The organism is Leisingera sp. M658 (genome assembly GCF_025144145.1).
Lineage (GTDB): Bacteria > Pseudomonadota > Alphaproteobacteria > Rhodobacterales > Rhodobacteraceae > Leisingera.
Window position 1 is genome coordinate 1,498,679 of sequence record NZ_CP083546.1, and the last position, 224,231, is coordinate 1,722,909.

Annotated in this window: 215 protein-coding genes, 6 tRNA genes, 1 other RNA gene and 1 pseudogene (2 of these 223 running past the window's edge); 128 read left to right on the top strand and 95 right to left on the bottom strand. The window is 62.4% G+C overall.

Features of this window, described 5'->3' with window-relative positions; translation table 11 throughout:
* Positions 1-431 carry the 3' end of a LysR family transcriptional regulator gene (locus K3724_RS07510; protein ID WP_259991475.1) on the top strand. 475 nt of this gene lie to the left of the window's left edge, so only the last 431 of its 906 coding nucleotides appear in the window; the start codon falls outside the window, past its left edge; it ends in the stop codon at positions 429-431.
* Between the two features lie 84 nt (positions 432-515).
* On the opposite strand, the gene K3724_RS07515 is transcribed toward K3724_RS07510, so the two are convergent.
* On the bottom strand, positions 516-1,535 hold the full coding sequence (locus tag K3724_RS07515; protein ID WP_259991477.1) for an NADP-dependent oxidoreductase: 1,020 nt from the start codon (positions 1,533-1,535) through the stop codon (positions 516-518).
* 190 nt (positions 1,536-1,725) lie between these two features.
* On the opposite strand from K3724_RS07515, the gene K3724_RS07520 reads away from it, so the two are divergent.
* Positions 1,726-2,511, top strand: a complete 786-nt coding sequence (locus K3724_RS07520; protein WP_129371244.1) for an inositol monophosphatase family protein — start codon at positions 1,726-1,728, stop codon at positions 2,509-2,511.
* A 93-nt stretch (positions 2,512-2,604) separates the two neighbouring features.
* Here K3724_RS07520 and K3724_RS07525 read toward each other — a convergent pair whose 3' ends face one another.
* The 3 genes from K3724_RS07525 to putA form a co-directional block, all read right to left on the bottom strand.
* Entirely contained in the window at positions 2,605-2,982 is a 378-nt protein-coding gene (locus K3724_RS07525; protein WP_259991479.1) for a GFA family protein, read from the bottom strand.
* Positions 2,983-3,317: 335 nt separating this feature from the next.
* Positions 3,318-4,088: a rhomboid family intramembrane serine protease gene (locus K3724_RS07530; RefSeq protein WP_259991481.1), complete on the bottom strand. Its 771-nt coding sequence runs from the start codon at positions 4,086-4,088 to the stop codon at positions 3,318-3,320.
* A gap of 53 nt (positions 4,089-4,141) precedes the next feature.
* Complete coding sequence (gene putA / locus K3724_RS07535) at positions 4,142-7,555, bottom strand: bifunctional proline dehydrogenase/L-glutamate gamma-semialdehyde dehydrogenase PutA (RefSeq protein ID WP_259991483.1); 3,414 nt, start codon at positions 7,553-7,555, stop codon at positions 4,142-4,144.
* Between the two features lie 126 nt (positions 7,556-7,681).
* Here putA and K3724_RS07540 point away from each other — a divergent pair, with 126 nt between their 5' ends.
* From K3724_RS07540 to K3724_RS07575, 8 genes are all read left to right on the top strand, one after another.
* Positions 7,682-8,152, top strand: coding sequence for an Lrp/AsnC family transcriptional regulator (locus tag K3724_RS07540; protein WP_259991485.1), 471 nt, complete (start codon positions 7,682-7,684; stop codon positions 8,150-8,152).
* Positions 8,153-8,286: 134 nt separating this feature from the next.
* Positions 8,287-8,823: a hypothetical protein gene (locus tag K3724_RS07545; RefSeq protein WP_259991487.1), complete on the top strand. Its 537-nt coding sequence runs from the start codon at positions 8,287-8,289 to the stop codon at positions 8,821-8,823.
* Positions 8,824-8,931: 108 nt separating this feature from the next.
* Positions 8,932-9,017: transfer RNA gene (locus K3724_RS07550), tRNA-Leu, on the top strand.
* Between the two features lie 580 nt (positions 9,018-9,597).
* Positions 9,598-12,402, top strand: a complete 2,805-nt coding sequence (locus tag K3724_RS07555; RefSeq protein ID WP_259991489.1) for a bifunctional [glutamine synthetase] adenylyltransferase/[glutamine synthetase]-adenylyl-L-tyrosine phosphorylase — start codon at positions 9,598-9,600, stop codon at positions 12,400-12,402.
* Positions 12,386-12,655, top strand: a complete 270-nt coding sequence (locus K3724_RS07560; RefSeq protein WP_259991491.1) for a hypothetical protein — start codon at positions 12,386-12,388, stop codon at positions 12,653-12,655. The genes K3724_RS07555 and K3724_RS07560 overlap by 17 nt, the downstream gene beginning before the upstream one ends.
* Positions 12,656-12,845: 190 nt before the next feature.
* Positions 12,846-13,514 (top strand): DUF6778 family protein, encoded by a 669-nt coding sequence (locus tag K3724_RS07565; protein WP_259991494.1) that lies wholly within the window; start codon positions 12,846-12,848, stop codon positions 13,512-13,514.
* Between the two features lie 83 nt (positions 13,515-13,597).
* Positions 13,598-14,812: an RSP_2647 family RNA methyltransferase gene (locus tag K3724_RS07570; RefSeq protein ID WP_259991497.1), complete on the top strand. Its 1,215-nt coding sequence runs from the start codon at positions 13,598-13,600 to the stop codon at positions 14,810-14,812.
* Between the two features lie 5 nt (positions 14,813-14,817).
* Positions 14,818-15,366, top strand: coding sequence for an RSP_2648 family PIN domain-containing protein (locus K3724_RS07575; RefSeq protein WP_259991499.1), 549 nt, complete (start codon positions 14,818-14,820; stop codon positions 15,364-15,366).
* A gap of 49 nt (positions 15,367-15,415) precedes the next feature.
* Here the strand turns inward: K3724_RS07575 and K3724_RS07580 are convergent, their stop codons facing one another.
* The 5 genes from K3724_RS07580 to minC form a co-directional block, all read right to left on the bottom strand.
* Positions 15,416-16,102 (bottom strand): M48 family metallopeptidase, encoded by a 687-nt coding sequence (locus tag K3724_RS07580; RefSeq protein WP_259991502.1) that lies wholly within the window; start codon positions 16,100-16,102, stop codon positions 15,416-15,418.
* Positions 16,103-16,133: 31 nt separating this feature from the next.
* Complete coding sequence (locus tag K3724_RS07585; protein ID WP_259991504.1) at positions 16,134-17,576, bottom strand: HD-GYP domain-containing protein; 1,443 nt, start codon at positions 17,574-17,576, stop codon at positions 16,134-16,136.
* A gap of 141 nt (positions 17,577-17,717) precedes the next feature.
* Positions 17,718-17,981 carry a cell division topological specificity factor MinE gene (minE, locus tag K3724_RS07590; protein WP_259991506.1) on the bottom strand — a complete coding sequence of 88 codons (264 nt, stop codon included), beginning with the start codon at positions 17,979-17,981 and terminating at the stop codon, positions 17,718-17,720.
* Positions 17,982-17,984: 3 nt separating this feature from the next.
* A complete protein-coding gene (minD, locus tag K3724_RS07595; protein ID WP_205877415.1) occupies positions 17,985-18,803 on the bottom strand; it encodes a septum site-determining protein MinD in 819 nt (272 codons plus the stop codon).
* Between the two features lie 55 nt (positions 18,804-18,858).
* Positions 18,859-19,623 carry a septum site-determining protein MinC gene (minC, locus tag K3724_RS07600; protein ID WP_259991509.1) on the bottom strand — a complete coding sequence of 255 codons (765 nt, stop codon included), beginning with the start codon at positions 19,621-19,623 and terminating at the stop codon, positions 18,859-18,861.
* A gap of 438 nt (positions 19,624-20,061) precedes the next feature.
* Between minC and K3724_RS07605 the strand changes: the two genes are divergently transcribed.
* On the top strand, positions 20,062-20,430 hold the full coding sequence (locus K3724_RS07605) for a hypothetical protein (protein ID WP_259991512.1): 369 nt from the start codon (positions 20,062-20,064) through the stop codon (positions 20,428-20,430).
* 250 nt (positions 20,431-20,680) lie between these two features.
* Here the strand turns inward: K3724_RS07605 and K3724_RS07610 are convergent, their stop codons facing one another.
* The 4 genes from K3724_RS07610 to K3724_RS07625 form a co-directional block, all read right to left on the bottom strand.
* Positions 20,681-21,865, bottom strand: a complete 1,185-nt coding sequence (locus tag K3724_RS07610; protein ID WP_259991514.1) for a VWA domain-containing protein — start codon at positions 21,863-21,865, stop codon at positions 20,681-20,683.
* Positions 21,866-21,886: 21 nt separating this feature from the next.
* The gene (locus K3724_RS07615; RefSeq protein WP_259991516.1) at positions 21,887-22,054 is read right to left on the bottom strand and encodes a hypothetical protein; all 168 of its coding nucleotides are present in this window, start codon (positions 22,052-22,054) and stop codon (positions 21,887-21,889) included.
* A 33-nt stretch (positions 22,055-22,087) separates the two neighbouring features.
* The gene (locus tag K3724_RS07620; RefSeq protein ID WP_409201417.1) at positions 22,088-23,449 is read right to left on the bottom strand and encodes a DUF2927 domain-containing protein; all 1,362 of its coding nucleotides are present in this window, start codon (positions 23,447-23,449) and stop codon (positions 22,088-22,090) included.
* A gap of 219 nt (positions 23,450-23,668) precedes the next feature.
* A complete protein-coding gene (locus K3724_RS07625; RefSeq protein ID WP_129371227.1) occupies positions 23,669-24,508 on the bottom strand; it encodes a MoxR family ATPase in 840 nt (279 codons plus the stop codon).
* Positions 24,509-24,694: 186 nt separating this feature from the next.
* Here K3724_RS07625 and dksA point away from each other — a divergent pair, with 186 nt between their 5' ends.
* Together dksA and K3724_RS07635 are read left to right on the top strand one after the other, a co-directional pair.
* Positions 24,695-25,117: an RNA polymerase-binding protein DksA gene (gene dksA, locus K3724_RS07630; RefSeq protein ID WP_259992589.1), complete on the top strand. Its 423-nt coding sequence runs from the start codon at positions 24,695-24,697 to the stop codon at positions 25,115-25,117.
* A 103-nt stretch (positions 25,118-25,220) separates the two neighbouring features.
* Positions 25,221-26,387 carry an FAD-dependent monooxygenase gene (locus K3724_RS07635; RefSeq protein WP_259991520.1) on the top strand — a complete coding sequence of 389 codons (1,167 nt, stop codon included), beginning with the start codon at positions 25,221-25,223 and terminating at the stop codon, positions 26,385-26,387.
* 107 nt (positions 26,388-26,494) lie between these two features.
* On the opposite strand, the gene xth is transcribed toward K3724_RS07635, so the two are convergent.
* Positions 26,495-27,301, bottom strand: a complete 807-nt coding sequence (gene xth / locus K3724_RS07640) for an exodeoxyribonuclease III (RefSeq protein ID WP_259991522.1) — start codon at positions 27,299-27,301, stop codon at positions 26,495-26,497.
* A 360-nt stretch (positions 27,302-27,661) separates the two neighbouring features.
* Between xth and K3724_RS07645 the strand changes: the two genes are divergently transcribed.
* The 3 genes from K3724_RS07645 (at position 27,662) to K3724_RS07655 (ending at position 30,407) form a co-directional block, all read left to right on the top strand.
* On the top strand, positions 27,662-28,330 hold the full coding sequence (locus K3724_RS07645; RefSeq protein WP_259991523.1) for a DUF6749 family protein: 669 nt from the start codon (positions 27,662-27,664) through the stop codon (positions 28,328-28,330).
* Positions 28,331-28,428: 98 nt separating this feature from the next.
* The gene (locus tag K3724_RS07650; protein ID WP_259991525.1) at positions 28,429-29,490 is read left to right on the top strand and encodes a DUF6902 family protein; all 1,062 of its coding nucleotides are present in this window, start codon (positions 28,429-28,431) and stop codon (positions 29,488-29,490) included.
* On the top strand, positions 29,490-30,407 hold the full coding sequence (locus K3724_RS07655; RefSeq protein WP_259991527.1) for a DMT family transporter: 918 nt from the start codon (positions 29,490-29,492) through the stop codon (positions 30,405-30,407). The genes K3724_RS07650 and K3724_RS07655 overlap by 1 nt, the downstream gene beginning before the upstream one ends.
* Before the next feature lie 135 nt (positions 30,408-30,542).
* Here the strand turns inward: K3724_RS07655 and K3724_RS07660 are convergent, their stop codons facing one another.
* Positions 30,543-30,866: an iron-sulfur cluster assembly accessory protein gene (locus tag K3724_RS07660; protein ID WP_134830090.1), complete on the bottom strand. Its 324-nt coding sequence runs from the start codon at positions 30,864-30,866 to the stop codon at positions 30,543-30,545.
* A gap of 90 nt (positions 30,867-30,956) precedes the next feature.
* Between K3724_RS07660 and K3724_RS07665 the strand changes: the two genes are divergently transcribed.
* From K3724_RS07665 to K3724_RS07710, 10 genes are all read left to right on the top strand, one after another.
* Entirely contained in the window at positions 30,957-32,108 is a 1,152-nt protein-coding gene (locus K3724_RS07665) for a deoxyguanosinetriphosphate triphosphohydrolase (RefSeq protein ID WP_259991530.1), read from the top strand.
* A gap of 423 nt (positions 32,109-32,531) precedes the next feature.
* The gene (locus K3724_RS07670; protein ID WP_259991531.1) at positions 32,532-32,924 is read left to right on the top strand and encodes a GFA family protein; all 393 of its coding nucleotides are present in this window, start codon (positions 32,532-32,534) and stop codon (positions 32,922-32,924) included.
* Positions 32,925-33,157: 233 nt separating this feature from the next.
* A complete protein-coding gene (locus tag K3724_RS07675) occupies positions 33,158-33,457 on the top strand; it encodes a YciI family protein (protein WP_259991533.1) in 300 nt (99 codons plus the stop codon).
* Entirely contained in the window at positions 33,454-33,792 is a 339-nt protein-coding gene (locus K3724_RS07680; RefSeq protein WP_259991534.1) for a YciI family protein, read from the top strand. The genes K3724_RS07675 and K3724_RS07680 overlap by 4 nt, the downstream gene beginning before the upstream one ends.
* 166 nt (positions 33,793-33,958) lie before the next feature.
* Positions 33,959-35,704: an arginine--tRNA ligase gene (gene argS / locus K3724_RS07685; protein WP_259991536.1), complete on the top strand. Its 1,746-nt coding sequence runs from the start codon at positions 33,959-33,961 to the stop codon at positions 35,702-35,704.
* Positions 35,705-35,821: 117 nt separating this feature from the next.
* On the top strand, positions 35,822-37,051 hold the full coding sequence (locus tag K3724_RS07690; RefSeq protein WP_259991538.1) for an SPOR domain-containing protein: 1,230 nt from the start codon (positions 35,822-35,824) through the stop codon (positions 37,049-37,051).
* A 141-nt stretch (positions 37,052-37,192) separates the two neighbouring features.
* Complete coding sequence (gene nagZ / locus K3724_RS07695) at positions 37,193-38,197, top strand: beta-N-acetylhexosaminidase (RefSeq protein ID WP_259991540.1); 1,005 nt, start codon at positions 37,193-37,195, stop codon at positions 38,195-38,197.
* The gene (locus K3724_RS07700) at positions 38,190-38,984 is read left to right on the top strand and encodes a ScpA family protein (protein WP_259991543.1); all 795 of its coding nucleotides are present in this window, start codon (positions 38,190-38,192) and stop codon (positions 38,982-38,984) included. Before nagZ ends, K3724_RS07700 begins: the two co-directional genes overlap by 8 nt.
* Positions 38,984-39,664 carry an SMC-Scp complex subunit ScpB gene (gene scpB, locus K3724_RS07705; protein WP_259991545.1) on the top strand — a complete coding sequence of 227 codons (681 nt, stop codon included), beginning with the start codon at positions 38,984-38,986 and terminating at the stop codon, positions 39,662-39,664. The genes K3724_RS07700 and scpB overlap by 1 nt, the downstream gene beginning before the upstream one ends.
* Positions 39,665-39,797: 133 nt before the next feature.
* Positions 39,798-39,986, top strand: a complete 189-nt coding sequence (locus tag K3724_RS07710; protein WP_259991547.1) for a hypothetical protein — start codon at positions 39,798-39,800, stop codon at positions 39,984-39,986.
* On the opposite strand, the gene K3724_RS07715 is transcribed toward K3724_RS07710, so the two are convergent.
* Entirely contained in the window at positions 39,961-41,112 is a 1,152-nt protein-coding gene (locus K3724_RS07715; protein ID WP_259991549.1) for an MFS transporter, read from the bottom strand. The genes K3724_RS07710 and K3724_RS07715 overlap by 26 nt on opposite strands.
* A gap of 44 nt (positions 41,113-41,156) precedes the next feature.
* On the opposite strand from K3724_RS07715, the gene K3724_RS07720 reads away from it, so the two are divergent.
* Positions 41,157-41,714 carry an Lrp/AsnC family transcriptional regulator gene (locus K3724_RS07720; RefSeq protein WP_259991551.1) on the top strand — a complete coding sequence of 186 codons (558 nt, stop codon included), beginning with the start codon at positions 41,157-41,159 and terminating at the stop codon, positions 41,712-41,714.
* 38 nt (positions 41,715-41,752) lie between these two features.
* Here the strand turns inward: K3724_RS07720 and K3724_RS07725 are convergent, their stop codons facing one another.
* The 8 genes from K3724_RS07725 to K3724_RS07760 all read right to left on the bottom strand — a co-directional run bounded on the left by K3724_RS07725 (position 41,753) and on the right by K3724_RS07760 (position 48,691).
* Positions 41,753-42,832, bottom strand: a complete 1,080-nt coding sequence (locus K3724_RS07725) for a 2'-deoxycytidine 5'-triphosphate deaminase (RefSeq protein ID WP_259991552.1) — start codon at positions 42,830-42,832, stop codon at positions 41,753-41,755.
* Between the two features lie 125 nt (positions 42,833-42,957).
* A tRNA-Pro gene (locus K3724_RS07730) sits at positions 42,958-43,034 on the bottom strand.
* A gap of 154 nt (positions 43,035-43,188) precedes the next feature.
* Positions 43,189-45,168, bottom strand: coding sequence for a MerR family transcriptional regulator (locus tag K3724_RS07735; RefSeq protein WP_259991554.1), 1,980 nt, complete (start codon positions 45,166-45,168; stop codon positions 43,189-43,191).
* A 15-nt stretch (positions 45,169-45,183) separates the two neighbouring features.
* On the bottom strand, positions 45,184-45,486 hold the full coding sequence (ihfA, locus tag K3724_RS07740; protein WP_024090431.1) for an integration host factor subunit alpha: 303 nt from the start codon (positions 45,484-45,486) through the stop codon (positions 45,184-45,186).
* Positions 45,487-45,587: 101 nt separating this feature from the next.
* Positions 45,588-46,559: a beta-ketoacyl-ACP synthase III gene (locus K3724_RS07745; RefSeq protein WP_259991557.1), complete on the bottom strand. Its 972-nt coding sequence runs from the start codon at positions 46,557-46,559 to the stop codon at positions 45,588-45,590.
* A 17-nt stretch (positions 46,560-46,576) separates the two neighbouring features.
* Complete coding sequence (plsX, locus tag K3724_RS07750; RefSeq protein WP_259991559.1) at positions 46,577-47,689, bottom strand: phosphate acyltransferase PlsX; 1,113 nt, start codon at positions 47,687-47,689, stop codon at positions 46,577-46,579.
* Between the two features lie 36 nt (positions 47,690-47,725).
* Positions 47,726-47,932, bottom strand: a complete 207-nt coding sequence (rpmF, locus tag K3724_RS07755) for a 50S ribosomal protein L32 (RefSeq protein WP_008558107.1) — start codon at positions 47,930-47,932, stop codon at positions 47,726-47,728.
* A gap of 222 nt (positions 47,933-48,154) precedes the next feature.
* Positions 48,155-48,691 (bottom strand): DUF177 domain-containing protein, encoded by a 537-nt coding sequence (locus tag K3724_RS07760; protein WP_259991561.1) that lies wholly within the window; start codon positions 48,689-48,691, stop codon positions 48,155-48,157.
* Between the two features lie 101 nt (positions 48,692-48,792).
* Between K3724_RS07760 and K3724_RS07765 the strand changes: the two genes are divergently transcribed.
* The 3 genes from K3724_RS07765 to K3724_RS07775 all read left to right on the top strand — a co-directional run bounded on the left by K3724_RS07765 (position 48,793) and on the right by K3724_RS07775 (position 51,972).
* A complete protein-coding gene (locus tag K3724_RS07765) occupies positions 48,793-49,266 on the top strand; it encodes an outer membrane protein assembly factor BamE (RefSeq protein ID WP_259991563.1) in 474 nt (157 codons plus the stop codon).
* An 84-nt stretch (positions 49,267-49,350) separates the two neighbouring features.
* On the top strand, positions 49,351-50,094 hold the full coding sequence (locus tag K3724_RS07770; RefSeq protein WP_259991565.1) for a GNAT family N-acetyltransferase: 744 nt from the start codon (positions 49,351-49,353) through the stop codon (positions 50,092-50,094).
* A 93-nt stretch (positions 50,095-50,187) separates the two neighbouring features.
* Entirely contained in the window at positions 50,188-51,972 is a 1,785-nt protein-coding gene (locus tag K3724_RS07775) for an ABC-F family ATP-binding cassette domain-containing protein (protein ID WP_259992590.1), read from the top strand.
* 157 nt (positions 51,973-52,129) lie between these two features.
* Here K3724_RS07775 and K3724_RS07780 read toward each other — a convergent pair whose 3' ends face one another.
* The 3 genes from K3724_RS07780 to K3724_RS07790 all read right to left on the bottom strand — a co-directional run bounded on the left by K3724_RS07780 (position 52,130) and on the right by K3724_RS07790 (position 54,735).
* On the bottom strand, positions 52,130-52,684 hold the full coding sequence (locus K3724_RS07780) for a sugar O-acetyltransferase (protein ID WP_259991567.1): 555 nt from the start codon (positions 52,682-52,684) through the stop codon (positions 52,130-52,132).
* Positions 52,685-52,964: 280 nt separating this feature from the next.
* Complete coding sequence (locus tag K3724_RS07785; protein ID WP_259991569.1) at positions 52,965-53,720, bottom strand: SDR family NAD(P)-dependent oxidoreductase; 756 nt, start codon at positions 53,718-53,720, stop codon at positions 52,965-52,967.
* Between the two features lie 88 nt (positions 53,721-53,808).
* Entirely contained in the window at positions 53,809-54,735 is a 927-nt protein-coding gene (locus tag K3724_RS07790; protein WP_259991571.1) for a GNAT family N-acetyltransferase, read from the bottom strand.
* 46 nt (positions 54,736-54,781) lie between these two features.
* On the opposite strand from K3724_RS07790, the gene K3724_RS07795 reads away from it, so the two are divergent.
* Complete coding sequence (locus K3724_RS07795) at positions 54,782-54,919, top strand: hypothetical protein (protein WP_259991573.1); 138 nt, start codon at positions 54,782-54,784, stop codon at positions 54,917-54,919.
* A 306-nt stretch (positions 54,920-55,225) separates the two neighbouring features.
* Here K3724_RS07795 and tyrS read toward each other — a convergent pair whose 3' ends face one another.
* Positions 55,226-56,482 carry a tyrosine--tRNA ligase gene (gene tyrS / locus K3724_RS07800; RefSeq protein WP_259991575.1) on the bottom strand — a complete coding sequence of 419 codons (1,257 nt, stop codon included), beginning with the start codon at positions 56,480-56,482 and terminating at the stop codon, positions 55,226-55,228.
* A gap of 144 nt (positions 56,483-56,626) precedes the next feature.
* Between tyrS and K3724_RS07805 the strand changes: the two genes are divergently transcribed.
* Entirely contained in the window at positions 56,627-57,736 is a 1,110-nt protein-coding gene (locus K3724_RS07805; protein WP_259991577.1) for an anhydro-N-acetylmuramic acid kinase, read from the top strand.
* Positions 57,737-57,816: 80 nt separating this feature from the next.
* On the opposite strand, the gene K3724_RS07810 is transcribed toward K3724_RS07805, so the two are convergent.
* Complete coding sequence (locus K3724_RS07810; RefSeq protein ID WP_259991579.1) at positions 57,817-58,719, bottom strand: fatty acid desaturase; 903 nt, start codon at positions 58,717-58,719, stop codon at positions 57,817-57,819.
* Positions 58,720-58,764: 45 nt separating this feature from the next.
* Positions 58,765-59,184 (bottom strand): cupin domain-containing protein, encoded by a 420-nt coding sequence (locus K3724_RS07815; protein ID WP_259991581.1) that lies wholly within the window; start codon positions 59,182-59,184, stop codon positions 58,765-58,767.
* Between the two features lie 56 nt (positions 59,185-59,240).
* Here K3724_RS07815 and K3724_RS07820 point away from each other — a divergent pair, with 56 nt between their 5' ends.
* Both K3724_RS07820 and K3724_RS07825 read left to right on the top strand, forming a co-directional pair.
* Positions 59,241-60,659: a YdiU family protein gene (locus K3724_RS07820; RefSeq protein WP_259991583.1), complete on the top strand. Its 1,419-nt coding sequence runs from the start codon at positions 59,241-59,243 to the stop codon at positions 60,657-60,659.
* A 153-nt stretch (positions 60,660-60,812) separates the two neighbouring features.
* The gene (locus K3724_RS07825; RefSeq protein ID WP_259991585.1) at positions 60,813-61,517 is read left to right on the top strand and encodes an endonuclease/exonuclease/phosphatase family protein; all 705 of its coding nucleotides are present in this window, start codon (positions 60,813-60,815) and stop codon (positions 61,515-61,517) included.
* Positions 61,518-61,809: 292 nt separating this feature from the next.
* Here K3724_RS07825 and K3724_RS07830 read toward each other — a convergent pair whose 3' ends face one another.
* On the bottom strand, positions 61,810-63,129 hold the full coding sequence (locus tag K3724_RS07830) for a DEAD/DEAH box helicase (protein ID WP_259991587.1): 1,320 nt from the start codon (positions 63,127-63,129) through the stop codon (positions 61,810-61,812).
* A 350-nt stretch (positions 63,130-63,479) separates the two neighbouring features.
* Here K3724_RS07830 and K3724_RS07835 point away from each other — a divergent pair, with 350 nt between their 5' ends.
* The 5 genes from K3724_RS07835 (at position 63,480) to K3724_RS07855 (ending at position 67,354) form a co-directional block, all read left to right on the top strand.
* Positions 63,480-63,893 (top strand): Fur family transcriptional regulator, encoded by a 414-nt coding sequence (locus tag K3724_RS07835; RefSeq protein ID WP_129371195.1) that lies wholly within the window; start codon positions 63,480-63,482, stop codon positions 63,891-63,893.
* 203 nt (positions 63,894-64,096) lie between these two features.
* Positions 64,097-64,996, top strand: a complete 900-nt coding sequence (locus K3724_RS07840; protein WP_259991590.1) for a DMT family transporter — start codon at positions 64,097-64,099, stop codon at positions 64,994-64,996.
* A gap of 184 nt (positions 64,997-65,180) precedes the next feature.
* Positions 65,181-66,458: a phosphopyruvate hydratase gene (gene eno, locus K3724_RS07845; protein ID WP_259991592.1), complete on the top strand. Its 1,278-nt coding sequence runs from the start codon at positions 65,181-65,183 to the stop codon at positions 66,456-66,458.
* A 103-nt stretch (positions 66,459-66,561) separates the two neighbouring features.
* Complete coding sequence (locus K3724_RS07850) at positions 66,562-66,879, top strand: hypothetical protein (protein WP_259991594.1); 318 nt, start codon at positions 66,562-66,564, stop codon at positions 66,877-66,879.
* Positions 66,880-66,901: 22 nt separating this feature from the next.
* A complete protein-coding gene (locus K3724_RS07855; RefSeq protein WP_259991596.1) occupies positions 66,902-67,354 on the top strand; it encodes an MEKHLA domain-containing protein in 453 nt (150 codons plus the stop codon).
* 561 nt (positions 67,355-67,915) lie between these two features.
* Here the strand turns inward: K3724_RS07855 and K3724_RS07860 are convergent.
* Both K3724_RS07860 and K3724_RS07865 read right to left on the bottom strand, forming a co-directional pair.
* Complete coding sequence (locus K3724_RS07860; protein ID WP_259991598.1) at positions 67,916-68,365, bottom strand: N-acetyltransferase; 450 nt, start codon at positions 68,363-68,365, stop codon at positions 67,916-67,918.
* Positions 68,362-69,303 (bottom strand): nucleoside hydrolase, encoded by a 942-nt coding sequence (locus K3724_RS07865; protein WP_259991600.1) that lies wholly within the window; start codon positions 69,301-69,303, stop codon positions 68,362-68,364. Before K3724_RS07865 ends, K3724_RS07860 begins: the two co-directional genes overlap by 4 nt.
* Before the next feature lie 271 nt (positions 69,304-69,574).
* On the opposite strand from K3724_RS07865, the gene K3724_RS07870 reads away from it, so the two are divergent.
* Positions 69,575-70,129: a hypothetical protein gene (locus K3724_RS07870; protein ID WP_259991602.1), complete on the top strand. Its 555-nt coding sequence runs from the start codon at positions 69,575-69,577 to the stop codon at positions 70,127-70,129.
* Positions 70,130-70,201: 72 nt separating this feature from the next.
* Here the strand turns inward: K3724_RS07870 and mazG are convergent, their stop codons facing one another.
* The gene (gene mazG, locus K3724_RS07875) at positions 70,202-71,017 is read right to left on the bottom strand and encodes a nucleoside triphosphate pyrophosphohydrolase (protein WP_259991603.1); all 816 of its coding nucleotides are present in this window, start codon (positions 71,015-71,017) and stop codon (positions 70,202-70,204) included.
* Between the two features lie 64 nt (positions 71,018-71,081).
* On the opposite strand from mazG, the gene K3724_RS07880 reads away from it, so the two are divergent.
* The 5 genes from K3724_RS07880 (at position 71,082) to K3724_RS07900 (ending at position 75,741) form a co-directional block, all read left to right on the top strand.
* Positions 71,082-72,248, top strand: a complete 1,167-nt coding sequence (locus tag K3724_RS07880) for a M20 aminoacylase family protein (RefSeq protein ID WP_259991605.1) — start codon at positions 71,082-71,084, stop codon at positions 72,246-72,248.
* 78 nt (positions 72,249-72,326) lie between these two features.
* Positions 72,327-73,295 carry an agmatinase gene (gene speB / locus K3724_RS07885; RefSeq protein WP_259991607.1) on the top strand — a complete coding sequence of 323 codons (969 nt, stop codon included), beginning with the start codon at positions 72,327-72,329 and terminating at the stop codon, positions 73,293-73,295.
* A complete protein-coding gene (speB, locus tag K3724_RS07890) occupies positions 73,288-74,235 on the top strand; it encodes an agmatinase (RefSeq protein WP_259991609.1) in 948 nt (315 codons plus the stop codon). Before speB (K3724_RS07885) ends, speB (K3724_RS07890) begins: the two co-directional genes overlap by 8 nt.
* Positions 74,236-74,307: 72 nt before the next feature.
* The gene (locus tag K3724_RS07895; protein WP_259991611.1) at positions 74,308-74,748 is read left to right on the top strand and encodes a DUF1499 domain-containing protein; all 441 of its coding nucleotides are present in this window, start codon (positions 74,308-74,310) and stop codon (positions 74,746-74,748) included.
* Between the two features lie 378 nt (positions 74,749-75,126).
* Complete coding sequence (locus K3724_RS07900) at positions 75,127-75,741, top strand: imm11 family protein (RefSeq protein ID WP_259991613.1); 615 nt, start codon at positions 75,127-75,129, stop codon at positions 75,739-75,741.
* Between the two features lie 45 nt (positions 75,742-75,786).
* Here K3724_RS07900 and K3724_RS07905 read toward each other — a convergent pair whose 3' ends face one another.
* Complete coding sequence (locus K3724_RS07905) at positions 75,787-76,086, bottom strand: hypothetical protein (RefSeq protein WP_259991614.1); 300 nt, start codon at positions 76,084-76,086, stop codon at positions 75,787-75,789.
* A gap of 60 nt (positions 76,087-76,146) precedes the next feature.
* Here K3724_RS07905 and prfA point away from each other — a divergent pair, with 60 nt between their 5' ends.
* From prfA to K3724_RS07920, 3 genes are all read left to right on the top strand, one after another.
* Entirely contained in the window at positions 76,147-77,202 is a 1,056-nt protein-coding gene (gene prfA, locus K3724_RS07910; protein WP_259991616.1) for a peptide chain release factor 1, read from the top strand.
* Positions 77,203-77,204: 2 nt separating this feature from the next.
* On the top strand, positions 77,205-78,056 hold the full coding sequence (gene prmC / locus K3724_RS07915) for a peptide chain release factor N(5)-glutamine methyltransferase (protein ID WP_259991619.1): 852 nt from the start codon (positions 77,205-77,207) through the stop codon (positions 78,054-78,056).
* Positions 78,057-78,269: 213 nt separating this feature from the next.
* The gene (locus tag K3724_RS07920) at positions 78,270-78,977 is read left to right on the top strand and encodes a DUF4167 domain-containing protein (protein ID WP_259991620.1); all 708 of its coding nucleotides are present in this window, start codon (positions 78,270-78,272) and stop codon (positions 78,975-78,977) included.
* A 302-nt stretch (positions 78,978-79,279) separates the two neighbouring features.
* On the opposite strand, the gene rsmA is transcribed toward K3724_RS07920, so the two are convergent.
* The 6 genes from rsmA to lptF all read right to left on the bottom strand — a co-directional run bounded on the left by rsmA (position 79,280) and on the right by lptF (position 86,801).
* Positions 79,280-80,122: a 16S rRNA (adenine(1518)-N(6)/adenine(1519)-N(6))-dimethyltransferase RsmA gene (gene rsmA, locus K3724_RS07925; RefSeq protein WP_259991622.1), complete on the bottom strand. Its 843-nt coding sequence runs from the start codon at positions 80,120-80,122 to the stop codon at positions 79,280-79,282.
* Between the two features lie 84 nt (positions 80,123-80,206).
* Positions 80,207-81,178, bottom strand: a complete 972-nt coding sequence (pdxA, locus tag K3724_RS07930) for a 4-hydroxythreonine-4-phosphate dehydrogenase PdxA (RefSeq protein WP_259991624.1) — start codon at positions 81,176-81,178, stop codon at positions 80,207-80,209.
* Positions 81,175-82,434, bottom strand: coding sequence for a peptidylprolyl isomerase (locus tag K3724_RS07935; RefSeq protein WP_259991626.1), 1,260 nt, complete (start codon positions 82,432-82,434; stop codon positions 81,175-81,177). Before K3724_RS07935 ends, pdxA begins: the two co-directional genes overlap by 4 nt.
* The gene (locus K3724_RS07940; protein WP_259991628.1) at positions 82,419-84,599 is read right to left on the bottom strand and encodes an LPS-assembly protein LptD; all 2,181 of its coding nucleotides are present in this window, start codon (positions 84,597-84,599) and stop codon (positions 82,419-82,421) included. Before K3724_RS07940 ends, K3724_RS07935 begins: the two co-directional genes overlap by 16 nt.
* Positions 84,583-85,686 (bottom strand): LPS export ABC transporter permease LptG, encoded by a 1,104-nt coding sequence (gene lptG / locus K3724_RS07945; protein WP_259991630.1) that lies wholly within the window; start codon positions 85,684-85,686, stop codon positions 84,583-84,585. Before lptG ends, K3724_RS07940 begins: the two co-directional genes overlap by 17 nt.
* Entirely contained in the window at positions 85,683-86,801 is a 1,119-nt protein-coding gene (gene lptF, locus K3724_RS07950; RefSeq protein ID WP_259992592.1) for an LPS export ABC transporter permease LptF, read from the bottom strand. The genes lptG and lptF overlap by 4 nt, the downstream gene beginning before the upstream one ends.
* A 196-nt stretch (positions 86,802-86,997) precedes the next feature.
* Between lptF and K3724_RS07955 the strand changes: the two genes are divergently transcribed.
* From K3724_RS07955 to K3724_RS07965, 3 genes are all read left to right on the top strand, one after another.
* A complete protein-coding gene (locus tag K3724_RS07955) occupies positions 86,998-88,473 on the top strand; it encodes a leucyl aminopeptidase (protein ID WP_259991632.1) in 1,476 nt (491 codons plus the stop codon).
* 6 nt (positions 88,474-88,479) lie between these two features.
* Positions 88,480-88,938, top strand: a complete 459-nt coding sequence (locus K3724_RS07960) for a DNA polymerase III subunit chi (protein WP_259991634.1) — start codon at positions 88,480-88,482, stop codon at positions 88,936-88,938.
* Between the two features lie 159 nt (positions 88,939-89,097).
* Positions 89,098-89,649 carry a CHAP domain-containing protein gene (locus K3724_RS07965; RefSeq protein WP_259991636.1) on the top strand — a complete coding sequence of 184 codons (552 nt, stop codon included), beginning with the start codon at positions 89,098-89,100 and terminating at the stop codon, positions 89,647-89,649.
* Positions 89,650-89,755: 106 nt separating this feature from the next.
* Here K3724_RS07965 and K3724_RS07970 read toward each other — a convergent pair whose 3' ends face one another.
* The 3 genes from K3724_RS07970 to K3724_RS07980 are packed head-to-tail and all read right to left on the bottom strand — an operon-like array spanning position 89,756 to position 92,858.
* Complete coding sequence (locus K3724_RS07970; RefSeq protein ID WP_129371171.1) at positions 89,756-90,337, bottom strand: TIGR02281 family clan AA aspartic protease; 582 nt, start codon at positions 90,335-90,337, stop codon at positions 89,756-89,758.
* A 44-nt stretch (positions 90,338-90,381) separates the two neighbouring features.
* A complete protein-coding gene (locus K3724_RS07975; protein ID WP_259991639.1) occupies positions 90,382-91,002 on the bottom strand; it encodes a MarC family protein in 621 nt (206 codons plus the stop codon).
* A complete protein-coding gene (locus K3724_RS07980) occupies positions 90,999-92,858 on the bottom strand; it encodes an ABC-F family ATP-binding cassette domain-containing protein (protein ID WP_259991641.1) in 1,860 nt (619 codons plus the stop codon). The genes K3724_RS07975 and K3724_RS07980 overlap by 4 nt, the downstream gene beginning before the upstream one ends.
* Positions 92,859-93,129: 271 nt before the next feature.
* Between K3724_RS07980 and ndk the strand changes: the two genes are divergently transcribed.
* Positions 93,130-93,552 (top strand): nucleoside-diphosphate kinase, encoded by a 423-nt coding sequence (gene ndk, locus K3724_RS07985; RefSeq protein ID WP_027258644.1) that lies wholly within the window; start codon positions 93,130-93,132, stop codon positions 93,550-93,552.
* Positions 93,553-93,605: 53 nt separating this feature from the next.
* Here ndk and K3724_RS07990 read toward each other — a convergent pair whose 3' ends face one another.
* From K3724_RS07990 to K3724_RS08000, 3 genes are all read right to left on the bottom strand, one after another.
* Positions 93,606-94,061: a DUF4112 domain-containing protein gene (locus tag K3724_RS07990; protein WP_259991644.1), complete on the bottom strand. Its 456-nt coding sequence runs from the start codon at positions 94,059-94,061 to the stop codon at positions 93,606-93,608.
* Between the two features lie 52 nt (positions 94,062-94,113).
* Positions 94,114-94,284, bottom strand: coding sequence for a YqaE/Pmp3 family membrane protein (locus tag K3724_RS07995; protein ID WP_129371167.1), 171 nt, complete (start codon positions 94,282-94,284; stop codon positions 94,114-94,116).
* 69 nt (positions 94,285-94,353) lie between these two features.
* Positions 94,354-94,683, bottom strand: coding sequence for a TfoX/Sxy family protein (locus tag K3724_RS08000; RefSeq protein ID WP_259991646.1), 330 nt, complete (start codon positions 94,681-94,683; stop codon positions 94,354-94,356).
* 163 nt (positions 94,684-94,846) lie between these two features.
* On the opposite strand from K3724_RS08000, the gene K3724_RS08005 reads away from it, so the two are divergent.
* The gene (locus K3724_RS08005; protein WP_259991648.1) at positions 94,847-96,076 is read left to right on the top strand and encodes a cytochrome P450; all 1,230 of its coding nucleotides are present in this window, start codon (positions 94,847-94,849) and stop codon (positions 96,074-96,076) included.
* 36 nt (positions 96,077-96,112) lie between these two features.
* Here K3724_RS08005 and K3724_RS08010 read toward each other — a convergent pair whose 3' ends face one another.
* Positions 96,113-96,727, bottom strand: coding sequence for a response regulator transcription factor (locus tag K3724_RS08010; protein ID WP_259992593.1), 615 nt, complete (start codon positions 96,725-96,727; stop codon positions 96,113-96,115).
* 321 nt (positions 96,728-97,048) lie between these two features.
* Between K3724_RS08010 and K3724_RS08015 the strand changes: the two genes are divergently transcribed.
* From K3724_RS08015 to K3724_RS08025, 3 genes are all read left to right on the top strand, one after another.
* On the top strand, positions 97,049-97,546 hold the full coding sequence (locus K3724_RS08015; protein WP_259991650.1) for a molybdopterin-dependent oxidoreductase: 498 nt from the start codon (positions 97,049-97,051) through the stop codon (positions 97,544-97,546).
* Between the two features lie 25 nt (positions 97,547-97,571).
* Positions 97,572-100,055, top strand: a complete 2,484-nt coding sequence (locus K3724_RS08020) for a PAS domain-containing hybrid sensor histidine kinase/response regulator (protein WP_259991652.1) — start codon at positions 97,572-97,574, stop codon at positions 100,053-100,055.
* A gap of 522 nt (positions 100,056-100,577) precedes the next feature.
* Positions 100,578-103,538 carry an SdrD B-like domain-containing protein gene (locus K3724_RS08025; protein ID WP_259991654.1) on the top strand — a complete coding sequence of 987 codons (2,961 nt, stop codon included), beginning with the start codon at positions 100,578-100,580 and terminating at the stop codon, positions 103,536-103,538.
* A gap of 228 nt (positions 103,539-103,766) precedes the next feature.
* On the opposite strand, the gene K3724_RS08030 is transcribed toward K3724_RS08025, so the two are convergent.
* On the bottom strand, positions 103,767-105,287 hold the full coding sequence (locus K3724_RS08030; RefSeq protein WP_259991656.1) for an aromatic amino acid ammonia-lyase: 1,521 nt from the start codon (positions 105,285-105,287) through the stop codon (positions 103,767-103,769).
* A 1-nt stretch (position 105,288) separates the two neighbouring features.
* The gene (locus tag K3724_RS08035; protein WP_259991658.1) at positions 105,289-106,296 is read right to left on the bottom strand and encodes an ornithine cyclodeaminase family protein; all 1,008 of its coding nucleotides are present in this window, start codon (positions 106,294-106,296) and stop codon (positions 105,289-105,291) included.
* Between K3724_RS08035 and K3724_RS08040 the strand changes: the two genes are divergently transcribed.
* The 3 genes from K3724_RS08040 to K3724_RS08050 all read left to right on the top strand — a co-directional run bounded on the left by K3724_RS08040 (position 106,295) and on the right by K3724_RS08050 (position 108,105).
* Positions 106,295-107,335 carry a LysR substrate-binding domain-containing protein gene (locus tag K3724_RS08040; RefSeq protein WP_259991660.1) on the top strand — a complete coding sequence of 347 codons (1,041 nt, stop codon included), beginning with the start codon at positions 106,295-106,297 and terminating at the stop codon, positions 107,333-107,335. The genes K3724_RS08035 and K3724_RS08040 overlap by 2 nt on opposite strands.
* A gap of 195 nt (positions 107,336-107,530) precedes the next feature.
* Positions 107,531-107,605, top strand: a tRNA-Asn gene (locus tag K3724_RS08045).
* Between the two features lie 362 nt (positions 107,606-107,967).
* The gene (locus tag K3724_RS08050) at positions 107,968-108,105 is read left to right on the top strand and encodes a hypothetical protein (protein WP_259991662.1); all 138 of its coding nucleotides are present in this window, start codon (positions 107,968-107,970) and stop codon (positions 108,103-108,105) included.
* 97 nt (positions 108,106-108,202) lie between these two features.
* Here the strand turns inward: K3724_RS08050 and K3724_RS08055 are convergent.
* Positions 108,203-108,277: transfer RNA gene (locus K3724_RS08055), tRNA-Asn, on the bottom strand.
* 69 nt (positions 108,278-108,346) lie between these two features.
* On the bottom strand, positions 108,347-109,264 hold the full coding sequence (locus K3724_RS08060; protein WP_259991664.1) for an MBL fold metallo-hydrolase: 918 nt from the start codon (positions 109,262-109,264) through the stop codon (positions 108,347-108,349).
* Positions 109,265-109,347: 83 nt separating this feature from the next.
* On the opposite strand from K3724_RS08060, the gene K3724_RS08065 reads away from it, so the two are divergent.
* The 3 genes from K3724_RS08065 to K3724_RS08075 all read left to right on the top strand — a co-directional run bounded on the left by K3724_RS08065 (position 109,348) and on the right by K3724_RS08075 (position 112,053).
* Positions 109,348-110,667 carry an ATP-binding protein gene (locus K3724_RS08065; protein WP_259991666.1) on the top strand — a complete coding sequence of 440 codons (1,320 nt, stop codon included), beginning with the start codon at positions 109,348-109,350 and terminating at the stop codon, positions 110,665-110,667.
* A gap of 181 nt (positions 110,668-110,848) precedes the next feature.
* A complete protein-coding gene (locus K3724_RS08070; RefSeq protein ID WP_259991668.1) occupies positions 110,849-111,112 on the top strand; it encodes a hypothetical protein in 264 nt (87 codons plus the stop codon).
* Positions 111,103-112,053 carry a hypothetical protein gene (locus tag K3724_RS08075; RefSeq protein ID WP_259991670.1) on the top strand — a complete coding sequence of 317 codons (951 nt, stop codon included), beginning with the start codon at positions 111,103-111,105 and terminating at the stop codon, positions 112,051-112,053. Before K3724_RS08070 ends, K3724_RS08075 begins: the two co-directional genes overlap by 10 nt.
* A gap of 103 nt (positions 112,054-112,156) precedes the next feature.
* Here the strand turns inward: K3724_RS08075 and K3724_RS08080 are convergent, their stop codons facing one another.
* From K3724_RS08080 to K3724_RS08090, 3 genes are all read right to left on the bottom strand, one after another.
* Complete coding sequence (locus tag K3724_RS08080; protein WP_259991672.1) at positions 112,157-113,341, bottom strand: hypothetical protein; 1,185 nt, start codon at positions 113,339-113,341, stop codon at positions 112,157-112,159.
* A gap of 243 nt (positions 113,342-113,584) precedes the next feature.
* A tRNA-Ile gene (locus tag K3724_RS08085) sits at positions 113,585-113,660 on the bottom strand.
* Between the two features lie 37 nt (positions 113,661-113,697).
* Positions 113,698-114,633: a LysR family transcriptional regulator gene (locus tag K3724_RS08090; RefSeq protein WP_259991674.1), complete on the bottom strand. Its 936-nt coding sequence runs from the start codon at positions 114,631-114,633 to the stop codon at positions 113,698-113,700.
* A 120-nt stretch (positions 114,634-114,753) separates the two neighbouring features.
* Here K3724_RS08090 and K3724_RS08095 point away from each other — a divergent pair, with 120 nt between their 5' ends.
* The 4 genes from K3724_RS08095 to rnd all read left to right on the top strand — a co-directional run bounded on the left by K3724_RS08095 (position 114,754) and on the right by rnd (position 118,731).
* A complete protein-coding gene (locus K3724_RS08095) occupies positions 114,754-115,734 on the top strand; it encodes an MBL fold metallo-hydrolase (protein WP_259991676.1) in 981 nt (326 codons plus the stop codon).
* Between the two features lie 124 nt (positions 115,735-115,858).
* Positions 115,859-116,905: a phosphoribosylformylglycinamidine cyclo-ligase gene (gene purM, locus K3724_RS08100; RefSeq protein WP_259991678.1), complete on the top strand. Its 1,047-nt coding sequence runs from the start codon at positions 115,859-115,861 to the stop codon at positions 116,903-116,905.
* On the top strand, positions 116,902-117,498 hold the full coding sequence (gene purN / locus K3724_RS08105) for a phosphoribosylglycinamide formyltransferase (protein ID WP_259991680.1): 597 nt from the start codon (positions 116,902-116,904) through the stop codon (positions 117,496-117,498). Before purM ends, purN begins: the two co-directional genes overlap by 4 nt.
* Before the next feature lie 75 nt (positions 117,499-117,573).
* Positions 117,574-118,731, top strand: a complete 1,158-nt coding sequence (gene rnd, locus K3724_RS08110; RefSeq protein WP_129371149.1) for a ribonuclease D — start codon at positions 117,574-117,576, stop codon at positions 118,729-118,731.
* Positions 118,732-118,817: 86 nt separating this feature from the next.
* Here the strand turns inward: rnd and K3724_RS08115 are convergent, their stop codons facing one another.
* Positions 118,818-119,330: a hypothetical protein gene (locus K3724_RS08115; protein WP_259991682.1), complete on the bottom strand. Its 513-nt coding sequence runs from the start codon at positions 119,328-119,330 to the stop codon at positions 118,818-118,820.
* A 133-nt stretch (positions 119,331-119,463) separates the two neighbouring features.
* On the opposite strand from K3724_RS08115, the gene K3724_RS08120 reads away from it, so the two are divergent.
* Complete coding sequence (locus tag K3724_RS08120) at positions 119,464-119,874, top strand: SufE family protein (protein WP_259991684.1); 411 nt, start codon at positions 119,464-119,466, stop codon at positions 119,872-119,874.
* 61 nt (positions 119,875-119,935) lie between these two features.
* Here K3724_RS08120 and K3724_RS08125 read toward each other — a convergent pair whose 3' ends face one another.
* Both K3724_RS08125 and K3724_RS08130 read right to left on the bottom strand, forming a co-directional pair.
* A complete protein-coding gene (locus K3724_RS08125) occupies positions 119,936-120,646 on the bottom strand; it encodes a DUF1638 domain-containing protein (protein WP_259991685.1) in 711 nt (236 codons plus the stop codon).
* Position 120,647: 1 nt separating this feature from the next.
* Complete coding sequence (locus K3724_RS08130; protein ID WP_129371145.1) at positions 120,648-121,346, bottom strand: B12-binding domain-containing protein; 699 nt, start codon at positions 121,344-121,346, stop codon at positions 120,648-120,650.
* A gap of 251 nt (positions 121,347-121,597) precedes the next feature.
* Here K3724_RS08130 and K3724_RS08135 point away from each other — a divergent pair, with 251 nt between their 5' ends.
* Positions 121,598-122,650 (top strand): PA0069 family radical SAM protein, encoded by a 1,053-nt coding sequence (locus tag K3724_RS08135; RefSeq protein WP_259991688.1) that lies wholly within the window; start codon positions 121,598-121,600, stop codon positions 122,648-122,650.
* A gap of 72 nt (positions 122,651-122,722) precedes the next feature.
* Positions 122,723-123,001, top strand: coding sequence for an acylphosphatase (locus K3724_RS08140; RefSeq protein WP_259991690.1), 279 nt, complete (start codon positions 122,723-122,725; stop codon positions 122,999-123,001).
* 241 nt (positions 123,002-123,242) lie between these two features.
* Here K3724_RS08140 and bmt read toward each other — a convergent pair whose 3' ends face one another.
* The 3 genes from bmt to K3724_RS08155 form a co-directional block, all read right to left on the bottom strand.
* Entirely contained in the window at positions 123,243-124,262 is a 1,020-nt protein-coding gene (bmt, locus tag K3724_RS08145; RefSeq protein WP_259991692.1) for a betaine--homocysteine S-methyltransferase, read from the bottom strand.
* Between the two features lie 67 nt (positions 124,263-124,329).
* Entirely contained in the window at positions 124,330-126,219 is a 1,890-nt protein-coding gene (locus K3724_RS08150) for a phosphatidylglycerol lysyltransferase domain-containing protein (protein ID WP_259991694.1), read from the bottom strand.
* A 229-nt stretch (positions 126,220-126,448) separates the two neighbouring features.
* The gene (locus tag K3724_RS08155) at positions 126,449-126,766 is read right to left on the bottom strand and encodes a DUF1476 domain-containing protein (protein ID WP_259991696.1); all 318 of its coding nucleotides are present in this window, start codon (positions 126,764-126,766) and stop codon (positions 126,449-126,451) included.
* 260 nt (positions 126,767-127,026) lie between these two features.
* Here K3724_RS08155 and purC point away from each other — a divergent pair, with 260 nt between their 5' ends.
* The 6 genes from purC to K3724_RS08185 all read left to right on the top strand — a co-directional run bounded on the left by purC (position 127,027) and on the right by K3724_RS08185 (position 135,609).
* Positions 127,027-127,788, top strand: a complete 762-nt coding sequence (gene purC, locus K3724_RS08160) for a phosphoribosylaminoimidazolesuccinocarboxamide synthase (RefSeq protein WP_259991698.1) — start codon at positions 127,027-127,029, stop codon at positions 127,786-127,788.
* Between the two features lie 96 nt (positions 127,789-127,884).
* Positions 127,885-128,115, top strand: a complete 231-nt coding sequence (gene purS, locus K3724_RS08165) for a phosphoribosylformylglycinamidine synthase subunit PurS (protein ID WP_027258722.1) — start codon at positions 127,885-127,887, stop codon at positions 128,113-128,115.
* On the top strand, positions 128,115-128,783 hold the full coding sequence (gene purQ / locus K3724_RS08170; protein ID WP_259991700.1) for a phosphoribosylformylglycinamidine synthase subunit PurQ: 669 nt from the start codon (positions 128,115-128,117) through the stop codon (positions 128,781-128,783). The genes purS and purQ overlap by 1 nt, the downstream gene beginning before the upstream one ends.
* Positions 128,784-128,819: 36 nt before the next feature.
* On the top strand, positions 128,820-130,592 hold the full coding sequence (locus K3724_RS08175; protein WP_134830032.1) for an ATP-binding protein: 1,773 nt from the start codon (positions 128,820-128,822) through the stop codon (positions 130,590-130,592).
* A 31-nt stretch (positions 130,593-130,623) separates the two neighbouring features.
* On the top strand, positions 130,624-131,961 hold the full coding sequence (locus tag K3724_RS08180; protein ID WP_259991703.1) for a sigma-54 dependent transcriptional regulator: 1,338 nt from the start codon (positions 130,624-130,626) through the stop codon (positions 131,959-131,961).
* A gap of 585 nt (positions 131,962-132,546) precedes the next feature.
* A complete protein-coding gene (locus K3724_RS08185; protein ID WP_259991705.1) occupies positions 132,547-135,609 on the top strand; it encodes an Rne/Rng family ribonuclease in 3,063 nt (1,020 codons plus the stop codon).
* A 208-nt stretch (positions 135,610-135,817) separates the two neighbouring features.
* Here K3724_RS08185 and K3724_RS08190 read toward each other — a convergent pair whose 3' ends face one another.
* Positions 135,818-136,051 (bottom strand): sulfurtransferase TusA family protein, encoded by a 234-nt coding sequence (locus K3724_RS08190; RefSeq protein WP_259992595.1) that lies wholly within the window; start codon positions 136,049-136,051, stop codon positions 135,818-135,820.
* A 93-nt stretch (positions 136,052-136,144) separates the two neighbouring features.
* On the opposite strand from K3724_RS08190, the gene K3724_RS08195 reads away from it, so the two are divergent.
* From K3724_RS08195 to K3724_RS08205, 3 genes are all read left to right on the top strand, one after another.
* Complete coding sequence (locus K3724_RS08195; RefSeq protein ID WP_259991707.1) at positions 136,145-136,897, top strand: cytochrome c biogenesis CcdA family protein; 753 nt, start codon at positions 136,145-136,147, stop codon at positions 136,895-136,897.
* A gap of 112 nt (positions 136,898-137,009) precedes the next feature.
* Entirely contained in the window at positions 137,010-138,260 is a 1,251-nt protein-coding gene (locus K3724_RS08200; protein ID WP_259991708.1) for a hypothetical protein, read from the top strand.
* Positions 138,257-139,612 (top strand): cytochrome P450, encoded by a 1,356-nt coding sequence (locus K3724_RS08205; protein WP_259991710.1) that lies wholly within the window; start codon positions 138,257-138,259, stop codon positions 139,610-139,612. Before K3724_RS08200 ends, K3724_RS08205 begins: the two co-directional genes overlap by 4 nt.
* 48 nt (positions 139,613-139,660) lie before the next feature.
* On the opposite strand, the gene K3724_RS08210 is transcribed toward K3724_RS08205, so the two are convergent.
* The 4 genes from K3724_RS08210 to fumC are packed head-to-tail and all read right to left on the bottom strand — an operon-like array spanning position 139,661 to position 141,709.
* On the bottom strand, positions 139,661-139,969 hold the full coding sequence (locus K3724_RS08210; protein WP_311198496.1) for an N-(5'-phosphoribosyl)anthranilate isomerase: 309 nt from the start codon (positions 139,967-139,969) through the stop codon (positions 139,661-139,663).
* Positions 139,912-140,130, bottom strand: coding sequence for a ribbon-helix-helix domain-containing protein (locus tag K3724_RS08215; RefSeq protein WP_129371131.1), 219 nt, complete (start codon positions 140,128-140,130; stop codon positions 139,912-139,914). Before K3724_RS08215 ends, K3724_RS08210 begins: the two co-directional genes overlap by 58 nt.
* Positions 140,127-140,315 (bottom strand): DUF4169 family protein, encoded by a 189-nt coding sequence (locus K3724_RS08220; RefSeq protein ID WP_259991712.1) that lies wholly within the window; start codon positions 140,313-140,315, stop codon positions 140,127-140,129. The genes K3724_RS08215 and K3724_RS08220 overlap by 4 nt, the downstream gene beginning before the upstream one ends.
* Positions 140,315-141,709, bottom strand: a complete 1,395-nt coding sequence (gene fumC, locus K3724_RS08225; RefSeq protein WP_259991714.1) for a class II fumarate hydratase — start codon at positions 141,707-141,709, stop codon at positions 140,315-140,317. The genes K3724_RS08220 and fumC overlap by 1 nt, the downstream gene beginning before the upstream one ends.
* A gap of 218 nt (positions 141,710-141,927) precedes the next feature.
* On the opposite strand from fumC, the gene K3724_RS08230 reads away from it, so the two are divergent.
* Positions 141,928-142,494 carry a hypothetical protein gene (locus tag K3724_RS08230; RefSeq protein ID WP_311200217.1) on the top strand — a complete coding sequence of 189 codons (567 nt, stop codon included), beginning with the start codon at positions 141,928-141,930 and terminating at the stop codon, positions 142,492-142,494.
* A gap of 72 nt (positions 142,495-142,566) precedes the next feature.
* On the opposite strand, the gene K3724_RS08235 is transcribed toward K3724_RS08230, so the two are convergent.
* The 6 genes from K3724_RS08235 to K3724_RS08260 form a co-directional block, all read right to left on the bottom strand.
* Positions 142,567-143,043: an SspB family protein gene (locus K3724_RS08235; protein WP_129371128.1), complete on the bottom strand. Its 477-nt coding sequence runs from the start codon at positions 143,041-143,043 to the stop codon at positions 142,567-142,569.
* Positions 143,044-143,160: 117 nt separating this feature from the next.
* Positions 143,161-144,432 (bottom strand): chromate efflux transporter, encoded by a 1,272-nt coding sequence (gene chrA, locus K3724_RS08240; protein ID WP_259991719.1) that lies wholly within the window; start codon positions 144,430-144,432, stop codon positions 143,161-143,163.
* Positions 144,429-145,244, bottom strand: coding sequence for a sulfurtransferase/chromate resistance protein (locus K3724_RS08245; RefSeq protein WP_259991721.1), 816 nt, complete (start codon positions 145,242-145,244; stop codon positions 144,429-144,431). The genes chrA and K3724_RS08245 overlap by 4 nt, the downstream gene beginning before the upstream one ends.
* A gap of 141 nt (positions 145,245-145,385) precedes the next feature.
* Complete coding sequence (locus K3724_RS08250; RefSeq protein WP_259991723.1) at positions 145,386-145,949, bottom strand: nuclear transport factor 2 family protein; 564 nt, start codon at positions 145,947-145,949, stop codon at positions 145,386-145,388.
* A 167-nt stretch (positions 145,950-146,116) separates the two neighbouring features.
* Positions 146,117-146,469, bottom strand: a transfer-messenger RNA (tmRNA) gene (gene ssrA, locus K3724_RS08255).
* A 64-nt stretch (positions 146,470-146,533) separates the two neighbouring features.
* Positions 146,534-147,265, bottom strand: coding sequence for a FadR/GntR family transcriptional regulator (locus K3724_RS08260; protein ID WP_259991725.1), 732 nt, complete (start codon positions 147,263-147,265; stop codon positions 146,534-146,536).
* A 182-nt stretch (positions 147,266-147,447) separates the two neighbouring features.
* On the opposite strand from K3724_RS08260, the pseudogene K3724_RS08265 reads away from it, so the two are divergent.
* The 3 genes and pseudogenes from K3724_RS08265 to acuI all read left to right on the top strand — a co-directional run.
* Positions 147,448-147,627: pseudogene (locus tag K3724_RS08265) on the top strand (hypothetical protein); the annotation flags it as partial.
* Positions 147,628-147,648: 21 nt separating this feature from the next.
* Complete coding sequence (locus K3724_RS08270) at positions 147,649-148,743, top strand: dimethylsulfoniopropionate demethylase (protein ID WP_259991727.1); 1,095 nt, start codon at positions 147,649-147,651, stop codon at positions 148,741-148,743.
* A gap of 103 nt (positions 148,744-148,846) precedes the next feature.
* Complete coding sequence (gene acuI, locus K3724_RS08275) at positions 148,847-149,839, top strand: acryloyl-CoA reductase (protein ID WP_259991729.1); 993 nt, start codon at positions 148,847-148,849, stop codon at positions 149,837-149,839.
* A gap of 55 nt (positions 149,840-149,894) precedes the next feature.
* Here acuI and K3724_RS08280 read toward each other — a convergent pair whose 3' ends face one another.
* The gene (locus K3724_RS08280; protein WP_129372902.1) at positions 149,895-150,275 is read right to left on the bottom strand and encodes a VOC family protein; all 381 of its coding nucleotides are present in this window, start codon (positions 150,273-150,275) and stop codon (positions 149,895-149,897) included.
* A gap of 243 nt (positions 150,276-150,518) precedes the next feature.
* On the opposite strand from K3724_RS08280, the gene K3724_RS08285 reads away from it, so the two are divergent.
* From K3724_RS08285 to K3724_RS08330, 10 genes are all read left to right on the top strand, one after another.
* The gene (locus K3724_RS08285) at positions 150,519-151,742 is read left to right on the top strand and encodes an aminotransferase class V-fold PLP-dependent enzyme (RefSeq protein WP_259991731.1); all 1,224 of its coding nucleotides are present in this window, start codon (positions 150,519-150,521) and stop codon (positions 151,740-151,742) included.
* Positions 151,743-151,766: 24 nt separating this feature from the next.
* Positions 151,767-153,191, top strand: a complete 1,425-nt coding sequence (locus tag K3724_RS08290) for a deoxyribodipyrimidine photo-lyase (protein ID WP_259991733.1) — start codon at positions 151,767-151,769, stop codon at positions 153,189-153,191.
* An 80-nt stretch (positions 153,192-153,271) separates the two neighbouring features.
* Positions 153,272-154,477 carry a cyclopropane-fatty-acyl-phospholipid synthase family protein gene (locus tag K3724_RS08295; RefSeq protein ID WP_259991735.1) on the top strand — a complete coding sequence of 402 codons (1,206 nt, stop codon included), beginning with the start codon at positions 153,272-153,274 and terminating at the stop codon, positions 154,475-154,477.
* 30 nt (positions 154,478-154,507) lie between these two features.
* On the top strand, positions 154,508-154,948 hold the full coding sequence (locus K3724_RS08300) for a TrgA family protein (RefSeq protein WP_259991738.1): 441 nt from the start codon (positions 154,508-154,510) through the stop codon (positions 154,946-154,948).
* A gap of 29 nt (positions 154,949-154,977) precedes the next feature.
* Positions 154,978-156,102: an NUDIX domain-containing protein gene (locus tag K3724_RS08305; protein WP_259991740.1), complete on the top strand. Its 1,125-nt coding sequence runs from the start codon at positions 154,978-154,980 to the stop codon at positions 156,100-156,102.
* 67 nt (positions 156,103-156,169) lie between these two features.
* Entirely contained in the window at positions 156,170-157,204 is a 1,035-nt protein-coding gene (locus tag K3724_RS08310) for a cysteine synthase A (RefSeq protein WP_259991741.1), read from the top strand.
* Positions 157,201-159,669: a DUF3772 domain-containing protein gene (locus K3724_RS08315; RefSeq protein ID WP_259991743.1), complete on the top strand. Its 2,469-nt coding sequence runs from the start codon at positions 157,201-157,203 to the stop codon at positions 159,667-159,669. The genes K3724_RS08310 and K3724_RS08315 overlap by 4 nt, the downstream gene beginning before the upstream one ends.
* The gene (locus K3724_RS08320) at positions 159,656-160,381 is read left to right on the top strand and encodes an alanyl-tRNA editing protein (RefSeq protein ID WP_259991745.1); all 726 of its coding nucleotides are present in this window, start codon (positions 159,656-159,658) and stop codon (positions 160,379-160,381) included. The genes K3724_RS08315 and K3724_RS08320 overlap by 14 nt, the downstream gene beginning before the upstream one ends.
* Positions 160,382-160,460: 79 nt before the next feature.
* A tRNA-Ser gene (locus K3724_RS08325) sits at positions 160,461-160,550 on the top strand.
* An 829-nt stretch (positions 160,551-161,379) separates the two neighbouring features.
* A complete protein-coding gene (locus tag K3724_RS08330) occupies positions 161,380-163,614 on the top strand; it encodes a Hint domain-containing protein (RefSeq protein ID WP_259991747.1) in 2,235 nt (744 codons plus the stop codon).
* A gap of 95 nt (positions 163,615-163,709) precedes the next feature.
* Here the strand turns inward: K3724_RS08330 and K3724_RS08335 are convergent, their stop codons facing one another.
* The 7 genes from K3724_RS08335 to K3724_RS08365 all read right to left on the bottom strand — a co-directional run bounded on the left by K3724_RS08335 (position 163,710) and on the right by K3724_RS08365 (position 172,724).
* The gene (locus K3724_RS08335; protein ID WP_259991749.1) at positions 163,710-164,291 is read right to left on the bottom strand and encodes an NTP transferase domain-containing protein; all 582 of its coding nucleotides are present in this window, start codon (positions 164,289-164,291) and stop codon (positions 163,710-163,712) included.
* 251 nt (positions 164,292-164,542) lie between these two features.
* On the bottom strand, positions 164,543-166,972 hold the full coding sequence (locus K3724_RS08340) for an FAD-dependent oxidoreductase (RefSeq protein ID WP_259991751.1): 2,430 nt from the start codon (positions 166,970-166,972) through the stop codon (positions 164,543-164,545).
* 108 nt (positions 166,973-167,080) lie between these two features.
* Positions 167,081-168,715 carry a hypothetical protein gene (locus K3724_RS08345; RefSeq protein WP_259991753.1) on the bottom strand — a complete coding sequence of 545 codons (1,635 nt, stop codon included), beginning with the start codon at positions 168,713-168,715 and terminating at the stop codon, positions 167,081-167,083.
* A 13-nt stretch (positions 168,716-168,728) separates the two neighbouring features.
* Entirely contained in the window at positions 168,729-170,039 is a 1,311-nt protein-coding gene (locus tag K3724_RS08350) for an HlyC/CorC family transporter (protein WP_259991755.1), read from the bottom strand.
* An 82-nt stretch (positions 170,040-170,121) separates the two neighbouring features.
* Positions 170,122-171,066 (bottom strand): site-specific tyrosine recombinase XerD, encoded by a 945-nt coding sequence (locus K3724_RS08355; RefSeq protein ID WP_259991757.1) that lies wholly within the window; start codon positions 171,064-171,066, stop codon positions 170,122-170,124.
* A 1-nt stretch (position 171,067) separates the two neighbouring features.
* A complete protein-coding gene (locus tag K3724_RS08360; protein WP_259991759.1) occupies positions 171,068-172,585 on the bottom strand; it encodes a hypothetical protein in 1,518 nt (505 codons plus the stop codon).
* Positions 172,575-172,724: a hypothetical protein gene (locus K3724_RS08365; RefSeq protein WP_169730813.1), complete on the bottom strand. Its 150-nt coding sequence runs from the start codon at positions 172,722-172,724 to the stop codon at positions 172,575-172,577. The genes K3724_RS08360 and K3724_RS08365 overlap by 11 nt, the downstream gene beginning before the upstream one ends.
* Before the next feature lie 81 nt (positions 172,725-172,805).
* Here K3724_RS08365 and K3724_RS08370 point away from each other — a divergent pair, with 81 nt between their 5' ends.
* Entirely contained in the window at positions 172,806-173,396 is a 591-nt protein-coding gene (locus tag K3724_RS08370) for a shikimate kinase (protein ID WP_259991762.1), read from the top strand.
* Complete coding sequence (aroB, locus tag K3724_RS08375; RefSeq protein WP_259992597.1) at positions 173,396-174,502, top strand: 3-dehydroquinate synthase; 1,107 nt, start codon at positions 173,396-173,398, stop codon at positions 174,500-174,502. The genes K3724_RS08370 and aroB overlap by 1 nt, the downstream gene beginning before the upstream one ends.
* 85 nt (positions 174,503-174,587) lie before the next feature.
* On the opposite strand, the gene K3724_RS08380 is transcribed toward aroB, so the two are convergent.
* The gene (locus tag K3724_RS08380; protein ID WP_259991763.1) at positions 174,588-176,801 is read right to left on the bottom strand and encodes a methyl-accepting chemotaxis protein; all 2,214 of its coding nucleotides are present in this window, start codon (positions 176,799-176,801) and stop codon (positions 174,588-174,590) included.
* A 231-nt stretch (positions 176,802-177,032) separates the two neighbouring features.
* On the opposite strand from K3724_RS08380, the gene K3724_RS08385 reads away from it, so the two are divergent.
* The gene (locus K3724_RS08385; RefSeq protein WP_259991764.1) at positions 177,033-177,182 is read left to right on the top strand and encodes a heme-binding protein; all 150 of its coding nucleotides are present in this window, start codon (positions 177,033-177,035) and stop codon (positions 177,180-177,182) included.
* 56 nt (positions 177,183-177,238) lie between these two features.
* Positions 177,239-177,913 (top strand): ankyrin repeat domain-containing protein, encoded by a 675-nt coding sequence (locus K3724_RS08390; protein WP_259991765.1) that lies wholly within the window; start codon positions 177,239-177,241, stop codon positions 177,911-177,913.
* A gap of 526 nt (positions 177,914-178,439) precedes the next feature.
* On the opposite strand, the gene K3724_RS08395 is transcribed toward K3724_RS08390, so the two are convergent.
* Positions 178,440-178,649, bottom strand: coding sequence for a hypothetical protein (locus K3724_RS08395; protein ID WP_259991766.1), 210 nt, complete (start codon positions 178,647-178,649; stop codon positions 178,440-178,442).
* Positions 178,650-178,910: 261 nt separating this feature from the next.
* On the opposite strand from K3724_RS08395, the gene dusA reads away from it, so the two are divergent.
* The 4 genes from dusA to K3724_RS08415 all read left to right on the top strand — a co-directional run bounded on the left by dusA (position 178,911) and on the right by K3724_RS08415 (position 182,005).
* On the top strand, positions 178,911-179,861 hold the full coding sequence (gene dusA / locus K3724_RS08400; protein ID WP_259991767.1) for a tRNA dihydrouridine(20/20a) synthase DusA: 951 nt from the start codon (positions 178,911-178,913) through the stop codon (positions 179,859-179,861).
* A gap of 86 nt (positions 179,862-179,947) precedes the next feature.
* A complete protein-coding gene (locus K3724_RS08405; protein ID WP_259991768.1) occupies positions 179,948-180,802 on the top strand; it encodes a sulfite exporter TauE/SafE family protein in 855 nt (284 codons plus the stop codon).
* Positions 180,803-180,807: 5 nt separating this feature from the next.
* Positions 180,808-181,605, top strand: coding sequence for a hypothetical protein (locus K3724_RS08410; protein WP_259991770.1), 798 nt, complete (start codon positions 180,808-180,810; stop codon positions 181,603-181,605).
* 55 nt (positions 181,606-181,660) lie between these two features.
* The gene (locus K3724_RS08415) at positions 181,661-182,005 is read left to right on the top strand and encodes a hypothetical protein (RefSeq protein WP_259991772.1); all 345 of its coding nucleotides are present in this window, start codon (positions 181,661-181,663) and stop codon (positions 182,003-182,005) included.
* Between the two features lie 387 nt (positions 182,006-182,392).
* On the opposite strand, the gene K3724_RS08420 is transcribed toward K3724_RS08415, so the two are convergent.
* From K3724_RS08420 to ccmI, 3 genes are read right to left on the bottom strand one after another with little or no spacing between them, the layout of a single operon-like run.
* Entirely contained in the window at positions 182,393-182,626 is a 234-nt protein-coding gene (locus K3724_RS08420) for a DUF1289 domain-containing protein (protein WP_259992598.1), read from the bottom strand.
* A 3-nt stretch (positions 182,627-182,629) separates the two neighbouring features.
* A complete protein-coding gene (gene ruvX, locus K3724_RS08425) occupies positions 182,630-183,103 on the bottom strand; it encodes a Holliday junction resolvase RuvX (RefSeq protein WP_259991774.1) in 474 nt (157 codons plus the stop codon).
* Positions 183,100-184,338 carry a c-type cytochrome biogenesis protein CcmI gene (gene ccmI, locus K3724_RS08430; RefSeq protein ID WP_259991776.1) on the bottom strand — a complete coding sequence of 413 codons (1,239 nt, stop codon included), beginning with the start codon at positions 184,336-184,338 and terminating at the stop codon, positions 183,100-183,102. Before ccmI ends, ruvX begins: the two co-directional genes overlap by 4 nt.
* Before the next feature lie 198 nt (positions 184,339-184,536).
* On the opposite strand from ccmI, the gene K3724_RS08435 reads away from it, so the two are divergent.
* The 9 genes from K3724_RS08435 (at position 184,537) to rarD (ending at position 192,792) form a co-directional block, all read left to right on the top strand.
* Positions 184,537-185,781: a sarcosine oxidase subunit beta family protein gene (locus tag K3724_RS08435; protein ID WP_129371094.1), complete on the top strand. Its 1,245-nt coding sequence runs from the start codon at positions 184,537-184,539 to the stop codon at positions 185,779-185,781.
* Positions 185,782-185,866: 85 nt separating this feature from the next.
* On the top strand, positions 185,867-186,208 hold the full coding sequence (locus K3724_RS08440; RefSeq protein WP_259991778.1) for a sarcosine oxidase subunit delta: 342 nt from the start codon (positions 185,867-185,869) through the stop codon (positions 186,206-186,208).
* Positions 186,209-186,257: 49 nt separating this feature from the next.
* The gene (locus tag K3724_RS08445; protein WP_259991780.1) at positions 186,258-189,290 is read left to right on the top strand and encodes a sarcosine oxidase subunit alpha family protein; all 3,033 of its coding nucleotides are present in this window, start codon (positions 186,258-186,260) and stop codon (positions 189,288-189,290) included.
* Complete coding sequence (locus K3724_RS08450) at positions 189,283-189,849, top strand: sarcosine oxidase subunit gamma (protein WP_259991782.1); 567 nt, start codon at positions 189,283-189,285, stop codon at positions 189,847-189,849. Before K3724_RS08445 ends, K3724_RS08450 begins: the two co-directional genes overlap by 8 nt.
* A gap of 249 nt (positions 189,850-190,098) precedes the next feature.
* Complete coding sequence (locus K3724_RS08455) at positions 190,099-190,482, top strand: hypothetical protein (RefSeq protein ID WP_259991784.1); 384 nt, start codon at positions 190,099-190,101, stop codon at positions 190,480-190,482.
* Positions 190,483-190,598: 116 nt separating this feature from the next.
* Positions 190,599-190,778: a hypothetical protein gene (locus K3724_RS08460; protein WP_259991786.1), complete on the top strand. Its 180-nt coding sequence runs from the start codon at positions 190,599-190,601 to the stop codon at positions 190,776-190,778.
* A 115-nt stretch (positions 190,779-190,893) separates the two neighbouring features.
* Positions 190,894-191,022: a hypothetical protein gene (locus K3724_RS08465; protein ID WP_259991788.1), complete on the top strand. Its 129-nt coding sequence runs from the start codon at positions 190,894-190,896 to the stop codon at positions 191,020-191,022.
* Positions 191,023-191,170: 148 nt separating this feature from the next.
* Complete coding sequence (locus K3724_RS08470) at positions 191,171-191,770, top strand: superoxide dismutase (RefSeq protein WP_129371089.1); 600 nt, start codon at positions 191,171-191,173, stop codon at positions 191,768-191,770.
* A gap of 110 nt (positions 191,771-191,880) precedes the next feature.
* Positions 191,881-192,792: an EamA family transporter RarD gene (gene rarD / locus K3724_RS08475; protein WP_259991790.1), complete on the top strand. Its 912-nt coding sequence runs from the start codon at positions 191,881-191,883 to the stop codon at positions 192,790-192,792.
* Here rarD and K3724_RS08480 read toward each other — a convergent pair.
* Positions 192,729-193,280, bottom strand: coding sequence for a TIGR00730 family Rossman fold protein (locus K3724_RS08480; RefSeq protein ID WP_259991792.1), 552 nt, complete (start codon positions 193,278-193,280; stop codon positions 192,729-192,731). The two genes, rarD and K3724_RS08480, sit on opposite strands and share 64 nt — an antisense overlap.
* Positions 193,281-193,404: 124 nt before the next feature.
* On the opposite strand from K3724_RS08480, the gene K3724_RS08485 reads away from it, so the two are divergent.
* Both K3724_RS08485 and K3724_RS08490 read left to right on the top strand, forming a co-directional pair.
* Entirely contained in the window at positions 193,405-195,114 is a 1,710-nt protein-coding gene (locus K3724_RS08485; RefSeq protein ID WP_259991794.1) for a LysM peptidoglycan-binding domain-containing protein, read from the top strand.
* 97 nt (positions 195,115-195,211) lie between these two features.
* Positions 195,212-197,041, top strand: a complete 1,830-nt coding sequence (locus K3724_RS08490) for an ABC transporter ATP-binding protein/permease (RefSeq protein WP_259991795.1) — start codon at positions 195,212-195,214, stop codon at positions 197,039-197,041.
* Between the two features lie 97 nt (positions 197,042-197,138).
* On the opposite strand, the gene K3724_RS08495 is transcribed toward K3724_RS08490, so the two are convergent.
* Entirely contained in the window at positions 197,139-199,310 is a 2,172-nt protein-coding gene (locus K3724_RS08495; RefSeq protein WP_259991797.1) for a methyl-accepting chemotaxis protein, read from the bottom strand.
* A gap of 192 nt (positions 199,311-199,502) precedes the next feature.
* Entirely contained in the window at positions 199,503-200,825 is a 1,323-nt protein-coding gene (locus tag K3724_RS08500; protein WP_259991799.1) for an AcvB/VirJ family lysyl-phosphatidylglycerol hydrolase, read from the bottom strand.
* 215 nt (positions 200,826-201,040) lie between these two features.
* On the opposite strand from K3724_RS08500, the gene K3724_RS08505 reads away from it, so the two are divergent.
* Positions 201,041-201,367, top strand: a complete 327-nt coding sequence (locus K3724_RS08505; RefSeq protein ID WP_259991801.1) for a hypothetical protein — start codon at positions 201,041-201,043, stop codon at positions 201,365-201,367.
* Positions 201,368-201,441: 74 nt separating this feature from the next.
* Here the strand turns inward: K3724_RS08505 and K3724_RS08510 are convergent, their stop codons facing one another.
* Both K3724_RS08510 and K3724_RS08515 read right to left on the bottom strand, forming a co-directional pair.
* Positions 201,442-205,272 (bottom strand): efflux RND transporter permease subunit, encoded by a 3,831-nt coding sequence (locus K3724_RS08510; RefSeq protein WP_259991803.1) that lies wholly within the window; start codon positions 205,270-205,272, stop codon positions 201,442-201,444.
* On the bottom strand, positions 205,269-206,384 hold the full coding sequence (locus tag K3724_RS08515) for an efflux RND transporter periplasmic adaptor subunit (protein WP_259991804.1): 1,116 nt from the start codon (positions 206,382-206,384) through the stop codon (positions 205,269-205,271). Before K3724_RS08515 ends, K3724_RS08510 begins: the two co-directional genes overlap by 4 nt.
* Before the next feature lie 291 nt (positions 206,385-206,675).
* Here K3724_RS08515 and K3724_RS08520 point away from each other — a divergent pair, with 291 nt between their 5' ends.
* The 5 genes from K3724_RS08520 to K3724_RS08540 all read left to right on the top strand — a co-directional run bounded on the left by K3724_RS08520 (position 206,676) and on the right by K3724_RS08540 (position 212,053).
* Positions 206,676-207,347, top strand: a complete 672-nt coding sequence (locus K3724_RS08520; RefSeq protein ID WP_259991806.1) for a hypothetical protein — start codon at positions 206,676-206,678, stop codon at positions 207,345-207,347.
* A gap of 53 nt (positions 207,348-207,400) precedes the next feature.
* Positions 207,401-208,723 carry a PQQ-like beta-propeller repeat protein gene (locus tag K3724_RS08525; protein ID WP_259991808.1) on the top strand — a complete coding sequence of 441 codons (1,323 nt, stop codon included), beginning with the start codon at positions 207,401-207,403 and terminating at the stop codon, positions 208,721-208,723.
* Between the two features lie 72 nt (positions 208,724-208,795).
* Entirely contained in the window at positions 208,796-210,268 is a 1,473-nt protein-coding gene (der, locus tag K3724_RS08530; protein WP_259991810.1) for a ribosome biogenesis GTPase Der, read from the top strand.
* Positions 210,269-210,568: 300 nt separating this feature from the next.
* Positions 210,569-211,522, top strand: coding sequence for a fatty acid desaturase (locus tag K3724_RS08535; protein WP_259991812.1), 954 nt, complete (start codon positions 210,569-210,571; stop codon positions 211,520-211,522).
* A gap of 198 nt (positions 211,523-211,720) precedes the next feature.
* Complete coding sequence (locus K3724_RS08540; RefSeq protein ID WP_259991814.1) at positions 211,721-212,053, top strand: hypothetical protein; 333 nt, start codon at positions 211,721-211,723, stop codon at positions 212,051-212,053.
* A gap of 76 nt (positions 212,054-212,129) precedes the next feature.
* On the opposite strand, the gene serS is transcribed toward K3724_RS08540, so the two are convergent.
* Positions 212,130-213,422 carry a serine--tRNA ligase gene (serS, locus tag K3724_RS08545; protein ID WP_259991816.1) on the bottom strand — a complete coding sequence of 431 codons (1,293 nt, stop codon included), beginning with the start codon at positions 213,420-213,422 and terminating at the stop codon, positions 212,130-212,132.
* Between the two features lie 293 nt (positions 213,423-213,715).
* On the opposite strand from serS, the gene yajC reads away from it, so the two are divergent.
* From yajC to K3724_RS08595, 10 genes are all read left to right on the top strand, one after another.
* Complete coding sequence (gene yajC, locus K3724_RS08550; protein WP_024089858.1) at positions 213,716-214,000, top strand: preprotein translocase subunit YajC; 285 nt, start codon at positions 213,716-213,718, stop codon at positions 213,998-214,000.
* Between the two features lie 34 nt (positions 214,001-214,034).
* Positions 214,035-215,696, top strand: coding sequence for a protein translocase subunit SecD (gene secD, locus K3724_RS08555; protein WP_259991819.1), 1,662 nt, complete (start codon positions 214,035-214,037; stop codon positions 215,694-215,696).
* A gap of 1 nt (position 215,697) precedes the next feature.
* Positions 215,698-216,666 carry a protein translocase subunit SecF gene (gene secF / locus K3724_RS08560; protein ID WP_259991820.1) on the top strand — a complete coding sequence of 323 codons (969 nt, stop codon included), beginning with the start codon at positions 215,698-215,700 and terminating at the stop codon, positions 216,664-216,666.
* Complete coding sequence (locus K3724_RS08565) at positions 216,659-217,411, top strand: TSUP family transporter (protein ID WP_259991822.1); 753 nt, start codon at positions 216,659-216,661, stop codon at positions 217,409-217,411. The genes secF and K3724_RS08565 overlap by 8 nt, the downstream gene beginning before the upstream one ends.
* 13 nt (positions 217,412-217,424) lie before the next feature.
* A complete protein-coding gene (locus K3724_RS08570; RefSeq protein WP_259991824.1) occupies positions 217,425-217,778 on the top strand; it encodes an Mth938-like domain-containing protein in 354 nt (117 codons plus the stop codon).
* A gap of 88 nt (positions 217,779-217,866) precedes the next feature.
* Positions 217,867-218,481 (top strand): heme ABC exporter ATP-binding protein CcmA, encoded by a 615-nt coding sequence (ccmA, locus tag K3724_RS08575; RefSeq protein ID WP_259991826.1) that lies wholly within the window; start codon positions 217,867-217,869, stop codon positions 218,479-218,481.
* The gene (gene ccmB, locus K3724_RS08580) at positions 218,478-219,134 is read left to right on the top strand and encodes a heme exporter protein CcmB (protein WP_259991828.1); all 657 of its coding nucleotides are present in this window, start codon (positions 218,478-218,480) and stop codon (positions 219,132-219,134) included. The genes ccmA and ccmB overlap by 4 nt, the downstream gene beginning before the upstream one ends.
* A 56-nt stretch (positions 219,135-219,190) precedes the next feature.
* On the top strand, positions 219,191-219,922 hold the full coding sequence (locus K3724_RS08585; protein WP_259991830.1) for a heme ABC transporter permease: 732 nt from the start codon (positions 219,191-219,193) through the stop codon (positions 219,920-219,922).
* A complete protein-coding gene (gene ccmD / locus K3724_RS08590; RefSeq protein ID WP_035920135.1) occupies positions 219,922-220,077 on the top strand; it encodes a heme exporter protein CcmD in 156 nt (51 codons plus the stop codon). The genes K3724_RS08585 and ccmD overlap by 1 nt, the downstream gene beginning before the upstream one ends.
* The gene (locus K3724_RS08595; RefSeq protein ID WP_259991833.1) at positions 220,070-220,609 is read left to right on the top strand and encodes a DsbE family thiol:disulfide interchange protein; all 540 of its coding nucleotides are present in this window, start codon (positions 220,070-220,072) and stop codon (positions 220,607-220,609) included. Before ccmD ends, K3724_RS08595 begins: the two co-directional genes overlap by 8 nt.
* A 15-nt stretch (positions 220,610-220,624) precedes the next feature.
* Here the strand turns inward: K3724_RS08595 and K3724_RS08600 are convergent, their stop codons facing one another.
* From K3724_RS08600 to K3724_RS08610, 3 genes are all read right to left on the bottom strand, one after another.
* On the bottom strand, positions 220,625-220,930 hold the full coding sequence (locus tag K3724_RS08600; protein ID WP_259991835.1) for an antibiotic biosynthesis monooxygenase: 306 nt from the start codon (positions 220,928-220,930) through the stop codon (positions 220,625-220,627).
* A 61-nt stretch (positions 220,931-220,991) separates the two neighbouring features.
* A complete protein-coding gene (locus tag K3724_RS08605) occupies positions 220,992-221,330 on the bottom strand; it encodes a DOPA 4,5-dioxygenase family protein (RefSeq protein ID WP_259991837.1) in 339 nt (112 codons plus the stop codon).
* Between the two features lie 126 nt (positions 221,331-221,456).
* Complete coding sequence (locus K3724_RS08610) at positions 221,457-221,741, bottom strand: antibiotic biosynthesis monooxygenase (RefSeq protein WP_129371064.1); 285 nt, start codon at positions 221,739-221,741, stop codon at positions 221,457-221,459.
* Between the two features lie 271 nt (positions 221,742-222,012).
* Here K3724_RS08610 and K3724_RS08615 point away from each other — a divergent pair, with 271 nt between their 5' ends.
* On the top strand, positions 222,013-222,789 hold the full coding sequence (locus tag K3724_RS08615; protein WP_259991839.1) for an ABC transporter substrate-binding protein: 777 nt from the start codon (positions 222,013-222,015) through the stop codon (positions 222,787-222,789).
* A gap of 80 nt (positions 222,790-222,869) precedes the next feature.
* On the opposite strand, the gene acnA is transcribed toward K3724_RS08615, so the two are convergent.
* Positions 222,870-224,231, bottom strand: partial view of an aconitate hydratase AcnA gene (gene acnA / locus K3724_RS08620; protein ID WP_259991841.1) — the 3' portion only. It continues 1,326 nt past the right edge of the window; 1,362 of the gene's 2,688 nt are visible here — the last part of the coding sequence; the start codon falls outside the window, past its right edge; it ends in the stop codon at positions 222,870-222,872.

A 224,231-nucleotide genomic window follows, 5' to 3' on the forward strand; every position in this document is an offset into this window, starting at 1 on the left:
TTATTGAGTTGTTTGATTACAATGCTGTGTTTGTTGCCTCGGCCCAGCACCCTCTCGCGGAGAAACCGTTTGTCGAGGCTGCTGATTTCATCGGCCAGAACCTGATCACCTACCCGGTGGAGAAGACCCGGCTGGATGTGTTCAGCCAGCTGCTGATCCCGGCGGGAGTGGAACCTGCGTCGATCCGCCAGGTTGAGCTGACAGCGGTGATCCTGCTGCTGGTGGCGTCAAACCGCGGTGTGTCGGTGCTGCCGGACTGGGTGGTGCGGGAGGTGAAGTACTCGTCGGATTATGTGACACGGCCGCTGACCAAATCGGGGATCACCCGCAGGCTGTATGCGGCGATCCGGGCGGAGGACCGCGGGAAACCTTACATGCAGGAACTGATCCGCCTGGCCAAGGTTGAGGCGCGCAAGCTGCAGCATGTTTGACAAGGCGCGGAGCGGCCGGGCGCCGTTCCGGCTTCCGTGCCCGCTCCGCGCGGTTGCGTGATACTGTCAGCGCTGCGTCTGGCCTTAGACCAGTTTGACGATCTGCTTGCCGGTATTGCCGCCCTGCATCATCGACAGGAAAGTCTTGGGCGCGTTCTCCAACCCCTCGGCGATGTCTTCCAGATACTTGATCCCGCCGCTGGCGATCTTGGGGGCGACCTCTTGCAGGAATTCCGGATAGCGGTCGTAGTGGTTGAAGATGATGAAACCGTTCACCGACAGGAACCTGGTCAGCACCGAGCGCCAGATAGCGGGGGCGGTCAGATCGGTTTCGGCGCTGTTGTACCAGGCGATCATGCCGCAAACCGGGATCCTGCCATGGGGGTTCATCAAGGGCAGCACGGCCTCCAGTACCTTACCGCCAACGTTCTCATAGTAGATGTCGATGCCGTCCGGGCATTCAGCGGCCAGTGCCGCGTTCAGCGCTCCGGCATCCGCATAGGCACGGTGGTCCAGGCAGGCATCAAAGCCGAAAGTCTCAACCGCCAGCTTGCATTTGTCTGCGCCGCCCGCAACGCCAACCACGCGCAGGCCTGCCTGTTTCGCCAGCTGCCCGACCATAGACCCCACCGGGCCGGTGGCAGCCGCGACCACCAAGGTTTCACCCGCCTGCGGGCGGCCATAGGCGTCCAAGCCATGCCAAGCGGTAAACCCCGGCATGCCGAGAGCGCCGAGCGCGGTGGTGAGCGGCGCCATCTGCGGGTCCAGCTTGCGGAGCTCTGAGGCGCGGGCGCAGGCATGGCTGGCCCAGCCGAACATGCCCAGGGCAAAGTCGCCGGGAGCAAACTCCGGACTGTTTGAGGCAATCACTTCGCCAACACCGCCCGCGGTCATGGTTTCCCCGATTTCGACCGGCGGGGCGTAGGATTTGCCCGCGTTCATGCGGCCGCGCATATAGGGGTCCAGCGACATATAGTGAACTTTTACAACCACTTCGCCTTCGCCGGGTTGGGGCATGTCTGCAGCCTCAAGGCGGAAATTGTCTTCACCGGCCTGGCCTTCGGGGCGGCTGGCCAGCACGATACGCTGCATCTGGTCGGGCATGGGATTGTTCCTTGATCTGATTGCGTTGGAGTTTGGGCGCCGCAACACAGGAATTCAACCGCTCAGGCAGCTGTAACCGGGCGTCAGGCCCGTAGCCCTCAATGCGGCAAAGCCCCTTGGCAACTGCGGGCAGGGGGCGTATAGGCACGGTTTGACCGGCATCTCCCCGACGTGACAGGATACTGCAGACATGATTGGCAGCGCAAACCTCAATGTGATGATCAAGGCCGCCCGCAAGGCCGGCCGTTCCCTGGTGAAAGACTTCCGCGAGGTGGAGAACCTGCAGGTGTCGATGAAAGGTGCCGGCGATTTTGTCTCCAAGGCCGACATCGCCGCTGAAAAGATCATCAAGGACGATCTGCGCAATGCGCGTCCGACCTATGGCTGGCTGGCCGAAGAGGGTGGCGAGGAAGACGGCGAGGATCCGACCCGCCGCTGGATCGTCGACCCGCTGGACGGCACCACCAACTTCCTGCACGGGCTGCCGCATTGGGCGATCTCGATCGCGCTGGAGCATAAGGGCAAGATCGTTGCGGGCGTTGTCTATGACGCTGCCAAGGACGAGATGTTCTTTGCTGAAAAGGGTGCTGGCGCCTGGATGAATGACACCCGTATCCGCGTGTCGGGCCGTCACCGGATGATTGAGTCCATTTTCGCAACCGGTGTGCCGTTCGGCGGCCGTGCCGACCTGCCGCTGACGCTGCAGGACCTGGCCCGCCTGATGCCTGCCTGCGCTGGTGTGCGCCGCTGGGGTTCTGCCGCGCTGGACATGGCATATGTGGCTGCAGGCCGTTACGAGGGATTCTGGGAACGCCGCCTGAACGCCTGGGATCTGGCCGCAGGCATCATCATCGTGAAAGAAGCCGGCGGCTTTGCCGAGGCAATCGACCCCGAGGCAGGTATTATCGACAGCGGTTCTGTGGTGTGCTCGAACGAGCCGATCTTTGATAGCTTCGCCAAGGTGATCCGCGGCTGAACCACCGCGGAGCTTTGAGTACCGGAAACGCGGCCTTTGGGTCGCGTTTTCTGTTTCGCCTGGCCGATCGGGCGCTGCCCTCAGCGTGTTAAACTACTGATCCGACGGATGGTTCACACCGTCGTTCCAGGGGATCTCTCCATAGGTTTCCGGGTGGGTCCGTGGGTTTGCTCCCTCGATACAGCCCAGATTGACGCCGCATTCCTTGGGATCTGAACGGCGCTGGTGGTGGGTGTAGATACCGCAGGTCTTGCAGAAATAGTGTTTCGCCGTATGGCTGCCCCAAGTGTAAAGGCTGAGGTTCCCGGCCCCTTTCAGCACCTTCAGGCTGGCGGCAATGGCGGTCACGGCAGCCGCCCCGCGGCGGCGGCAAAATGAACAGTCGCAGCGCGCAGCCGAGGCGAGGCCTTCAGGAAACTCTGCCTCGATCTCAATAGCGCCGCAGTGGCAGGTGGCTTTCAGGTGTTCCATATCACTTCCTGTACTGGACACAGCTTTTCGCGGCCCTACATCCCTGACATCCCGGTCTTCTTCAGGGGGGAGGAGAATCGGGTTAGAGCGGCCTGTATTACTTTTAGATTATTATCACAGCAGGCCGCTCGACGACCAAATGCCCTGCTTTTTTCACCGGATACAGCAAACCAGCCATTTTCGCAGGTCTGCGATGCGGTTCAATTTCGGGCTGGTCAAGCCGGTCTCTGAAAGTGCCAGCGATTCATTGCAGATCGCTGGCGGCTTATCTGGACGCGCCGATGCAGCAGGGCAGCAGTTGCTTCATAAGGACTGGCTAAACTGCCGCCCTCCTTCTATTTCCCCCAAGGCCCCGGATTGCGCTTCTTGCGCGGCAGCTTGGGGATGCGGCTGGCGGCATATTCATACTCGTTCTCCGGATGCGGCGGCTGGCCATGGGTCTTGTTCCAGAACGCCGGGCCACCGCGCCGCAGCCACAGGGGCAGGCATAGGACCAGACCCACCGCAAAACCGCCGGCATGGGCCCAATATGCCACGCCGCCCTGATCAGGATCAGCGCCGAGGCCGCCGAAGAACTGCATCGCCAGCCAGACGCCCAGCATCACAAAAGCGGGGATCGTGAAGATGCGGAAATAGATGATCAGCACTAGCAGGATATCGACGCGGGCCTTGGGGAACATCAACAGGTAGCCGCCCATGACGCCCGCAATGGCGCCGGAAGCCCCCACCGTGGGCACCATGGACCCGGGCGCCGAATAGACGTGTATCAGCCCGGCGCCGATACCGCTGGCAAGGTAGAAGACAAGGAAGGGGAGGTGGCCCATTTCATCCTCCAGATTATCACCGAAGATCCACAGGAACAGCATGTTGCCGCCCAGATGCATCAGCCCTGCGTGGATGAACATTGAGGTGAACAGGGTCTCGAACCCGTAGCCGTGGCTGATCTCGGCCGGCACCACCGCGTAGGCGTCATAGAAAAAGGCCAGCGCGCGGGGGCTGGCATAGCTCGCCGTGTAGTAGACATAGGCCAGGATATTCGCCGCCATCAGCGCATAGACGACATAGGGCCTGCGCCCGGACGGGTTGTGGTCGCGGATCGGAAACATGAGGGAACGCTGGGCCGGAAACGGCCCAGCGTCAAGCACTTATCGGACGCAGCTCAGGCGTTGCCGCCGAGCAGATCCGCGTTGCCGCCGGAGGCGGTGGTATCGACGCAGACGTGGCGTTCAGCCAGAACGCGGGCGCGGTCGGGCTTGCCAGGGATCAGCGGGATGATCGGACCGTCGCGCTTGGCCAGCCACTGTTCGATCTCGCGGCCGGTTGCCTCGTCGCCCCACCACAGCACGCCCGCAATGCCCTGGATCGCCTCCAGCCGGTGCAGGTCGAACATGCCATGCGCCTCAATCGCGGTGCCGCCGAGGCTGATCACTTCCTTGGCCTGTTCCGCCGCGGCCTCGGGGCCCGGCCCCATGCACAACAGCGGCGGGCGGGCTGAGACGGTCAGGCGGTTCGATTCCCCGGTCGGGCCGGGCAGGGAGGTGGTCACGGCGCGCGCAGGCACGCCGCTTTCCCCAGGCAGTTCGGCAAAGGTGGTCTCCCACACTGCGTTGCTTTGCTGACGGTCCGGCGCGCAGAAACGGCTGAGGTAATAGGGGCCGCCGGCCTTGGGGCCGGTGCCCGACAGACCTTCGCCGCCGAACGGCTGGCTGCCGACAATGGCGCCGATCTGGTTGCGGTTCACATAGATGTTACCCGCATGGACCCGGTCGCAAACATGCTGCACCCGGTCGTCGATCCGGGTGTGCAGCCCGAAAGTCAGCCCGTAACCGGTTGCATTGATGTCGGAAATCACCTGATCCAGCTGTTGGGATTTAAACCGCACAACATGCAGAACGGGGCCAAAGATCTCTTCTTCCAGCGCGCTGATGCCGGGGATTTCGATCATTGTGGGGGCCACAAAGGTGCCGCCTTGCGGCGCGCGCATTTCCTTCAGGACGCGGCCTTCAGCGCGGGCCTTGGCAACATGGGCCAGGATGCCTGCGCGGGCGCCTTCGTCAATCACCGGTCCGCTGTCAGTCGACAGATGCCAGGGATCATCCAGATGCAGGCAATCCATCGCGCCTTTTAGCATTTTCAGCACGGTGTCGGCGATGTCCTCCTGCAGGTATAGGCAGCGCAGCGCGGAACAGCGCTGGCCGGCCGACTGGAAGGCGCTTTCGATCACAGCCTGCACGGTCTGTTCCGGCAGCGCGGTGGAGTCGACGATCATCGCGTTCAGACCGCCGGTTTCCGCAATCAGCGGCGCGCCGGGCTGCAGGTTGTCGGCCATCGCCTTGCGGATGCGCATCGCTGTTGCGGTGGAGCCGGTGAAGGCGACGCCATTGACCCGCGGGTCCGATGTGATGGCGGCACCAACCACGCTGCCGCGGCCCGGCACCAGCTGCATGGCTGCGCGCGGCACGCCTGCCTCATGCATCAGCTGCACGGCGCGGTGGGCGATCAGCGGGGTCTGGTCGGCGGGTTTGGCCAAAACGGCGTTGCCTGCGGCAAGTGCTGCCGCAACCTGTCCGGTGAAGATCGCCAGCGGGAAGTTCCAGGGCGAGATGCAGGTGAAAATGCCCGCAGGCGGCGCATCAGAAATGCGGGACGCATAATAGCGCAGAAAATCCACGGCCTCGCGCAGTTCGGCCACCGCATCGGGGATGGTCTTGCCGGCTTCACGGGCGAGGATGGCAAACAGCTCGCCGAAGTTTTCCTCATAGAGGTCGGCAGCCTTGTTCAGGATCGCGGTGCGTTCCGCAGCCGGAGCATCCCAAGGGTCAGCCAACGCCAGCGCCAGCTCGACATCCTCGGGGCTGCACTGGCTGACGGTGCCGGTCACACTCAGGTCGGCGGGGTTGGTCACATCCTTGGCAGTCTCGGGGCGGGCATCGCCTGCCAGCAGCGGCCCGGCCTGCCACCGGTGCGTGCGCCAGGGCGCGCGGGCTTCTTCAATAGCGGCCAGCGTCGGCGCGTGGCCCAGGTCGAAGCCTTTGGAATTCGGGCGCTCGGGCGCGTAGAGCTCAGGCCCGGTCGGGATCTTGCGGCTGATATCGGCAACCGCCGCGAAGGGGTCCGCGGCCACGATATCAGGCGAGACATTCTCGTCCACGATCTGGTTCACAAATGAGCTGTTGGCGCCGTTTTCCAGCAGGCGGCGCACCAGATAGGCCAGCAAATCGCGGTGGGCGCCAACCGGTGCATAAATCCGGCAGTTGGTCTTATTCTGCTCCAGCACCATCTGGTGCAGGGTTTCTCCCATACCATGCAGGCGCTGGAATTCGTATGTTGCGTTGTCCTTGTCCGCAGCCATATGCAGAATGGCGGAAACAGTATGCGCATTATGGGTGGCGAACTGCGGGTAAATCCGGTCCGTCATCCCCAGCAGTTTGCGCGCGTTGGAGATATAAGAGACATCGGTCAGCGCCTTGTTGGTGAACACCGGGAAGCCATCGACGCCTTCGACTTGCGCCTGTTTGATCTCGGTATCCCAATAAGCGCCTTTCACCAGCCGCACCATAAAACGGCGATCGTATTTCTCAGCCATTTCATGCAGTGCGTCGATGGCCAGCCCGGTGCGCGGGCCATAGGCCTGCACCACCACGCCGAACCCGTCCCAGCCGGCCAAAGAGGGGTCCGAGACCACGGCGCCGATCACCTCCAGCGACAGCGACAGGCGGTCGGCCTCCTCGGCGTCGATGTTAAGGCCCATTTTCGCCGCCTTAGCCAGCAGTGCCAGCGCCTTCAGCCGCGGCACCAGATGCTCCATCACGCTGCTTTCCTGCGCCAGCTCGTAGCGCGGATGCAGAGCAGAGAGTTTCACCGAAATGCCGGGGTTCTTGCGGATGTCGTCGCTGTTACAGGCAGCGGCAATGGCCGAGATCGCCTTGGAATAGGACAGGTGGTAGCGGGCTGCGTCAGCCTCGGTCCGGGCGGCTTCTCCCAGCATGTCGTAGGAGTAAGTGTAGCCTTTGGCCTCCATCCCGGCGGCGCGGTCCATCGCGCTTTCGATGGTTTCACCCAGCACAAACTGGCGGCCCATCTCCTTCATCGCGCGGCTGACGGCGGTGCGGATCACCGGCTCGCCCAGACGCTTGATGGCGCCGCGCAGGGCACCGATGGGGCTGCGTTCCTCGTCCAGCACCTTGCCGGTCAGCATCAAGGCCCAGGTCGAGGCATTGACCAGCGAAGAGGTGGACTTGCCCAGATGCTTGCCCCAGTCGGAGGGCGCGATCTTGTCCTCGATCAGCGCATCAATGGTGTCGGCATCCGGCACCCGCAGCAGCGCCTCAGCGAGGCACATCAGCGCGACCCCTTCATCGGTCGACAGCCCGTATTCGGCAAGGAACACCTCCATAAGGCCCGGCGCCGAATGGCCGCGGATATCGCGCACGAGGGCAGCAGCACTGGAACAGATCCGGGCGCGGTCGGCGTCAGACAGGGCGGCCTGGGCAATCAGCTGGTCACGCACCGCGGTTTGGTCGGCATAGGTGCCGGCATCGATCCGGTGGCGCAGTTTTGGTTGGGTGGTCATGCGGGGAACTCCACAAAAGGGTGTGCAGGGCTTTTGCTTAGGATACACCCTTTCCTGCGGGACAATCGCCTGAAAATGGGGGATACTTAGGCGAAAGTGGGAAAAATTAGAAAGGTAGAAGTGCAAATGAACTTTTCTGACCTGGATCGGTTCGACCGGGCGATTCTGAATGTGCTGAGTGAGGACGGCCGGATCTCCATTGCCGACCTGGCCCGCAAAATCGGCCTGTCGAAAACACCCACTCAGACCCGGCTCAGGCGGCTGGAGGCCGAGGGCATCATTACCGGCTACCGCGCCCTGGTGGATCCGATCCGGCTGGGTCTGGATCACGTCGCCTTTGTCGAGGTGAAGCTGGACGACACCCGCGAGGCGGCGCTGGTCAAGTTCAACGCGGCGGTGGCGAAACTGCCGGAGATCGAACAGGCCTATATGATGGCGTCGCATTTCGACTATCTGCTGAAGGTGCGGACCCGTTCGATGACCGATTACCGGGCGGTGCTGGGGGAAAAGATTTCCTCGCTGCCGCATGTCGCCTCAACCTCGACCTATGTGGCGATGGAAGCGGTGAAGGAAGACGGCGCGCTGGCGCCTTTGTGAGGCAGAAGGAATGCGCGCACGCGCAGTTGACTTGATTGAATGCCGAAATATGCCAGCATAGGCTCATGCTCTATGTATTGTTTCGCACACCGCCACGCTTTACTGGATTTGCTGCGGTCTTCGCCGCTTTAACTATGGCTGCGCCTGTGCAGGCGTCCGATTGCCCCGCAGCGCCAGACCACAGCGCCCGGCTGGACGGCTTGCTGTTCGAGGTGCAGAAGGCCGCCACCGAAGATCAGGCGCGCGCAATTGCCAACCGGATGTGGGAGTTCTGGGCCGATGCGCCGGATGCGCAGGCCCAGGCGATGCTTGACCGCGGGATGACAAGGCGCACGTCCTTTGATTTTTTGGGGGCTTTGGAGGATTTCGATCAGCTGATCGCCTACTGCCCGGATTATGCCGAGGGCTACAACCAGCGCGCCTTTGTGCATTACCTGCGCCGGGATTTTACCGCCGCCCTTCGTGATCTGGACCGGGCGCTGCATCTGTCGCCCCGCCATATTGCCGCGATGAGCGGACGGGCGCTGTCGCTTTACGGCCTGTCGCGCCTGGAGGAGGCGCAGGCAGCTTTGGCCGAGGCGCTGGCGTTGAACCCCTGGCTGCCAGAGCGTTATCTGGCTGACCCGGGCGGGCCATTGGCACCTGCAGGAGCGGGGGATACGGAATTGTAGCGGCGCCCGCACCGCGGGAAAAATTCCAGCAAAACGCTGAAAACCGATTGTCCGCATGAATTCAGAAGGCTAGACCTGCTGCAAAGGCGCCGCTTGGCAGCGCCCTGTGCGGACGTGGTGGAATGGTAGACACCGGAGACTTAAAATCTCCTGGCCTTATGGCCGTGCGGGTTCGAGTCCCGCCGTCCGCACCATTTTACATTCAGATGAAAAAATCCCAAAAACTCAAATATTACAGATGCTTGCGGAGTTCGAAAGCCGTTTTGTCGGTCGTAGGCCATGGGTGCTTTGAATGCGGTTTTGAGGATGGTTTTCTTCACTGCTAGTGGCCCGTTACCGTACATATTCCAAGGGACTGACAGGAAGTTACGCAATAGTTCGAAAATGCGCACCCGGACGCCTGCTGCTCATTGCTCTGCGAAACATCGCAAACATTCTGGCAGACAGCGCTAAGCTCAGGATCAGCAGAGGATCGCATTCGGCAGAGAATCGCACGGTCATGCTCCCGATACACAAGCCGGGCAGGTGACGGCACTGCAAAATACGCAATGTCCCAAGCAGGGCCGGGGTGCTTGCAGCACAGCCCGGCATCCCCTGTTAACAAGAAACTCTTTACAACGAAACGGCCCCGGGAACCGGAGCATGACCGTGTATTAACGATATCTTTACTTGGCCTGTTTATCCATTCAGGTTTTCCTGACCTTAGGTAAACCTGTGCCGGGCAGCGGCAATTCGGCCATTGACGCGCCGCTGCGGCGGGAACAGTCTCGGCGCATGACCACAGCCCTGAATATCTCCCGCATTCCCCGCCCCTTTGATCCCGGCCTTGGCGCCGAGGCGCGCAGCCTGGTGCCGGAACTGTCCGGCGCCTTTGCTGAACTGGTGGCAGGCGCCTGCGGCTCCAGCCCGTATCTTAAGGAGCTGACCGCGCGCGAGGCGGCCTGGCTGCCGCAGGCGCTGCAGGATCCTGACGCCGCGCTGGCAGCGGTCTTTGCAGACTGCCGGGCGCTAGAGGCGGCACAGCTGAAACCGGGCCTGCGCCAGGCCAAACGGCGACTGGCACTGCTGACGGCGCTTTGCGACCTCAGCGGCGGCTGGAGCCTGGAACAGGTGACCGGGGCGCTGACGGACTTCGGGGCGCTTTGTGCGGATGTGGCTATCAAGGCGGAAATCGCCACGCTGATCCGCCGCAAGAAACTGCCGGGCCTGACAGAGGATGATGTGGAAACCGCAGGCGGGCTTACCATTCTGGCGATGGGTAAAATGGGCGCGCATGAGCTGAACTACAGCTCTGATATCGACCTGATCTGCCTGTTCGATGAAACCCGGTTCGACCCGGATGACTTCTTTGAGGCGCGCCAGGGCATGGTGCGCGCAACCAAGAACATGTGTGCCGCCCTCAGCGACCGCACCGGCGACGGCTATGTGTTCCGCACCGACCTGCGGCTGCGCCCGGATCCGGCGGTCACCCCTGTCTGCCTGGCGATGGAAGCGGCCGAGCGGTACTATGAAAGCCTGGGCCGCACCTGGGAGCGCGCCGCCTATATCAAGGCACGCCCCTGTGCGGGTGACATCGCGGCTGGGGAGCGGTTCCTGACCACCCTGCGGCCCTTTATCTGGCGCCGTCACCTGGATTTCGCCGCCATCCAGGACGCCCATGACATCCGCCTGCGCATCCGCGAGAACAAGGGTACCGGCGGCGCCCTGCATGTGCCGGGCCACGATATGAAGCTGGGCCGCGGCGGTATCCGCGAGATTGAGTTCTTTACCCAGACCCGCCAGCTGATCGCCGGCGGGCGCGACGAAAGCCTGCGACTGCGCGGCACCGTCGAGGGGCTGGCCGCCCTTGCAGACAAGGGCTGGGTGCCGCCGGGCACCGCGGAAACCCTGTCGGCCCATTACCGCGCCCACCGCGAGGTTGAGCACCGCATCCAGATGGTGCATGACGCGCAGACCCACCAGATGCCCAAATCCGAGGACGGCATTGCCCGTATCGCCTGCCTGATGGACCGCGATCCGGCGGAGCTGACGGCACAAATCAGGGACCGGCTGACCGAAGTGCATGAGCTGACCGAGGGATTCTTCTCGCCCGGCGGCGCGCCAGCCGCAGCTGACACCGCAGAGGACACCGCCAAGCTTGACGGCGCCATCATCGCCCGCTGGCCGACCTATCCGGCGCTGCGTTCTTCCCGCGGGGCGCGGATATTTGAGCGGCTGAAACCAGAGCTGCTGTCGCGCGTCGCCAAAACCGCCAAACCGGCCGAGACCCTGGTGGCGCTGGACGGTTTCCTGTCCGGGCTGCCGGCCGGGGTGCAGCTGTTCTCGCTGTTCGGCGCCAACCCGCAGCTGATCGATCTGCTGGTGGATATCGCCGGCACCTCGCGCGAGCTGGCCAGTTTCCTGTCCCGCAATTCCGGGGTGTTTGATGCGGTGATCGGCGGCTCCTTCTTTGATCCCTGGCCGGGAGCAGAGCAGCTGCGGGCGGAACTGAAAAAACGGCTGGCGCAGGAAGGCGACTATGAGGCCCGGCTGGATGCCACCCGCCGCTGTTGCAAGGAATGGCACTTCCGCATCGGCGTGCACCACCTGCGCGGGCTGACAGACGGCCATCAGGCGGGTGTCCAATACGCCGAACTGGCCGAGGTGGTGATTGCCGGCCTCGCTCCGGAAGTGGTGGCGCAGTTTTCCCGCAAACACGGCCCCGCGCCAGGGCGCGGCGCGGCGGTTCTGGCGATGGGGTCGCTGGGGGCAGGGCAGATCAATTCGCAATCCGACCTCGACATGATCGTGATCTATGACCCAGGCGACGCGGAGATGTCCGAAGGCAAGCGCCCGCTGGCCACGCGGCCCTATTTCGCCCGGCTGACCCAGGCCTTTGTTACTGCGCTCTCGGCCCCGATGGCGCAGGGTAAGCTTTACGAGGTCGACATGCGCCTGCGGCCTTCGGGCAACCAGGGGCCGGTGGCGGTCAGCCTGGCCGGTTTTACCAATTACCAGCAGAATGAGGCCTGGGTGTGGGAGCATCTGGCGCTGACCCGGGCGCGGGTGGTTGCGGGCGAGGCCGTCCTTGCTGCCGAAATCGAAACCTTCCGTGCGGCTTTCCTGGCCCAGCCGCGGAATCTGGCCAAGGTGCTGCAGGAGGTGTCGGAAATGCGCGTGCGGCTGGCCGCCGCCAAGGCGCCGTCAGGCCTGTGGGACGCTAAAAACGGCGCCGGGCGGATGATGGATATCGAGCTTTTGTCGCAAGCCGGCGCGCTTACTTCCGACTCGGTGGCGCGCGATGTGGCTTCCGGCCTGCTGGGGGCTGTCGCTGCCGGATGGCTGAATGACGCGGATGCAGAATACCTGACCGCCAGTTACCGGCTATTCTGGTCGGTGCAAAGTGCCGCGCGGCTGCTTTCCGGCAAAGCCATCGAGGCGGAGACGATCGGGGAGGGCGGTGCGCAGTTCCTCTGCCGCACCACCGGATATGCCCGGCTGGATGCGCTGGAGCAGGAGCTGCAGGCCCGTTACAAACGCTGTGCGGCGCTGATTGCAGAGGCCTTGGAAAGGGATGGGGCGGATGAAGGGCAGCACTGAACAGGACCCGCGCGGTCTGATCTATGAATCCTACCGGATCGACGGCATTACCAGCGCGCAATGCCGCAGCATTTTCTTTGATTGGGCGTTGGGCATGGACGCGGCCCGCGACAGCCGGAAAGATGTCAGCGCATTGCTGGAGATGTACGGCAGCGCAGATCCGGACCATCCGATGACCGCAGTGCTGCGCGACGGGCTGGAAGGCAGCGCCACACCGCGCCGCCGCGGCGGCTGGCGCTCGCGGGAACGCTGACGGCAGCATCCGGACGGGCCAAAGCAAAAGTTACCGGCCCGTCAGTGTTATTGGTCCGTCAACATTCGTTAAATTTTCGCTAAATTGGACCTAAATTGTCCCAATTCTGCCCCGATTGACCCGCATCTTGCTGTTGAACCCGCCAACCGGACCCTGACCTGGCGGCTGAAAAACGGTAAGGAGCAGAGCCATGAACATCTTCCGCAGCCTCGCATTCGTCTCCCTCGGGCTGATGGTGTCCGCCTGTGCCTCGGTGGACGTGCCGTCGCGCAACCTGCCGTTCGAGCCGGTGCCTGACGCGGCGGTGAACGTGCCCGACGGCTATGAATCTCTGCCGCAGGTGGATCCGGTGCCAGCCTTGCGGGTCAGCCGCGTTACCGTCGATGTGCCGCGCAGCCTCTCCGTTTCCGAGGCCAACAGCTATTTGCCCAAAGGCGATATTGTCTGGCGCGAGGATCCTTACGGTGACCGCCACGCCCAGGTGCAGGCAATCGTGCAGCGCGCCATGGAGGCCGGCAGCACCGGCATGGGCGGCGCGATCGAGGCCGATCTGCATATTGAACTGCAGCGCTTTCACGCCTTGACCCAAAAGGCCCGCTACACCACCGGCGGCATTCACGCCATCACCTTCAAGATGCGGCTCACCGATCCGGCCACCGGTGCCCTGCTGCGCCCGGAAAAAACCATCGAGGCCGATCTCAAGGCTTTTGGCGGCGCCCGCGCCCTGGAAGCCATGTCGCGCGGCCAGACCCAGAAAGTGCGCATCACCGGCCACCTGGCCAATGTGGTCCGCCAGGAGCTGACCAAACCCGGCAGCTACCGGAACCCGCGCCTGGGGCTGCTGCAGGCGCTGCAATAAAGCCAAGGCGCAGCGGCAAAGTTCTGCGGGAAGGGGCCATGCGGCCCCTTTTCCTGTTCCGGGCTTACGGCTATGAGGGACCCATGACAGCCTCCTCAGATGCGCATCAGCGCCCCCGCGTGAAAATGAAACCCAAATCCAACGCCCGCGCCATCCGGCACGGGTTTCCTTGGGTTTATGCCAACGAACTGGTGACCGACCGCCGCACCCGCAAACTGGCGCCCGGCACCTTGGCGGTGCTGGAAGATGAGGCGCAGAACCCGCTGGGACTGGTGTCGGTGAACCCGGACAGCAAGATCATTGCCCGGATGCTCGACCGCGATCCGGAAGCGCAGATTGATCAGGCCTGGTTTGCGGCCCGCCTGTCCCGCGCGCTGGAGATGCGCGAACGCCTGTACAGCGCGCCCTTCTACCGGCTGGTCCATGCCGAATCCGACGGGCTGCCCGGCGTGGTCATCGACCGGTTCGGCGCCGCTTGCGTGGTCCAGCCCAACGCCGCCTGGGCCGAGATGCATCTGGACATGCTCACCGCGGCGCTGGCGGATGTGACCGGCGTAGAAGTGATCCTGAAAAACGCCGCTGGCCGCACCCGTACCCTGGAAGGGCTGGACGATCAGAACCAGACCCTGCTGGGCGAAACGCCCGCCGCACCTGTGCCGGTGCAGATGAACGGCGCCACCTATATGGCCGACCTCACCGGCGGCCAGAAAACCGGGCTGTTCTTCGATCAGCGTGAAAACCATGCCTTCGCCGCCCGCCTCACCGGGCAAGGCGCCAAGGTACTGGATGTATTCTCCCACGTCGGCGGCTTTGGCCTGGCGATGCTGGCAGGGGGTGCCGCGCACGCCACCTGCGTCGACGGCTCTGCCGCCGCACTTGAGCTGGCGGCCCGGGGCGCCGAAGCCAGCGGCCACAAGGACAGGTTCACCGCCCGCCAGGGCGATGCGTTCGACGTGCTGGACGCGCTGCAGAAGGAAGGCGAAAGCTTCGACGCCGTTATCTGCGACCCGCCTGCCTTTGCGCCATCGAAACAGGCGCTGGAGGCGGGCTTGCGGGCCTACGAACGCATTGCCAAACTGGCCGCCCCGCTGGTCAAACCCGGCGGTTATCTCGGCCTGTGCTCCTGCTCGCACGCGGCGGATCTCGCCAAATTCCGCAACGCCTCTGCCCGCGGCATCGGCAGATCCGGCCGCCGCAGCACGCTGATCCACACCGGCTATGCCGGCCCTGACCACCCGCAGCTGCCGCAGCTGGCCGAAAGCGGCTACCTTAAGGCCGTCTTTTTCCGGCTGGACTGATGGGGATGAAGCTGCTCCTGGACACTTGCGTGCTTTACCCGACGGTGATGCGGGAGATGCTGCTGGGCGCGGCCAGGCTGGGGCATTTCACCCCGCTCTGGTCTGCGCGCATCCTGGGCGAATGGGAGCGCGCCGCGCTGAAACTCGGCCCCGAAGGCGCCGCACAGGCCAAGGCCGAGACCGCTCTGATCCGCACCAATTGGCCCAAGGCCGAAGTGCCCGCATCTCCGGGCGTTGAATCCCGCCTGTGGCTGCCGGACAGCGCCGACATCCATGTGCTGGCCGCTGCCATCACCGGCCACGCCGACGCAATTGTTACCCTCAACAACAAGGACTTCCCCCGTCACACCCTGGCCGAGGAAGGCCTGGAACGCATCGGCGCGGACGAACTCCTCTACCGCTTCTGGCTGCAGGACAGCGCGGGCATGGAGGCCTTGGGCAGCCAAGTCCTGGCCGAGGCCAACCGCCTGTCCGGCGGCAGCTGGGAGATCCGCCCGCTTTTGAAAAAGGCGCGGCTGCCGCGTCTCGCCAAGGCCTTGTCTTCTTCTTTGTGAAAATACTCCGGGGAGTTTGAGGGGCCGGCCCCTCAAGGCCGCAACGCTCTCAGCCCTTGGCCCATTTCGCTTCCAGCCGCTCCAGAGCGGCGATGCGTTCTTCGGTTTTCGGGTGGCTCATCAGCCAGGCCGGTGCCATGCCCGCGCGCGCTTGGGTCAGCTCTTCCAGTTTGGTGAACAGGCTTTTCTGCGGCGCCAGGCCAATGCCCGCCTTGGTCAGCAATGCGGCGGCATATTCATCTGCCTCATACTCATCGCCGCGCGACAGCCGCGCTGCGATCAAACCTGTCAGCACCCCGGCTATCCACGGACCGATAAAGGGAATGTAGCGGCCCAGGATCATCATCAGCGCCGTGCGCAGGGCGTTTTGGCCGGAGAAATCGATCATCCGTTTCTTCGCATGTCCCAGCGCCACATGGCCCAGCTCATGGGCGATCACCGAGGCCAGCTCCTCGGCACTGACCTCGCCGCTTTGATACTTGCGGTAGAACCCGCGGGTGATGAAGATCCGCCCGTCCGGCGCCGCCAGCCCGTTGACCGGATCGACCTCATAGATATGCACCGGAATGCGGGCAACCTCCAGCGCCGCCGCCAGCCGGTCGGTCAGCCCTTTCAGCCGCGCATCCGCCAGCTCGGTTGAGCGCTGGTCCAGCTCACGGTGGGTGCGCCAGATCGAAATCCGGTACATCACCAGGCCGTAAGCGACGGCCAGCAAAATGGGCAAAAGGCGCAGCATGCTTCAGATATGGGGGCTGACCCTGCCAGGCTCAAGCGGTTTCTGCAGGATCCGCTGCCGCCCATCCGCTTTCCTGCGGCAGGCTGTCCTGGTCCGACGGCCAGCCGCTGGCCGTGACCGCGTCCTGCAGAGCGGCATAGCAGTCCGGATCAATTCCAGGCCCTGACAGCTTGTCCATGATTGCATAGGCCTCGTCCAGCGGCAGCGCTGCACGATAGGGCCGGTCCGCGGTGAGCGCGTCAAAGATATCGGCCACCGCCAAAATCCGCATCTCCTGGCTCAGCTGGCCGGCGTTCAGACCGTAAGGATAGCCTTTGCCATCCAGCCGCTCGTGATGCGCCGCGCTCACATCCGCCAGCCCGCGAAAGGCGAAAATCCGGCTCAGCACCTGATGGCCCAGCACCGGATGCTGTTTCATCCGGGCAGTTTCCGCCTCGGTCATCTTGCCCGGCTTGTCCAGAATGGTGTTCGGGACCCCCAGCTTGCCAATGTCGTGCAGCAGCGCCCCCCGCACCATCCAGCGCCGCTGTTCCGGGGTATAGCCCAGCTGATCGCAGATCATGCCGGTGTAGCGCGCAACCCGCCGCGAATGGCCGTGGGTGAACGGGCTTTTGGCGTCGATCACCAATGAAAACGCCTCGCTGATTTCATCCAGGTAATCCTCATCCACCGGATGAATGTGCCGGGCCTGCGGGGTGGCAAGCACTTCTGCTTCCAGTCCGGGGTCCCACAGGTCCGGCAAAAAGCGCGGCCGGCGGATCACCGAGGTGAAGACCGGCACCAGATCCGGATCGAACCATGTGCCCGCACGCCGCTCCAGCTCGGCTGCGGCGCCCTCGATCCCCCGCTCGGCGGCAAAGACATCCACCACCTGCGCCATCAGCGCTATGCGCGAGAACAGCGGGATTGCATCGCCCGCCAGGCCCTGCGGCAGGCCACCGCCGTCCCAATGCTCATCCAGGCCGGCGATGCCTTCGGCCACAGCTTCGGAAAACCGCATCTGCCGGGCAATTGCCGCGCCCCGGTTGCAGCGGGTGTCGATCATCTCTGCGGCAATGCTGCTGTTCCTAGCCAGCACCCGTTTCAGGGTCTTCAGCCGGATCCAGGCCGCGGCGCCGCTGGCCGTGTTGCGCCACAGGAACCCCAGCCCCTGGCGCAGGCCGTTCACTGTTTTGAAATCGCGTTTAAAGGACAGGTCGTCGGTCTTGTACAGCTGGCAGATGCGGGCGGCATTGGAACTGCAGCCCAGATCCTTCATCAGCAAGGTGAAATAAAGGTCGGAGCGCGCCTGAGGCGCCATCCTCAGCTCTGCGGCCACCTGCATGCCGATCCAGCAGCAGCGCAGGCAATGCCCCTTGGGCTGGCCTTCGGTCATGTCCAGCGCATGGCTGAGCGCGCCAAGAAGCTCCCCCAGCCGCAAGGTTTCCTGGGGGGCGGCACCGGCAAGGTGCGAATTCTGATTAAAGATAGTCATGGGCCTTCTGCGCGATAGATGCGGAAGGCCCATGACACCACGGGCAGGCTTAACCTGCCCTTACCCCGGCGCGGGCGGGTTGGGGAATTCGCGCCGGAATTTATTAAAACTGCCGGGACATGCACTGCCCCGCCGGGCAGTTCAGTTCATGCCCAGCTTGCCGGGAAACTCGATGTTGATCTCCAGGCTCGACAGCTCATCGCCGCGTTCCATGCGGATGTCGATCGCCTCGTCGCCGATCTGCATATGGCGGCGGATCACTTCCAGGATATCGCGCTGCAATTGCGGCAGGCAGTCGGGGCGGACACCGCCGCTGCTGCTGCGTTCATGCGCCAGCAGGATCTGCAGCCGTTCCTTGGCAGTGCTGGCCGAGGCTTTGCGGGGGCGGAGGGAAAAACCGAACATGCTCTACACCGCCCGTCCGAACAGCCGCTGCAGCAGGCCGGGCCGCCGGTCGGCGGCAATCCGCATCTCAATCTGCTCACCGATCAGCCGGCCCACCGCGTCCTCATAGGCGGTGGCCGCCGCAGAAGGGTCATCCAGCACCACGGGCACGCCGAGATTGGAGGCCCGCAGCACTGCCTTGCTTTCAGGGATGATCCCCAAAAGCGGCTCTGCCAAGACCTCCAGCACATCCTCCACCGTCATCATTTCACCGTTGCTGATGCGGGATTTGTCGTGACGGGTAATCAGCACATGCGCTTTGATTGGCTCCGCACCGGCCTTGCCCGCCCGGTCGGTGATGCTGTTCAACAGGCCCAGCACCCGGTCGCTGTCGCGCACCGAGGACACTTCGGGGTTGGTCACCACAATCGCCTCATCGGCAAAATGCATCGCCATCTGGGCGCCGCGTTCAATGCCCGCAGGGCTGTCGCAGATGATATAGTCGAACTCCTGACGCAACTCTTCCAGCACCTTCTGGACGCCATCCTTGGTCAGCGCGTCCTTGTCGCGGGTCTGCGAGGTCGGCAGCACCGACAGCGTCTCCAGACGCCGGTCGCGGATCAGCGCCTGCTTCAGTTTGGCGTCGCCCTGAATGACATTGATAAAGTCGAACACCACCCGGCGTTCACAGCCCATGATCATGTCCAGGTTGCGCAATCCGACGTCGAAATCGATCACCACCGTCTTGTGGCCGCGTCGCGCCAGCTCGGCGCCGACGGCAGCGGAGGTGGTGGTCTTGCCAACGCCGCCCTTGCCCGAGGTGACCACGATCACCTTGCCCAGCGGCTCTTCCAGTTTCAGGTCCTTGCTCATCGTTCTGCCTTCCTTATCCCTGCGCTCATCCCAGGGGCTCCACACAAAGCCGTCCGTCCTGCAGGAACACCTGCACAGGGCGGTTCAACAGCTCCGGTTCCAAATTTTCGCTTGTCCGGTACAGCCCGGCGACTGCCAGCAGTTCGGCGTCCAGGCTGTTGCAGAAGATCCGCGCCTCCTCGTCACCCTCGGCGCCAGCCATGGCGCGGCCCCGCAGGCGGCCATAGACATGAATGCTGCCGCGCGCAATCAGCTCGGCACCGGAACTGACCGGCCCGACCACCACCAGATCGCCGCCCTCGGCCACAACTGTCTGGCCGGACCGCACCGGCTGGGTGATCAGCCGGTTCTGCGGCGGACGCAATTTCTTGGGCAATTCCCGCCGCGTACCGGGCCGGGCCGGGCCTTCGGTGTTCAGCGGTGCATCCTTGCCGCTGGCAATGGTGATCAGCCCGGCATCTTCGGCGGCTGCGGTTTGCGAGGGCGAGGCGTTCTGCACCCCGAACACTGCCAGGCCGCGGCTGCGCAGGCTGTCGGCCAGTGCGCGCAGCTCAGCCGGGCGGGTCAGCCCCGGCGCCTGGGCCAGATCCAGGATCAGCGGCGCACCGTCAAAGAAATGCAGACTCCAGCGCAGCTGCGCGTCAAGCGCCGCATAAAACGCCTTGTCCAGCGGCCCGTCTTCGGGGCGCAGCGCAACGGCGGTGAAATACCGCCCGCGGATCTGAAACGGCTTTATGGCGGCGGCGGGGGCACCGCCACGGGGAGGGATGTCTTGATGCGGCACGCTCACGCGAGGCTCCTGCTCGGGGATTGCGGCCTTTGTATTGCCGCTTGTTCTTTTCCTTACGGATAGCGGTTGCGGGGCGGCCCGTTCAACCGGTGCAAGCCCGCCTCGGCGGACATGCGCCGGATGCCGTTTTCAGCGGCGGAATTCCGCGGGAAGACTGCTTCAGGTTGTGCAGAAAAGGATTGCCGTCCCAGCTGCCGGGGCAGGAGGCATGCCCAGCCCCCAGCCCCCAGCCCCCAGCCCCCAGCCCCCATCCAGCACCAGCGGCGGCGGCACAGCGCCGCGGGGCGCGATGAACAGTGCCGGGGTAACGTCGCACCAGCCGCAGCCTCTGCGGCGTATTTGCCAGTGGTGCCCTTCGGCTTGGCATGGTTTGAATGGGCTGCCAGGTTTCACATTTGACCGGCGGTATTGATTTTATTAAGAAATTGGAGAATTGCGATGCAGTGGACTTTACTTGCGGCGTCAGCGCTGGCGGCCCTGTGGATGGGTGTTCACGCTTGTATCGGGGGCCGGGAATGTGCGGTGCCGTTGGCACAGGACCGGCAGCTGCCGGATGTCGTGCGCGAAACCACCTTGTTCTGCTGGCATCTGGTGACCGGCTACCTGGGCCTGATGGCTCTGTTCCTGTTTCTCGGCGCCCGCGGCTCGGCTGACATGGCGCTGGCGGGAACAGCTCTGGCGGCGGTGACTGCGGCGATCGGAATTGTGGTGCCGCCGCTGCGCCGCACTGGCTATGGGCTGCTGCCGCAAGGCTGGCTGTTCGTGCCGGTCGCGGCTTTGGGCGGCTGGGGGCTTTGGGGCGTCTAGCAGCGGAAATGCGCAGATTGGCGACGCAAAGCGAGGCTCCCGCCCGTCCGGCCTGCATCTGAAATGCCGGCCTCCCGGTTGGGCCCGGCGCCGGACCTTAAGGTCCGGCGCGCATCCTGCCTTTGCAGGATGCCATGCCCAAGGCTGCCAAGGGGTGCTGGCGCCAGCCGGCGCATCTGCAGGCGCGGGAGGGCCGCTGAGTATTGCGGTGCCCGACCGGTCTGGCCGGCCGGATGCCAGGGCGAAATGCCTAGCGCGACAGTTCGCGCATGCCGCGTTCCAGCCCGTCCAGCGTCATCGGAACCATGGCGCCTTCGAAAATCTCCCGGATCATACCAATCGAATGGGTGTAGTCCCAGTATTTCTCCGGCACCGGGTTGATCCACAGGTTCGCGCCCCAGGCGTCGCGCGCGCGTTGCAGCCAGACCTGGCCCGCTTCCTCGTTCCAATGCTCATTGGCACCGCCGGCATATGCGATCTCATACGGGCTCATCGAGGCGTCGCCCACAAAGATGCATTTGTAGTCCGGCCCGTATGTGCGCAGCACTTCATGGGTCGGGGTCTTTTCACCCCAGCGCCGACGGTTGTCGCGCCACACGCCCTCATACAGGCAATTGTGGAAGTAGTAGTATTCCAGGTGCTTGAACTCGGTCCGCGCGGCTGAGAACAGCTCCTCCACCACCTTGATATGCGGATCCATCGAGCCGCCCACGTCCAGAAACAGCAGGACCTTCACCGCATTGTGCCGCTCGGGGCGGGTCTTTACATCCAGATAGCCGTGTTCGGCAGTGGAGCGGATTGTGCGGTCCAGATCCAGTTCTTCATGCGCGCCCTGGCGGACCCAGCGGCGCAGCCGTTTCAGGGCCACCTTGATGTTGCGGGTGCCCAGTTCGACATCGCCGTCCAGGTTCTTGAATTCGCGCTTGTCCCAGACCTTGACCGCGCGCTGGTGACGGCTTTCCTTCTGGCCGATGCGCACGCCCTCAGGATTGTAGCCATAAGCGCCAAAGGGCGAAGTGCCCGCGGTGCCGATCCACTTGTTGCCGCCCTGATGGCGGCCCTGCTGGTCCTTCAGCCGCTCCTGCAGCGTCTCCATCAATTTCTCAAAGCCGCCCAAAGCCTCAATCTCGGCTTTCTCCTCTGCGCTCAGATGTTTTTCCGCCATCTTGCGCAGCCAGTCTTCGGGGATATCGACGGCTTCCATCACGGCCTCGGCCGGAATGGCCTCCAGCCCTTTGAATGTGGCGGCAAAGGCGCGGTCGAACTTGTCGATGTTGCGCTCGTCCTTCACCATCGCTGCACGGGCGAGGAAGTAGAACACCTCGATATCATAGGTCGCCAGCCCCGCCTTCATGCCTTCAAGGAAGGTCAGATATTCCCGCAGGCTGACAGGAATCGCCGCCTTGCGCAGGTTTTCAAAGAAGGGCTGGAACATGGCAGGGCCTTTGCTGAGCAGTTACGCCAGCACCCGGTGGGTCAGGATGGTTGCCAGCAGGCCGATCATACCAAATACGATGGCATAGACAGCCCCGTATTGCAGCATGTCCAGGGTATTGCCGCCACGTTTGCGGGCCTTCATTACGCCAATAAGGGCGCCCAGCACCAAGCCGGCAATTACGATCATGGTCTTATCCGTCTGTTGTCTCGTGTTGCAGGATCAAGGGGCAGAGGGGCGCAGCGCGGCAATTTCTTCGAGCCGGGCCTCGACCACCCAATCCGGGCCAAACCCGTAGCGCGCCCATCCCAGGCTGTCCAGCCTGACCCGGCGCGCCTCCACCGCGCGGCCCTGCAACTCCAGCGCTTCGGCCTGCAGCATCAGCAGGGTCGACAGCAGGGCGGCGTTCTCATGTTCGGCCGCGGCTGCCACAGCAGGGGTCAGCCGCGCCAGCGCGGCGCCCCCGTTGCCGGTGGCAATCTCATAGGCCGCCAGCTGCACCGCCAGCTTGGCCTGGTGCATCCGGGTGCCGGGCAGACCTTGCAGATATGTCTGCGCAGTCAGGAAATGCTGCAATGCCAGCTCGGGTTGGCGGACATGCAGCATCCGGCCCAATGTGTAATGGCTCAAGGCCCGGCGGTGGTCCTGCCAGCCCAGATCGCGGGCAATTGCCGCGGCCGTGTTGGCGGCGCGCAGCCGGTCCCGCAGCGAGGCTTGCGGCCCCAGCGCCTGCTCATAGGCAGCGACCCAGGCGCGCGGGGTTTCCGGCAGCCATTGTGCCGCGGTGCGCGCGCCGCGCGGGTTCAGCCGTGCCAGCACCGCAGGCAGCCGCGCGGCGACCTCGGCCCGGCTCATGCCGGTATGCAGCTCGGGCGCATAGGTGGCGCGCAGGATCAGCATATCAAAGCCGGTCAGCACCGCGTGGATATTGTCGTCGTTGAAGATCGAATCCGGCAGCCGGTACAGATCATTCAGCGGACCAAGCGCCTGGGCCAGCTCCTCGTGCAGGCAATCGCGGACTTCCTGCGGGCTGACGTCATTGGGGATGAAAACCGCCAGCTTCTCGCGGCTGCGCAGCAGCGACCAATTGGTGCGCGGGCTGCGCCGGTTGCGCCGGTACTCACGCAGCGACGAGACATTGGGCACCACGAAACAGGCGGCCTTGGGCAAGGCCCGGCGGATCTCGGCGCGGGAAACCGACTGGATGGTGATACTGGCCTCGCCGCCGGACACCCGGCGGACCGGGATCCCGGCCTCGGTCTGCAGCCGGGCCAGCAGCGCGCTTAGATCGCGGTTGAAACCCGGGGCGGGCGTGCCGGTCACCCGCAGGGTGATCGGGGTCTCGAACCGGGTGAACTGGGGCAGGGTGCTGCCGCCTTCCAGCCGGAAGTGCAGATCCAGAAAATCCCGGGCAATATCAGCGTTGGAGCGCTGCGGCGGCTGCGCGCGGCCGGCGGTGAAGACCTTGACCGGCGGCAGTGCAACCGGCGCGGCTGCGGCGCGGGTCGGCGCCGTGGCCCGCCCGTCGGGGGCAGCGCAGGCGGCCAGCACAGCCACAGCAAGCCCGGCCACCGCGCCCCGCAAAACGCGCAGGCCGACAGGCCTGGCGGCGGGCTGCCAAACAAGGCGGCGGACAGAGATGTGTGAAACCGGGGCAGCGTCAGCGGGCACTCGGGGCGTCTCCTATCAGCCCGGGCTGTGCTGCCCGGTTCTGTTTCCTCTGATAGGGGAATGCGGCAGCAATTTGAAGCGAAACAGGCAGCCGCCAGGCAATGCGCCTGCCTGTTCCGGCCTCAAGGCCGATCAGCGCCGCCCGCGCGCCATAAAGGCCAGCCGTTCGAACAAATGCACGTCCTGTTCGTTCTTTAGCAGCGCCCCGTGCAGTTTGGGCAGCGCATCGGCGCCGTCACGGGCGATGTCCTCAGGGCTCAGATCCTCGGCCAGCAGCAGCTTCAGCCAGTCGATCACCTCGGAGGTCGAGGGTTTCTTCTTCAAGCCTTGCGTCTCGCGGATCTCGTAGAACTGGGTCAGCGCGGCGGTCAGCAGGCTGTCCTTGATACCGGGATGATGCACCTCGACGATCTTCTTCATCGTTTCAGCATCCGGAAAGCGGATGTAGTGAAAGAAGCAGCGCCGCAAAAAGGCGTCCGGCAGCTCTTTTTCATTGTTCGAGGTGATGATCATGACGGGCCGGTGCTTGGCCTTGACCATCTCGCCGGTCTCGTAGACGTGGAACTCCATCTTGTCGAGCTCCTGCAACAGGTCGTTCGGAAACTCGATGTCGGCCTTGTCGATCTCGTCGATCAGCAGCACGACCTTCTCGCCCGCTTCAAAGGCTTCCCACAGCTTGCCCTTCTTGATGTAGTTTTTCACATCATTCACGCGCGCATCGCCCAGCTGGCTGTCGCGCAACCGGCTGACGGCGTCATATTCATACAGGCCTTGCTGGGCGCGGGTGGTGGACTTCACGTTCCACTCGATCATCCGCAGCCCTAGGGCGCTGGCCACCTGTTTTGCCAGCTCGGTCTTGCCGGTGCCCGGCTCGCCCTTGACCAGCAGCGGACGCTCCAGCGTCACCGCCGCATTCACCGCAACTTTCAAATCATCTGTTGCGACATATTCTTTAGTGCCCTGAAATTGCATATCTTTCCTGTTCCAGTCATGATCGGTGCCGCGGCGCCAAGTTGTTATCACGGTTTTAACCAAACGGCGCCACTATTGTGTAGTGACATTCCCTTCCGATGGGGATAAACGCTGCGGCAGAGGGGGAGCCAAAATGTTCAGGTGCAAATTATGACCAGCATTATGGGCCAGACCGAAGGAGCCGAAATGAAGCAAGAAGTGTTTCTGCCGGACGACTACCGACCGGCTGAAGATGAGCCGTTCATGAACGACCGGCAGCTTGAGTATTTCCGACGCAAACTATTGGAATGGAAACAGGATCTGCTGTCCGACAGCCGCGATACCATCGAAGGGCTGCAGGACAACACCCGCAACATCCCGGATGTTGCAGACCGTGCCAGCGAAGAGACCGACCGCGCGCTGGAGCTGCGCACCCGTGACCGCCAGCGCAAGCTGGTCGCCAAGATCGACTCGGCCCTGCGCCGCATCGACGAGGGTGAATTCGGCTACTGCGAAGTGACCGGCGATGCGATCTCGCTGAAACGCCTGGATGCACGTCCGATCGCAACCATGAGCCTTGAGGCCCAGGAGCGCCACGAGCGCCGCGAAAAAGTCCACCGCGACGATTAACCGCCGCCATTGGCAGCGAAAACGCGCGAATTCATGACGCCGGGGCCTTTTGCTCCGGCGTTTTTTGTTTCATTGGGTGCAGGCGGAGAATCTGCGGGAGCCCATGGAACTCAAAGGCCTGAAAATAACCGTCATCGGCGCCGGGATCGGCGGCTTGACCGCAGCCCTGGCGCTGCGCCGCTTTGGCGCATCCGTCACTGTGCTGGAGCAGGCCGAAGCGATCTCCGAAGTGGGGGCGGGCCTGCAGATCACTCCCAACGGCGTGGCTGTGCTGAAGGCGCTGGGGCTGGCTGATGATCTGGCCTGGTGCTCGCAGCGCGCCCGCGCCGTGGTGCTGCGCGGCCACCGGCGCGGCGATCAGGTGCTGCGGCTGGATCTTGATGAATATTCAGCGGGGCATCCGTATTACTTTGTCCACCGCTCCGACCTGGTCGGCATTCTGGCGGGTGCCGCCCGCCGCGACGGTGTGCAGGTGCGGCTGCTGCAACGGGCGGACCGGGTCGAACCGGGCCTGCAGCCTGTCGTCCACCTCAGCAATGGCGCGCAATGCGGCGGCGATCTGGTGGTGGGCGCTGATGGGCTGCACTCGAAAGCCCGGGTGGCGCTGAACGGCGAACGAACGCCCTTTTTCACCGGCCAGGTGGCCTGGCGCGCCACTGTGCCAAACCATCTGAACCTGCCCGCCGAGGCGCAGGTGTTCATGGGGCCGGGGCGGCATCTGGTGGCTTACCCCTTGCGCGATGGCAGTCTGATGAACCTGGTTGCGGTGCAGGAACGCCGCGCCTGGGCCGACGAGGGCTGGCATTTCAAGGATGATCCCGCCAACCTGCGCGCCGCCTTTTCCGGTTTCGGCGGCCCTGCCGTTGCGCTGCTGGAAGCGGTGGAGGATGTATTGCTGTGGGGTCTGTTCCGCCACCCGGTGGCGGCCAGCTGGCACGGTGAAAACACCGCCATCTTGGGCGATGCGGCGCATCCGACGCTGCCCTTCATGGCGCAGGGCGCCAATCTGGCGCTGGAGGATGCCTGGGTGCTGGCCCGTTCCCTGCAGGAAGCGCCGGATATCGCGCGCGGCTTGGCCGTGTACCAGTCCCGCCGCCGCGAGCGGGCCGAGAAGGTAGTGCAGGCGGCCGGCAAAAACGCCTGGAAATACCACTTGCGCGCGCCGATCAGCTGGCCTGCGCATCAGGTGCTGAAGCTGGGCGGCCGCTTTGCACCCGCCAAGATGGTTAGCCAGTTCGATTGGATCTACCACCACGACGTCACCGCCTGAGACAGGGCCGGCGGGCGGCTCCCGCCCCTTTTCGGGTTCATCTGAAATGACCCCGGAAGCGTTGGGCCGGGCGCCGCGCTGATGCGCGGCGCGGGCGGCAACCTGTGTCAGATGTCCAGATCCACCCAGACCGGCACGTGGTCCGAGGGTTTTTCCCGCCCGCGCACATCCTTGTCGATCTGGCAATCGCGCAAGAGGTCGGCGGCCTGCGGCGTCAGCAGGAAATGGTCGATACGGATGCCGTCGTCGCGGTTCCACGCACCAGCCTGGTAATCCCAGAAGGAATAATGCCCCGGCCCCTGGTGCCGGGCGCGGAACGCCTCGGTGAAACCAAGGTTGACGATCCGCTGAAACGCCGCCCGGCTTTCGGGCCGGTGCAGCGCGTCCTCCAGCCAGGCTTCGGGGCGCTTGGCATCCTCGGCCTGCGGGATGATGTTGTAGTCACCGGCCATCAGTGCCGGCATTTCCTCCGCCAGCAAGGCTTCGGCACGCGCCTTCAACCGTTCCATCCAGGCAAGTTTATAGGCATATTTGCCGCCCGCCACCGGGCTGCCGTCCGCCTCCAGCTCAACCGGGTTGCCATTGGGAAGGTACAGGCCGCAGATGCGGATCGCCTGCTTGCCGACCACCGTGGCCTCGATCCAGCGGGCCTGTTCGTCGCTGTCATCGCCGGGCAGGCCGCGGCGCACGTCCTCCAGCGGCAGCTTTGACAGGATTGCCACCCCGTTAAAGCTCTTCTGGCCGTGGGTCTCGACGTTATAGCCGCGCTCTTCCAGCATTTCGCGCGGAAACGCCTTATCGACTGATTTGATCTCTTGCAGCACCGCCACGTCGGGCTGGGCTTCATCCAGCCAGTCCGGCAGCGCCTGCGCCCGGGCCTTGATGCCATTGATATTGAATGTGGCGATTTTCATGGCTTGCCTCCGGCACAGATTGCTTTATCCGAGGCCGATCTATCGCTGAATCAGCGTCGCGGGGCAAGCCCGAAGCACGATTCGGGAATCACTTGCGCAGCCGCGAATCATGGCTGTTTTGCACAGGTGAAAAGTACCCCTCAGGTTGAGTTTCTTTATTTTGCAATAATATACGTGTGAATAACGCGGTGAATAAGCTGTGGATGAATTGAAATAATTGAAATTGCGCAAAAAATAGCGAGTTGAAGTTAATGTAATCCGCACTAGAAAATACAATGTGAAATTGCATTTTCTATTTGCGCTGCGCGGTGTCCGTGCCAGCGTTGTGGAGCCTTTTGTCCTTAATGAATGGGGTTCCAAATGACTGCTCAGCATAAAATCCAGACCATCCACGCAGCCCGTCAAACTGCAGGCGCCAGCCTGTTTGAGGGTGATGGGGCAGAGATGTTCTCCTCTGGTTCGGCACCTGAATGTTCCGCGGACCTGACTGCGGGTGAGGGTGTTTCGTTGTTTTCTTCCGGGTCCATGCCGCAGGCCGCGCAAAGCTGGGCTGGCGGGGAAACCGGGTTGTTCTCCAGCGGTTCAGCGCCTGCGGCCCGCAGCGAAACAGCAGCTGGCGACCTGGTGGAGATGTTCTCTTCCGGCTCCGCTCCGGTTGCTCAAAGCGATGCCGCCGCAGGTGATCTGGTGCAAATGTTTTCCTCAGGGTCAGCGCCTGCGGATCAATCAGAGATTGCGTCCGGGGATTTGACAGAAATGTATTCTTCCGGTTCTGCTCCTGCGGCGGCACATGAAACCGCGGCAGGGGATCTGACAGAAATGTTCTCCTCCGGCTCGGCGCCCGCTGCGCAGGCCGAAACAGGTGCCGGCGATCTGACGGAGATGTTCTCTTCCGGTTCAGCCCCGGCCGCCGCGGCCAAGACGGGCGCGGGCGAGGGGACGCATCTGTTCTTTTCCGGTTCTGCCCCCGCAACGGCGGCACGGACCAGCGCGGGCGATGCCACCCGGCTGTTTTCCTCGGGCAGCTGATCCGGGCAGGGCCGGTTTTCCTGCCCGGCTCCTGTCCCTGGGCGGCCCCGCAGCCGGGGCCGCCGATACCGCGCCGCATCTATCCGAACGAGGTTCCCATGGCCCAGATCATCCCGTTTTTCTCTCCTGCCGCCCGCCAGTCCCGGGCCTGTGCGCAAGAGACGCTGATTGCCGGTTTCGCAACGCACCGGCGCAGCCAGGAGGACGTTTTCTGGCTCAAGGAGAACGCCGAGCTGCTGAATATTCTGGAATGCACTGGGGCGGATGTTGCCGCTGATGCCCTGCAGCCCTTGCAGCAATTTTACGATGGTGCGGCGCGTCATATCAGTTTTTTCCGGCAGTATTACCGCTTTATCCTGTCGATCTGTCTGGACCTGGAGGACCTGGGCCTGCCGGGGCAGACCGGGGTGCAACTGGCAGGCTGGGTTTCAAACCAGGGGTTGGCGCAGGCCGAGCTGTCCGATTTGCAGCGCGCCGAGGCCCGGCGGCTGCTGGCGCGGCGCGGGATAGACCTGATCGACGACGGGCTGGACGACCGGCTGCGCGGTTTCATTTCGAACCCGCAGACCTTTGCCATTCCCAACAAGAAAGCAGCTTACGAGCTGACCCATATTGTTTTCTATCTCTCTGAATACGGCCGCCGCGATCCGGGCCTGCCGGAGGCGGCGCTCACCAGTCTGGAATTTGCCGGTCTGGTGGCCTTTTTGGATCAGAATGCCGACCTGCTGGCAGAGATCTGCATCGCGCTGCGGTTCGCCGGCCAGCAGCCGCCTGCGGCCTGGGAGGCGTGGCTTGACCGGCAGGTTTCGGCCTATATGCTCGCTAAGGGAGAATTTTATGGACATCAGGATGCGTATCACGAGTATTTTGTGGTCAACTGGCTCATGCTGACGTCCGGGCGTCCGGCCTTTCGGCAGGCAGTCCCGATGGGCGGGGTGCATGTGTCGGCGCAGCAGGGAGGGAGCATTTTGAGGAGCCTGTCAGAAGCGGTTTTCGACGCCGGGATGGCGCGCAACAGCTGGAGCGCAGTGAAAGCGCGCGCCGAGGCTGTCCTGAGCGAGGAGGAGCACGGGCTGCTCACCGCGGCAGAGCGCAGCTGTGCAAGGTTCGCAGGATTTTTCGAAGGTTTCGCCCGGGCGGGCAGCGCGGGGGCCGCGTGATGGTCGGCACCCGCAATCAGGCCTTGGGCGGTGCGCTGCTGGTGGTTGCCTATACCGGGTTGATCGCCTCGGCCGACGGGATCACCAAATTGCTGGCGGGCCAGTATGCGGCGGCGCAGCTTTATGCGCTGTCCGGCGCGATGGTGGTGGGGTTCTGCCTGCTGGCGGACCGGCTGCCGGCGCAGCGCGGCGGCTTCCGCACCCGCTGCCCGCGGGCGATGACGCTCAGGTCAGTGGCGACGCTGATCGCTGCGGTCTGTTTCTTCTATGCCTTCCGGCTGCTGCCCTTTGCCGAAGTGTTTGTCTTTATCGGCCTGATGCCGCTGCTGGCCGGCGCCATGTCGGGTCTGGTTTTGAAAGAGCCAGTGCGCCCGGCGGCCTGGATTGCGCTGGCTGCGGGATTTTGCGGCGTGCTGTTCCTGCTGCCGCATGGCAACGCGGACGCGCATGCATCCTGGGGCCATTTCGTGGCCTTTGGGGCCGTGCTTTCCGGCACGTTTTCCATGACCATGGCACGGTTTATCGGCCGTTATGAAAGCAACGCGCTGGCGCAGGTGTTCTATCCCAACCTGACGCTGTGCGGCGCAATGCTGTTGGCGCTGCCGTTTGTATGGGTGCCGATGCCGCTTGCTGATGTGGGGTGGGCTGCGGCCTATGCCTTCTTGTTGTTCGGCGCGCGCTGGCTGCTGGTGGTGGCGTTGCGGCTCATGGCTTCTTATGCGGTGACGCCGCTGATGAACCTGCAGTTCATCTGGATGGCGGTTATCGGTTCAGTCTTCTTTGGCGAGTTTCCGCCGGCCACCACCTATATCGGCGGCGCCATTGTGATTGCGTCCGGTCTGTATCTGGTTTGGGATCAGTTTGCCCCGGCCTTGCCGAGGCTGCGCGGCCAGGGACGGTTGCAGACCGATCCTTAGCGCCGGGTCAGCGTTGCGTCTGCGAGGTTGCGCCCCGCAAGCGGGCAAAGCGCCCGCCCTTTGAGATGAGGGCGGGCGCTGCCTTGCCTGGCGGCAAGGCGGGATCATGATGCGCGGTGCCGGCTGGACGCCGGGTCACATCGAAAACGAGGTGCCGCAGCCGCAGCTGGAGGTGGCGTTGGGGTTCTCGATGGTGAAGCGGGCGCCGATCAGCTCCTCGGTGAAATCGATCACTGCGTTTTCCAGGAAGGGCAGGGAAACCGTGTCGACGACGACCTTTTCGCCTTGGCCCTCAAGCACCAGATCTTCGGGTTTCGCCTCGTCCAGCGCAATCTCGTACTGAAAGCCCGAGCAGCCGCCGCCTTCGACCGCGACGCGCAGCGCCTGGCCCTGGTCCGCGGCGCCGATCTCGGCCAGCCGGGCAAAGGCGCGGTCAGTGACTTTCGGGGGCAGGTTCATCAGGTTTCTCCACAGCGTTAGTTGCAGCGCAAGGCTTTATATATGAAGGTGCAATTCAAGCGGCAAGATTTGCTGGAGAAAAGATTTAAGATGCATGCGCCTTATGCCACGTCACCGGACCGCAGCCGCGGCCGGCAGGTGACCGAGGAGGAAAGCTCCTTCCGATCGCCCTTTCAGCGCGACCGCGACCGGATCATCCACGCCAGCGCGTTCCGCAGGTTGAAACATAAGACCCAGGTGTTTGTCGAACATGAGGGCGACAATTACCGCACGCGGCTGACCCATTCGATCGAGGTAGGGCAGGTGGGCCGGACAATTGCTGGCGCCTTGGGGCTGAACCAGGAGCTGACCGAAGCGGTGGCGCTGGCGCATGATCTGGGCCACACGCCGTTCGGCCACACCGGTGAGGATGCGCTGCACGGGCTGATGGCGCCCTACGGCGGGTTTGATCATAACGCCCAGGCGATCCGTATTGTGACCTGTTTGGAGCGCCATTACGCCGAGTTCGACGGCTTGAACCTCACCTGGGAAACCCTTGAAGCGATTGCAAAACACAATGGTCCGGTGGTGGGGGAGCTGCCCTGGGCGCTGGCAGAATGCAACGCGGCGGTGGATTTGGAGCTGCACACCCACGCAAGCGCCGAGGCGCAGGTGGCGGCGCTGGCGGATGACATCGCCTATAACAATCACGACCTGCACGATGCGCTGCGGGCCGGGCTGTTCGGCGATGATGATCTGGCCCGGCTGCCGTTACTGGATAAGGCGTATGGCGCGGTGGACCGGCTGTATCCGGGACTGGACCCGAACCGCCGCCGGCACGAGGCGCTGCGGCGTTTTTTCGGGGCCATGGTCGGCGATGTGATCGGTACAGCCCGGATGCTGCTGGCGGAATCTGCTGTGCAGAGTGTTGAAGAGGTGCGGGCGCTGGATTATCCGGTGGTGCAGTTCTCGCCGGAACTTTGGGCCGGGTTGAAGGACATCCGCGCCTTCCTGTTCACCCGCATGTATCGCGCCCCTTCGGTGATGGAGAAGCGTGCCAAGGTCGCCAAGGTGGTGGAGGCGCTGTTTCCCTACTTTCTGGACAATCCGCAGGACATGCCGGAGCGCTGGCACGCCGATATCGCGGCTGCACAGGGACGCACCGCGCTGGCGCGGATTGTATCGGATTACATCGCCGGCATGACCGACCGTTTCGCCCTGCAACAGCATGAGCGGCTGATCGGGGTGAAGGTCGAGGTCTGAGGGCTTCGCCTTGTGTTCCTTGGGGGCTGTCTTGTCTGTTGCGGCCCTTTCCTTGTGTTGTTCCTGTGTGCCGTTCCTGTGGGCCATGAAATGGGCAGGGCAGGGATGGCGGCGCCGCCACGACAGGCGGAGGGGAGGGCCGGAACGCCAGCGCGCCCCGGGTCCGGTCAAAAGCTTCATCAGTCAGACGCCCCTGCACCTTTTGCGGAGGTGGTCTTGGGGGGCCTGATCTGCTGTGCGCACGGGGTGCCAGACCCGCGCCATGTACTGCAGCGGGAGTGACTTTCGCATAGTCAGGTTAAGGCGGCGCAAGCGGGGCATGCGGTGCCGCCGGCCGGTGCGCAACGGGTGAGTGCGGCTTGTTTTCCAGGACGCGTTCACGTAATGTTCCTGTCAGGTTGTTTGATAGGAAGGATTGCAGGAATGATTGAGGGAAGCTGTTGCTGCGGCGCGGTGAAGTTTGAGCTGCTGGCGCAGCCGTCGCTGATGGGCACCTGCCATTGCTCGCGCTGCCGCAAGGCGGGGGCCAGCACCATTGTGTTTGTGAAGAAGGAAGACCTGCGCTGGATCGCCGGCAAGGAGGAGGTGGCGCTGTATCAGCCTGCGCCACCCTATAAATACGGCCGTTGCTTTTGCCGGATCTGCGGCAGCTCGCTGGGCGAGATCCTGTCGCAGGACGCCAGTTTTCCGATCGCCGCAAACGCGCTGGACGGGGCGCTGGAGGCGACGAACAGTTTCCACGAGTTCGTGGGCGAGAAACCGGGTTGGTATGCGATTTGCGACGGTGCGAAGCAGTCGGAGGGGCATCCGGCATAGGTGCGGCAGGTCTTCAGGCCGGGCCGCTTGCGGTCAGGTCTGTGCCCGGCCTCCCCCGCGGGACGGCGCATTTGCACCCGCCCGAGGCCGGGCGCGGACTGCTGTTGTGTGTTCGGGGTGCGGAAGGCTCTCAGTCAGGTTCCCGAATTGGCCGTAAGCCGTGCTATGATCTGGCCCTATGATGCTGCGGGGCGTTGGCGTTATCCGCGAAAGGAGCAGCAAGGGGAAAAGCCATGGCACGCTGGACCGTCACATTCACGGACAAGCCCGAAATGGACCGGGTGCGCGGCGACAGGAAACGGCGCGAGGCGCATATTGCCTTTGTGCGGTCCAGGTCCGGGCTGCAGATCGGCGGTGCGCTGGCGATGCGGCCGATGCAGGATTTCCCAGGCGCGATCTGGAATGTGGAGGCGGAGACCCGCCAGGATGTGGAACGGCTGATCCTGCAGGATCCTTATTACGTGGCCTCTTTGCGCTCCTACAAGATCACCGAATGGGGCACCGCCTCGGCCACTCAGGGTATGCTGTCATGACCGCACCCCGGGAAACCCGCAAGACCGCGCCGGCGCTGACCCGCTGGGCGGTGATGTTCCGCGATGCGCCGGCGATGATGGATGTACGCGCCAGCCAAGCCCGGCGCGATGCCCATGTGGCCTATGTCAAGGATCACCCGGAGCTGCGGATCGGCGGCGGGCTGAAGCCGGACGCCGATGGCGATTTCTGCGGTGCACTGTGGATTGTCGAGGCCGAGGACCGGATTGAGGTGGAGCACCTGATCCATGGCGATCCGTTTTATGTGCCTGCTTTCCGGTCTTATGAGATCTTCACCTGGGGCAAGATCCTGGAAGACCAGACCGCCACCCTGTGAGGCCGGCGCGGCGGAAGGCGGCGCAATTTTCTTGAGTAAGAAAATTGGCCGGAAAATTTGAATTTTCCGATGCGCTGCGCCTGGTGGCCCTGGCAGCCCCTGCAATCCTGTTGACCCTGCCTTTGGCCCCCGGTATCCGCAGAGCTGAACATATGGGACGCCAGATATGAACCTCTTTACCGATATCCGCTCGCTTGTGATTGACAGTCTGACCGCGATGACCGCGGACGGCGCGCTGCCCGAGGGGCTTGATTTTGCCAATGTGGCGGTGGAGCCGCCGCGCGATGCCGCCCATGGCGACATGGCGACCAATGCGGCGATGGTGCTGGCCAAGCCCGCCAGGATGAAGCCGCGCGACATTGCCGAAGCACTGGCCGCCAGGCTGGCCGCGGATGCGCGGGTGACCTCGGCTGAGGTCGCAGGCCCCGGCTTTTTGAACCTGCGCCTTGCGCCCGGCATCTGGCAGAACATTCTGAAATCGGTCCTGGACGCAGGCATGGATTTCGGCCGCTCGAGCCTGGGTGCGGGCAAGCGGGTGAACGTGGAATATGTCTCTGCCAACCCGACCGGTCCGCTGCACGTGGGCCATACCCGCGGCGCGGTGTTCGGCGATGCGCTGGCCTCGCTTTTGGCTTATGCCGGCTATGACGTCACCCGCGAATACTACATCAACGACGGTGGCGGCCAGGTCGACGTGCTGGCGCGGTCTGTCTACCTGCGCTACCTGGAAGCGCACGGGCAGGACGTGGCGTTTGCCGACGGCACCTATCCGGGTGATTACCTGAAGCCGGTAGGGCAGGCGCTGAAAGACAAGGCGGGCGATGCTTATGTCGGTAAGGGAGAGGACGTCTGGCTGGCGGATGTGCGGGAGTTCTCCACCGAGGCAATGATGGTGCTGATCCGCGAGGATCTGGCCCAGCTCGGCATCGAAATGGATGTGTTCTATTCCGAAAAATCCCTCTATGGCACCGGCAAGATCGAGGCGGCGCTGGAGGCGCTGCAATCCAAGGGACTGATCTATCAGGGCGTGCTGGAGCCGCCCAAGGGCAAGAAGCCCGACGATTGGGAACCGCGCGAGCAGACCCTGTTCAAATCCACCGATCACGGCGACGACGTCGACCGGGCGGTGAAGAAATCCGATGGCGCCTGGACCTATTTCGCACCGGACATTGCCTATCACTATGATAAGGTCGAGCGTGGATTTGACGAGCTGATCGACATTTTCGGCGCCGACCACGGCGGTTATGTCAAGCGCATGAAGGCGGCCGTGTCGGCGCTGTCCGATGGCCGTGTGCCGCTGGACATCAAGCTGTGCCAGCTGGTGAAGCTGTTCAAGGACGGTCAGGAATTCAAGATGTCCAAGCGGGCAGGGACCTTTGTCACCCTGCGTGATGTGGTGGATGCAGTGGGCGCTGATGTGACCCGTTTCATGCTGCTGACCCGCAAGAACGATCAGGGCTTTGACTTTGACCTTGATAAGGCGCTGGAGCAGTCCAAGGACAATCCGGTGTTCTATGTGCAATACGCCAACGCGCGGATCTGCTCGACCCTGCGCAAGGCGGCGGAACAGAATATTGCTGCCGATGATGCCACGCTGAACGCTGCAGATCTGAGCCTGATTGCCGACCCGGCGCAGCTGGCAGTGGTCAAGAAGCTGGCCGAATGGCCGCGCCAGGTGGAAATCGCCGCCCGCAGCAATGAACCGCACCGGGTGGCCTTCTATCTCTATGATCTCGCGTCTGAGTTGCACGGGCTGTACCATCTGGGCAAATCGAACGAAGGTTTACGATTTGTTAAGGAGAGCAGCCAATCGGCAACACATGCGAATTTGGCGCTGGCCCGGGCCGTTTCCGTTGTCATTTCCGCAGGTCTTGGTATTCTTGGCGTGAAACCGGCAGAAGAGATGCGATAACCAATGGGGCGCCAGCCCCTGCGGGTATAAATCGCGCAGTCCGCCGGACTGAGGCAGTTCAAGAGACCCAGCGGCAGCGCAGCCCATGCGCCGCCAAACCGGGCAGTGAGGCGGAAAATGGCGTATTTTGCGCAGGCGGGCCAAGGCCGCGCCTATGCACAAGGCAGCGGTCACGAACAGGACACTGCCCCGGAAAGCACATACACACAGCAGTATTCCGGTCAGCAATATGCCGGCCAGAACTCCGGTGGCCAGAACTCCGGCGGCCAGAACTCCGGAGGTCAGCACTATTCCGGGCCAGGGGCCGAGCCGAATTACGGTTATGAAGACCCTGCCTATGGCTATCAGCCCGAAGGGCAGGGCCATGGCCCCCAGGACTATGCCGTTTTTGCTGCTCCTGCAGGGCTGCGGGCGCGATTCTCGAAATCGCTGAGCATTCTGGGGGCAGTTGCGTCGATTGCGCTGGTCGCCGGGGTGGGCTTTTGGGGCTACAAGCTGGTGATGCGGGATGTCAGCGGTGTCCCAGTGGTGCGTGCAGCCGAAGGACCGATGCGCGAACAGCCTGTGCTGCCGGGCGGCTCTCAGGCGGATCACCAGGGGCTGGCTGTCAACGCGGTTGCCGCCAGCGGCAGCGCTGAAGCCCCTGCCGACCGGCTGACCCTGGCGCCTGCCGCCATTGAGCTGACCGAAGATGACAAACCGCTGCCCGAGCTGGCCGCCGAGGCCGCGCCGGCAGCTGCCGTGCCTGCGGCCCCGGTTGAACCCGGCGTTCCTGCAGTGCCCGGCGTCAGCGAAGAGGCCGTGGCCTCGTTCCAGAACGGCGACATCGACGCGCTGGTTGCCGAACTGGCGCGTGAGGCCGAGCCGCTTTCCGCTGCGGTACCCGCGTCGGCGCAGGCCCCTGCCATCGTGCAGCCGGAACCGCTGCAGCCGGCGCTTGCCGCGGCAGTCCCGTCGCCTGCAATTCTGAATGCGCCGGGGGTCAAGGTCTCGCTGCGGCCATCGGCCCGGCCCGCAAGGTTCAGCCCGGCTCCGGCCGCAGCCGCACCGGCAGCACGTGCCGGAACCGTGGATGTTGATCCGGCAACCCTTGCGGCAGGCACAAGGCTGGCGCAGCTTGGCGCCTATGAAAGCCCAGAGGTGGCGCGCGCCGAATGGGACCGCATCCATGCCCGTTTCGCGGACTATCTTGAGGGCAAGCAGCGGGTGATTCAGCGCGCCGAAAGCGGCGGGCGGACTTTCTACCGGCTGCGGGCGATGGGCTTTGCCGGCCTGTCGGACGCCCGCCGGTTCTGCTCGGCGCTGGTGGCTGGCAATGCCGACTGCATTCCGGTAACCACACGGTAACGAACCGCCCGGCCGTCAGGCCGGGCAGCGCCCGAACCGCCCTGTCAAACCGGAGGTTTGCCTGCGGCAAAACGGCGGGCGCTTTGCACTTACCCCGGGCCGGGCGCTGCCCTCCCGCATTTCAGGGGGCGATAGGACCGCATGACTTACGGAGCCACCATCCTTGACGCCGAGGGCCTGCGCCTGAGCGCGGACGAAAAGGCGTTTTTCCGCGATGCCGATCCGTTCGGCTTTATCCTGTTTGCCCGCAACCTGGAAGATGTCGAACAGATCCAGGCGCTGTGCGGCGATTTCCGCGAGGCGGTGGGCCGCAATGCCCCGATCACCATCGACCAGGAGGGCGGCCGGGTGCAGCGGCTGCGCAAACCGCTGGCGCGCAATTGGCTGCCGCCGCTGGAGCATGTGCAACTGGCGGGCGAGGACGCCGTGCGGGCAATGTACCTGCGCTACCGTCTGATTGCCCATGAGCTGTATACGCTGGGCATTGATAGCAACTGTGCGCCGATTGCCGATGTCGCCTGCATGGAAACCCATGAATTTCTGAAGAACCGCTGCTATGGCACCAGCGCCGCAACGGTTGTCCGGATTGTCCGTGCCGTGGCCAACGCGCATCTTGATGGCGGCGTGCTGCCGGTGCTGAAGCATATCCCTGGCCATGGCCGCGCCGCTGCGGACAGCCATCTGGACCTGCCGCATGTGGCGAGCCACCCCGACGTGCTGGAGCAAAGCGACTTTGCCGCGTTCCAGGCATTGAACGGCCTGCCGCTGGGGATGACCGCGCATCTGGTCTATGACGCCTATGACGACCGCCCCGCCACCATCTCGCCGGTGATGATGCGGCTGATCCGCGAACGCATCGGGTTTGACGGGCTGGTGATGACCGACGACATCTCGATGAAGGCTCTGCAGGGCTCGCTGGCGGACAATGCCCGCGCCTCGATCAATGCGGGCTGCGATGTTGTGCTTTTGTGCAATGCCTCGCTGGAGGAACGGATCGCGGTGGCTGAGGCCGCAGGGGCAATGACAGCGGCGGCGCAGACCCGCGCAGAACGCGCCTTGGCGGCCCGCCGCCCGCCTGCTGCCCTTGACATTCTGAGCGCTGAAAGAGAACTTGCCGCCCTCATGGGCGGGCAGGTTTATGGCTGAGCAGACACTTTTTTCAGACGCGGACACGACGGTAGAGGAGCGGCTGGCAGCCGAGGCCCTGATCGTGGATGTGGACGGGTTCGAAGGCCCGCTTGACCTGCTTTTGACCCTGTCGCGCACCCAAAAGGTGGACCTGCGCAAGATCTCGGTGCTGGAGCTGGCCAAGCAGTATCTGACCTTTGTCAACAAGGCCAAGGAATTGCGGATTGAGCTGGCCGCGGATTACCTGGTGATGGCGGCCTGGCTGGCGTTTCTGAAATCCCGCCTGCTGTTGCCGCCCGACCCGGCGGAAGACGGGCCGTCGGGCGAGGAGCTGGCGGCACATCTGGCGTTCCAGTTGGAGCGCTTGCAGGCGATGCGCGATGCCTCTGCCCGGCTGCTGGCCCGCGACCGGCTGGGCCGCGACTTCTTTGCTCGCGGCGAAGAAGAAAGCGTCGCCCGGATCAAGACCGTCACTTACACTGCCAACCTCCTGGATCTGATGCAGGCCTATGCCCGAATCCGCACCAAGGAGGATTTCCGCCCCTTTGTGATGGACCGGGAGTCGGTCTTTACGATGGAAGAAGCCCTGGAGCGGATGCGCCAGCTGTTGGGGTTTACCGGCGGTTGGACCGATCTGATCAGCTATCTGCCGGACGGCTGGCACAGCGATCCGGTCAAGCGCCGCTCGGCCACTGCCTCCACCTTTGCTGCGTCTTTGCAGCTGGTGAAAGAAGGCAGGCTTGAGCTGCGCCAGAGTGAGATATTTGCGCCGATCCAGCTGCGCAGCCTGAACGAGGATACTTGATGGAAGACCAGCTTATGGACAGCCACGGCGCTCCCGTCCGCGAAGAGAGCGACACGCTGTTTGATGCGCCGCCGATGGCGGAGCAGGAGCGGATGGTCGAGGCGGTGCTGTTTGCCAGCGCTGAGCCTGTTACCCTGCGCGATCTGGAAGGCCGGATGCCGCATGGCTGCAACCCGCGCGAGGCGGTGGAGCATCTGCGCAAGCGCTACGAGGGGCGCGGCGTGCGGGTGGTGCGTCTGGGCGATGCCTGGGCGATCCGCACAGCACCCGATCTGGGCTTTCTGATGCAGAAGGAAACCACCGAGCTGCGCAAGCTGAGCCGCGCCGCGATTGAGACATTGGCGATTGTTGCCTATCACCAGCCGGTCACCCGCACCGAGATCGAAGAGATCCGTGGCGTGTCGGTGTCGCGCGGCACCATTGACCAGCTGATGGAGATGGACTGGATCCGCCTGGGCCGCCGCCGGATGACGCCGGGCCGCCCGGTGACCTTTGTGGTGACGCCGGTCTTTCTGGATCATTTCGGCCTGGAAAGTGCCCGCGACCTGCCGGGGTTGAAGGAACTGCGTGCCGCGGGCCTGCTGGAGAACCGGCCGCCGCCGGGGGCCTTTGCGATGGGCCAGGGGGGCGACGACGACGACGAGGAACCGGAAGAACAGGCGGAACTGTTCGAAGAGTGACGCCTCAGGGCGCGGTTTACGCAATCGTGTCTGCCGGTGTTTTGTCCCGGCGGTGTTTAGCGGTGTTCTGCGCCCCGGAATTGTCTTAATTTGCCCTTAAGATCGCGGGCAGTCAGGAAGCGGGGCCAAGGCCATGACATTGAATTCGATCATCAACATGGTGCTGCGGCGGCTGGTCAGCCGCGCAGTCAATGCAGGCGTTAATGCCGGTATCAGTGCGGTTGCCAAACGCGGCAAGGGTCAGCCGCGCAACGCACCGCCCGCGCAGCAGGCGGGCAGTTCGCGCATTCCGCCGGTCAAGCCGGGGCGCCGTCAGGGCTGACCCGCTTGCGCCTCAGGCCCAAGGCCTCAAGCGCAGCGCAGGCTGACAGCAGGGCGGAGACGGCTAAGCAGCCCGCCAGTCCCCAGCCGGCATAGGCCGCAGCGCCGCAAAAAGGGGCTGCGAAGACGCACAGGTAGGTCACGGTGCTGAACAGCCCCATGATGGCGCCGCGCTGCTTCGGATCCAGCTGTGTCACCCGCGCCACCACCAGGTTCAGCGCCAGGTGCTGGCAGATCCCCCACAGTACCGCGAGGCTCAGCAGCAGCATGTATTGGTCCGCCCACACCATCATCAGCAAATAGCTTGCAGTGACGCCCAGAAACACCGGCGGCGTTGCCCGTGCCAGGCCCAGCCGGTCCAGCAGCGGATCCAGCAGCACCGCCAGGCCAAAGCCGATGCCATAGAACAGCGGCAGCAGGCCCGCCTGGGTGGTGCTGTGCCCCAGTGCTTGGGTGATATGGGCACCAGTGAAGAAGTAGCTGCTGTAAAAGCCCAGCATCAGCAGCGCAGTGGCCAGCAACCCGCCTGTGATGCCCGGCACCCGCAGCGCGGTCAGCGGCGAGGTTGCCTGGCCGCTGGGGCTGCCTGCCCCGCGCAAGGCGCGCGCCGCGCCCCACAACACAAGCGCCACGCCTGACAGGGCGCCATAGACCGCCCGCCAGCCTGCCAGATCGGTGGCCCAGGCGCTGACGCTGACGCCCAGCACCATCGACACCGTCCAACCCGCAAGCACATAGCCCAGCACCTGCGCCTCGCGTCCTTTGGGGGCAATCACCATCGCCAGCGTATAGATCGAGGGCAGGGCGGCGCCCGCTGCCAGCCCGCACACCGCCTGCGCCGCCATCAGCCACCAGACATCCGGTGCTGCGGCACTGGCCGCCAGCCCAGCGGCCAGCAGCATGAGGGCTGCGCGCAGCAACCGCCCGGCGCCGATGCGGTCTGCCATTGGCGCCAGCAGCAGCGCCGCCGCGGCCACTCCCAGCCCATAGGCGCTGGCGGCCCGCATCACCTCTGTTGTGGTGGCCTCCAGGGTTTCACTGACAGCCGTCACCACCGGCGACAGCAGCAGGGAGTTTGCACCAATCACGCCAATTGCGCTCATCAGGATCAGAATCGGGGTTCGCATGGGTTTACCTTGAAAAATGTTCAGGTAACTTTGCTATGTGCTGAATGACGTTCTGTGAAGGGCAGCTGGATATGGCAACGGAAATAACAGATGGGGTTCGGAAAAATACGGGGCCGGCCCGGGTTCTGGATGCTTTGGACCGAAGAATATTAGGCGCGCTGAGTACCGATGCGACGCTGTCTTATGCTGCCATCGGCCAGGAGGTCGGTCTGTCGGCGCCCGCGGTGCATGAACGTGTCAAGCGGCTGCGCGCCTCTGGCGCGATTGAGGCAACCATTGCGCGGCTGGACGGCGCTGCAGTGGGCAAGCCGCTGTTGGCCTTTATCCATGTGGACACCGAGGGCTGGGGCGTGACCACGGATCTTTTGGCGCTGCAAGAGATGCCGGAGCTGGAGGAGGTGCACAGCTCTGCCGGGGATACCAACCTGATTCTCAAGGTGCGGGTGGCCTCCCCCAAAGCGCTGGAGGGGCTGCTGGCGCGGATTTACGAGGTCGGCTGTGTGCGTGCCACCCGCACCTATACGGTGCTGTCGACGCATCTGGACCGGCCGGTGCAGGCAGGCACGACGAAGGAACTGGCGGACGGCGGGCCGGTGAAGTAACCGCCCGGCTTTTGGGCCGGGTGCTGCCCAATTTGCTATCAGGCAGGCGTCTTGAAGTGCTTTGACAGTTTCAGCCCCTGGCCCTGGTAATTCGAGGCAATCCCGGCGCCATAAAGCTGCTCGGGCACCTCGGCCATCTTCTCATAGACCAGACGCCCGACCACTTGGCCGTGCTCCAGCACAAACGGCGCCTCGTGGCAGCGCACTTCCAGCACCCCGCGCGAGCCGGTGCCGCCGGCCGCGTCATGGCCGAATCCAGGATCGAAAAAGCCCGCGTAATGCACCCGGAATTCACCCACCATCGCCAGATAGGGCGCCATCTCGGCGGCAAAGGCGGGCGGGATATGCACCGCTTCGCGACTGACCAGAATGTAAAAGGCACCAGGGTCCAGAATGATGCGGCCCTCCTTGGTGCGCACTTCCTCCCAGTATTCCTGCGGGTCGTATTCGCCGATCCGGTCCAGGTCGATGACGCCGGTATGCGGCTTGGCGCGGTAGCCGACCAGATCACTGCCGGGCAGTTTCAGATCAACCGAAAAGCCCAGGCCATCCTCGATCACCGCGTCGCCGTCAACCAGCGGCGAGCCTGCGTGCAGCATTTTCAGCTCGGCATCGCTGAGGACTGCCTGGCCGGTGCGGAACCGGATCTGGTTGAGACGCATGCCGGGCCGTACCAGCACCGAAAAGGACCGGGGGCAGATCTCGGCATAAAGCGGGCCGGTGTAGCCGGGTTTGATGCGGTCAAACTCCTCGCCGCCGTCGGTGATGGTGCGGGTCAGAAGATCCAGCCGCCCGGTGGAGCTTTTGGCATTGGCCACCGCAGAGACATCCTTTGGCAGCGCCAGGCTTTCCATCAAGGGCACCACATAGACGCAGCCTTTTTCCAGCACCGCGCCGCCCTCAAGGCTGATCCGGTGCATCTCAAACTCGGTCAGACGGTCGGAAACGCTGCGGCCCTGGCCGGTCAGAAACGAGGCACGCACCCGGTAAGCCACGTTGCCCAGGCGCAGGTCCAGGCTGGCGGGCTGCACCTGGCCTTCGACCAGCGGGGTGCTGACGGCGATTTCGCCGTGATCCAGCATCTTTTCAATGGTTTGGCTGGGCAATACGCCTGTCATGTCCTGTCCCCCTCGGTGCCGGCTTTGCGGCGATGCTGGCCGAATTGGCCGCGCTGCGCAATCGGCAAAGCCCTGCGCTGGATACGAAAACGCCCGGGTGCGTGAACACCCGGGCGTTTTTCATATGGTCGGGCTAGCAGGACTCGAACCTGCGACCTTCCGTCCCCCAGACGGACGCGCTACCAGGCTGCGCCATAGCCCGTTGAGGAGCCTTCTAACCGTTTTGGCGGCAGGGGCAAGAGGGGGCGGCAATATTTTTCGCGCCGCCGCAAAGAAAGTCAGCAGAGGAAAGCAGTTGCGGCGCAGGCCAGCTGCGGCAGCCGTTTCCCGGGGCGGGCGACGGGCTGGACCGCGGTTCAGTGGCTGCTTACAGTAAGGACCCGCAGTTCTTCCGCGCAGGCGGCAATTTCACCCAATACATGCGGCGGCAAGCTGCGGATGGCGGCGAGATGCGCCAGAACACCCGGTTGCGGCACCGGAGGCCGGGCTGGCGGCTGGACTGGCGGCTGGGCGGACTCGCCGGGCGCCGTGGTTTCCGTTGCAGTCTCTTGAGGTGCCGGCGGTTCCGTTTCTGCCGGGCTGTCCTGGGGCGCTTCGGCCGCAGGGTCGAAGCCGGAGGAGAATTCCAGCGCATCCACTTGCCGGGCGGCCTCGTCCAGATCATGCGGCGGGAAAGACATCGCGGGATCCGCTTCTGAAGCAGGCGCGGCGGCAGCCTCGGGCGGGGCCAAGCCGAAGTCCAGCGGCTCTTCCGGCTGCAGGCCTGCGGCGGCCACCAGAGTGTCCTCGGCCGGCTCCGGATCCGCTGGCGGGGCGTCCGCTGCAAAAGCTGCCGGTTCTTCTGCGGGCGCCGGTGCCTGGCTGGAAACGGAGTCTTCCGCCGGGACCGGCTGTTCTGCCGGCGCGGCCCCGGCCGCCGATTCGGACCCGGCATCGGGCGCTTGTTCTGCAACCGGCTCTGCGGCTCGTTCCGGTTCCGCCGCTGCGGCTGGTTCGTCCAGCGGTGCGGCGGAGGGATCAGAGGCAGGCTCTGCCATTGGCGCCGGCGCGGTGTCCGGTTCTTCCGGGACTGCGGGCTGTTCCGGAACGGGTTCCGGATTCGCAGCCGCATCGGCTTCCCAAACAAATTCTTGCGGCTCTTCGATTGCCGCTTCGGGGGGCAGACCCGGTACTGCGGCTGGGATATCCGTGGCGGCGGGCTGCGCCTCCTCGGCCTCTGGCGCGGCGGTACCCGGATCAAGTGCCGCGGCTTCGCGTGCAGGCGGTGCCGCCTCTGGCTCTGCCGGCGGCTGCTCCAGAGGCAGGTCCGGGGCCTTGGTTGCCGGTGGTTGGTCCCCGGCCGGGCCGGAGGCAGCTGGGAGGTTTGCGGAATCCGCACCGGTCTGCGGCGGCTCCGCTGCGGCAGGATCTTCTGCAAGGCTGTCCATCACTGGCGCGGCCGGCTCTGCTTTGGCGTCAGTGGCGGAAATCTCAACCGCAGCAGCAGGCGCGGGGTCTTCAATCACCGGCGTGGCAGCGGGGCGGTCCTGTACGGGTGCTTCCGGTGCCGGGGCGGCGGGCTGATCGACTGAGGACTCTGCGCTGTACGCATCGGCTGAGACATCCTTAGCAGTCTCAGCGGCGGGCAGATCCAGCGATACAGCAGAGCCAGGCGCATCAGCATCGGGCAAAGCGGCAGAGGCTTCGGGCTCCGGGGCGCTGGTAAGGGGCAGGTCTGCGGGGATTTCTGCCACGGGGGATTCGCCGGGGCCGGTTGTTGGCTGTTCTGTGCCGGCCTCTGCACCGTTGTCAGCGGCGGGCGGCTCTGGGTCCGTCTGATTTTGCGGCTTGGGGACGGATTCGGGGTCGGTTTCGGGGGCAGATGCCGGGCCGCTGTCCGGCAGCGCGCCGGTTTCAGTTCTGGCTGCATCAGCTGCCGCCGTGGGCGGGAAGCCGACTACATTGCTGCCCGGATCAGGATCCTGCGCGGCTGCGTCAAGGCTCAGCTCCAGCGAGCTTTGCCAATCATCGCCAAGCTTATCGGCCGGCGGCACGGCTTCGGGGCGCTCTGCGGCTGAGCCGTCAAGCGAATGGGAAAAGCCGGACACATGCGCCGCGCCATGCTCGCGCAGCAGCGCCTGCACCTCCTTGATCGGCAGCCCGTCGTCATGCAGCAGTTTCTTGATGCCGCCCAGAAGCAGCATATCCGCAGGCCGGTAATAGCGCCGCCCGCCGGCGCGCTTTACAGGTTTGAGCTGGGTGAACTTGCTTTCCCAGAAGCGCAGGACATGGGCCTGCACGCCCAGCCATTCCGCAACTTCGCTAATGGTGCGGAACGCGTCCGGTGATTTCGACATGGCCTATTGGTCCCGTTATTTACGGTTGCCGTCTGCCACGCGGTCTTTCATCAGGTGGGAGGGCCGGAAGGTCAGCACGCGCCGCGGCTGAATCGGCACTTCTTCGCCGGTTTTCGGGTTGCGCCCGACCCTGGCTGATTTGTCCCGCACGCTGAATGTGCCGAACGAGGAAATCTTCACCTGTTCACCGCGCACCAGGGCATCCGACATGTATTGCAGCATGCTTTCCACCAGCTGCGCGCTTTCGTTGCGCGACAGGCCGACTTCCCGGAAAACTGCTTCACTCAAATCCATTCGTGTAAGTGTTTTTTCGCCCATACCATTCCCCGTTGTTTGCCAAAGCATAGGGCGCGGGGAATTTCCCTGTCAATATCAATGAATTGCGCGGGGTGTTTCGGGCGGAATTTAAGACTGCAGGGTTACCAGCGCACCACAACGGCACCCCAGGCGAGGCCGCCGCCGATGGCTTCGGTCACAATCAGATCGCCTTCCTTGATCTGGCCGCGCTCTTTGCCGACGGACAGGGCCAGCGGAATGGAGGCGGCAGAGGTGTTGCCGTGATCCTGCACGGTTACCACCACGTTGTCCATGCTGAGGCCCATTTTCTTGGCCGTGCCCTGGATGATGCGGATATTGGCCTGATGCGGCACGATCCAATCCACATCCGCGGCCGCCAGCCCGGCCTTGTCCAGTGCGGTGTTCGCGGTAGAGGCGAGTTTTTCCACTGCGTGGCGGAACACCTGGTTGCCCTGCATCCGCAAATGGCCGGTCGACTGGGTGGAGACGCCGCCGTCCACATACAAGAGATCCTTGTAGCGCCCGTCCGAGTTGAGGTCGGTCGACAGGATGCCGCGGTCCCTGTTGGTGCCGGGCTGCTCCTGACCTTCCAGCAGCAGCGCGCCGGCGCCGTCGCCGAACAGCACACAGGTGCCGCGGTCGGTCCAGTCCATGATCCGGCTGAAGGTCTCGGCGCCGATCACCAGCACCCGCTCTGCCTGGCCCGAGGCGATCAGCGCGTTGGCATTGCTCAGCGCATAGACAAAGCCGGCGCAGACCGCCTGCACGTCAAAGGCAAAGCCTTTTGTCATGCCCAGCTTGGACTGCACCATGGTGGCGGCGGAGGGAAAGGTGAGGTCGGCGGTGGAGGTTGCCACGATGATGGCGTCCACATCTTCAGCCGTCAGCCCTGCGTCTGCCAAAGCGCGTTCCGCTGCCTTGGCGGCCATATCCGATGTGGTCTCACCCTCGGCGGCGAAATGGCGGCGTTCGATGCCAGACCGGCTGCGGATCCAGTCGTCCGTGGTATCCAGCGTGGCTTCGAATTCCGCGTTTTCAACCACCCGTTCGGGGAGATAGTGTCCTGTGCCAACAACTACCGCGCGTCGCGTCATTCGATTGCCTGCCTATTTTAATCTTTTTCGGTGGCCGCCCGCGTCTCGCGGGGGGCAGTATCATCTTGGGTATGCGCACCGGCAGATGCAACCCGTGCCGCCAGCTTTTCGGCGAATCCATGCTCTGCCAGCCGGAACGCCAGCTTGACCGCAGCGGAAACCCCCATGGCATCGGCGCCGCCGTGGGATTTCACCACAGTGCCATTGAGCCCCAGGAACACGCCGCCGTTGACCCGGCGCGGATCCATCCGTTTGGACAGTCTTTTCAAAGAGGTCATCGCCAGAAGGGCGGCAATCTTGGACAAAAACGAGTATTCAAAGGCTTCCCGCAAGGCGGTGCGTATCACCCGCGCGGTGCCTTCGCCGGTCTTGATCGCGACATTTCCGGTAAAACCGTCGGTGACGATCACATCTGCGGTATCACCGGGAATATCGCTGCCTTCGACAAAGCCGGTGAATTCATAATTCGCCTGTGCGGCGTTCTCCGCAATCAGCGCATGGGCCTCTTTCAGCACGGCACTGCCCTTGTGCTCTTCGGTGCCCACGTTCAGCAGACCGACGCGCGGGCAGGCAATGTCCATGGAATTGCGCACGTAGGAGGTGCCCATCAGCGCATATTGCAGCAGATCCTCGGCGTCCGCCTTCACGTCGGCGCCGACATCCAGCATCACGTTGAAGCCCTGCGGATTCAGCGACGGCCACAGGATGGCAATGGCGGGGCGGTTAACGCCCGGCAGCTTGCGCAGACGCAGCATCGACAGCGCCATCAGCGCGCCGGTGTTGCCGCAGGATACAGCGCCGCCCGCTTCGCCGTTCTTGACCGCATCCAGCGCCGACCACATCGAGGTGCCCTTGCCGTTGCGCATCACCTGGGAGGGTTTGTCCTCCATGGTGACAACGTCGCGGACATCGCGAATCTCAACCCGGCCCTCAAGGATGCGTTTTTTGGCGACCAGCGGTTTCAGCTGTTCGGCGGGGCCGTGAAGGATGAAGCCGATATCGGGATTCTTATCTGCCGACATAGCGATACCGGCCACCACAACAGCGGGGCCGGCGTCTCCGCCCATGGCGTCAACAGAAATGGTGATGCGGCCGGCTTTTGCCTGATTTTGATCGGGTTTACCCGTCATGCGAAAGCCTGCCTGGCATCAAATCCTGTCCGTGGCTTATGCCGCGTCTTCGTCGATCTCGATCTCGTCAGCCGCTGCGACGATTTCTTTGTCGTCGTAATGGCCGCAGGAGGGGCATACGTGGTGCGGGCGCTTCAGCTCGCCGCAGTTGCCGCATTCGTTCGGGTTTGCAGCAACCAGTGCATCGTGCGCGCGGCGGTTGTTGCGGCGCGATTTGGATACTTTATTCTGTTGGACGGCCATGTCTCAACCTTTGTCTTTTGGGCCTCGGGGCCATCCCCGCGGCGCGATTGCGTTCTGTTCGATCAGTCTGACGTGCGTTTAGGCGCCTGCCCAAGCATTGTCCAACCAAAAATTCCGATGAGCGCGCGAAAATACTGCGAATCTCCGGCGGCGCAAGGTGTTTTTTAGGGCAGCTTTGCCGCCGGTTCCAGATGCAATTTCCGCAAGCGCAGAAATTCCGGCTTAGTCCTCATCTTTCAGCAGCCCGCGCAGCGCGCCAAGACCGGCAAAGGGGCGGGCATCTTCGTCGCGCATCGGCGCTGTGCCGGGCTTGGTATAGACCGCTTCGCCCAGCTCAGCGCCGTCTTTGCGCGGATAGACGGGGATATGCAGCGCCAGCGCCTCGGCCATCACGGCGCCCGGATCAATATGGCTGCCAAGCGGTTCGGTGCTGTCATCCTCGGGCATTTCCGCCTCGTCTTCGTCCGGAATCTCCATGCGGGACAGGTAGGTGAGGCGGACGGTCTCCTCAATCCGCGTTGTCACCGGCTCAAGCGTGACCACACAATCCTGCACTACGGTTGCCCCCAAAGATCCGGTCAGCTGCCAGTCGCGTTTGCCAAGCGCCTTGATTTTGCCGGTGAAGCGCAGCTTGCGCAGGATGTTCACCCCCAGCTCGGCTGCCAGCGCGGCCAGATCTGCTTTATCCGGGATAATTTCAAAGGCGGTCGGGGCGTTTTGCGGCAGATCCGCCACCCGCAGTGCGGTGCTGTCAGACATAATCGGAGACTTTCGTTTCTTGAACCGGAAGCGGTCATTAGGTAATCGGGTTCAAAGACGTATTCAAGCCGCGCATTGCGGCATAAGGCCGGGGGGCAGTCATGGTTGCTAAGGCATTTCACTTTAAGTCCGTTTTTCGCGGGGCGGTTTTTGCCGCGGCGGGGCTGGCACTGGCGGCCTGTTCGTCGGTTTACCGCAAGCACGGGTATGTGCCCACGCCGGACCAGCTGGCCGAAGTGGTGCCGGGGATCGACACCCGGGATTCGGTGGCCGAAAGCGTCGGCATCCCGTCCTCGACCGGGGTGCTGAACGACAGCGGTTATTATTACGTCGCGACCCGGTTCCGCCACTATGGCGCCGCAGCCCCGAAACCGGTGGCGCGCGATCTGGTTGCGATCAGCTTTGACACCGCCGGGGTGGTGCAGGGGATTGAGCGGTTCAGCCTGGAAGACGGCAAAGTGGTGCCGCTGGAACGCCGGGTGACCAGTTCCAGCGTGCAGGACAACACGTTCCTGCGCCAGCTGTTGGGCAGCCTGGGCAACTTCGGTCCCGATCAGTTCCTGCAGGACCAGTAAGGCTGGGGCTGCCGGTCCAGCGGGCTTCACCGGGCTGTCACAGCGCTTATGTTAAGGGCTGAGCCGGAGAAGGGGGAGGCCGTGATGGCAGCGGAGCAGGGCGTGCTTTTGCACAAGGGATGTTACCGCGCCCGCCTGGCGGCGGGGCCGGCCGATGTGGCAGCGGCGCAGGCGCTGCGCGCGCTGTGCTTTCGCACCGGCGGCACCGATTGCGACGCTTATGATGCGGCCTGCGCGCATGTGCTGGTGGAGGAGGTGCGGACCGGTGCTCTGGTCTGCTGCTTCCGGCTGCTGGTGCTGGAAAGCGGAGCGGACTTGCCGCGCAGCTATTCGGCGCAGTTCTATGATTTGCAGGGATTGCAGGCGTTCCAGGGCCGAATGGCGGAGCTGGGCCGGTTTTGCGTCCATCACGATTGGCACGACCCGGATATTCTGCGCATTGCCTGGGGCGCGGTGACCGTCTTTGTCGATGCCCGGGGGGTGCAAATGCTGTTTGGCTGCTCGTCTTTTGCCGGTAACTCCACAGCAGAGTATTTGGACGCTTTTGCGCTGCTGAAGCACCGGCATCTGGCACCGCTTTGCTGGCGGCCGCAGGTGAAGGCGCCGGATGTGTTCCGATTTGCTGCGAGGCTGCGGCGGAAGCCGGATGCGAAAAAAGCGCTGCTGCATATGCCGCCCCTGCTGCGGACCTATCTGCTGATGGGCGGCTGGGTCAGCGATCATGCGGTGGTCGATGCCTGTATGAACACGCTGCATGTGTTCACCGGGCTGGAGATCGGGGCCATTCCGGCTGCCCGCAAACGGCTGCTCAGGGCGGTGGCCGGGTGAATTTGAGTATTTTTGAAAAGATGAAGAAGCGGCGTTGACGCGATTCTGCCGCCGGGGTAGCTGGCTGGCATGGCACGTATTCCTCTTTTGCAGATGTCCGGTATTTCCCTCACCTTTGGGGGCGATCCGGTTTTTTCCGATCTCGATCTGGTGGTTCAGCCCGGCGACCGCGTTGCCCTGGTGGGCCGCAACGGGTCGGGGAAATCCACGCTGATGAAGGTGATGGCGGGGATTGTTGAAGCGGATAAGGGCGCGATTGTGGTGCCGCCGGGTAAATCGGTGGGCTACATGGAGCAGGATCCGCAGATGACGGGTTTTGCGACCTTGGGCGATTTTGCCGCCAGCGCGCTGGACCCCGGTGAGATGTACAAGGTGGAGCGCGCGGGCGAAGGGTTGAAGTTCGATCCGGCGCGTCCCGTTGAAACCGCATCCGGCGGGGAACGCCGCCGGGCAGCGCTGGCCAAGCTGATGGCCGAGGCGCCGGATCTGATGCTGCTGGACGAGCCGACCAACCACCTGGATATCGAAGCGATCACCTGGCTGGAGAATGAGCTGAAGGCGACCCGCGCGGGTTTTGTGCTGATCAGCCACGACCGGGCGTTTTTGCGGGCGCTGACGAAGGCGACGCTGTGGGTGGACCGGGGCGAGGTGCGCCGGCAGGAAAAGGGGTTTGAGGCCTTTGAAGCCTGGCGTGACAAGCTGTGGGAGGAAGAAGACCAGCAGCGGCACAAGCTGAACCGGCTGATCAAATCCGAAAGCCGCTGGGCGGTGGAGGGGATTTCCGCCCGCCGCAAGCGCAACATGGGCCGGGTGCGGGCGCTGCAGGATCTGAAATCCGAACGCAGCAACCAGATCAAGCGCCAGGGCGCGGCTGAGATGGCTTTGGATTCGGGGCCGAAATCGGGCCGCAAGGTGATTGAGGCCGAAGGGCTGGGCAAGGCCTTTGGCGGCAAGCAGATCGTGCAGGAATTCTCGCTGAAGGTGCAGCGCGGCGACCGGGTGGCTTTTGTCGGACCCAATGGCGCAGGCAAGACCACGCTGTTGAAGATGCTGCTGGGGCTGGAACAGCCGGATACGGGGGCGGTGAAGCTGGGCACCAATCTGGAGCTGGCGCTGTTTGATCAGACGCGGGATCAATTGGATGGCAATGCGACGCTGTGGGAGAATCTGACCGCGGATCCCCTGCTGGGGGTTTCCGGCAAGGCGGATCAGGTGATGGTGCGCGGGCAGCCGAAACATGTGGTGGGCTATCTGAAGGAGTTTCTGTTTGATGAGGCCCAGGCGCGTGCGCCGGTGCGGTCCTTGTCGGGCGGCGAGAAGGCGCGGCTGCTGTTGGCGCGGCTGATGGCGCGGTCCTCGAATCTGCTGGTTCTGGATGAACCGACCAACGACCTGGATGTGGAGACGCTGGACCTCTTGCAGGAGCTGCTCGATAACTACGACGGCACCGTGCTGCTGGTGAGCCATGACCGGGATTTTCTGGACCGGGTGGCGACCACCACCATTGCGATGGAAGGCGACGGCAAGGCCACGGCATACGCCGGCGGATGGAGCGACTACCTGGCGCAGCGCGGGCCGCTGGAGATTGCGGACAAGTCTGAGAAGGTGAAGATTGCAAAGCCGAAGCCCAAGCAGGAAAGCCAGCCCAAGGACGGGCTGAGCTTTAAGGAAAAGCACAGGCTGGAGGCGCTGCCGGGAGAGATTGAGCGGCTGGAAGCGGAGATTGGCAAACTGCAGGAATTGATGGCGGATCCAGCGCTGTTCACCCGCGAGCCGGTCAAGTTCAAGAAAGCGACCGAGGCGCTGGTGGAGCGGCAGGAAAAGCTGGCGGCAGCTGAGGAAGAATGGCTGCTGCTGGAAGAAAAAGCCGAGGGCTGAGACCATTGTTTCAGTTAGGACAGTAAGGCTGACCAAATGTTTCGCGCGCGAAACATTTGGTCAAAGATCCTGCCATAATGCTTTGGAATTCATCAGGAAATATGAAGCGCGGGTTAAGGCGGCGGGCGCTGCCTTAACCGTCTGACGACCGGCTTGATTACAGGCGCCGGGGGCGGGCGGGGTTGCCTGTCACCGTTTCGCCTGCAGCCACATCCCTGGTCACTACTGCCCCGGCGCCGACGATGGCGCCATCGCCGATGGTGACGCCCGGCAGGAGGATTGCGCCGCCGCCGATCCAGACGTCCGTGCCCAGGGTAACGGGGCGGGCGATCTCCAGCCCTTGCGCCCGCAATGCCCTGTCCTTGTGGTGTTGGGCGCAGTAGATCTGCACATTCGGCCCCAGCATGGCGCCGTCGCCGATGATAACCGGCGCGGTGTCCAGAATGGTGCAGCCGGCGTTCAGATAGACGTTGCAGCCCAGGGTGATGTTGATGCCATAGGCGCAATGAAACGGCGCCTCAACCAGGCAGTTTTCGCCGTGGGCCGCAAAGAGCGCGGCCAGCGGAGGGCTGAGGTTTTCTGACGAATCCGGAAGTTCGGCGTTGTGCTGGTGCACCGCAATCCGGGCCTGATGGCGCAACGCCGAGAGTTCGCCGTCCAGGCAACAGTACCATTCGCCTGCCTGCATTTTCTGCCGTTCGGTTTTGCTCATCGAAGCCTCCTGACCAGCGAGTGAAGATCGGGAGGCTGGGATTGTCAATTGCCGGGGTGGCTCCCGCGCCCGCAGGTGTTTGGCTGTGCCAAGCACCTTTGTGCGGCCTTGGGCCAGGCATTGCTGCGCAACGCAGAAGTTTTTGCTGAGATGCGCTTCAGGGGCAAGTTTGCCCTGAAGGCGCGATTTCGAGTGTTTGACCTGCTGAGGCCGCGTCAAGGATGAGCGGCGCAAGCGCCGCCGCTTGCGCGGCCCTTGACCCGGCCTCAGCAGCTGGGCGTCAGCGCATGCGCAGGGCGCCGTCGATGCGGATGACTTCTCCGTTGAGGTAACCCATTTCGACGATGAAGCCTGCAAGGCGGCCGTATTCGCGCGGGTCGCCCAGGCGGGCGGGGTTTGGCACGTCGGCGGCCAGCTGCTGCTGCACCTCTTCCGGCAGGCCTGCCAGCATCGGGGTCATGAAGATGCCGGGTGCGATGGTCATCACCCGGATGCCGGAGGATGCGAGATCACGTGCCATCGGCAGGCACATGCTCGCTACCCCGCCCTTGGAGGCGGCATAGGCGGCCTGGCCCTTTTGGCCGTCAAAAGCGGCGATCGAGGCGGTGTTGATGATCACGCCGCGGGCGCCGTCAGCGTCAGGAGTGTTCTTGGCGATTTCCACAGCAGCGAGGCGCGCCACGTTGAAGGTGCCGACCAGATTGATGTCGATGGTGCGCTTGTAGGCGTCCAGCGGATGCGCGCCGTCCTTGCCGACGGTCTTGGCACCGATGGCGATTCCGGCGCAGTTCACACAAGCGGTGATCTTACCCATCTTCCCGGCCGCGTGGGCGATGGCGGCGGAGACTGAATCTTCGCTGGTGACGTCGGTTTGGGCGAAATGCCCGCCGATCTCTTGCGCCACCATGGCGCCGCGGTCGGCGTCGCGGTCCAGGATAGTGACCTGGGCGCCTTGGTCGGCAAAGTAGCGGGCGGTGGCCTCGCCCAGGCCCGAGGCGGCGCCGGTGACAATGGCAGCGGTGTCTGCAAGTTTCATGAGCGGGGCTCCTCCCGGTTATCTGAACGTGTGTTCATATAATGGAGGCGGCCTGCATCTGTCCAGCGGGACGGGACGTCGCGGGCAGTCAGGCGCCCATTTGCTGCCGGTCCAGCAGCGCCAGGGGACGTAAGAGGCGGCCCAACGGCGGCCAAAGGCCCCAGGTTCCGCCCAGGCGGTGCGCCTTGGCGCCGGTGCCGAGTTTGAACCGGGCAAGCCCAGCGGCGCGGCTTGTGTCAATCAGGCCAAGGTCGAGGCGGCAGATGCCCTTGGTGGCGAGCCAGGATGCGGCCTCCCACATCAGCAGGGGATGGGCGCTGAGCTGTTTGCCGCGCGCGGTGGTATGGGCGATGTGGTAGGTGGCGCTGCTGCCATGGGTGAGGATCAGGATGGCGGCGACCGGGTCTTTGCCCTCGAACGCCTGGAACAGTTTGGCCTGGCCCTTGTTTTCACGCGCATAGGCAAGGGTGAGGGCGATGGGCCAGCTGCGGTAGCCGCGCGCGGATTGCTGTTTGGCGTCGGCTGCAAACAGCCAGTGGCGCGGGTCGTGCGGCAGGTTCTGGCGGGTGAGGCGCAGGCCCTGGGATTCGCCGTGGTTCAACCGGTTGCGCCATTTCTGGTGCAGGGCTGCGCGGCGCTGCTCCGGATCTTCGGTCAGATCCCAAAGCGCAGCATGCGCCGGGGTGACAAGCGGCACCGCGCCAAGGCGGGCGAGCTGCGGGGTCGGTGTTTCCGGCGACAGGATCAGCGGGGTGCGGCCCAGGCCGTGCCTGCGTAAGGCTGGCATCAGGGGGGCGGGGTTGCTCAGATCCGCCCGGTTCACCATCGCCAGGCGCAGCCCGCCGGGCAGGCGGCGGTGCAGGACCAGCAGGTTCTGCGCTTCATCCAGTATCAGCGGGTCCTGTCCGCAGGCCATCAGCGCACGGGCAAATTCCGGCGATTGCTGGAGCGCGCGGAGCTGCGGGCGGGTGGTTGCCGCTGCGGGCATATCGGGATCGGGGGCGCTGTCGAACATGGGGCCATTAACGCGCTGGAAACCTAAATCATGGTTAACTTTCCGCATGAAGCAAACAAAACTGATCAAGGGGCAGGCGGCTGCGGCCCCGCGGATGACCAAGGCAGCGGCACTGCTGATTGCCACCGGGCTGTCGGTGCCGGTGTTTCTGGGGCTGACGCTGCTGGAAGCGCTGGCATTCTAGGCAGGAATTACTGCTGGAAGGCGCTTAAGGGCAGGTTTGCCCTTAAGCGCCTGTTTGAGTTTACCCTGGCCATCCCCGCCTCAAGGATAAACCGTGCTGCGCCGTCCTTGACCCGGCGCTGGCCTGTAGTGGCGTGTGTCTCAAAGGAAGCGCGACCGCGCCGCGCGGCTGCGCGGCGCTATGCCCAACCATGACGGCCCATCTAGGATGGGGCCGGAATGGGCGGGAGGGCTTGCTGCAAATGAAAGCTGCAAAAGAAAAAGGAGAGCGCGGCGGCTCCCCTTTTTTGTGTTACTTCCGGCCTGTTCAGCCGTCCAGCCGCACCAGCGCGTGGCGTTTCTTGCCGGCGCTCAGTTTGATTGGCGAAGAGAGCGCGCCTGCGTCGATCATCAGGCCGGCATCGGTCAGCGGCTGGTCGTCGATTTTGGCACCGTTCTCGGAAATCAGCCGTTTGGCGTCCTTGCCGGATTTGGCGAGGCCGGATTTCACGATCAGCTGCACAATGGAAATCCCGTCACCCAGATCCGCCGGAGTGAGCGACAGGGTCGGGAGGTCGTCGCCCACTCCGCCCTTCTCAAACACTTCGCGGGCGGTGGCTTCGGCCGCGGTGGCGGCCCCGGCACCGTGCAGCAGCGTGGTCACCTCATTCGCCAGGATCACCTTGGCGGCGTTGACCTCGGACCCTGCCAGCGCGCCCAGGCGCTCGCACTCATCAACCGGCAGCTCGGTATAAAGCTTCAGGAAGCGGCCCACGTCGGCGTCGGTGGTGTTGCGCCAGAATTGCCAGAACTCATACGGGCTGCGCATTTCGGCATTCAGCCAGACCGCGCCGTCCTGCGATTTGCCCATCTTCTTGCCGTCCGATGTGGTCAGCAGCGGCGAGGTGAGGCCATAGACCTCATGCTCGATGGTGCGGCGGGTGAGGTCGATACCATTGACGATATTGCCCCATTGATCCGAGCCGCCCATCTGCAGGATGCAGCCGTAGCGGTTGTTCAGCTCCATGAAGTCATAGGCCTGCAGGATCATGTAGTTGAATTCGAGGAACGACAGAGATTGCTCGCGGTCGAGGCGTGATTTCACGCTTTCAAACGCCAGCATCCGGTTGACCGAGAAGTGGCGGCCGATGTCGCGCAGGAATTCCAGATAGTTCAGACCGTCCAGCCATTCGGCGTTGTTCAGCATCAGTGCCTTGTTTGGCGCGTCAGTGTCATAGTCGATATAGGCCGAGAACACCTTTTTGATGCCGGCGATATTGTCGTCGATCTGCGCCTCAGTCAGCAGCGGGCGTTCATCGGCGCGAAAGGAGGGGTCGCCCACCTTGGTGGTGCCGCCGCCCATCAGGGTGATCGGCTGGTGGCCGGTCTTCTGGAACCAGCGCAGCATCATGATCTGGATCAGCGAGCCGACATGCAATGACTTCGCTGTCGCATCAAAGCCGATATAGGCCGGGCGCACACCGCTGATCAGGGCGTCATCCAGCCCTTGATAATCGGTGCAGTCCGCGAGGAACCCGCGTTCCATCATGACTGCGACGAAATCCGATTTCGGTGTGTAGGTCATAACATGCCTCGGTCTATGAATTTGCACCATGCCCTATAAATCGCATTGATGCCGGTTGGAACCTGTTTTCCCGGCAATTTAAGCGTTGTAGAGTCAGGCGCAAGCGGGCGGAACGGCCCGGAGCCATAAGGACGGGGGCAGGCCATGAGCAGGGCCATAGCAAAAACAGGCCCGGTGCGGGCGCTGGGAGCGATGAGCGGCACTTCGCTGGACGGGGTGGATGCCGCCGTGGTGGTGACCGATGGCGCGTGCATTCACGGATTTGGCGAGAGCAGTTACCGCGAGTACACCGAAGCCGAGCGTAGTGTGCTGCGGGCAGGGCTGGGCAAATGGACCGGGCCGGAGGTTGAGGCCGCAACTGAGGTTTGCGATGCGGCCCATGCGGCGGCGCTGGCAGAGTTCGAGGACGTGGAGATCATCGGCTTTCATGGCCAGACCCTGGCCCATGCGCCGCGGCTGCAGGGTACGCTGCAGGTGGGCGATGGGGCGGCTCTGGCCGAACGTCTTGGCAAGCCGGTGGTCTGGGATTTCCGCTCTGACGATGTGTCGATGGGCGGAGAGGGTGCGCCGCTGGCGCCGTTCTTTCACTTTGCCTGCGCCAAATACATCGGCGCCGAACGGCCGCTGTGCTTCCTGAACCTGGGCGGGGTTGGCAATCTTACCTATGTGGATCCGCGGTTTGAGCGGGCCGAGGAACCCGGCGCGCTGCTGGCGTTTGACACCGGCCCGGCCAATGCACCGGTCAATGATCTGGTGCAGGAGCGGCTTGGCATTCCCTGGGACGCGGATGGCAAGGTGGCGCGCTCCGGCACCGTGGAGACCGGTGCTTTGGAGCTGTTTCTGGCCGAGCCGTATTTTGCAAGAATGCCGCCCAAGTCACTGGATAGGAACGATTTTGACGAGATGGTCGGGTTGGTGAAGGAGTTGAATGACTCGGACGCCGCGGCGACCTTGATCGCCATGTGCGCGGCCAGCGTGGCGCAGGGGATGGAGCATTGCCCGGAGCCGCCGGAGGTGGTGCTGGTCACTGGCGGCGGGCGGCGCAACCCGGTGCTGATGCAGATGCTGCGGGTGTCGCTGGACTGTGCGGTGAAACCTGTCGAGGACGCAGGCCTGGACGGCGACATGCTGGAGGCGCAGGCCTTTGCCCATCTGGCGGTGCGGGTGGCGCGGGGGATGGCGACATCCTGCCCCGGCACCACTGGTGTGCGCGCCTGCGTCGGCGGCGGGGTGGTGAGCGTGCCGGGGGCGTAAGATAGAGACGCGGGGACAAGAAACTTCGAAGTTTCTTGTCAAATTTCTTTGAAGAAATTTGTGCGGCCTTTGACGGCCGGTCAGTGGGAGATCTGCCGGAGGTAGTCTGATGTGAACTCCGCATACCCGCCCGAAGCCGACTTCAGGTGCGCCTGTGTGATGGCATGAAAAGCGGGCAGCTGGTAGAAAGGCACATTTGGAAAAGCATGATGCTCGGCGTGATAAGGCATGTTCCAGGCCAGAAAGCGCACCAACCGGTTGGTGAAGGTGGTGCGGGAGTTCTCCAGCATGTTGGCAACTGGCGGGCAGAGCCCGTGTTCTGCCAACAGATAGGCGCGCAGGAACGGCTGGCCGATCAGCAGCGGCACAAGCCACAACCGCAAAACCAGTGGTGACACCAGCAGGGTCAGCAGGGCGGCTGTGTAGACGATTAACAGCACCCGCGCCTCCAGCCGCATGTGCGCATGGCGGCGTTCCGGCAGGTACGGCGCATCAATGGTGCCAAAGGCGTTGCCCCAGAGGGTCCCTGCCATGCCGCGCCAATAACCCCAGCCGCTGAGGTATTTCAGCCATTGGGAAAGGGTCTCGGGGCGCGGTCCTTGTTCCAGCTCGGGGTCGCGTTCGGGGTCGTTGGTGAACTTGTGATGCGCCAGGTGAAAGTAGCGGAACCAAACAAAAGGCAGCGCCATGGCCAGGGCGCAGACATGGCCTGCGGCCTCGTTCAGCCACTTGCTGCGGAACGGGGTCTGGTGGGTGCATTCGTGGCTGAGGGTGAACAGGAAGACCAGCAGCACCCCCTGCGGCAGCAGCAGAAGCGGCCAGAAGGGCACTTGCAGCGCAAGGCCCGTGGTGCAGGCAGCCAAAGCGGCAAGGTACAGCGCAAGATGCTGCAGCCCTGCAGCATCGGAACGGGTGGTCAAGGACGCTTTGGTCTCCGGCGGCAGCGACTTGATAAGGGTGGTGTGGTCCATAGGTGCAGGCATATGGACAGTTTTGTCCAGTCTTCTGATTCGCTGCAAGAGACGGGGTCAGCCACGCGGGATGTCAAAGCCAGGCGCAGCAAGTTCGAATCCTTCGAACTGGAACCCGGGCGAGACGGTGCAGCTTACCAATGTGCAGTCCCCGGTTGTGCGGGCCGCCTGCCAGTGACCTTTGGGCACGATCTGCTGCGGCGCGCCTTTGGTCAGATCAGGGGTCAGGATGTGGTCTTGTGCCGGGCCTTCCCTTGTCTCCGCCACCGACAGCACCAGCGGTGCACCGGCGTGGAAAAGCCAGATCTCCGTTGCATCGACCCGGTGCCAATGGCTGTTTTCGCCGTCCTTTAAAAGAAAGTAAATACAGGTGCCTGCGGGGCGGCCTTCATTCCCGGCCCGCCAGGTTTCCCGGTACCATCCGCCCTCGGGGTGCTGCTGCAAGCCCAAATGTTCGATGATCTGATCTGCCGTCACTGCAGGCTCTCCCTTTTGGCGCTGGTAAATCTGTATACCAAGCATATGTTTGGGCTATGGCATTCACGTTCCCCTTTGATAACACATATGCTGCCCTGCCGGGGCAGTTCTACTCCAAACTGGCGCCAGAGGCGGTGAAGGCGCCGAGGCTGATTGCCTTCAACGAGGATCTGGCCCGGGTGATGGGCATAATCCCGGGTGAGGGGGCAGAGATGGCGGCGGTCTTTGGCGGCAACAAAGTGCCCGAGGGGGCGGACCCGCTGGCGCAGCTCTACGCCGGGCACCAGTTCGGCACTTATAATCCGCAGCTTGGCGACGGCCGGGCGATCCTGCTGGGTGAGACGGTGGGAACCGACGGCAAGCGCCGGGATATCCAGCTGAAAGGCTCCGGGCGCACGCCCTATTCCCGCAGCGGCGATGGCCGTGCCTGGCTGGGCCCGGTGCTGCGCGAATATGTGGTGAGCGAGGCAATGCATGCGCTTGGCATCCCGACCACCCGCGCGCTGGCGGCAGTTGAGACGGGCGAGACTGTCTGGCGCGAGGGCGGTTTGCCCGGTGCGGTGCTGACCCGGGTGGCCTCCAGCCATCTGCGGGTGGGGACGTTTCAGATCTTCGCGGCGCGCGGCGACAAACACAGCCTTCGGCAGCTGACGGACTATGCGATTGCCCGCCACTACCCGAATGCGGATGGTCCTATGGGTCTGCTGCGTGCGGTGCGTGATGCGCAGGCCAAGCTGATTGCGGCCTGGATGGGCGTGGGCTTTATCCACGGGGTGATGAACACTGACAATTCCGCGATCTCGGGCGAGACAATCGACTATGGCCCTTGCGCCTTCATGGATGTTTACCATCCGAATACGGTGTTTTCCTCGATCGACCGCGGGCGGCGTTATGCCTATGCCAACCAGCCCAATGTTGCAGTGTGGAACCTGGCGCAGCTGGCCACCGCGCTGATCCAGCAGCTGGACGACCCGCAGGCAAGCGTCGAAGAGGCGACCGAAATCGTTCATGCGATGCCGCAGCTGACCGAGGACGCATGGCTGGCCCGGTTCCGGGCCAAACTGGGGATCACCTCGGCACAGGAAAATGATCTTGAGCTGGTCACGGGCCTGCTGGAGCGGATGGCGGAAAACAAGAGCGATTTCACCAACAGTTTCAGGGCGCTGGCGGCGGGCACGGCGCGCGATCAATTCACCGATCCGGCGGCATATGACAGCTGGGCCGAAGGCTGGCAGGCGCGGCTGGCGGATGAGCCGGACCCGCAAGCGGTGATGCGGGCCGCCAACCCGGCCTTCATCCCGCGCAACCACCGCATCGAAGAGATGATCGCGGGCGCCGTGGCGGGAGACTATGCGCTGTTCCACCGGCTGAACACGGTTCTGGTCAGCCCGTATAAGAACCAGCCGGAACACGCAGACCTGCAGCGTCCGCCAGCGCCGGAGGAAGTGGTGCAGGCGACTTTCTGCGGAACCTGATCTGCTTCTTTCTGGTTTCAAATACTCCCGGGGGTGAATTGAGCCGCAGGCTCAAGAGGGGGCGGGCAGCCCCCCGGCCACGCCTGCGGCGGGATGACGGTTGTGTTTCAGATGTGTCCTGCGCCAAACTCCGGACAAGCCTGGAGGCACCGGATGCCCAATCAACCGCCGCAGGATACGCTGCGGGTTGCCACATACAATATTCAGAAATGTATCGGTCTGGACCTGCGCCGCCGGCCGGAGCGCATCTTGCAGGTGATCGCCGGACTGGCTGCGGACGTGGTGGTGCTGCAGGAGGCCGACAAGCGCCTGCCGCCGCGGCCCGCGGCGCTGCCGCATTTTCTGGTCGCGGAAACCGGCTGGCAGGCGGCGGACCTGGGCGGCGCGGGATCCCTGGGCTGGCACGGCAATGCGGTGCTGTTCCGGAATGGCGCGCAGTTGCAGGCCAAAGGCCATATTGTTTTGCCGGGGCTGGAGCCGCGCGGCGCGGTCTGGGTTCAGCTGAAGACGGTTTTGGGGCCGGTGCGGGTGATTGGCGCGCATCTGGGACTGACAGGACGGGCGCGGCGTGAACAGATGCGTGCCTTGGCCCATGCGGCAAAGCGCGAGGACAGCGCGGTGGTGCTGGCGGGGGATTTCAATGAGTGGTCGCGGGGGGCGGTGCTGGAGCATATCACTCCGGCGCTGACTTTCCTGCCGCCCAAGGCGAGCTTTCCGGCGCTGCGGCCCCTGGGGGCACTGGATCGGATTGCGTATTGCAAGCGGTTGAAAGCCGTTGCGCATGGGGTGCATGGGGCACGGCCTGCGCATATTGCCTCGGACCATTTGCCGGTCTGGGCGGATTTGCAGGCGGTGTGAAGCGGGAGCGCTCCCGCGCCCGCAGGTGCGTCAGGCTGTGCCTGAAGCCCCTTGGCGGCCTTGGGCCGGGCGTTGCTGCGCAACGCAAGGAGGGGGCGGATGTTTGCAGCCGGAACTGTCCCCCGGACAGTTTCCTGCAGGTTTCTGCTGCAGGGAACTGCTTCAGGGGCAGAGTTTGCCCCTGAAGATGGCTGTTTGAGTGTGGCGGATGCTTTGCTGTTCCGGGGCAAGGATGAACAGCGCTGACGCGCTGCGGCAGTACCGTCCTTGACCCGGAGCTGCGCGGGCAGGCTTAGCGCGCGCGCTGTTTTTGGCCGCCGCGCTGGCCGTTGCTTGCGCCCTGGGGCTTGCCTTGGCCACCCGAGCCACCGCCGCCGCGGCGGCGCTGGCCGCCGGGTTTGCCGCCGCCGAAACCGCCGCCGCCGCGGCGTGCGCCAGGACGGCCGCCGGGTTTACCAGCCGCCGCCGGATCCGGCAAAGCCTCCCAGGCGCGGCCCGAGGCGACAGGGATGGTGGTTTTCATCACCTTCTGGATCGCCTTCAGTTCTTCCATTTCATCCGGCGAGCAAAATGCAATCGCAGCGCCATCCTTGCCTGCGCGCGCGGTGCGGCCAATGCGGTGCACATAGGCGTCCGGCACATTGGGCAGCTCGTAGTTGTAGACGTGTTTCACGTCCGGGATGTCCAACCCGCGGGCAGCCACATCGGTGGCGACCAGAACCTTGATGTCGCCGGACTTAAAGGCGGCAAGGGCGCGCTCGCGCTGGCCCTGGGATTTGTTGCCGTGAATGGCCGCGGCGGCAAAGCCTGCTTTGTCCAGCACCTTCATCAGCTTTTCCATGCCGTGTTTGGTGCGGCCGAAGACCAGTGCGCGCTCGTCCTTGTGGTCGGCCAGCAGCTCTTTCAGCAGGCTTAGCTTTTCCGCCTTGGCGATGAAATGCACCGACTGGGTGACCTTGTCGGCGGCCTTGCCCGGAGGCGAGACTTCGATGCGGACCGGGCTTTGCAGGTAGGAGTTGGCGATCTCGTTCATCTGCTTGGGCATGGTGGCCGAAAACAGCATGGTCTGACGCTCGGTGGGCAGCAGGGCCGCGATCTTGCGCAGGGTGTGGATGAAGCCGAGGTCCAGCATCTGGTCGGCCTCGTCCAGCACCAGGAAGTCGCAGGAACCCAGATCCAGCGCGCCGCGGTCAAGGATGTCGATCAGGCGGCCAGGAGTGGCGACCAGGATGTCGGTGCCCTTGGCAATGCGGGAGATCTGCGGGTTGATGGACACGCCGCCGACCACCAGGCCGACCTTCATCGGAGTGTTTTCGGTGAGGCCTTTCAGGGTCGCGGCGATCTGGTTGGCCAATTCGCGGGTCGGCGCCAGCACCAGGCCGCGCACGGTGTTGGCGGCGGGCTTGCGGCCGTATTGCATCATCTGCGCAATCAGCGGCACGCCAAATGCGGCGGTCTTGCCGGTGCCGGTCTGGGCCAGGCCCAGCACGTCCTGACCGTTCAAGGCATGCGGAATAGCGCGGGCCTGGATCGGGGTGGGATCATTGAGGCCCAGGTCCTGGAGCCGGGTGAGGAGCTTTTCAGGAAGCCCCATGGTCGAAAATTCAGTCACGTATCGTCCTTTCACAGCCCTGCGTCAGCACGGGCCGGATCCGCTGCAAAACAGCGGTTTCTTGCGGGGCAGGGACCTCGGGCGCGCGCTGGCCGGATGCCAGGCCGCTGGCCTCTGCAATCCCCACGCGTGATTTTGGGAATGTCGGCATATCACTTGACCCCGGGTGTCTTGTCACGCACATGCGGTGCGGCCGGTCTTGGTCTCTGCTCACGCGGCAGGGAGGGATGCCTGGGCGTCAAATGGCTGTGGATAAGCGCATTGTCAACCGTTGATGCCGGCGAAAAGCCTGTTTTCGGCGCAGATTGCATCCGCTAAAGAGGAAAGCCAGAAAACCGCGAGGACCTTCGATGCCAAAGCCGATTATCGCCCGTTGCGAAGCCAAGGGGCTGCGCATGACCGGCCAGCGCCGGGTGATTGCCCAGGTTCTGCAGGACAGCGGCGATCACCCGGATGTAGAGGAGCTGTATGCCCGCGCCAGCGCGATGGATGCAGCGATTTCCATCGCCACCGTCTATCGCACGGTGAAGCTGTTCGAGGAGGCGGGCATTCTGGAGCGGCTGGAGTTCGGCGACGGGCGCGCGCGCTATGAGGATGCCGAGCGGGATCACCACGACCATCTGATCGATATGAACACCGGCGAGGTGATTGAGTTCTGCGACCCCGAGATCGAGGAGCTGCAGGAGCGGATCGCCCGCAAGCTGGGCTATGAGCTGCGCGGGCATAAGCTGGAGCTGTACGGGGTGCCGCGCAAGGCGGAGTAGCATCTGTCCGGCCCCCATTGTTTTCTGCAGATTTCCGGTTGCGCCGGTGGTCTTGGCCGCACGGCGCATCACGGAAATTGATGTGTGTGCTCACGTCTTGTCATGATACCGGGTCGGAAACGGAGTTGCCTGCGCCGGGGCGCTGATGTTCTTTGCCCGGATGGCCCGGCGCACTGCCGGACCGGGATACGGGACGCGCGCTTATGAACAACCTGCATGGTATTCTGCTGGTCATTGCTTCGATGGCTTTTTTCACGCTTGAAGACATGTTCATCAAGCGTCTGTCGGGCACCCTGCCGGTGGGCCAGATCCTGATATTCCTGGGGCTGGGCAGCGGGCTTGTCTTTGCGGTCATGGCCAAGATGCAAGGGCACCGGCTGATGGCGGCGCGGGCCTGGCGCAAAAAACCGGTGATGCGGGCTGCCATGGAAGCTGTGTCGGCTATGGGGTTTGCCTCGGCTTTGGCGCTGGTGGATATCTCGACCGTGGCCGCGGTGTTTCAGGCAACGCCTTTGGTGATCACCATGGGGGCGGCGCTGTTTCTGAAAGAGGATGTGGGCTGGCGGCGCTGGCTGGCGATCTGCGTGGGCTTTGCTGGCGTTCTGCTGATTATCCGGCCCGGATTGGACGGGTTTGAACCGGCCGCACTGCTGGTTGTTGTGGCAGTGCTGGGGGTCGCGGCACGTGATCTGATGACCCGCACAATGGACGCCGGGGTGCCTTCCACCGTGCTGAGTTTTCAGGCTTTCATGGCGGTCATCCCGGCCGGCGCTCTGCTGCTGATTTTCACGCTGGGCGATGCGCAGGCGCTGGCGGGCGGCGAGTGGATGATGATGGCCGGCGGGGTGCTGTTCGGGGTGCTGGGCTATTACGGCATTGTGACGGCGATGCGGGTTGGCGATGCCTCGGCGGTGACGCCGTTCCGCTATACAAGGCTGCTGTTTTCGATCCTTGCAGGCGTTATTGTCTTTGGCGAGCGCCCCGATACGCTGACCCTGGCAGGGTCGGCGCTGATTATCGCATCCGGTCTTTATACCTTTGTCCGGGAGCAGCGGCTGGCCCGGCGGGCGCGGCGCGCGGCTGCTGCTGCTGCTGCGGCCTGAGGTCTCAGGCCGGCAGCACGGCGTGCAATTGTTCAACCCTGTTGGCGCAAACAGCGCAATGTTAGCCCTAAACCGCCGCTTTTACGCGTGTTAGCGATAACGTGACCGGTTTACATTTCCGTCGCGGCTGGTATGACGCTGGCAACAGAACGCGCCGCTTTCAGGCCAAACCAAGGATGGACAGATGAGCACCATTATCGACATTCACGCCCGTGAGATTCTCGACAGCCGGGGCAACCCGACGGTTGAGGTCGACGTGATCCTGGAAGACGGCACCATGGGCCGCGCTGCAGTGCCCTCGGGTGCGTCGACCGGCGCCTATGAGGCGGTGGAAAAACGCGACGGCGACAAATCCCGTTACATGGGCAAGGGTGTGCTGGAAGCGGTTGCGGCAGTGAACGGTGAGATCGCCGAGGAGCTGGTCGGCTTTGACGCTTGTGAGCAGGTCGCCGTGGATATGGCGATGATTGAGCTGGACGGCACCGAGAACAAAGCCCGCCTGGGCGCCAACGCCATCCTGGGCGTGTCGATGGCGGTGGCCAAGGCGGCAGCCGATTTCACCACCCAGCCGCTGTACCGCTATATCGGCGGCACCTCGGCGCGGGTGCTGCCAGTGCCGATGATGAACATCATCAACGGCGGCGAGCATGCCGACAACCCGATCGACATTCAGGAATTCATGATCATGCCGGTGGCCGCGGAGAACATCCGCGACGCGGTGCGCATGGGGTCCGAAGTGTTCCACACTCTGAAAAAAGAGCTGTCGGCGGCAGGCCTTTCGACCGGTATCGGCGACGAGGGCGGCTTTGCCCCTAACATCGCCTCGACCCGCGAAGCGCTGGATTTTGTTCTGAAATCCATCGAAAAGGCTGGTTATAAGCCGGGCGAGGAAATCCACCTGGCGCTCGATTGCGCGGCGACCGAGTATTACAAGGATGGCAAATACGTGCTGTCCGGCGAGGGCAAGACCCTGTCGTCGGAAGAGAACGTGGCCTATCTGGCGGCGCTGGTGAACGACTATCCGATCATCTCGATCGAGGACGGCATGGGCGAAGATGACTGGGACGGCTGGAAGGCGCTGACCCAGGAGATCGGCGATAAGGTGCAGCTGGTGGGAGACGATCTGTTTGTGACCAACCCGGCGCGTCTGGCCGAGGGCATCGAGCGCGGCTGCGCCAACTCGATGCTGGTGAAGGTGAACCAGATCGGCACCCTGACCGAGACCCTGAAGGCAGTCGATATGGCCCACCGCGCGCGCTACACCAACGTGATGTCGCACCGCTCGGGCGAGACCGAGGACGCGACCATCGCCGACCTGGCGGTTGCCACCAACTGCGGCCAGATCAAGACCGGCTCGCTGGCGCGCTCTGACCGGCTCGCGAAGTACAACCAGCTGATCCGGATCGAGGAAATGCTGGGCGAAGTGGCCGAATACGCAGGCCGTTCGATCCTGAAGCGCTGATTTCAGCTGCTTGATCATTGTTTGCGCTCCGGCAAGGCCAGAGCGCAGCTGCCCCCGGTTCCCAATGGCCGGGGGTTTTCTTTGAAGACTACAGGATCGACAGATGAAACTTCCTGTCCTCGCAGCGCTGTTTACGCTGACCTTTGCCGCGGCAGCCGCTGCCGCTCCCGGTGCTGAGGAAACCTGCAAGGCCCTTGCCGCGCGCTCGCAAGGGGAAGGGCTAAGCATGAACCTGTGCACCTGCACCTACAAGCTGGCCGATGAAGTCATGGACGACGATATCAAGGCGCTGCTGTTTCAGTCCTGGAACGACGGGATCGACCGTCAGGAAGAGGCGGATGCCCTCAAACCGCGCGGGCGCGCCAGCAAGCAGTTCAGGAAACTGGAACGGGCAGTCAGAAAGAAATGCGCTCCGTTTTGAGGAACATGCGGTGACGGATCAAATGAAGGAACCCTGCCTGGAAAACCGTTTTCAGGACCGCCACGCGGACCTGCTGCTGAGGTCTTTTGCGCAAGCGACAGGCCGCGTTTTATTGGACGGCGCAAATGCCGAAACGCTGTACCGTGCGCCGTTTGCGGTGCTGTCGCACAACACTGCCGCCGACCCGGTCCTGACCTATGGCAATCTGGCGGCGCAGAGCTTGTGGGAAATGGGCTGGGAGCAGCTGACAGCCATGCCGTCGCGGCTGACGGCGGAGTCGGCGCATCGGGGCCAGCGGGATGCGATGTTCGCTGAGATGCGCGCAAAAGGCTTTATCAGCAATTACACGGGCGTGCGGATCAGTGCGCTGGGGCGGCGGTTCGAGATCCGCAATGCCATCATCTGGCCCTTGCTGGGGGCGGATGGGGGTAAACTAGGTGAGGCGGCGACATTCCGCGATTTTGCTTTTCTCTAGCTCCGCTTGCAGGCAGGGCAGGATGCAGAAGGTGAACGTAAAACAGGGCCCGCGGTTGTGTGGCCCGGTTCACAGACGGGCTTTCACGGACATGTTACCTTAGTCTTACGCGGTCCGGGTGTTACCGCGGGAGAGGAGAGACCAGCATGCCAAATCAAGGTTTTCGCAAATTGGCAATTCAAGCGGGTCTTTCAGTACTGCCAGGGTGCAGCAGCCCGGAATACTCCCCGCTTGGCGGGGACGCCGCTGCACCGCCGGATCCGGTCAGAAGTATGAGTGCAACGGCCGGTTTCATGTACCATCCGGGAATTTAGGACCGGATGGCTGGCGCTCTGGCCGGGGGGCAGAGCGTCAGAACCAAGGAGTGAGCGGCGGCACATCTTAGTCCGCCGCGGTGCATGAGGTTCCATCACCGCGCGAACTGGCACATTGTTTTGTCTGGCTGTTTTGAATTGCCACCGTGCCTGCCGCAGCTCCAACTGCCATTTCGGCAGCGATAGAACAGGCTCTTTGGGGGGAGAGCTGGCCAAAAGGCGCAGCGTGACGGCTGTGCCTTTTGGCTTACATCTCCTTGGTCATCAGCATATAGCTGTCGCGCGGCTTAAACCGGGTGCGCAGATAGAGCCGCCGGGCGGTCTCGTTTTCGCGGTCCACCTCCAGATGCAGAGCACGCAATCCAGCCGTGGCCAGGGTTTTCGGCAGTTCGGTCAGCACCTCGGTGGCAATGCCGCGGCCGCGCACGGCGGGGCGGATGTACAGTTCATCCACAAAGCCGTCCATGCCGCCGAATTCCACCGACCAGCCAAAAGTGATGACGATGTAACCGATCGGCGCGCGGGGCGGGCCGATCAGGTAGACCGCGCCGTAAGGGTGCCCGTTCAGCAGCGGCTCAACCCCGGCGCGGCGGTGGTCCGCTGTTGTCTCCAGGCCGGATTCGGCATGGAAGGCGGCAACCAGAGACAGCACCCGGTCCAGGTGCTCCGGCTTGGCAAGATGCAGGGCGGCGCTCATAGTCGGGCGAGCCTTTCGGTCAGGAGTTTGAAGAAACCGTCCGCATCAGCGTCGCCGATGAATAGGGCGTTGGGTTTTCGGCCGGTGACGCCCCACCAGTCGGCGACGGTCATGCCAAGGGTGAGTTCGGAGCTGGTTTCGATCTCAACGTTTACATGACGGCCGGAGAACAGGCCGGGCTGCAGCAGCCAGGCGATGACGCAGGGGTCATGCAGCGGGCCGCCGTCTGAGCCGTATTTCTCCACATCGAAGCGTTCGAAGAAATCGAGCATGTCTGCAGTGAAATGGCCGACGCGGGAGCCCAGCGCGCGGATCGCCGCGGTGCGGGGTTTGGTGGCCAGCACCTTATGCGTCACATCCAGCGGCATCACCGTGATCGGCGCGCCGGATCTGAACAGGATTTCAGCGGCTTCCGGGTCGACGTAAATGTTGAATTCAGCCGCCGGGGTTATGTTGCCGACCTCGAAATAAGCGCCGCCCATCATCACGACTTCCTGCACCCGTTCGATGATGTCGGGCGCCCGGTTGAATGCGGCGGCAATGTTAGTGAGCGGCCCCAGCGTGCAGAGGGTGACAGTGCCCGCAGGTTCCCGGCGCAGGGTGTCGATGATGAAATCGACGCCGTGCCCTGTGGCCAGCGGCATGTCCGGCTCCCACAGCTTTGGCCCGTCGAGGCCGGTTTGGCCGTGCACATGTTCAGCGGTGATCAGCGGCCGGCAAAGCGGCGCTTTGCTGCCGGCGTAAACCGGCACATGCGTCTTGCCTGCAGCCTCGCAAACGATGCGGGCGTTCTTGCTGGTGAGCGCAAGCGGGACATTGCCTGCGACGCAGGTGATGCCAATCAGATCCAGATCTTCGGGGCTGGCCAGCGCCAGCAGGATGGCCACTGCATCATCCTGTCCCGGGTCGGTGTCGATGATGATTTTTCTCGGTGCCATGGCACTCTCCGCTGGTGGTGAGCCATGAGACTACGCGCAGTTTTGCCGGGATTGAACCGCTGCCGCACCGGCCATGCAATTTTCCGGACATTTTCTGCGACGGAAGTTTGCTGCTGCGGCGTTTGCTTTCTATGGTGGCTTGACGCAGCGTCAGTCGGGGCGGGATGGTCCCGGTTGCGCAGTGGTTTTTTGAAGCCCGGAGACGGGCGGTATTGGTTCTGCGGTGTTTTGCCGGAAGACATATTTTTGATTTTCATGAGGAATAAGAAACATGAGCAATGATCCCAAAGTTGTCGGCGACATCCTGAAGGACAAGAAGATGACCGCTTCTTACATGGATTACTGCAAGCGGCGTTACTGTCTGAATGAGTTCATGTTCACGCAGAACAAAGGCAACCCGGAATCGCTGTGGGCCCGCTATATGGATCAGAAAAAGGGCAAGGAGCCGGTCAATATCACATCGAAGACCTACAATGCGGCCAAGGTGCTGGCGGAAAAGGGCGACTTTAAGAGCGGCGATTGGAAGAAGATCATCGAGACCGGCAAGAAAGAAGTCGTCCTGATGCTGAACAAGGATGTGATGGGCTTCACCGGCAGCGATGAATACAAGAAATACGTTGCCGAAAACCGGATGGGCGACCCCAAAAAGGCGGCCAAGCTGCTGGGCATCACCGATGTGAAAAAGCTGAAGGATGTGATGGTCAGTATCGCAGTTGGCGACAAGAAGACCGGCGAGAAGCTGTGGAAGGATCTGATGAAGAAGGAAAAGATCATCCAGGACTTTAAAACCATCATGGGAAACCTGAAAAAGGCTGGCTTGGCCTGATGCCTTTGGCTGCCCGGCGGCTGCGCCGCCGGGATTTGAGTATTTGGAGAAAGGTGAATGACAGGTGCGCGCTCAGGCGCGTTCATCTGCCTTGACCGCGTCCCAGAGGGTGTCCATTTCAGCCAGATCGCTGTCCTCGGGGCGTTTGCCGCGGGCGGCGAGTTTGGCCTCGACACCTTCGAACCGGCGGGTGAATTTGGCGTTGGCGGCGCGCAGGGCGGCTTCGGGTTCAACCCCCAGATGGCGGCCCAGATTGGCCATCACAAACATTAGATCGCCGAATTCTTCTTCGACTTCGATCTGGGTGAGGGTGTCGCGGGCCTCGACCAGTTCAGCGCATTCTTCGGTGATCTTGGCGATGACATTGTCGGCAGAGGGCCAGTCAAAGCCGACGCGCGCGGCGCGTTTTTGCAGCTTGTAGGCGCGCAAGAGGGCGGGCAGGCCAACGGCGACGCCGTCCAGGGTGCCGGTCTCGGCTTTGTCTGCGCGTTCTGCTGCCTTAATCGCTTCCCAGTCGCGGGTTTGCTGGTCAGCTGATTTCTCGCGGCTCTCATCCCCGAACACATGCGGGTGGCGCGAGACCATCTTGTCCGACATGGTCCGGACCACGTCCTGGAAGGTGAAATGGCCCGCCTCCTGCGCCATCTGGGCGTGGAAGACGGATTGGAACAGCAGGTCACCCAGTTCTCCCTTCAGTTCATCCCAGGATTCGCGTTCGATGGCGTCGGCAACTTCATACGCTTCTTCAATGGTATAGGGGGCGATGCTGGCGAAATCCTGTTCGATGTCCCAGGGGCAGCCGGTTTTGGGGTCGCGCAGGCGCGCCATGATTTCAAGCAGGCGTTCGATGCCAGCGGTCTCATCGTGAATCAGGTCTGTTTGGGGCATTGCGGCGGCTCTTGTTCCAGTGTCTGATGCATCAATCCCGAGTCTGCTGCAGGAGTCCACCCCAATGCCCGTTGTGAACCGTATTGCCGATTACGCCGAGGAGATGAAGGCCTGGCGGCGGCATCTGCATCAGATCCCGGAGCTGGCGCTGGACCTGCCCAAGACCGCCGCCTTTGTGGCGGAGCGGCTGCGGGAAATCGGGGTTGATGAGCTGCATGAGGGGATCGCGCAGACCGGCATGGTGGCGATCATCAACGGGCGTGGGGATGGTCCGACCATCGGCTTGCGGGCTGATATGGACGCTTTGCCGATCCCGGAGGAGACCGGGGTTGATTACGCCTCGGGTCATGCGGGCAATATGCATGCCTGCGGCCATGACGGGCATACCGCCATGCTGCTGGGGGCGGCGAAATACCTGGCGGAGACGCGTAACTTCAAGGGCCGGGCGGCGCTGATGTTTCAACCCGCCGAGGAGGCAATTGGCGGCGCGCGCATCATGGTCGAAGAAGGCATCATGGAGCGGTTTGATATTGGCGAGGTCTATGCGCTGCACAATGCGCCGGGGCTGCCGGCGGGGCATTTTCTGACCACGCCCGGGGCGCTGATGGCGGCGGTGGATACGTTTCACATTCACATTCAGGGGCAGGGCGGCCATGGTGCGATGCCGCATGAAACCCGTGATCCGGTGATGGCGGCCTGCGGTATGGCGCAGGCGATCCAGACAATCGTGTCGCGGAACCATCACACGCTGGAGGATCTGGTGGTCTCGGTTACTCAGATCCATACCGGCACTGTCGATAATGTGATTCCGGATACCGCCTATATCAACGGCACCGTGCGCACCTTTAACCCGGAGGTGCAGCAGATGGTGATGCGGCGGATGAAGGAAATCGTGGCAGGGCAGGCAGTCAGTTACGGCGTTGAGGCCGAACTGGACTATGAGATCGGTTATCCGGCCACATTCAACGATGCGGAGAAAACCGCATTTGCCGTGGACGTTGCCAAGGAGATCGCGGGCGAGGGCAATGTGGTGCCTGATGGCGGCCGCGAGATGGGGGCAGAGGATTTTGCCTATATGCTGCAGGCGCGGCCCGGCTCCTATCTGTTCCTGGGGCAGGGTGAAAGCGCCGGGCTGCATCACCCGAAGTATGATTTTAACGACCAGATTGCGCCGGTTGGAGCGTCGTTCTTTGCCCGCCTGGTGGAGCGGGCGCAGCCGGTGGGCGGGTAAGGGCCTGCGCAGATGACAGGGACCTGCAAAGCGGGTATTTGATCAAAAGCTGAAGCCGCAGAACAGGGACGCAATGCCATGGCACTGGAAGACGCAAAACATATGATCGATCACGCCTTCACCCGCGAGGACATGAAGGGGTTGAGTTTCGAGATCACCTTTGGCGGGGCGATGTCTTTCCTGCGCCGCAAGTACACCAAGGACCTGACCGGCGTGGATATTGCCGTGACAGGCGTGCCGTTTGACCAGGCGGTGACCAACCGCCCGGGCACGCGGCTGGGGCCGCGGGCGATCCGCGAGGCGTCCTGCTTGCAAAGCCCGGACGAACCTTATGGCTGGCCGCATAAACCGCTGAGCACGCTGGCGATTGCGGATTACGGCGACCTGGCATTTGATCATGCCAATGTACCGGGATTTCCGGCGGCGCTGACGGAGCATATCCGGGGCATTCTGGCACAGGATACGGCCTCGCTCGTGCTGGGCGGGGATCACTATATCAGTTTTCCCATCCTGAAAGCCTATGCCGAGAAATACGGGCCGATCTCGCTGCTGCAATTTGATGCCCATACCGACACCTGGCCGGATGACAACATGGACCGGGTGGACCATGGCACCATGTTCTATAAGGCTGTGAAGATGGGGATCGTGGACCCGGCGACCTCGGTCCAGGTGGGGATCCGCACCACCAATGATGACACCCTGGGCGTCAATATCATCGATGCATCCACCGTGCATGAGATCGGCCCGGTGGAAACCGCCAAGCGGATCAAGACGATCCTGGGAGACCGCCCGACCTATCTGACATTTGACATCGACTGCCTGGACCCGGCTTATGCACCCGGCACCGGCACGCCGGTCTGGGGCGGGCTGACCTCGGCGCAAGCGGCGCGCATCCTGCGCGAGATTGCCGGCATCAGTATCAAGGGCGGTGACGTGGTCGAGGTCTCTCCCCCCTTTGACACAACCGGTGCAACTGCTATTGCCGGGGCACATGTGGCGACGGAAATCATCTGCCTACTGGGCTGGAACATGAGAGACAATGACTGACTTCAATCAACCGATCAGCGGCAATGACCTGGCCCGGTTCTCCGGGCCGAACACGTTTATGCGGCTGCCGCAGGCAACCTCTCTGGAGGGCCTGGATGTGGCCGTGCTGGGGGTGCCGATGGACATTGGCACCTCCTGGCGGTCGGGCACAAGGTTCGGCCCCAAGCAGATCCGGGCCGAAAGCGCGATGCTGCGGCCATACAACATGGCTACGGGTGCTGCACCCTTTGACAGTCTGAACATTGGCGATATCGGCGATCTGGCGATCAACACGTTTTCGCTGCCGGAATCGCTGCGCATTATTCAGGAAAGCTATGAGGCGATCCTGTCCGGAGCGGTGATCCCGGTGGCAATGGGCGGCGATCATTCGATCACCCTGCCGATCCTGCGCGCGATTGCCAAGAAATACGGCCCCGTGGCGCTGGTGCATGTGGATGCCCATGCGGATGTGAACGACGAGATGTTCGGTGAGCGCGAGACCCATGGCACCGTGTTCCGCCGCGCCTTTGAAGAAGGGCTGATTGTCCCTGACAAGACTTATCAGATCGGTATCCGCGGCACGGGCTACGCCGCCAGCGATTTTACCGAGGCGCAAAGCTGGGGTTTTCAGCATTTCCCGGCGCAGGAATTGTGGGGGCGGCAGCTGCATCAGATGGGTGCGGAAATTCGCCGCGATATCGGCAATAGGCCGGTCTATGTGTCTTATGATATCGATAGTCTGGACCCGGCTTATGCACCGGGCACCGGCACGCCGGAAATCGGCGGGCTGACCACGCCGCAGGCGCTGGAGCTGATCCGGTCGCTGAAGGGGGTGAACATCGTCGGCTGCGACCTGGTGGAGGTGTCGCCGCCGTATGATCCCTCGGGCAACACGGCTTTGGTGGGTGCCAATCTGCTCTATGAGCTGCTGTGCGTGCTGCCGGGGGTGGCGACAAAATAAGCGGTCCGGCCTGTACGTCAGGCCGGGGGAGGGCCGCAAAGGGAGGAGGCAAGGGTTGACCTTGAAACCGCAATGAGGCGGCTGATGCTGTTTGCCTGGCTGGTATTGGCGGCAGGCATTGCTGTCTTGGGCTTTGTCCGGCTGGCGCCAAGCGATCCGCTGGATTGGAACACTCAGCCGGAGTTCACCGAAGACAAGGAGTTCCGCGGCGGCGTGTTCCGGGTGGTGCGCAGCGGGCCGGACGGGCTGGAGCGGTTCCACCGCATTGCCAGCCACGCGCCGCGCACCAGTGTGCTGGCGGGCGGGCCGGATGACGGGATGGTGACCTATATCACCCGCACCCAGGTGCTGGGGTTTCCGGATTATACCACTGCCGCGCAGGACGGGGATCTGCTGAAGGTCTATGCCCGGCTGCGGTTCGGGCGGTCGGATCTGGGCGCCAACAAAGAGCGGATCAACACCTGGCTGGCGGAGATGGCGGAGGATCCGCAGGCCGCTGCCGCCGGAGAGTAACACCCAGGGTGTTCTCCCGCCTGTTCGCGGGCTTTTGGGAAAAGCCCCTCACAGTTGGGCCGGGCGCCGCGCTTTGCGCGGCGCGGGCTCTGCCGCCTTGGGCGGCAGAGCCATTGTATTGCTGAGAAGCGCTTCAGGCGCAGGCCTGCGCCTGAAGACGCCATTTCGATTGTATTTGTTGCTGTCGCGTCAAGGGCAGGCCGCGCTGGCGCGCGGTGGCTGCGCCACCCTTGACCCGGCTCGGATGGGCGGCTTTGGTTTGCAAAGAATGATGTGCTTGAAAGCTCTAATAAGAAGCGCCTATGCAATAGGGACTGCTGATTGAGGACGTGACATATGACAAGTGATTGCAAAGAATTGCTTTGCTACCGGCCAATAATGGCGCATGGAGACAAACGGTCAGTTACCTTCGAGTTTTCACCAAGAGCAGGAGAGGCTCCTAGTCCGTGGCCTGAAGGCAAATGGACGTCACGTATCCGTCATATCGAAGCAGGAAGTTTTGATGAGGAGGCAAGGCGTAACTTTGCCAGCTACTGGACGCTTATCAATCCGGATGTACTGGAATTGCCGGATGTTCTGGGGGAATTTAAACGGATGGATCGTTCTTTTTCTGCGTTCCACCGGGAGTTGAGGGAAGCCATTGTGGCGGCAGATCCCGAGCTTTGCAGTTTTGTGTCTGTATCCCAGGTATATGACTTGCGTCATGAGCGGGTGATCAACGAGCCAGAGTACTTCTTTTCTGCGGTGAAGCAGACAAAGGATTCTCTGGATGTTGAAAACAGCGAAACTAAGACCATTTCGTTTCACGATGGATCGACCATTCCGGGTTTTATGCCCAAAAGCCGGGTGCATCGATCCGCGCTGAAGGGCGCAATGCTGTGGCGTGACCAGAAGTCGAGAGAAGTCCTGTGCACCAGTGAGTTCAAGGCGCTGGCCGAGGCTGCCGGCTGCGTGGGAATGGCGTTTTATCAGGTTGGGATTTCCGAGGCCTGATACATGCCTGGTGAACCGGGCCTATTGGTTTGCCAGACCAGTGCGTCAGAGATGCGGCAACACCAATGGCTCGCTTGATAACCCCGGCACCTCCCCCAGCGACGCCGACAGGCAGCTGCTTTGCACCTCGCGCCACATCGGCACGTTCAGCGACATTTGGCATTGCGCCATGAACATGCGCCCGTCGACCTGCAGGCAGCGCAGCTCGCCCAGCTCAACCCGGCTGCCGGACTTGTCGGTGCAATAGCAGTCGATGGTCTTGCCGCCCGGTCCGGTCACATCAGCCCAGGCACTGCCGGAGGCAGCCATTAGAATGGAAACGACAAGGGCACTGGCATGTTTCATGGCTCTAGCATATCACAGAGGCAAGATTTGGCCAAAACATGAACAAGAATAGGCGCGCCCATGGTCCCCGAAGAGCGGCTGGAACAGATCCTGCAGCGGTTTCAGTATCTTGAAGCCGCAATGGCGGATGGTGCCGGGGGCGGGGATATTGCGGCGCTGGCCAAGGAATATTCCGGCCTGCGCCCGGTGGCGGAGCAGATCAGCGCCTACCGTAAACTGCTGAGCGACCTGGAGGAGGCGGAGCTGATGCTGGCCGATCCGGACATGAAGGATCTGGCGGAGGAAGAGATCCCTGCGCTGAAGGATGCGATCCCCGAAGCCGAGCAGGCGCTGCAGCTGGCCTTGCTGCCTAAGGACGCCGCCGATGGCCGCCCTGCGATGCTGGAAATCCGGCCCGGCACCGGAGGTGACGAGGCGGCGCTGTTTGCCGGCGATCTGCTGCGGATGTACCAGCGCTATGCCGAGGCGCAGGGCTGGAAAGTCGAGATCATCGAGGAACAGGCAACTGAGCTGGGCGGCATCAAGGAAGTGGTGGCGCATATCAAGGGTGAGAATGTCTTTGCCCGGCTGAAGTATGAATCCGGTGTGCACCGGGTGCAGCGGGTGCCAACCACAGAAAGCGGCGGCCGCATTCATACCTCGGCGGCCACCGTGGCGGTGCTGCCGGAGGCCGAGGATGTGGACATTCATATTGACCCGAATGACATACGGATCGACACCATGCGGGCCTCGGGTGCGGGCGGGCAGCATGTGAACACCACCGACTCGGCTGTCCGTATCACCCACCTGCCGACCGGGCTGATCGTGACGTCGTCAGAGAAATCCCAGCACCGAAACCGCGAAATTGCCATGCAGGTGCTGAAAACCCGGCTCTATGATCTGGAACGGCAGCGGATCGACAATGAGCGGTCTGCGGACCGGGCAAGCCAGGTGGGCTCGGGCGACCGGTCGGAACGCATCCGCACCTATAATTTTCCGCAAGGGCGGATGACCGATCACCGCATCAACCTGACACTTTACAAGCTGGATCAGGTGATGGGCGGCGATCTGGACGAGATTGTCGATGCGCTGACTGCAGACAATCAGGCGCGGCTTCTGGCCGAGATGGGGCAGTGAGCATGGCAGAGACCGCGGCACAGGCGATGGCAGCAGCGGCGTCCCGGCTGCGCGCGGCTGGGGTTCAGGACCCGGCGCGGGATGCGCGGGTGCTGCTGGCCCATGCGGCGCGTATCGAAGCCAGCCGGGTAACGCTGATCGCGCCCGAGGAGCTGGCGCAGGACGTCGCAGAACGGTATGAGCAGCTGATTTCGCTTAGGGCGGTGCGGGTGCCGGTCTCGCATCTGATCGGCGAGCGGGAATTCTATGGCCGCCGTTTCAAAGTGTCGCGTGATGTTCTGGATCCGCGCCCCGAAACAGAGATCCTGATCGAGGCCGCGCTGGCAGAACCATACGCGCGGGTGCTGGACTTAGGCGTCGGCTCGGGCTGTATTCTGGTGACACTGCTGGCCGAGCGGCAGGAGGCCACCGGCCTGGGAGTGGACATCAGCGAGGCGGCCTGCCTGCAGGCCAGCGCCAATGCCGTTTTGCACCGGGTTGAAGCGCGGGCGGATATTCAGCAATCGGACTGGTTTGAGAGTGTCGAGGGGACGTTCGATCTGATCGTATCCAACCCGCCCTATATTGCGCTGGACGAGATGGACGGGCTGTCTGCGGAGGTTCGGGGGCATGAACCTGGCATCGCACTGACAGATGGCGGCGACGGGCTGGGCGCCTACCGGAGGATAGCTGCGCAGGCTGCGGCGCATTTGCCGCCGGGCGGGCGGGTGCTGTTGGAAATCGGCCCGACGCAAGGGCAGGCGGTCGGCGCGCTGCTGGAAATGGCAGGGTTTAGCGGCATTTCTGTGCTGCCGGATTTGGACGGCCGGGACCGGGTGGTGCGGGCGCATTCCGGCGCAAAACACCGTTTTTAACGCGAAGATTCACAATTTCGGAAGAAAAATCAAAGAAAACACTGTTGTGCCCCTTGTCTGGGGCTTCGTAACATGGTTACTCAAGAGGAGCCGCTTCAGGAGAACGCTTTCCAAGCCTTCCCGCGGCATCAAGCCCAAAAAAGCTAATGATCCGGCGCTAAGACGCGTAGAACAGGGTCTACGGCGCATTAACTCAAGGCTTACGCTAGGCATATGAGATCGTCAAAATCACGTTCACGTTCCAAGTCGAACAACCGGAATCGCCCGAATGGCGTCAATGTTGTCAACCGGGTGTTCGACAGCTCCGGTCCCGAAGGCAAGGTGCGCGGAACCCCGCAGCAGATCATTGACAAATACAATCAGCTGGCGCGGGACGCGCAGCTGAGCAATGACCGGGTTGCGGCAGAGAATTTCCAGCAGCATGCAGAGCATTATCTGCGGCTGCTTAACGAAGCACAGCGCGAAATCGATGCGCGCCGCGATGAGCAGGAGCGGCAGAACCGCGAACGCCAGGCCGAGCGCGACCGCGAACGCACCGAGCGGCTGGAACGCCAGGAGCGGGAAGCTGCGGCTGCCGCAGCGGCAGCCCCTGCAGCTGCAGCGCCCGCGGCCGATCCGGCAGCGGCCCCGCAGCCCGAGGTGATCGACCCGCGCGGCGACAATGGCAATGGCGGCGACAGCGGCCTGGTGGAAACACCGGAAAGCCAGTCGGCAGCATCTGCTGAAGCGCCGGCTGAAGCACCCGCCAAAAAGGCTCCGGCCCGCAAACCACGCCCGCGCAAACCCGCGGCCAAGGCTGACGATGCGCCTGCAGCAAGTGAAGGCGGCGAGGCACCGGCGCCGAAGAAACCCGCCCGTCCGCGCACCAAGCCCAAGCCCAAGCCGAAGGCCGAAGAAGGCCCGGCAGAGGCGGCTGAGTAATCAGCGCCGGACCCGACAATCAAAAAGACCCCCGGCGCTGACCGCCCGGGGGTCTTTTTACGTTTTCTGTTCAGGCCGCTGGCCTCCGGTCGCGTAGCTGCGGGTCAGGCGCTGTGTCCCGGCACCCGCAGATAGCGCCGGACAGCTTCGGGGAAGCCCAGCATCAGCGCATCGGCGGTTAGAGCGTAGCGGCTACTCGGGTCGGCGGCTGCATTGACGTTCACGGACAGAACTGTTGGGCCGGGCGAAATGGAATGGGGTGTGGGAAGGACCGGCTGCAGCCGCTGAGAAGGAATGAGGTTTCAGGCCTTGGCCAGCTCTCGGGCAAGCGCGCAGAAGGCCTCAAGGCTCACCTGTTCAGCGCGTTCGGTGGGCGGGATGCCGGCAGCGTTGAGGTGGTCTTCGATCACCGGTGAGACGCCTTTGAGCGAGGAGCGCAGCATTTTGCGGCGCTGGTTGAAGGCCGTGGCCACGACACGAGACAGGATGGCTGCATCTGCCGGGAAGCGCGGTTCGGGCAGGGCATCCAGATGCACCACGGCACTGGAGACTTTGGGCGGCGGGGTGAAGGCGCCGGGCGGCAGCGACAGCACAATGCGTGCATCGGCCCGCCATTGCGCCAGGATTGCAAGCCGACCATAGGCCTTGGAACCGGGCAGGGCCACGATACGCTCGGCCACCTCGCGCTGGAACATCAGGGTGAGGCTCTGCCAGAACGGCGGCCATTCCTTGGGGGTGAGCCAGCGCACCAGCAGTTCGGTGCCGACGTTATAAGGCAGGTTGGCGGCGATGCGGATCGGCGGGGTCAGATGCGCCAGCGGGTCGATTTCCAGCGCGTCGCCGTTGATGACGTCAAACCGGCCCGGATAGGCATCTGCGATGTCCTGCAATGCGGGCAGGCAGCGGCTGTCCTTCTCTACTGCCAGCACCCGCCGGGCGCCTTCGGCCAGCAGCCCGCGTGTCAACCCGCCGGGGCCGGGGCCGATTTCCAGCACATCACAGCCCGTCAGATCACCGGCCTGGCGGGCGATCTTGGCGGTGAGGTTCAGGTCCAGCAGGAAATTCTGGCCCAGTGATTTGCGCGCCGACAATTGATGCGTTGCGATCACTTCACGCAGGGGAGGAAGGCTATCGATAGCGCTCATATCATCTGTACCTTGGGACATGGCGCGGGCGGCGCGCCAGAAATTTCATGCCTTCGGCGGGGATATTTGCCGTCCGGGGAAGAATCAAGGGCTGGCAGCCATCCGCTGCGCCAGCTTCAGGGCTTCGATCAGGCTGGTTGGGTTGGCTTGGCCGGTGCCTGCGATGTCAAACGCGGTGCCGTGATCGGGAGAGGTGCGGATGAAGGGCAGGCCCAAGGTTACATTGACGCCGCGGTCAAAATCCAGCGTCTTGATCGGGATCAGCGCCTGGTCGTGATACATGCAGACCGCTGCGTCATAGCGGGTGCGGGCGGCGGCATGAAACAGTGTGTCCGCAGGGTGCGGACCGGTGACATTCAGGCCTTCCGACTGCATCTGCCGGATCAGGGCGTTGATCCAATCCAGTTCCTCATGGCCCATGGCGCCGCCTTCGCCCGCATGCGGGTTGAGCCCGGCGACAGCAATGCAGGGCGCTGCGATGCCGAACTGACCGCTAAGGCCGGCTGCGGTGATCTCGATGGTTTCGCGCAGCAGTTCCGGGGTCAGGGCCTTGGGGACGTCGGACAGGGCGATATGGATGGTGGCGGGCACAACCCGCAGCTGCTCGCTGGCCAGCATCATTACCACCCGCTCCCGGCCGGCGAGGGACGCCAGGAATTCAGTATGGCCGGGGTAGGCAAAGCCGGCGCCATCAATCAGCGCCTTTTTGTGGATCGGGGCGGTGCAGACAGCGGGGGCTTTGCCAGTCTGGACCAATTGGACTGCGGTCTCAATGGACCGGATGACGCCAGCGGCGTTGGCCGGGTCGGCAGTGCCCTTGACTGCGCTGCCGCCGAAGGCGAGAGGCAGTACCGGGAAGCTGTCTGCGCAGGAAGCCGCGGCTTCGGCGGGGGCGGAGATTTCCTTGATGGGGGTGCCAGCAGGCAGGTGGCGCGGGTCGCCGATCCAGAAAAACGGGCAGGAGCTGCGCAGTGCGTCCCAAGCCTTGACGGCAATTTCCGGGCCGATTCCTGCGGGTTCGCCGCAGCTGAGGGCAATCGGCCCGGGCTGGCTCATTTGATGTCAATCCGGGCGTCGGCACGCAGCTGTTCAAGGTAGCTGCCGGCCAGCGAAGCCATCCGCTGTGCCGTCAGCGCATTGGCCACGGTCTCGCGTGAGCTGTCCTCGCCCAGGTCGGCAGTGCGGCCGCAGAGCATCAGCACCATCAGTGTCTGGCCGTTATTGCGGGTCAGCGTGGTGGAGGTTTCATTTGGGTCCAGCTTGGCCAGTTCCAGCGCGATGTCGCGGGGGATCTCTGACGGCGGCAGGCTTTGCACGTCCAGCACCGAGGGGTCCTGACCCTGGGCCAGCCCATAGAAATCGTCGCAGGTGTCGACGCTGTCCACCACCTTCTGCGCCGCGGCAAGCCCTTCGGGCGTGCGTCCGCCGGGCACATGATAGGCGGCATATTCGATTGCGGTGTAGCGCGGTGCAGCGCCCTCAACCTCGCGCACGCCGCGCATCTGGAACAGGGCCACAGCACTTTGCAGCGGCAGCGGTTCGGAAATCTCGCCGGGTTTCAGCGCCAGCGCAACTTCTTGCAGTTGCGGCGGCAGCTGGGTCAGCGGCATCCAGGGCAGGCGTCCGCCCTCGTTGCGGCTGGCGGCAGCAGAATACTGGGCAGCGGCAGCTGAGAAACTGTCGTAGCCTTTCAGCCGGGCGACCTGTTCGATCAGCTCTTCGACCTGTGCTGCGTTCTGTTCGTTGATCGGGACGATGAATTCGCTGAGCAGAACCTGGACGCTGCCAGTGCCGGCCGAGCCCATGGCGCGGTCAATCTCCTCCGGAGTGGGGCGGGCGCGCGACAGGAAGCGGGCGCGGGTGTATTCCCGCCAGCCCAGCCCGACCTTGGTGAAATCGCGCAGGGTTTGCGGCTCCACGCCATTTTGCTGCAGTGCGGTCAGGAAGTCGTTCAGCGACAGGTTGGCGCGTGCGGCCAGTTCTTCCATGCCGGCGGTGATATCTTCTTCGGCCAGTTCGATCCCGGCCTGCTCCAGCTCAGCGAGTTTGAGCCGGTCGTTGATCAGCTCTTCGCGGGCGGTGGCCAGAGGATCGCCGGGCACCCGCAGCGCCGACTGGAAGCGGGCGCGCTGTTCCAGCTCATAGCGGGTGATGACCTCGTCATTCACGGTGATGGCCGGGGCGAACAGGTTTTGTGCCCCCGCCGGCAGGCCGGTCCAGGAAAGCCCTGCAGCCAGCGCCAGCGCTGTTGCTGATTTTAGAACACGGGAAAAGAAAGGAGCCGGGAACCGGAAATTCACGTCTTGCTGCATGACCGCCTGTACTGTTTGCTGCCGCTCTTTACGGAAAATCCGCTGAGCGAGATGGTAAAGCCGAAATCGGTTGTCGGCTCAACACTTGTTGTTGAGGTATAGCGGCGGTTGACTGAAAGGTCGACCGTCACGCATTCGTTGCTGTAGGCCACGCCAAGACCTGCGCGGGTGGCACGGGCGCCGGAAATATCATAGCGCAGCCGGGCGCCGGCGGACCAGCTGGGGTTGATGTCATAGCTGCCATCGACCCACAGCTCCGAGCTTTCCTCGGTCCGGTCTTCATCCGGGTCGGTGCCGAGCCACAGATAGGTGCCGGACAGGCTGGAGCGGTCCGTGCGCCAATCGCCGCGCAGTTCTGCCTTGGAGAAGTTCAGTGAACCGTTCAGCAAGCCGCGGGTGGAGAGGGCCAGCCCGTCGCCGAATTTGATCTGGCCCGCCAGCAGGAAATCCGAGGAGGTGCCGCTGAGGCCGGAGCTTTTGGTGAACCGGTCATCGCCGTCGCTGCGCAGCACCTGGCCGACGGTGGCATAGGCCTGCCAGCCGGTGGGTGCATAACGCGCCCAGTTGGCGCCGTAGACAAGGGTCAGGCCGTCCTCGCGGGCGTCGGTGGAGGGAAACCGCGACAACGACAACAGATTGCCTTGGTCAAATTCGACAAAGCGGCTTTCTTCGGTGACCACGCTGCCGCCGCCCTCGTCGCGCCAGCCCAGCTGCAGGATCGGCTCCAGGTACTGGGTGGCGCCGCCTGCCTCGCGGCGGCTCATCGGCAGGCGCAGGGTCAGCGCGGTGCGCGGGGTCAGGCGGGTGACCTCCTCATTGAAAAAACTGTCGTCATAAGCACGGAAGGCATCTGCTGCGGCGCCGAGCTCCCATTCCGCCAGGATGCCATAGCCCAGGCGCCAGCTGCGGCGCCAGTCGATGTCGGCAGTGAGCCGCGCAAGATCACGACCGTTGCTGTCAGTGGCGGTGCCGTCGATGCTGGAGCTGCGGCGGTGGCCATGGCCCTGCAGGGTCAGCCGCAGCTCGCCGCCGGTGAGGGCGGGATGGTGGCGGGTCTGATAGAAGGCTTCGGCGATTCCGGACGGAATGTTTGCCTGTTCTTCGCTGGTCCGCAGGGTTTTGTAATGAGTCAGGGACGCGCGGAACAGGCTGTCGCGTTTGGCCCGGGACAGCACCGCCTCGGAACGCAGACGGTCCAGTTCCGGCAAGCCGTAGTCCTCGAGATAGGCGTCGTCCGAGACCGCTTTGACGTCAAAGGTGAAGCGGAAATCCCGCGGCAGATCGAACTGGCCTTCGCCAAAGATGTAGCCGCGGTCTTCACCGGAAAACAGGTCGTCGCGGGTGTAGGCGCCGTTGAATTCGATCCTGCCGCGGCGGAAGGCCTGGCGGTAGCGGACGTCCAGCGTCTGGGTGCTGGACGAGATATAGGGCGCCAGAGTCAGGTCGCGGTGCGGGCCGAGTGTGAAGAAATAGGGCGCCTTGACCCCGGTGCCCAGGTTCGACGTGGAGCGTATCGAGGGCACCAGAAATCCGCTGGCCCGCTCCAGTGAAGGATCAGGCAGGCGAATCGCCGGAAAATAGAACACTGGCACGTCGAGCACCCGCAGCTGGGCGCTTTCGAAATAGAGCTGGCGTGCCTGCTGGTCGTGGGTCACCCGCTCCGCCCGGATCTGCCAGAGCGGCGGGCGTCCATCCTCGCAGACGTGGCAGGAGGTGACGGCGGTCTTGTAAAGCTGTGTGTAGCGGCCGCTGACCCGGGTCATTTGCAGCGAGGCCAGCTGCAACTGCTGCTGGAACACCATGCGGGCGCCTGTCAGCAACCCGTTGCGCAGGTCTCTGTCTAGCTCGGCAGCAGTGGCCAGTATGGTGATGTCGCCTTGCTGGTCGATGCGGATCGGGCCTTCGATCTGCAGGGTGCCGGTGGTCTGGTCAAACGTGATCTTTTGCGCGCGCAGCCGGATATCGCCCTGAAACGCCTCGACATTGCCTTCGGCCACCAGGGTGCGGTCAGGGGTGATGAAGACCTGATCTGCAACCAGCATCGCGGGCTGCGCCGGATCAGGCAGCGCCGCGGTCTGCGCCTGCGGCGCCGGGGCTGTCAGGGCGAGCCAGGGCAGCACAGCCGAAAGAAGCAGTGCGCGGCGCAATTTACCCGTCTTCGGCATGGAGAAGCAGTCCCAAAGTCAAAAGTATCGCGGCGGCGGGCGGCGCCCAGGCGGCCAGGGCCACCGGGATTTGCCCGTTCTCGCCAAGGATTTGCGCGAAATTGCGGATGAAATAAAGCCCGAATCCCAAAAGGACCGCCATCAGCACCGCCAGCCCGGTGCCGCCAAAGCGCGCGTGCCGCATGGTGAAGGAGGCGCCGACCAGAACCATGGCGATCAGAAACAGCGGGCGGGCCAATTCTGCCTGATAGCGGACCTCGTAGCGTTTGGTGGTAAAACCCGCGGCAGACAATTCGCGGATGGTCGAGGGCAGATCGTAGATCGAGATGCCGCTGGCGGTGCCCAGGGTATCGCGGATCCGGTCGGTGGTCAGTGTTGTAGGCAGCTGCAGCTCGTCATGCCGGGCGGCGTTGGAATCGGGGTTGATGCCGGCTGCCAGCGGCCAGGATTTGGCGTTGGACAGGATCCAGTTGCTGCCGTCCAGCCGGGCGCTGTCGGCAATGATGCGGCGCACCAGGCCGCCGGCACTGGTGTAGGCGTGGATCGAGACGTCAAGCAACGTGATATCCGCAGCGTCGCCGCTGTAGCCCTTGGCGTGGATGACCGACTGGCCCCTGGCACCGCCCTGGCGCAGCCACAGGCCTTCGCCGGACAGCGACAGCGCCGACGGCCCGCCATTATGATAGGTCTCGGACAGATCCTGATAGCGGTTGGCTGTGGCTGACGCGATCGGGTTCAGCATGGTGACCGCCAAGGCGCCGATTGCCGCCGCCACCAGCACCGGTGCCGCCAGTGCCCGGATGCCGGAGCGGCCGATAGCGCGGGTCACCACCAGTTCGCTGCTGCGGGCAAGGCCGACAAACAGCACGATGGTCGACAGGATCATGATCAGCGGCAGAAACTCGCTGAGGGCGGCCGGAACGTTCAGCAGGGTCAGGCCAACCAGTTGCGCCAGGCTGAGGTCGATCGCCTCGAAACGGCGGACCTGTTCGTTCAGATCGATCAGCACCACCAGCGTCATCAGCACCGCAACAATCACCAGGAACCACTGCAGAAAGCGCCGGGCATAGTAAAGATCAAGCTTCATGCGGGCGCCTCCGCCCGGGTCCGTTTGGGCCGGACTGATAAAATCAGGAAGATCAGCGCCACCAAAAGCCCCAGCAAGGTCGGCAGGTAAATCAGCGGCCACAGGCTGGGGTTTTGCAGAACCGGCTCCGAAACAACCCCGCGCAAACCCTCGACAAAGATCAGCACAACAAAGGCCAGGAAAGCCTGCCGCCACACGCCGAACCGCGAGAACGTTCCCAGCATCAGCGCGGAAAACCCGATCAGGGCGACGGCCACACAGACCAGGGCGCGGGCAAAGCGCAGGTGCAGCTCTTCGGCCTGGGCGCCTGCGGAGTAGCCATCGCTGCGGGTGATGGCCTGGGTGCTGGTCATCAGCTCCAAGCTTGGGATCGCACGGATGTTGCGCGCCGGGTTTTCCGTTTTCCGGGCCAGTGCGCTGATATCATATGAGAAATCCGAGAAGAACGTGGTCGAAAGCCGTTGCGTCTGATTGTCCAGCCGCTGCGCCATGCCTTCCACCATGATCAGATGCGCGCTGCCTCCGTCGCGCACCAGAAACGCACGGGCACCGGTATAAGTCACCGTCGTCGCCGGGTCGCGGCGGTCAGACAGGAAAACGTCGTTCAAGGTGCCGTCCGGGTCGATCTGGCGGATATAGAATGTAACACCGTCTGCCGGGTGCAGGAAATCGCCCTCGCTCAGCAGTTTAGCGGTGATGTTGCGGGAGACTTCGCTTTCACGCACCTCCAGCTGGCTGATCGAGGCGGGCAGCAGGTAGTGGGTCAGTGCCGACATCATCAGAGCCGTGATGACACCGAATGCGAGGGCCGGCCGCGCCATCTGCCAGGGGCTGGTGCCGGTGGCGCGCAGCACTGTCAGCTCGCTTTCGCTGTTCAGCCGGTTGGTGACCCAGACCGAAGCGCCAAAGGCGGCAATCGGCAGCACCATGCGGATGAGGTTCGGCAGGGTGAGCGCGGTGAATTCAAGAAACACCAAGGCCGACTGCCCATTGCCGATCAGCCGGTCAAACAGCACAACTGCCCGGTTGACCCAGAACACGGCCACCAGAATCAGCGCAAAGAAGCCGAAGAAGAGCAGATATTGTGACAGCACGTATCTGTCGTAGCGTGACACCCGATCCCCCCAGACCATTGTGATTTTGCGCGACATTAGTGGATTTGCCGGGCGGGGAAAACTGCATTCTCGCAAGGCGCCTCATTCGGCGGCAGATCGCGGCCGCCGCGGGCGCAAAGGCAGGTCTGGCCAAGCGCCCCTGCGCAGGATACCTCTTATGCCAAGAACCATATGAAACCAGCAGGAGCGCGCGAGAATGAGCAGCCTAACCCCGATCCGTTTTGCCGAATACGACCCCAAGGCACTGTCGGAAATGACTGGCCGCGTGGCGGTGATGGTTACGCCCGAGGGCAGCTTGGATCAGGCCGCGCGCACCGCCAACCGGCTGAGCAAGGGCGCAATTGCCCGGCTGGTCGAATCGGACGGCTTCAAGAAGGCCAAGGCGGGTGATGTGGTGTCGCTCGGCTGGCCCGCAGGCATGCAGGCCGAGGCATTGGATGTGCTGGTTCTGCCGCGCAAGCTGACTCCGGCAGAGGCGCGCCAGGCGGGCGCAAAACTGGCCAAGGCGGCAGCGGGCAAGCGGCTGACGGTGATGGCCGGCAGCATGAACAAGGCTGCTGACCTGACCCTTGGGCTGGCGCTGCGCGACTATGGCTTTGATGACCATAAGACCCCCGCCGAAGACAAGCCCGAAGGCGAGGTGGTGATCGCTTCCAAGATGCCGTCCGATCTGGAGGCCGCCTGCGCGCCGTTGCTGGCAGTGGCCGAGGGCGTTCACATGACCCGGGATTTGGTCAATGAGCCAGCCAATGTGCTGACCACCACGGAATTCGCCCGCCGCATCGAAGAGATGAAAGAGATCGGGCTTGAGGTTGAGGTCCTGGAAGAGGCGGACCTGGAAAAGCTTGGCATGCGCACGCTGCTGTGTGTTGGCCAAGGTTCTGACAGCCCGTCCAAAGTGGCGGTGATGCGGTGGAAAGGCGGCGCCAAGGACGCAGCCCCGCTGGCGCTGGTCGGCAAGGGCGTGGTGTTCGATACCGGCGGAATCTCCTTGAAGCCTGCGGGCGGCATGGAAGACATGACCATGGACATGGGCGGCGCCGGTGTTGTGGCCGGCACGATGAAGGCCCTGGCGCTGCGCAAAGCCAAGGCCAATGTGGTCGGGCTGGTCGGCCTTGTGGAAAACATGCCCTCGGGCAATGCCACCCGTCCTGGCGATGTGGTGAAATCGATGAAAGGCGACACGGTTGAGATCATCAACACCGACGCCGAGGGCCGTCTGGTTCTGTGTGATGTGCTTTGGTACGCGCAGGAGCGGTTCAAACCTGCAGGTATTATCGACCTGGCGACCTTGACCGGCGCAATCATTATCGGCCTCGGGCATGAGAATGCCGGTGTGTTTTCCAACGATGACGATCTGTGCAATGCCTTCCTGAAGGCCGCGCGCTCCGAGGACGAAGGCGCTTGGCGAATGCCCCTGGGCAAGGCCTATGACGATCAGTTGAAATCGCGGATTGCCGATATGAAAAACGTCGGCGGGCGCCCGGCGGGTTCCATCACCGCGGCGCAGTTCCTGGCAAGGTTCATCAAGGACGGTATGCCCTGGATCCATCTGGACATTGCCGGCGTTGCCTCGGTCAAGGCGGAAACGGACTATGCGCCCAAAGGCGCCACCGGCTGGGGCGTGATGGCACTGAACCGTTTGGTCGCGGATAAGTTCGAGGCGGAATAAACACTTATGGGCGCTGTCTATTTCTATCATCTGACGCGCAGGCCGCTGGAGGAGACCTTGCCGGTCCTTGTGGACAAGGCGCGCGGGGCGGGCTGGCGCATTGCGGTGCGCGGGCGCGACCCCGAGCGCATGGCCTGGCTGGATGACCGTCTGTGGCTGGGACCTGAGGAAAGCTTCCTGCCCCATGGCCTGGCGGGCGGCCCCCATGATGCGCTGCAGCCGGTTCTGCTGACCGCAGGACCGGAGGCCGCCAATACCCCGGACTGTGTGATGGCGGTGGATGGCGCCGCGGTCAGCGCGAAAGAGGTTCAGACGCTGAGCCGCGTCTGTATTCTGTTCGATGGCACCGATCCGCAAGCCGTGCAGCACGCCCGCAGCCAGTGGAAATCCCTGACAGATGCCGGCTGTTCCGCCCAATACTGGTCCGAAGAGGGCGGGCGTTGGGAGAAGAAGGCCGAGAAATAGGCCGGGAAACCGGCCTGTCAGCCCGCGGTATCGGCGGGATTTTGCCAATTTTGTTCAGATTTGTTTCAGCTTGGCAGGAAATGCTCGCGCAAAAGGCGCTGCCGCAGTAATCCTCCCGGTCAAAAGATCAGAACAAAAGACCAGGACACTGGGGGACAGATGAAAATATCACATGCGTTCCGTCGGGCGCGGCTGCTGCCGTTTGTTGGGGCGGGGCTGCTGTTCCTTGCCAATTGCGGTGATATTCAAGGCGGATCGGTGGCCCGGGCCGAGGCCGAGGCCGCGCGTCTGGAGTACGCGGTTCAGGAAGTCCAGTCTTTGCAATCCAGAGGGAGCCGTGTCTGGTGCGTGCCCTTTGCCCGCAATGCCAGCGGGATTGAGATTTTCGGCAATGCCAAAACCTGGTGGGCACAGGCCAAAGGACAGTTCAGCCGCGGCCAGCAGCCGCAAACAGGCGCGGTGATGGCGTTCCGGGCGACCCGCTCCAATCCGCTGGGGCATGTGGCAGTGGTCTCCAAGGTGGAGGATTCGCGCCGGATCCGGATCAATCACGCCAACTGGCGCCGCAACAAGGTGTCGCTGGGCATGGCAGTGATTGACGTGTCTGCGGCAAATGACTGGTCCGCCGTTCGCTTGGAAAGCAATCCGGGGGCCTACGGGCGGGTCTATCCGATCAACGGCTTCATTCTGCCGGTTCCGGACAAAGGGTGATCGCAGGGCAGCGGCGCTGCCCCTCTTGCCCAAAGGAAGAAAAGTGCCTTGGCTTCTTTCTGGTCCTAAATACCCCTGCCGGAGGCCTGCGCCGCCAGGCGCATGATCAGCGGGTCAGCACCAATGCGCCATTGCGGATTTCGATGCTGGACCAGCGCTGCAGGTAACCCATTCCCAAGAGGGATTGCTCCAGCTCGCCCTGGTTCACCCACACGCGCACGTCCGTGTCGGTGATGCCGCCCAGCGACATTTCTTCGATCCAGACCGAGGCCGTGCGCACCTCGCCATTGGCGGTGCGGGCGCGGCCGAGATACGCAAGGCTGCCGGTATCGATGCCTGCGCGCTCTGCATCGCGTGCGTTCAGCACAACTTCGCTGGCGCCGGTGTCGACCAGGAACGGGACGGCAGCGCCGTTCACCTCAAGGGTCAGATAGTAATGCCCGTCCGGCGCGCGCGGCACTTCGACCCGTCCGGCCTCCACCGCGACGCTTTGCTGCGGGCGCACGGTTTGGCGGATATCCTCCCACAGCCCGTAAGAGGCGATCACACCAAGGAAGATAAAGCCCCAAACCGCAAACATCTGCAGTGTCTTGCCGATGGATTGGCGGTTTTGCACAAACACCCAGGAACCCACTGCAACCAGCAGAACAACCAGATAGATAACCCGCCCGATCTCAAACTCGCCCATCTGCGCACCTCCTGAATATAATGTAGGCGGGCCGGGGCGTTATGCTAGCCTGCAAATCCAAATGCGCGCAGCCCGTCGAGCACGAACTGCACGGAAAGCGCCGCCAGCAGCATGCCCAGAAGGCGGGTCACAACGGTGATGCCGGTCTTGCCCAGCAAGCGTTCGAACAGGCCGGAGAACAGACACATCACCAACAGGATCGCCAGTACCGCAACCACCACGCCCATCACCATGGCAAAGCCGGCGATGCCGGGCTGCTGCCCCGCCAGCAGGATGACAGTGGCGATGGAACCGGGGCCTGCAATCAGCGGGATCGCCAGCGGGAAGATGGACGGATCGTCAAAATCATCCTCTTCGCTGCGGTCTTCGCGCCGCTTGTTGCGGCGTTCAAACAGCATATCAAGCGCAGTGAGGAACAACAGCACGCCCCCGGCAATGCGGAAGGCAGCCATGGAAATGCCTGCAAAGCCAAGCACCGCCTCGCCAAGTGCCGCAAACAGCGCAAGCAGAATTGCTGCGGTGATGGTCGAACGCAGGGCAATCGCACGCCGTTGCGCGGGTGTCATGCCCTGTGTCAGCGCCAGAAAAATCGGTGTCAGGCCGATGGGATCAACGATGACAAACAGCGTGACAAATGAGGTGATCAGAAAGGCCGTGTCGATCATTGCGCCTCTGCTTTTTCCAGTTTCTCCACCGCTTTCAGCCACAGCTCCTCGGCGCGGTCCTGGGCTTCCATCACTTCGGCATATTTGCGCTGCCAGACAATGGCTTCGTCCTTGCGTCCGTCATCATATAGGGCAGGGTCCGCCAGTTTTTTGGCCAGCTTGTCGCGCATTTCGCTGACCTTCTCCAGGCGCGCCTCACCTTTGCGGACCTCGGCGCGCAGGGCCTGAATGGCGTCACGGCTGGGGCGCTTGGGTTTTTCGGCCTTGGCCTTGGCCTTGGATTTGCCTGCGGGTTTGTCGCGCGTCAGCAGCAGATCGCGGTAGGCCGGCAGGTCGCCCTCAAACGGTTTCACCGTGCCGCCGGACACCAGCCACAGCCGGTCCGCGACCAGGCTAAGGAGGTGCATGTCGTGGCTGACCAGAATGACCGCGCCGGAATAGGCGGTCAGCGCTTCGACCAGCGCCTCGCGGCTTTCAATATCCAGGTGGTTGGTCGGCTCATCGAGGATCAGCAGATGCGGAGCGGGCAGGGTGGCCAGCAGCAGCGACAGGCGCGCCTTTTGCCCGCCAGAGAGACGGCCGACCTCGGTATCAGCCTGATCCGACCCTAGGCCGAACCCGGCCAGCCGGGCGCGCAGGCGGGCCTGGCCTTCGTTCGGGCGTTCGCGCTGCAAATGCTGCAGCGGGGTTTCGTCAATGTGCAGCTCATCCACCTGATGCTGGGCAAAGAAGCCAATCCGCAGCTTGCCGGACTGGGTCATCTTGCCGGCCATCACATCCAGACGGCCCGACAGCATTTTGGACAGGGTGGATTTACCCTCGCCGTTCTTGCCCAAAAGCGCGATGCGGTCGTCCTGATCGATGCGCAGATCCAGCCGGCTGAGGATCGCAGTGCCGTCGTATCCGACCGAGGCGCCCTCGGTTGCGATGATCGGCGGCGACAGTTCTTCTGGTTCGGGGAAGGTGAAAACGGTGCGTGCGGCGTCTTCGGGCGCGCGGATGGTCTCCATCTTCTCCAGCATCTTGACCCGGCTTTGCGCCTGTTTGGCCTTGCTGGCCTTGGCCTTGAACCGGTCCACAAAGGCCTGCAGATGGGCGCGGCGGGCGTCCTGTTTCTTGGCCTGGGCGGCCTGATTGGCCCGGTTGGCCGCGCGCTGGCGGGCAAACTGGTCATAGTTGCCGGAGTAATAGGTCAGCCCAAGCTCTTCGAGATGCAGAATGCCGTTCACCGAGCGGTTCAGCAGCTCACGGTCGTGGCTGATGATGATCACCGTGTGCGGATATTTCACCAGATAGGCTTCGAGCCACAGCGCGCCTTCAAGATCCAGATAGTTGGTTGGTTCGTCCAGCAGCAAAAGGTCGGGCTGTGAAAACAGCACCGCAGCCAGGGCCACCCGCATCCGCCAGCCACCCGAATAGTCGGAGCAAGGGCGTTGCTGGGCGGCAAAATCAAACCCGAGACCTTTGAGGATGGCAGCGGCGCGTGCCTCGGCCGACCATGCGTCGATATCAGAAAGCCGGGTTTGAATTTCGGCAATCCGTCCGGGATCCTGCGCGGTCTCGGACTCGGCCATCAATTCGGCGCGTTCAGTGTCCGCAGCAAGCACCGTATCGATCAGCGACACGTTTGAAGATGGCGCTTCCTGGGCAATGCCGCCGATCCGCGCTTTGCTGGGCAGGGAAATGGCGCCGGATTCCAGCGACAGCTCATTGCGGATCAGCCGGAACAGCGTGGTTTTGCCGGTGCCGTTGCGGCCGACCAATCCAACCTTGTGGCCAGTGGGGATCGTGGCGCTGGCGCCATCGAACAAAAGACGGCCTTCGACCGCATAGGATATATCGCTGATACGTAACATGGGCCTTGCACTGGGGTACTGTCTGGCCCTTGTCAATGGGGCAGGCCATGTGCGGGTGCCGGACGTAGCTGGCTGTGGCCGGCTTATTGCAGATGCGCGGCAAGACCGGCATAGGTTCAGGAGGCACAGCCAACGGGCTGCTCGTCGCCTTCGCTGCTGCGTCAAAGCTGCGCAATCCCCTCTTTATCCTGTCACAGAGCCATGCTATCGGGGCGGCAATTCGTAACGGGCCGGGCATGATGTCCGGCTTTTCAGCACAGGAGTCTGCCCCATGGCACTGGAACGCACTTTCTCGATCATCAAGCCCGACGCAACCCGCCGCAACCTGACCGGCGCAATCAACGCCAAATTCGAAGAAGCCGGCCTGCGCGTTGTGGCGCAAAAGCGTATTCACCTGACCCAGGCGCAGGCAGGCGAGTTCTACAAAGTGCACGCTGAGCGTCCCTTCTACGGTGAGCTGTGCGAATTCATGGCGTCCGCTCCGATCGTTGCGCAGGTTCTGGAAGGCGAAAACGCGATTGCCAAAAACCGCGAAGTGATGGGCGCCACCAACCCGGCAGACGCCGCGGCTGGCACCATCCGCGCCGAATTTGCTGAATCGGTTGGCGAAAACTCCGTTCATGGTTCCGACGCACCGGAAACCGCGGCTGTTGAGATCGCTTACTTCTTCTCCGGCCTCGAGCTGGTCGGCTAAACCGCAGGCTTAGCGATGACTGAAGGCCGCGCCGGGCGACTGGCGCGGTTTTTTTATGAGTTGGAGAAAGCGGTTCTAAGCCCGCTGTGCTGCCGGTTGCGCGGTCTGCGGGGCCGTTTCCGCATGGCGATGCGGCTGAAGGCTGCCAAGTCCTTCGGCGCGATCAGGTTGGAAAAGCCGCGCCGCGCAAGACGTTTTGCCAAAGGCTCATTCGGCGCGGCTGATAGTTCCAGGTGGCGGCGAAGCAGGGCGACGTTGCGGGTGTTGGCCTTCCAGCCAATGTCAAAAAGATCACCGGCCAGCGGGATCGAACCAACAAGCGCATCAATGCCTATATTGACGGCCATGCGCGCCAGCGTTCCCTTTGAAGCACCCATGCGATGGCCCGAGAGCAGGATATAGCCCGCAGGCAGCAGCGCCACCGCGTCGCCCACGCCCGGGATGAGACCCAGAATGCTGTCCCAGCCGATCCGCGTTCCGATCAAGGGAATGCGGAATGCGCGGTCCATGCAGTGTGCCAGGCGCCGCAATGAATGCAGGCGGTGTTCGTGATGCGCGGTGTCAGGCATGTTCAGGCGTCTTTGCGATAATCCAGACAGCGTGCACGATGCCCGGAATATAGCCGAGGATCGTCAGCAGGATATTCAGCCAGAAATGCTTGCCCAGGCCGACCTGCAGAAATACGCCAAGCGGCGGCAGGATGACTGCAAAAATAATCCGGATCAGGTCCATCAAGGATCTCCTTTGGTTAGTGTCCCGTTGACGACCCAACCCCCGGATACCCCATTTGGTTCCATCCAGCTATTTGCGCGCGACAACGCCGATCATGTCCAAGGTTGCCTCGAAAGCTGCTTGATGGGTATCAAAGCTGTTGGCCTTGATCTCGTCAAAGCGCTGGCGAAGCTCTTCTTTTTCCTTGCCTTTGCAATCATTCCAAGGCCGCCCCTGCAGTGCCATCACCAGCACGTAATAGCCGATGAAATGCGGCCGGGTACCGGTTTGCAGAAGTTTGGCATAGGCCGCATCAGCGCCAATGGCGCGCAGGTCCTCGGCCGAAGAAATACCGGCCCGTTGGCAGGCGTCCTCATACGCGGGGCCAAGGTTTCGGATGGAAGAAATCGGTGTGTTCATGTTTTGTTTCTAGCGGCTCTTTGCGCCGATGTCACGCTGCAATCTTGCCTTTTCGCGAATTGTGCAGGGGCGTCCTGACGCTGGGTTTCTTGCCGCAATGGCGGATTGACAGTCGCATTTCCTGCGGGAACGCTGACCGGAAAGGCCAGCGGGAGGGTGCCAGATGGGCAGCGGACAGCAAGTATCTGTGAATATTAAGGAGTTTAACCTGGCGAACCCGCCGAAGGGGTTCCTGGGGGATCCCTTTCCCTTTTACGATGCCTTGTTGCGCGAGGCGCCGGTGCTGCCGCAGCCGGATGGGTCGCTGCTGGTCTGCCGCCATGCCGATCTGGACAGGGTCTATCGGGACACCACGCTGTTTTCCTCGGACAAGAAGAAAGCTTTTGCGCCAAAATTCGGCGCGGGGTCGCCGTTGTTTGAGCATCACACCACTTCGCTGGTGTTTTCCGATCCGCCGTTGCATACGCGGGTGCGCAGGATCATGACCTCGGCGCTGACGCCGCGGGCAATTGCCCGGATGGAGCCGGGGCTGGTTGAGACGGTTGACCGCTTGCTGGACAGAATGGCGGGAGCAGCCAATGTGGACCTGATCGAGGATTTTGCTGCCTCCATTCCGATCCAGATTATCGGTAACCTGCTGGACGTGCCGATGGCGGAGCGGGCGCCGCTGCGTGACTGGTCGCTGGCTATCCTGGGGGCGCTGGAGCCAGCGCTGAATGCTGATCAATTGGCCGCAGGACACCAGGCGGTGGAGGAGTTCAAGGCCTACCTACAGGATTTGATCGCCCGGCGGCGGGCCAAACCAGGGGACATTGAGACCGACGTGCTGACACGGCTGATCAACGGCGAGGGGGCGGATGGCGCCCTCAGCGAGGTTGAGCTGATCCAGAATTGCATCTTTATCCTGAATGCAGGTCACGAGACGACCACCAACCTGATCGGCAACGGGCTGGCGCTGCTGAATGACCATCCCGGCCAAAAGCAGCGGCTGCTGCAGCAGCCGGAGCTGATCAAGCCTGCCATCGAGGAGGTTCTGCGCTTCGGGTCGCCCAATCAGCTGGGCAACCGGGAAACCACGGCGGGTGTGGACATCGGCGGTATGCAGGTTCCTGCGGGGACCAACTTGCATCTGCTGATCGGGGCGGCGAACCGCGATCCGGAGGTGTTTGAAAAGCCCGCTGTCTTTGATGTGTCCCGGACGCCGAACCGGCATCTGGCCTTTGCCGGCGGGCCGCATGTCTGTGTCGGGCTGACGCTGGCGCGGCTGGAGGGGAGGATCGCCATTGAACGCCTGCTGCACCGCTTCCCGGGCTATCGCCTGCTGACTGGCCGGGTGCCGGGCGGGCGAATCCGCTTTCGCGGCTATGCCGCGCTGCCGGCGGAAATGGAGTGAAAAAGGGTCAACTGGGGCGCTGTCAGGCTGGCCGGCTCAGAACAGTCCGGCCTCCTTGGCGGTCAGGGCGGCCTGGGTCCGGTTCTTGGCCTCCAGCTTGCGGCAAAGTGTGCGCACGTGCAGTTTGATCGTCACTTCCTGCAACTCCAGCTCGCGGGCGATTTCCTTGTTCGACAAGCCGCGGCACAATCCGTTCAGCACTTCCAATTCGCGCGGGCTGAGTTTTTCAGCCAGCGGATGGGTGCTGGCCGAGGCATCTTCGCGCATCAGATTGACGGGCACGTAGATCTCTCCCGCGCTCATAAAGCGCACGGCATTCAGCAGTGACTGCGCGCCCATGGTCTTGGGGATGAACCCGATGGCGCCGGCATCCAGGGCCTCCTGCGCGGTGCGGGCGGGCGCGCTGCCGGACAGAATGGCCACGCCCTTGCCGCCATTGGCCTCAAGCGCCTTGGCCAGGCCGTCGAGCCCCATCATGCCGGGCATGTTGAAGTCAAGCAGCACCAGGTCGTAGGGGCCCTGTTCGCAAATCTGCGAGATCGCACCAGGCAGATCCGTCGCCAAAGCGACCTCAGCACCGCCCTCGGATTTGAGGTAGGCGGAGATTGTTTCGCGGACCATATCATGATCGTCTGCCAGCAAAATGCGCATGTAGCCACTAGCCCTGTTCTTTATTTCCCGGTCCCAGTCTACAGCGACAAGGGTTTCAAAACTGTCAACCTTGGATTGCGGGCTGGTCTGGGATGTGAACATCTGCTGCTGATCCTTTGCGTGTGCTGGAAATTTTATTGATATTACGACGTTCTGACGGTCTCCGGTAAGCCAACATTAGGGTGATGGCGCTACTCTGGCGGTTGTGCACCCTATACGAAAGGTCATGAACCTATCCTCAGGTGCCGGTTTTCGGGGCGAGCGGATATGCCATGCTTTGCCCGGTTGTTGTGGAGACTGCCTTAAAAGAGGAGTGCTGGAATGAGAGGGTTGATTTCGCAGGTCGCGGCCTTGGCTTCGCTTGCAGTCATGGCGTGTGTAGCCGCAGGTTTTGCGGATGAAGCGCAACCGGTGCTGCTGTCGGTCGGCGTGGAGGGCGCGGCGGAACCTGCGGCGCAGTACACGATCGAGGATCTGCGTGCACTGGCTCCGGTCACCTTTGAGACGGAGACCATCTGGACCACCGGGCCGCAGCAATTCACCGGCGTGCCGCTGGCTGTTCTGGTGGGGCGGATGGATGTCAGCAGCGGGCGGCTTGTAGCTTATGCGGTGAATGACTATGCGGTGGAAATCCCTGTTGCGGATGCGGTTGACGGAGGCCCGATTGTTGCCTTTGAGCGCAACGGTGCGGAAATGTCCCTGCGCAACAAGGGGCCGCTATGGGTGGTGTACCCTTATGACAGCAACCCGGCTTACCGCACCGAAGAAGTCTTTTCGCGCAGTATTTGGCAACTGGACCGGATCGTAATTCAGCCGTGAATGGCAGGCAGGGAGCAGTCAGGTGATGCTGCGCGGATTTCCAACGATGCCGCGCTGGGTATTGGCGCTGGTGCTGGCGATTGCGGCGGCGCTGGCAGCGCAGTCTGTGCGGCTGGGCCATCAGGTGCTGCAGCAACTGGGCGGGCTGTCGACCGCGGCAACCGACAATATGCAATGGAACCTGTCCCAGGCCGAAGTTGAGCATCTCAAACTGGAGGCGGCGGTCCTGACGGCCAGCGCGCCCGGGGATCTGCGCCGGCTGCGGCGTCAGTTTGATATCTACTACAGCCGGATTGCCACGTTCCGCGAAAGCCCGCTGTTTGAAGATTTGCGCCAAAGCCCGGCAGGTGCAGCTCTGCTGCAGCAGATGCAGGACCGGCTGGACCGCATGGCGGCGGTTGTTGACAGTGGCAACCGGCCGTTGCTGGACAGCCTGCCGGAGCTTGCCGCCGAACTGGTGCAAAACAGCGGTGATGTGCGTGAACTTGCGTTGTTTGGTGTCGTGCTGCAGGTGGAGGATTCCAAGGATAAGCGGCTGAAACTGTTCACCATCCTGACGCGTCTTGGCTGGGTGGTGCTGGCCCTGGTGCTGGCGCTGGCGCTGGCGGCGCTGCTGCTTGGGCGGCTCTACCGCAAGGGCCGCAGGCTGGCAGTGGAGCGCAGCCGCTCTGCCGCGCGGATGGAGGCGATGATTGCCTCCTCGCTGGATGCGATTCTGGTGGTCGGTGCGGACGGCAGTATTCTTGCCTTCAACGGGGCGGCGGAGTCGGTGTTCGGCTACAGCAAGGCTGAGGCCATGGGCCAGCAGATGGTCAGCCTGATTGTGCCGGACCACCTGCAAGAGGCGCATCAGGCCGGCATGAAACGGTTTCTGCAAACCGGTGAGGCGCAGGTGGCCGGCAAAGGCCGGCTGCAACTGGAAGCGCGGCGCAAGTCCGGCGAATTGTTCCCGGTCGAGCTGTCGGTTTCGGTCAGCCAATCGGGAAATGAACTGGTCTTTGTCGGCTTCCTGCGCGACATCTCCGAGCGGATCGCTGCGGAAGAGGAATTGCGGCGGGCGCGGGACGACGCGCTGGCCGGCGAGCGCGCCAAGCAAAACCTGCTGACGGTGATGAGCCACGAGATGCGCACCCCGCTGACCGGGGTTCTGGGGGCCATCGACCTGATCGAGGGAACCGAACCGACACCGGAGCAGCGCCGCTACTTGCAGGCGATGCGGGTTTCGGGCGGCTTGCTGCTGCAGCATGTGAATGACGTGCTGGAGCTGTCGCGGCTGGAGGCCGGCGCCGATACTGAGAAACGGCGGATCTTTGATCTGGAGGAGCTGATCAGCGGTCTGGTGGAAAGCCAGCAGGCCAGCGCCAAGGGCAGGGGGATCGATCTGTCGCTGCACTGCAGCCTTGGCGGCAAGCCGGTAGTGGCCGGGCGGCCGCGCGCCGTGCAGCAGGTGCTTTTGAACCTGATTGGCAATGCTTTGAAGTTCACCAGCGATGGCGCGGTGAGCGTGGATGTGATGCGGCTGCCGGACGGGGAGACGGTGGAATTCCATGTCGCGGACACCGGCCAAGGCATCGCGCCCGGCGACCTTGACCGGATTTTCGAAGATTTCATCACTCTGGATTCCAGCTATGGCCGCGGCAGCGAGGGCACGGGGCTGGGACTGGCAATCACCAAGCGTCTGGTGCAGGCCATGGGCGGTACGATTACATGCGAAAGCGAGCTGGGTGAAGGCAGCCTGTTCACCATCTCACTGGTGTTACCGGCGGCCAAGGCGCCGCCGCGCCAGGCAGCACGGGACAGACCCTGCCGGAACGGCGCCTGCCGTCTGCTGATCGCCGAGGACAACGACATCAACCGCGAGCTTCTGGCCACGATGCTGCGCCAGGAGGGGCATCAGGTGACGGCTGTGCCAGGCGGTGCCGAGGCTGTGCAGGCGGCAGAAGGGGGGCGGTTCGATCTGATTCTGATGGACATCAGCATGCCGCAGGTGGATGGGATCGAGGCACTGCGCCGGATCCGCGCCCAGCAGCTGGCCGAGGGCACCGACATTGTGGCGCTCACCGCGCATGCCGCCGCGGAGGACCACGCCCGCATTCTGGATGCCGGATTTGCCGAAGTTCTGACCAAACCGGCCAATAAGGCTGAACTGGCTGAAGTGATAGACCGCCGGGCAGGCAGCGGGGTCAAGGTGCTGCCCGGAATGCAGTCGGACATCCACCAGTTTTTTGAAGCCCTTGGGCAAGACCGGGCACGCAGCTTTCTGGCTTCCTTTTGCGAGGAGGTGAATCAGCTCCAGGACGGGTTGCAGGGTTGCGCGGTTCTCGACGATGGCCAGCGCAAGGAGGCGCACCGGCTGGCAGGGTCGGCAGCAGTTCTGGGCCTGTCCGGCCTGCGCGCGGCGATGCTCGCGATCGAGACGGCGGAAGAAGGGGGGAAGCCTCCGGTTGCGTTATTCCAGCAGGCCTGGGCCAGCGCAGCACTGGTTCTGGCCCCGCATTTGCACGTGTAAACCGGTTTCCGTGTCAGCGGCTGATGGGGCGGAATCCGCCGGATGTGCCGCACCCGGTCCGATTTGATCCGGAAAACAGATTGGGATCCGCTTTTGCGGTGTTCTTTTTTCGGCCCTTGGCAGCGATTGGAAGGCCGGGTTGTTACGGCGGATAGAGGTTGTTTTTAAAGCATGTTTGACAAGGCCCCGGCCGCATTTGGAGTGACGCTCTATTGTTCTGCGCAACCGGCAGGATACTTTTCCCATTGACAAAAAAAATTGCGCTTTAGTTTAGAAGGTGGCTGCCAGGAGCGGGGTGTTGTTTCCGGTGGCCAAGAATGGGGAAAACACGCTGCCTGGGGACAGACTGAGCCGCAAATGGCCGAGAAAAACAACTTTCATTGCGCAGTAAGAGCCGCAGCCGGTTTCGTTTGAAGCCGGTTCCCGTGGATCGTCTGTATTGTGAATTGAGGTTTCTGAGGCCAGGAAGCCGGGCTGAACCCTGGGGCGTTTTTTGTAACGAGTTGCGCCTGATCGGGGGAAGTGAAAGTGACCTATAGCTACCGGAATTACGAATGGACTGCATTTACCGAAGCAGATCTTTTGGATCAAGGAGGAAATGGATCCAGCTTTGGGTACGGTGACACCTTCAGCATGCCGGCAAGTGCCACGGTATGCCTGTCCACAAAAGACAACGACTATTTTTTGTCGGGTGACCATTACAGAAACGAGCGCGCGGATGACAGGTACGGCCAAAACGCTTATGTCGATGGTGAACCGGCAGGCGGGAAAATGTATGCCGAAAGCTATCACGTCCTGAAAGGCTCGGACGGCAATACCTACTATCTGATCGAAATCGAGATCGAAGGCCATGACGCCCCGGGACAGGGCGAAGACTATTTCACCTTCTACAACGATGTTCCCCCGGCCGGGGTTGAATTGACAGTGGTCAAGACCTGCGGCGTCAAAGGCAACTGGGTTGACTACAAATGCCTTGGCGCGGGTGACAAGATTGAAACGGGATCCATTTCGGGAACCGTTTTTTGCGATTTGGATTGCGACGGCATTAACGGGGAGGTGGCCACCATCCCAGGTTGCGATTACACGATCGAAGCCGAGAATATGCACAAGAGCGGCTTTAAGACGGTGGACGGCAATCAGGCGTCCGGCGGTGAGCTTGTCAAGCTGGCTTATGCAGGCTGCTACGGCACGCTGTGCACCACCTTTGACGGCAAAACCGGTGTCTATGACGTAAAGATACGCGTGCAGGATGAAAATGATGGTCAGAGCACGATAAAACTGAAGGTGAATGGCCAGTTTGTCGAAGCAATCCGGCTGAATGCCGATTCAGACGGCGGCGGGTCGAATGATGGCGGCTTTTCAACCTATGTCATCAAGGATGTTGCCATCAGCAATGGGGAAGACATCACCATCAAGACCAAGGGCGATGGCTACGAATATGTGCGCATCGATAACATCGTTCTCGAAGGCCAGGACCAGCAGGAAATGGTCTCGGAGCCGGGCAAGGCTGATGTCACGATCAAGCTGCTTGATGCCGGCGGCATGGTTGTTGCCACAACGACCACCGATGCCGAAGGGAACTACCGGTTCGACGGCATCGAACCCGGTGATTACAAGATCATGGGTGTGGCGCCTGACGGCACCGAATTCACCATTCAGGACGCCGGTTCGGACGACGCGGTCGATTCAGATGTTGATGAAAACGGCATGTCGGGCGTGATCACTGTCGGGGCAAACACGGAATCTGATATCGACCTTGGTGTTGTCGACCCCCAGCCGGGTTCGCTCTCGGGCCGGTATTTCGAGGACACCGATGGCAGTGACACCGACAATGGCGAACCAGGCGTGGCCGGCGCAGAAGTCACTTTGACCAACCTTGATACGGGCGAGGTTTTCACCACAAGCACAGACGGTGACGGGCTTTATTCGTTCACCGACCTGGAGCCGGGTTCTTATGAAGTCTTCTTTGCCGAGATCGACGGCTTTGGATTCGTTGCTCAGGACCAGGGGGGCGACGATACAGTCGACTCCGATGTAAATATGTCCGGCAAGGTTGAGATTATTGAAATCCGAAAAGGCGAAACTATCGAAGACATCGACGCTGGCATCCGGCCCTGCGGACGCATTGACGGCCAGTCGCGTGTTAATGACGTGCTTATCGGCTGCGATACCGACGACAGCATCCGTGCGTTTTCTGGCGACGATTGGGTCGATGCGCGTGGCGGCAACGACACCATCGACCTTGCCGGTGGCAATGATACCGCCATCGGAGGCGCAGGCAATGATACGATTGACGGCGGCCTTGATTTCGACATTGCAGTCTTCAGCGGTGCGGCCGCGGACTACTCGGTCGCACTGAATACGCAAGACGGAAGCTCGCTCACAGTGACGGGGCCGGATGGTGAAGACCTGTTGATTGATATGGAGCTGCTGCGGTTTGACGATCAGGACGTTTTAGTTTCGTCCTTGCTCCTCTCGGCCAGTGATGACGCGGCTGATTTACCAGCGCTGAACGGCAGCGTGAGTGTTGATGTGCTGGCCAACGACAATCCAGGTCAGGCCCCCGGCACGCCAGTTGTCATGTCCGTTACCGACGGGCAGTTTGGCACGGCGTCAGTCGAGCCGGACGGTCAGATCACCTACACCGCCACCGCGGAAGCAACCGGCGGGTTTGACGTTGTGAGCTATACCGTTGTTGACAGCCAGGGCCGGATGGCGACGGCTGAACTTCTGCTGGGTGATATTGCGGCTCCGGATGCCTCGGCGCCGGGTGCTGTGGTGCTGGGCGACGGGGGCGAAACCTTTGAGGGCTCAGGCCTGGATGACGTCATAATCGGCGGCAGCGGCAATGATTCCATCACGGGCCGGGGCGGCAATGATGGCATCGACGGTGCAGGCGGCAACGACTCGATCCAAGGTTCGGCTGGCGATGATACAATCATTGGCGGTGAAGGCGATGACGATCTGTCGGGCAATCTTGGTAATGATCTCATTTCCGGCGGCAGCGGCAATGACGAGATTTCCGGCAGCGGAGATAACGACCAGATACTGGGCGGGGACGGAGATGACGACATCAGCGCCAACCCAGGCGACGATTTTATCTTTGCTGGCGCCGGCAATGACGAGATCAGCGGCAATGTTGGAAGCGAAATGATTTTTGCAGGCCAGGGTGATGATGAAATCAATCGTATCGGTGAGGGCGCGGATATGGCTTTTGGCGGTGATGGCGATGACGTTTTTGTCTGGCGCGACTTCCAGGCGGATGGCGTGCGCGATCTGATCGACGGGCAGTCAGGTATCGATACGCTTGAGGTGCAGGTGGCTGCTGCGGACTTTGCTGCGATGCAAGTGGAAGTTGACGCTTATCTGATGTCGCTGGCTGCAAATGCAGATGACACCAATGGAGTCGCCTCAAGCTACAGCTTCTCAACAATTGCTTTGGATATCGCAAATATCGAAAATATCGATCTTACTTTCGCGTAGGGGCTTGATCAAAAATGAGGCGCGGCAATAAATCCTTGCCGCGCCTTGGGTTTTCAAAAAACATCTATACCGTTTGGTATACGCAGCCGCGGCGAGGGTAATTGCAAAAGAGGCCCCCGCAGATTTCAGCCATGTCCGAAGTCACCACTCCAAAAACGGGCGTCACCTGGGCGGGCTGATTGCTGGCCGGATCGTGCCTTTGCAATCAGGCCGCCGCATCTGAAGTGTTCATCCGCTTGCGTCAGGGGGGCAGAAAGCGATGAGTTTTTCTTTCAGGGTGGCTGACAGGTGCTCGATATCTTTGGCAAGCGGCCGGTCCTCGCGTAGCACGGGCGAGATCTTTCGGACCTGGTTGTTCATACCAGCAAGAAACCTGCCGCAATTGCCGCTGCCTTTGCGAAGCTCTATCGCTTGGCAGGCAATCAGCAATTCAATCGACGTCAGGTGAAAGACATTGTCAGCGATCCTGTCCAGCGCGCTGACGGCGGCCGGGGAACCTGTCAGGCAATCCTCCACCCCATTTGCATTCACGCTGGGCCAAACCGGCACCGATTGGGCGGCATGCGCGATCTCGGCCACCAAGGATTCAGCCACCTTCATGACCGGGGCGAACCCGTTGGATGCGCTGTCCGGCATTGCCAGAAAACTGGGCAGACCGCTGAATTCGGGGTTCAGAAGTTTGGCGGCGCGGGCAAGCTGTGCCATTGCCAAAGGGACAAACGACCGGCTTAGGGTTTCGGCGGCACTGGTAATCTCGGATGTGAAATAGGCGCCGCAAGACACCAATTTCTCGCGTTCGGCCAGAGCAATCGGATTGTCGCTGGCGCTGCTGATCTCGATTTGCACGCAGCCCATGGCCCGGTCCAGCGCAGTTTTGGCCGTGCCATGGATCTGCGCAACATTGCGGAACGACAGCGGATCCTGCAGGCGCCGGGCCTGGCCGGATTCCAACAGCGCACTGCCAGCCAGCCGGTTGCGCAGGCCCGCTGCTGCCTTCAGATGGCCGGGATGCGGCTTGATGGACATAATGGTTTCATCCAAAGGACCGGTGTTTGCCCGGAACCCTTCCATCGACATCGCGGCAGAAGTCTGCACCGCTTCAAAGGCGGTTGCGGCTTTGGACACGGTCAGCGCGGCCCTGGCGGCAGTTGCACAGGAGTGGTTGGCCAGCGCCAGCCCGTCGCGCGGCGCTAGCTTTAAGGGCGTAATCCCATGTGCCTGCATCAGTTCGGCGCTGGGGCCGACGCTGCCATCGCTGGCATACATCTCGCCTTCGCCGATCAGCGCAAGCCCGGTTGCGGCATTCAGCACCAGATCCGCCGCACCGATTGACCCCACAGAACCAGTCACCGGGACAAGACCCGCATTCAGGCAGGTGGCGATATGCCGGGCGACCTCGGGCCGGGCTGCGCTGTATCCGCCAAGCATCGTGTTCAGCCGGACGATCAACCCTGCCCGCACCACTTCGGGCGCAGCTAATGGCCCGATGGCATGGGCACGCCCCCGCAGCGTCTGCAGTGAAAAATCGGCGAGTGCGTCTGCGCCTAATACCTCGGTCGCCCGCGCCCCCAATCCGGTTGTCACACCGTAAACCGGGATTTTTCCTGCGATGGCCCGCGCGACCAGCGCATGTGTCCGGCTCATTCTGGCAAGCCCTTCCGGAGCGAGGTCCAGCTGCCAGGTCCCATGCGCGGCCCTGTCAAGATCCTCAACCGTCAGCGACGCGCCATCCAGTTTTAGCGTTTCCATGTCAGGCATCCCGGTACAGCAGGTTTTGAACGATCCCCAGCTCTCTGGCGCGCTCCAGTATCTTTGCCCCAAGGGCGATATCGCTTGTGGACATGCCGCGGTGCCAGAACAGAATGGTTTCGCTGTCCGCTTCGCGTCCCGGCTTCAGCCCTGCAGCGATTTCGCCGATCTCGGCATAAAACGTCTCTTCGCTGACCAGGCCCGCATCGATATGCGGCCGCAGCGCCCCCAGATGCCCGGCGCGCATCTGACCCAGATCATCCATGACAAGCTTGTCAAAACCCTCGATGAAATCCAGCGGCAGGGTGCTCATAGTTCCGTAAGGCACCACAAAGGCACCCGGCTTGACCCAGGCCCGGTTAAACATCGGGGCAGGGGTGTTAAGCCGCGTTGCCTCGACCAGAATATCAGCGCCCTCCAGGCAGCTTTGCCAGCTGGTGGTCACGGTCACGTCTTTCCCCAGATCCTGGCGCAGCCGTTCGGCAAAGGCCTCCCGGCTTTCGGGGCGCCGCGAATGGATGCGGATTTCCTCGAAATCGAACAGATGATCCAGCAGCCGCACATTCCAGTAGGAAGTGCCGCGTGCCCCGACATGGCCCAGGATCTTCGGGGTCTTCGGCCCCAGCCATTTGGCGCCCAGGGCCGTCAGCGCACCGGTGCGCATATCGGTAATGCCTGCGGCGTCGATCACGGCGCGCGGTGCCCCGGTTCTGGGGCAAAACAGGTTCAAAAGCGCCAGCTCGGACGGCAGGCCCTGTTTGTAATTGTCGACGTAATCCCCCACGATCTTGACGCCTGCATAGTCCAGCGGCGCCACATATCCGCGCAGCACATTGAAGTGCCCGTTGAACGCCGGATCCGGCGTCAGATGCATCCGCGGCTCAATGACGGTTTTGTTCCGGCCGGCTGCAACCAAAGTCTGCTCAACCGCATCCAAGATGTCGTCATTGCTAAGTGCCACCCGGTCCACTTCCGGCTGTCCCAGGTATTCGATCTCTATGCGCGCCATGTCCGTCACTCCCGTTTTTGGGCATGATGGCGTTTGTGCGATGTCTTTACAGACCGAAAAATGTGAAGCTGGCCAAAGTTTTTTTGATTCAGAAAGGGCCGCTTCCATGCTCCTTCCTCCATTGAATGCACTCAAAGCATTCGAGGCTGCAGTGCGTTTGGGCGGGTTCACGCCAGCGGCGTCCGAACTCGGCGTATCGCCTGCCGCAGTCAGCATGCAGGTCAAGAATGCAGAGGCATTTCTTGGGAAAACGCTGTTTCACCGGTTGAATAACCGTCTGCTGCTGACCGATGCCGGGCGGACCTATTACCCGGCAATTTCCGAAGCATTGACGGCCATATCGACGGTCACGGAGAATCTCATTGAAACTGAGGCCCGCTCCGGCCTTGCGGTCAGCACAATCCAGTCTTTGGCAGAAAACTGGGTCGCCCCCGCCATTTCACGCTTTCGGGAGGCGTTTCCCGGCACCGGGATCGAGCTGCGGATCGAAGCTGACCCGGTCGACCTGTTGAATACGCGTACCGATCTTAGGATAACCTATGAGAGCCATCTTTATCCGCAGCACACCCAGCTGCCATTGTTCAAAGATGTGGCCCATCCGTTTTGCACGCAAGCGTTTTACGACAGTCATGTAGCAGGATCCGGGATTGCCGCAGTGCCGGACGCTTTGCTGATACATACTGATTGGGGAGAGCAGTATGCGTCGCATCCGACCTGGGCAAATTGGTTCCGGGCCGCTGGCCTGGCCAGAAACCCGAACATGCGCAAAGGCCTGCGTGTCGGCGGCGCTGCGGTAGCCCTGGAGCTTGCCAGACAGGGGGCAGGCATTGCATTGGTGCCAAAGATGCTGGCGGAGGCCAAGCATCCCGCCAGTCTTGGCGTCGTGGTTGGTGAACCTGGCCTGCCGCTGCCGTACGCCTATTTTGCCATCGTGCCGCATTCTGCTGCTCATCAAACCGGTGCGGCTGAGAAGAACGTGCCGCTGCAGGTGTTTCTGGAGGAATTGATTCCGAAGGATGCACCTGAAGAAACGCACTAGCCGTACCGCAGGCATCAGTCTTGCGCGTGCAATTCGGGGGCCTGTCCGGCGGCTGGTTGGAGGTTGGCAGGCCTTGGAGGACTTGCGGTTCTTCCCGGCAAAAACGGCCCCTCAAGCGGGGGCGAAAAAAGTTGTTCAAAACCGCAAATTACCTCTGGACGTCTATTAGAGTTATTTCTATACCGCATCTCGTATTCCGGCGTAGCTCAGCGGTAGAGCAGTTGACTGTTAATCAATTGGTCGTAGGTTCGATCCCTACCGCCGGAGCCAACACACATATGCAAGGTGTTGGAAATAGACGATAAGACACTTTACCTTGAGGGTCTTATACTGTTGCACCACCCCTTGAAACACCCGCTGTATGCACTGTTTGTGAGAGCCTCCGCACTCAGTGCAACTTAAACGCCCTGGCGGGACACCAGTGGAGCTATGATAGCCGGTCCCTGAGGACTTCGTAGGGCGACTTTCCTTTGTGCGCGCCATGCGGTCTGTGCAAGTTCTAAAATCGCTCCCGCCCAGATGCCCTGTTCCGCGCCTGATGCAAGCATGTCCGCTGCCGGGATCCCGGCTGCAAGCGGGCTAAGCTTCCTCAAACGCGGGCAGATTTTTGGCGTGAGAAACTAGAGGGCAATGTGAAGCGTGACGCGGCGGCGTTGGATGCGCTTGTGTCCAAAGGCTGGAAGGCGTTCATTGTGTGGGAATGTGAGATCAGGCCCGAGGCACTTGATGTTCTCTACAACCGCATCATCGAAACGCCGGTAAGGCGTTGATAATCCTCAAATCCGATCCGAGCAGTGTTTTCTGTACTTATTCTGTGCTCAGAAAGAAAAAGGACTTAGCGGATGAGCGCTAAGTCCTTGAAATCTTTGGCTCCGGCGGTAGGGATCGAACCTACGACCAATTGATTAACAGTCAACTGCTCTACCGCTGAGCTACGCCGGAACGGTTCGTGCCGTATAGCGCCCTCGGGATCAGGCGTCCAGAGGGCGTGAGAGACTTTTTTGAAAAAAATCAACCGCCGCGCTGTTCGAATACGGCGGTGGCGGAAAGGACGCCTTGCGACGCGGTCAACTTGCGGCCGGTGAGGTCAACAAGGTGAGCGAAAACGTTGCGCTCAGCTGCCTTTAGCAAAGCCGGCGGGGTCTCGGTATAGATCTGCCGGGCTAAGGAGGCTGCGCTGGCCGGCGCGATTAGAAGCACGTCCAGAATTGCGGCCTCGCGGGATTCGCGGTGGGCGATCAGCCAGTCGAGCCGTCCGGCAGGATCAAAAATCGGCGCGCCGTGGCCTGGGTGGAAAACACGCCAGCTGCGCTGGCGCAGGCGGCGGCAGGAGGCCATGAAATCCGTCAGGTCGCCATCCGGCGGCGACACCAGCGAACTGGCCCAGCCCATCACATGATCGGCGGTGAAACAGGCATCATTCCAAGCCAGGGCGATGTGATTGCCGAGGTGGCCGGGCGTGTGGAGGACCTCCAGTTCCCAGCCGTCGCCTCGGATCATTTCGCCGTCGCCGACTGTTATGTCAGGAGAGAATCCGGTGTCGATGCCTTCACCGCCGCCGGCCAGCCCGTCGGCGGCCAGCTGCCGCATGACCGCGCTGCGCCCGGCTGCGGGCCCGCCAAAGGCATAGACCGGCGCACCGGTTGCCTGGGCCAGCGCCCGGGACAGCGGCGAATGGTCCAGGTGGCTGTGGGTCACGATGATATGGGTAATCCTTTGGTCCGGCTGCACAGCGGCCAGGATCGCGGCAAGATGCGGTTCGGACTCCGGCCCCGGATCAATGACGGCCAGGCCGCCGGTGCCGATCACATAGGTATTGGTGCCGCGATAGGTCATCGGCGAAGGATTAGGCGCCAGAATGCGGCGCAGGCCTGGCTCCAGCTCCTCGGCCAGGCCTGCCTGCGGGTTGAATTCATCCGGTGCCTGCATGGTTTTGCTCCGCTGCTGTTTTCCTGGCCAGTGCGCGCCTGGACCGTCTTTCCTCTTTTCCAACCGCCCTATAGGCTTAGCCCATGTTCTTCAAATGGCTCAAACGATATATGCCGCGCAGTCTTTATGCCCGTGCGGCTTTGATCCTGGTGGTGCCCATTGTGGCGCTGCAGATTGTGGTGTCGGTCGTGTTCATCAAGCGCGATCTGGAGGATGTGACCGTGCAGATGACGGCCACCATTCAGCGCGAGTTCGAGTTGCTGCGCCAGGTGGCGGACAGCGCCCCGGATCAGGAGGCCGCATTGGCGCAGATGGGGCCGCTGCTGCAGCCGCTGAAGATGCAGGCGCGGTTTCTGCCGCCCGGTGCGCCGCTGCCGGAGGATCAGTTCAGCCTGATTGAGTTTTCCGGCCGGGTGGTGCGCGAAGAGCTGGAAAAGACGTTTCCGGGGTTTCTCGCGGCGCGGTTTCCGGCGGACCGCACGGTGCAGGTCTATTTCGGCTCGGCGCATGGGCTGATGGAACTCAGCTTTGACCGCCGCCGGGTAACTGCCGCAGCACCGCATCAGCTGATTGTCACCATGCTGCTGTTCGGCTTTCTGATGATGCTGATTTCCTTCCTTTACATGCGCAATCAGCTGCGCCCGATCAAGCGGCTGGCCAATGCGGCCGAGGCGTTCGGGCGCGGCCGGGCGGTGCCCTATTCGCCGGCCGGCGCGCTGGAGGTGCGGGCGGCCGGCAGCGCCTTTCTGGATATGCGGGCCCGGCTGGAGCGCCAGATCGAGCAGCGCACGCTGATGCTGTCGGGGGTTAGCCATGATCTGCGCACGCCGCTGACGCGGATGAAGCTGGAACTGGCGATGCTGGACGAGGAGGACGCCGCACCGATGCTGCGCGACGTGGATGAAATGCAGGCGCTGCTGGATGCATTCCTGGATTTTTCCCGCGGGGCTGCAGTCAGCGAACCTGAACCGGTGGACCCGCAAGAGCTGGTCCGTACCATCATCAGCGATTGGCAGCGCCAGGAAAAACAGGTGACGCTGGGCGGGATGTCCGGCGCGGGCGAGGTGATGCTGCGCCGCCAGCCGATGCGGCGGGCGGTGGAGAACCTGATATCCAATGCCGTGCGCTATGGCTCCCAAGCGCGGGTTTCTGTGGCGATGACCGAGCGCTCCATGCGGATCCGGGTCGAGGATGACGGCCCCGGCATACCAGCCAGCCAGCGCGGCGATGCCATCCGCCCGTTTACCCGGCTGGATCCGGCCCGTAACCAGGACCGCGGGTCTGGTGTTGGTCTGGGGCTGGCGATTGTGGCGGACATAGCACGTGCCCATGGCGGCACCTTGCGGCTGGGCGAAAGCACGGATCTGGGCGGGCTGAAGGCTGACATCGTAATCGCGCGCTGACCGCTAACCCGCACTGGCCGCTGCACTGGCCGCCGCACGGGGCGGGCGCCTGAATGCGATCGGGTGTTGCGCGGCGGCGGCCTGCAGCGCACGCCTGCTTTGCCCAATCTTCTTTCTTTGCAGCTATCAATCGGGCCCCGGGCAGCTTGTCCGGGAAAGAAACACTGTTGGGAGAGCTCTCATGCCTCAGATTGATCCGTTTTCCAACCACCGCCGCGGGCTGGAAAGCCCTGCCACTCATCACATGGTGATCACGCCGCAGGACGGCACCGACCTGCCGGTACGGCCGCGGGTGCTGCGGGTGCTGGCCTCGGGGGATCTGGTGCTGCGCGATGAGGCGGGCACAATCATCACCTACGCGGTTACCGCCGGTGAAACCATCGGGTTTTCCGCAGCGGGTATTGAAGCGACGGGTACGACCGCATCCGTGGCTGGGTGGTACTGATGCTGGGGCTGGGGCATTCCGCCACCAGGCTGACCGGTCCGGCGGCTGCACTGCACCCGTTTACGCCCGCTGCCCTGTTTGATGCACCCGGCGCGCTTGGCGGCTACTGGGATCCGTCCAGCACCGGCGGGATGTTTCAGGATATCAAAGGCCGGGTGCCGGTGGCCGGTCCCGGCGATCCGGTGACGCTGATACTGGATGGCGCACAGGGTGTAATGGCCGCCGCGGGCGCCGGGCCGCTGGCGCAGCGCCTCAGCGGACAGGGGACGGAGCTGTTCGCGGCTCCGTTCTCCACCACCAGGAATTTCGCGGACAACGGCGACGGCAGCTTTACCTGCACCGGTGATGGTTCCGGCACGTCCTATGCCTACAAGGATGGGGCCGGGATCACGGTGGGGGACTGGTATTTCGTGTCTTACGAAGTCTTTGGCTTTCTGTCGGGGGGCTTCCGCGCCCGGGTGGGGACCAGCGCGGATGATACAGGGATTGGCCCCTGGCAGGTCGCCAATGGCACGGTTGAGGTTCTGCTGCGCGGCGACGGTTCCGGCGGCAACTTCTGGATCGAGGGCACACCTGCAACCCAAGGATCAGTGCGCAATGTTTCAGTGCGCAATGTCCCCGGTCTCCATGCGCTGCAGGAGGGAGGGGACAGCTTCAGGCCGCTGCTGATGCAGGAGCCGGTCAGCGGTGCCTGGTATCTGTCAAACGACCTGGTTGACGATCGATTGACGGTGCCGCTTCCGGATTTGGGAGCGCAGGCCACAGAATGGCGCGCAGATGAAACCGGTGTGGTGATCAGCGGCGGTCTGACCATCGCCGCGGGGCTGCGGGATTTGCCGGTCAGCCAGAAGCTTTACGCCTATGGTGTGGTCAACAGGGCGCTGACAGCAGTGGAAACCGCAGGCCTGACTGCCTGGCTTAATAGCAAACGCGGGGTGTGACCGTGGACGAGGCTGGGGGGCAATACCTTGCCAGGCCAGGGCTGGTCCGGACAGGCTGCTTGCGGCCCGCTGTCTTCAGCGGCCCGCAAGCGTGCTGCCAGGTTCAGGCAAGTTCCTTGGACAGTGCGGTGAAGCCCTGTTCTATTGCCGAGGCGGCCTTGATCAGGTTTTCCCCGCCCGATGCGATGCTGGTCACTGCGGTTGTAAGGCCCAGGCTGCCGATCCAGATCGCCCATTTGGTCCAGACCGGATCCTTGTGGCGCAGGGCGTCAACGGCCTTTTGTGCATTGTCGCGAAATTTCTCGGCCGGTTTGATGCTGACGTGATACGCCTCGATATCCTTGATCAGCTTGGCCGTGGCCTTACGGGCCGCTTCCATGGCGGCAAACAGCCCGTCGAGCTTTTTGCTTTTATAGTTGCGGTCCTTGGCCATCTTGCCCAGCTTCTTCTCAATCTCCTTGTCGAGCTTGCCCTGCTTATCCAGCAGCTTGTTCAGCTCCTTGCCGAGGCCCGCAATCTCCAGATCTATGTTCTTGAGTTTGGCCTTGTAGGTCTCCAGATGCTTATCCACCCGGTTGAAGCCCGCGGTTTCGATCATCAGGAAGTCGGCCAGGAATTCCTTGCCGATCTCCTTGGCCTTCACCTTGGCCTTGGACTGTTTCGCATAGGAGGTCACCAGCTGTTTCAGCGCCTTTTCCAGCTCGCCATGAATCTTGACGATGTCAGACGTCACCTTTTGCACAGCGCGCGCCACCGAGACGATGCTTTGCGCAATGCCGTAAATGCTGGCGGCAATCGACACGCCGCCGGTCACCGCACCTGCCGCCAATGACGCTGTGCTGCCGATGGCGCAGGCGCTGCCAAGCACAATCGCACTGACCACCTTGATGCGGTATTTCTTGCGGTCTTTGTTGGCCTGCTTCCACTTGTCGAAATGTTTTGTCGCGACCTGCTCAATCGACTTTTCGTAATTGGCAAAGATCTTTTTGATGTCTGCGTCCAGCTCCTTGCATTCCTTATCAGTCAGCGGCAGCACCGAACCCAGATCGTTTGCCTGGCTGACGCGCAGGCTGCATTCGGCCAGAAGCTTTTTGTATTCCTTGGTGGCGTCATCATAAAGCTTGGCGACAAAACGGGCGTCGGTATCCAATTCGGCGGCCACTTTCTTGTCGACTTCCACGGTGGCGGCAAAATTCATATTGCCGAGCTGAACAAACTTCGGCTTCACCGCCTTGGTCACCTCGTTCTTGACGTCTGCCTTGATGATTGTGAGTTTTTCGGTTGCCATTGTGTTCTCTCATGCCTCTACAGGTCTAGTGGCCGGATGGATGCCCTAAAACAGCTTGGAAACACAACGAAACGAATAAAACCGGCCTGCTCATTGGCCACTTTAGCCATCTGGCGGTTAGAAAAAAGCAAAAGCTTCCTGCCAGGCCGGGGATTGGAATGGCATCGGCCGTTTCCGGACGCAAATCAGTGGATCGGGAAGGATCGAAACAGCGCAGCCGAACCGGAGGCAAGGCGGGGAGGGTGGTAGGCCCGGCAGGATTCGAACCTGCAACCAAAGCGTTATGAGCGCTCTGCTCTAACCGTTGAGCTACAGGCCCGCCATGGTTTCGTGGTTAGGAAATGGGACGGGCGAGGTCAAGCGGTGATTGCAGGGCGCACCGGTGAATTTGCCGTGCGGGGCCGGTGCAGTGCCTCCAGCCGCGCCACCGTGTTCTCGATGGTCAGATCCCGGCGCCGGTCCGGGGTGCGGCGGGAGGGGTAGACCGCAAAGACTTCTTTGAGCGGCGCCTCATAGCCGGGCAGCACCAGTTCGTATTCACCAGCGGCAAGCTGCGCCTCGATCATGAAGCGGGGCGCGCGGGTAAAACCGGTACCGCTGCTGACGGCCCGCATGATCAGATCCGGGTCATCGGCGGTAAAGCCGACCTGCACCGGCGCCGGAAACTCCTGCCCGCCGCGGCGCAGCGGGAAGAAACCGCGGGTCTGGTCCTCGTGGTGCTGGATGAATTTGAGCCGCTGCAGGTCTTCCGGTTTCTGCGGGCGGGTTTCGCGGTCTAGATATTCCGGTGTGGCAAACAGCACCGTTTCCAAGGTCGATATCTTGCGTCCGAACCCGTCGGTATCCCCCAGCCGCCCGGTGCGGATCGCCAGATCGTAGCCTTCGCGCACCACGTCGACCAGCCGGTCCTCGAGCCGCATCACGATATTCAAGTCCGGGTGCTGCTGGTTCAGCTCCAGCAGCATCGGCCCGATCACGCTGCGCCCGAGGAAAGAATTCACGCTGACGCGGAAAGTGCCCGATACACTGCCCTCCAGCGCGTCCAGCTCTGCCGTCATCCGGTTGTAGCCGGACAGCAGCGTCTGCGCGTGGCTGTAGATCAGATCGCCCGCACGGGTGGCATGAATGCCCTTGGCGGTGCGGTGCAGCAATTGCTGGCCTGTCAGGGTCTCCAGTTGCTTGATCTGCTGGCTGACTGCGGATTGGCTGATACCGCGGCGCTGGGCGGCCCGGTTCAGGCTGCCTTCGTCCAGGGCAATGGTAAATGTCTCAAGCAGGGTGAACCGGTCCATCGGATGCCTATCAGTGTTGCTTATAACTGCTATCGGATCTGCTGGGCTGTAAGTACCGGACCATCAGGGTTATTTCCGGCTCACAGGAAAATTCTCCTCAATTGGATATCGGAGTTTCTTATGACAATCAATCGCAGGGTATTTTTGAACGGGCTTGCGGCGGCTCCGGCGGCGGCACTGGCAGGCGGGTTTTGGGGCGGCGGCGCTGCTATGGCTGCGTCAGGGGCAGCAGAGGCGGCGCCAGTTACGCATTCTTTCACTTTGGGAGATGCCCGGATCACGGTTCTTCTGGACGGGCATCTTCCGCTGGGGACGCAGCTGTTCAATGATTACGACGCGGCTAAATCCGAACCCGTTCTGGCGCAGGGGCTGCACCGGTTGCAGGACGGCGCGCTGCAGATCCCGGTCAACGGCTATCTGGTGGAGCGCGGCGGGCAGAAGCTTCTGATCGACACCGGCACTGCCCAGCTGATGGGGCCGGGGCTTGGCGCGCTGGGAGCCGGTCTGGCGGCAGCGGGCGTGACGCCTGAGAGCATCAATACGGTGCTGCTGACCCATATTCACCCGGACCATTCCGGCGGGCTGATCACCGCGGACGGAGCCGGGGTTTTTGCCAATGCCGAACTGGTGGTCGCGCAGCGGGAATGGGATTTCTGGCATGATGACGGGATCCTGGCCGGGGTGCCCGAGGCCAGCCGCGGCTTCTTTGACATGGCCCGCAATTCCGTGGCGCCTTATGCCGGCCGGCTGAAATTGCTGCAGGGAGAGGAAGAAGCCGCTCCCGGTTTCACTGCGCTGGAGCTGCCGGGCCATACGCCGGGCCACACCGGCTTCATGCTGGATGCGGGCGGCGAGGGGCTGTTGTTCTGGGGCGACCTGATTCACAGCGCCGCGCTGCAATTTGCCCTGCCGGACTGGACCGTCGCCTTTGACACAGACCCCGCGCAGACGGCGGCGACCCGGCGGCGGATGCTGGACCGGGCGGCAGCGGATAATCTGCTGGTCACCGGCGCGCATCTGGATTTCCCGGCGCTGGGCCGGGTGCTGCGCCAAGGCGATGCCTATGCCTATCAGGCGGCACCCTGGCAGTTTGGTATCTGAGATTGGCGGTACTGTCGTGAAAACCACCCTGCTGCGCCGTCCGGGATGGCGCAGCAGATTCCCTAGTTCCCTTCTGATGCGCCTTGCGCTAAAGGCTGCGCAACCGATTTGAAGGAGCCAAGTGATGACCAGCGGCAAGAACGGCTTGACCTATGCAGACGCAGGTGTGGACATTGATGCGGGCAACGCCCTGGTCGACCGGATCAAGCCGGCCGCCAAGCGCACCAACCGCTCTGGCGTGGCCAGCGGGCTAGGCGGCTTTGGCGCGCTGTTCGATCTGAAGGCTGCTGGATACAATGACCCGATCCTGGTCGGCGCCACCGATGGTGTCGGCACCAAGCTGCGGATCGCCATCGACACCGGCGTGGTGGACGGCGTTGGCATCGACCTGGTGGCGATGTGCGTCAATGATCTGGTCTGCCAGGGCGCCGAGCCGCTGTTCTTCCTCGACTATTTTGCCACCGGCAAGCTGGAAACCGAAGTTGCGGCACGCATCATCGAAGGCATCGCCGAGGGATGTGTGCGCTCGGGCTGCGCGCTGATCGGCGGTGAGACGGCTGAAATGCCCGGCATGTACCCGGAAGGCGATTTCGACCTCGCAGGCTTTGCTGTCGGCGCGATGGAGCGCGGCACGGCGCTGCCCGAAGGCGTGGCCGAGGGCGACGTGCTGCTGGGCCTGGCCTCTGACGGGGTGCACTCCAACGGCTACTCATTGGTGCGCAAGCTGGTAGACGTTTCCGGCCTCGGCTGGGATGCGGACTGCCCGTTTGGCGAAGGCACCCTGGGCGCCGCACTGCTGACCCCGACACGGCTCTATGTCAAACAATGCCTGGCCGCGGTGCGGGCAGGGGGCGTGCATGCGCTGGCCCATATCACCGGCGGCGGCCTGACAGAAAACCTGCCGCGGGTTCTGCCCGAGGATCTGGGCGCCGACATCGACCTGAACGCCTGGGAGCTGCCGCCCGTGTTCAAGTGGATGGCAGAGACCGGCAATATCGCCGAAGCGGAAATGCTGAAGACCTTCAACTGCGGCATCGGCATGATCCTGTCGGTTTCTGCCGACCGTGCTGACGCGCTGACAGGAATTCTGGAAGGCGAAGGCGAGACCGTGGCCCGCCTGGGCACCGTCACCGCTGGCGCCGGCATGCGTTATACCGGCAAGCTGCTGTGAGCCATAAGAAGGTCGCCATACTGGTTTCGGGCGGGGGCTCCAACATGGTGTCCCTGGTTGAAAGCATGACTGGCGATCATCCGGCCCGGCCCTGTCTGGTGCTGTCCAATGATGCCGAAGCGGGCGGTCTTAAAAAGGCCGCCGCCGCCGGAATTGCCACCGCAGCCGTGGATCATAGGCCTTTCGATGGCGACCGTGCTGCCTTTGAGGCGGAGCTGGTGAAGCCGATCCTGGAGGCTGGCGCCGATATCGTCTGCCTCGCGGGTTTCATGCGGGTGCTGACCGCCGGGTTCGTGTCGCAGTTCGAAGGCCGGATGCTGAACATCCACCCCTCCTTGCTGCCGAAATACAAGGGCCTGCATACCCATGCCCGCGCGCTGGAGGCCGGCGATGTTGACCACGGCTGCACCGTGCATGAGGTGACGCCGCGTCTGGATGACGGCCCCATTCTGGGCCAGGCACGGGTGCCGGTTCTGGAAAACGACACGCCGGATACGCTGGCGGCCCGGGTTCTGGTGCAGGAACACCTTCTGTATCCGGCTGTGCTGCGCCGCTTCGCCGCGGGAGATAAGACGCCGGTTCAGCTGGGCTGAAGCCCGGCTGATTGCATTGCCCGGGACAAGCGCGTATCACGTCCCGGCCCACATGAGATTGAAAAGCCGGAATTTATGAAAACTCTGACCACCACCGAAGACCTGCAGGCCTTTTGCGAAACCGCCGCACAGTATCCTTATGTCACGGTGGATACCGAGTTTTTGCGGGAACGGACCTATTATTCCAAACTCTGCTTGATCCAGCTGGCCTTTGCCGGCGACGGCGAAAATGATGCGGTTCTGGTTGATCCGCTGGCCGACGGTATTTCGCTGGAGCCGCTTTATACGCTGTTCCGCGACGAGAACGTGGTCAAAGTGTTCCACGCTGCCCGTCAGGATCTGGAAATCTTCTGGGTCGATGCGAACGTCTTTCCCAAGCCGCTGTTCGACACTCAGGTGGCGGCGATGGTCTGCGGCTTTGGCGATCAGGCGGGCTATGAAACGCTGGTGCGCAAGATCGTCAAGCTGGGCGTCGACAAGACATCGCGCTTTACCGACTGGTCGCGCCGCCCTCTGAGCGAGGCGCAAAAGACTTATGCGCTGGCCGATGTGACCCATCTGCGCAAGATTTATGAGTTCCTGGCCGCGGAATTGCAAAAGAGCGGACGCGCCCATTGGGTGACCGAGGAACTGCAGGTGCTGACTGACCCGGCGACCTATGACATTCAGCCCCAGGACGCTTGGAAACGGGTCAAAACCCGGACCTCCTCGGGCAAGTTTCTGGCGGTTGTGCGCGAATTGGCGGCGTTCCGCGAAACCTATGCGCAATCCAACAATGTGCCGCGTAACCGGGTGTTCAAAGATGACGCGCTGGTGGAGCTGGCCTCGACCAAACCGCGCAATCCCGGCGATCTGGGCGGATCCCGCCTGCTGTTGCGCGAGGCGCGCAAAGGTGCGATTGCCGAAGGGATCCTGGCGGCCGTGGCCAAGGGGGCTGACTGCCCGCCCGAAGACCACCCCAAGATGGACCGCAGCAAGGAAAAGCTGCAGGTAAACCCGGCGCTGGCGGATCTGTTGCGGGTGCTGTTGAAGGCCAAGACCGAAGCGGAGGGCGTGGCGGCCAAGCTGATCGCCCCCAGCGCGGACCTGGACGCTATTGCTGCGGGGCTGCGCGATGTCCCGGCCCTTAACGGCTGGCGGCATGAAGTGTTCGGCGCCGATGCGCTGCGTCTGTGTGACGGCAAGATCGGTCTTGCTGCCAAGGGGCAGGACGTAAAGGTTGTGGAGCTGTAAGACGCCCCAGCCGCTGTAAGCAATTCTAAAAAAAGAAAAACGCCCGCAAATCCTGCGGGCGTTTTTCTTATCGGTCGGTCTTGAAATCAGCGGCGGCGGCTTTCGCGGGCATTCTGCGCGCCATTCACACGCACGGTGCGGATACCGGCCAAGTCCTGATTTGTGACCGTGCGGGCGGCATGGATGGTGCGGCTGAATTCACTGCCGGTTGCGGTGCTGGTTTCCGGGTAGACCACCCGGAAATCCAAGCTCAGGACGCCCTCTTCACTGCTGTCGGCGGGGCGCAGAACAACGTCATAGGCGCCCTGGCGGCTGGCAATGGCCGTTGCATAGATGATGGCGCCGGATGCGGTGCGTTCGATCCGCATTTCGGTGATCTGGCCGGCCAGGACAGTGGTATCCTTGGGCTCAGGCCGGGCAAAGATGCCGCGGGCATTGCTGTCTTGCGGCAGCAGCGGGTTGGTGTTTTCCGCCACCGGCGCTTCGGCAGGCGCGGAGCTGCCGAACCAGTTGGACGGGTTGATCCGCGACTGTTTCCAGCCGCCGCAGCCTGCCAGCATCAGCGCGCAGGCCAATGTAAGAGCCAATGGTTTATGCATCTGTCCCCGCCCATTCAAAATGTCTTTGCAACGGATTACCCGATTGGCCGCGGCTTGAAAAGCGGTTGAAATGGGGCGGGCAGGGGCTTAGGTGCTGATCTGCACCGGATGCGGGTTTTGAGGATGGACGATAATGGCCACTGCCGCCTTTGAAGAGATCGTGGAAGACTTTGAGTTCATGGAGGACTGGGAGGACCGCTACCGCCATGTCATCGATCTGGGCAAGGCGATGCAGCCGCTGGACGACGCGCTGAAAGTGCCCGCAACCAAGGTCGACGGCTGCGCCAGCCAGGTCTGGCTGCATGCCACGATCGACGGCGGAGAGTTCCGGTTCGACGGCGACAGCGATGCGATGATTGTGCGCGGACTGATTGCGGTGCTGCGCTGCCTGTACAATGGTCTGGGGTATAAGGACGTGGTGGCCGTGGATGCCAAGGCAGAGCTGGGACGGCTTGGGCTGAACGATCATCTGTCTTCGCAACGCTCAAACGGGTTGCGGTCGATGATCGAGCGGATCCGCGAAACCGCGATGGCCCAGGCCTGAGGCAGCAGGGCGAGGGGCCGGCCCCTCGCGCTCCCCGGAGTATTTCAGGAAAGATGAAAGGCTAGCCTGCCCAGCCTGAAAGCGTGGTTTCCAGATCGCCATAGCCGGTGTGGCGGTGTTCGAATTCCAGACCCATGCGGTCCGCGCAGTCGCGCGCCTTTTCCACCAGCTTGGGGTCGCTGATCTGCGACTGGTAGACCAGTTTGGTGTAATTGCCGAACACCATGTCCCGCAATTCGGGGTTCTTGTCTATGCCCATTGGGCGCCAGATAAAGGCATCGAATTGCTTGACCAGGAAATCGGTCAGGTAAAAGGCAGTGATTTCGCCTGCATCCGCATGGGCGGCGAAGGCCTCATTGCCTTCAAAAAAGGAATAGCAATGCGGGCCTGCCACCATTTCAACGCCCAGCTCTGCGCATTTGCGTTCCAGCGCACCGCCGGTTCCGCAATCAGCATAGACCACGAAGATCTTGTCATAAACGGCTGAGTGTTTGGCTACGGCGCCGTCGACGGCATCGACAATCTGGTCCGGATAGAGGTGCAGTTTGGCGGGCAGGCAAGTGAGGTCGATGTGATCCAGCCCGTTTTTCTCCTTGATATCAAGGATCTCGCGCGCAAGCGCGCCACAGGCGATCAGCAGGATGCGGCCGGATTTCTTTTCAGGGGCAGCCAAGCCCTGTTCGGTGAGGGATGTTTCCTCAAGCGTCCGCCCGGTGGGGGGGCGGAAGGCAGCCCGCTCGGTCAAGCGGGCTGCGCGTCCTTTGCGTGCCAAATCAGGCGCTCATCGAGTTGTGCTTGCGGGCCACCATATCCTTGGCCATTTCCACAGCCACGGCGGCGTCACGGCAATAACCGTCGGCGCCGATTGCCTTGCCGAACTCTTCGTTCAGCGGCGCGCCGCCAACAAGCACGATGTAATCATCACGCAGGCCTTGCTCGACCATGGTGTCGATCACCACCTTCATGTAGGGCATGGTGGTGGTCAGAAGAGCTGACATGCCAAGGATGTCCGGCTTGTGCTCACCCAGGGCTTCCAGGTAATTTTCGACCGGGTTGTTGATGCCCAGATCGACAACTTCAAAGCCCGCGCCTTCCATCATCATCGAAACCAGGTTTTTGCCGATGTCGTGGATGTCGCCTTTGACGGTGCCGATTACCATCGAACCCACCTGCGGGGCGCCGGTTGCAGCCAGCAGCGGTTTCAGGATGGCCATGCCGCCCTTCATCGCGTTGGCCGCCAGCAGAACCTCGGGGACGAACAAGATGCCGTCGCGGAAGTCGGCGCCAACGATGGTCATGCCGCCTACCAGAGCCTTGGTCAGAACATCATACGGCGCCCAGTCGCGCGAGAGAAGAATGCCAACGCCTTCTTCGATTTCCTCTTTGAGACCATCATAGAGGTCGTCAAACATCTGCTGAACAAGTTCCTCGTCATCGAGTTCCGACAGGATGATGTCTTCTTCGTCCGACATTCGCATATTCCTTGCTTACGGGGCGGCGTGCCTCGTGTTGGCCTAGTTTTGGGACTTTTGTGACAGAATGACGCCCCGGGACTGCATTGTTTGCGACATAGCTATTGTCCGAACCGACGTATAAGAGGAAATTCGATGATTTGGTAATGCGGATTATGCATGAAAATCTTCAGTTCTGCGCATTTGTTCTTTATTTGTTCTTGCTGCGGGTGCATAGTGCGGCAATGCCTTATCAGGACGGTTCCCAGCCCATGCGACGCAAAGCGCGTGCCAGTCTCAGCAATGCGGCAGGGCGGTTCGATTTGGACCGTTGCCAAGTAGATGATGGCTGGTTGCCAGAACCGGATACGGAGGTGATTCCCACTGAAGTGCGGCACGAGACGGCGCGGTCGCTGATCAGTTACAACCGGTCGCCGGATCTGCCGTTTGACCGCTCCATCAACCCTTACCGGGGATGCGAGCATGGTTGCATCTATTGTTTTGCGCGGCCCAGCCATGCCTATCTTGGCCTGTCGCCGGGTTTGGATTTTGAGACCCGGCTGGTCGCACGCCCCAATGCGGCCGCGGTGCTGCGAAACGAACTGTCGGCGCCGCGTTACAAGGCGGCCGTGCTGGCGCTAGGCACCAATACCGACCCGTATCAGCCGTGCGAGCGGGACCATCGCATCACCCGCAGCTGCTTGGAGGTTTTGCGGGATTTCAATCATCCTGTGGCGATCGTCACCAAGGGTGCGATGGTGGAGCGGGACCTGGATATCCTGGCGCCGATGGCTGCCAAAGGGCTTGTGCGGGTGGGGGTTTCCGTTACCACGCTGGACCCGGAACTGTCCCGCCGGATGGAGCCGCGGGCCCCTTTGCCAGCCCGCCGTCTGGCCGCCATCCGGCGGCTGACGCAGGCGGGGGTGCCGGTGCGGGTGATGACCTCCCCTGTCTTGCCGGGGCTGACCGATCATGAGCTGGAGGCGCTGCTGGCAGCCGGGGCGGAGGCGGGTGCGGATGCCGCCAGCTGGATCATGCTGCGGCTGCCGCGGGAGGTGTCGGAGCTGTGGCAGGAATGGCTGGGCAAGCACGAGCCTGGCCGTGCGGCCAAGGTAATGGCGCGGTTGCGGGAAATGCATGGCGGGCGCGACTACGACCCGCGCTGGGGCCACAGAATGCGCGGCGAGGGGCGTTATGCCGAAATGATTGCGCAGCGGTTTAAGGCAGCCTGCCGGCGGCTGGGGCTGAAGGAGCGGACACCGGATCTGCGATGCGATCTGTTTGCCAGGCCGCCGCAGCCGGGCGACCAGTTGGCGTTGTTTTGATCCGCCTTTGATCCTGAGGAGCGGCTTTTTGTGCTAGGCTGTGATCATTCATGATTGAAAGGAAGGTGTGCTATGACTGCTGTCGCAGTGAAGGCACGTGTCACCGGCCGCGTGCAGGGTGTGGCGTTCCGCACCTGGGCCAGGGCAGAGGCGTTGCGCCACGGCCTGTCCGGCTGGATCCGGAATGAGCCGGACGGGTCGGTGCGGGCGTTGCTGATGGGGCCGGCCGCTGGCGTCGCCGATATGGTGCGCCGGATGGGCCGTGGGCCTGGCGCCGCCGCGGTGAAGGATGTGCTGACCGAACGGACAGTTCCCGACCCTGAAGTGAGCGGCTTCACAATCGTCCGCTAGGCCGGTGTGAACAGGCGGCTGGCGTCCTGTGCTGGGGCTTGCTGCGCAAGTAATACGGGCGGTCGCGCAGATAACATGCGTGTGCAGACAGGACATCCTGAGGGATTGTGAGGCGCGTTGGAGCCCAAAACAGGCTGAGACATAAGGGCGGGGCGCCGCAGGGCTATTGCGGCGCCGTTATTTTGCATTCCGGTGCTTCCACTGGCCGCGCTATAGTCCGCGGTGGCGGTGGCCCGAAAGATCAGGCGCGGCGGCGGCGGCGCGTGCGGCGCTCACCGCCTGCGTTTGCGTCTTCACCGGTACCATCGCTGTCGGAGGTGAAGGGGCCAAGCACTTCGACGATTTTCTCAAGAGCCGGGCGGTCGCCGCGCGGGCGGCTGTCCAGAGCGTCGCGCATTGCGCGCAGATGATCCGGCATGGTGCCGCAGCAGCCGCCGATGATCCTGGCGCCCGAGTCGCGGGCCATCACTGCGTATTCCCCCATCAGCTCGGGCGTGCCGTCGTAATGGATGTGGCCGTCGACATATTTCGGAATACCGGCATTGCCCTTGGAGATGATCGGGCGTTCAGTGCCCTGCGCCGCAAAGCCGAGCACAGTGCGCAGGATGTCCGAGGCACCGGTGCCGCAATTGGCGCCAAAGGCCAGCGGAGCATTGTCGAATTCCTCCACCAGCTGGGTGAGATCCGCCGAGGTCACACCCATCATGGTCCGCCCTGCGGTATCAAAGCTCATGGTGCCGCACCAGGGCATGTCCGCCAGTTTAAAGGCCTCAGCCGCGGCGCGGAATTCTTGCGGTGCCGAAATGGTCTCCAGCCACAAAACGTCGGCGCCGCCCTCCTTCAGGGCGTCAGCCTGCTCATGGAACATCTCGACCGCCAGGGCATGGGACATGTCACCGATGGGTTCAAAGATTTCTCCGGTCGGGCCGACGGAACCGGCCACGGCGATTTTGCGTTCCGCCTTGTCTGCCACCTCGCGGCCCAGTTCGGCAGCAATGCGGTTCAACTCGCGCACGCGGTTCTGAGCGTCATGCAGTTTCAGCCGCGCGGCAGTGCCGCCGAAGCTGTTGGTCAGGAACAGGTCGCTGCCCGCATCAACCGAGCCCTGGTACAGCGCCAGAATTTTCTGCGGTTCGTCCACGTTCCACAGTTCCGGCGCATCGCCGGACTGCAGGCCCATGGCGAACAGATTGGTGCCTGTTGCACCATCCGCCAGCAGGGCGTCTTTGGTTTCCAGCAACTGTTTGAAAGTGTTTGTCATCGGTTTCATCCCGTGTCAGCAGGCCGCCCGGGCGGGCTGGGCGGTAAATCGGTCTGTGTCCCCTGTCTCATGCCGGGCGGGCAAGGGCAATTTCATTTTCTTCATCTTCATTATGAGCGGGCGCTGCGGCGGCTGCGGGCTGCACGGCGGGCGGGCGGTGCACCAGGCGCAGCAGCTCGCCGATGCAAAGCGCCATCTGCAGCCAGCTGGGGGCTGCCATATAGCGCGGCTCCCACCTTGGCGCAAAGCTGGCCTTGAACCGGCGCAGGCCCCGGTCCACGCCCTTGGCCAGGCGGTGACCGGGCACGGCTGCCAGCGACAAGCGCGGGATACTTTCGGCTGCGGCGGCAGCTATGCCGGCCCGCACCAGCGCATGGCCGGTCCCGTCCGGAACATCAGGGCGCATCCGGATCAGATCCAGGCACCATTCGCGGGCGGATGTGTGAAAGCTGGCAAAGCCGATCAGCTGCCCGTCCCGGAACGCCAGGATCACCTCCTGGGCGGCCAGATAGCCAGGTTCAAACCGGCCCATCGTGGTGCCATAGGCGGCGCCATGGGCCGATTGCCAGGCTGCATCGGCGTCCCGCATCTGATCAAAGGGCAGCCGGGCCGCGGCGCGGCAGACCTCAATGCCTGCTTTCTCCGCATGACGCAGTTTGCGGCGCAACTGGCGGCAGGAGGAACCGCCCTCGGAAAACTCAAGCGGGTTTAAAACCGCGTCTTCGGCGATCAGCAGGACGCGCCAGCCGGACTTGCGGGCGTGCAGCGCACTGCGCCCGCTGCATTTGTAATAGCAGGCGGCGGCGTTGCGGGTTTGGGCATGGCGGGCCAGCGGAGCAAAGGTTTCGGCTGCAAGGCCCGACAGTGGATCAAACAGCGCAATCGATGCCTGCGGGCTGTCCAGCATCGCAATCCGGTTCAGGCCAAACATCTGCACATGGCCGCCGTTCTGCCGGATAATCCCGGTTTCAGAGCATGCCCTGCTGCCGGGCAGGGCGGCTGGCGGCAGGCTGCGGCTGCCCAGCAGGTCTGTATCGCCGGCGGCTGCAGCCCTTGCCGGCAGCAGTCCGGGATAGATCATCAGCAAGGCGGCCAGAACCGCCGGCACTGCATAATAGACCAGACGGAAGGCCAGCAGCCCGGCGATCAGACTGTGGTCGGGGACCGCAGGCAGCAGCGCGCAAAGCGCCAGTTCAAACGGGCCGGCCCCGCCGGGGGCTGAAGACACAACTGCAAACCCCAGCGCAATCGCATAGGCCGTAAGCAGCTGCGCCCAGGATGTTTCAATTCCGCCCGGCAGCAGCAGCCACAACGCTGTGCCGGCGGCGGCGACGTCGACGGCCGCCCAGAACCCCAAAGCGGCCATTGCGGTCAACGAGGGCCAGCGCAGCCGCAGCCGGAACAGCGGTGTTTGCGGATGCAGAAAGCTGAAGACCGATACGCTGGCGGCGGCGGCCAGGATCACACCGCCAGCCCAGGCCAGGCCCGGCGACGGCGGTGCCAGGATCAGCGCGGCACCGCAGATTACCGAAAGTGCTGCCAAAAATGTGACAGCCACCAATGCTGTGAGCTGGCCAGCCTGCAGCGGCGACAGGCCGGGCAGCAAGCGCCAGCGGGCATAGCTGCCGGTGATCAGGCCAAACCCGGCAGTCTGCGAAAAAGCGATGGCGGCCATGCCTGCGCGCCGCGCTGCAGGACCATCCAAACCGGTGCCAAGATGGCGGTGGGCCACGGAATCATAACGTCCCAGCGCCCAAAAGCTGAGGCCGGTGGCCAATACGGCGGCCCCCCACTTCCAGGCGGGCAAACTGCCCAGGATGGCACCAAGCTCCCGCATCGGCGGCAATTCGGTCTGTGTTTGCAGCAGCCAAAGACAGCCCCCCATCACCAGAAAAGGCAGGGTCAGCCGGATCAGCCGCGCAGCCGGCCTGGGGGCGGTGGATTTTGAAAACAGCATGGCAATCCTTGGAAGGCAGCGCAAAAGGCCCTTGGCTGCCAGTGTACCGGGTGCTGTTTGCAGATCAGTTAACCGCTAAAACTGCGCTGATTACCGTAGTGGCCTTCCCTATCATTGGATAGGCAAGGCAGGCAGGGTGTTGCGGCAGCCGCATGGTGACGCTGCCGGCGGGCTCCGTGCCGGGAAGCGGCGGAAGGCGCCGGGCCGGACTGGCGGTCCGGCCGGGTGATCAGCTGGCTTCGCTCAGAATTTCTGCCTGCGCCTGCGGCATCAGTTCCTGCAGTTTGCCGCGGATCTGTGTTTCGCTTGCCTGAGAGCCGAGGTCGCCTGACAGCTTGCGCACGATATCCTCATGGCCGGCTTCCTCAAGATCAGCAGCAACGACGGACTGGGCGTAATCGGCGGCAGATGAGCCGCTTTTCCCCAGCAGCTCTGCCGCCCAAAGGCCGACCAGCTTGTTGCGCCGCGCACGGGCTTTGAACTGCATTTCCTCATCATGCGCGAATTTGGCCTCAAACGCCTGTTCGCGTTCGTCAAATGTAGTCATGACTGATCCTCATTAACCGTTTGCACCTAGCTAATGATAGGAGCATGATCCCTGCCGAGGGCAAGAAAAAACTGTTCTTGATAAAGCCTTTGTGCCCGGCGCAAGGCGGGTGGGCTGCCGCGGGCGGCGGCTGCCGCTTACCGGGGCTGCAGCTGCAGGGGCGCGATCCCGTGCAGCAAGCTTGCGGCTGAAGCCCCCTTGCACTATGAGGGCGGCACATCGCAGGGCCGGATTCCCGGCATTGACCCGAAAGGCTCCCAATGGCGCGTCGCAAGAAAATCTATGAAGGCAAGGCCAAAACACTGTATGAAGGTCCCGAGCCGGGCACCATCGTGCAGTATTTCAAAGATGATGCCACCGCCTTTAATGCTGAAAAGCACGACGTGATCGAGGGCAAGGGTGTTCTGAATAACATTCTGAGCGAGTTTTTCATGCTGGGCCTGGGGCAGATCGGTGTGCCGACCCATTTCCTGAAGCGTTTGAATATGCGCGAGCAGCTGGTGCGCAGCTGCGAGATCATTCCGCTGGAAGTGATTGTGCGCAATTATGCTGCAGGCTCGATCTCCAAGCGCCTCGGGATTGACGAGGGCACCCAGCTGCCGCGCCCGATTGTGGAATACTGCTATAAGGACGACGCCCTGGGCGATCCGCTGGTCACCGAAGAGCATATCGCCGCCTTTGGCTGGGCCAGCCAGCAGGACATGGACGACGTCCTGAGCCTGGCGCTGCGGGTGAATGACTTTCTGTCCGGCGTGTTCCTTGCCGTGGGCATCCGTCTGGTGGATTTCAAGATCGAGATCGGCCGCGTCTATGAGGGCGACTTCCAGCGTCTGGTGATCGCCGACGAGATCAGCCCGGACAGCTGCCGCCTGTGGGACGTGAAGACAGGCCAGAAGCTGGACAAGGACGTGTTCCGCCGCGACCTGGGCAGTCTGACCGATGCCTACAGCGAAGTGGCGCGCCGCCTGGGCGTGATGCCGAACAACCCGCCGGCGCCGGGCAAGCCGACGCTGGTCAACTAAGACGGTCCCGCCCTGCGGACAGGGCGGGATTTTGAGTATTTTTGCAAAGAAGAAGCCTGGATGGGGCTTCGCCACCGAAACCTGAGGGATGATGCAATGAAGGCACGGGTGCATGTGATGCTGAAGAACGGGGTTCTGGATCCGCAGGGCGAGGCGGTGCGCCACGCGCTGGGGGCCCTGGGCTTTGACAAGGTTGAAGGTGTGCGGCAGGGCAAGGTGATCGATCTGGATCTGGCAGACGGCGCCACCGAGGCAGACGTGACCGCAATGTGCGAAAAGCTGCTGGCCAACACCGTGATCGAATCCTACAGCATCGAGCTGCAGTGATGAAGGCGGCGGTAGTAGTCTTCCCGGGTTCAAACTGTGATCGCGATTTGGCGGTGGCGTTTGAGCAGGCTGGTTTCGACGTGTCGATGGTCTGGCACAAGGACAGCGCGCTGCCGGAAGGCGTCGATATCGTTGGTGTTCCTGGCGGTTTCTCCTACGGCGACTACCTGCGCTGCGGTGCTATCGCGGCGCAATCGCCGATCTGCAAGGCTGTGGTCGCGCACGCAGACCGCGGCGGCTATGCCATCGGCGTCTGCAACGGATTCCAGATCCTGACCGAAACCGGCGTGCTGCCGGGCGCATTGCTGCGCAACGCAGGTTTGAAATACATCTGCCGCACCGTGGACCTGAAGGTGGCGACGTCTGAGAGCGTCTTTACCCAAGGGTACAGTGCAGGCGATGTGATCGGTGTGCCGATTGCCCACCATGATGGCAATTATTTTGCCGATGCAGAGACCGTCAAGGCGCTGCAGGACCAGGACCGGGTGGCCTTCACCTATGCAGACAACCCCAATGGTTCGGTTGCTGATATTGCCGGTATCCTGTCGGACAACCGCCGCGTGCTTGGCATGATGCCGCACCCGGAACGGGCCGCGGATGAAGGGCACGGCGGCACCGATGGCACGGCAGTCTTCCGCGCATTGGCGGGCATGGTCACTGCGGCGTGACTTGAGGATGCGGGGCGGCCGCAATAGGTATAGTTTATGACCGCCCCGCGCTTTGATGTGACCAAACCCAAGCGGAAGACCGGCTCGCGCACGATTTCGTGGCGCGCGCGGCTGTCGCTTGTGCTGTTCATGCTGGTGGCGGCTGTCACCGTGTGGACCACAAACCGGGCGCTGACCCACCGTTTTACCGAAAGCACCCGCAACCGGGCCGAACTGCGGCTGGCGCTGTATTCGGGCAACTTGCTGAGCGAGCTGCGCCAGCATGCGATTGTGCCGCAGCTGCTGGCGCGCGACCAGACGCTGATTTCGGCACTGCAATCCAATGACTTTTCCCTGTCCACCCAGCGGCTGATCTCTTTTGTGGATGAGATCGGCGCGGCCTCGATCATGCTGCTGGCGCAGGATGGCCGCACGGTGGCCGCAACCGACCGCAACCGGCTGGGCGAGACCCATCGCAATGCTGCCTATTTTGTCGATGCGATCCGGGCCAAGTCGACAGTCTTTTCGGTGATCCCGCGGGAAGTGGGCGGCTACCGTTTCACCTATTCACGGCGAATGATCGATGCGACCGGCGTCCTGGGCGCGATTGTCGTCGAGGTGGACCTGCAGAAGTTCGAACGGGCCTGGGCCGGGATTTCCGATGCAGTTCTGGTCACCGACAGCACCGGCAATATCATCCTGGCCACCGAGGCCCGTTGGCGCGGGCTGCAGGAAGGCGATGCGCTGACCCTGCAGACGCCCGAGGGCGCCATTCAGCGGGCGATCCGGGCCACCACCGACTGGACCGCGCTGCCGCCGGACGCTTACCTGCAGGGCGAGGCTGTGATGCGGCTGGAAACCCGGGTGCCGTTCCAGGGCTGGCGGATGGCGTCCTTCACCACTTATTCCTCGGTTCGTGAGCGGGTTAACGCGGTGCTGGCGCTGGAAATTATGGGATTCGCCATCCTGCTGGCGCTGGCGTTTTATGCGCTGAGCCGGAAAACCGCGCTGCGCATGGCCTTGTTCCAGCGCGAGTCGGCAGAGCTTCGCGTATTGAATGCGCGCCTCCAGCGGGAAATTGCCGAGCGCGAACGGATGCAAAAGACCCTGGCCGTGGCGGAACAGAGCCTGGCGCAAAGCTCGAAACTGGCCGCCTTGGGGGAGATGTCGGCTGCCGTCAGCCATGAGCTGAACCAGCCGCTGGCGGCGATGAAAACCTATCTGGCCGGCGCCCGTCTGCTGCTTAACCGCAACCGTCCGGATGAGGCGCTGGCCTCCTTTGGCCGGATCGATGATCTGATTGAGCGGATGGGGGCAATCACCCGGCAGCTGAAATCCTATGCGCGCAAGGGCGGCGATACGTTCAGCCCTGTAAACGTGGGCGATGCGCTGGCCTCCAGCCTGTCGATGATGGAACCGCAGCTGCGTCAGCGGCATGTGAAAATCACCCGGATTTTGCCCGAAGAACCTGTTATGGTGATGGGTGACCGGATGCGGCTGGAACAGGTCATGGTCAACCTCTTGCGCAACGCGCTGGACGCCACCAAATCAGTGGCCGACCCGGAGGTGGAAATCCTGCTGGCGGCGGGCGAGACGGCAACCCTGTCGGTGCGCGACAACGGGGTGGGGATCAACGACTTCGATGAATTGTTCGAGCCGTTCTACACCACCAAGCAGCCCGGCGACGGGGTTGGTTTGGGTCTTGCCATCTCCTCGGGGATCGTCAACGACCTAGGGGGACGGCTGACCGCCCGCAACGGCCAGAACGGCGGCGCGGTCTTTGAGATGCAATTGCCGGTCCTGGTGGACGGCATCGAGGCTGCGGAATGAGGCAGCCCCTGAAGATTAGGAGAGAACGCGCATGGCCCAGGCTATGAAAATCGCGATCGTGGACGACGAACAGGATATGCGGCAGTCGATCAGCCAGTGGCTGGCATTGTCGGGTTACGACACCGAGACCTTTTCCAGTGCAGAAGAAGCGCTGAAGGTGCTGGGCCCGGATTACCCCGGCATCGTGATCTCCGACATCAAGATGCCCGGCATGGACGGGATGCAGTTCCTGAAAAAGCTGATGGGCAGCGATTCTGCACTGCCGGTGATCATGATCACCGGCCACGGCGATGTGCCGATGGCGGTGGAGGCGATGCGCGTGGGCGCCTTCGACTTCCTGGAAAAACCGTTCAATCCGGACCGGATGTCGGAACTGGCCAAGCGCGCCACTGGTGCGCGCCGCCTGACGCTGGACAACCGGGTGCTGCGGCGTGAATTGTCGGATGGCGGCCAGATCATGAAGAAACTGATCGGCCAAAGCCCGGTTATGGAACGCCTGCGCGAAGATATCCTCGACCTGGGGCAGGCGGACGGCCATGTGCTGATCGACGGCGAGACCGGCACCGGCAAAACCCTGGTGGCGCATGCGCTGCACGCGGTTGGCAGCCGTGCGGGCAAGAAATTCGTGCTGATCTCCTGTGCTGCCTTGGAAGAGGAAGCACTTGCCAAACGCCTGTTCGGGCCGATGCAACCCGAAGACAGCATGCTTCCGGCAGTCGAGGAAGCCCGTGGCGGCACCCTGGTGCTGGAAGATATCGACGCGCTGTCTGAGACGTTGCAGGCCAAGCTGCTGAGTGTGATCAACGAGCAGGGCACCCCGGCAGAAACCCGGATTATCGCCATTTCCAACCTGCAGGAAGCGGGCAAGACCTGCGAAGACGCGCTGCGCCCGGATCTGTTCTACCGCCTGGCAGCATTGCGCATCACCGTGCCGCCGCTGCGCCAGCGCGGCGAAGATATCCTGACGCTGTTCACCCGCCTGTCCGAGCAATTCTCGGAAGAATACGGGTGCGAGGCGCCGCAGGTCAGCGCGCAGGAGGCGGCACAGCTGCTGCAGGCACCCTGGCCGGGCAACGTGCGCCAGCTGATCAACATTGCGGAACGCGCGGTCCTGCAGTCGCGCCGTGGCTCGGGCACCATTGCCTCGCTCTTGATGTCCGATCACGAGGAAATGCAGCCGGTGATGACCACCGAAGGCAAGCCGCTGAAGGAATATGTGGAAGCCTTTGAACGGATGCTGATCGACAACACCATGCGCCGCCACAAAGGGTCTATTGCCAGCGTGATGGACGAGCTGTGCCTGCCGCGCCGGACGCTGAACGAGAAGATGGCCAAATACGGCCTGCAGCGGTCCGACTATCTGGCGTAACTGCCGCTGCTGCTGTTTTCGGCACGGGAACCGACTGGGAAAACAAATGCTTGCGCGCCGGAGTTCTATTGGAACTCCGGCAGCCGGCTGAAAACTAACCACAATTTAATGCATTGTCTGCTATGGGCCGGCAGGTTTCATTTTCAATGCCTGTGGTGACGAATGTCCATTGTCATTACCTATCCACAGGCCTTATGCTGACCAAACGGGCCGGAAACCGGTGTATGGTTCCCCCGTTCTTATGAGTTTCGCTGACTGCGGTTTTTGTCCGGCATGATCCGAGAAAGCTGCAGTCAGACCGATTGGCCCTCTGAACTTTGGAGGGCAGTTTAGCGCCCAAGCCGGAATTTAAGCCGGTGCAGGGATAATGTGGCAGGGACGGGCAGCACCCGCCTGCCGGAGAAGAACCGCGATGACGCGCGCGAGAGCGAAAAGCACTGAGGCAGGAAGGCCGGGCATCGACCCCGGGACCACCTGCTGCACCGCGCCGTCCCAGATCGCCCTGACAAGACACCACCCGAAACGTGCGCGGCCGCCTGGAAACAAGAGGCTTGCGGACGCACAGGGCAGGTGCACCAAGGACACATGGCAAAGAAGATGCTTATCGACGCCACCCACGCGGAAGAGACCCGTGTTGTGGTTGTGGATGGAAACAAGGTTGAGGAATTCGACTTTGAATCCGAAAATAAACGCCAGCTTGCTGGCAATATTTACCTCGCAAAAGTAACCCGGGTCGAACCGTCGCTGCAGGCGGCGTTTGTGGACTATGGCGGCAACCGCCATGGCTTCCTGGCGTTTTCCGAAATCCACCCGGATTATTACCAGATCCCCGTCGCCGACCGTGAGGCGCTGATGGAGGAAGAGCGCGCCTATGCCGAGGCGATGCGTGCCCGCGACGAGGAAGACGAAGAAAAACCGGCCAAGCCCAAGCGGTCGCGCCGGTCCAAATCCGCCGCCAAGGCTGCCAAGACCTCTTCTGATGATGCAGTGGAAACCAAGGAGGTTGAGGCCTCTGAGGAGAAGACCGCTGAAATCGCCGGAATGGAGACCATCGACCTGAGCGACAGTGCTGAGGCCGGGGATGATCTGGCGGACGTGCCGGAAGGGTCCTCACCGGTGGAACATGTCGCGGAAACGCCGGTGGACGAGCCGGAAGACGATGATGTGTCTGCACCTGAGGCAGCCGAAGCCGACGTGCCTGCCGGGCCCGCTGAGACTGCTGGCGAAGAAGCACCAGCAGAGGCGGCAGCTGAGGCCGCCGTTGCCGAAGAGGCACCTGCAGAAACTGCGGAAGAGCCAGCAGCCAAGGCTGAAGCCGGCTCCGAAGCAGCTGAGGACGATGCAGAAACGGCCGCTCCGGAAGCCGCATCTGCCAATGCCGGTGCTGACTCCGCAGACAGCGGCGACAGCGATGAAGACGCGGGCGAAACCGGCCGCGCCGATGCAACCTCCAAAGATGACAGCATCGAATCCGTTGCCGATGAGGACGACAGCGAGGACATCCGTCCGCCGCGCAAGCCGCGTCCGCGCCGCTACAAGATCCAGGAAGTGATCAAAGTCCGCCAGGTTCTGCTGGTGCAGGTCGTCAAGGAAGAGCGCGGCAACAAGGGTGCGGCTCTGACCACCTACCTGTCTCTGGCCGGCCGCTATTGCGTGCTGATGCCCAACACTGCCCGCGGCGGGGGCATCTCCCGCAAAATCACCAACGCGGATGACCGCAAGAAGCTGAAGGATATCGCAACCGAACTGGACGTGCCGACCGGCGCGGGCCTGATCGTGCGCACCGCCGGTGCCAAACGCACCAAATCCGAGATCAAGCGCGACTATGAATACCTGCAGCGGATGTGGGAACAGATCCGCGAGCTGACGCTGAAATCCATCGCGCCGGCCAAGATCTATGAAGAAGGCGACCTGATCAAACGCTCGATCCGCGATCTTTACAGCCGTGAGATCGACGAGGTTCTGGTCGAAGGCGAGCGCGGCTACCGCATCGCCAAGGACTTCATGAAAATGATCATGCCGTCCCATGCCAAGAACGTGAAAAACTACCAGGAAGGGCTGCCGCTGTTTGCCCGCTTCCAGGTGGAAAGCTACTTGGCAGGCATGTTCAACCCGACCGTGCAGCTGAAATCCGGCGGCTACATCGTGATCGGCGTGACCGAGGCGCTGGTGGCAATTGACGTGAACTCGGGCCGGGCTACGAAACAGGGCTCGATCGAGGAAACCGCGCTTAACACCAACCTGGAGGCGGCTGAAGAAGTCGCCCGCCAGCTGCGTCTGCGCGACCTTGCCGGCCTGATCGTGATCGACTTCATCGACATGGACGAGCGCAAGAACAACGCCGCCGTCGAAAAACGGATGAAGGACAAGCTGAAGACAGACCGTGCCCGCATCCAGGTGGGCCGGATCTCGGGCTTTGGCCTGATGGAAATGTCGCGCCAGCGCCTGCGCCCCGGCATGATCGAGGCAACGACCGCTCCGTGCCCGCATTGCCATGGCACCGGACTGATCCGCTCCGACGACTCGATGGCGCTGTCGATCCTGCGCCAGATCGAAGAAGAGGGCACCCGCCGCCGCTCCCGCGAAGTGCTGGTGCGCTGCCCGGTCTCCATCGCCAACTTCCTGATGAACCAAAAACGCGAGCATATCGCCCAGATCGAGGCGCGTTACGGCCTGTCTGTGCGCATCGAAGGCGATCCGCATCTGGTCAGCCCGGATTTTGTGCTGGAGAAGTTCAAAACCGCATCCCGCGTGGTACCTGCTGCGACTGCTCCGGTGGTGTCCGTTGATACCTCGATCATGGATCAGGTGGACGCCGAGGAAGCCAGCGAGGACGAGGCAGAAGAACCGGCAGCAGCAGAGGCCGCACCCGCCGCCGAGGAGGCTGAGCAGGACGACAAGCCCAAGCGCAAGCGCCGCCGCCGCCGCCGCCGGAAATCCGGCAATGGCGAGCAAGGCCAGGATGGCGAAAACGGCGATGAGGCGTCTGACGAGCCGCAGCAGCAGGATGACGCAGCTGAGCCTGCGGAGGCTGCCGCCGAAGGTGAAGGCGCTGCCGCAGAAGAGGTGAAGGAAAAGAAACCTTCCCGCAGCCGCACCCGTACCCGGTCGCGCAAGCCAAAGGCCAAACCGGCTGAGGCAGAAGCCGCGGAAGAGGCTCCCGCCGCTGCAGAGACTGCCGAAGCTTCCGTGCAGGACGCCCCGGCCGCGGCTGGCGCTGAAGATGCCCCTGCAGCGGAAACCGTTGCGCAGGCCCCGTCTGAAGACGCTGCAGAAGGCGCACAAGCCGCTGCTGCCCCGGATGCTGAGCCTGCCGCGGACAGTACTGCAGAAGCGCAAGATGCCGCTCCGGCAGAAGCCACTGCTCCGGCGGAAGCCATCGCTGTTGAAGTGGAAGCTGCCCCGGCAGAACCGGTTGCCGCTGAAGCCGAGGCTGTACCGGAGGAAGAGCCTGTAGAGGCAGCACCGGATGCAGCCGCGGAGGCGGTGGCAGAACAGCCTGCTGCAGAAGAGGCCGCCCAGCCGGAGCCCGCACCCTCGCAAGAGGAGAAGCAGCCGGAACCTGCAATGGCCGTTGCTGCGGCTGAACCGGAACCGGCGGCACCGCCCAAGCCGAAACGCCGCGGCTGGTGGTCGGTGGGCAGCTGATTGCTAAGTGATAACTAATGGGAGAGGCAGGCCAAAGCGCCTGCCTTTCTTTTTTTGGCGGTATTGCCAGCGAAGGAAACGCAGCCGGCGGCGTGTCAGGAAAGCGCATCCTAGGGCGGGGCTTCGTTCGGAAGCCACGCGGTATCAACTCCGGAAGGCGTGTCGAATTCCGCAGCTGTCCGGACAGGGCGCCAAGGCGGCTTGGGTCTTAGCTGCCCTTGCGGATCAGATAGGCTTGGTGGCCAGCGCCGTCGCTGTGGCCGAGGAATTCATGGCCCGCCTCATTGCAGAAATGCGGCACGTCAATCACCGCCGCCGGATCATCCGCCAGCAGTTGCAGCACATGGCCGGGCTGCAGCGATTTCAACCGCTTGCGGGCCTTCAGGACGGGCAGGGGGCACAGCAGCCCGATGGCATCCAATGTCTCATTGATCTCGGTCATGGTGTGCAGATAAGCGGGATGTTTCATGCTGTCCACAAGGATGTGATCAACCCGCCCCGTGACGTTGGTCAATTGCTGGCATAAGTGTGGGACATGTTTGGAATCGAGATCATAGACGCAGGGCTGCTCCCTGCCATGCTGGTGGCGCTGCTAGGCGGCGTGATCAGTTTTCTGTCGCCCTGCGTCCTGCCGATCGTGCCGCCGTATCTGGCCTATATGAGCGGTGTCACCATTGGCGAGATGCAAGGCACCGGCGCAGCCCGGCGCAAGGCGGTCATCGCAGCGCTGTTCTTTGTGATGGGACTGTCCACGGTGTTTCTGCTGCTGGGCTTCACCGCCTCGGTGTTTGGTGCATTTGTGCTGAAAAATCAGGAGCTTTTTGCGCAAGTTTCAGGTGTGGTTGTGATCATATTCGGCCTGCATTTCCTGTCTGTGTTCCGCATTCCGCTGCTGGACCGCGAGGCGCGGATGGAGGCGGGCGAGTCCGGTGGTTCCGCCTTGGGGGCTTACGTTCTGGGGCTGGCTTTTGCCTTTGGCTGGACGCCTTGCATCGGGCCGCAGCTGGGCGCGATCCTGTCGCTTGCCGCCTCTGAAGCATCAGTCAGCCGGGGCACAATCCTGCTCGGCGTTTATGCCGCAGGTCTGGGCATTCCCTTTCTGCTGGCGGCAATGTTTCTCACCCGTTCCATGGTGTTGATGAACAAGATGAAGCGCCATATGGGACTGATTGAAAAGGTGATGGGCGGGCTGCTGCTGGTTGTCGGCATTATGCTGGTCACCGGGTTGTTCACCACCTTCTCCTGGTGGCTGCTGGAAACCTTCCCGGCACTGGCAACGCTGGGCTGAGCCTGAGATGTTCAAAGGGGCCTTGGGGCCCCTTTTTCTTTTCCATTCCTGGCCTTACTCTTGCCGGAATGCGCTGTTAGTCTGGCCGCAGAACAAGGATGCAGGCCAAGGCGTGACACAGCAGGAGCACGGTCAACAGCAGGTGCGCAAGCGGCGGGTATTCTACATACCCGGCTATGATCCGATTCATCCGCGCCGTTACCGCGAGCTGTACCGCAAGGAAGGCACCGCGCAGGCCGGGATTTCCGGCTACAGCCTGTCACTCTCCCCCAAACAGACCAAAGGCCCCTATGGCTGGCACGCTGTGTCAGAGATGGATGGTCTTTGCACTGAGGCCGACATCGAGGTGCTGGTCTGGTCCGACATCGTGCGCGGCAGTATGGAGGCAACCATTCCCGGCACCTATTGGCAGCTATTGCGCACAGCCTGGATCTATATCTCCACAGGTGCACTGCGGCGGCTGATGCGGCTGCGCAAAGGGCCGGTGATCGCCGCACTTTACCCGGTGGGGATGCTGCTGTTGCAGGCGTTTCTGGCGCTGCTGCTGGCGTGGGGTGTTGCCTATGCCTTTGGGACGGTGGCCGGTCGCGCCGGCCTTTCAGGTCCGGTAGCGCTGGCCATTGGCTGGGCCTTGGGTCTTGGTTGCGGCTACGCGCTGCTGCGTTGGTTCAAAAAGCGGGACGGCAAGTTCTTCGCCTATTACCTGATGCACGATTATGCGCATTCCGCGGCCTCCCGCGGCGCCATCCCGCCGGAAATGGAAGCGCGGATGCGCGCGTTCCGCGCGCTGATCTCGGAGGCGCTGCAAGATCCTGATCTGGACGAGGTGCTGGTGGCGGGGCATTCCTCGGGCGCTCATGTTGGTGTGTCCGTCCTGGCGGATCTGATCCGCGCGGGTCTGCCGTTGAACCGGCCGGCATTGGGGTTTCTGACCTTGGGGCAGGTTGTGCCCATGGTGTCCTTCTTGCCGCGGGCCGAGCGTTTGCGGGCTGATCTGCAGTATCTGTCCCAGCGGCAGGAACTGGCCTGGGTCGATGTCACGGCACCAGGTGATGGCTGCGCTTTTGCACTGTGCGATCCGGTGTCGGTCAGCGGCGTCGCGGTTGAGGGCAAGCGCTGGCCGCTGGTGTTCTCCGCCGCCTTCACCCAGACGCTCAGCCCGGAACGCTGGCAACAGCTGCGCTGGCGGTTTTTCCGGCTGCACTTTCAGTATCTCTGCGCCTTCGACCGGCCGGGCGACTATGATTACTTCCGCATCACAGCCGGACCGCTGACGCTGGCGGAACGCTACAAGGACCGCAAACCGTCGCAGTCCCGGATTGATGCGGCAGTGTCGAAGTTCACGTCGGTGGCGGCTGAATGACCCAAGCCTTGCCGCCGAAACCGCCCGCACGCCCGGACCGCGTGCCGCTGTGGCGCTATGTGAAAATGTTCCGTCAGGATATTCTGTCGGCCCAGCCCGCGCGCCTGTACCGCGCCTGGATGGCCGAATTCCGCACGCCGTTTTTCCGTTCCTTCCTGGTCAACCAGCCGGAGCTGGTGAAAGTGCTGCTGAAGGAGCGACCCGAAGATTTTCCAAAGTCGGACCGGATTGCCGAGGGGTTGAAACCGTTGCTGGGGAACTCCGTTTTCCTGACCAATGGCGAGGCCTGGAAACGGCAGCGGCGGATCATCGATCCGGCCTTTGAAGGCGGACGGCTTAAGGACACATACCCGGCGATGCGCGCCGCGGCAGAGTCCGCAGTGGAACGGCTGAAGGAACGGCAAGGACTTGTCGAGATCGAGGAGGAAACGTCGCACGCAGCGGCGGATGTAATCTTTCGCACGCTGTTCTCGATCCCGATCGAGCATCAGGTCGCGGGACAGGTCTTTAGCCGGTTCCGCGACTACCAGCGCAGCCAGCCGCTGTTGAACCTGGCAGCCTTTGTCCCATTGCCGCGCTGGATGCCGCGGTTTTTCCGCCGCGGCACCCGCCGGAACGCTGAGGTGATCCGGGCACTGATTGAACAGCTGACCCGCGAACGAATGGATGCCATCAAGGCGGGCACGGCACCGGATGACCTGGCCACTAAGATCATGACCACCCGGGACCCGGAAACAGGCAGCACTTTTGATACCGCCGAAATGGTGGACCAGGTCGCGATCTTTTTTCTTGCGGGCCATGAAACCAGCGCCTCGGCATTGGCCTGGGCGCTGTATCTGATGGCGCTTTATCCTGATTGGCAAGAGAAGGTGGCAGCTGAGGCCGAGGCGCTGGCGGATGAAACCTTTGCCGCGGTTTCAAAGCTGAGGGTCAGCCGGGATGTGTTCCGCGAAACCCTGCGGCTGTATCCGCCGGTGCCGATGATGGTGCGCGAGGCAGCCTGTCCGGAGCAGTTCCGAGACCGTGACGTGCCAAAGGGCGCGCAGATGGTGCTCAGTCCCTGGCATCTGCACCGGCATGAGCGGCTGTGGGAGAACCCGGATGGGTTTGACCCTTCCCGCTGGCAAACAGAGAACGGCAAGCAGTGCCAGCGGGACGCGTATATCCCTTTCTCGGCGGGGGCACGCGTTTGTACCGGCGCTGGGTTTGCCATGGTGGAAGGACCGTTGATCCTGTCGATGATCCTGCGCGCGTTCCGCGTAGCTCCGGCTGCGGCGCAGGCGCCGGTGCCCGTGGCGCATCTTACGGTGCGGTCGAAGAATGGGATCTGGCTGCAGCTGTCGCGGCGTTAGCCAAGAAAATTCGAATTTTCTTGGCAAATTTCTTCGAAGAAATTTGCATCACTGGATGATGCGTACGGCGTCCTGATTGCAGAAGATGACAACCTGACCGGCGTTTTCGACGGCTCGAAATCCACGGCGCTTAAGTTCGTAGTGAAAGCGGTCCCAGCCAAGCAGCCGCTCAATATCGCGCTTCTGGCGGCGGACAACACCGCCTTTTGCAGCAGCCTGGGACCGGAAAAGCTGCTGTATCCAGGCATCAGCGGTGAGAGGGACAGGCACAGGCATAGCAGCACGATGCCAAACCGCGGTTAACGTGCCCTTAACCGGTGCAGCACAAACAGCCTGATCGCTGAGGCCAATCCGCAATCCTCGCCGCGGGCTTCATCAATTCCGGCAGCCAAATCATTGATTGCACGGCCGTCCTGCGCGGCAATCTCGCGGAAGGCATCCCAGAAGTCATCCTCCAGCGACACCGAGGTCCGGTGCCCGCGCAAGGTCAGTGAGTGCTTCTTGGGCCGGCTGTTCATTCGTCGCGCTTATGGTCGTCCAGGCGCCGGACGTCTTGCACATTGCGCGCCTTGTCCAATTCCTTTTCCGCCTTGGTCCGCCCGAATGTCACGGCGTTCTGGTCAGCGCGGGCCTTTTTCCCGGCCCGCGCTTTTTCCTTTCTGTACCGGTTCAGATTGACCGGGCCTGAACCGGAGCCAGCCATCAGTCCTTGGGGCCGATCATCTGTTCGGGACGGACCACGGCATCAAAAGTCGCCTCGTCCACGAAGCCAAGCGCGACCGCCTCTTCCTTCAGCGTGGTGCCGTTCTTATGCGCGGTCTTGGCAACCTTGGTGGCGTTGTCATAGCCGATGGTCGGCGCCAGTGCCGTGACCAGCATCAGCGACTCTTTCATCAGCTTGTCGATGCGCGGCTCATTGGCCTGGATGCCGTTCAGCATCCGCTCGGTAAAGCTGTCCGCCGCGTCGCCCAAGAGCTGGATGGATTGCAGCAGGTTGTAGGACATCATCGGGTTGTAGACGTTCAGCTCAAAATGACCCTGCGAGCCCGCGAATTTGATCGCGGCATCATTGCCCATCACATGGGCGGCCACCTGGGTCAGCGCCTCGGCCTGGGTCGGGTTCACCTTGCCCGGCATGATTGAGGAGCCTGGCTCATTCTCTGGCAGGATCAGCTCACCCAGGCCCGAGCGCGGGCCCGAGCCGAGGAAGCGGATGTCATTTGCAATCTTGTAGCAGCTGCCCGCAATGGTGGCCAAAGCGCCGGACAGGAACACCATCGCGTCATGGGCGGCCAGTGCCTCGAACTTGTTCGGGGCAGTGACAAAGGGCAGGCCGGTGATTTCGGCCATATTGGCGGCGACGGTTTCGCCCCAGCCTTTTTGCGTATTCAGACCGGTGCCAACCGCAGTGCCGCCCTGTGCCAGCTCATAGATGCCGGGCATCGCAGCCTCGACCCGGGCCAGACCCTGGCGGATCTGATGCGCGTAGCCGCCGAACTCCTGGCCCAGCGTCAGCGGGGTGGCGTCCTGGGTATGGGTGCGGCCGATCTTGATGATGTCCTTGAATGCCTCGGCTTTTGCCTCCAGCCCTTCGGCGAGTTTGGTCAGGCCCGGCACCAGCACGTCGCGAACGGACATCGCGGTGGCAATATGCATGGCCGTGGGGAAGGTGTCGTTGGAAGACTGGCCCATATTGCAGTGATCGTTCGGGTGCACCGGATCCTTGGAGCCGATCACGCCGCCCAGGATTTCAATCGCGCGGTTGGCGATCACCTCGTTGGAGTTCATGTTGGACTGGGTGCCGGAGCCGGTCTGCCACACCACCAGCGGGAAGTTGTCGTCGAACTTGCCCCCGACAACTTCGCCGGCTGCTTGAATAACGGCATCACCGATCCTGGCGTCCAGCTTGCCCGAGGCCTTGTTGGCCATGGCGCAGGCCTGTTTGATCACTCCCAGCGCGCGCACAATGGCGACAGGCTGCTTTTCCCAGCCAATGGGGAAATTCATGATCGACCGCTGGGTCTGGGCGCCCCAATACTTGTCTGCGGGGACTTCAAGCGGGCCAAAGCTGTCGGTTTCGGTGCGGGTTTCGGACATCCGTCTTCTCTCCGTTGAGTATGCGATTGTATGCCGTGTAGCCTGTGCCGGAATGCGGCGCAATTGGCCAGTTGCGCGCAGCATAGCCAAATGGCAGGTAAGGTATAGTGTCGAATTGGCGCAATCCAATCCATGCCATTGTCTCAATCCATGCTATGGTTACACTGCGTGGGACGGGGCGGGAGACGGGCAAATTTGTATCCGGAAAGGAATTGATCGTGCCAATCCGTCTGTGTGAAGTTCTGTCACTGAAATCCCTGGCCGTGCCTGCATTGGCCGCCTGTTTGCTGCTGTGCGGGGCGGTGCAGGGGATTGCTGCCGGTATTTCGCAGTTTGCCGGCGAATATTCCGGCAGCGTCGACGTCGTCAAGACAGATGGCGACACCGATCCCCGGGACATGAGCGTTATCATCCACGAGATGAAGAAGGGGTTCACCATCAAATGGACCTCGACCACCGAAAAGGATGACGGCCGCAAAAAGACCAAGACCTATGAAATCGAATTCCAGCAAAGCGGGCGCAATGGCGTCTACTCTGCGGCAATGACACGCAATGTGTTTGGTCATGCGGTGCCGTTGAACCCGATGGAAGGCGAACCCTTCGTCTGGGGCCGGCTGACTGGCGATACGCTGACGGTCTTTTCGCTGTTTATTCACCCGAACGGCGACTACGAGATGCAGCAGTATGACAGGACCCTGGCCGATGGCGGGCTGGATCTGGTTTACATTTCACGGCTGAACGGCGAACCGCGCCGGCGGCTGGAGACCTTCCTGGCCAGGCAATAGGCCAAGGAACAGGCCGGACATGAAAAAGGCAGCCGGACGGGCTGCCTGATACTGCGCGATGGGTCAGCCCGCCTATTTGCGGAAGCTGTCCAGCGACACGACATCCGCGTCTTTCTTGTCTTCTTCCTCTGGCTCCTCGGCGCCGTCTTGTTCCTCAGCCGCATCGGTGACCGCGGAAAAGCCTTCCGGCTCTTCATCGGCGGACTCAAACCGCAGTCCGAACTCCACCGACGGGTCCACAAAGGTGCGGATCGCGTCATAGGGAATATAAAGCGGTTCAGGAGAATCGCCGAAGTTCAGTGTGACCGCAAAACCGTCCTCATCCACGGTCAGATTGTCGAACCAATGCTGCATGACAACGGTCATTTCACCGGGATACCGGTCGGACAGCCAATCGGCCAGCTCCACATCCGGGTGGGCTGTGTCGAAGGTGATGAAAAAGTGGTGGTTACCGGGCAAGCCATTGTCGGAGATATCCTGCAGCACGGTCCGGATCAGGCCGCGCATGGCAGAGTGCATCAGGTTGCCATAGTCGATTTCACGGGACATGCAGTCACCCTTTGTTCATTTGTCCCCAGCATAGGAGATTCTGGCGGAAACAAAAGAGCAGCCTTTTCGCAGGATCAAATTTTATTGCGGCTGACTGTGCTTTGCGGGTATCGGCAGTCAGCTGATTGCAAACGGGAATTCCGCAACGGCCAGGCCGGCCGTAGCCATCACCGCCAGCAGCAGCAGCATATTGCCGCGAACCATCCAGACGGCAAACGGCGCCAGCAGAACCAGCAGAACCGCAGTGCTGTTCATACTGCTCCAGACCGGAACAGGCATGTGCAGAATGCCTGCTTCAAACACCTGCGTTCCGGCAAAACCCACATGCATCATGAACCACACGGACAGGTTCAGAATGACACCGGCCACTGTCGCCGTTACCGCCTTTAGCGCCATGCCAAGCCGCGGATGCGCGGCGATACGCTCCACATAAGGCGCGGCAGCAAAGATCCACAGAAAACACGGCATGAAGGTTGCCCAAAGCGCCACCGCGCCGGCGGCCAGAAACAGCCCGGACCCGCCCTGCGTCAGACCTGCCAGCATGGCGACAAACTGGGTGACCAGGATCAGCGGGCCAGGGGTTGTCTCGGCCAGGCCCAGGGCATCAATCATCTGCCCGGCAGTGATCCAGCCGAATTGGCTGACTACAGTCTGGCTGATATAGGCCAGCACCGCATAGGCGCCGCCAAAGGTCACAACGGCAAGTTTGGAAAAGAACCAGCCGATGTCCGCCAGAAACCCCGCCCCGGACAGCGAGAGGGCAATCAGCGGCAACAGCCACAACCCGCCCCAGACTGCAATGGTGCTCAAGGTACTGCCGTTGCGGACAGGCGCTTGGTGCGCGGGGCCGCCGGTGCTGCTGTCTTTGCGCAGCAATCCAATGCAGGCGGCGGCCAGCACCACCAGCGGAAACGGCAGGTTGAACAGGAACAGTGCGGCAAAGCCGAACCCCGCCAGCGCCCAGTCCAGCGGATGGTGCAGGGCCTTGCCCGCCAGCCGCCGCAGCGCCTGCAGGATGATGACCACCACCGCCGCCTTGACCCCCAGAAATGCCGATTGCACTGCGGGCAGGGTGCCGTATTGCGCATAAAGCCAGACCAGCACCGCTATCACCGCCGCCCCCGGCAGCACAAACAGCAGCCCCGCCAGCAGCCCGCCGGCAGTGCCGCGCATCCGCCAGCCGGTATAGGTCGCCAGCTGCATCGCCTCCGGTCCCGGCAGTAGCATGCAAAAGGACAGGCCGCGCAGAAAGCTGTCCTCGCTCAGCCAGGGCCGGTCTTCAACCAGCTCCTTATGCATCACCGAAATCTGCGCTGCGGGGCCGCCAAAGCTCAGCACCCCGATGCGCCCGAAGACACGGAACATCTCCGTCCAGCTGGGATGGTTCATGCCTTGCGGTCCGCAGGCCAGTCGTGGCCTTCACTCTGGCCGTCGCGGGCCCAGCGGTATAGCGCATCATATAGGGTCATGCCTGCCTCAAGCTGCTGATGGTCGTCTTTGTACTGGCGCGACAATCCGACCGAGAGGGCCAGAAGCCCCGCCGCCTCGGGTGCCAGATTGTGCCGGTTGGTGTCGGCGCCTCTCACAACCAGGGACAGCCTGTCAAGCGCAGGCGTTCTGAGGCCAAACTCATCCAGCATGGTGTCAAAGGTGCAAAGCGGTCCGCGATGGGACCAGAACACACCCTCGACATCAAACGGCGTGGCGCCAAAGCGGTCTGCAACACCGGTAACCTCAGACGGCGAGACAAACAGGATGCGAGCGTCCGGATCCGCAAAGCGGCGGATCAGCCAGGGGCAAGCGATGCGGTCGATCTTGGGCCGGTGGCGGGTCACCCACAGGCTGCCGCCGCCCACCGGCGCGGGCAGGATGCTGGCGGGAATGCGCGGCGCATCCTTCAGGGCGCGCCACGCAAACATGCCGCCTTGCAGGTATTCCGCCTCAATCCCGTCATTGCGCAGCCAGGCGGCCAGGCCTTGCGACAGTTTGATGCCCTTCTGGCAGATCACCACGCAGCGCCGCCCGTTCAGGCGGGCCTTGAGGCCTTCAATATCCTGATGGGAATGGCGGAAAGAGCCAGGGATCAGAAAGGGATCCGCGGCAAAATCTTCGTCAATGCAGATATCCACCAGAACCGGCGCATTCGGTGTGCCGATCAGGCGCAAGAGCTGGGCAGGGGTGATTTCATTCGGGGCAGCCATAAGCATGTCTCCTCGCAAGCGAAGGTTAACATGCGAACCTTGGGCTTGTCGCCTCACGGGGCGTTCGCGGTTGTCCCCATAGCTCCTAAGAACCGCATTTACGGCAGTCTTGTCAAGATTACGCAGGCCGGCAATGCGCCGTCACTTCAACCGTTCGCCAGTCATGCAAACTGCCAGGGCCTCGGGCGGCAGCTGGCCCAGCTTCTCGAACATCCGGAAGTAATCCATGTTGGAATGCAGTTCTGCGATCTTGCCATCCGCCACCCGCGCCATCACCTGACCGGTGATCTGGAAGGGCATACCATCACTTGGGTTGCAGGTGCGTACCAAAAGCCGGACGGTCACCCAGTCTGCGGTTTCCATTGCGTGGGTGAAAGTGACAGTCATCGGCCCCAGCAGGTTGCGCAGCGCTGCGACAACTTCGCCATAGTCGCATTCCGGTTCCGCAAGGGCAGAGATTGCGCCGTAAATCAGCGTGTCCGGTGTCATCACCTCGGCAACAGCGTCCATATTGCCTTTGCACCAAACCTCTTCAAACCAGTAATGCAGCAGCCGGGTCAAAGGCATTTCAGCCGGGCATGCGGAGTCAAACGGGACCGCCATGGCCGGGGCGCACTCGGCTGAATGCTGCGGCAGATCGTGCGCAGGCGCCGCCCGGCGCGGGGATACTGCGGTAATCTCGGGTTCAATGATAGGTTTGGGCATTCAGTCCGGGGTGTGTTTGGGGCCGGGCAGGCGGCATCAAGGGCAGGCTGCCTGCAGACAGGCTGCTGTTCAGATGTGCCTGCTACAGGTGCTGCAAGCAGACTTAAAGCGCCAAAAAGGTGATTTTTGGCAGGGTGCCGTAACGGCAGCATAAACACAGGGCGGAAAGTGCAGGTTTCTGTTGCCAGGTACCTGCGAACCCCGCCTTACGCTGCTAGGCGCAAGGGCTTAGTTTCGGCGACATTAACAGCTTACGCTGCTACTGCCATTGCCGGAGCACGATTGTCATTTGCAATTGTACTTTTTGGGCCGGTACGGTGGCACCCCGCCGAGACAAAGCTAACCCCTTTAGACGTCCGTCGATCCTGTTTCGACCCCATGATCCCCAAATGAAGGATGTTTGGTGGAGTCGCCGGGTACCGCCCCCGGGTCCGATCCGTTTATTACGAGCGCGTTTATGTCCATAGTTCCACAAGGGAACACTGCGAATATAGGGGTGTATCAAAGGGAGTTAAAGGCCGAAAATCACACGGGCGGCATTTGGGCCGGGGCTGCTGTTGCGGATTTTGGCAAACAGGATGTGATCACCGCGCGGCTGCCCGTGCTGCAAACACATCTGCGGCCAGTTTCCGGGTCTCGGTTTCAAGATCCTGCAGGCCGGACACCGCGGCCGGGCCGTCACCACGCTCAATCGCGTCGGCAATGCAGGCATGAAGCGCAGTGATTGCGGCGCGGTCCCGTGCGGTGAAGGTAATGATGTTCATCAGGGGCTGCATTGCTTCCACCGCGCCGGCCAATTGATAAGACAGCACCGGGTTATGCGCCCCGTCCACCAGCGCCCGGTGAAAAGAGACATCCGAGGCGCAGAAGGCCTCATCGGTTAGGCCAGGCTGGTTTTGCCGGAAGATCTCGGTCCGCATGGTGGCCAGCTGATCCGGGGTGCGGCGCTGCGCCGAAAGCGGCGCGCAAGAGCGTTCCAGCGCATAGCGGGCTTCGCAAGCGGTATCAAAGCTCACCGCGTTCATGCTTAGTAGCAGGGTTGAGGTGGTGATCTGCTGCGAATAGGCGTCCTCAAAGCTGAGCCGGTTTACAAACGCCCCGCCGGTCGCGCCGCGCTGGGTGCGGATCAAGGACTGCGCTGCCAAACGCTTCAGCGCTTCCCGCACGGTGGAACGGGAGACCTGAAACTGCTCCGACAGTTCGCTTTCAGACGGCAGCCGCTCATCCACGATCAATGCGCCCGAGATGATGGCATCCTTGATAGCCTGCGCTATCTGAACCGAAAGATCGGCGGAACTGTTGGGGTCAATCTTCATTCTCAGGGCCCTGACGCAGCACTACGCCGGAGGTGTCCCGGCAAAAAATCATTTGTCTGACATTTAAAAGTCTGACATTTAAAACGTAAGGCGTGAGTCGGGAGAAAGCAATGCTCGGATCATCCATGCGCAACGTTCTGTGGTTTGGGTTCCTTGGTGATGTACTCCATGAGCACCGGCATGGGCCGGACATAATCGCGGCTACGGGCCTCAAATCGCGGGTGCGTGATTATGGCCGGGTTTGGAACTTTGGCGGTAAGTCTGCGGAAACCTGCCCGATTGACTGGTCCGGTTCCAAGCAAAGGCGAAACCGGCGGGGGCGGTTCCGGCCGGCTCCGCTGTTGGTAAACTATACTGTGTAACGCTCATATGGAGACTTGAGTTTGGCGAACATCTTTCCGTCCCGCCGCATCCGGCGCACACCCTTTTCCAAAGGGGTCGAGGCCGCAGGCGTCAAAGGGTACACTGTCTACAACCACATGCTGCTGGCGACAGTGTTTGAAAGTCTTGAATACGACTGCGCGCACCTGAAGGAGCATGTGCAGGTCTGGGATGTGTCCTGCGAACGGCAGGTCAGCATCAAAGGGCCGGATGCGCTGCGGCTGATGAAACTGATCAGCCCGCGCGACATGGACCGGATGGCGGACGATCAGTGTTATTATGTGCCGGCGGTGGATCACAACGGCGGTATGCTGAATGACCCGGTGGCGGTGAAACTGGCGGCGGACCACTACTGGCTGTCGCTGGCCGATGGCGACCTGCTGCAGTTCGTGCTGGGGATCGCCATTGCCAAGGGCTTTGATGTCGATATCGTGGAGCCGGATGTGTCGCCATTGGCTGTGCAGGGACCCAAGGCCGACGATCTGATGGCGCGGGTGTTCGGCGATGCGGTGCGCGATATCCGCTTTTTCCGCTACAAACGTCTTGCGTTCCAGGGTGCCGAGCTGGTGGTGGCGCGCTCAGGCTGGTCCAAGCAGGGCGGATTTGAGATTTATGTCGAAGGGTCGGATCTGGGAATGCCTTTGTGGGATGCGCTGTTTGCCGCCGGGGAGGACATGCACGTCCGTGCGGGCTGCCCGAACACCATTGAACGCATCGAAAGCGGGCTGTTGAGTTACGGCAACGACATGACCCGCGGCAACACGCCATATGAATGCGGACTGGGTAAGTTCTGCAATTCGCCCGAGGACTACATCGGTAAGGCCGCACTGGCAGAACAGGCTGCAAACGGCCCCGCGCGCCAGATCCGCCCGCTGGTGATCGGTGGAGAGATCCCACCGTGCCTGGATGCTTGGCCGCTTATTGCTGACGGACGCCAGGTGGGGCAGGTCGGCTCGGCCGTTCATGCGCCGGAGTTTGGAGTGAATGCGGCGATTGGGATGGTGGACAGGTCCCATTGGGTGCCCGGCACGGTGATGGAAGTGGAGACCCCGGCAGGAATGCTGCCCGCAACAGTTCAGGAGAGGTTCTGGCGGTAGGAGCGGGGGCGCTGCCCCCGCCGCGGCAGGCCGCGGCTCCCCCGGGATATTTTGGGCCAGATGAAAATGGGATCTGGCTGGGTTTTTGGAAAGGGAATGTGAAATGTTCAATGCATTGGTTGTGAACAAGGACGAAGACAGCGGCAAGACGTCTGCCGCGGTACAGCCGCTTAGTTTGGAAGACCTGCCCGAGGGAGAAGTGACCGTGGCGGTGGAGTATTCCACCGTGAACTACAAGGACGGCCTGTGCATCGGGCCGGGCGGCGGGCTGGTGCGCAAGTACCCGCATGTGCCAGGGATAGATTTTGCCGGCACGGTCGAGACGTCCTCGGATGACCGCTACAAAGCTGGCGACAAGGTGGTGCTGACCGGCTGGCGCGTGGGCGAGGCGCATTGGGGCGGCTATTCCCAAAAGGCCAACGTGCGCGCCGATTGGCTGGTGCCGCTGCCTGAGGGGCTGGATACCCGCCAGGCAATGGCAGTGGGCACTGCGGGCTTTACTGCGATGCTGGCGGTGATGGCGCTGGAGGATCATGGACTGGAGCCCGGGCATGGTCCCGTTCTGGTCACCGGTGCCGCGGGCGGTGTCGGCTCGGTGGCCACCGCGATCCTGGCGAACCTCGGCTATGAGGCGGCCGGCGTCACGGGCCGCCCGGAAACCGCGGACTATCTGAAATCCCTGGGCGCCACCCGGATTGTGCCCCGCGAGGAGATCAACGAGACCACCAAACGCCCGCTGGAAAGCGAAAGCTGGGCGGGCTGTGTCGATGCGGTTGGCGGCGCCATGCTGGCACGGGTTCTGGGGCAGATGAAATATGGCGCCTCGGTTTCTGCTGTCGGCCTTGCGGGCGGCGCCGGGCTGCCTGCCACCGTCATCCCGTTCCTGCTGCGCGGCGTGAACCTTTTGGGCATCGATTCCGTCATGCAGCCTTATGACAACCGTCTGCGCGCCTGGGAGCGGATCGCCAAGGATCTGCCGATGGACAAGCTGGAGGCAATGATCCAACCCGCCGCCCTTAGCGACCTGCCGCAGCTGGGGGCGGATATCCTCAAGGGCCAGGTCAAGGGGCGTGTTGTGGTTGACGTGAACGGCTGAGACCTGATCGGATGGCAACAAAAGGCCCCGGTGCTTTCCCGGGGCCTTTTGCGTGTCAGTCATTGTATTTGAAGAAACCCACCGAGTTGCCGTCCGGGTCGGTGGCATAGAAGAACCGCCCGGGCGGAATCTCGATAGTGGGGGAGACTACTTTGCCGCCGGCATCCGTGACCCGCTCCATCACATCTTCCAACTCGCCCTCAGCGGTCAGATGCAGCGTCGGGCCGCGTCCGTCGCCTGCCGGTTTGCCGGGATACAGATGCAGGGCAACGCCGGTTGCCTGGTCCGCAGGCTTGAACATTGCCATCGGGTTGGGACCGCTGGTGTCGATGCTCAACGCGGCACCGGTCACCTTGGAGTAAAACGTCACTGCCGCGTCCAGATCGCTGACGGGCAGTTCGCCCCAGACCAGGAAATCCTTGGGGGTATAGGCCATATCAAATCCTCCGTTTTTGCCTGCGGTCAGCATGACAGGCGCTGTTGTCAGTTTCTGGCATCAACCTGCGGTCCGGAGCATCTCCGGCAGGCAGGTTTCATACACGGCGTTTTATTCGAAATTTCCAGCTTGCAGGGCCGCAAGTGTTCCCTCAATCCTTACGCAGGAGTGCAGCCTTGGCCGACCGCCTGCCAAGAACCGGGAACACCTGACCGGTGCGCGATTTGAGGAGACAGAAAAGCAATGACCGCATTGGATATTGATTTTGTCCGGGCCCAGTTCCCGGCCTTTGGCGAACCCGGCCTGCGGGATCAGGCATTTTTTGAAAACGCGGGCGGCTCCTATACCTGCCGCCAGGTGATTGACCGGCTGACCCGGTTCTATACCCAGCGCAAAGTGCAGCCCTATGCCCCCTATGAGGCCTCGCGCCTCGGCGGCGCCGAGATGGACGAGGCCCGCGCCCGTCTGGCCGCGCTGATGGGCGTTGCCGCTGAGGAACTGAGCTTTGGCCCCTCGACCACCCAGAACACCTATGTGCTGGCGCAGGCCTTCCGCAGCTTCATGAAGCCCGGCGAAGCCATCATCGTCACCAATCAGGATCACGAAGCCAACACCGGCCCCTGGCGCCGTCTGGCCGAGGAAGGGATCGAGATCCGCGAATGGCGGATCGACCCGCAGACCGGCCATCTGGACCCGGCGCAACTGGAAAACCTGCTGGACGAAAATGTCCGTCTGGTCTGCTTCCCGCATTGTTCCAACGTGGTGGGCGAGATCAACCCGGTGCCCGAGATCACCGCCATGGCCCATGCCGCCGGCGCCTTTGTCTGTGTCGATGGCGTTTCTTACGCACCGCACGGGCTGCCGAATGTGGATGACCTGGGCGCCGATATCTACCTGTTTTCCGCGTACAAGACCTATGGCCCCCATCAGGGTATTATGGTGATCCGCAAGGCGCTGGGCGCGCTGCTGCCGAACCAGGCGCATTACTTCAATGCGGACACGCTCTACAAACGCTTCACCCCGGCAGGCCCGGACCATGCCCAGGTGGCGGCCTCGGCCGGCATGGCGGATTATTTCGAGGCCTTGGCGGCCCATCATGGCCACGCGGGCACTGCTGCCGAAACCGGCGCCTTTGTCCACGACCTGATGCGCGCGCATGAGGTTGACCTGCTGCAGCCGTTGCTGGATGCGGTAAAGGACCGTAACGATGTCCGCCTGCTGGGGCCTTCAACCGCAGAAAACCGCGCGCCCACCGTTGCCATTGCCCTGAACCGCCCGGCGGAACCGGTTGCCGCGGCCATGTCGGAATATGGCATCATGGCCGGCGGCGGCGATTTCTATGCTGTGCGCGCCCTTTCCGCCATGGGCGTTGATCCAAACGAGGGCGTGCTGCGTGTGAGCTTCACCCACTACACGTCCGAGGCAGAAGTGGCCAAGCTGATTGAGGTCTTGGACCGGGTACTGTAACGCAGACAGGGCAAGGAAAGCAGCATGAACAGCAGTTCCCCGGTGATCTGGTGGATAAGGCGGGATCTCCGTCTTTGTGACAATCCGGCGCTGACGGCTGCTGCCGCGTCCGGTGCGCCCGTGCTTCCAGTCTATATCCTCGACGAACAGGACGAAGCGCTGGGCGCAGCGCCCAAGTTCCGCCTTGGGTTGGGGCTGGAGCATTTCGCAAGGCAACTGGCCAGGGCCGGCTCCCGTCTGATCCTGCGCCGGGGCAAGGCGCTGGAGGTGCTGCAGCAGCTGGCCGTTGAAACCGGGGCAGGGGCCGTGCATTGGTCCCGCCTGTATGATCCGCAGGCCATTGCCCGCGACACCGCGGTGAAACAGCAGCTCTCGGCGCAGGGGATCACGGCCAAATCCCACGGCGGGCGGCTGTTGTTTGAACCCTGGACGGTCGAGACCAAGACCGGAGGCATGTACAAGGTCTACACCCCGTTCTGGAAGGCCGTGCGGGGCCGCAGCGTCAACAGCCTGCTGCCGGCACCCGCCGCGCTGCCGGCACCGGAAAACTGGCCCGCCAGCGAAGATCTCTCCGCCTGGAATATGGGCGCCGCCATGCGCCGCGGTGCGGATGTGGTCGCCCGCTACTGCCGTGTGGGCGAAGGTGCCGCGTTAAACCGTCTGGACGAATTCCTTGAATATTCTGTGGACGCCTACAAGGAGCGCCGCGACTATCCGGGCGAGGATGCCACCTCCGGCCTGTCGGAGAACCTTGCCTGGGGGGAAATCAGCCCGCACCGCATGTGGCACCTGGGCCGCGCGGCGATGGAACGCGGCAACCAGGGCGCGGAACATTTCCTGAAAGAGGTCGCCTGGCGCGAGTTCGCCTATCACCTGATGTACCACTCGCCGCATATGCTGACAGCCAGCTGGCGCAGCGAATGGCAGGCCTTTCCCTGGTCGCAGGACATCACGCGCCAGGTTCTGGCATGGCAGCGCGGACAGACGGGTTATGACTTCATAGATGCCGCCATGCGCGAACTGTATGTGACCGGCAAGATGCACAACCGGGCCCGGATGATCGTGGCAAGTTTCCTGACCAAACATCTGATGACGCATTGGAAAATCGGGATGGACTGGTTTGCCGATACGCTGGTGGACTGGGATCCGGCATCCAACGCCATGGGCTGGCAGTGGGTGGCTGGCTCCGGTCCCGACGCCGCCCCTTTTTTTCGTGTCTTCAACCCCAGCGGTCAGTTGGAAAAATTCGACTCATCAGGTGCTTACACGCGACGCTGGATTGCCGAGGGGCAAGGTAATGCACCGCAATCCGCACTGGATTTCTTTGACGCTGCGCCGCTGTCCTGGGAGCTGTCGCCGGACACTCCCCGCGCCAAGCCGGTGATCAGCCTGAAAGAGGGCCGCGACCGCGCGCTCGCGGCTTATCACGGTGCCCGTGAAAACCGCTGACGTATAGTTTTCTTGCCGGAAGGCCCCCTGCGGCCTAGCTTTTTCCTTGTAGCCAGTCCGTGTCTCACAGGGGGAAGCGCATGAAGCACACGTCCGTTGAGGGCCAGAAAGATCTGCCGCGCTACTTTGCTGCGGTGTTTGCCAAGGTGAAGGCCATGGAGGTCGGGCAGCTGGATATCCACCTGCCGGACGGGCGCATATTTTCCGCAAACGGGCGCGATCCCGGCCCCACTGCCGACTTGCATATCCGCAATCCCGACTGTTTTGCCCGGCTGATCCGCGAGGGCGATCTTGGCTTTGCCGATGCATACCTGGAAGGCTGGTGGAGCACATCGGACCTGCAGGCCTTTATGGATCTGGTGCATATGGGCGCCAATACCGTCTATGACGGTTTCCCGGGCCAGGGCCTGGCACGCGCTTATGAACGCTTCCGTTTCTGGCTGCACCGCAATCACCGCAAACAGGCGCAAAAGAATATCTCGTACCACTACGACCTGGGCAATGACTTCTACGGGCTGTGGCTGGATGATACGATGACTTATTCCAGCGCCCTGTTCCGCAGCGGCCAGGACAGCCTGGAGGCGGCGCAGACCGCGAAATACGCCTCGATGGTGGATCAGATGGGGGTGCAGCCCGGCGACCATGTGCTGGAGATCGGCTGCGGCTGGGGCGGCTTTGCCGAATACGCCGCCGGTCAGCGGGGGCTGAAAGTCACCGGTCTGACCATCAGTCAGGAGCAGCTGAACTTTGCCCGGCAGCGCATGGAAAAGACAGGACTTTCGAATCAGGTTGATTTGCGTTTGCAGGACTATCGCGATTGCCGCGGCACATTCGACGGCATCGCTTCAATCGAGATGTTCGAGGCCGTGGGTCAGAAATACTGGCCGGCGTATTTCAGCACCATCCGCGACCGGCTGAAACCCGGCGGCAAGGCGACGCTGCAGATCATCACCGTTGCCGACCGGCGTTGGGAGATTTACCGCAAAGGCGTCGATTTCATCCAGAAACACATTTTCCCCGGCGGCATGCTGCCGTCCCCGCATGTCCTGCGCAATCAAGTCGAGCGGGCGGGGCTGGGCGTGGTCCGCTCGATTGAATTCGGCGACAGCTACGACCAGACCCTGCGGCGCTGGCACGACACGTTCAACGCCCGCTGGGACCAGATTGCCGGCTTGGGATTTGATGACCGCTTCCGCAAGATGTGGAACTTTTACCTCACTTCCTGCGCCGCGGCCTTTAAGACTGGCAATTGCGATGTAACGCAGATTACAGTTGCGCATCGCTGACTGAACTGGCCGCACGGATTGTAACCAGACATGCCCACCGGAGCCCGACTGACCGCCGCCTTTTGTCTTGCCTTGGTGGCGTTCTTTGTGTCCTTCCTGGTTATGCCGCTGATGCCCGAAGGCACCGATTTCGGCTATTTTGTGCATGTGAATGTGGCGCTGGGACTGCTGAGCGGCTGGATCTTCATGGGCAAACGCGCCGGCCGCGGGCTGGTGCCCGGTATCAACAATGGCCTCACGGGCATGGTGGTGATGGTGCTTTGGGCGCTGTTCATCCAAGGCACCTGGGAGATGTTCCGCCTGGCCATGCGTCACCGCTATGGCGGTCCGTTTGAGGCACTGTCGCAGATCTTTGTGATTGCACTGGAGTATTTCTTTGTTATCGCTGTGCCATCTGTGCTGGTGCCATTGGCCGTGGGCGGGGTTCTTGCCGGTCTCGCGACCGAGAACGCCTCCCGCCGTTGGCGCTGAAACGTCTTCTTAACAACAGGTTGTATTCCGTGGCTGATCTCTTTTTCTTTGGCACGCTGCGCCATATCCCTTTGCTTGAACTGGTGCTGGGCCGCAGCGGTGCAGCGCTGAACGCGCAGGGTGCAAAATTGTCCGGCCATGGTGTCTATCAGGTGGTTGGCCAGCCGTTCCCAGCGATTGAGGCACGCGCCGGGGCCACGGCTGACGGCGTACTGGTGCAGGGGTTGTCGCCTGCCGATCTGGATGCGCTCAACTTTTACGAAGGCGGCTTCGGCTACGCGCTGAAACCGGTTTCGGTTCAGCTGGAGGACGGCAGCACCGCTCCGGCGGAGGTCTATTTCCCCGAACCCGGCCTGTGGCAAACCGCTGAGCCGTGGGATCTGGCGGCCTGGGTGCAAAAATGGGGCGCGCTGTCCCTGCGCGCCGCTGAAGAGGTGATGTCTTATCACGGCCGCATGACCGCCGAAGAGGTGGCCCGCTGCTTCCCCTCGGTCCGCCGCCGCGCTGCCGCTTGGCTGGAGGCGCAGGCGCGTCCGGGTGATCCGGAGCATGACCTGTCAAAGGACGTGATCGTCCACAGCCACAACCGCGCCTACCTGAATTTCTTTGCGATGGAAGAAATGAACCTGCAGTACCGCCGCTTTGACGGCAGTCTCAGTCCGGTCATGGAACGCTCTGCCGCGATGGCAGGCCATGCGGCAGTGCTGCTGCCCTATGACCCGGTCCGCGATCAGGTGCTGCTGGTGGAGCAATTCCGCGCACCGCCCTTTATCATGGGCGAGGCGCACCCCTGGATGTGGGAGCCGGTCGCAGGCGTGATCGACCCCGGCGAGACGCCCGAGGAAACCGCGATCCGCGAGGCGCAAGAGGAGGCAGGCGTCACTGTCCAGCGCCTGGAGCCGGTGGCGCAGGTTTATCCGTCCAGCGGCGCACTGGCGGAATTCATTCATGTTTTCATCGGTATATCTGACCTTTCTGACGTCAATGGCGGCGGCGGTGTCGCCGGTGAGGGCGAGGATATCCGCAGCCAGGTCCTTAGCTATGACGAATTGATGCAGGGCGTTGATGCGCAGATCTATCAGGACATGCCGCTGGTCACTGCTGCACTGTGGCTGTCACGCCACCGTGAGCGGCTGCGCAACGCACCGTCCTGACCGCTTCGCGCCTTGTGAACGCCGGGGCGCTTAGTTACACCTTGGGAGAACGATCGAAAGGGATACCATGCGCATTGCACGCGATCTGGCTGATGCCATCGGCCACACACCTCTTATCCGCCTGAACCGCGTCAGCGAAGAGACCGGCTGCGAGATCCTGGGCAAGGCCGAATTCATGAATCCGGGCCAGTCGGTCAAGGACCGTGCCGCGCTTTATATCATCAAGGATGCCATTGCCCGCGGCGATCTGAAGCCCGGCGGCACCATTGTCGAAGGCACCGCCGGCAACACCGGTATCGGCCTGGCGCTGGTTGGCGCCTCGATGGGGTTCAAGACGGTGATTGTGATCCCGGAAACCCAGTCGGAAGAGAAGAAAGACATGCTGCGCCTGGCTGGCGCCCAGCTGGTTCAGGTGCCTGCGGCCCCTTACCGCAATCCCAACAACTACGTGCGCTATTCCCAGCGTCTGGCAGAGAAACTGGCCAAGAGCGAACCGAACGGTGCGATCTGGGCCAACCAGTTCGACAATGTGGCGAACCGCCAGGCCCATGTGGAAACCACCGGCCCGGAAATCTGGGAACAGACCAGCGGCAAGGTGGACGGCTTTGTCTGCGCGGTCGGATCCGGCGGCACCCTGGCAGGGGTGGCCGAAGCACTGCAGCCCAAAGGCGTCAAGGTTGGTCTGGCCGATCCGCTGGGGGCAGCTCTCTATTCCTTTTACACCACGGGTGAGCTGGCCTCCGAAGGCAGCTCCATCACCGAGGGCATCGGCCAGGGCCGGATCACCAAGAACCTGGAGGGCTTCACGCCGGACTTCAGCTATCAGGTGCCGGATGCCGAGGCGGTGCCTTATGTCTTTGATCTGCTGCACGAGGAAGGCCTGGTGCTGGGCGGATCTTCCGGCATCAACATTGCCGGCGCCGTGCGTATGGCCAAGGACATGGGGCCGGGCAAAACCATTGTCACCGTTCTGTGCGACTATGGCACCCGCTACCAGTCCAAGTTGTTCAATCCGGATTTCCTGCGGGAGAAAAACCTGCCGGTGCCAGAGTGGATGACCCACACGCCCGCGTCGATTCCAGGCGTATTTGAGGACGTATGACACCTATCATAACCGCTTTGCGGACTGCTTTGCTGGGGCTGGCCTTGATGGCCGGCCTCGCTTTGCCTGCGCTGGCTCAGCTGACTGCTGAATCCCGCGCCTATTATCAGGACTGGCTCAAGACCGCCAACCGTGCGGAAGAGGTCATCGACGCCAGACGGGCCTCCAGCGCCGCTATGGAAGCGCTGCGCAAAGAGCTTACCACCTACCGGCAGAATTTCCTGGCGGCGCGCACCGATAACGGCGACCGTATTCAGACGCTCGAAGGCCAGCTTGGCGCGCTTGGCCCGGCGCCCGGCGAGGGCGAGAGCGAGCCCGAGGATATCGCCCAGCTGCGCCGCTCGCTGGAACAGCAGCTGAAGGACCTCAAGGTTCCGCGTATCGTTTCGGAAGAGGCCTACAGCCGTGCCAACGGGCTGATCACCGAGATTGACAAGATCATCCGCGAGCGCCGAACCCGCAGACTGCTGGAACGCGGACCCTCGCCGTTCAACCCTGAAAACTGGGCCGGGGCGTTGCGCTCGCTGACCCGCTCCGGCAGCTCCTTGTGGAACGAAACCGCCTCCAGGGTGGGCAGCGCCACCACGGCTGAACGGGTGCAGAACAGCCTGCCGGCACTGCTGTTGCTGCTGCTGATCGCAGCATTGCTGGTGTTCCGCGGCCGGCCCTGGGCCCATGCGGCGGGCGACTACCTGCGCCAGTTCGGCAGCTCGGGCCGCGGTGTCTGGGGCTTTGTGGTCTCGCTGCTGGAGGTGATCCTGCCCTTTATCGGCATCATCTGCCTGACCGCAGCGGTGGACCTGTCCGGGGTGCTTGGCATCCGCGGGTCGATCCTGCTGGATTATGTGCCCGGCTGGGCGCTGCTGCTGCTGTCGTTCCACTGGCTGGGCAACCAGCTGTTCTCCAGCCGCATCGAGAACGATCTGGTTCCGGTGCAAGAGGGGCGGCTGAATGAAACCCGGCTGATGGTCGATATTCTGGCGGTGATCCTGGTTCTGCAGGATGCGCTGACCCAGCTGGAAAACATCGACAGCATCCCGGCTGAGGCCCATGCGGTGGCCAGCTTCCCGCTGATTATGGGCGCGGCCCTGGTGCTGCTGCGCCTGCACCGGATCGGTGCCAAGCGGCGTCAGCAGCAAAGCAGCGATGAGACCGAAGACGACGGCGCCATTGCTGCCGGTGCCAACCGGATCATGAATCTGGTGCGCCGTGCCACCTATTTGCTGGGGTTTGTGTCGCCGGTGCTGGCGGCCTTTGGTTATGTGAACGCAGCTGAGGCGCTGATTTACCCCGCTGTGTCCACCCTGGCGCTGCTGGCCGCGTTGCTGGTGCTGCAGCGCTTCCTGGGCGACCTCTACGGCTGGCTTTCCGGCAAAGGGTCCGAGGCGCGGGACTCACTGTTTGCGGTGATGATCGGCTTTGTGCTGGCGGCTTTGGCCTTGCCGCTGGTGGCGCTGATCTGGGGCGCACGGATCGCAGATCTGACTGAGCTGTGGTCGCAGTTCCTGGAAGGGTTCCAGATCGGCGACACAAAGATCTCTCCAACCGCTTTCCTGACGTTTGCCGTTGTCTTTGCCGTCGGCTATGCGCTGACGCGGCTGGTGCAGGGCTCCTTGCGCAATTCGCTGCTGCCCAAGACCAAGATCGACCCGGGCGGTCAGAACGCGATCACCTCCGGCCTTGGTTATGTCGGCATCTTCCTGTCAGCGGTGATTGCCATCTCGATGGCAGGGCTGGACCTGTCGTCGCTGGCGATTGTTGCTGGTGCGCTGTCGGTTGGCATTGGCTTTGGCCTGCAGACCATCGTGTCGAACTTTGTGTCCGGCATCATCCTGCTGATCGAACGCCCGATATCCAAAGGCGACTGGATCGAGGTCGGCGGGCTGATGGGCTATGTGCGCGACATTTCGGTGCGCTCCACCCGGATCGAAACCTTTGACCGCTCCGACGTGATCGTGCCGAACTCGGACCTGATCTCGGGCACCGTTACCAACTACACCCGCGGCAACACCGTGGGCCGGGTGATTGTGCCGGTGGGCGTCGCCTATGGCACCGATCCGCGCAAGGTGGAGGCAATCCTGAACGAGGTCGCCAAGGCGCATCCGATGGTACTGCTCAACCCGGCACCCAGCGTGGTGTTTCAGGGCTTTGGCGCCGACAGTCTGGATTTTGAGATCCGGGCAATCCTGCGCGATGTGAACTGGGTTCTGTCGGTGAAATCCGACATGAATTATGAAATCTCAAAACGGTTCGACGAAGCAGGGATCGAAATCCCCTTCATGCAGCGCGACATCTGGATCCGTAACCCCGAGGCGCTGACCCCGGACAAACCGGCAACCTCTGCCGCGGCGTCCGCTTCCGCACCTGCTGGCGCACCCGCATCTGCTCCGCTGAAGCCGGATCTGGCGGATGTGCAGCAGGACCCCGAAGAAGATGCTGATGGAGATGCCGATGCCGACAAGTGACCTGCTATTCCGCAAGGACGCCTATGCCCGGATGACCGAAGCACTGGTGCTGGCCCATACGGAACAGGGCGGGCTGATCCTGGACCGGACCCTGTTCTACGCCACCGGCGGCGGCCAGCCTGGCGATAGCGGCCAGCTTTTGTGGGGTGATGGCCAATGCACCATTGCCACCACTGTCAAAGGTGAAGACGGCGCGGTGGTTCTGGTCCCGCATGAAGATGAACCATTGCCCGCCGAAGGCACTACGGTCACCCAGGTTCTGGACTGGGACCGCCGTTATGGCCACATGCGGGTTCACACTGCGCTGCATCTTTTATCAGTGGTGATCCCGCTGGAAGTGACCGGCGGCTCGATCAGCGCAGACAAAGGCCGGCTCGATTTCAACATGCCTGAGGCGCCCGCGGATAAACAGGCGCTGCAGGACCAGCTGCAGGCGCTCATTGACCGTGATCTTGAGGTGACCGAGGATTGGATCACCGATGCCGAACTCGACGCCAACCCGCAGCTGGTGAAAACCATGTCCGTCTCGCCGCCGCGCGGGGCAGGGCAGGTGCGGCTTGTCCGCATCGGCACCGCTGACCAGCAGATTGATCTGCAGCCCTGCGGCGGCACCCATGTGAAACGCACTGGTGAAATCGGCAAAATCCGCCTTGGCAAGGTGGAGAAGAAGGGCAAGCAGAACCGCCGCGTCTATCTCCATCTGGAGACTTGAAAAAGAATGCGGGCCGGAGTGCTTTTTTGCCATTTCGGCCCTTGCATTTCCCCCTGTGATCCTTCAAAAGCCCCCTCACGGAGAGGTGGCCGAGTGGTCGAAGGCGCACGCCTGGAAAGTGTGTAGGCGGGAAACCGTCTCCAGGGTTCGAATCCCTGTCTCTCCGCCATAACCCACATTGTCAAAGAACATCAGTTGCTTCAGGCATGGCTTAGCAGGCAAAGAAAATCGCGTTGCGGCGGCTGTTCTTGCAACAGGGGCAGGCCGGTCAGCGGACAGATGCCGGCGGATTGAATAGACTCTTCAACGTTATTTACTTTTCCGCACGGCTGCGATGACCTTCCGCATAGGCCGTCTGATTCGAAAGACCTGCCCGGCATTCCGGCCGCATTGAGAAACAAACTTTGCAAACGGCAAGGATTGAAATCAATTCCACGCCATTTCCCTTAGGGCAGCTTGCTGAGGGAGCGGAAAACCGGTGGTGCGGCCGTATTTTACCCTTGTTTCGGATTTGGCAACAATTCCACTCCCTCAAAGAACGAGTGCGGGAAATTTGTGCTGGAAGTGTAAGTTTGGCCCTCGGATTGTATCCGGTTTCCGAGACAATCATCATAATCCGGCACTGGCTTACGCCGTCTCAATTGCCCCCGAATGACGGAATGGGGGGAATTTTAGGCAATTTTTTGGCTTTGTGGCCGGAGGTACCTAACGTATGCATGTTCTAGCCCATTGGGGGGGCGAGTTCTGCGAGCTGCTGGACTGTGGTGGACTGCTAAAATTTAGCTTAAGTCCCTGGGCTGCTGATGCCTGCATACCACTGATCTAAGAGCTTTTGCTTATCGGCTGTGCGCTGTTCCGGCGTGCACTCCAGAGCGTTTGCGCGTTCTGGCCCTCTCTCCGCTTGGGCTGGTGTTTTGACTGCGAAGTTCCGCATGGCTGTGCGGCTGTCCGGCTGGCCCGAACGGTGGGTTTGGGGCCAGACCGGTGAGGAGAGAGTGATGGCGAAGAGTACCGATATGCCGAATGCGGCCTTGAACGGAATTGTTGAGGGCACCTCGGGGGATGACCTGATCAACGCGGCTTACACCGGCGATCCGGAAGGCGACATGGTTGATAACGCCGATGCCACCGGCCCGGCGGCGGGGCCGGATGATGATGTCATCATCGCAGGCAGCGGCAATGACAGCATCTATGCCGGCTCCGGCGACGATACTGTCGACGGCGGCAGCGGCGATGATCTGATCCTGGGCGATGGCGTCTCCGGCAGCAATGAACCGGTCAAGATCACCATCTCCTCGACCAGCGCGGCCTTCCAGAACCAGGTCTTTGCCTACACCATCGATCCGTCGACCGGCGAGATCAGCAATCTCGTGATGCTGTCGCATAATGCAAATGCGGATGTCGGCGAGACCTTTAGTTACGATGCGCCCGAAGGTGCCTTTGTCGGCGTCGGCATCGTCAGCCCGCATGGCACCTATTACTCGTCCGGCTATGGCGCCAACGTCGGCCTGAACACCGACGGGCTGGACCACACCAAAGGGATCTTTGAATTCCCGGACGGCTCGGTTCAGCTGGGGTTCGAAGATACGCGCAACCTTGGCGACAATGATTTCAATGACGTGAAGCTGGTCATTGACCTGGGCAGCTCGGGCACAACGCTCGACAATGCGCATTTCGACTACTCATCGGATCCTTCTGATCCGGTTGTGCCGGGCGACGACAGCCTGACCGGCGGCGAAGGCGACGACACCATTCTTGGCGGCGGCGGCGACGACACCATTGACGGCGGCGACGGCTCCGACTCGGTTGAGGGCGGCGACGGCGATGATGTCATCGACACCTCCAAGGACAGCGGCATCCCGCTGCCGGACCGCGGCTTTCCGGGCTACACCGGCACCGACCCCGACATTCCCTTTATCCCTGCGGATGCGGATCCGTTCGACGATCGCGATACTGTTCTGGGCGGCGCCGGCAATGACACCATCTCTACCGGAGATGACGCCGACCTGATCGACGGCGGCTCGGGCATGGATGTGATTGACGGCGGCATCGACGATGACACCATCGACGGCGGCTCTCAGGCAGACGTTCTGACCGGCGGCGAAGGCTCCGACATCCTGCTGGGCGGCGGCGGCAGCGACACCATCTATGGCGGCCTGAACCCGGGATTCCCGGATGGGCTGAACATTACAGATGACGGCAGCGATGGCCGCCCGGCGGATCCGGACCCGACCAACGGCATGGACACCATTGACGGTGGATCGGGCAACGACCTGATCTTTGGCCAGGACGATGACGACGACATTTCCGGCGGCTCGGGCCACGACACCATCGATGCCGGTATTGATGACGATATCGTCCGAGGCGGGGCAGGCAATGACCTGATCACCGGCGGCCAGGGCGCCGATACCCTGTCCGGCGGCGCCGGGCGCGATACCTTCCTGGGCGGCAATGTCGGCGACGAAGTTGACGGCGGCTCGGGCGGCGACGATTTCGACACCCTGGACCTGACCGGCAGCGGCCCGTTTGAACTTAGCGGTGTCACCGTAGACGCGGATGGCAACAGCATCTCGGGAACCGTCAACTTCCTTGATGGCGACGGGGCTGTGACCGGCTCCATGACGTTTGGAGAGATTGAGCAGATCATTCCCTGCTTCACGCCCGGCACGCTGATCGCCACGCCGCTGGGGGAACGCCGGGTCGAAGATTTGAAGGCCGGCGACCGGGTGATCACCCGCGACAACGGCATTCAGGAAATCCGCTGGATCGGTACCCGCACGCTGCAGGGCCGGGAGCTGAACAGCGCCGCGCATTTGCAACCGGTACTGATCCGCCAGGGCGCCCTGGGCAATGGCCTGCCGGAGCGCGACATGATGGTCAGCCCCAATCACCGGGTGCTGGTCGCCAACGACAAGACGGCGCTGTATTTCGAGGACCGCGAGGTTCTGGTGGCGGCCAAGCATCTGACCGGGCTTACGGGGGTCGACACGGTAGAGACCACCGAGGTGACCTATATCCATTTCATGTTCGATCAGCATGAGGTTGTGCTGTCCGATGGCGCCTGGACCGAGAGCTTTCAGCCCGGCGATCAGTCCCTGCGCGGGCTGGACAACGCGCAGCGCAACGAATTGTTCGAGCTGTTCCCGGACCTTAAGTCGGAGAAGGGCCGGGCGGCTTATTCCGCGGCACGCCGGTCGTTGCGGAAACACGAGGCGCATCTGCTCGTGCATTGAGAGATGCTGCTGCTGTTTTGGGGGAAACGGCAGAGAAGAGCAAAGCGCAGGAAGGCAGGGTCTTGTGCCCTGCCTTCTCTGCATTTGCGGGGGTGTCAGCGGTGCAGGCGCCAAGCGGCCCAGTCTTCGGGCGTGTCCAGATCGGTCAGCGCATGGTTCTTTGGCAGCGGCACCATCTGCACCGGTTCGGATGTCAGGAGGCTGCGGGCGCCCTGATCCCCGTTAAGGGTTTTCAGCGCAGCAAAGCAGCGGCGCGGAAATAGCACCGGGTGGCCCTGGATGCCGTCCTCGGAAGCGGCGCGCAGGACGGGGCTGTCCGCACCGTGAAAATGCGCAGCCAGATGCAGCATGTCCTGCGTTTCAACCTCCGGCATGTCGGCGGGCAGGATCATCACGGCCTTAGTCTGTTCAGGCAGTGCTGCGATTCCGCGGCGGATCGAGGCGGCCATGCCCTCAGCCGCGTCGGGAACCGGGACCGGGATCGCGCTGCCGGTTGAGGCCGCACGGGGATGGGTTTCGCTGGGCAAGGTCACATAGACCGGCAGCCCGGTCAGCGCGGCACGGCGGCACATCAGGGCAAGCAGAGGCTGGCCGTCCACATCCTCCATCAGCTTGTCCCGGCCTTGCATCCGTGACGAGGCGCCGGCGGCGAGCAGGAGAATGGTGATGGCGGTCATGCAACCCGGTCCTTGGTTCTTGGCCGCAATGGCGGATGCCTCCGGCGGGAGTATTTTTGCAAAGAAGAAGGGCGGGGGCCAGTGAAAGCCGCATAGGTCAGCAGGGTTGACCTAATGTTTCGTGCGCGAAACATTCGGGTGCGGCCATTGACCTATGTGTTGCGCGGGTTTCGCGGCGTCAGCGTGCGCTGCTGTGGCAACAGGGCGGATTCAGGTCAGGCGGGCTGACCTGAATCCGGTGCTTTTGGGCCTCAGCCGCGCATCCGGGCGCCGTCTGCGTCAAACAGCGGCTGGGTGATCAAGCGGGCCTTGTACATCTTGCCGAGGATTTCGATCTCCACTTCCAGGTTTTCCTTGGCTGTCCCCGTGGGGACAAATCCCAGCGCGATGGATTTCTGCGCGTGGTGCGAATAGCCGCCGGAGGTGCAGAAGCCCACGACTTCGCCGCCGAGCCAGATCGGCTCATAGGCAACCACATCGGCGTCGTCCGCCGCGACCTCAAAAGCGCAGAGCTGGCGGGCGGGGCCTGTGTCGCGCTCGGCTTCGGCTGCCGCGCGACCGATGAAATCAACGGGTTTCTTGAAGGAGATGAAGCGGTCCAGCCCAGTTTCGGCGGCGGTGTAATCGGGTGAGAACTCGCGCAGCCAGGAGCCGAAGAATTTATCCAGGCGCAGCGACATCATCGCCCGCATGCCGAAGGGTTTCATGCCGTGCGGCTGACCTGCGGTCCACAGCGCATCCCAGAGGGCGCGTTGCGAGGGCAGGTCGCAGTAGATTTCATAGCCCAGATCACCGGTGTAGCTGACCCGCTGCACGATGCAATCAGCCATGCCCACGGTCAGGCGGCGCACGTCCATGAAGCGCATGTCAGAGATATCGGTCCGGGTGCAGGCCTGCAGCACCTCGCGCGCTTTGGGGCCTGCGATCTGGAAGCCGTTGCGGGTGTCGGAGATGTTATCAAGGCTGACGTCATCGTCCAGGTTCTGCAGGAACCAGCGCATGTGGTAAGCCTGTGAGCCATACGAGGCGGTGAGCTGGAATTCTTCTTCCGCCCCGGATTTTCCAAGACAGGAGATAGTGAAATCCCCGATCAGGCGGCCTTTGGGGGACAGCATCGGGGTCAGCGACAGGCGGCCCGGTTTCGGCACCCGGCCGGCCATGATGCGGTCGAGCCAGGCGCGGGCACCCGCACCTTTGATCAGGTACTTGCCGAAATTGTGGACCTCGTTGATGCCGACATGTTCCCGGACCGCTTTGACTTCGCGCGCAGTGGCCTCAAACGCGTTGGAGCGGCGGAAGGACGGGGTCTCATAGCGCGGCTCATCGCCTTGGGCGAAGTAGTTAGGGACCTCCATGCCGTATTGCGCGCCCCAGACGGCGCCCATGCCATCAAAGATGTCATACATCGGGGTGGTGCGGAATGGGCGGGCGGCGGGCAGCTCCTCGTTCGGATAGGCGATGGAGAAGCGTTTCTGATAGTTTTCAATGACTTTCGGGCGGGTGTAGCCCGGGGTAATCCAGCCGCCGAAGCGGGCGCAGTCCATCGCAAAAGTGTCGCGCTCGCATTCACCCTCGACCATCCACTGGGCCAGCATCAACCCGACGCCGCCGCCCTGGCTAAAGCCGGCCATCACGGCGCAGGCGGACCAGTAGTTGCGCATTCCGGGCACCGGGCCGACCAGCGGATTGCCGTCAGGGGCAAAGGTGAAGGGGCCGTGGATCACCGATTTCACGCCAGCAGCCTCCAGCGCCGGAAAGCGTTTGTAGGCAAAGGCGATGGAGTCCTCGATCTTGTCGAAGTCGTCCTGCAGCAGCTCATGCCCGAAGTCCCAAGGCGTGCCGTCCACGGCCCAGGGTTTGCAGGGCTGCTCGTAAAAGCCGATGCAGAGGCCGCGGCCCTCCTGGCGCAGATAGCTTTCGCCGGCCGGGTCCATCACATGCGGGTGCTCGCCGCCGCCGTCGATGATTTCGGCGATCATCGGCACCTCGTCGGTGACGATGTACTGGTGCTCCATCGGGTGCAGGGGCATGTAGACGCCGGCCATGGCGCCGACCTCGCGCGCCCAGAGGCCGCCTGCGTTGACCACATGTTCGGCATGGATGGTGCCCTTGTTCGTCACCACATCCCAGGTGCCATCGGGGCGCTGGTTGGTCTCAACCACCTTGCAGTGGGTCTCGATCGTGGCGCCGCCCATGCGGGCAGCCTTGGCATAGGCATGAGTGGTGCCGGAAGGATCCAGATGCCCATCAAGCGGATCATAAAGCCCGCCGATGATGCCATCCACGTTGGTGACGGGCGCGATTTGCTTGATTTCTTCGGGGGAGACGATCTCGGTCTCCAGCCCCATAAAGCGGTGCTTGGCGCGTTCCGCTTTCAGCATGTCGAAGCGTTCCTGGGTTTCGGCCAGGGTGACGCCGCCGACGTGGTGCAACCCGCAGGACATGCCGGTGATGGCTTCTAGCTCTTTATACAGCTTGATGGTGTAGCCCTGAAGCGCCGCCATGTTGGTGTCGCCGTTGAGCGTATGAAAACCGCCTGCCGCATGCCAGGTGGAGCCTGAGGTCAATTCCGAGCGTTCGATCAGCATGACGTCGGACCAGCCGAGCTTGGTCAGGTGATAGAGAACTGAGCAGCCGACGACGCCGCCGCCGATAACTGCCACGCGGGTAGTGGTTTTCATGTGGGCCTCCCTGAATAGGTGTTGCCCGCATTCTGTACAGAAGTGAACAGTAGTCCAGCAGAAAAACGGCACCGTATGCCGCTTACAGGCAGCCAGGCTGGGGTTTCGTTACTCAGAGGTGCGGAAGCGGCTGTTTTGAATGACAAATATTGCGGTCAGCGGTGCCAGGAGGAGGATTGCTCCAACGGTGATCAGCAGCAAGCCCAGCTGGGAATAATCGGCTGGGGTGGTAATAATGCCTGACGAATCTGTGACCTCGCGGGTCACTTCGAAGATTTCGTTCAGGTATTTGGTGCCGAGACTGGAGGCCGACAGCGCCAGATTGGTGAAGGAGGCCATGACCGCAAAGAAGGTGGCTTTCAGCCCCGAGGGCGCGTTGCGGGCGATCCAGGCGAGCATCGGGATCATCGCGACCTGGCCCAGCGGGGATTCCACGGCGGTGTCGACCATGGCGATGAAGCGGGCATCGACCACGCCGCCGGTTATCGCGGCGGTCCAGTGGTGGGCGCCGTAATAAAGCGCGATGTTGGGCAGGCTTAGGACGGCCTCGGTGATCGCTAGAAAGGCGACAATAAAGGCTATCGGGCGGCTGGCCATCATCGGGCGGAAGATCAGCATGCCCGCCAGAGTCAGCAGCGAGGTGATCAGGGCCAGGACTGACAGGAACTGCTGGTCGAACCCCAGCACGTCGATTTCAAACCAGGTGGCGCCGGGACCGCGCAGGGGCGTGGCGCGGTAGACAAAAATGATGATGGCGGTGCCGATCAGGGCGCGGGCCTGGTCCGTTGGCAGCACCGAAACCAGCTGCCGCATCAGGAACAGCACGATGGCCATGGAGCCGGCAAAGACGATTTCCTGCGAATAGGGCACATCGCCCAGTCCCACAGCCAGCGACAGCGCGACAAAGGCGCCGCCGCCGATGAAATACCAGCGGTTGGGGGTGACCGGTTCGCGGGGCAGCTCGATGCGGGTGCGGATCTCAGCCTCGGCCACACCGGCGCGGCGCAGCAGGGCGGCCTTGCGCCATTTTTGCCAGACCGCCAGCGCCACTCCGGAGAGGGAAATCACCGGAATCAGCAGCGCGAGAGTGAAGACAAAACCGTAAAGCGCACCCTTGTCTGCCTGCGGCAGTGCGTCGGCGCCATCGAACAAGGCGACGTTCAGCGCGGCAGCGGCGCTGGAGCCGCCAATCAGCGCGATGCGGCCAAAGGTCTGCATGGTTGTGTGCAGGGATTTGGTTTCAGCCTCGGGCAGGGGGCAGCCGTGGTTATCGGTGTGGGGCACGGCCTCGACCGACATGGCGTCGGCCACCACATCCTGCAGCACATATCCGCAAGGGGCCAGCAGCGCGGCGGTGACATACCAGGCGCCCAGCGGCATCACGGTGCCCATCATCGCAGGTTCCAGCACGATAGCAGCAAGGATGCCATAGCTGCCGGCCATCAGCCCGGCCCCCAGCAGGATCAGCAGGTATTTCCAGCGCCAGATCAGATCCACCAGATGCCCCAGCGGCATCTTCAGGGCCCAGGGCAGGCCGACCCAAAATGCCAATCCCGCCAGAAAAGCGGCGGAAAAGTCCAGGTATTCCTTGACGAAAAACGACGCGGTGACGGTGGTGATGCCCTGCGCGCCATAGGCGGAATAGATCAGCAGCGGCGGCAGGAAGGACCAGCGCAGCTGGCGGAACAGGTCCAGGATGATGCTGTCGAACCAGCCCCAGGCCAGCACCGCCGCACGGGTCATGCGTGGATCCCGGTCACGATAAGGGCCGGATCTTGAGGCCGGTCACCCGGTTGCCTTCGCGCTCGGTCACTTCAAAGCGGAATCCATGGAAGGAGAACACCTGGCCTGTGGTCGGAATCATCTGCGCCTCGTGGATGACGAGGCCGGCAATGGTATTGGCCTCCTCATCGGGCAGGTTCCAGTCGGTGGCGCGGTTCAGGTCGCGGATGGTGGTGACGCCATCGACCAGATAAGATCCATCTGTGGTTTTCTTGACGATGCTTTCCTCGTCGGGGTCGAATTCGTCGGTAATTTCGCCGACGATTTCTTCCAGAATATCCTCCAGCGTGATCAGCCCCTGCAGCGCGCCGTATTCATCCACCACCAGCGCAAAATGCGAGCGCATCCGCAGGAATTGGCGCATCTGCTCGTCCAGCGTGGTGGTTTCGGGCACAAAATACGGGGCCTTGGCGACCCCGGAGATGTCAAAGAACTTGAGCTTGCCTGCATCGCCGTCCGCACCGCCGGCTTGTTCATACATCGCCCGGAACAGGTCCTTGGCGTGAACCACGCCGATGATGTTTTCCTGCTCGCCGCGAAACACCGGCAGCCGGGTGTGGGGGCTTTGCAGGCATTGCTCCAGGATAGTGTCCGGCTCGGCGTTGGCGTCGATCATCTCGATATGGGAGCGGTGCAGCATGATTTCTTCGACAAAGCGGTCGGAAAGATCCAGCGCGCCCAGAATGCGGTCGCGGTCCTCTTTTTCGACCACACCTTCGGAATGGCCCAGATGCAGCGCGCCCGCAATTTCCTCGCGCACCGCCATGATGTGGCTGTCGGGATCGATCCGCACGCCGAAGACAAGCAAGACACCGCGCACCAGCAGCCGGACCAACCCCACCACCGGCGCCAGCAGGGTGACAAGCACGCCAATCACTGGCGCTACGGCCGCGGCGGCTTTTTCGGCGTTGGAAATGGCATAAGTCTTGGGCAGCACCTCGGCAAAGACCAGCACCAGCACGGTCATCACCAGGGTCGCTAGGGCGACGCCGCTTTCGCCAAACGCCCGGGTAAACAGGGCGGTCGCCAGCGACGTGCCCAGAATGTTGACAAGGTTATTGCCCAGCAGGACAGAGCCGATCAGCTTTTCGCTGTCCTCGGTCACGCTGAGCGCCCTTTGCGCCCCATGCGAGCCTTTATCGGCCTGGCTGCGCAGTTTCCCGCGCGAGGCAGCTGTCAGCGCAGTTTCCGAGCCGGAGAAGAAACCGGACAGGACAAGCAGCAGCACGATGGCCCCGGCAGTGGTCCAGAAGGCGCTGTCGAGTACGGTGGAGGCAGTGTCCATGAGAGGTCCAGAGATCCGGTCAGTTGAAGGTTCGCTGCATTTATGGGGGTTTGCCGCAGGCGCTTCAAGTTCTAGCGGCGCGTCAGCGCGTATCCTTGGCCAGCGGGTGATGCTCCAGCACCAGTTCCTGCAGGCGGGCGTCCAGCACATGGGTGTAAATTTCGGTGGTAGCGATGTCGGCGTGGCCGAGCAGCGCCTGGATTGCGCGCAGGTCGGCGCCATTGGCCAACAGATGCGTGGCAAAGGCGTGCCGCAGCGTGTGCGGCGTAACCTTGTCCGGAGACACGCCGCCGGTGACCGCCAGTTCCTTGATCAGCAGGTAAAAGCGGTGCCGGGTCAGGTGGCCGGACTTGCCGCGGGAGGGGAACAGGAAACGCGAGGCGGGCTTGCCCTTTGCTACATGCGCTGCCTCGGTATCGTCGCGGGTAGCCAGCCAGACGGCCAGCGCGTCGCGTGCGGGCGGCGACAGCGGCACCATGCGCTCCTTGCCGCCCTTGCCCGTGATCAGCAGCATCCGCGGGTCGCCGCGGGCGGCGGAAACCGGCAGCGAGACCAGCTCGGTGACCCGCATTCCGGTGGCATAGAGCAGCTCCATCAAACAGGTGTTGCGCAGCCGGTCTGCGGTGCTGCGGCCGGTTTGGCGCGCGGCGTCCAGCAGCCGGTCGACTTCGATGACCTCCAGTGTTTTGGGCAGGCGCTTTTCGCGTCCAGGGCCGCGGATCTGGATTGCCGGATTGTCTTCGCGCCAGCCTTCCTCGAACGCAAAGCGGTAGATCTGCTTGGCCGCCGACAGCCTGCGCGCCCGGGTGGACCGCGCCAGTCCTTGCGCGTCGCAGTTGATCAGATAGGCCTCGATGTCGTCCTGGCGGGCTGTCAGGAAACCCAGGGTGCGGTGTTCCAGCCAGGCGGTCAGGTCCTTAAGGTCGCGGCCATAGGCAAGAAGCGTGTTCTGCGAGGCGCCCGCTTCGGCCGCCTGGGCGTCGAGGAAGGTTGAGATCCATTGGAAATTGTCCCGGGGGGGCGCCATATCACTGATGCTCCAGCAGCATCAGCTGCAGGGCGGCGCGGCGGGCCGTGTCCTCCAGCCCGACAGCGCGGAACGCGGCCAGCGCCGCGGTCAGGTCGCCCAGATTGCCGTCGGCGCCTTGGGCAAACAGCACCATGCTGCGCAGGATTGCTTCGCCCAGCTGGCCGTTGTTCAGTATTTGCCGGATCGCGGGCGGCACCGGGGCGGTTGTGTCAAACCCCAATGCTATGGCTTTAGCCATCGGCGACGGGGCGGCAGCGTCACCAGGCCGGCCCTGGGCCAGGGCTGCCAGGAACGGGTCATTTGCGCCGGCGGCCTGGGCATCATGCGCGGCCAATTCATAAGACGGCGACAACAGGCGGATGCGCCAGGCCAGCGCGGCGGTCCGGCCGCTCAGGCCTGCCCGCGCCAGCGGCTCGCCAAAGAGGTCGGCAAACACGGTTTCAGTGCCCGCCTGTTGCATCGCATCCCAGGCGCGGGGCAGCGAGCGGGCAATGGCGTCTGCGTTGCCGGAGCCAAGGTCGCTTTCCAGCTGCTGAACCGCTGCAACCCGGTCCCAGATCCCGCCGGAAGCGGCGGGTTTACGGGCGCTGAACAGGCCAAGATACTGATTGGGATTGAGCGCCCCGGCACGGGCCAGCCGCTCTGCCGCCTCCAGCTGCGCCTTCCAGCCGGCAATGTCGCGCAGATCGGCCGCGGCAAAGGCCGGCGGCAAGGGTGCGGTGGGCATCGCCTCGCCAATGGTCTCGAACAGGCGGAAGGTCAACGGATCCGGATCCGCCGGGCGGCGCAGCGGCGGTGCCTGCTCAAACAGATCGGGGTTCAAAAAACGGTCAAGAAGCTGCATCTGGTTTTCGGGCAGCAGCTCCAGCGCGTGGGCAGTTTCCATCATCAGTGCTGCCGTGGGCCAGTCGCTGCGCCGCGCCGCGCAAAAGATCCTGGCCGCGTAGCTGTCTGACAGATGCGGCGAGGCGGTGAGGGCGGCGCAGGAAGCGTCCTCGCTGCCGGTCAAAAGGGTGGCGTCAAACCAGCGCGTGAAACGGTCCTTGCTGTCCGTGGGGCCTGCATGTTCAACCAGAGCCTGGGAGGGATCCGTGGCCCCCAGCGCCAGCAGCCGGTCCAGCCGGGCCAGCAGAATCCGGTCGCCTGCCGCGGACGGCGGCCGGGATTCCGACAGCAGCAGGGTAAACAGCAGCGCCTGCATCGCCGGGCTGCCGCGCACCGGAACGGTTTCAATCAGATGGGTCACATCATCGGCAGCGCTGCCGCGCCACAGATCGGCCGGCAGGCCGGTTGCCGAAGCCGGAACCAGCCCGATGGGCGGCACCAGTGTTTCCAAAGGTGTGACCGAAACGGACGGAAATGCAGCCGTGCCTGCCACTGGCGGCTCCAGCAGCACAGTGCCGGGCAGCCCGTTGCGCGGCTGCGGCTGGTTCAGCCAGTCAATCGCCGCCAGGGGTTCATTTGCAAGCGCACTGCCCGCCATCACCACCCCGGCGGCAGCCGCCCTAATCCGCATTCAGCACCACTGGTTTGCGCACCTCGGTGCTGGGCGCGCGGAAATCCGCACCGAACCAAGGCCCTACATAGGCATAGCCCACCAGCCCGATAGCCGCCAGAACCGCCAAATAGACCAGATACTTAATCAATCGCCCCATGGTATATCCAAAGCCTGTTTCCTGCTCTTTTGCCCAAGTTATATATTCCCTTTTCCGCAAGATCACGTCATTCACTGAAGAATGAGCGAAAAAGAGCAAAGCAGCGGCCAGAAGGCAGCAGGCCCGGTGCCGGGGAAGTTGAAGAAGACCATCGTGATGGTGGGCATGATGGGCGCCGGCAAGACCGCCGTGGGGCGGGCGCTGGCGGCCCGGCTGGATGTGCCTTTCCTGGACAGCGACCATGAAATCGAGGCCGCTGCCAACATGACCATCCCCGAGATATTTGCCCGCGACGGCGAGCCGTTCTTCCGCCAAAAGGAACGGCAGGTGATCGCGCGCCTGCTGGAGGAGGAACGCGGTGTCCTGTCGACGGGCGGCGGTGCGTTTCTGGCGGAAGAAAACCGCAATGTGATAACCGCCAAAGGGGTCTCGGTCTGGCTGCAGGCCGATCTGGAGGTTCTGTGGAACCGGGTGCGCCACCGCGACACCCGGCCGCTGCTGCGCACAGCCGACCCGCGTGCGACCCTTAGCGGCCTGTACCGCGACCGGGTGCCGCTTTATGCCAAGGCGGATCTGACCGTTGTCTCAGATGGCCAGGCGGCAATTGAAACCATGGTTGACCGGGTGCTGGAAGCCTTGCAGGCACGCCCCGATGTATTGGAGTGGACATGATGGAACGCAGGGTTCACGTGCCTCTGGACGGGCGGGCCTATGATGTTGTGATCGGCCCCGGCCTGCTGGCGCAGGCGGGGGAGCGGATCAAACCGTTGCTGAAGCGGCCGCAGGTGGCGGTGCTGACAGACGAAACCGTGGCGGAAAGGCACCTGGAGGGATTGCGCGCCGGGCTGGCAGCCGCGGGCGTTGAGATGACCGCGCTGGCGCTGCCGCCGGGCGAGGCGACCAAGGGCTGGCCGCAGTTCACCCGCGCGGTGGAATGGCTGCTGGACCAGAAGGTGGAGCGGGGCGACGTGGTTGTGGCCTTCGGCGGCGGTGTGATCGGCGACCTGGCTGGGTTTGCCGCTGCGGTGCTGCGCCGGGGCGTGCGGTTTGTGCAGATCCCGACCTCGCTCTTGGCGCAGGTCGACAGCTCGGTCGGCGGCAAGACCGGCATCAATGCGCCCCAGGGCAAAAACCTGATCGGAGCCTTTCACCAGCCCTCGCTGGTGCTGGCCGATACTTCGGTTCTGGAGACCCTGACGCCGCGCGATTTCCTGTCTGGTTACGGCGAGGTGGTGAAATACGGGCTGCTCGGTGACGCCGGATTTTTTGCCTGGCTCGAAGAACACGGTCCCGCTCTGGCCAAGGGCGACGTCGCAGCGCGGGTTGAGGCCGTGGCGCGCTCGGTGCAGATGAAGGCTGATATAGTCGTGCGCGACGAAACCGAGCAGGGCGACCGGGCGCTGCTGAACCTGGGCCATACATTCTGCCACGCGCTGGAGGCGGCCACCGGGTATTCCGACCGGCTGCTGCATGGCGAGGGCGTGGCCATCGGCTGCGCCCTGGCGTTTGAGCTGTCGGCCAAGCTGGGGCTGTGCTCCCAGGAGGATCCCAGCCGGGTGCGGGCACATCTGAAGGCGATGGGCATGAAGACCGATCTGGCCGACATTCCGGGCGATCTGCCAGGGGCAGAGGTGCTGCTGGATCTGATGGGGCAAGACAAAAAAGTTGTTGCCGGTCAGCTGCGGTTTATCCTCGCCCGTGGCATCGGCGAGGCGTTTGTAACGGGAGACGTCCCGCCTGAAACGGTGCTGGAGGTGCTGCGCGGCGCCGGGGCCTGAGACCGGAAAACAATACCGCAAAGCGATAAGGGCAGCCGCAGAGGCTGCCCAATTTATTAACATCCTAACTCCGGCCCTTAGCGGATCAGGCTGCGGCGCTGCTGCCAAAATCCTGATCTTCCCAGTCGTCGGCATCAAAATCGATCGCCGCCACTGGAGGCGCATAAGCCTCCGGACCACCCAGCGCGTTCTGAGCCGGATCAACCTCGCCGACGGCAAACTGCTGGACCAGTTCGCGCAGTTCCTGGGCCTGCTCGGACAGTGAGGTGGTTGCAGCAGTGGTTTCCTCGGCCATGGCGGCATTTTGCTGTGCCATCATTTCCAACTCGCCAACGGCGGTGTTGACGTCGCCCATTTGCGAAGACTGTTCCTTCATATTGCTGGCAATCTCAATGACAAGACCGGAAATCTCGGCGACTTGGTCGTTTACTTCCGCCATTGCGGTGCCGGCCTGATCCACCAGTGCAGCACCGTTTTTGACCTGTTCGGAACTGCGTGCAGTCAGCCCGTCAATCTGCTGGACTGCATCGGCGCAGCGCTGCGCCAGCATCCGCACCTCGCTGGCGACCACCGCAAATCCGCGCCCTGCTTCGCCGGCGCGGGCGGCCTCGACTCCGGCATTCAGTGCCAGAAGATTGGTTTGGAACGCGATATCCTGAATCACCTTGGTGATCTGCGAGATTTCCTGTGAGGACTCCTGCAGTTTGTCCATGGCGGCAATGGTATCCTTGACCACCGCATCACAGGATTTAACCCCGTTCTGGGCGCTGTCCGCCAATTGTTCCGCCCGGCCGGCATTGTCTGCCGACTGCTGAACATTAGCGGTCAGCTCGCTGATCGAATGGGTGGTTTTCTCCAGCGTGGCCGATTCCGCTTCGGTGCGGTGGGCCAGGTCCATTGAGGCTTCGGCGATGGATTTGGTGCTTTCGTCAACGCTGCTGGTCAATTCGCCGATGTTGGAGATTGATACGCTCAGCGCCTGCAGCGAGTCGTTCATATCCATCCGGATCGATTTGAACTCTTCCGGGAAGAACTCTTTGATCGGCTTGTCCAAACGCTTGTGCTGAAGATCCATCAGCGCTTCGCCGATGCGGCGCGCAACAGTCATGACTTCTTCGCGGCGCTGCTTTTCCTCCTCAATACGCTCTTCCTGTTTGCGCTGGGTCACAGTGCGCAGATCCACCACATTGCGGGCCACCGAACCAATTTCGTCCCGGCGGTTTGCGCCTGGCACGTCAACGTCTGTTTCGCCGCTGCCCAGTTTTTTCAGCGCGCCATTCAGAACCGACAGGCTCTTGGTCATGTCGCGTGCGATGAGCGCGCTAAGGCCAAGGACCGCAACAAGAAGCACGCCGGTGAACACTGCCATTTCCGCCAGCAGAAACTTGTTGTCCGCATCGAATCCGGCCATGTCCCGTTCCAGGTGCTCGATCAGGATCCCTTCTTTTTTCTGGAGCACCTTCAGCGCTTTGCTGGCTGCTTCAAACCACTGTTCAGCCGTCATTTCCGTCCGGGCTCCACCGTTTAGGATGCCTTTGCGGACGTCCTCGAACTTTGTCATCTCAGGCGAGGTGAACAGCCCCTTCACGGTTTCGCGGTCCTCCGCAGTTGCAAAGCCCATGAACATCGACAGACGTTCCTTGAACACTTCATGATAGGCGACAAAGGTCTCCCGGTCGGCCGGTTTCCAGCCATGCTTGAAGCCGACAGCGCCGGCAGCCCGTTCCAGCCCGGCGGCATCAATTGCGCGCATGAAGAAGGACAGCGCGACGGCCTCCTGCGAGATCACCGGATTGTCAATGGATTTTGCCAATGACAGCCCGGTTTGAATGAGGGCCGCGTTCAGATCTGTGTAGTAGGAAAGGGTCCGCTTCAGCGAGAGCGTGTGCCCGTCGATCTTTTTGCGGATGTCCTTTTTCTTGGCCAGTTCGGCCCGGGCAAATTGGATGGCCTGCACTGCCTCAATCGGGAGGAGGGATTTATCAATGTGACTGATTTCGGCCAGATAGGCCTCCATCGCGGTGTTGTTTTGCAACCGGACCTGGACCAGTTTGTCCGGCGCAGTGGTGGCAGAGCTTTCCAAATAGGAGGCGCTGAGGCCACGCTCCAGTTGCAAGTTGTGAACAAGGCTGCTCATATGCTCTATCACTTCGCCGGCCTCGGCCGTGTTGACCTGCGCGTTTTTGTTCAGCTGAAGCAGTGTCTGCCCCATGAACCACAGTGAGAGCATCAGCGGGGCAGCCACCAGAATGGCGATCTTTGTTTTGACCGGCAGATGCCCTAGAAATCGCATACTCATAGTCTGAATCCTTGCTGCAAAAATACTGTTAGTTGAATTCAGCATATTCGATATGTCTTAATATTTGCCTATTGCGCTAACCGCGGGCTGCCGCGCAGGCAGCGGGCTGATATGCTGGCGCCGGCGCACATCCGCTGCCCGGCAAAGCGTTTACTTCGCCTCGATGGGGCGCGGCACTGCTGGTTGGCCAGTTTTATTGGCGAGAAACCGCAGCATGATGGCCTGCGCCATATGAACAGCCGTATGGTCATCCAGGGCGGTGGCCTGCCCATCAGGATCGATGGCGCGCTGGTTGGCGGCATCGGGGTTGGTGGCGCACCTGGCGGCCACCTGGACGAAGCCTGCGCACGCGCCGGGCGGGATGCAATCGGCACCGAATGACCGGAGCGCAGCCTGCCATTCAGGTAGCAGGTGCCCTTACGACAGAGAGGTCTGATATGATGAAATGTGTTCTGGCTCTGATCCTGAGCGTCTTTTCAGTTTCGGCGCAGGCGCAGACTGCTCCCTCAGGGGCCGAGATCGCCAGCTATCGGGGATTGCATCGCGCCGCCCATACCGGAGATCTTGTGGAGATTGCCCGCCTTATCGCGGCGGGCGCCGACCTTAATGCCCAGGACCGCCGGGGCCGCACTCCCGCCCATGTCGCGGCCTATGCTTCACACGATGACGCCCTGCGCGCCTTGGCTGAGGCGGGGGGCGACATGAATGCTCTGGAGGAGCAGGCTTACGACGTGGTGACCATTGCTGCGGTGAACGACGACCCTGAACTTATGTCGCTTGCCATCGAACTGGGCAATGACCCGGGGCTTACCACCAGCCCCTATGACGGCACCGCTTTGATCGCCGCCGCCCATTTGGGACATGTCGAGGTGGTCCGCCGCCTGATCGATGCGGGTGCACCGCTTGATCATGTCAACAACCTGGATTGGACTGCCCTGATTGAGGCCGTGGTTCTGGGCGATGGAGGATCAGATCACCAGGAGGTCGTCCAACTGCTTGTGCAAGCCGGTGCAGATCAGAGCATAGGCGACCGCGACGGTGTCACACCAATTCAGCACGCCAAGGCGAGGGGGTTTGAGCAGATCGTTTCCATTCTGTTGCCCCGCAATTGATATTTCGCAGCGCCCTGCAACCGGTTCTTGCAACGAAGCGCAACAGATGGGCGACAGCAGCATCGCTTCACCAAGATGCAAAATCAGCGAGATCTGCAAGGAGTCCGGTGCCGCTGGCCAAAATGGAAGTTGTTCCCTGTTCAGATATTTGCACCCATGTTCATATGGGGAAGTGTGAAACTAATCTTCGGACTCTGATGGATGGGGCAGGGCGGCTCTGAAATCCCTTATTTTATTGGGGGTCTGGGGTAGTGTCAGATTTTGTAGCACTGGTTGCAGCACCGAGTTTCGTAGCTGAGGCTTGGATTGTGTTTTTGTAACACAGATCAGACGCAGATTCGCGACCAAAACCCCAGAACGTAAAGCCTTCTGATGGAGTTGATAAGCTTCCCCGGCAGATCGGAAATCAATGCATCCTGACCCTAGCGGTGGCCCAAATGCCCACTTCGCGTTGGGTGATTTCTATTTTGGCCTTCAAAAGTACATAGCCGGCCTGTTTGAGGAAAAAAGTTGAGCCTGCTGACCCTTACCCAACGTGCGGGATCTCACTTAGGGGCACGTTGCTTGAGCGCATGGCTCTCAGGCTTTCACAAGGCAGGCCGAGTTGAATCGTCCCCATTTTTATTTTTCGCTCAAGGGCCACAGGTTCGATCCCGAAGTAGTCCTTGGGCATTTGTCGGAATGGGATTTCTTCACACCCATCATGGCGGGCCAACAGCAACATCAGTGTGGTCATAGGTGTCTCAATGCCCCCTCAGCTTCAGCTCTTTCTCGGCGGCAGGGTAGTGGTCCGGCAGTGCTCGAAATGGGGCGCTGGAACTTGGGGCGAAAAAAGTGCTACACGGCGCCGTCGGTGCTACATTCTGTAGCACTGCACTCAAAAACGGGGCTAAATCGGGCCGGAACAAGGAAAACGCGCGAAATGGCGAATCCAAGAAACCAAGAAAATTCAGGGTTTTCCGACGTTCGGCGTGCTGCACGCCTATCCATTGCGCCGATGATGGATTGGACGACGTCCGATTGCAGGTATCTGCACCGGCTCTTGAGCCGGGAGGCGCTTCTGTACACCGAAATGGTGACCGCGCCGGCACTGGTGCGCGGCGGGGCGTTGCATTTGCTGGACTTCAATACCGCCGAACATCCCGTTGCTTTGCAGCTTGGAGGGTCTGACCCGGACGAATTGGCAGAAGCCGCGCGGCTCGGCGAACAGGCGGGGTATGACGAGATCAACCTCAACTGCGGCTGCCCCAGTGACCGGGTGCAATCCGGCGCCTTTGGTGCGGTGCTGATGCAGACCCCGGAACTGGTGGCAGATTGCGTCGCAGCGATGCAGGCAGCTGTGAAGGCCGAAGTCACTGTCAAATGCCGCATTGGTGTCGATGAGCAGGAGCCGGAAGAGGTGCTGCCGGACTTCCTGGACAAAATCCGCGCGGCGGGCTGCCAGCGGGTGACGATCCACGCTCGCAAGGCTTGGCTGAAGGGGCTTTCTCCTAAGGAAAACCGGGACATTCCACCCTTGGATTATGATCTGGTGCATCGGATGAAGGCGGCGTTTCCTGATCTGCATATCTCGATCAACGGCGGTATTGCGACGCTGGCCGAGGCCAAGGCGCATCTGGACCGCGGTCTGGACGGGGTGATGGTGGGCCGCTCGGCCTATCACCAGCCGGCCGGGGTTCTCTGTGCTGCGGACCCGGAGATTTTCGGGACGGGTTCTGTAAGCGATCCTGCTGAGGCGGTGATGCTTATGCTGCCTTACATCGAAGAACGGCTCGGCAACGGCGCTAAGCTGAACCAGATCACCCGGCATATGCTGGGGCTGTTTGCCGGCCGCCCCGGCGCGCGGCAATGGCGGCGGATGCTGTCCGAGGGGGCCTGCCGCGCCGGGGCCGGGCCGGAACTGGTGGAGCAGGCGTTGGCGCAGGTGGAGGACCGCGCGGCTGCATGACGCGGCGGCTCGCAGGCTATAGCCTTGTGCAAGCGGATTGCGGCGGCTAACCCTTTGCCGGTGAAGCCAGCCCTGAGGTGCCCTGCATGACTGATCCTGCCCTGACCGCCGCCCTATTGCCAGCGCCTGCGATAATGATGCAGATGGCAGGGCTGCTGCTGGTGATCGGCGCATTCGCCGGGGTTCTGGCAGGGCTATTGGGGGTTGGCGGCGGCATCGTGCTGGTACCGGGCTTTTTCTATGCCTTTCAAACACTTGGATATGGCGGCGATCAGCTGATGCAGATCTGCCTTGCGACCTCACTGGCGACCATTATCGTGACCTCTCTGCGCTCGGTTCTGAGCCATAACAGGAAGGGCGCGGTGGATTGGCAGATTCTGCGCAGCTGGGGCTTTGGCATTGCGCTGGGGGCGATCATAGGCGTTCTGGCAGTGTCCTCCTTGCGCTCCACCGTGCTGCAAGGGGTGTTTGGCGGGATGGCACTGGCGATCGGCTGCTACCTGGGGCTGGGCCGCGCCGACTGGCGGCTGTCTGAAGCCATGCCTAAGGGGGCCAAACGGCTTATGCTGTCTCCCTTGGTCGGGTTCCTGTCGGTGCTGATGGGCATCGGCGGCGGCAGCTTTGGAGTCCCTTTGATGACCCTGCACGGGGTGGCGGTGCATCGGGCGGTGGCGACCGCCGCAGGCTTTGGCGTGATCATTGCCGTGCCGTCGGTCGCGGGGTTCCTGCTGTTGGATCTGGACCCGGCCACGCGGCCTCCGTTCACCGTCGGGGCCGTTAATCTGGCGGCGTTTTTCATTGTGATCGCGATGACGCTGATCACCGCGCCCTGGGGCGTGAAGCTGGCCCATGCAATGGATCCCAAACCGCTGAAGCGGGTGTTCGGGGCCTTTCTGGTGCTGGTGGGGCTCAACATGCTGCGCAAGGCATTTGGATATTGAAGGCTATGAATACGCAATTCGAACAGTTTCAGGGCAAGGGCTGGGTGCGCTTCGCCCAGGACCGCCAAGTGGTGGCTTGGGCCGCGGATGCGTTGCAGCATGGCATCCGGTCGCTGGACGACCCGGCCTGCGCTGAGTGGTTCCAGTGCGAACGGACCTGGTTCATTGGGGTCGATGCGCTGCCGAATGACGCTGCGGGCCGTCTGCCGGACGGGCCGCCGCTGTCAGGCGTGCCGGTGGAGTTCATTACGCAGAACCTTGGCGCGATCCCGGACCTGCACCGGGCGCAGGTGTCTTCGGTCTTTCCCGGCTATCCGCGGCCGCGTCCGGGCGAGGGCGAGGCGGCCTTCCGCTACCGCGTCAAACGCGATGCGGCGCATGTGGACGGGGTGAAAATGTTTGGCGAGCACCGCCGCCGCAAGGTCGAGGAGCCGCACGCCTGGGTGCTGGGAATACCGCTGAATGAAAGCAGCCCCGATGCCGCGCCCTTGGTGATCTGGGAGGGCAGCCACCACATCATGCGCCGCGCCTTTACTGCCGCGTTTGAGGGGTTATCGCCAGAGGACTGGGCGGATGTGGATGTGACCGACGCCTATACGGCTGCGCGCGCCGAGGTGTTCGAGACCTGCCTGCGGATCACTGTGCATGCCAAGCCCGGTGAGTCTTATCTGATGCACCGGCTGTGCCTGCACGGGGTTGCACCCTGGGGCGCGGCGGCAAATGCGCCGGAAGAGGGCCGCATGATCGCTTATTTCCGCCCGGAGCTGGCGGATTGGACCAAGGGGTGGCTGGCGGAGGGGTGAGCTGCCGAATTTGATATAAACACTGACAGTCAAAGAGCATTGACCTTGGAGCAAGATGAAAAGGGTAATTCTTCCACTTTTATTGTTGGTGGCCCTTGTGCTGCTGGCTTACCAGTCCTTGATCGCTTGGGATGTGCGCAATACGAAACACTTCTATCGCGCCTATAGTTATTTTTTGACTGATGCCGCAGCGCTTGGGTGTCTTCGTAAGGAGACGCTGATAAAGGCTGCAAAGGCGAGGGGCTGGGGTTATGAAGATAACCGCCAGCCTCCGTACCGCTCCTGGTCGCCGGACGAATTTCTGGAAACACTCAGAGTGTTTGTGGAACCCCAGCTGAATTTTGCAAAAGAACCGGGTGTTACGCTTTTCTTCGATGACGGGGGTTGCTTGATCTCGTAGCAGGCTGACGGCCGGTTTTGTCAAATGAGTAGCTAAGTGCCGAGAAACGCCCGGAACAAGCCGCAGGCGCCGGGCGAGCGCCTGCCCGTCCCGGCGGGCTGGCGCTTTTGAGAGGGCGGTTCGGCATTTCAGCCGGGGATTTGCATTGCAGGGATAAAGCGGCAGTATCCAGTCTTTGAGGCGCCATCCCACGGGCAGGCGCTCGCCCTCTGATTTGATGATATGGCTTGGTAACACATTGGCTTTTTTGGTAAATGTGTCTGGGTTTGTTAAAGGTACAGGCTTTGCGAATAGGTCAGCAATTCTGCCTGAATGTTTCGCGCGCGAAACATTGGGTCAGTACTTATTCCGCATGATTTACAGAGCCTTACCCAGCCGCGCGCCGCGTTAGCTGCGCTTTAACCGGGCGCTGCGGCCGCCGCGGCGCTTGACCAGTTTGCTGGCGCGTTCCGGCAGATCGTCCATGATGCCGGCGCGGTCCTCGTTGGTCATTTTCGACCAGTCGCGGATCTCGTCAATTGTGCGGTAGCAGCCGGTGCAGATGCGCGACTCGGGGTGGACGACGCAGATCTTGATGCAGGGGCTTTGGATCTCGTCCCGTTTCCATACGTCGTCAGTCATCATTCACCCGTTCTTCAAATGCCGCATCCGGTCCAATGCCCCCTGAAGAATATAGGAGGCGGCGACGTGGTCGATAACCTCTGCGCGGCGTTTGCGTGTCGTATCTGCCTCAAGAAGCGCTTTTTCTGCCGCAACGGTGCTGAGGCGTTCGTCCCAGAAACCAATAGGCAGTTCGGTGAGCCGGCCCAGGTTGCGGGCGAAGGAGCGGGTGGATTGGCAGCGCGGCCCCTCAGAGCCGTCCATGTTGCGGGGCAGGCCAAGGACGATCCCGCTGATGTCACGCATCGTGATGATTTCCAAAAGGCGGGCGGCGTCCAGTGAGAACTTCTTGCGCTTTACAGTTTCCAGCGGCGTGGCCACAGCGCCGATGCGGTCGGAAACGGCGACGCCGATGGTCTTGGTGCCAAGGTCCAGCCCCATCAGCGCGTGCATCGGCGGCAGGGCAGCGGCGAAATCTTCGAAAACATCGTGGATCATTCTGCAAGTCCCGCCTGTGCTGCGATGGTTTCCAGCAGCGCCAGTGCCTCCTGATCGGCGGCAAAGGCATCACGGGCCTCGCCATAGATGGTGCGGGCACGGTCGGTGTCGCCGAGAACCGAGAGGGCGCCGATGAGGCGGGCCCATTCTTCTGCCGAGCCGCCTTCGGTTGCCAGCCGGTCCGACAGCCGGGTGACCATGCCGCGGATCATCTCCTGCCGGTCCTCAGCGCTGAGTTCGCTGGCGCCGGCCATATCCTCGGCACTGGGGCCGGGCAGGGCGGGGGCGGTGGCGCCGCCGGGTGCAATCGGCTGGTACTCAACACCGGCGCGAAAGGCCATCTCCTCGATCTGGCCTTGAATGCCTTTAATCCAGGGGGCGTCCGCGGGGCCTGCACGCAGGGTTGCCGCCCATTCGCGGTAAGCCAGGTCCGGGCGGCCGATCTGGCCCAGCATCAGGCCCCAGTAATAACGGGCAGGCCCGTGTGCGGGATCAATGGCGCGGGCTTTCTGAAGGTCGGTCTGCGCCTCGGGCGAGACATAGCCGCCGGCGGCCATGATCTTCAACTCGGCCAGTTCAGTGAAGTCGCGGGCATTGACCTGACCCTCTGCCAGCCGGATGTAACTGGTCTTGGCAGCATAGGCGGCCTTGAAATTGCCAAGGTTCGCCTCGTGCTGCGCCAGCAGGGCCTGGCCTTGGGCATCCTCCGCGCGTTCACTAGCCGTCTTGCGCAGTTGCTCCACCAGTGTGACGTAACCTTCCTCGACCTGCGGTTTGGGCAGGGCGGGCACTTCGGCCTCAGCCTCGGTTTGGGAGGGGCGGTTTTCGGCGCGTTGGCCTGCCAGCTGGATACGGTCCTTCAGGCCCAGGTCGCCATAGCCCGGCGCGCCCAGCTGCCAGTAGATCCCCAGGGTGCCGCCGGTGATCAGCAGCGCTGTTGCTATGCCAAAGACCAGCGATAGGGTTTTAGGCTGCGAGCGTCCCGATTGCGCCTGCTGCAGCTGGGTATCGGCGGCCAGGATGCGGCGGGAAATCTCGGTGCGGATCCGGTCGGCGTCGCCTGCATTGATGACGCCGCGGGCAAGGTCCTTGTCCACTTCGCGCAGCTGCTGGCGGTAGACACGCAGGTCGTAGGCCGCGGCGGGTTCGCCCAATGTGCGGGCGCGAATAAGGATCATGGCCAGCAGAAAGGCTGCCGAGAACGCGATAAGGGCGGTGACTGTCCAGAAAATCATGCCGTCTCCGAAGTTTGGGTTGCATCTATATGCGGAGGCGGATGAACAAAAGGGCCAAACTGCCGCGCCCGGACGCCTCCCGTCGGATTGCGACCGTTTTTTATGTCGCAATAACGCAGAAACAGGGCGATAAACGGCACTGGTCTGTTATGCATTTCAGGCATACCCGCTACCAGACACGAACCATCGGATTCGCTCATGAAACGCTATTCAGCTTTTGCCGTCGCGCGGGAAGCCCTGCGCTATCACACCGGATGGGAGCGCGCCTGGCGCTCGCCTGAACCCAAACGCCATTATGATGTTGTCATCGTCGGGGCGGGCGGGCATGGCCTTGCCACTGCCTATTACCTGGGCAAGAATTTCGGCATTACCAATGTCGCAATTATCGAGAAGGGCTGGCTGGGCGGCGGTAACACCGGCCGGAACACCACCATCATCCGCTCGAACTACCTGCAGGACCCGTCCGCTGCGATCTATGAAAAAGCGCGCAGCCTGTATGAGACCATGTCGCAGGATCTGAACTATAACGTGATGTTCAGTCCGCGCGGCGTGATCATGCTGGCCCAGACCGAGCATGAGATCCGCGGCTACAAACGCACTGCGCATGCCAACCTGCAGCAGGGTGTGCCGACCGAATGGATCACCCCTGAGCGGGTCAAGGAACTGGTGCCGATCATCAACCTGCACGGTCCCCGTTACCCGGTTCTGGGCGGCTTGTGGCAGGAACGCGGCGGCACCGCCCGTCACGATGCGGTGGCCTGGGGCTATGCGCGGGCCTGTTCCGACATGGGCATGGACATCATCCAGCAATGCGAAGTCACCGGCGTGCGCACCGAGAACGGCCGCACCGTGGGTGTCGACACCACCAAGGGCGCGATCGACTGCGACAAGATCGGCATGATCGTTGCGGGTAATGCTTCGGTTCTGGCCGAGCGGGCGGGCTTCCGTCTGCCGATGGAATCGGTGGCCCTGCAGGCGATGGTCTCCGAGCCGATCAAACCCTGCATGGATGTGGTTGTGATGGCCAACACCGTGCACGGCTACATGTCCCAGTCCGACAAGGGCGAGATGGTCATTGGCGGCGGCACCGACGGGTTCAACAACTATACCCAGCGCGGATCGTTCCACCATATCGAGGAAACCGTGCGCGCCCTTGTTGAGACCTTCCCGATGGTGTCGCGTCTCAAGATGCTGCGCCAGTGGGGCGGCATTGTGGATGTGACCGGCGACCGCTCGCCGATCATCTCGAAAACGCCTGTGCAGAACTGCTTTGTCAACTGCGGCTGGGGGACCGGCGGCTTTAAGTCGATCCCGGGGTCCGGCTGGGCGATGGCAGAGCTGATGGCCACCGGCCATTCGCCGCTGACCGAGGAGTTCTCGATGATGCGCTTCAAAGAAGGCAAGTTCATCGACGAGAGCGTCGCTGCGGGTGTGGCACACTGATGCCGCGCGCCGCCGCAAAATTCTTCGAAGAATTTTGCCAAGGATTTTTGAAAATCCTTGGCCCCCAGTTGGAGAGGTCCGCACAATGCTGATCCTTGAATGCCCTTACTGCGGCGTCAAAGCCGAAGAAACCGAACTGGCCGCGGGCGGCGAAGCGCATCTGAAGCGTTTCGGCCCCGGTTCCTCGGATGATGAGTTCCATGACTACCTGTTCATGCGCGAAAACCCCAAAGGCGTTCATTTTGAACGCTGGCGCCATGCCAATGGCTGCGGCAAGTGGTTCCACGCCGCCCGCTGCACCATGACGCTGGAGGTCTTTGGCACCTACACCGCCCAGACCGCTGTGCCGACGCAGGAGATCATGGACAAGATCACCGCAAAACGCCCCGGCTGGTCCTGGCGCGAATTCTCGGACGGTCAGAAATGATCCGCCGCCTGACTGAAACACCTGCTTTTCTTTTGAAAGGTCTGCGCACATGAGCACGCGTCTTGCCAAGCATGGCCGGCTGATCGACCGCTCCAAACAGATCGCCTTCACCTTCAACGGCAAATCCATGAAGGGTTTTGCCGGCGATACCCTGGCGTCCGCCCTTCTGGCCAACGGCCAGGTGATGATGGGCCGCTCGTTCAAATACCACCGCCCGCGCGGCGTTGTCGCATCCGGTTCGGAAGAGCCCAATGCGCTGATGCAGCTGGGTGTGGGCGACCGTTACGAGCCGAACCAGCGCGCCACCACCACCGAGCTGTTCTCGGGGCTGTCGGCGAATTCGCAGAACCACTGGCCCAGCCTGGAGTTCGACGTTCTGTCGATCAACAACAAGCTGTCGCGGTTTCTGACGGCTGGCTTCTACTACAAGATGTTCATCCACCCGCGTCCGCTGTGGAAGCATGTGTATGAGCCGATCATCCGCAAATCCGCCGGTCTGGGCAATGCGCCTGACGCCGAGCTGAAGGATGCCGACACCTACGAGCACTTTTACTTCTTTGCGGATGTGCTGGTGATCGGCGGCGGCGTTGCCGGCCTGCAGGCGGCCAAGGCGGCTGCGGCCACTGGCGCCAAGGTGCTGGTGATGGAGCAGAACAACCATTGGGGCGGCCGGGCACCGGTCGACGGCGGCACCATTGACGGTGAAGCCCCTGACGCCTGGATCGCCAAGACCCTGGCCGAGCTGGGTGCGATGGAGAACGTCACCCTGCGCGACCGTTGCATGGGGTCGGGTGTCTATGACCACGGCTATGCGCTGGGGTATGAGCGTCTGACCGACCACGCGCCGGGTCAGGGCGGCCCGCGCCACCGTCTGTGGCGGGTCCGTGCCAGCCAGATCGTCACCGCAACCGGTGCCATTGAACGGCCGCTGTCCTTTGCGGGCAACGATGTGCCGGGTGTGATGCTGGCCGGTTCGATGCGCGACTATGTGGTGAACTGGGGCGTGAACCCGGGCCAGAAGGTTGTGGTTGCCACAAACAACGACGACGCCTATCGCACCGCATTGGTGCTGCATGAGGCCGGGGTCGAAGTGGTCCGTGTAGTTGACACTCGCGAAACCGGCGGCGGCGAACTGATGGAAGCTGTCCGCGAGAAGGGCATCCGGGTTGAGCTGGGCCGTGCCATTGCCAAGGTGAAGGACGGCAAATGCGTGACCCAGGTCTCCATCTGCGCTCAGAACGGTGAAGGCGGCGCCCGCGAAGACGTCGAAGCAGACGCGGTTGCCATGTCCGGCGGCTGGTCACCGGTGGTCCACCTGTGGTCCCACTGCGGCGGCAAGCTGAATTGGGATGACAAAAACGCCAACTTCCGCCCCGATGCCTCGCGTCCGCCGCTGGGCCATGACGGCAACGGCTTTGTGGTTCCGGCTGGTGCCGCAAACGGCGAATTCGGCCTGGGCGCGCTGCTGGAAGACGCGGCTGCGGCCGGCGCCAAAGCGGCTGAGGCTGCTGGCTTCCCGGCGAAATCCGTGGCGGCTGCCAAGGGTGTCTCTGAGAATGAGGCGCAGATGGAAGCGGTCTGGCTGATGCCGGCCAAGGCGGACATCAAGCTGCGCATGAAGTCCTGGCTGGACTATCAGAACGACGTCAAGGTCTCCGACGTGCAGCTGGCTGCGCGCGAAGGCTATGAAAGCGTCGAGCACACCAAGCGTTACACCACGCTGGGCATGGCGACCGACCAGGGCAAATTGTCCAACATCAACGGTCTGGCGATCCTTGCGGACGCGCTGAACTCGGAAATCCCGTCGGTGGGCACCACCACCTTTCGTCCGCCGTACCACCCGATCTCGATCGGTGCGATTGCAGGTGAAGCACGGGCCGAGATCTTCCAGCCGGTGCGCAAGACACCGATCTATGACTGGATGGACAAGAACGGTGCGGATTGGGAACCGGTTGGCCAGTGGCGCCGTCCGTTTGCCATCACCAAGCCGGGTGAAGACCGTCATGCCGCGGTGAACCGCGAGGTGAAGAACACCCGCGAGAACCTCGGCCTGCTGGATGCCTCGACCCTGGGCAAGCTGATTGTCAAAGGGCCGGATGCGGGCAAGTTCCTGGACATGCTCTATACCAACATGATGTCCACGCTGAAGGTCGGAAAATGCCGCTATGGCCTGATGTGCTCGGAGAATGGTTTCCTGATCGACGACGGCGTTGTTGCCCGCATCGACGAGGACACCTTCCTGTGCCACACCACCACTGGCGGTGCCGAAAGCATCCATGGCCACATGGAAGAATGGCTGCAGACCGAATGGTGGGACTGGAAAGTCTATGTTGCCAATGTGACCGAGCAGTATGCGCAGGTTGCCGTGGTCGGCCCCAACGCCCGCAAGGTGCTGGAAAAGCTGAACGCGCAGGCCGGTGGCGGCATGGATCTGTCGAAAGAGGCGCTGCCGTTCATGGAATGGCGCGACGGTCAGATCGGCGGCTTCGATGCCCGTGCTTACCGGATCTCCTTCTCGGGCGAGCTGTCCTACGAGATCGCGGTTGCGGCCTCGGAAGGCCAGGCGTTCTGGGATGCGCTGATGGAAGCAGGCAAGGAATTCGGCGTCATGCCTTACGGCACCGAGACCCTGCACATTCTGCGCGCCGAAAAAGGCTTTATCATGATCGGCGACGAGACCGATGGCACCGTGATCCCGCAGGATCTGGGTCTGCATTGGGCGCTGTCGAAGAAGAAGGAAGACTATCTGGGCAAGCGCGCGCAGCTGCGGTCCCACATGGCGGATCCCGATCGCTGGCAGCTGGTTGGCCTGGAAACGGTGGACGGTTCGGTGCTGCCCGACGGCGCTTATGCATTGGGTGAAGGCGTCAACGCCAACGGCCAGCGCAACATGATCGGCCGGGTGACCTCAACCTATCATTCCGCGACCCTGGGCCGCGGTATCGCCATGGGCCTGATCAAACACGGCACCAAGCGGATGGGCGAAGTGGTTGAATTCCCGGGCACTGACGGCAAGACCTATAAGGCCAAGATCGTTGATCCGGTCTTCTACGACAAGGAAGGGGAAAAGCAGAATGTCTAAGGCTGTTTCCGTACTGAACGGCGCGCAGTTCTCCGGCCTGGCCAAGGTCGAGGATGCAGGCCTGCAGGGTATGATCACCCTGCGCGGCGATCTGGAGTCATCGGTTCTGAAGGCGGCTGTCAAGGCCGCCACCGGCGCCGAAGTTCCGGCCCGGGGTTCCATCACGGTTGCCGAAAACGGTGCCGCTGCATGGATGTCGCCGGACGAGCTGCTGCTGCTGGTGCCCTATGAGGATGCGGTTTCCAAAACTGCTGAATTGGCAGGGGCGCTGAAAGGCGAACACGCGCTGGCGGCGAATGTCTCTGACGCCCGTGCCTTCTTCCGCCTGTCGGGTGAAGGTGCGCGCGAGGTGCTGGGCAAAGTGAGCCCGGTGGACTTTGACGCAGCGGCATTCAAGGCAGGCCAGTTCCGCCGTTCGCGCCTGGCACAGGTGGCTGGCGCCTACTGGTTGAACGAAGACGGCAGTTTTTACATCGTCTGCTTCCGCTCTGTCGGCGAATATGTGTTCAAATTGCTCAGCACGGCGGCGCATCCGCAAAGTAAAGTGGGTGTTTACTAAAGTTTTCACTCGCTTTTTGCTTGTGACGCCATCACGCGTCATTTACGGTGCCCTGGAGACCTTCCAGGGCATCTTTTTTTGTTTTTCACTTCCCCGGAAGTTTACATTTTTACGATTGCAACTGTTTGATTTGATACCCTTTCTTTCAAGTCGGGGTAGGTTTTGTGACGATGTTTCAGGGAGCGGCTGATGGGTCTGCCGGCATGCGGAATTTTAGCACTGGCTATTTCACTGTCCGGGGGCGGGGCAGTGGCCGAAACAAGCTTTCGTTGCGATCTGAAACCGATTTCCGGCGTTACTTGGGTTCCCGGCCGGATTACCGTGCATTTTTCCGATGATTTCACCACTGCAAAGGTCACTGATGCGGCGTTTGGTGTGTCAGTTGCCGCTAAGGTTTCGCAGCGCAGCGAGACATCTTATGCGATCAGCTGGTCATTGCCCGGGCTTGCTGTGCTGACGGACAACGGGCAGGCAAAGCCGCGCTTCAGGGCTGTTCTGAACACCGCAAACCTGAAGATGAGCATTCAATCAATCCGCCCCGGCAGCACAGAGCAGCCGCCGCGCGGTTCCGGAACGTGCCGCCGGGAGCCGTCTTTGTCGCTGCTGGCCCAGAACCACATCGGTTGGAACTAGGCGGGTAATCTAAGGCCCGGCGGGGCAGGCTATGGGCTGCAGCGCAACTGCAGATTGCCGTTGCATCGGAGCCGCTATCCCTGCATCACTGCACAGCAAAAAAATGGAACCATCTAATGAAACGATATCTATTGGCTGCATCCATTCTGCTGTCAGCCGCGTCCGCCGCAGCGGCGGGAGGAAAAGACACCATCACATATGATTGCGCGATGAAGGTGTTCACCAACAATGGCTGGATTGCCCCGCGGGTGCTTGTCATGTGGGACGGAGAAAACCAGATCTGCGCAGATCTATGACGGGTATATACACAAACTGGTCGGAGAGCCTATTCCGGCTAAAGTCTCGCCACGAAACGAAATTTCCTACAACTTGGACTGGCGGGTGAATAACATTCCGGTCAGCAATGCCCGAATGACGCTTGATGGATTGTATTCAGCTGTTTTGAATACCAAGCAGAACACTCTGTCGATCCGCGGCGTCATCACGGGTGTCGCCAATCAGCCGCGTGGCAAAGGTAAATGCATCGTCAAAAATGGCTGAGGCCGGCATCGCGCCAGCCGGACCAGGCTGGCATCGCCTTTTTTGCACATAGACCTTGCGCGGAAATGGGGCCTTGGCTCTTGACCTGATAGCGCGCGCACAGCATGTATCTGCGCAGGAACGCAAACTTTTTTCACAGGGGGCCCAAATGGCTTTTGAACTTCCCGATCTTCCTTATGCACACGACGCCCTGGCTGCCAAAGGCATGTCGGCCGAGACCCTGGAATACCACCACGACCTGCACCACAAGGCCTATGTCGATAACGGCAACAAGCTGATCGCCGGCACCGAGTGGGACGGCAAGTCGCTGGAAGAGATCATCAAAGGCACCTATGACGCCGGTTCCGTTGCCCAGAACGGTATCTTCAACAACATCTCGCAGCTGTGGAACCACAACCAGTTCTGGGAAATGATGGGCCCGGGCGCCAGCGCAATGCCGGGTGAGCTGGAAAAGGCGCTGGTCGAGTCGTTCGGCTCGGTTGACGAGTTCAAGTCGCAGTTCTCCGCAGCAGGCGCCGGCCAGTTCGGTTCCGGCTGGGCCTGGCTGGTTAAGAACGCCGACGGGTCGCTGGCAGTGACCAAAACTGAAAACGGCGTCAACCCGCTGTGCTTCAACCAGACCGCACTGCTGGGCTGCGATGTGTGGGAACACTCCTATTACATCGATTTCCGCAACAAGCGTCCGGCTTACCTGACCAACTTCCTGGACAATCTGGTGAACTGGGAAAACGTCGCCTCGCGGATGTAAGTCCTGAGCGGCATGAATTCTGGAGCGCCCGGTCATCCGACCGGGCGTTTCTTGTTTGGACCGGCGGCTGGCGCGTATTGCGCACGGCCCGCCGGAACGGGGGAACGGTGATGACAGAGGCAGCCAAGGGCATACTGGCAATGGTCTCGGCCTGCGTGGTCTGGGGGCTGTCGGGGATCTACTACAATGCTTTGTCGCATGTGCCGCCGGAACAGGTGCTGTCGCACCGGGCATTGTGGTCGTTTCTGTTTTTTGCCGGCGTGCTGCTGTTTCAGGGCCGGATCGGCACCTTAACGGCAGCTTTCACCAGCAGGCGGAGCACATTGTTTCTGGTTCTCGCAACAGCGATGATCTCGCTCAACTGGTTTGTGTTCATCTCTTCAGTGCAGACCGGTTATGCCACCGAGGCGAGCCTGGGGTATTATATCTTTCCGTTGCTGAGCGTACTGCTGGGGCGGCTGGTCTTCGGTGAGCAGCTGACCCGGGCGCAGGTCGCGGCAGTCGGGCTGGCGGCACTGGCGGTTGCGGTGCTGTCTTTCGGGCTGGGCGCAGCGCCCCTGATCCCGCTGGTGCTGGCGGTTAGCTTTGCCCTTTATGGCGTTGCGAAGAAACAGATTCCATTAGGTCCGGTGGTGTCTGTCACCGCCGAAGTGCTGCTGATCCTGCCAGTGGCGCTGGCAGTGATCTGGTTCACCGGCGGTGCGGGTTTTCTGGACGGCACTTTGACCGCTGTGATGCTGGCGTTTTCCGGCATCCTGACCGGGCTGCCGCTGATCCTGTTCAGCTATGCCGCCAAACGGGTGCGGCTGGGGACGGTGGGTGTGTTGCAGTACCTGAACCCGACGCTGCAGTTCCTGGTAGCAGTGCTGATCTTTGCCGAGCCATTCACCCCCTGGCACAGCGCCGCCTTTGCGCTGATCTGGAGCGCAGTTGCGGTGTTCTCGTTCTCGGCCCTGCGTCAGGAACGTGCGTCGCGCAGGGCGGCAATGGCCGCGACCGGGGTGTCAGCCCAGATCAGATAATCCGCGGTGTCCTGACCGGCAAAGCCCTGGCTGACGATATGGTCCAGCAGGTCGCGCAGCTTGTCCCAGTAACCAGCGGTGTTCAGAATCACGATGGGCTTACCGTGCAGGCCCAGCTGGCGCCAGGTGAGCGCCTCGAACAGCTCATCCAGCGAGCCGGCGCCGCCGGGCAACACCACCACCGCATCGGCGTTCCACAGCATGACCTTTTTGCGTTCATGCATGGTCTCGGTGACGACATAGGTGCTGAGATCGGATTTGCCGACTTCGCGTTTTTCCAGGTGGCCGGGGATCACGCCAAAGGTTTCGCCGCCCGCGGCCTGGGCGGCGCGGGCGATCTCTCCCATCAGTCCGACATCGCCGGCGCCATAAACCAGCCGCATCCTGTTTGCAGCGAGTGCAGTGCCAAGATCCTGTGCGGCTTGGGCATAGTCGGGCAGCGCTCCGGCACGGGAGCCGCAATAGACACAGACGGATTTGATGCTCATCGGCCAGCCTTTCCGTGGAATTTCAAAGTGAAACGCAATTGGTGTTTTGACCCGTGATAGCGGGATTGGTAGGTTTGCTCAACTAAGCGGAAGGTAACATTCCGCAAATGCCGAAGGGATCGAAATGGCGGAAGCATCTGGAAGCGGGGGCCTGGGGGCCCTCACAATTGGCGGTATTGCCGGCGTGGCCGTGGTGCTGGGCGGCGTGGTGCTGTTCCAGCTTGGGGTGTTCGGCAGCGGCCAGCCAGGCAGCGGGACGGCGGACGGGCAGGCGGGCGGCCAGGCTGCAAATGGCGGCGCCGCATTCACGGGGGATGGAGATGAGTCCGGCCAGCCGCTGCAGAACCGGCCATGGACCGAAGCTGACGATGCGGAAACTGAAACTGCAGTTACGGCTCCTGACGCCTCCGGTGATGAGGCTGAACCTGGCACCCCGTCAGCAGCCGCGACGGCTGCGGACCCGGAACCAATGCCGGAGGCCGCCGCTGTAGCAGGATCTGCTGAAACAGCGGCTGCTGACAGCCCGGCGCAAGTTGAAGAGCAGCTGGTAACTGCTGAGTCTGAAACTGAAATTCCCCCAGATCAAACTACCGGGGCAAAGGCGCAGCCGGAACAGATCGCCTTGGCCGGACCTGCAGCTGATGCGCCGGACGCCGGTCAAGCGGCACCGCAGGCGCCAGATGCCGAGGACGGTGTTTTTGTTCTGGAGGCTCCCGAACTGGATCTGGTGCGAGTCGATACTGAGGGTGCAGCAGTGATTGCAGGGCGCGCGCAGGCGGGGGTGCGCGTTTCGGTCTTGCTGGACGGCGAAGTGCTGGAGCAGCTGGAAGTGCCGGCGGGTGGTGAATTCGTCTCATTAACCACGATTGAGCCGAGTGGTGATGCAAGGGTGGTGTCGCTTCTGGCCGAACATGACGGGCAGACAAACGCCTCGGGGGCGTCGTTTATCCTGGCGCCTGCGGGTCCGGTTGCGCCCGTTGCAATGGCGGATGCAGCCGCCCAGACGGCGCAGCCTGCAGAAACCGGAGCTGCACAGGCAGAGGTTGCGGAACCTGACGTCACCGCGCAAACTCAGGAACAAGTTGCGGCCCTGGACCCTGCAGCGGAGGGTGACGCGCAGCAGCCTGCTGCCGAAGCCTGGGTTGCAGGAACGCCGGGTGCAGGCAACACTGTGGCGGGCACGGGGCAGTCAGCAGATACGTCCGGAGCTGAGGCATCGGCTACTTCAGCAAGGGTTGTGCCAGCCGGCGAACCCGAGGCGCCGCAACCGCAGGGCCAGACCGTGGCCGTTCTGAGGGCGGATGCGGATGGCATCGAGGTGGTGCAGCCGGCAATTCCTGCCGATCCGGCGTTGATTGACGAAGTGGCATTGGATTCAATCAGCTACAACGGCAGCGGCGGGGTTGAGCTGTCGGGACGGGCGCAGCCGCAATCACAGGTGCGGGTCTATGTCGACAACCGGCCGGTGGCCGAGCTGGGCGCCGCGGCAGACGGGCGCTGGAGCGGCCGGCTGGAGGATGTGGCGCCAGGCATTTACACGCTGCGCCTGGACGAGGTCGAACCGGCAAGTGGGGCTGTGGTCAGCCGTCTGGAAACCCCGTTCAAACGCGAAGCGCCCGAAACGCTGCCGCAACCGGGCGGCGACGCAACGCCGGATCAGCCGGTGCCTTTGGTTCAGGCAGTAACAGTGCAGAAGGGCGATACGCTTTGGGCGATTTCGCAGCAGAAATACGGCAGCGGTTTTCTGTATGTCCGGGTTTTTGAGGCCAACCGCGGTGCGATCCGCAATCCCGACCTGATTTATCCGGGGCAAGTGTTTACTGTTCCGGAGTAACACCAAAGAACCGCGCCCCTGCGGCGCGTTTTTCCTGTCCGCCCCTCGCAAATCCGTGAACAGGTGAATATCTGAAGGGGTCAAGCCAGGAACCGCCATGACCCAGACAGACCAGGCCGCCGCGCCGCTGCAAGCCGAAACCGCCGAAGACGAACGCCGCTCCGGCCTGCGCACCTTACGCAGGGTGGGGCCGTACCTGTGGCCCAAGGATAACCGCGCCGTGAAGGTCCGGGTGGTGCTGGCACTGGCGGTGCTGGTCCTGGCCAAGCTGATCGCGGTCTATACGCCGATGCTGTACAAGGACGCGGTCGACAGCCTCGCCGGGGAGGGCGTGCCGCCGCTGGCTTTGGGCGCCGTCGGGCTGACAGTGGCCTATGGCATGTCGCGGGTCCTGACCACTGGCTTTCAGCAACTGCGCGATGCAATCTTTGCCCCGGTCGGGCAGCGTGCCCTGCGGCGTTTGGCGTTGGAAACCTTTACCCATATCCACCGGTTGTCGATGCGCTATCACATCACCCGCAAGACCGGGGGCCTCAGCCGGATCATCGAGCGCGGGGTGAAGGGCGTCGAATTCCTGCTGCGGTTCATGCTGTTTTCCATCGGACCGCTGATCCTGGAGCTGACGCTGGTGGCGGTGATCCTGACGGTGCTGTTCGACGCCTGGTATCTGGCAGCCGTGGCCGGGACCATCACGCTTTATGTCTGGTTCACTTTTGCGGTGACCGAATGGCGGGTGAAGCTGCGCCGCGAGATGAACAAGCAGGACACCGACGCCAATCAAAAGGCAATCGACAGCCTGCTGAACTACGAGACGGTCAAATATTTCGTTGCCGAGGAACGCGAGGCGGCGCGTTATGACGGGGCGATGCGGGGCTATGCGCAGGCGGCGCTGAAAACAGCCTATTCGCTGGCAGCGCTGAATTTCGGCCAGAGTATGATTATTACTGCGGGCCTTATCGGGGTCATGGTGATGGCCGCGATCGGCGTGGAACGCGGCGCGCTGACGGTCGGCGATTTTGTCATGGTCAACGCCTATATGATCCAGATCACCGTGCCGCTGAACTTCCTGGGCACAGTTTACCGCGAAATCCGCCAAAGCCTGGTGGACATGGGCGAGATGTTCGATCTTCTGGAGCAGCCCGCCGATGTAAGCGACCGGCCGGGGGCTGGCGAGCTGCAGGTCAATGGCGGCCGGATCACGCTGGAGGATGTGCGGTTTTCCTATGATGCCGGACGCGAGATCCTGAAAGGTGTCTCGCTGGAGGCGGAACCCGGTCAGACCGTGGCCATCGTCGGCTCTACCGGATCAGGGAAATCGACCATCGGACGGCTGCTGTTCCGCTTTTACGACGTCACCGGCGGCGCGCTGAAGATCGACGGGCAGGACGTGCGCGACGTTACCCAGAAAAGCCTGCACCACGCGATTGGTGTGGTGCCGCAGGACACCGTGCTGTTCAACGACACGATCCGTTACAACATCGCCTATGGCCGCGACGGGGCCACTCAGGCCGACGTGGAGCAAGCGGCGCGCGACGCGCAAATCCATGACTTCATCGCAGCCCTGCCAGAGGGCTACGGCACCCAGGTCGGTGAGCGCGGACTGAAACTGTCGGGCGGCGAGAAGCAGCGGGTTGGCATTGCCCGCACATTGCTGAAGAACCCGCCGGTGCTGCTGCTGGACGAGGCAACCTCGGCACTGGACACCGACACCGAGCAGGACATCAAGGAAGCGCTGGCGCGGGCCGGGCAGGGACGCACCGTGATCACCATCGCACACCGCCTGTCAACCATTGCTGAGGCGGACCGGATTGTGGTGCTGGAACAGGGAGAAATTTCCGAGACCGGCACGCACGACGAACTGCTGGCGCAGGATGGCCGCTATGCCCGGCTGTGGCAGCGCCAGCAGGCGGAAAAGGACACGGCCTGACGGTAAGCTGCGGAAAGGGCAGCGAGCGCAAATCGCTCACGGAAAAAGGCCGGTTAAGCAACCGGCCTTTCCTGTTTTGTGCAGTATTAAACCGGACTTAGAAATCGTCCCAGCCTGCGTTTGCTGCTTTGGCTGGCATCGGAATTGCTGAATCGAATTCGATATCTTCACCATGTGCGCTGGGACCTGCCGGCGCTGTGTCTGCTGATGGGCTGCGCGCGGCCGGGGCGGCCAGCCCGGCAATTTTGAATTGAGCCACAACCTCTGCCAGCTTACCCGCATCGGTGTGCAGCATGTGGCCGGCAGCGGTGGCTTCTTCGACCATGGCGGCATTTTGCTGGGTGACTTGATCCAGCTGGCTGACGCCGGTGTTGATCTCGCTCAGGCCGGTCGACTGCTCGGCAGCGCCTTCGGCAATGTTGGACACCAGTTCCGAGACGGTGTTGACGCGGCCCACAATGCTGGTCAGCGCCTCGCCGGTTTCCCCAACCAGATCGACCCCTTGTTTCACATGTTTGGAGCTGTCGCCGATCAGTGTCTTGATCTCGGTTGCCGCATCAGCAGAGCGCTGCGCCAAAGCCCGGACTTCGGAGGCGACAACGGCAAAACCCTTGCCGGCTTCCCCGGCTCGGGCAGCCTCGACACCTGCATTCAGGGCCAGAAGATTGGTCTGGAAAGCGATATCGTCGATGACCGAGATGATCTGTGAGATTTTGGCCGAAGACTGCTCGATCTCGTTCATTGCGGTAACCGCGTTTCGCACCACTTCGCTGCTGCCTTCGGCTTCCTCGCGGGCTTCCTGCATGGTGTGCTCGACGTCGCGGGCACCCTCGGCTGAGGATTTTACCGAAGACGTCAGCTGTTCCAGCGCGGCGGCGGTTTCTTCCAGCGTGGCGGCCTGGCTTTCTGTGCGGTTCGACAAGTCGTCCGAGGCGGTGCTGATTTCGGTTGCGCCGTTGTGGATGCTGCTGGTGGCCGAGATCACCTGTGTGATGGTTTCCTTCAGCGTAGCGACTGTTGTGTTGAAGCTTTGGCGCAGCTGATCATATTCTTCCGGAAACACCTCGACGATGGTGCATTCGAGATCGCGGTTGGAGAGGCGGGCGAGGTTTTCTTCAAGCTTGCCGACGACGGCTCCGCGGTCGGCGATGCGGCTGGCCTCGATGGAGGCGAGCTTGTCTTCAGCTTCTGCCAGCGCAGCACGGGTTTGTTCCATTGCACGGCTGAGCTTACCGGCTTCGGTGTTGGACTGCAGATACGCCGGCTCAAAATCGAATTCCCTGCGGGAGAGTCTGTCAAGGTCTGCCTGAAGGGCGCCGAACTGCCTGGTGAATGCCATGATCAGGCGCAGACCGATGGTGCCGCTGAGAACCAGCGACACGGCGACCGCAGCCAGGGTGAGGATCAGTGCCTGGCGGGCATTGCTTGCTTCCTCAACTGTGAGGGCAATCATTGCACCGGTGACAGTGTTTTCCACATCCCTGAGAGAGCTGACCCAGCGGGTTGCCCGGTCAAACCAGTTTTGCGACGTATACCCCGGTGCCGGGTTGCCCGGGCCTGCATCCAGAACTTCGGCGCGGATGCCGGGCAGCCCGGTTGCCTCCAGGCCCCCACGGATACCCAGCTCCGGCATCAACCCGTCAAAGGCAAGGCCTGCGATGTCGAGAAGCTGTTTCTCCACAGCTGCGGTTCCGGTGAACCAGCGGTAGATGTTCGAATTGAAACTGCCCTCGCCAAAGCCGGATGCCCCCGCAGCCCGCTGCTGGCCTGCAGCTTCCTTGGCGTAGGCCAGGCTGACCAGGCCGGCGCTGTATTGCACCACTTCTGCGTTCTTCATTTGCAGCAGCTGTGCGCTGGTATCCCGTAAAAGGCTGGCAATCATTGCGGAATAGCGGGCACCCATCTGACCTGGTGTCAATGTCTGAGCGGTGACGGAGTCACGCAGCGCGGCAAGCTGCTCCAGGTTCTTCAGCGTGGAGGCTGCTGTCTGCGGCACATTTTGCGCCGCCCCGTCCACCTCGGCTCTGGTGCTGTTCAGGTCAGCTGCACCCGATTGGTTGCCCGAGGACAGATAAACTGCGGACAGGCCGCGCTCAACCTGCAGGAAGTGGATGACTTTCATCAATGCAACGGATTCGCTGGTCTGTGCCCGCGAGGATTGCGCACTTTGGTAGCGGTCCCAATCCGACAGAGCCTTAAAGCTTCCGATACCGGCGAGCGCGATGAATGGGATAGCGATAAGTGCCAGGATTTGCGATCGTAATGACATTTCATTTCCTCAACAAGAAAACACGCAAAGAGGGATGCAGTACACTTAGATGCATCTCTGACATGTAATAAATAACATTTTGTGAACTGCGGGAGGGGCGGAATTTCTGCAGCTGAGCAGACGCTTTCTGATGGGAGCCTGGCTGCAACTGCTCCATTGGTCAAATCGCAGCAGACCGGGCCAATCCGCCGCTTAATTGCCAGTTCCGGCAAGTGCTGAAAGGGTGCGAACGATGCGGGCATGGTCATTGCCTAGATGGTGGCCGCCCTCAAAAACCACCTGCTGCGGTCCTGGCAAGCTGGAAGCCGGGCAGGCGCTGGCGGTTTCTTTGCGGCCATACAGGCATAAAATCCGTTCGGGCGGCAGGCTGGCGGCCAAGGCGTCAATGGCCGGGGCCACCTCAACCGAGCCGGTCTTCCGGCCCAGCCACCCGCCAATGACGATTTCAAATCCGGTGTGCGTCTCCGGCGCAATCAGACCGACACCTGCCAGCCGTGCCCGAAAACGCTCCGGCAGCTCAACGGCGGCGAAGGGCAGGGTGTTGGCGCCAAGCGAGAACCCCAGCAGCAGCACCTTGTCCCGCCCGAATACAGTGCGGAAATGCGCGTCTATGCGGACAAGATCCGCGGCGATCTGGTCCGGGCGTTTCTCCTGCCACATGTAACGCAGGCTGGAGATGCCGGCCACCGGAATGCCCCGTGCTGCCAGCCGGTCGGACACCTGCTCGTCAAAATTGGCCCAGCCGCCGTCGCCGGACAGAAAGATGGCGTAGGTGCCGCTGGCAGGCGCATCCGCATCCTGGTGAATAGTAAGAGGCAGACCGTCCAGGCCGGAACCTGCGGCGGCGGTCTGGGTGTCAAAGGCGTGATCGGTGCCCGCAAGGCGCAGGTAGCTTTGATAAAACGCGCGGCGCGGGTCGGGTTCTGGATCGACCACGGTGGCGCCGGCAATGCCGTTGGCGGCGGAGACGGTTCCTGGCTGCGTGATATCCAGCCATCGCACCGGGGCCTTTCCCGCCTGCGCGTCTGTCAACGCGTTGCCTGCGCAGAGCACAGGGGACGCGTCGAAGTGCACGGTGACCAGCCCCTTAAAGCTGTTGGGCGCGGCGCCGGCGGCGTGGAGGGCGATGGCCGCGCCCTCGCCATAGCCGGACAGAACCGGCGTGCGGGCCAGGGCGCCCTGCTGTTGCTGGGTGCGGCGGGCGAGGCCGGACAAAAGCGGTGCGGCGGCAGCACAATCCCCGCCGGCCTGCGACAGCAGCGCCCGCCCGTCCACGCCGATAACCAGGGTATGCATGTCCGACAGGCGCTGCGCCCGGGCGGCCAGCTCTTTGCTCCAGCCTTCGGCGCCGGTGATGATCAGCGCTGTCGAGCGGGCCTCCTTGCCGTCCGGAGTTATAACAGCGGATGGCTGCAGCCCGTGAGCATCCGATTGTCCGGGATAGGTGCCGGCGGTGAGAAACAACAGGGCCGCGGCCCAGGCGAACCCTTTGCGGAGATCAAGTTGCCGTGCCATGTGCTGCCTTCCGGGACTTATCCTCGTTTACCGGCAGAATATGCATAACTTTCCTGCGGAACCGTGAACACGCCGGGGTCTTGCCAGGCAGAAGTTTACGCTGGGGAAGCCGTAAGCAGCTTTCCCCATTGACCGGCAAAGCGACGTACCTAAAGTGCTGCCATTCCGGGATCAGCGGCACGGGCGCCTGCTGACCTGATCGAAAGGACAATCAGATGAAGACCCTTCTACCTGCCGCCGCCGCGGCTGCCCTCCTGGCCTTTCAGGCCCCGGCCTTTGCCGAGGACCTGGAATTCCTGCTGATCAATGACAGCAGCGCCGATTTGGTTGAATTCAATGTATCCCCGGCGTCTTCCAGCAATTGGGAAGACAATCTGATGGATGGCGGCTATCTGGCGCCAGGTTATGAGATCGGTGTGGTGATTGCCGACGGCGCAACCACCTGCGTCTACGACATCCGCGGCAGCTTTGACGATGGATCCGAAGCAGAAGACTTTGGTCTCGATCTGTGTGATCTGGGTGAATACACCTTTACCGACTGATCCGGGCAACGGCTGGGAGCGCCCCGGCTGCTGCAAAGAAAAGCCCCGCCGGAGCGGGGCTTTTTTGTGGCCGGTTATTCGGCTGCGCGCAGGCGGCCCTGCGGTGCGGGCGGTTCGGGTTCTCCCTCCTCCGCTGGATCTCCAACCGTTTCGGGGACCTCGCTTTCGACCCACTGGATTTCCGTCGTCGGCAGCTGGCGCGCCTTTTTGAACAGGCGCGAGTCCTGCGCGATGCGGCTGGAGCGGCCGCGGGTGATCCGCGACAGCGCCCGGCCCAAGGCGCGCATGTAGGTGGCGAACCACACCCGGATGGCCAGCAGCGAGGGGGTGACCACCAAGGTCAGCACTGTGGCGATGCCCAGGCCGAATACCACAGCGGTTGCCAGCTGTTTCCACCACAGCGCGGTGGGGCTGTCGATCGAGTAGCCGCCGTTGATGAAGTCCAGGCTGACGCCGAACATCATCGGGGTGAGGCCGGCCATCGTGGTGATAGTGGTCAGCAGCACCGGGCGGATACGTGCCTCGGCGGTGCGGATGATCGCCTCGATACGCGGCATCTGCTGGCTGAACTCCTGGTAGGTGTCGATCAGCACGATGTTGTTGTTCACCACAATCCCCGCCAGCGCCACGATGCCGGTGCCGGTCATGATGATCGAGAACGGCTGTTGCATCACCATCATGCCGATCAGCACGCCGGTGGTGGACAGAACCACTGCCAGCAGCACCAGCGCCGCGTTGTAGAAGCTGTTGAACTGGGCCAGCAGGATCACGAACATCAGCGCCAGCGCGCCGGCAAACGCCTTGGACAGGAAGGCGCCGGATTCCTCCTGCTCCTCCTGGTCGCCGGTCCATTCCCAGCCGATACCGCGCGGCAGCGGGTCGCTTTCCAGCCACTCGGTTATGACGGCGATCCGTTCGTTCGGGTTTACCGGGCTGACCCTGGCACCGTCCTCAAATGCTGCCTTCAGCGCCTCAACGCTTTGGGCACCCGTCAGCTGCACCAGCTGCAGCGTTTTGCCGTTTGGCGCGACGATGGTCTCTCCGGTTGCCTGCGTGCCTTCGGGCAGGTCCTTCAGCAGCGCCAAGCGGGTCATTTCGCCGGTATCCGGATCTTCGATCACGGCCTTGCTCAGCCCCGCGTCCACGTCGGCCTTCACGTCATAGTAGCGCTCTTGGCCGATGCGGTTGATCTGCGCCAGTTTCGGCACCGGCTGGCGGGTGATGAAATTGGACAGCGGCACCAGCCCGTCGGCAGTGCGGACCTTGAGGTTATCGAGCGTTGACAGCACCCGGTCCTGCTCCGGCAGGCGGACGCGGATGTCGATTTCTTCGTCCGAGCTGTCCATCCGCATGTCGCCCAGCAGCACGCCGCGTGTCACAAGCTGCACCATCGCGCCAACGGTTGCCACATCGGCGCCGTAACGGCCGGCCTTTGTCACATCGACGTCGATCTGCCAGTCAATGCCGGGCAGCGGCAGGCTGTCTTCGATCAGGATCAGTCCGGGGGTGTTTTCAAAATGCGCCCGTGCGGCCAGGGTGGCAGAGGTCAGCTCGTCCCAGCCGTCGCCGCGCAGGCGCAGGTGCACTGGTTTGCCGGAGGCAGGACCTTGCGCCAGGGCTCGGACCTCAACCTCGAACCCGGGCAGCTTGACCATTTCGGCGTTCAGCTCATCCAGAACCGTGTTGCCGTCGTACTCCTCGGCAATGAGTTCTTTTTCAAAGCCCAGGTATTTGCTCAGCAACCCGCCGAACCAGCCGTCCAGCGGCTCGCTGTCGGTGGGGCGGTCTTCCCAGGGGATGATCTCAAACTGGACCTGGCCGATGGTGTCGGGCGGCAGCTGCGCGCCCGAGCTGTCGGTGTTCAGCCCGCCGTCGCCGGCAAAGGAAAAGACGTTGATTACAGCGTGGTGCTGCAGAATGATATCTTCGGCGGCGCGGACCATTTCGTCCTTTTCCAGCAACGAGATGTTGCCACGGGCGCGGACGTAGGCGGTGGCTTGCTCCGGTTCTGAATCCACGAAGAACTCAACGCCCAGGTTGTTCTCACCGAAAGTTTTGAACACCGTCATGATGGAGAAAGCGACCACAGCGATGGTCACGATGGGCATTACCGGGTTGCCGGCGATGAACTTGATCACATGGCCAAAGGGTGTGTGGTGGTAGCCGGGGACGACTTCTTTCTGCTCGCGTTCGATTTTGACCGCGCTAAGGGTGATGGAGGCGGCAAAGGAGGCAAGCGTGAAGACCAGCCCGCCAAACAGCACGCCGCCCAATCCGCCGGCCCCGCCGCCCAGCAGGTATGACGGGTTCAGCATCTGCATAGCGCCTGCAAACATGCCCCACATGGCCACCGGCACCAAAGCGGCGCGCAGCCACCAGGGCGCGACCATGCGCAAGGCGCGCGAGGCGCCTTCAAACGTGCGGCTGATACGGCCGGTGACGCCGCCCATGACAGGCAGGTAGATCAGTGCAACCACCAGCGAGGCCGACAGCACGAAGATCATTGTGACAGGCAGCATTCCCATGAATTCACCGGGCACACCGGGCCAGAACAGCAGGGGCAGAAAGGCACAAAGCGTGGTCGCGGTGGAAGACACCACCGGCCAGAACATCCGCTGCGCCGCCTCGACATAGGCGTGCATCGGGCCGGTGCCTTCCTTAATGCGCTTGTCGGCGTATTCAACAATCACGATGGCGCCATCCACCAGCATGCCCACGGCCAGGATCAGGCCGAACATCACCATGTTGGAAATGGTGACGCCCATCAGCGCCAGGAAGGCAAAGCACAAGAGGAACGAGGTCGGGATCGCAAAGCCGACCAGCAGCGCTGCACGGCTGCCAAGCGCGGACAGAACAACGATCATCACTAGCGCCACGGCGGTCAGAACCGAACCTTCCAGCTGGCTGACCATCGAGCCGACAACGCGGCTTTGGTCGTTGGAGGTGCCCACTTCGACCGCTGCCTGCAGTTCCGGCGGCCATTTGGCCTTGGACGTGTTGATGGTCTCTTTCACCAGGTTGACGGTGTCGATAACGTTGTAGCCCTTGCGTTTGACCACCTGCAGCGCCACCGTGTCGCCGCCGTTAAAACGGGCGGTGCCGACCCGGTCCTCGAAGGTAAAGTTGATCTGCGCCAGCTCCCCAAGGGTAACCACACGGTCGCCGTTGGTTTTGACCGGCAGCTGATAGATATCTTTCACTTCGTCGAACGAGGAGGGGATCTTGACCGCAAATGTACCCTGAGCGGTTTCCACTTCACCTGCCGCAATCAGCTGGTTGTTGTTCTGCACAACATTGATCAGCTCAAGTGCTGTGACATTATAGGCCTCCAGCCGCAGCGGGTCGATCAGCACCTCGACCATTTCGTCGCGGTTGCCGGCGATCCCGGCCTCCAGTACGGCGTCCAGGGCTTCAAGATCGTCCTGCAAGTCCTTGGCAATGCGCGCCATCGTGCGTTCAGGCACCGCGCCGGTCAAGTTCACAATGACGATCGGGAATTCCGAGAAGTTGATTTCGGTGATCGAGTATTTCTCGGCGCCTTCGGGAAACTCTGCCTCGGCTTTGTCCATGGCGTCGCGCACGTCGGCCATGATCGCGGTCTTGTCCCAGCCGAAATCAAACTCCAGTGCCACACCGGCATAGCCTTCGGCGGCGGTGGAGGTCATCTTGTCGAGCCCGTCAAGATCGGCCAGCTCGGTCTCCATCACCTTGACCATCAGGGATTCGGAATCCTCGGCTGAGATGCCGGGGAAGGGGACCGAGATGAACAGGGCAGGGATTTCGATGTCCGGCTCGCCCTCTTTGGGCAGCATCGAATAGGCGACGCCGCCGACAAGCAGCGAGATTGCTATAAAGGCGAGGACCATCCGGGCACGGCCGGCAGCCCAATCGACGATGCCAATCACTGTTCAGTCTCCCGGTAGGTGGCCGCCACGGCGACGCCTTCGGTCACAAAATCCTGCCCCACCACGATCACATCCGCAGTTTCGGGCAGGCCGCCGAGCCAGACGCCGTCGGCCTCATCCCTGAGCAGTTGCACCGGGTAGAATACCACGGTGCTGTCGGAACCGACAACACGCACGCCCAGCTTGCCTTCGTTGTTCAGCGTCAGCGCCGATTGCGGCAGCTTATGCGCAAGCCGGCCGGCTGAAGAAATTGCAATATCCGCCGTTTGGCCGTCCCGGATGCTGAGATCCGGGTTGGGCACGGTGATTTCCACTTCAAACGTGCGGGTGTTCGGGTCGGCAGAGCGGCTGAGGAAGGTGACTTCCCCTTGCACCTGCTGGCCGGTTGCCAGCTCGGCGCCCGCCGTGGCGCCCAGGGTCACCTTGTTCACCTCGGCCTCGGGCACGTAGCCAACCAGCTTGATGGTGTCGAGCTGGATCACCGTGCCGCACAGGCTGCCGGGCTGCAGCAGGCTGCCCAGCTCGGCGGTGTCGCTTTCCAGCAGGCCGTCAAACGGCGCGGTGATGGTCAGATGGCTGAGTTCTTTTTCTGCTGTGGCCACGGCAGCCAGCGCCGTGCGCTCTGCGGCCTCGGATGAAGCCAGCCGGGTTTCCGATGCATAACCGCCCTGCGACAGCTTAGAGGAGGCGGTCAGGTTGATCCGGGCTTCTTTCAGCTGGGCCTGCGCCTGCAGCAGCATGGCCGGGCGGGTGCCGGGGTCCAGCTCGCACAGAAGGTCGCCCTTCTTAACATGGGACCCTTTGCGCAGAGGTTCGGATATCACGGTCGAGGTGATCTCGGCCCGGACTTCGACCTGACGGACCGCCTGGGTCTGGCCGCGCAGGATGACCGCGCTGCCGATGGTGCGCGCCTTGCTTTGCAGGGCCACCACGCCAACGCGCGTGTCTGCGGCTTGGGTCAGCGCCTGGCCGCCATCAGTGCCGGTTTCGGCCCCGGCTGCCTCCGGTGCATTCTCGCCCCGGGCAAAGGCCATCAGATCGTCGCGCTCAATCACCACCAGATAGAGGCCGGCCGTCACAGCCACTGCAGTCAGCATCGGAATGATACGCATATCGGGTCTTCCTGTTTCTTGTCTGGTCCCGGGTGCAAAAGGAGCCATAGCCAGAATACGGCGGGGCCTGCTCACAACGGGAGTCGCGCGTATGTGATAAGCCTGATATAGGAGATGTCCATTCTAAACTAAGTGGTTTAGTTCACATTTCTTGCTTTTCTGGCGTAATTGCCGGCGTTTCTGGTTTAAACGCGCCACTTGGCTTGGGCTTTGAGCCGGGTTAAGAGGGGCGCAACGCATTCAATACCGGTTTGGGCGGAACGTCCGGGCCGCGCATATCAGGGGCTTTTCATGAGCGATACCGACAGCTTTATCGACGAGGTGACCGAAGAGGTCCGCCGTGACCGGCTTTTCCTGATGCTGAAGCGCTATGGCTGGATCGGCGGTGCTGTGGTGGCGCTGATCGTCGGCGGCGCTGCGTTCCGTGAGTACAGCAAAGCACAGGACCAGGCGGCGGCCGAAGCGCTGGGGGATGCGATCACCGCGGCGCTGGAGATTGACGGCAGCGGCAGCCGGTCCGAAGCGCTGGCTGCAGTTTCAGCCGAAAGCGCAGGCGGCGCGGCCATTCTGAAGATGCTTGAAGCCGGTGCGCTGGCGGACGCGGGTAACATTGCTGAGGCAGTGGCGCGGCTGGAAGCCGTGGCGGTCAATGGCGAGCTGCCGCTGATTTACCGCCATATCGCCAGCTTTAAGGCGCTGGCCTTGCAGTCCGGAACCCTGAGCGCCGGCGACCGGCGTCTGCAATATGAGGCGCTGGCCCAGCCGGGCGCGCCGCTGGCGCTGCTGGCATCCGAACAGCTGGCGCTTCTGGAGATTGAAGAGGGCAACAGCGCTGCCGCAATCACCCGGCTTCGCGGGATTGCGGCGGATGCGGCTGTGAGTGCGGACTTGAAAGAACGGGCCACTCAGGTGATTGTGGCGCTTGGCGGCTCCGTTGAGGATGCCTCTGCGCCTGAGGGGTAAGGCGCTCCGCGGATGGGAACTTGCGGAACACGAACGGCAGACAGGGCAGGGCAATGACAAAAAACAGAACTTTCTCCCGGACACGGGCATTTTTGTGCGGCACCGCAGCGGTGGCAATTCTGGCCGCCTGTTCGGAGGAGGAGATCATCCTGCGCGGCGAACGCGAGGACATCCGTCCAGAGGCCGCAATTGAGGTGGTTAATCAATCCCGCGCAATTTCCTTGCCCCAGCAGGTGGCAAACGCAAGCTGGGCCCAAGGCCATGGCGCCGAGGCCACCCGCACATCGCATCCGGCGCTGTCGGCGGCACCGCAGCGGATCTGGTCCGCGTCCATCGGAGACGGCGATGGGCGGCGCCAGCGTATCACCGCAACACCGGTTGTCGGCGGCGGGCGTATTTACACGCTGGACAGCGCAGCACAGGTCTCGGCGGTATCGCCGCAGGGCCAGGTGCTGTGGCGCAGCACGCTGATCCCGGCAGCAGATGACGAGGGCCAGGCAACCGGTGGCGGTTTGGCCTATGACGATGGTGTGCTCTACATCTCCTCGGGCTATGGCGTGCTGACGGCGTTGAACGCCGCTGACGGCAGCCTGATCTGGCGCCAGGAGCTGGACGCTACCGGATCCGGCCAGCCGCGGGTCAGCGGCGGGCTGGTCTATCTGGTTGCGGGCGATGACACCGGCTGGGCGGTCAACACCAAAGACGGCCGCATCGCCTGGCAAATTGAGGCGTCGCCCTCGGCGTCGAACATCCTTGGCGCGCCTGCGCCTGTGGTGACCAATGATCTGGCGGTTTTTGCCTTTGGGTCCGGCGATCTGATCGCCACCTTCCGCCGCGGCGGTCTGCGGCGCTGGAGCGCGTCGGTCTCCGGCCAGCGCACGGGTCAGACCCTGTCGCGGATCAGCGATGTGACCGGCGCGCCGGTGGTTTCGGGCAAGCGCCTTTACGCAGGCAACAACTCGGGCCGCACCGTTGCGATCGATCTGGACTCCGGTGACCGGCTGTGGACCGCGCGCGAAGGTGCCTCTGGAACCGCATGGCCCGCGGGCGGCAGCCTGTTCCAGGTCAGCGACCAGAACCGGCTGCTGCGTCTGGACGGCGGCAGCGGCGAAGTGGTCTGGGCAGTGGATCTGCCTGGGTTTCTGAAGGACAAGCCCGGCAAACGCGGCCGGATCCATGTCCATTACGGCCCGGTTCTGGCGGGCGGGCAGATCATTGTCGCCTCCAACGACGGCCTGCTGCGGTTCTTCAACCCGCAGGACGGCAGCCTGACGCGAACCATTGAAGTACCGGGCGGCGCCACCACCGCACCGGTTGTTGCAGGGCGGACGCTTTACGTGGTTTCCTCCAAGGGTGAATTGCTGGCATACCGCTGATCCGTGTTTCCGGGTGGCGGAAGCCGCCCGGATGCGTTATGAGCCGCGTCTGAATCGCAGAAAGCTGGTCTGATGTCCTTTACCCTCGCCATCGTGGGCCGTCCCAATGTGGGAAAGTCCACCCTGTTCAACCGCCTTGTGGGCAAAAAGCTGGCTTTGGTCGACGACCAGCCGGGTGTCACGCGCGATTTGCGCGAGGGCGAAGCGCGGCTGGGCGACCTGCGGTTTACAGTGATTGATACCGCGGGTCTGGAAGATGCCACTGACAACTCGCTCGAGGGCCGCATGCGCCGCCTGACCGAGCGGGCGGTGGATATGGCCGATATCTGCATGTTCATGATTGATGCGCGCACCGGCGTGACACCGACCGATGAGCTGTTTGCCGACATCCTGCGCCGCAAATCCGCCCATGTGATCCTGGTTGCCAACAAGGCCGAAGGCAATGCCGCCGAAGCCGGTGTGCTGGAGGCCTACAGCCTTGGCCTGGGCGAGCCCTTGCGCTTGTCCGGCGAGCATGGCGAAGGGATGCCGGATCTGTATTCGGTCCTGATGCCGCTGGCGGAGAAGTTTGAATCCGAAGCGGTGGATCATTCGCCGGTCACCGATGTGGTGCTGGACGAAGAAATCGGTGAGGACGAGGCCGAGAGCATTCCCGAGCCGACCGATGCCAAGCCGCTGCAGGTTGCTGTTGTGGGCCGCCCCAACGCGGGCAAGTCGACGCTGATCAACAAGATCCTGGGCGAGGACCGGCTGCTGACCGGACCCGAGGCAGGCATCACCCGTGATGCGATCTCGCTGCGGATGAACTGGAACGGCGTGCCGATGCGGGTGTTTGACACGGCCGGCATGCGCAAGAAGGCCAAGGTGCAGGAAAAGCTGGAAAAGCTGTCCGTGTCCGATGGCCTGCGCGCGGTGAAATTCGCCGAAGTTGTGGTGGTGCTGCTGGATGCGGATATCCCGTTTGAACAGCAGGACCTGCGGATTGCCGACCTGGCCGAGCGCGAAGGCCGCTCGGTTGTGGTTGCAGTCAACAAATGGGACATCGAAGACAACAAGCAGGAAAAGCTGCGCGACCTGAAGGAAGCCTTCGGCCGCCTGCTGCCGCAGCTGCGCGGCGCGCCGCTGGTGACGGTTTCGGCCAAAACAGGCAAGGGGCTGGACCGGCTGCATGACGCGATCATGCGCGCCTATACCGTGTGGAACCGGCGGGTGCCGACCGCGGCGCTGAACCGCTGGCTGGTTGGCATGCTGGAACAGCACCCGCCGCCTGCACCGCAGGGCAAGCGGATCAAGCTGCGTTATATGACCCAGGCCAAAAGCCGCCCGCCGGGGTTTGTGGTGATGTGCTCGCATCCCGATAAGCTTCCGGAAAGCTATAACCGCTATCTGGTCAACGGCCTGCGTGAAGATTTCGACATGCCCGGCACCCCGATCCGGCTGTATATGCGCGGCCAGGGCGACAAGAACCCCTACAAGGGCAAGCGGGCCAAGAATGCCGGCGCTTTGGCCAAGCATTTGAATAAGCGCGGCGGCGGATCCAGCTAGGGCAGGGTGCTCCCGCCCGGCCTGCGGCATTTCCAAAGAAATACCTAGGCCCGTTGGGCCCGGCGCCGCCCTGACGGGCGGCGCTGTTGCGTTGCGCGGGGCTGAGCGGCCTTTTGCTTGCTTCATGCGGGGCTTGGCCTCTCTGTGTTTCCTTCACTGCTGCAGATTGATACCTTTCAAGTTGAATGGATTATCCGGTGATAACCTTGTTTTTGCACAAGGCGGAGTTATCTGGAAATCTACTTTGGACGGGATGCGCGTTTTGCACAGCTGTCACGCATCGGCTTTAGGGACGGGTTCATGGATCTGAGGACACATACGCGTCAATTCACACAACAGGACAACCGGCTGGCGTCGGTCAGCTATTTCGGTACATTTGCGGTCTACTTTGCGGCGCTTACCGTGGCCGTCGCCTATGCGGACCAGTGGTTTGCGATGCTGCCGGCAGGTGTGGTTTTTGCCTTTGCCGCAGTGCGGCTGTATGTGCTGCAGCATGACACCGGGCATCACTCGCTGTTTGAAACCCGGATCCAAAACGAGATTGCCGGCCATGTGCTGTCGCCCTTCACCTTTGCGCCGTTTGAGGTGATGAAGCAGAACCACAACCTGCATCATTCCAACATCGGTAATCTGGAGCACCGCGAGACCGGCGAGATCCACACCATGACCGTGCGGGAGTGGAAGACGGCCGGGTTCTGGGAGCGGCTGGGCTACCGTTTGTACCGCAATCCGCTTGTGCTGGTGCCGCTTGGGGCGGCATTCACCTATTTCATCCGTTACCGCTGGCCCAAAAATACCCGGCGTTTCGGGGCGCTGGGGGTGGTCCTGCATAATCTGGTGATCGTGGCCATGCTGGCGTTGCTGTACCGGGTGGCAGGGATAACCGGCATCTGGATTTGGCTGGCGTTTTCATTCCTGGGCGGCATGATCGGTGTTTTCCTGGTCTACCTGCAGCATAATTTTGAGGACACCTATTGGGACCGCCGTCCGGATTTGAACCCGCAGGTGGCGGCGCTGCAGGGGTCCTCTTGCCTGGATTTCGGCTGGATCTTCGACATGGCGGTGGCCAATATCACCCTGCATGATATCCATCATTACAATGCCCGCATCCCGTCCTACCGGCTGCGCCAGTGCCACTACAGCCTGCCGCCGGAACTGGGGCTGCGCCGGATCAAATTTGCCGAAGCAGTGCGAGCGCTGACGCTGAAGCTGTGGGATGAAGATAAGAAATGCCTGGTGCCCTTTCCGGGCTGAGGGGGGCATTTGATGTAAGGGGCCGTAACCTGCGCGAATAGTCCAGGCTCATCCGATCTTGCCGGCGTGGGGAAACCGCTGCTGCACAGCATCACGGGTATCGTAACCAGACCTGCGGTGGTACTGCTGGAGGCTGCCAAGGCTTAGACGGCTGTGGCTGCCGGGCCTTGCGTGCCTGAATATAAGGAGACCCGGTTCGTGAACGGAAAGAGTCCAGAGAAGAAAGTGGTCAAACCATCAGCAGGTAAGGCTTCTGATAAGTTGCAGGGTGAGCTGAACGCCAAGCTGGAAGCCGCCGAGGCCGCGCGCCGGGCAGCGGAGGATAAGGCCGCCAAAGCGCAGGCCAAGGCCCGTAAAGCCAAGCGTAAAGCGGCGCAACTGGCGGTGGAATTTGCAGCGGCAAGAATTAAGGCCAAGCAGAAGGCCAAGAAGGTCAAGGCGAAAGCGAAAAAGGCCATCGAGAAAGAAAAGGCAAAGGCCCAGGCAATTCTTGCAGCCAAAGGTGCCGGCAAGAAGAAGGTGAAGAATTAGCGCGCAAGGCGTTGAGTGAATAGAAAAAAACCGGCACCCATATGGCGCCGGTTTCTGTCTTGCACTGGCGTTTGGGTCAGGCCAGTGCGCCATCCGCGGTCAGGGTCAGCTTGCCGCCCAGATAAGGTGCCAGCACCTCGGGCAGTTTCACAGAACCATCCGCCTGCTGGCCATTCTCCAGCACTGCAATCAAGCAACGGCCCACCGCCAGGCCGGAGCCGTTCAGTGTGTGCACAAATTGCGGCTTGCCGCCATCAGCGGGCTTGAAGCGCGCATTCATCCGGCGGGCCTGGAAGTCACCGCAGACCGAGACCGAAGAAATCTCGCGGTAGGTTTTCTGGCCGGGCACCCAGACCTCGATGTCGTGAGTCTTGCTGGCGCCGAAGCCCATGTCGCCAGTGCACAAAACAATGGTGCGATAGGGCAGGCCCAGCCGCTCCAGGATGTTTTCGGCGCAACGGGTCATGCGCTCATGCTCTTCACCGCTTTTGTCCGGGTGCGTGACCGAGACCATTTCGACCTTCTCGAACTGGTGCTGGCGCAGCATTCCGGAGGTGTCTTTGCCGGCCGACCCTGCCTCGGAACGGAAACACTGGGTGTGCGCCACATAGCGGCGCGGCAGGTAGCCTTCCTCGACCGTCATGCCATTGACGATGTTGGTCAGCGTGACCTCGGCAGTCGGAACCAGCCACCAGCCGTTGGTGGTTTTATAGCTGTCCTCGCCGAACTTGGGCAGCTGGCCGGTGCCGTACATCATCTCTTCGCGCACCAGAACTGGGGTCCAGGCCTCGGTCAGGCCGTTCTCGTCGACATGGGTGTTGATCATGAATTGCGCCAGCGCGCGGTGGATACGCGCCACCGCACCGGACAGCACCACAAAACGGCTGCCCGAGAGTTTGGCCGCGGTTTCGAAATCCATGCCGGGCTTCACGCCTTCGATCTCGAAATGCTCCTTGGCGTCGAAACCGAGTTCCTTTGGGTCACCCCAGCGGCGGATTTCGACGTTGTCGTCTTCATCTTCGCCCAGCGGCACCTCATCGAAGGCCAGGTTCGGGATGGTCATCAGCATATCGGTCAGCTGCTGATCCAACTCTTTGGCCTCGGTGTTCATCACCGCCACTTCGGCCTTCTTCTCGGCCACCAGTGCGCGCAGGCGCTCGAACTCGGCCTCATCGCCGCGGCCCTTGGCGGCGCCGACTTCTTTGGAGGCCTTGTTCTGCAGGGCCTGGGCGGCCTCTGCCGCCTGGATCTTGGCGCGCCGCGCCTCGTCCAGCGCCAGGATCTCGGATGACACGCCCGCATCCCCGCGCCGCGCCACAGCGGCGTCGAATGCGGCAGGGTTTTCGCGGATAGCGCGGATGTCATGCATGAGAGTCTCTCCTAGCGTTGAATTGTGATTTGAATCAGTAGGCCCATCCTATGACGCAAGGGTGAACAAAGGGGAAGGGGCGCGCGCGGTCTATGTGCAACTTGGGGATGCCGGTCACTGGGCAAGCGGATTGGACGGCCTTTCCCGGCACGGTATCCAGGCAATCCTGCAACGGCCTATACCGGCTGCGCTTTTGCTTTGCGGCAGCCTTGCAACCCATCCCCCCAGCGCATAGGTTCCGCTGCAAATTTCCGGCATGAAACCTCATGCCGCTTTGACAGAAGGAAAATCCCATGGACAGTGGCGCAATCGCCCAATTTCTCCCGCTTATCCTGATCTTCGCGATCATGTACTTCCTGCTGATCCGGCCGCAGCAGAAGAAGGTGAAAGAACATCAGAAGATGGTTGATCAGCTGCGGGTGCGTGACCAGGTCGTGACCCAGGGCGGTCTGATCGGCAAGGTGTCCAAGGTCAAGGAAGACGGCGAGATTGAAGTTGAAATCGCCGATGGCGTGAAAGTGCGCGTCATCAAGGCAACCATTGCCCAGGTGCTGAGCAAAACCGACCCTGTGTCGTAAGCTTAGACCTGTAACAAACTGAAAAGGCAGGGCAATGCTGCAAATTGATCTCTGGAAGAGGGTGCTAATCTGGCTGGTGTGCGCGGCCGGTCTGATGCTTGCCCTGCCAAACGGATTCTACACCCGCGTCGAACAGGCCAACGACGCCGCGGCGGATATCATCGCCAAGGGTGAGACGCCGGAACGGTTGCAAGCGGTCGGTCAGTGGCCGTCGTATCTGCCGTCGGGGCTGGTCAACCTGGGCCTCGATTTGCGGGGCGGCGCGCATCTGCTGGCCGAAGTGCAGGTCGAAGACGTCTATGAGGCGCGGATGGATGCCCTGTGGCCGGAAGTGCGTGATGCGCTGCGGCCCGAGCGCGGCACTGTTGGCACGTTCCGCCGCCAGCCGGGGCAGGCGGATGAGATTCGCGTGAAAATCACCAAGCCCGAAGGCATGGCCCGTGCGCTGGAGGTCGTGCGCGAGCTGGCCAATCCGATTACCACATTGACCGGTGTGGGCGCCAACGACATTGAAGTTTCCGCCGAAGCCGGCACCCTGGTGGTGCGCTTGAGCGAGGCAGAGAAAATTGCCTCGGACGACCGCACCGTGCGCCAGTCGCTGGAAATCGTGCGCCGCCGGATCGACGAGGTCGGCACCCGCGAGCCGACCATCCAGCGCCAAGGCGCTGACCGGATCCTGATCCAGGTGCCGGGGATTGGCTCTGCTTCAGAACTGAAGGCGATCATCGGCACCACCGCGCAGCTGACTTTCAACCCGGTTGTGGGCCGCGGCAGCGACGCAGATGCGGCGCCTGGTATCGGCAATAAGATCATCCCGTCACTGGATGAAAGCGGCATTTACTACACGATCGAAGCTGCTGCTGTAGTGACCGGCGAGGACCTGGTGGATGCGCAGCCGTCGTTCGACCAGAACGGCCGGCCTGCGGTGACCTTCCGCTTCAACACCTCCGGTGCGCGCCGCTTTGGCGATTACACGGCGGAAAACATCGGCTCGCCCTTTGCGATCGTGCTGGATGACGAGGTCGTCTCGGCCCCGGTGATCCAGTCGCATATCCCGGGCGGTTCGGGCATCATCACCGGCAACTTCACCATCGAGGAAAGCACCAATCTGGCGGTTCTGCTGCGCGCAGGCGCATTGCCGGCAGGCTTGGAGTTCCTGGAAGAACGCACCATCGGCCCCGAGCTGGGCCAGGACAGCATCGATGCAGGCAAGATCGCCACCATCGTGGCCTTTATAGCGGTGCTGGTGTTCATGGGGCTTAGCTATGGTCTGTTCGGCCTGTTTGCCAATGTGGCGCTGATCCTGAACATCGCGCTGATTTTCGGTATGCTCAGCCTCATTGGCGGCACGCTGACGCTGCCGGGCATTGCCGGTATCGTTCTGACGGTTGGTATGGCGGTGGACGCCAACGTGCTGATCTTTGAACGCATCCGCGAAGAGCTGAAGGCGGGCCGCGGCCCGGCCAAGGCAATTGACGAAGGCTACTCCAAGGCGCTGAGCGCCATTCTTGACGCCAACATCACCACATTCATCACTGCGGTGATCCTGTTCGCCATGGGCTCCGGCCCGGTGCGCGGCTTTGCGATCACCCTGGGGCTGGGCATTCTGACCTCGGTTTTCACCGCGATCTTTGTCACCCGGCTGATGATCATCATGTGGTTTGAACGGCGCCGTCCGAAAACGATTGAGGTGTGATATGCGGTTAAGACTTGTTCCTCAGAAGACCTCATTCGATTTCTTCAAACGCGCCAAGCTGTGGCTGGGCATCTCAGCCCTGATGATGGTGGTGGGGGTTGCCTCCTTCCTGCTGCAGGGGCTGAACTTCGGTATCGATTTCCGCGGCGGCACAACTCTCCGGACCGAAGCGTCTGAAACCGTGGATGTGGGCGCTTACCGTGATGCCATTTCGCCGCTGGGGCTGGGGGATGTATCGATCACCGAGGTGTTTGACCCGACCTTCGAGGAAGACCAGCACGTCGCGATGATCCGCATCCAGGCACAAGACGACGGCGAGGCGATCTCGGGCGATATGGTCGAGACGCTGAAGGTTTCGCTGGACGCAGTGGCACCGGGCATCAAGTTTGTGTCCGTCGAATCCGTCGGCCCCAAGGTCTCGGGTGAGCTGATCACCACGGCGATTTACGCGGTGGCCCTCGCGATCGGGGCTGTGCTTGTCTACATCTGGCTGCGGTTTGAGTGGCAGTTCGCGCTCGGTGCGGTGGCGGCCCTGGTGCATGACGTGGTGCTGACCATCGGTGTGTTCTCGGAACTGCAGATCAAATTCGACCTGGCCATCATCGCCGCCCTACTGACCATCGTCGGCTATTCGCTGAACGATACGGTGGTTGTGTTCGACCGGGTGCGGGAAAACCTGCGCCGCTACAAGAAGAAGGATCTGGCCGAGGTTCTGAATATCTCGATCAACGAGACCCTCAGCCGGACGGTGATGACCTCGGTCACCACGCTCTTGGCGCTGATCTCGCTGTATGTGCTGGGCGGCGATGTGATCCGCGGCTTTGTCTTTGCGATGATCTGGGGTGTTCTGGTCGGGACCTATTCGTCTGTGTTCGTAGCCTCCACCATCCTGCTGAAGCTGGGGGTGAAGCGCGACTGGTCGAAACAGGCAAACACCACCGGCAACCAGTTCTCGAACATCGATGCTTGAGGCCTTTCAGGCAGCCCTGGCCACGCCGGGGCTGTTCTGGCTTTTGCTGACTATTGGAGCCGCGGGATTAGTCCGCGGCTTCACTGGTTTTGGCACCGCGATGATTTTTGTGCCCGTCGGGGCGCAGTTCCTGCCTTCGGCGGATGTGGTGTTCCTGATGGTGCTGATGGGGGTGTTTTCCACCATCACCTTGTTCCCGCAGGCTTGGAGCAAGGCCGACAAGGCCGAGGTCGGCGCGCTGGCAATGGCCGCTGCTGTCACCGTTCCGGCCGGTCTATGGGTGATGTCGCAACTGGATCCGCTGACCCTGCGCTGGCTGGCGGCAGGCGTGATCGGGGTGACACTGGCGGCAGTTGTTTCCGGCTGGCGCTGGCAGGGGCGGCTGGGCTGGCCCGGCCGGTTTGGCATCGGCGGGGCGGCTGGCATGGTTGGCGGCATGACCGGTCTGACAGGACCGGTGATCATTGTCTTTTACCTGGCCAATGTGCGTGATGTGGCGCGGGTGCGCGCCAATACAATCGTCTTTCTGGCGGCGCTGGATGTGGTGATTGCGGTCAACCTGGTCTTTGGCGGGCTGGCCAGCCTGCAGGCGGTGATCCTGGCCGCACTGCTGGGCATCCCCTATGTTGTCACCACGCTGACCGGCAAGGCGCTGTTTGATCCCAAGCTGGAGAAGCTCTATCGCTTTGCCTCCTATTCCGTGATTGCGCTGGCCGTGTTATCCAGCCTCCCGGTGTTTGACTGAAAGGACCCCCCATATGCGCCTGAATGAAGTGAGCTTTTCCGACGCGCAGCCGATTGACGGCTATGGCGCAGGATTCTTCCGCATCGGCGGGCAGGTGCATCAGGGCGCGGTGCTGACCTCGGCGGCAGGGACATCGGCCTGGGGCGGCTATGCGGATGACGCACCGTTGCTGGCGCTGGCGGGGGAGGTCGACGTGCTGTTCATCGGGACCGGCGCGGAAATCGCGCATATTCCGGCAGATCTGCGCAAAACGCTGGAAGGGGCCGGGCTGGGGGTTGAGGTGATGAACTCGCCCGCCGCCTGCCGCACCTATAATGTGCTGCTGTCCGAGGGGCGCCGGATTGCCATGGCGGCGCTGGCGGTCTGACTTTCTGAAGATGTATTTGACCTGCCGCAAAGCGGGATGCGGCTGCATGGTCTTTTGATGCGCGGGCACAACGGGATAAGCGAACTTCATGACATTGACTGTGACGGATCTGAGCGTGGCGCGCGGCGGTATACCGGTGCTGGAGGGCCTGAACTTTGCGCTGGATCCCAGCAAGGCGCTGATCCTGCGCGGCCCCAATGGCATCGGCAAGACAACTCTGCTGCGCACTGTCGCCGGATTGCAGCCGCCACTGAAAGGCCGGGTCGTGGGCGCCGAGGATCAGATCGCCTATGCCGCCCATTCCGACGGGCTGAAGCCGACATTGACGGTGGCCGAAAATCTGACTTTCTGGGCCAGTGTTTTTGGCCGCAATGGCATTGAACAGGCGCTGGACGGGTTTGATCTGCAAGCCCTGCGAGACCGGCAGGCAGGTGCGCTGTCAGCGGGCCAGAAGCGCCGCCTTGGCCTCAGCCGGATGCTGGTTACCGGGCGGCCTATCTGGATCATGGATGAACCGACTGTAAGTCTCGATAAAACCTCGGTAGTGATGTTTGCTGATGCCGTGCGCACGCATCTGGGGCAGGGCGGTTCTGCCCTGATTGCCACCCATATCGATCTGGGGCTGGAGGCCGGGGTGCTGGATGTCGGCCCCTATAAGGCCAGACCGCTGGCGCTGGATGACTTTGACGGAGGCTTCCTGTGATTGCGCTGCTGATACGGGATCTGCGGCTGGCCTTCCGGGCCGGCGGCGGCTTTGGTCTTGGTCTTGCGTTCTTTCTGATCGTGACCGTGATGGTGCCGTTTTCCGTTGGCCCGCAATCGGACCTGCTGTCCAAGATCGCTCCGGGCGTTTTGTGGCTGGGCGCACTGCTGGCCTGCCTGCTGTCGCTCGACCGGCTGCTGGCGCTGGATTGGGAGGACGGCTCGCTCGATCTGCTGGCCACAGCCCCCTTGCCCTTGGAAAGCACGGTGACGATCAAGGCGCTGGCGCATTGGATTACCACCGGGCTGCCGCTGGTGATGGCGGCACCGGTGCTGGGGGTGTTGCTGAACCTGCCGGCCCAAGGCTTTCAATGGCTGGTGGTTTCCCTGTTGCTGGGAACGCCTGCACTGTCCGTCATTGGCACCTTTGGCGCCGCCCTGACCGTGGGGCTGAAACGCGGCGGGCTGCTGATGTCGCTTTTGGTGATGCCGCTGTATGTGCCGACGCTGATCTTTGGCTCCGAAATGGCCCGCCGCGGGGCTGAAGGCATGGCTGTTCAAACACCGATGCTGCTGCTGGCCGGCATCTCCGCCGCCTCCATCGCCTTGCTGCCCTTTGCCAGCGCCGCTGTCTTGCGCGTCAATTTGCGCTAGGCGGTTTCAACGAGCCGTGAATTGAGAAACCCGAGAACAAGAGCTAAATAGCCAACATGTCGATCTGGGAATACGCCAATCCAAAGAAGTTCCTGACCACCACCGAAAAGGTGATGCCGGTCTTGTGGATCAGTTCTGCCGTGCTGATCAGCGCGGGGCTGATCTGGGGCTTTTTCTTCACGCCTGACGATTACCGCCAAGGCTCCACTGTCAAGATCATCTTCCTGCATGTGCCTGCCGCGCTGATGGCCATTAACGCGTGGTTCATGATGCTTGTGACTTCGCTGGTCTGGGTGATCCGCCGCCATCACGTCAGCGCGCTGGCCGCCCGTGCTGCGGCGCCCGTGGGTATTGTAATGACGGTTATCGCGCTGATAACCGGTGCGATCTGGGGCCAGCCGATGTGGGGCACCTGGTGGGCCTGGGATCCGCGCCTCACGTCTTTCCTGGTGCTGTTCCTGTTCTACCTCGGCTACATTGCCCTGTGGGAGGCGATCGACAATCCCGACACCGCCGCGGACCTGACCTCAATTCTGTGCCTGGTGGGGTCGGTCTTTGCGGTGCTCAGCCGCTATGCAGTGAACTTCTGGAACCAGGGGCTGCATCAGGGCGCGTCGCTGAGCCTTGATGAAAAGGAAAACGTGGCTGATGCGTTCTCCAATCCGCTTTATGTCTGCATGGCGGGGTTTGTGCTGTTGTTCATTGCACTGGTGTTCTACCGCACTGGTACCGAAATCCGCGCCCGCCGCATCAAGGCATTGATGGCGCGCGAACGGCTGGAGGCCTGATGCCCGATCTTGGAAAATACGCCGATACGGTGCTGTCGGCCTATGGTGCCTCGCTGCTGCTGCTGCTGGCGCTGGTGGTGCTGACGATCCTGCGCGGCCGCAAGGTGCGCCGGGAAATGGAAACCCTGGAAACCCGGATGAAGCGCAATGGCTAAGATCTCTCCGCTGATGGCGGTCCCCGGTATCGTGTTTGCGGGTTTTGTCGGCCTTGCCCTGGTGGGCATGTTCCGCGAAGACCCCAACAGCCTGCCGTCCGCGCGCGAAGGCCAGCCCGCGCCGCCGCTAGCGCTGGACGAATTTCCTGGCAAGGAGATGTTCACAGACGAAACCCTGCGCGATGGCAGTGTGAAGCTGGTGAATTACTGGGCAAGCTGGTGCGCGCCCTGCCGGGCCGAGCATCCGAACCTGGAAGCGCTGTCCAACGAGGGCATCCCGGTTTACGGCATCAACTACAAGGACCAGCTGGCCAATGCCGAGGCCTTTTTGAATGAGCTAGGCGACCCTTACGCAGCGATTGGCCGCGACGAGAAGGGCCGCATGGCCATCGACTGGGGTGTGTACGGCGTGCCGGAAACCTATGTGGTGGACGGTGAAGGCAAAATTGTGCTGCGTTGGGCCGGACCGATTACCCAGCGGGTGATCGAAAACACTCTGCGCCCGGCGATGGAAAAGGCGGCAGGTCAGTAAACAGGCGGCAGCGCCTTAGCCAGGATCATGCAGGGTGAAACTGCGGAAGTCCGGTTCCTTTGACGACAGCGCAAAGGCAAGCGTTAGGTCTTCCTGCCTGGAACGCCAAATCAGATACTCGCTGAACGCCTCCGCGCAGGTCCATCTTTGAAAGACCGAAATCTCGTCCCGGTCCGGGGCGAGCAGGGTTTCGGCTTGTTGGCATTCCGGAAAACCGCGAGCCGCCTCCACCATCTTTTTCACAAGAACTGCCAGCTCGGTGTATTTACCGGGCAGCGGGTGCAGTTGAATGATCACAGCTTCCGTCACGAAACGCTCCATGTTCAGCGGGCTGGGCCAGCTTGACGGGCAACTGGAAATTTCTGGTAAATTTGCGCAAAAGTCAGCCGAAGATGCTGAGATCCAGCGCCAGGCCTGTTCCCAGCCAGATCGCGTGATCCCGATGATCCGCCAGGGCGTCACCGGTTTCCGGATGGGCAAAGACAATCAGGCCATCGCGGTTCAATGCCAGCCAAGGCAGCAACTTGGAAAACTGCTCCGGGCTGGCCGCCAGCTGGCAGGACCATTTGGGGTGCGGTCCGACGGGTTTTTCATGCATGCGCCCCATCTCTGCTCCAAAGAGTTCGGCAGCACGCTGGCAAAGAGCGCGGGCCTGCACTGCGGTGTTTTCATCAAAGTAGATGTGGGCGTGATAGCCTGTGATGCTGTCTGTGTGTTTCATGCCACCACTTTTTTCAAAGGTGTGTGCCCAAGGCAATCTGCAGATTGCGAACAGCCAGTGTGCAATGCAACGCGGAACCCGGCGGCACGGGCGCCATGCCGCGCTTTCAATACGAAGGCCGGGGTCTTATGGCACCGAAAAAGTCCGGAAATCCTGCTCCCGCCGCATGGTGGCGCTGCGGGCGTCCAGATCGCCGCGGTCGGCACGCCAGACTAAATAGCGCTCCAAATGGTCATTCGACTCCCATAGGTGGAAAACGGCAATTTCAAAACGCGCGCGGTTAATACCGGCATGGGCTTCAATGCAGCCAGGAAAACGTCTGGTTTCCGGAAGCATTTCCAGAACTGCCTCAACGTGTTCGTCAAATGTGTCAACATCCGGGTAAACGACTGCTATTACAGCTTCTTTCATGATATTGGACCCGGTCAATCAAGGAGTGTCGCTAGGGGAAAAGATGTATTCAGGCTTAATGTTTACACAGCTGAACCGGGTGGTATAGCAGGTATTGACACCAGGAATATATCGCTTTGGTTGTGCCTGCGCCAATTCGGAAAGACACTGGCAATGCCATTACAGGTTCTTTCATTTTACTGTGGGATAGGTCGGAAGCATGAGGCAAGCGGGAGCGGTAATTTGCAATCCCGCTAAGCTGGATACCGCCCGTATGGAGAAGGCCAGGAGAGTGGAAAAGCCGACTGGATTCGTCAAAGTGCTGCTGGCATGCTTTGCTGCCCTTAGCGGGTTGGCTGACACTGCGCGTGCCGACTCTGTACTGACATTCTGCTATGATCCCTATCCGCCCTACACGCTGGGATCCGGCGGCATTCCCGACGGCGGGCTGAAGGTCAAGCTGCTGGAGGCCGTGACGGACCGGATTGACGGGCTAAGGGCTGTTGTTGTTCTGCTGCCTTGGCAGCGCTGCCTAGCACAGGCTGAATCCGGGGAGGCCGACGGCATCCTTCCGTTGTTTAAATCCACCGCGCGCGCTTCCTATCTGGCCTTCACTGAGCCGACCTTTCTGCAGACCAACACATTCTGGTACAACCGCGAGCGCTATCCGCAAGGGCTGGATCTTGACGAAGGATATGCGCGGATTTCCCGGCTGCGGCTGGGGATGGTGAACGGCAGCGTGATTGATCAGGAGATGGAACGCGCCTTTGAAAACAACAACCGGATCGTTCGCGGCGGCGATGTGGAAGGCCTGATGCAAATGCTGCTGTTTGGTCAGCTTGACCTGGTCGCAATTGATGACGCGGTCGGGCGCTACCACGTCGTGCAAAACGGCTGGCAGGACAGAATTGCGTCTGTTGCAACTCCGATTTCCAGCACCTATTCGCACTTTGGCCTGTCGCGGAGTGCCGGCGCAGATGCCTATTTGAACGTGTTCAACCGGGTGATTTCCGAACTGCAGGCAGATGGCACGATTGCTGAGATCCTGAGCAGCACCATCGCTCCGTAGCCGGGACTGTCTGCAGCATCCCTGACATAAAAAGGGCGCCCGGCGGGGGCGCCCTTTCACATTTTCGCTTAACTGTAGTCTTACGACTTGGCCAGGTTCCGCAGCACATAGTGCAGCACGCCGCCATGTTCGATGTATTCGATCTCGGGTGCGGTATCGATACGGCACTTCAGTGTGATCTCTTTCACAGAACCGTCCGCCATTGTGATTGCGCAGGGCACTTCTTGCAGCGGCTGGATGGTGTCCAGCCCGCTGATCGACACGGTTTCCTCACCGGTCAAGCCCAGCGATTTGCGGCTGTCGCCGCCGGTGAATTCAAACGGGATCACACCCATGCCAACCAGGTTGGACCGGTGGATACGCTCAAAGCTTTCAGCGATCACAGCCTTGACGCCCAAGAGCGCGGTGCCTTTGGCCGCCCAGTCGCGCGAGGAGCCCGCGCCGTACTGTTCGCCGCCGAACACCACCAGCGGAGTGCCTGCTTCCTGATGCGCCATCGAGGCATCAAAGATCGAGGTCTGTTCGCCATCGGGGCCTTTGGTATAGCCACCCTCAACGCCGTCCAGCATCTCGTTCTTGATGCGGATGTTGGCAAAGGTGCCGCGCATCATGATCTCGTGGTTGCCGCGGCGCGAACCGTAGGAGTTGAACTCGCGCGGCTGTACCTGACGTTCCAGCAGATACTGGCCTGCGGGCGTGGTGGTCGCGAACGAACCCGCGGGCGAGATGTGGTCGGTGGTGACCATGTCGCCCAGAACCGCCAGAACCTTGGCGTCCTTAATGTTCGAGATGGTGCCCGGCTCGGTGCCCATGCCCTGGAAGTAGGGCGGGTTCTGGATGTAGGTCGAGGTTGCGGGCCAGTCATAGGTTTCCGCATCGGTGGTCTCCACCGCCTGCCATTTTTCGTCGCCTTTGAAGACGTCAGCGTATTTCGACAGGAACGCCTCGCGGGTGACGGTCTGCTCAACCAGTTCCGCAACTTCCTGGGTCGAGGGCCAGATGTCTTTCAGGTAGACGTCATTGCCGTTCTTGTCCTGAGCGATGGGATCGGACGCCAGGTTGATGTCCATGGTGCCGGCCAGCGCATAGGCCACCACCAGCGGCGGCGAGGCCAGGTAGTTGGCGCGCACGTCAGGCGAGATGCGGCCCTCAAAGTTGCGGTTGCCCGACAGCACCGAAGTTGCCACCAGATCGCCCTCGGCAATCGCCTCGGAAATTTCCTGCTGGATCGGACCGGAGTTGCCGATGCAGGTGGTGCAGCCGTAGCCCACCAGGTTGAAGCCGACCTTGTCCAGATCCTCCTGCAGGCCAGCGGCCTCCAGATAGGCGGACACGACCTGCGAACCCGGTGCCAGCGAGGTCTTGACCCAGGGCTTGCGGTCCAGGCCAAGGGCGGCTGCCTTGCGCGCGACCAGGCCAGCGCCGATCATCACATAGGGGTT

Bases quoted from the DNA above. Each gene is read 5' to 3' on its own strand.
- K3724_RS07515 (WP_259991477.1), bottom strand. From the start codon at position 1,535: ATGCCCGACCAGATGCAGCGTATCGTGCTGGCCAGCCGCCCCGAAGGC.
- K3724_RS07520 (WP_129371244.1), top strand. From the start codon at position 1,726: ATGATTGGCAGCGCAAACCTCAATGTGATGATCAAGGCCGCCCGCAAG.
- K3724_RS07525 (WP_259991479.1), bottom strand. From the start codon at position 2,982: ATGGAACACCTGAAAGCCACCTGCCACTGCGGCGCTATTGAGATCGAG.
- K3724_RS07530 (WP_259991481.1), bottom strand. From the start codon at position 4,088: ATGTTTCCGATCCGCGACCACAACCCGTCCGGGCGCAGGCCCTATGTC.
- putA (WP_259991483.1), bottom strand. From the start codon at position 7,555: ATGACCACCCAACCAAAACTGCGCCACCGGATCGATGCCGGCACCTAT.
- K3724_RS07540 (WP_259991485.1), top strand. From the start codon at position 7,682: ATGAACTTTTCTGACCTGGATCGGTTCGACCGGGCGATTCTGAATGTG.
- K3724_RS07545 (WP_259991487.1), top strand. From the start codon at position 8,287: ATGGCTGCGCCTGTGCAGGCGTCCGATTGCCCCGCAGCGCCAGACCAC.
- K3724_RS07555 (WP_259991489.1), top strand. From the start codon at position 9,598: ATGACCACAGCCCTGAATATCTCCCGCATTCCCCGCCCCTTTGATCCC.
- K3724_RS07560 (WP_259991491.1), top strand. From the start codon at position 12,386: ATGAAGGGCAGCACTGAACAGGACCCGCGCGGTCTGATCTATGAATCC.
- K3724_RS07565 (WP_259991494.1), top strand. From the start codon at position 12,846: ATGAACATCTTCCGCAGCCTCGCATTCGTCTCCCTCGGGCTGATGGTG.
- K3724_RS07570 (WP_259991497.1), top strand. From the start codon at position 13,598: ATGACAGCCTCCTCAGATGCGCATCAGCGCCCCCGCGTGAAAATGAAA.
- K3724_RS07575 (WP_259991499.1), top strand. From the start codon at position 14,818: ATGAAGCTGCTCCTGGACACTTGCGTGCTTTACCCGACGGTGATGCGG.
- K3724_RS07580 (WP_259991502.1), bottom strand. From the start codon at position 16,102: ATGCTGCGCCTTTTGCCCATTTTGCTGGCCGTCGCTTACGGCCTGGTG.
- K3724_RS07585 (WP_259991504.1), bottom strand. From the start codon at position 17,576: ATGACTATCTTTAATCAGAATTCGCACCTTGCCGGTGCCGCCCCCCAG.
- minE (WP_259991506.1), bottom strand. From the start codon at position 17,981: ATGTTCGGTTTTTCCCTCCGCCCCCGCAAAGCCTCGGCCAGCACTGCC.
- K3724_RS07605 (WP_259991512.1), top strand. From the start codon at position 20,062: ATGCAGTGGACTTTACTTGCGGCGTCAGCGCTGGCGGCCCTGTGGATG.
- K3724_RS07610 (WP_259991514.1), bottom strand. From the start codon at position 21,865: ATGTTCCAGCCCTTCTTTGAAAACCTGCGCAAGGCGGCGATTCCTGTC.
- K3724_RS07615 (WP_259991516.1), bottom strand. From the start codon at position 22,054: ATGATCGTAATTGCCGGCTTGGTGCTGGGCGCCCTTATTGGCGTAATG.
- K3724_RS07625 (WP_129371227.1), bottom strand. From the start codon at position 24,508: ATGCAATTTCAGGGCACTAAAGAATATGTCGCAACAGATGATTTGAAA.
- dksA (WP_259992589.1), top strand. From the start codon at position 24,695: ATGAAGCAAGAAGTGTTTCTGCCGGACGACTACCGACCGGCTGAAGAT.
- K3724_RS07635 (WP_259991520.1), top strand. From the start codon at position 25,221: ATGGAACTCAAAGGCCTGAAAATAACCGTCATCGGCGCCGGGATCGGC.
- xth (WP_259991522.1), bottom strand. From the start codon at position 27,301: ATGAAAATCGCCACATTCAATATCAATGGCATCAAGGCCCGGGCGCAG.
- K3724_RS07645 (WP_259991523.1), top strand. From the start codon at position 27,662: ATGACTGCTCAGCATAAAATCCAGACCATCCACGCAGCCCGTCAAACT.
- K3724_RS07650 (WP_259991525.1), top strand. From the start codon at position 28,429: ATGGCCCAGATCATCCCGTTTTTCTCTCCTGCCGCCCGCCAGTCCCGG.
- K3724_RS07655 (WP_259991527.1), top strand. From the start codon at position 29,490: ATGGTCGGCACCCGCAATCAGGCCTTGGGCGGTGCGCTGCTGGTGGTT.
- K3724_RS07660 (WP_134830090.1), bottom strand. From the start codon at position 30,866: ATGAACCTGCCCCCGAAAGTCACTGACCGCGCCTTTGCCCGGCTGGCC.
- K3724_RS07665 (WP_259991530.1), top strand. From the start codon at position 30,957: ATGCATGCGCCTTATGCCACGTCACCGGACCGCAGCCGCGGCCGGCAG.
- K3724_RS07670 (WP_259991531.1), top strand. From the start codon at position 32,532: ATGATTGAGGGAAGCTGTTGCTGCGGCGCGGTGAAGTTTGAGCTGCTG.
- K3724_RS07675 (WP_259991533.1), top strand. From the start codon at position 33,158: ATGGCACGCTGGACCGTCACATTCACGGACAAGCCCGAAATGGACCGG.
- K3724_RS07680 (WP_259991534.1), top strand. From the start codon at position 33,454: ATGACCGCACCCCGGGAAACCCGCAAGACCGCGCCGGCGCTGACCCGC.
- argS (WP_259991536.1), top strand. From the start codon at position 33,959: ATGAACCTCTTTACCGATATCCGCTCGCTTGTGATTGACAGTCTGACC.
- K3724_RS07690 (WP_259991538.1), top strand. From the start codon at position 35,822: ATGGCGTATTTTGCGCAGGCGGGCCAAGGCCGCGCCTATGCACAAGGC.
- nagZ (WP_259991540.1), top strand. From the start codon at position 37,193: ATGACTTACGGAGCCACCATCCTTGACGCCGAGGGCCTGCGCCTGAGC.
- K3724_RS07700 (WP_259991543.1), top strand. From the start codon at position 38,190: ATGGCTGAGCAGACACTTTTTTCAGACGCGGACACGACGGTAGAGGAG.
- scpB (WP_259991545.1), top strand. From the start codon at position 38,984: ATGGAAGACCAGCTTATGGACAGCCACGGCGCTCCCGTCCGCGAAGAG.
- K3724_RS07710 (WP_259991547.1), top strand. From the start codon at position 39,798: ATGACATTGAATTCGATCATCAACATGGTGCTGCGGCGGCTGGTCAGC.
- K3724_RS07715 (WP_259991549.1), bottom strand. From the start codon at position 41,112: ATGCGAACCCCGATTCTGATCCTGATGAGCGCAATTGGCGTGATTGGT.
- K3724_RS07720 (WP_259991551.1), top strand. From the start codon at position 41,157: ATGACGTTCTGTGAAGGGCAGCTGGATATGGCAACGGAAATAACAGAT.
- K3724_RS07725 (WP_259991552.1), bottom strand. From the start codon at position 42,832: ATGACAGGCGTATTGCCCAGCCAAACCATTGAAAAGATGCTGGATCAC.
- K3724_RS07735 (WP_259991554.1), bottom strand. From the start codon at position 45,168: ATGTCGAAATCACCGGACGCGTTCCGCACCATTAGCGAAGTTGCGGAA.
- ihfA (WP_024090431.1), bottom strand. From the start codon at position 45,486: ATGGGCGAAAAAACACTTACACGAATGGATTTGAGTGAAGCAGTTTTC.
- K3724_RS07745 (WP_259991557.1), bottom strand. From the start codon at position 46,559: ATGACGCGACGCGCGGTAGTTGTTGGCACAGGACACTATCTCCCCGAA.
- plsX (WP_259991559.1), bottom strand. From the start codon at position 47,689: ATGACGGGTAAACCCGATCAAAATCAGGCAAAAGCCGGCCGCATCACC.
- rpmF (WP_008558107.1), bottom strand. From the start codon at position 47,932: ATGGCCGTCCAACAGAATAAAGTATCCAAATCGCGCCGCAACAACCGC.
- K3724_RS07760 (WP_259991561.1), bottom strand. From the start codon at position 48,691: ATGTCTGACAGCACCGCACTGCGGGTGGCGGATCTGCCGCAAAACGCC.
- K3724_RS07765 (WP_259991563.1), top strand. From the start codon at position 48,793: ATGGTTGCTAAGGCATTTCACTTTAAGTCCGTTTTTCGCGGGGCGGTT.
- K3724_RS07770 (WP_259991565.1), top strand. From the start codon at position 49,351: ATGGCAGCGGAGCAGGGCGTGCTTTTGCACAAGGGATGTTACCGCGCC.
- K3724_RS07775 (WP_259992590.1), top strand. From the start codon at position 50,188: ATGTCCGGTATTTCCCTCACCTTTGGGGGCGATCCGGTTTTTTCCGAT.
- K3724_RS07780 (WP_259991567.1), bottom strand. From the start codon at position 52,684: ATGAGCAAAACCGAACGGCAGAAAATGCAGGCAGGCGAATGGTACTGT.
- K3724_RS07785 (WP_259991569.1), bottom strand. From the start codon at position 53,720: ATGAAACTTGCAGACACCGCTGCCATTGTCACCGGCGCCGCCTCGGGC.
- K3724_RS07790 (WP_259991571.1), bottom strand. From the start codon at position 54,735: ATGTTCGACAGCGCCCCCGATCCCGATATGCCCGCAGCGGCAACCACC.
- K3724_RS07795 (WP_259991573.1), top strand. From the start codon at position 54,782: ATGAAGCAAACAAAACTGATCAAGGGGCAGGCGGCTGCGGCCCCGCGG.
- tyrS (WP_259991575.1), bottom strand. From the start codon at position 56,482: ATGACCTACACACCGAAATCGGATTTCGTCGCAGTCATGATGGAACGC.
- K3724_RS07805 (WP_259991577.1), top strand. From the start codon at position 56,627: ATGAGCAGGGCCATAGCAAAAACAGGCCCGGTGCGGGCGCTGGGAGCG.
- K3724_RS07810 (WP_259991579.1), bottom strand. From the start codon at position 58,719: ATGCCTGCACCTATGGACCACACCACCCTTATCAAGTCGCTGCCGCCG.
- K3724_RS07820 (WP_259991583.1), top strand. From the start codon at position 59,241: ATGGCATTCACGTTCCCCTTTGATAACACATATGCTGCCCTGCCGGGG.
- K3724_RS07825 (WP_259991585.1), top strand. From the start codon at position 60,813: ATGCCCAATCAACCGCCGCAGGATACGCTGCGGGTTGCCACATACAAT.
- K3724_RS07835 (WP_129371195.1), top strand. From the start codon at position 63,480: ATGCCAAAGCCGATTATCGCCCGTTGCGAAGCCAAGGGGCTGCGCATG.
- K3724_RS07840 (WP_259991590.1), top strand. From the start codon at position 64,097: ATGAACAACCTGCATGGTATTCTGCTGGTCATTGCTTCGATGGCTTTT.
- eno (WP_259991592.1), top strand. From the start codon at position 65,181: ATGAGCACCATTATCGACATTCACGCCCGTGAGATTCTCGACAGCCGG.
- K3724_RS07850 (WP_259991594.1), top strand. From the start codon at position 66,562: ATGAAACTTCCTGTCCTCGCAGCGCTGTTTACGCTGACCTTTGCCGCG.
- K3724_RS07855 (WP_259991596.1), top strand. From the start codon at position 66,902: ATGAAGGAACCCTGCCTGGAAAACCGTTTTCAGGACCGCCACGCGGAC.
- K3724_RS07860 (WP_259991598.1), bottom strand. From the start codon at position 68,365: ATGAGCGCCGCCCTGCATCTTGCCAAGCCGGAGCACCTGGACCGGGTG.
- K3724_RS07865 (WP_259991600.1), bottom strand. From the start codon at position 69,303: ATGGCACCGAGAAAAATCATCATCGACACCGACCCGGGACAGGATGAT.
- K3724_RS07870 (WP_259991602.1), top strand. From the start codon at position 69,575: ATGAGCAATGATCCCAAAGTTGTCGGCGACATCCTGAAGGACAAGAAG.
- mazG (WP_259991603.1), bottom strand. From the start codon at position 71,017: ATGCCCCAAACAGACCTGATTCACGATGAGACCGCTGGCATCGAACGC.
- K3724_RS07880 (WP_259991605.1), top strand. From the start codon at position 71,082: ATGCCCGTTGTGAACCGTATTGCCGATTACGCCGAGGAGATGAAGGCC.
- speB (WP_259991607.1), top strand. From the start codon at position 72,327: ATGGCACTGGAAGACGCAAAACATATGATCGATCACGCCTTCACCCGC.
- speB (WP_259991609.1), top strand. From the start codon at position 73,288: ATGACTGACTTCAATCAACCGATCAGCGGCAATGACCTGGCCCGGTTC.
- K3724_RS07895 (WP_259991611.1), top strand. From the start codon at position 74,308: ATGAGGCGGCTGATGCTGTTTGCCTGGCTGGTATTGGCGGCAGGCATT.
- K3724_RS07900 (WP_259991613.1), top strand. From the start codon at position 75,127: ATGGCGCATGGAGACAAACGGTCAGTTACCTTCGAGTTTTCACCAAGA.
- K3724_RS07905 (WP_259991614.1), bottom strand. From the start codon at position 76,086: ATGAAACATGCCAGTGCCCTTGTCGTTTCCATTCTAATGGCTGCCTCC.
- prfA (WP_259991616.1), top strand. From the start codon at position 76,147: ATGGTCCCCGAAGAGCGGCTGGAACAGATCCTGCAGCGGTTTCAGTAT.
- prmC (WP_259991619.1), top strand. From the start codon at position 77,205: ATGGCAGAGACCGCGGCACAGGCGATGGCAGCAGCGGCGTCCCGGCTG.
- K3724_RS07920 (WP_259991620.1), top strand. From the start codon at position 78,270: ATGAGATCGTCAAAATCACGTTCACGTTCCAAGTCGAACAACCGGAAT.
- rsmA (WP_259991622.1), bottom strand. From the start codon at position 80,122: ATGAGCGCTATCGATAGCCTTCCTCCCCTGCGTGAAGTGATCGCAACG.
- pdxA (WP_259991624.1), bottom strand. From the start codon at position 81,178: ATGAGCCAGCCCGGGCCGATTGCCCTCAGCTGCGGCGAACCCGCAGGA.
- K3724_RS07935 (WP_259991626.1), bottom strand. From the start codon at position 82,434: ATGCAGCAAGACGTGAATTTCCGGTTCCCGGCTCCTTTCTTTTCCCGT.
- K3724_RS07940 (WP_259991628.1), bottom strand. From the start codon at position 84,599: ATGCCGAAGACGGGTAAATTGCGCCGCGCACTGCTTCTTTCGGCTGTG.
- lptG (WP_259991630.1), bottom strand. From the start codon at position 85,686: ATGAAGCTTGATCTTTACTATGCCCGGCGCTTTCTGCAGTGGTTCCTG.
- K3724_RS07955 (WP_259991632.1), top strand. From the start codon at position 86,998: ATGAGCAGCCTAACCCCGATCCGTTTTGCCGAATACGACCCCAAGGCA.
- K3724_RS07960 (WP_259991634.1), top strand. From the start codon at position 88,480: ATGGGCGCTGTCTATTTCTATCATCTGACGCGCAGGCCGCTGGAGGAG.
- K3724_RS07965 (WP_259991636.1), top strand. From the start codon at position 89,098: ATGAAAATATCACATGCGTTCCGTCGGGCGCGGCTGCTGCCGTTTGTT.
- K3724_RS07970 (WP_129371171.1), bottom strand. From the start codon at position 90,337: ATGGGCGAGTTTGAGATCGGGCGGGTTATCTATCTGGTTGTTCTGCTG.
- K3724_RS07975 (WP_259991639.1), bottom strand. From the start codon at position 91,002: ATGATCGACACGGCCTTTCTGATCACCTCATTTGTCACGCTGTTTGTC.
- K3724_RS07980 (WP_259991641.1), bottom strand. From the start codon at position 92,858: ATGTTACGTATCAGCGATATATCCTATGCGGTCGAAGGCCGTCTTTTG.
- ndk (WP_027258644.1), top strand. From the start codon at position 93,130: ATGGCACTGGAACGCACTTTCTCGATCATCAAGCCCGACGCAACCCGC.
- K3724_RS07990 (WP_259991644.1), bottom strand. From the start codon at position 94,061: ATGGACCGCGCATTCCGCATTCCCTTGATCGGAACGCGGATCGGCTGG.
- K3724_RS07995 (WP_129371167.1), bottom strand. From the start codon at position 94,284: ATGGACCTGATCCGGATTATTTTTGCAGTCATCCTGCCGCCGCTTGGC.
- K3724_RS08000 (WP_259991646.1), bottom strand. From the start codon at position 94,683: ATGAACACACCGATTTCTTCCATCCGAAACCTTGGCCCCGCGTATGAG.
- K3724_RS08005 (WP_259991648.1), top strand. From the start codon at position 94,847: ATGGGCAGCGGACAGCAAGTATCTGTGAATATTAAGGAGTTTAACCTG.
- K3724_RS08010 (WP_259992593.1), bottom strand. From the start codon at position 96,727: ATGCGCATTTTGCTGGCAGACGATCATGATATGGTCCGCGAAACAATC.
- K3724_RS08015 (WP_259991650.1), top strand. From the start codon at position 97,049: ATGAGAGGGTTGATTTCGCAGGTCGCGGCCTTGGCTTCGCTTGCAGTC.
- K3724_RS08020 (WP_259991652.1), top strand. From the start codon at position 97,572: ATGCTGCGCGGATTTCCAACGATGCCGCGCTGGGTATTGGCGCTGGTG.
- K3724_RS08030 (WP_259991656.1), bottom strand. From the start codon at position 105,287: ATGGAAACGCTAAAACTGGATGGCGCGTCGCTGACGGTTGAGGATCTT.
- K3724_RS08040 (WP_259991660.1), top strand. From the start codon at position 106,295: ATGTCCGTCACTCCCGTTTTTGGGCATGATGGCGTTTGTGCGATGTCT.
- K3724_RS08035 (WP_259991658.1), bottom strand. From the start codon at position 106,296: ATGGCGCGCATAGAGATCGAATACCTGGGACAGCCGGAAGTGGACCGG.
- K3724_RS08060 (WP_259991664.1), bottom strand. From the start codon at position 109,264: ATGCAGGCACCGGATGAATTCAACCCGCAGGCAGGCCTGGCCGAGGAG.
- K3724_RS08065 (WP_259991666.1), top strand. From the start codon at position 109,348: ATGTTCTTCAAATGGCTCAAACGATATATGCCGCGCAGTCTTTATGCC.
- K3724_RS08070 (WP_259991668.1), top strand. From the start codon at position 110,849: ATGCCTCAGATTGATCCGTTTTCCAACCACCGCCGCGGGCTGGAAAGC.
- K3724_RS08080 (WP_259991672.1), bottom strand. From the start codon at position 113,341: ATGGCAACCGAAAAACTCACAATCATCAAGGCAGACGTCAAGAACGAG.
- K3724_RS08090 (WP_259991674.1), bottom strand. From the start codon at position 114,633: ATGGACCGGTTCACCCTGCTTGAGACATTTACCATTGCCCTGGACGAA.
- K3724_RS08095 (WP_259991676.1), top strand. From the start codon at position 114,754: ATGACAATCAATCGCAGGGTATTTTTGAACGGGCTTGCGGCGGCTCCG.
- purM (WP_259991678.1), top strand. From the start codon at position 115,859: ATGACCAGCGGCAAGAACGGCTTGACCTATGCAGACGCAGGTGTGGAC.
- rnd (WP_129371149.1), top strand. From the start codon at position 117,574: ATGAAAACTCTGACCACCACCGAAGACCTGCAGGCCTTTTGCGAAACC.
- K3724_RS08115 (WP_259991682.1), bottom strand. From the start codon at position 119,330: ATGCATAAACCATTGGCTCTTACATTGGCCTGCGCGCTGATGCTGGCA.
- K3724_RS08120 (WP_259991684.1), top strand. From the start codon at position 119,464: ATGGCCACTGCCGCCTTTGAAGAGATCGTGGAAGACTTTGAGTTCATG.
- K3724_RS08130 (WP_129371145.1), bottom strand. From the start codon at position 121,346: ATGTCGGACGAAGAAGACATCATCCTGTCGGAACTCGATGACGAGGAA.
- K3724_RS08135 (WP_259991688.1), top strand. From the start codon at position 121,598: ATGCGACGCAAAGCGCGTGCCAGTCTCAGCAATGCGGCAGGGCGGTTC.
- K3724_RS08140 (WP_259991690.1), top strand. From the start codon at position 122,723: ATGACTGCTGTCGCAGTGAAGGCACGTGTCACCGGCCGCGTGCAGGGT.
- bmt (WP_259991692.1), bottom strand. From the start codon at position 124,262: ATGACAAACACTTTCAAACAGTTGCTGGAAACCAAAGACGCCCTGCTG.
- K3724_RS08150 (WP_259991694.1), bottom strand. From the start codon at position 126,219: ATGCTGTTTTCAAAATCCACCGCCCCCAGGCCGGCTGCGCGGCTGATC.
- K3724_RS08155 (WP_259991696.1), bottom strand. From the start codon at position 126,766: ATGACTACATTTGACGAACGCGAACAGGCGTTTGAGGCCAAATTCGCG.
- purC (WP_259991698.1), top strand. From the start codon at position 127,027: ATGGCGCGTCGCAAGAAAATCTATGAAGGCAAGGCCAAAACACTGTAT.
- purS (WP_027258722.1), top strand. From the start codon at position 127,885: ATGAAGGCACGGGTGCATGTGATGCTGAAGAACGGGGTTCTGGATCCG.
- purQ (WP_259991700.1), top strand. From the start codon at position 128,115: ATGAAGGCGGCGGTAGTAGTCTTCCCGGGTTCAAACTGTGATCGCGAT.
- K3724_RS08175 (WP_134830032.1), top strand. From the start codon at position 128,820: ATGACCGCCCCGCGCTTTGATGTGACCAAACCCAAGCGGAAGACCGGC.
- K3724_RS08180 (WP_259991703.1), top strand. From the start codon at position 130,624: ATGGCCCAGGCTATGAAAATCGCGATCGTGGACGACGAACAGGATATG.
- K3724_RS08185 (WP_259991705.1), top strand. From the start codon at position 132,547: ATGGCAAAGAAGATGCTTATCGACGCCACCCACGCGGAAGAGACCCGT.
- K3724_RS08190 (WP_259992595.1), bottom strand. From the start codon at position 136,051: ATGACCGAGATCAATGAGACATTGGATGCCATCGGGCTGCTGTGCCCC.
- K3724_RS08195 (WP_259991707.1), top strand. From the start codon at position 136,145: ATGTTTGGAATCGAGATCATAGACGCAGGGCTGCTCCCTGCCATGCTG.
- K3724_RS08205 (WP_259991710.1), top strand. From the start codon at position 138,257: ATGACCCAAGCCTTGCCGCCGAAACCGCCCGCACGCCCGGACCGCGTG.
- K3724_RS08215 (WP_129371131.1), bottom strand. From the start codon at position 140,130: ATGAACAGCCGGCCCAAGAAGCACTCACTGACCTTGCGCGGGCACCGG.
- K3724_RS08220 (WP_259991712.1), bottom strand. From the start codon at position 140,315: ATGGCTGGCTCCGGTTCAGGCCCGGTCAATCTGAACCGGTACAGAAAG.
- fumC (WP_259991714.1), bottom strand. From the start codon at position 141,709: ATGTCCGAAACCCGCACCGAAACCGACAGCTTTGGCCCGCTTGAAGTC.
- K3724_RS08235 (WP_129371128.1), bottom strand. From the start codon at position 143,043: ATGTCCCGTGAAATCGACTATGGCAACCTGATGCACTCTGCCATGCGC.
- chrA (WP_259991719.1), bottom strand. From the start codon at position 144,432: ATGAACCATCCCAGCTGGACGGAGATGTTCCGTGTCTTCGGGCGCATC.
- K3724_RS08245 (WP_259991721.1), bottom strand. From the start codon at position 145,244: ATGGCTGCCCCGAATGAAATCACCCCTGCCCAGCTCTTGCGCCTGATC.
- K3724_RS08250 (WP_259991723.1), bottom strand. From the start codon at position 145,949: ATGCCCAAACCTATCATTGAACCCGAGATTACCGCAGTATCCCCGCGC.
- K3724_RS08260 (WP_259991725.1), bottom strand. From the start codon at position 147,265: ATGAAGATTGACCCCAACAGTTCCGCCGATCTTTCGGTTCAGATAGCG.
- acuI (WP_259991729.1), top strand. From the start codon at position 148,847: ATGTTCAATGCATTGGTTGTGAACAAGGACGAAGACAGCGGCAAGACG.
- K3724_RS08280 (WP_129372902.1), bottom strand. From the start codon at position 150,275: ATGGCCTATACCCCCAAGGATTTCCTGGTCTGGGGCGAACTGCCCGTC.
- K3724_RS08285 (WP_259991731.1), top strand. From the start codon at position 150,519: ATGACCGCATTGGATATTGATTTTGTCCGGGCCCAGTTCCCGGCCTTT.
- K3724_RS08290 (WP_259991733.1), top strand. From the start codon at position 151,767: ATGAACAGCAGTTCCCCGGTGATCTGGTGGATAAGGCGGGATCTCCGT.
- K3724_RS08295 (WP_259991735.1), top strand. From the start codon at position 153,272: ATGAAGCACACGTCCGTTGAGGGCCAGAAAGATCTGCCGCGCTACTTT.
- K3724_RS08300 (WP_259991738.1), top strand. From the start codon at position 154,508: ATGCCCACCGGAGCCCGACTGACCGCCGCCTTTTGTCTTGCCTTGGTG.
- K3724_RS08310 (WP_259991741.1), top strand. From the start codon at position 156,170: ATGCGCATTGCACGCGATCTGGCTGATGCCATCGGCCACACACCTCTT.
- K3724_RS08315 (WP_259991743.1), top strand. From the start codon at position 157,201: ATGACACCTATCATAACCGCTTTGCGGACTGCTTTGCTGGGGCTGGCC.
- K3724_RS08320 (WP_259991745.1), top strand. From the start codon at position 159,656: ATGCCGACAAGTGACCTGCTATTCCGCAAGGACGCCTATGCCCGGATG.
- K3724_RS08330 (WP_259991747.1), top strand. From the start codon at position 161,380: ATGGCGAAGAGTACCGATATGCCGAATGCGGCCTTGAACGGAATTGTT.
- K3724_RS08335 (WP_259991749.1), bottom strand. From the start codon at position 164,291: ATGACCGCCATCACCATTCTCCTGCTCGCCGCCGGCGCCTCGTCACGG.
- K3724_RS08340 (WP_259991751.1), bottom strand. From the start codon at position 166,972: ATGAAAACCACTACCCGCGTGGCAGTTATCGGCGGCGGCGTCGTCGGC.
- K3724_RS08345 (WP_259991753.1), bottom strand. From the start codon at position 168,715: ATGACCCGTGCGGCGGTGCTGGCCTGGGGCTGGTTCGACAGCATCATC.
- K3724_RS08350 (WP_259991755.1), bottom strand. From the start codon at position 170,039: ATGGACACTGCCTCCACCGTACTCGACAGCGCCTTCTGGACCACTGCC.
- K3724_RS08355 (WP_259991757.1), bottom strand. From the start codon at position 171,066: ATGGCGCCCCCCCGGGACAATTTCCAATGGATCTCAACCTTCCTCGAC.
- K3724_RS08360 (WP_259991759.1), bottom strand. From the start codon at position 172,585: ATGCGGATTAGGGCGGCTGCCGCCGGGGTGGTGATGGCGGGCAGTGCG.
- K3724_RS08365 (WP_169730813.1), bottom strand. From the start codon at position 172,724: ATGGGGCGATTGATTAAGTATCTGGTCTATTTGGCGGTTCTGGCGGCT.
- K3724_RS08370 (WP_259991762.1), top strand. From the start codon at position 172,806: ATGAGCGAAAAAGAGCAAAGCAGCGGCCAGAAGGCAGCAGGCCCGGTG.
- aroB (WP_259992597.1), top strand. From the start codon at position 173,396: ATGGAACGCAGGGTTCACGTGCCTCTGGACGGGCGGGCCTATGATGTT.
- K3724_RS08380 (WP_259991763.1), bottom strand. From the start codon at position 176,801: ATGAGTATGCGATTTCTAGGGCATCTGCCGGTCAAAACAAAGATCGCC.
- K3724_RS08385 (WP_259991764.1), top strand. From the start codon at position 177,033: ATGAACAGCCGTATGGTCATCCAGGGCGGTGGCCTGCCCATCAGGATC.
- K3724_RS08390 (WP_259991765.1), top strand. From the start codon at position 177,239: ATGATGAAATGTGTTCTGGCTCTGATCCTGAGCGTCTTTTCAGTTTCG.
- K3724_RS08395 (WP_259991766.1), bottom strand. From the start codon at position 178,649: ATGACCACACTGATGTTGCTGTTGGCCCGCCATGATGGGTGTGAAGAA.
- dusA (WP_259991767.1), top strand. From the start codon at position 178,911: ATGATGGATTGGACGACGTCCGATTGCAGGTATCTGCACCGGCTCTTG.
- K3724_RS08405 (WP_259991768.1), top strand. From the start codon at position 179,948: ATGACTGATCCTGCCCTGACCGCCGCCCTATTGCCAGCGCCTGCGATA.
- K3724_RS08410 (WP_259991770.1), top strand. From the start codon at position 180,808: ATGAATACGCAATTCGAACAGTTTCAGGGCAAGGGCTGGGTGCGCTTC.
- K3724_RS08415 (WP_259991772.1), top strand. From the start codon at position 181,661: ATGAAAAGGGTAATTCTTCCACTTTTATTGTTGGTGGCCCTTGTGCTG.
- K3724_RS08420 (WP_259992598.1), bottom strand. From the start codon at position 182,626: ATGACTGACGACGTATGGAAACGGGACGAGATCCAAAGCCCCTGCATC.
- ruvX (WP_259991774.1), bottom strand. From the start codon at position 183,103: ATGATCCACGATGTTTTCGAAGATTTCGCCGCTGCCCTGCCGCCGATG.
- ccmI (WP_259991776.1), bottom strand. From the start codon at position 184,338: ATGATTTTCTGGACAGTCACCGCCCTTATCGCGTTCTCGGCAGCCTTT.
- K3724_RS08435 (WP_129371094.1), top strand. From the start codon at position 184,537: ATGAAACGCTATTCAGCTTTTGCCGTCGCGCGGGAAGCCCTGCGCTAT.
- K3724_RS08440 (WP_259991778.1), top strand. From the start codon at position 185,867: ATGCTGATCCTTGAATGCCCTTACTGCGGCGTCAAAGCCGAAGAAACC.
- K3724_RS08445 (WP_259991780.1), top strand. From the start codon at position 186,258: ATGAGCACGCGTCTTGCCAAGCATGGCCGGCTGATCGACCGCTCCAAA.
- K3724_RS08450 (WP_259991782.1), top strand. From the start codon at position 189,283: ATGTCTAAGGCTGTTTCCGTACTGAACGGCGCGCAGTTCTCCGGCCTG.
- K3724_RS08460 (WP_259991786.1), top strand. From the start codon at position 190,599: ATGAAACGATATCTATTGGCTGCATCCATTCTGCTGTCAGCCGCGTCC.
- K3724_RS08465 (WP_259991788.1), top strand. From the start codon at position 190,894: ATGACGCTTGATGGATTGTATTCAGCTGTTTTGAATACCAAGCAGAAC.
- K3724_RS08470 (WP_129371089.1), top strand. From the start codon at position 191,171: ATGGCTTTTGAACTTCCCGATCTTCCTTATGCACACGACGCCCTGGCT.
- rarD (WP_259991790.1), top strand. From the start codon at position 191,881: ATGACAGAGGCAGCCAAGGGCATACTGGCAATGGTCTCGGCCTGCGTG.
- K3724_RS08480 (WP_259991792.1), bottom strand. From the start codon at position 193,280: ATGAGCATCAAATCCGTCTGTGTCTATTGCGGCTCCCGTGCCGGAGCG.
- K3724_RS08485 (WP_259991794.1), top strand. From the start codon at position 193,405: ATGGCGGAAGCATCTGGAAGCGGGGGCCTGGGGGCCCTCACAATTGGC.
- K3724_RS08490 (WP_259991795.1), top strand. From the start codon at position 195,212: ATGACCCAGACAGACCAGGCCGCCGCGCCGCTGCAAGCCGAAACCGCC.
- K3724_RS08495 (WP_259991797.1), bottom strand. From the start codon at position 199,310: ATGTCATTACGATCGCAAATCCTGGCACTTATCGCTATCCCATTCATC.
- K3724_RS08500 (WP_259991799.1), bottom strand. From the start codon at position 200,825: ATGGCACGGCAACTTGATCTCCGCAAAGGGTTCGCCTGGGCCGCGGCC.
- K3724_RS08505 (WP_259991801.1), top strand. From the start codon at position 201,041: ATGAAGACCCTTCTACCTGCCGCCGCCGCGGCTGCCCTCCTGGCCTTT.
- K3724_RS08515 (WP_259991804.1), bottom strand. From the start codon at position 206,384: ATGCGTATCATTCCGATGCTGACTGCAGTGGCTGTGACGGCCGGCCTC.
- K3724_RS08520 (WP_259991806.1), top strand. From the start codon at position 206,676: ATGAGCGATACCGACAGCTTTATCGACGAGGTGACCGAAGAGGTCCGC.
- K3724_RS08525 (WP_259991808.1), top strand. From the start codon at position 207,401: ATGACAAAAAACAGAACTTTCTCCCGGACACGGGCATTTTTGTGCGGC.
- der (WP_259991810.1), top strand. From the start codon at position 208,796: ATGTCCTTTACCCTCGCCATCGTGGGCCGTCCCAATGTGGGAAAGTCC.
- K3724_RS08535 (WP_259991812.1), top strand. From the start codon at position 210,569: ATGGATCTGAGGACACATACGCGTCAATTCACACAACAGGACAACCGG.
- serS (WP_259991816.1), bottom strand. From the start codon at position 213,422: ATGCATGACATCCGCGCTATCCGCGAAAACCCTGCCGCATTCGACGCC.
- yajC (WP_024089858.1), top strand. From the start codon at position 213,716: ATGGACAGTGGCGCAATCGCCCAATTTCTCCCGCTTATCCTGATCTTC.
- secD (WP_259991819.1), top strand. From the start codon at position 214,035: ATGCTGCAAATTGATCTCTGGAAGAGGGTGCTAATCTGGCTGGTGTGC.
- secF (WP_259991820.1), top strand. From the start codon at position 215,698: ATGCGGTTAAGACTTGTTCCTCAGAAGACCTCATTCGATTTCTTCAAA.
- K3724_RS08565 (WP_259991822.1), top strand. From the start codon at position 216,659: ATGCTTGAGGCCTTTCAGGCAGCCCTGGCCACGCCGGGGCTGTTCTGG.
- K3724_RS08570 (WP_259991824.1), top strand. From the start codon at position 217,425: ATGCGCCTGAATGAAGTGAGCTTTTCCGACGCGCAGCCGATTGACGGC.
- ccmA (WP_259991826.1), top strand. From the start codon at position 217,867: ATGACATTGACTGTGACGGATCTGAGCGTGGCGCGCGGCGGTATACCG.
- K3724_RS08585 (WP_259991830.1), top strand. From the start codon at position 219,191: ATGTCGATCTGGGAATACGCCAATCCAAAGAAGTTCCTGACCACCACC.
- ccmD (WP_035920135.1), top strand. From the start codon at position 219,922: ATGCCCGATCTTGGAAAATACGCCGATACGGTGCTGTCGGCCTATGGT.
- K3724_RS08595 (WP_259991833.1), top strand. From the start codon at position 220,070: ATGGCTAAGATCTCTCCGCTGATGGCGGTCCCCGGTATCGTGTTTGCG.
- K3724_RS08600 (WP_259991835.1), bottom strand. From the start codon at position 220,930: ATGGAGCGTTTCGTGACGGAAGCTGTGATCATTCAACTGCACCCGCTG.
- K3724_RS08605 (WP_259991837.1), bottom strand. From the start codon at position 221,330: ATGAAACACACAGACAGCATCACAGGCTATCACGCCCACATCTACTTT.
- K3724_RS08610 (WP_129371064.1), bottom strand. From the start codon at position 221,741: ATGAAAGAAGCTGTAATAGCAGTCGTTTACCCGGATGTTGACACATTT.